The organism is Streptomyces sp. LS-MS-L19 (assembly GCF_058382285.1).
In genome coordinates, this window is the sequence record NZ_JBYCLL010000001.1 from 1708765 (window position 1) to 1936571 (window position 227807).

General features: G+C 70.9%; 202 protein-coding genes, 7 tRNA genes and 1 pseudogene (1 of these 210 running past the window's edge). 59 read left to right on the forward strand and 151 right to left on the reverse strand.

Going from position 1 to position 227807, the window contains the following annotated elements:
* The 14 genes from AC2XR2_RS07425 to pyrR form a co-directional block, all read right to left on the reverse strand.
* Positions 1-1983, reverse strand: partial view of a primosomal protein N' gene (locus tag AC2XR2_RS07425; RefSeq protein ID WP_491514625.1) — the 5' portion only. Its footprint begins 168 nt before the window's first position; the window shows 1983 of its 2151 coding nt (coding positions 1-1983); the start codon lies at positions 1981-1983; the stop codon falls past the left edge of the window.
* Positions 1984-2167: 184 nt separating this feature from the next.
* A complete protein-coding gene (gene metK / locus AC2XR2_RS07430) occupies positions 2168-3376 on the reverse strand; it encodes a methionine adenosyltransferase (protein ID WP_381307884.1) in 1209 nt (402 codons plus the stop codon).
* A 240-nt stretch (positions 3377-3616) separates the two neighbouring features.
* The gene (coaBC, locus tag AC2XR2_RS07435) at positions 3617-4819 is read right to left on the reverse strand and encodes a bifunctional phosphopantothenoylcysteine decarboxylase/phosphopantothenate--cysteine ligase CoaBC (RefSeq protein WP_381307886.1); all 1203 of its coding nucleotides are present in this window, start codon (positions 4817-4819) and stop codon (positions 3617-3619) included.
* 99 nt (positions 4820-4918) lie between these two features.
* Positions 4919-5191, reverse strand: coding sequence for a DNA-directed RNA polymerase subunit omega (gene rpoZ, locus AC2XR2_RS07440; protein WP_003988945.1), 273 nt, complete (start codon positions 5189-5191; stop codon positions 4919-4921).
* Between the two features lie 51 nt (positions 5192-5242).
* Positions 5243-5800 (reverse strand): guanylate kinase, encoded by a 558-nt coding sequence (gene gmk / locus AC2XR2_RS07445; RefSeq protein WP_330268196.1) that lies wholly within the window; start codon positions 5798-5800, stop codon positions 5243-5245.
* A 36-nt stretch (positions 5801-5836) separates the two neighbouring features.
* Complete coding sequence (locus tag AC2XR2_RS07450) at positions 5837-6160, reverse strand: integration host factor (RefSeq protein WP_003977346.1); 324 nt, start codon at positions 6158-6160, stop codon at positions 5837-5839.
* Between the two features lie 301 nt (positions 6161-6461).
* Positions 6462-7307 (reverse strand): orotidine-5'-phosphate decarboxylase, encoded by an 846-nt coding sequence (gene pyrF, locus AC2XR2_RS07455; RefSeq protein WP_449350180.1) that lies wholly within the window; start codon positions 7305-7307, stop codon positions 6462-6464.
* On the reverse strand, positions 7304-8404 hold the full coding sequence (locus AC2XR2_RS07460) for a quinone-dependent dihydroorotate dehydrogenase (protein WP_491514626.1): 1101 nt from the start codon (positions 8402-8404) through the stop codon (positions 7304-7306). The genes pyrF and AC2XR2_RS07460 overlap by 4 nt, the downstream gene beginning before the upstream one ends.
* Before the next feature lie 70 nt (positions 8405-8474).
* Positions 8475-11783: a carbamoyl-phosphate synthase large subunit gene (gene carB, locus AC2XR2_RS07465; RefSeq protein WP_449350178.1), complete on the reverse strand. Its 3309-nt coding sequence runs from the start codon at positions 11781-11783 to the stop codon at positions 8475-8477.
* On the reverse strand, positions 11776-12930 hold the full coding sequence (carA, locus tag AC2XR2_RS07470; RefSeq protein WP_391195879.1) for a glutamine-hydrolyzing carbamoyl-phosphate synthase small subunit: 1155 nt from the start codon (positions 12928-12930) through the stop codon (positions 11776-11778). The genes carB and carA overlap by 8 nt, the downstream gene beginning before the upstream one ends.
* On the reverse strand, positions 12927-13493 hold the full coding sequence (locus AC2XR2_RS07475) for a PH-like domain-containing protein (protein WP_330268191.1): 567 nt from the start codon (positions 13491-13493) through the stop codon (positions 12927-12929). The genes carA and AC2XR2_RS07475 overlap by 4 nt, the downstream gene beginning before the upstream one ends.
* On the reverse strand, positions 13490-14776 hold the full coding sequence (locus AC2XR2_RS07480; protein ID WP_491514627.1) for a dihydroorotase: 1287 nt from the start codon (positions 14774-14776) through the stop codon (positions 13490-13492). The genes AC2XR2_RS07475 and AC2XR2_RS07480 overlap by 4 nt, the downstream gene beginning before the upstream one ends.
* 5 nt (positions 14777-14781) lie before the next feature.
* The gene (locus AC2XR2_RS07485) at positions 14782-15759 is read right to left on the reverse strand and encodes an aspartate carbamoyltransferase catalytic subunit (protein ID WP_381307903.1); all 978 of its coding nucleotides are present in this window, start codon (positions 15757-15759) and stop codon (positions 14782-14784) included.
* 81 nt (positions 15760-15840) lie between these two features.
* Positions 15841-16416 (reverse strand): bifunctional pyr operon transcriptional regulator/uracil phosphoribosyltransferase PyrR, encoded by a 576-nt coding sequence (pyrR, locus tag AC2XR2_RS07490; protein WP_356464535.1) that lies wholly within the window; start codon positions 16414-16416, stop codon positions 15841-15843.
* 252 nt (positions 16417-16668) lie between these two features.
* Between pyrR and bldD the strand changes: the two genes are divergently transcribed.
* A complete protein-coding gene (bldD, locus tag AC2XR2_RS07495; RefSeq protein ID WP_003956405.1) occupies positions 16669-17169 on the forward strand; it encodes a transcriptional regulator BldD in 501 nt (166 codons plus the stop codon).
* A 183-nt stretch (positions 17170-17352) separates the two neighbouring features.
* On the opposite strand, the gene nusB is transcribed toward bldD, so the two are convergent.
* From nusB to AC2XR2_RS07560, 13 genes are all read right to left on the reverse strand, one after another.
* The gene (gene nusB, locus AC2XR2_RS07500) at positions 17353-17787 is read right to left on the reverse strand and encodes a transcription antitermination factor NusB (protein ID WP_123759504.1); all 435 of its coding nucleotides are present in this window, start codon (positions 17785-17787) and stop codon (positions 17353-17355) included.
* 2 nt (positions 17788-17789) lie between these two features.
* Positions 17790-18356, reverse strand: coding sequence for an elongation factor P (gene efp, locus AC2XR2_RS07505; protein ID WP_037714883.1), 567 nt, complete (start codon positions 18354-18356; stop codon positions 17790-17792).
* Positions 18357-18407: 51 nt separating this feature from the next.
* Positions 18408-19514: an aminopeptidase P family protein gene (locus AC2XR2_RS07510; RefSeq protein ID WP_491514628.1), complete on the reverse strand. Its 1107-nt coding sequence runs from the start codon at positions 19512-19514 to the stop codon at positions 18408-18410.
* A 161-nt stretch (positions 19515-19675) separates the two neighbouring features.
* On the reverse strand, positions 19676-20635 hold the full coding sequence (locus AC2XR2_RS07515; protein ID WP_330268186.1) for a Pro-rich N-terminal domain-containing protein: 960 nt from the start codon (positions 20633-20635) through the stop codon (positions 19676-19678).
* Between the two features lie 335 nt (positions 20636-20970).
* Entirely contained in the window at positions 20971-22062 is a 1092-nt protein-coding gene (aroB, locus tag AC2XR2_RS07520) for a 3-dehydroquinate synthase (RefSeq protein ID WP_020138095.1), read from the reverse strand.
* Positions 22059-22571: a shikimate kinase gene (locus AC2XR2_RS07525; RefSeq protein ID WP_381307193.1), complete on the reverse strand. Its 513-nt coding sequence runs from the start codon at positions 22569-22571 to the stop codon at positions 22059-22061. Before AC2XR2_RS07525 ends, aroB begins: the two co-directional genes overlap by 4 nt.
* Complete coding sequence (gene aroC / locus AC2XR2_RS07530; protein WP_381307191.1) at positions 22568-23752, reverse strand: chorismate synthase; 1185 nt, start codon at positions 23750-23752, stop codon at positions 22568-22570. Before aroC ends, AC2XR2_RS07525 begins: the two co-directional genes overlap by 4 nt.
* A gap of 196 nt (positions 23753-23948) precedes the next feature.
* A complete protein-coding gene (locus AC2XR2_RS07535) occupies positions 23949-24788 on the reverse strand; it encodes a shikimate dehydrogenase (RefSeq protein WP_491514629.1) in 840 nt (279 codons plus the stop codon).
* Positions 24789-24856: 68 nt separating this feature from the next.
* Positions 24857-26584, reverse strand: coding sequence for an endolytic transglycosylase MltG (mltG, locus tag AC2XR2_RS07540; RefSeq protein WP_491514630.1), 1728 nt, complete (start codon positions 26582-26584; stop codon positions 24857-24859).
* Positions 26585-26706: 122 nt separating this feature from the next.
* The gene (gene ruvX, locus AC2XR2_RS07545; protein WP_491514631.1) at positions 26707-27171 is read right to left on the reverse strand and encodes a Holliday junction resolvase RuvX; all 465 of its coding nucleotides are present in this window, start codon (positions 27169-27171) and stop codon (positions 26707-26709) included.
* Entirely contained in the window at positions 27171-29843 is a 2673-nt protein-coding gene (gene alaS, locus AC2XR2_RS07550; RefSeq protein WP_330268180.1) for an alanine--tRNA ligase, read from the reverse strand. Before alaS ends, ruvX begins: the two co-directional genes overlap by 1 nt.
* Entirely contained in the window at positions 29843-30184 is a 342-nt protein-coding gene (locus AC2XR2_RS07555; RefSeq protein ID WP_020138089.1) for a hypothetical protein, read from the reverse strand. Before AC2XR2_RS07555 ends, alaS begins: the two co-directional genes overlap by 1 nt.
* 9 nt (positions 30185-30193) lie before the next feature.
* The gene (locus tag AC2XR2_RS07560) at positions 30194-30619 is read right to left on the reverse strand and encodes a DUF948 domain-containing protein (protein ID WP_123759515.1); all 426 of its coding nucleotides are present in this window, start codon (positions 30617-30619) and stop codon (positions 30194-30196) included.
* Between the two features lie 150 nt (positions 30620-30769).
* On the opposite strand from AC2XR2_RS07560, the gene AC2XR2_RS07565 reads away from it, so the two are divergent.
* Positions 30770-32986, forward strand: coding sequence for an ATP-binding protein (locus AC2XR2_RS07565; RefSeq protein WP_491514632.1), 2217 nt, complete (start codon positions 30770-30772; stop codon positions 32984-32986).
* A 30-nt stretch (positions 32987-33016) separates the two neighbouring features.
* Here the strand turns inward: AC2XR2_RS07565 and rpsD are convergent, their stop codons facing one another.
* The 3 genes from rpsD to AC2XR2_RS07580 form a co-directional block, all read right to left on the reverse strand.
* Positions 33017-33631, reverse strand: a complete 615-nt coding sequence (gene rpsD / locus AC2XR2_RS07570; RefSeq protein WP_019066381.1) for a 30S ribosomal protein S4 — start codon at positions 33629-33631, stop codon at positions 33017-33019.
* Between the two features lie 278 nt (positions 33632-33909).
* Positions 33910-35265, reverse strand: a complete 1356-nt coding sequence (locus AC2XR2_RS07575; protein WP_491514633.1) for a replication-associated recombination protein A — start codon at positions 35263-35265, stop codon at positions 33910-33912.
* Between the two features lie 35 nt (positions 35266-35300).
* Positions 35301-35963, reverse strand: a complete 663-nt coding sequence (locus AC2XR2_RS07580; protein WP_381307174.1) for a vitamin K epoxide reductase family protein — start codon at positions 35961-35963, stop codon at positions 35301-35303.
* Between the two features lie 145 nt (positions 35964-36108).
* On the opposite strand from AC2XR2_RS07580, the gene AC2XR2_RS07585 reads away from it, so the two are divergent.
* From AC2XR2_RS07585 to AC2XR2_RS07600, 4 genes are read left to right on the forward strand one after another with little or no spacing between them, the layout of a single operon-like run.
* A complete protein-coding gene (locus tag AC2XR2_RS07585; RefSeq protein WP_449350170.1) occupies positions 36109-36975 on the forward strand; it encodes an ABC transporter ATP-binding protein in 867 nt (288 codons plus the stop codon).
* On the forward strand, positions 36972-37817 hold the full coding sequence (locus AC2XR2_RS07590) for an ABC transporter permease (RefSeq protein ID WP_449350169.1): 846 nt from the start codon (positions 36972-36974) through the stop codon (positions 37815-37817). Before AC2XR2_RS07585 ends, AC2XR2_RS07590 begins: the two co-directional genes overlap by 4 nt.
* Complete coding sequence (locus tag AC2XR2_RS07595) at positions 37814-39031, forward strand: sensor histidine kinase (protein WP_491514634.1); 1218 nt, start codon at positions 37814-37816, stop codon at positions 39029-39031. The genes AC2XR2_RS07590 and AC2XR2_RS07595 overlap by 4 nt, the downstream gene beginning before the upstream one ends.
* Positions 39028-39654, forward strand: a complete 627-nt coding sequence (locus tag AC2XR2_RS07600; RefSeq protein ID WP_449350167.1) for a response regulator — start codon at positions 39028-39030, stop codon at positions 39652-39654. Before AC2XR2_RS07595 ends, AC2XR2_RS07600 begins: the two co-directional genes overlap by 4 nt.
* A 63-nt stretch (positions 39655-39717) precedes the next feature.
* On the opposite strand, the gene hisS is transcribed toward AC2XR2_RS07600, so the two are convergent.
* Complete coding sequence (hisS, locus tag AC2XR2_RS07605) at positions 39718-40980, reverse strand: histidine--tRNA ligase (RefSeq protein WP_381307162.1); 1263 nt, start codon at positions 40978-40980, stop codon at positions 39718-39720.
* An 11-nt stretch (positions 40981-40991) separates the two neighbouring features.
* Positions 40992-41699, reverse strand: coding sequence for an MBL fold metallo-hydrolase (locus tag AC2XR2_RS07610; RefSeq protein WP_381307159.1), 708 nt, complete (start codon positions 41697-41699; stop codon positions 40992-40994).
* A gap of 180 nt (positions 41700-41879) precedes the next feature.
* Here AC2XR2_RS07610 and AC2XR2_RS07615 point away from each other — a divergent pair, with 180 nt between their 5' ends.
* Both AC2XR2_RS07615 and AC2XR2_RS07620 read left to right on the forward strand, forming a co-directional pair.
* Entirely contained in the window at positions 41880-42701 is an 822-nt protein-coding gene (locus tag AC2XR2_RS07615) for a peptidylprolyl isomerase (RefSeq protein ID WP_330268172.1), read from the forward strand.
* Between the two features lie 135 nt (positions 42702-42836).
* Positions 42837-44066: a DUF349 domain-containing protein gene (locus AC2XR2_RS07620; RefSeq protein ID WP_381307156.1), complete on the forward strand. Its 1230-nt coding sequence runs from the start codon at positions 42837-42839 to the stop codon at positions 44064-44066.
* A 55-nt stretch (positions 44067-44121) separates the two neighbouring features.
* Here AC2XR2_RS07620 and AC2XR2_RS07625 read toward each other — a convergent pair whose 3' ends face one another.
* The 15 genes from AC2XR2_RS07625 to pgsA form a co-directional block, all read right to left on the reverse strand.
* The gene (locus tag AC2XR2_RS07625) at positions 44122-46659 is read right to left on the reverse strand and encodes a RelA/SpoT family protein (protein WP_381307154.1); all 2538 of its coding nucleotides are present in this window, start codon (positions 46657-46659) and stop codon (positions 44122-44124) included.
* A gap of 281 nt (positions 46660-46940) precedes the next feature.
* On the reverse strand, positions 46941-47489 hold the full coding sequence (locus tag AC2XR2_RS07630; RefSeq protein WP_330268169.1) for an adenine phosphoribosyltransferase: 549 nt from the start codon (positions 47487-47489) through the stop codon (positions 46941-46943).
* Positions 47486-48595 carry a protein translocase subunit SecF gene (gene secF / locus AC2XR2_RS07635; protein WP_491514635.1) on the reverse strand — a complete coding sequence of 370 codons (1110 nt, stop codon included), beginning with the start codon at positions 48593-48595 and terminating at the stop codon, positions 47486-47488. The genes AC2XR2_RS07630 and secF overlap by 4 nt, the downstream gene beginning before the upstream one ends.
* 2 nt (positions 48596-48597) lie before the next feature.
* Positions 48598-50355 (reverse strand): protein translocase subunit SecD, encoded by a 1758-nt coding sequence (secD, locus tag AC2XR2_RS07640; protein WP_491514636.1) that lies wholly within the window; start codon positions 50353-50355, stop codon positions 48598-48600.
* Positions 50356-50487: 132 nt separating this feature from the next.
* Positions 50488-51012: a preprotein translocase subunit YajC gene (gene yajC / locus AC2XR2_RS07645; protein WP_381309201.1), complete on the reverse strand. Its 525-nt coding sequence runs from the start codon at positions 51010-51012 to the stop codon at positions 50488-50490.
* A 174-nt stretch (positions 51013-51186) separates the two neighbouring features.
* Positions 51187-52257: a Holliday junction branch migration DNA helicase RuvB gene (gene ruvB / locus AC2XR2_RS07650; RefSeq protein WP_359039928.1), complete on the reverse strand. Its 1071-nt coding sequence runs from the start codon at positions 52255-52257 to the stop codon at positions 51187-51189.
* 10 nt (positions 52258-52267) lie between these two features.
* Positions 52268-52873, reverse strand: a complete 606-nt coding sequence (ruvA, locus tag AC2XR2_RS07655) for a Holliday junction branch migration protein RuvA (RefSeq protein WP_381309199.1) — start codon at positions 52871-52873, stop codon at positions 52268-52270.
* Complete coding sequence (gene ruvC / locus AC2XR2_RS07660; RefSeq protein ID WP_020138068.1) at positions 52870-53412, reverse strand: crossover junction endodeoxyribonuclease RuvC; 543 nt, start codon at positions 53410-53412, stop codon at positions 52870-52872. The genes ruvA and ruvC overlap by 4 nt, the downstream gene beginning before the upstream one ends.
* Before the next feature lie 136 nt (positions 53413-53548).
* Entirely contained in the window at positions 53549-54301 is a 753-nt protein-coding gene (locus tag AC2XR2_RS07665; RefSeq protein WP_123759533.1) for a YebC/PmpR family DNA-binding transcriptional regulator, read from the reverse strand.
* Positions 54302-54350: 49 nt separating this feature from the next.
* On the reverse strand, positions 54351-54956 hold the full coding sequence (pdxT, locus tag AC2XR2_RS07670; protein ID WP_449350164.1) for a pyridoxal 5'-phosphate synthase glutaminase subunit PdxT: 606 nt from the start codon (positions 54954-54956) through the stop codon (positions 54351-54353).
* 6 nt (positions 54957-54962) lie between these two features.
* Positions 54963-55868: a pyridoxal 5'-phosphate synthase lyase subunit PdxS gene (gene pdxS, locus AC2XR2_RS07675; protein WP_123759535.1), complete on the reverse strand. Its 906-nt coding sequence runs from the start codon at positions 55866-55868 to the stop codon at positions 54963-54965.
* Between the two features lie 136 nt (positions 55869-56004).
* Positions 56005-56547 carry a LemA family protein gene (locus AC2XR2_RS07680; RefSeq protein WP_330268162.1) on the reverse strand — a complete coding sequence of 181 codons (543 nt, stop codon included), beginning with the start codon at positions 56545-56547 and terminating at the stop codon, positions 56005-56007.
* A 293-nt stretch (positions 56548-56840) separates the two neighbouring features.
* Positions 56841-58010: a glycosyltransferase family 4 protein gene (locus tag AC2XR2_RS07685; protein WP_381308063.1), complete on the reverse strand. Its 1170-nt coding sequence runs from the start codon at positions 58008-58010 to the stop codon at positions 56841-56843.
* Positions 58007-58924 carry a phosphatidylinositol mannoside acyltransferase gene (locus AC2XR2_RS07690; protein WP_356600080.1) on the reverse strand — a complete coding sequence of 306 codons (918 nt, stop codon included), beginning with the start codon at positions 58922-58924 and terminating at the stop codon, positions 58007-58009. The genes AC2XR2_RS07685 and AC2XR2_RS07690 overlap by 4 nt, the downstream gene beginning before the upstream one ends.
* The gene (gene pgsA / locus AC2XR2_RS07695; RefSeq protein WP_330268159.1) at positions 58921-59622 is read right to left on the reverse strand and encodes a phosphatidylinositol phosphate synthase; all 702 of its coding nucleotides are present in this window, start codon (positions 59620-59622) and stop codon (positions 58921-58923) included. Before pgsA ends, AC2XR2_RS07690 begins: the two co-directional genes overlap by 4 nt.
* A 273-nt stretch (positions 59623-59895) precedes the next feature.
* On the opposite strand from pgsA, the gene AC2XR2_RS07700 reads away from it, so the two are divergent.
* Together AC2XR2_RS07700 and AC2XR2_RS07705 are read left to right on the forward strand one after the other, a co-directional pair.
* Positions 59896-62094 (forward strand): elongation factor G-like protein EF-G2, encoded by a 2199-nt coding sequence (locus tag AC2XR2_RS07700; protein ID WP_449350226.1) that lies wholly within the window; start codon positions 59896-59898, stop codon positions 62092-62094.
* Positions 62095-62300: 206 nt separating this feature from the next.
* Positions 62301-63962, forward strand: a complete 1662-nt coding sequence (locus tag AC2XR2_RS07705; protein ID WP_491514637.1) for an AbeC-like domain-containing protein — start codon at positions 62301-62303, stop codon at positions 63960-63962.
* A 45-nt stretch (positions 63963-64007) separates the two neighbouring features.
* Here the strand turns inward: AC2XR2_RS07705 and AC2XR2_RS07710 are convergent, their stop codons facing one another.
* Positions 64008-64568: an HIT family protein gene (locus tag AC2XR2_RS07710; protein ID WP_381308051.1), complete on the reverse strand. Its 561-nt coding sequence runs from the start codon at positions 64566-64568 to the stop codon at positions 64008-64010.
* A gap of 67 nt (positions 64569-64635) precedes the next feature.
* Here AC2XR2_RS07710 and AC2XR2_RS07715 point away from each other — a divergent pair, with 67 nt between their 5' ends.
* Complete coding sequence (locus AC2XR2_RS07715) at positions 64636-65340, forward strand: potassium channel family protein (RefSeq protein WP_491514638.1); 705 nt, start codon at positions 64636-64638, stop codon at positions 65338-65340.
* A gap of 29 nt (positions 65341-65369) precedes the next feature.
* Here the strand turns inward: AC2XR2_RS07715 and thrS are convergent, their stop codons facing one another.
* The 3 genes from thrS to AC2XR2_RS07730 all read right to left on the reverse strand — a co-directional run bounded on the left by thrS (position 65370) and on the right by AC2XR2_RS07730 (position 69247).
* Positions 65370-67346 carry a threonine--tRNA ligase gene (gene thrS / locus AC2XR2_RS07720; protein ID WP_330268155.1) on the reverse strand — a complete coding sequence of 659 codons (1977 nt, stop codon included), beginning with the start codon at positions 67344-67346 and terminating at the stop codon, positions 65370-65372.
* A gap of 90 nt (positions 67347-67436) precedes the next feature.
* Positions 67437-68684: a hypothetical protein gene (locus AC2XR2_RS07725; protein WP_491514639.1), complete on the reverse strand. Its 1248-nt coding sequence runs from the start codon at positions 68682-68684 to the stop codon at positions 67437-67439.
* Complete coding sequence (locus AC2XR2_RS07730; RefSeq protein WP_123759543.1) at positions 68681-69247, reverse strand: DUF4365 domain-containing protein; 567 nt, start codon at positions 69245-69247, stop codon at positions 68681-68683. The genes AC2XR2_RS07725 and AC2XR2_RS07730 overlap by 4 nt, the downstream gene beginning before the upstream one ends.
* Positions 69248-69438: 191 nt before the next feature.
* Here AC2XR2_RS07730 and AC2XR2_RS07735 point away from each other — a divergent pair, with 191 nt between their 5' ends.
* Positions 69439-70164 carry a 3'-5' exonuclease gene (locus AC2XR2_RS07735; protein WP_381308043.1) on the forward strand — a complete coding sequence of 242 codons (726 nt, stop codon included), beginning with the start codon at positions 69439-69441 and terminating at the stop codon, positions 70162-70164.
* A gap of 317 nt (positions 70165-70481) precedes the next feature.
* Here AC2XR2_RS07735 and AC2XR2_RS07740 read toward each other — a convergent pair.
* Both AC2XR2_RS07740 and AC2XR2_RS07745 read right to left on the reverse strand, forming a co-directional pair.
* Positions 70482-70553: transfer RNA gene (locus tag AC2XR2_RS07740), tRNA-Val, on the reverse strand.
* Between the two features lie 39 nt (positions 70554-70592).
* Complete coding sequence (locus AC2XR2_RS07745; RefSeq protein WP_491514640.1) at positions 70593-71039, reverse strand: SRPBCC family protein; 447 nt, start codon at positions 71037-71039, stop codon at positions 70593-70595.
* Between the two features lie 48 nt (positions 71040-71087).
* Here AC2XR2_RS07745 and AC2XR2_RS07750 point away from each other — a divergent pair, with 48 nt between their 5' ends.
* Entirely contained in the window at positions 71088-73592 is a 2505-nt protein-coding gene (locus AC2XR2_RS07750; protein WP_491514641.1) for an SCO7613 C-terminal domain-containing membrane protein, read from the forward strand.
* A gap of 70 nt (positions 73593-73662) precedes the next feature.
* Here AC2XR2_RS07750 and AC2XR2_RS07755 read toward each other — a convergent pair whose 3' ends face one another.
* The 7 genes from AC2XR2_RS07755 to AC2XR2_RS07785 all read right to left on the reverse strand — a co-directional run bounded on the left by AC2XR2_RS07755 (position 73663) and on the right by AC2XR2_RS07785 (position 81509).
* Positions 73663-76401 carry an exo-rhamnogalacturonan lyase family protein gene (locus tag AC2XR2_RS07755; protein ID WP_491514642.1) on the reverse strand — a complete coding sequence of 913 codons (2739 nt, stop codon included), beginning with the start codon at positions 76399-76401 and terminating at the stop codon, positions 73663-73665.
* A gap of 92 nt (positions 76402-76493) precedes the next feature.
* A complete protein-coding gene (locus tag AC2XR2_RS07760; protein WP_330268149.1) occupies positions 76494-77087 on the reverse strand; it encodes a hypothetical protein in 594 nt (197 codons plus the stop codon).
* Between the two features lie 10 nt (positions 77088-77097).
* A complete protein-coding gene (locus tag AC2XR2_RS07765; RefSeq protein WP_491514643.1) occupies positions 77098-77970 on the reverse strand; it encodes a carbohydrate ABC transporter permease in 873 nt (290 codons plus the stop codon).
* Positions 77967-78923 (reverse strand): carbohydrate ABC transporter permease, encoded by a 957-nt coding sequence (locus AC2XR2_RS07770; RefSeq protein ID WP_330268147.1) that lies wholly within the window; start codon positions 78921-78923, stop codon positions 77967-77969. The genes AC2XR2_RS07765 and AC2XR2_RS07770 overlap by 4 nt, the downstream gene beginning before the upstream one ends.
* Positions 78924-78937: 14 nt before the next feature.
* Positions 78938-80227, reverse strand: a complete 1290-nt coding sequence (locus AC2XR2_RS07775; RefSeq protein ID WP_381308897.1) for an extracellular solute-binding protein — start codon at positions 80225-80227, stop codon at positions 78938-78940.
* A gap of 382 nt (positions 80228-80609) precedes the next feature.
* Positions 80610-80681, reverse strand: a tRNA-Val gene (locus tag AC2XR2_RS07780).
* Positions 80682-81047: 366 nt separating this feature from the next.
* On the reverse strand, positions 81048-81509 hold the full coding sequence (locus tag AC2XR2_RS07785; RefSeq protein ID WP_330268145.1) for a TIGR02611 family protein: 462 nt from the start codon (positions 81507-81509) through the stop codon (positions 81048-81050).
* A gap of 191 nt (positions 81510-81700) precedes the next feature.
* Here AC2XR2_RS07785 and AC2XR2_RS07790 point away from each other — a divergent pair, with 191 nt between their 5' ends.
* On the forward strand, positions 81701-82114 hold the full coding sequence (locus AC2XR2_RS07790; protein WP_004002642.1) for an SsgA family sporulation/cell division regulator: 414 nt from the start codon (positions 81701-81703) through the stop codon (positions 82112-82114).
* A 211-nt stretch (positions 82115-82325) separates the two neighbouring features.
* A complete protein-coding gene (locus AC2XR2_RS07795; protein WP_330268144.1) occupies positions 82326-82886 on the forward strand; it encodes a CGNR zinc finger domain-containing protein in 561 nt (186 codons plus the stop codon).
* Positions 82887-82947: 61 nt separating this feature from the next.
* Here the strand turns inward: AC2XR2_RS07795 and AC2XR2_RS07800 are convergent, their stop codons facing one another.
* Complete coding sequence (locus AC2XR2_RS07800) at positions 82948-83100, reverse strand: hypothetical protein (RefSeq protein ID WP_330268143.1); 153 nt, start codon at positions 83098-83100, stop codon at positions 82948-82950.
* 156 nt (positions 83101-83256) lie between these two features.
* Entirely contained in the window at positions 83257-83709 is a 453-nt protein-coding gene (locus tag AC2XR2_RS07805; protein ID WP_491514644.1) for a hypothetical protein, read from the reverse strand.
* Positions 83710-84018: 309 nt separating this feature from the next.
* Here AC2XR2_RS07805 and AC2XR2_RS07810 point away from each other — a divergent pair, with 309 nt between their 5' ends.
* Positions 84019-84540 (forward strand): DsbA family protein, encoded by a 522-nt coding sequence (locus AC2XR2_RS07810; RefSeq protein WP_449350161.1) that lies wholly within the window; start codon positions 84019-84021, stop codon positions 84538-84540.
* A gap of 89 nt (positions 84541-84629) precedes the next feature.
* Here the strand turns inward: AC2XR2_RS07810 and AC2XR2_RS07815 are convergent, their stop codons facing one another.
* From AC2XR2_RS07815 to AC2XR2_RS07825, 3 genes are all read right to left on the reverse strand, one after another.
* Positions 84630-85457 (reverse strand): GNAT family N-acetyltransferase, encoded by an 828-nt coding sequence (locus tag AC2XR2_RS07815; protein ID WP_491514645.1) that lies wholly within the window; start codon positions 85455-85457, stop codon positions 84630-84632.
* A gap of 100 nt (positions 85458-85557) precedes the next feature.
* The gene (locus AC2XR2_RS07820) at positions 85558-86379 is read right to left on the reverse strand and encodes an aminotransferase class IV (RefSeq protein WP_449350159.1); all 822 of its coding nucleotides are present in this window, start codon (positions 86377-86379) and stop codon (positions 85558-85560) included.
* On the reverse strand, positions 86376-87419 hold the full coding sequence (locus AC2XR2_RS07825) for a chorismate-binding protein (protein ID WP_491514646.1): 1044 nt from the start codon (positions 87417-87419) through the stop codon (positions 86376-86378). Before AC2XR2_RS07825 ends, AC2XR2_RS07820 begins: the two co-directional genes overlap by 4 nt.
* 178 nt (positions 87420-87597) lie before the next feature.
* On the opposite strand from AC2XR2_RS07825, the gene AC2XR2_RS07830 reads away from it, so the two are divergent.
* The 5 genes from AC2XR2_RS07830 to AC2XR2_RS07850 all read left to right on the forward strand — a co-directional run bounded on the left by AC2XR2_RS07830 (position 87598) and on the right by AC2XR2_RS07850 (position 88068).
* Positions 87598-87670: transfer RNA gene (locus AC2XR2_RS07830), tRNA-Gly, on the forward strand.
* A gap of 41 nt (positions 87671-87711) precedes the next feature.
* Positions 87712-87785, forward strand: a tRNA-Cys gene (locus AC2XR2_RS07835).
* A 1-nt stretch (position 87786) separates the two neighbouring features.
* Positions 87787-87858: transfer RNA gene (locus tag AC2XR2_RS07840), tRNA-Val, on the forward strand.
* Positions 87859-87892: 34 nt separating this feature from the next.
* Positions 87893-87964: transfer RNA gene (locus AC2XR2_RS07845), tRNA-Val, on the forward strand.
* 32 nt (positions 87965-87996) lie between these two features.
* Positions 87997-88068, forward strand: a tRNA-Val gene (locus AC2XR2_RS07850).
* Positions 88069-88121: 53 nt separating this feature from the next.
* Here the strand turns inward: AC2XR2_RS07850 and AC2XR2_RS07855 are convergent.
* The 4 genes from AC2XR2_RS07855 to AC2XR2_RS07870 all read right to left on the reverse strand — a co-directional run bounded on the left by AC2XR2_RS07855 (position 88122) and on the right by AC2XR2_RS07870 (position 90915).
* Positions 88122-88433 carry a TFIIB-type zinc ribbon-containing protein gene (locus AC2XR2_RS07855; RefSeq protein WP_123987985.1) on the reverse strand — a complete coding sequence of 104 codons (312 nt, stop codon included), beginning with the start codon at positions 88431-88433 and terminating at the stop codon, positions 88122-88124.
* A gap of 80 nt (positions 88434-88513) precedes the next feature.
* On the reverse strand, positions 88514-89461 hold the full coding sequence (locus AC2XR2_RS07860) for a phosphotransferase family protein (protein WP_491514647.1): 948 nt from the start codon (positions 89459-89461) through the stop codon (positions 88514-88516).
* Between the two features lie 799 nt (positions 89462-90260).
* On the reverse strand, positions 90261-90443 hold the full coding sequence (locus AC2XR2_RS07865; RefSeq protein ID WP_028809711.1) for a hypothetical protein: 183 nt from the start codon (positions 90441-90443) through the stop codon (positions 90261-90263).
* Between the two features lie 196 nt (positions 90444-90639).
* Positions 90640-90915 (reverse strand): DUF8836 family protein, encoded by a 276-nt coding sequence (locus AC2XR2_RS07870; RefSeq protein WP_381306609.1) that lies wholly within the window; start codon positions 90913-90915, stop codon positions 90640-90642.
* A 196-nt stretch (positions 90916-91111) separates the two neighbouring features.
* On the opposite strand from AC2XR2_RS07870, the gene AC2XR2_RS07875 reads away from it, so the two are divergent.
* Positions 91112-92533: a serine/threonine-protein kinase gene (locus AC2XR2_RS07875; protein ID WP_381306606.1), complete on the forward strand. Its 1422-nt coding sequence runs from the start codon at positions 91112-91114 to the stop codon at positions 92531-92533.
* A gap of 37 nt (positions 92534-92570) precedes the next feature.
* On the opposite strand, the gene AC2XR2_RS07880 is transcribed toward AC2XR2_RS07875, so the two are convergent.
* The 9 genes from AC2XR2_RS07880 to AC2XR2_RS07920 all read right to left on the reverse strand — a co-directional run bounded on the left by AC2XR2_RS07880 (position 92571) and on the right by AC2XR2_RS07920 (position 105227).
* Positions 92571-93389: a TrmH family RNA methyltransferase gene (locus AC2XR2_RS07880; RefSeq protein ID WP_330268135.1), complete on the reverse strand. Its 819-nt coding sequence runs from the start codon at positions 93387-93389 to the stop codon at positions 92571-92573.
* 64 nt (positions 93390-93453) lie between these two features.
* The gene (gene cobA / locus AC2XR2_RS07885) at positions 93454-94686 is read right to left on the reverse strand and encodes a uroporphyrinogen-III C-methyltransferase (protein ID WP_491514648.1); all 1233 of its coding nucleotides are present in this window, start codon (positions 94684-94686) and stop codon (positions 93454-93456) included.
* Positions 94687-95020: 334 nt separating this feature from the next.
* Positions 95021-99163 carry a nicotinate-nucleotide--dimethylbenzimidazole phosphoribosyltransferase gene (cobT, locus tag AC2XR2_RS07890; protein ID WP_491514649.1) on the reverse strand — a complete coding sequence of 1381 codons (4143 nt, stop codon included), beginning with the start codon at positions 99161-99163 and terminating at the stop codon, positions 95021-95023.
* 366 nt (positions 99164-99529) lie between these two features.
* On the reverse strand, positions 99530-100741 hold the full coding sequence (gene cbiE, locus AC2XR2_RS07895; protein ID WP_330268132.1) for a precorrin-6y C5,15-methyltransferase (decarboxylating) subunit CbiE: 1212 nt from the start codon (positions 100739-100741) through the stop codon (positions 99530-99532).
* Positions 100742-100824: 83 nt separating this feature from the next.
* On the reverse strand, positions 100825-101463 hold the full coding sequence (locus tag AC2XR2_RS07900) for a GNAT family N-acetyltransferase (RefSeq protein WP_330268131.1): 639 nt from the start codon (positions 101461-101463) through the stop codon (positions 100825-100827).
* Positions 101464-101635: 172 nt separating this feature from the next.
* Complete coding sequence (locus tag AC2XR2_RS07905) at positions 101636-102466, reverse strand: MetQ/NlpA family ABC transporter substrate-binding protein (protein ID WP_449350941.1); 831 nt, start codon at positions 102464-102466, stop codon at positions 101636-101638.
* A 66-nt stretch (positions 102467-102532) separates the two neighbouring features.
* A complete protein-coding gene (locus tag AC2XR2_RS07910; protein ID WP_381306593.1) occupies positions 102533-103258 on the reverse strand; it encodes a methionine ABC transporter permease in 726 nt (241 codons plus the stop codon).
* The gene (locus tag AC2XR2_RS07915) at positions 103255-104286 is read right to left on the reverse strand and encodes a methionine ABC transporter ATP-binding protein (protein ID WP_491514650.1); all 1032 of its coding nucleotides are present in this window, start codon (positions 104284-104286) and stop codon (positions 103255-103257) included. Before AC2XR2_RS07915 ends, AC2XR2_RS07910 begins: the two co-directional genes overlap by 4 nt.
* Positions 104287-104576: 290 nt before the next feature.
* Positions 104577-105227, reverse strand: a complete 651-nt coding sequence (locus tag AC2XR2_RS07920; RefSeq protein ID WP_491514651.1) for an HAD family hydrolase — start codon at positions 105225-105227, stop codon at positions 104577-104579.
* A gap of 69 nt (positions 105228-105296) precedes the next feature.
* Between AC2XR2_RS07920 and AC2XR2_RS07925 the strand changes: the two genes are divergently transcribed.
* Entirely contained in the window at positions 105297-105656 is a 360-nt protein-coding gene (locus AC2XR2_RS07925) for a hypothetical protein (RefSeq protein ID WP_383541144.1), read from the forward strand.
* Positions 105637-106065 carry a hypothetical protein gene (locus tag AC2XR2_RS07930; protein ID WP_491514652.1) on the forward strand — a complete coding sequence of 143 codons (429 nt, stop codon included), beginning with the start codon at positions 105637-105639 and terminating at the stop codon, positions 106063-106065. The genes AC2XR2_RS07925 and AC2XR2_RS07930 overlap by 20 nt, the downstream gene beginning before the upstream one ends.
* A gap of 70 nt (positions 106066-106135) precedes the next feature.
* Here the strand turns inward: AC2XR2_RS07930 and AC2XR2_RS07935 are convergent, their stop codons facing one another.
* From AC2XR2_RS07935 to AC2XR2_RS07945, 3 genes are all read right to left on the reverse strand, one after another.
* Positions 106136-106633, reverse strand: coding sequence for a GNAT family N-acetyltransferase (locus AC2XR2_RS07935; RefSeq protein WP_491514653.1), 498 nt, complete (start codon positions 106631-106633; stop codon positions 106136-106138).
* A 45-nt stretch (positions 106634-106678) separates the two neighbouring features.
* On the reverse strand, positions 106679-107185 hold the full coding sequence (locus tag AC2XR2_RS07940; RefSeq protein ID WP_330268124.1) for a sigma-70 family RNA polymerase sigma factor: 507 nt from the start codon (positions 107183-107185) through the stop codon (positions 106679-106681).
* Positions 107186-107261: 76 nt separating this feature from the next.
* Positions 107262-108434: a glycerophosphodiester phosphodiesterase gene (locus tag AC2XR2_RS07945; protein WP_491514654.1), complete on the reverse strand. Its 1173-nt coding sequence runs from the start codon at positions 108432-108434 to the stop codon at positions 107262-107264.
* A gap of 371 nt (positions 108435-108805) precedes the next feature.
* Between AC2XR2_RS07945 and AC2XR2_RS07950 the strand changes: the two genes are divergently transcribed.
* On the forward strand, positions 108806-109477 hold the full coding sequence (locus AC2XR2_RS07950; RefSeq protein WP_123759578.1) for a lysophospholipid acyltransferase family protein: 672 nt from the start codon (positions 108806-108808) through the stop codon (positions 109475-109477).
* Positions 109478-109530: 53 nt separating this feature from the next.
* Here AC2XR2_RS07950 and AC2XR2_RS07955 read toward each other — a convergent pair whose 3' ends face one another.
* The 4 genes from AC2XR2_RS07955 to argH form a co-directional block, all read right to left on the reverse strand.
* The gene (locus AC2XR2_RS07955; protein ID WP_491514655.1) at positions 109531-111054 is read right to left on the reverse strand and encodes an MFS transporter; all 1524 of its coding nucleotides are present in this window, start codon (positions 111052-111054) and stop codon (positions 109531-109533) included.
* Positions 111051-111599: a TetR/AcrR family transcriptional regulator gene (locus AC2XR2_RS07960; RefSeq protein ID WP_381306574.1), complete on the reverse strand. Its 549-nt coding sequence runs from the start codon at positions 111597-111599 to the stop codon at positions 111051-111053. Before AC2XR2_RS07960 ends, AC2XR2_RS07955 begins: the two co-directional genes overlap by 4 nt.
* Before the next feature lie 83 nt (positions 111600-111682).
* On the reverse strand, positions 111683-112654 hold the full coding sequence (locus AC2XR2_RS07965; RefSeq protein ID WP_491514656.1) for an aldo/keto reductase: 972 nt from the start codon (positions 112652-112654) through the stop codon (positions 111683-111685).
* A gap of 103 nt (positions 112655-112757) precedes the next feature.
* Positions 112758-114182 (reverse strand): argininosuccinate lyase, encoded by a 1425-nt coding sequence (argH, locus tag AC2XR2_RS07970; RefSeq protein ID WP_491514657.1) that lies wholly within the window; start codon positions 114180-114182, stop codon positions 112758-112760.
* 216 nt (positions 114183-114398) lie between these two features.
* On the opposite strand from argH, the gene AC2XR2_RS07975 reads away from it, so the two are divergent.
* Both AC2XR2_RS07975 and AC2XR2_RS07980 read left to right on the forward strand, forming a co-directional pair.
* The gene (locus tag AC2XR2_RS07975; RefSeq protein WP_491514658.1) at positions 114399-115301 is read left to right on the forward strand and encodes a hypothetical protein; all 903 of its coding nucleotides are present in this window, start codon (positions 114399-114401) and stop codon (positions 115299-115301) included.
* A 121-nt stretch (positions 115302-115422) separates the two neighbouring features.
* Positions 115423-116010 carry a pyridoxamine 5'-phosphate oxidase family protein gene (locus tag AC2XR2_RS07980; protein WP_449350150.1) on the forward strand — a complete coding sequence of 196 codons (588 nt, stop codon included), beginning with the start codon at positions 115423-115425 and terminating at the stop codon, positions 116008-116010.
* A 3-nt stretch (positions 116011-116013) separates the two neighbouring features.
* On the opposite strand, the gene AC2XR2_RS07985 is transcribed toward AC2XR2_RS07980, so the two are convergent.
* Both AC2XR2_RS07985 and AC2XR2_RS07990 read right to left on the reverse strand, forming a co-directional pair.
* Positions 116014-117456, reverse strand: a complete 1443-nt coding sequence (locus tag AC2XR2_RS07985; RefSeq protein ID WP_491514659.1) for a sensor histidine kinase — start codon at positions 117454-117456, stop codon at positions 116014-116016.
* Positions 117453-118193, reverse strand: a complete 741-nt coding sequence (locus tag AC2XR2_RS07990) for a response regulator transcription factor (RefSeq protein ID WP_449350148.1) — start codon at positions 118191-118193, stop codon at positions 117453-117455. Before AC2XR2_RS07990 ends, AC2XR2_RS07985 begins: the two co-directional genes overlap by 4 nt.
* Before the next feature lie 148 nt (positions 118194-118341).
* On the opposite strand from AC2XR2_RS07990, the gene AC2XR2_RS07995 reads away from it, so the two are divergent.
* The 5 genes from AC2XR2_RS07995 to AC2XR2_RS08015 all read left to right on the forward strand — a co-directional run bounded on the left by AC2XR2_RS07995 (position 118342) and on the right by AC2XR2_RS08015 (position 123211).
* The gene (locus AC2XR2_RS07995; protein WP_381306559.1) at positions 118342-119688 is read left to right on the forward strand and encodes a ferredoxin reductase family protein; all 1347 of its coding nucleotides are present in this window, start codon (positions 118342-118344) and stop codon (positions 119686-119688) included.
* A 20-nt stretch (positions 119689-119708) separates the two neighbouring features.
* Entirely contained in the window at positions 119709-120137 is a 429-nt protein-coding gene (locus tag AC2XR2_RS08000; RefSeq protein ID WP_381306556.1) for an FMN-binding protein, read from the forward strand.
* Between the two features lie 77 nt (positions 120138-120214).
* Positions 120215-121597: a ferredoxin reductase family protein gene (locus AC2XR2_RS08005; RefSeq protein WP_381306553.1), complete on the forward strand. Its 1383-nt coding sequence runs from the start codon at positions 120215-120217 to the stop codon at positions 121595-121597.
* Positions 121598-121626: 29 nt separating this feature from the next.
* Positions 121627-122418: an FMN-binding protein gene (locus tag AC2XR2_RS08010; protein WP_381306550.1), complete on the forward strand. Its 792-nt coding sequence runs from the start codon at positions 121627-121629 to the stop codon at positions 122416-122418.
* Positions 122411-123211: an FAD:protein FMN transferase gene (locus AC2XR2_RS08015; protein WP_491514660.1), complete on the forward strand. Its 801-nt coding sequence runs from the start codon at positions 122411-122413 to the stop codon at positions 123209-123211. The genes AC2XR2_RS08010 and AC2XR2_RS08015 overlap by 8 nt, the downstream gene beginning before the upstream one ends.
* Before the next feature lie 70 nt (positions 123212-123281).
* Here AC2XR2_RS08015 and AC2XR2_RS08020 read toward each other — a convergent pair whose 3' ends face one another.
* Genes AC2XR2_RS08020 through argC form a run of 5 tightly spaced genes read right to left on the reverse strand, consistent with a single transcriptional unit; the run spans position 123282 to position 128115 of the window.
* Positions 123282-123827 carry an arginine repressor gene (locus AC2XR2_RS08020; protein WP_020138005.1) on the reverse strand — a complete coding sequence of 182 codons (546 nt, stop codon included), beginning with the start codon at positions 123825-123827 and terminating at the stop codon, positions 123282-123284.
* A gap of 19 nt (positions 123828-123846) precedes the next feature.
* A complete protein-coding gene (locus AC2XR2_RS08025) occupies positions 123847-124989 on the reverse strand; it encodes an acetylornithine transaminase (protein ID WP_381306612.1) in 1143 nt (380 codons plus the stop codon).
* A 41-nt stretch (positions 124990-125030) separates the two neighbouring features.
* The gene (gene argB / locus AC2XR2_RS08030) at positions 125031-125942 is read right to left on the reverse strand and encodes an acetylglutamate kinase (protein WP_381306545.1); all 912 of its coding nucleotides are present in this window, start codon (positions 125940-125942) and stop codon (positions 125031-125033) included.
* A complete protein-coding gene (gene argJ, locus AC2XR2_RS08035; protein WP_491514661.1) occupies positions 125939-127090 on the reverse strand; it encodes a bifunctional glutamate N-acetyltransferase/amino-acid acetyltransferase ArgJ in 1152 nt (383 codons plus the stop codon). Before argJ ends, argB begins: the two co-directional genes overlap by 4 nt.
* On the reverse strand, positions 127087-128115 hold the full coding sequence (gene argC / locus AC2XR2_RS08040) for an N-acetyl-gamma-glutamyl-phosphate reductase (protein WP_381306539.1): 1029 nt from the start codon (positions 128113-128115) through the stop codon (positions 127087-127089). The genes argJ and argC overlap by 4 nt, the downstream gene beginning before the upstream one ends.
* 223 nt (positions 128116-128338) lie before the next feature.
* On the opposite strand from argC, the gene AC2XR2_RS08045 reads away from it, so the two are divergent.
* Together AC2XR2_RS08045 and AC2XR2_RS08050 are read left to right on the forward strand one after the other, a co-directional pair.
* Positions 128339-132265, forward strand: coding sequence for an nSTAND1 domain-containing NTPase (locus tag AC2XR2_RS08045; protein WP_491514662.1), 3927 nt, complete (start codon positions 128339-128341; stop codon positions 132263-132265).
* A 157-nt stretch (positions 132266-132422) separates the two neighbouring features.
* Positions 132423-133868: a polysaccharide deacetylase family protein gene (locus AC2XR2_RS08050; protein WP_491514663.1), complete on the forward strand. Its 1446-nt coding sequence runs from the start codon at positions 132423-132425 to the stop codon at positions 133866-133868.
* A 52-nt stretch (positions 133869-133920) separates the two neighbouring features.
* Here AC2XR2_RS08050 and AC2XR2_RS08055 read toward each other — a convergent pair whose 3' ends face one another.
* Together AC2XR2_RS08055 and AC2XR2_RS08060 are read right to left on the reverse strand one after the other, a co-directional pair.
* Positions 133921-134205 carry a hypothetical protein gene (locus AC2XR2_RS08055; RefSeq protein ID WP_449350142.1) on the reverse strand — a complete coding sequence of 95 codons (285 nt, stop codon included), beginning with the start codon at positions 134203-134205 and terminating at the stop codon, positions 133921-133923.
* Between the two features lie 84 nt (positions 134206-134289).
* A complete protein-coding gene (locus AC2XR2_RS08060; protein WP_491514664.1) occupies positions 134290-136905 on the reverse strand; it encodes a YfhO family protein in 2616 nt (871 codons plus the stop codon).
* A gap of 183 nt (positions 136906-137088) precedes the next feature.
* Between AC2XR2_RS08060 and AC2XR2_RS08065 the strand changes: the two genes are divergently transcribed.
* Positions 137089-137529, forward strand: coding sequence for a carboxymuconolactone decarboxylase family protein (locus AC2XR2_RS08065; RefSeq protein WP_381301319.1), 441 nt, complete (start codon positions 137089-137091; stop codon positions 137527-137529).
* 14 nt (positions 137530-137543) lie between these two features.
* Here the strand turns inward: AC2XR2_RS08065 and AC2XR2_RS08070 are convergent, their stop codons facing one another.
* Entirely contained in the window at positions 137544-140021 is a 2478-nt protein-coding gene (locus AC2XR2_RS08070) for an alpha-L-arabinofuranosidase family protein (protein WP_491514665.1), read from the reverse strand.
* A 152-nt stretch (positions 140022-140173) separates the two neighbouring features.
* On the opposite strand from AC2XR2_RS08070, the gene AC2XR2_RS08075 reads away from it, so the two are divergent.
* Positions 140174-140617, forward strand: a complete 444-nt coding sequence (locus AC2XR2_RS08075; RefSeq protein ID WP_381301316.1) for a DUF6314 family protein — start codon at positions 140174-140176, stop codon at positions 140615-140617.
* 64 nt (positions 140618-140681) lie between these two features.
* Here the strand turns inward: AC2XR2_RS08075 and AC2XR2_RS08080 are convergent, their stop codons facing one another.
* The 3 genes from AC2XR2_RS08080 to AC2XR2_RS08090 all read right to left on the reverse strand — a co-directional run bounded on the left by AC2XR2_RS08080 (position 140682) and on the right by AC2XR2_RS08090 (position 143322).
* Positions 140682-141275: a histidine phosphatase family protein gene (locus tag AC2XR2_RS08080; protein WP_391195949.1), complete on the reverse strand. Its 594-nt coding sequence runs from the start codon at positions 141273-141275 to the stop codon at positions 140682-140684.
* A gap of 73 nt (positions 141276-141348) precedes the next feature.
* Positions 141349-141789 (reverse strand): GNAT family N-acetyltransferase, encoded by a 441-nt coding sequence (locus AC2XR2_RS08085; RefSeq protein WP_381301312.1) that lies wholly within the window; start codon positions 141787-141789, stop codon positions 141349-141351.
* Between the two features lie 63 nt (positions 141790-141852).
* Positions 141853-143322, reverse strand: a complete 1470-nt coding sequence (locus AC2XR2_RS08090; protein ID WP_381301310.1) for an aminotransferase-like domain-containing protein — start codon at positions 143320-143322, stop codon at positions 141853-141855.
* On the opposite strand from AC2XR2_RS08090, the gene AC2XR2_RS08095 reads away from it, so the two are divergent.
* Positions 143321-144232 (forward strand): DMT family transporter, encoded by a 912-nt coding sequence (locus AC2XR2_RS08095; RefSeq protein ID WP_449350136.1) that lies wholly within the window; start codon positions 143321-143323, stop codon positions 144230-144232. The genes AC2XR2_RS08090 and AC2XR2_RS08095 overlap by 2 nt on opposite strands.
* 83 nt (positions 144233-144315) lie before the next feature.
* Positions 144316-144516, forward strand: a complete 201-nt coding sequence (locus AC2XR2_RS08100) for a DUF1918 domain-containing protein (RefSeq protein WP_053848921.1) — start codon at positions 144316-144318, stop codon at positions 144514-144516.
* Here AC2XR2_RS08100 and AC2XR2_RS08105 read toward each other — a convergent pair.
* A complete protein-coding gene (locus tag AC2XR2_RS08105) occupies positions 144485-145750 on the reverse strand; it encodes a glycoside hydrolase family 10-like protein (RefSeq protein WP_381301306.1) in 1266 nt (421 codons plus the stop codon). The two genes, AC2XR2_RS08100 and AC2XR2_RS08105, sit on opposite strands and share 32 nt — an antisense overlap.
* Before the next feature lie 182 nt (positions 145751-145932).
* Here AC2XR2_RS08105 and AC2XR2_RS08110 point away from each other — a divergent pair, with 182 nt between their 5' ends.
* Complete coding sequence (locus tag AC2XR2_RS08110; RefSeq protein ID WP_381301304.1) at positions 145933-146808, forward strand: 3-hydroxybutyryl-CoA dehydrogenase; 876 nt, start codon at positions 145933-145935, stop codon at positions 146806-146808.
* A gap of 210 nt (positions 146809-147018) precedes the next feature.
* On the forward strand, positions 147019-147276 hold the full coding sequence (locus AC2XR2_RS08115) for a hypothetical protein (protein WP_330268092.1): 258 nt from the start codon (positions 147019-147021) through the stop codon (positions 147274-147276).
* 58 nt (positions 147277-147334) lie between these two features.
* Here AC2XR2_RS08115 and AC2XR2_RS08120 read toward each other — a convergent pair whose 3' ends face one another.
* The 10 genes and pseudogenes from AC2XR2_RS08120 to infC all read right to left on the reverse strand — a co-directional run bounded on the left by AC2XR2_RS08120 (position 147335) and on the right by infC (position 158146).
* Entirely contained in the window at positions 147335-147874 is a 540-nt protein-coding gene (locus AC2XR2_RS08120) for an NUDIX hydrolase (protein ID WP_330268091.1), read from the reverse strand.
* A 75-nt stretch (positions 147875-147949) separates the two neighbouring features.
* Positions 147950-149290, reverse strand: a complete 1341-nt coding sequence (locus AC2XR2_RS08125) for an NsdA family TPR-like regulatory protein (RefSeq protein WP_330268090.1) — start codon at positions 149288-149290, stop codon at positions 147950-147952.
* Positions 149291-149511: 221 nt separating this feature from the next.
* On the reverse strand, positions 149512-150558 hold the full coding sequence (locus AC2XR2_RS08130; RefSeq protein WP_491514666.1) for a PP2C family protein-serine/threonine phosphatase: 1047 nt from the start codon (positions 150556-150558) through the stop codon (positions 149512-149514).
* Between the two features lie 241 nt (positions 150559-150799).
* Positions 150800-153298 carry a phenylalanine--tRNA ligase subunit beta gene (pheT, locus tag AC2XR2_RS08135; protein ID WP_491514667.1) on the reverse strand — a complete coding sequence of 833 codons (2499 nt, stop codon included), beginning with the start codon at positions 153296-153298 and terminating at the stop codon, positions 150800-150802.
* Positions 153298-154419 (reverse strand): phenylalanine--tRNA ligase subunit alpha, encoded by a 1122-nt coding sequence (gene pheS / locus AC2XR2_RS08140; RefSeq protein WP_381301298.1) that lies wholly within the window; start codon positions 154417-154419, stop codon positions 153298-153300. Before pheS ends, pheT begins: the two co-directional genes overlap by 1 nt.
* Positions 154420-154558: 139 nt before the next feature.
* Positions 154559-155677: a sensor histidine kinase gene (locus AC2XR2_RS08145; protein ID WP_381301296.1), complete on the reverse strand. Its 1119-nt coding sequence runs from the start codon at positions 155675-155677 to the stop codon at positions 154559-154561.
* 49 nt (positions 155678-155726) lie between these two features.
* Complete coding sequence (locus AC2XR2_RS08150; protein WP_449350133.1) at positions 155727-156572, reverse strand: TrmH family RNA methyltransferase; 846 nt, start codon at positions 156570-156572, stop codon at positions 155727-155729.
* 91 nt (positions 156573-156663) lie between these two features.
* Complete coding sequence (gene rplT / locus AC2XR2_RS08155) at positions 156664-157047, reverse strand: 50S ribosomal protein L20 (RefSeq protein WP_007380809.1); 384 nt, start codon at positions 157045-157047, stop codon at positions 156664-156666.
* Between the two features lie 101 nt (positions 157048-157148).
* Positions 157149-157343, reverse strand: coding sequence for a 50S ribosomal protein L35 (gene rpmI / locus AC2XR2_RS08160; protein ID WP_003977225.1), 195 nt, complete (start codon positions 157341-157343; stop codon positions 157149-157151).
* 112 nt (positions 157344-157455) lie between these two features.
* Positions 157456-158146 (reverse strand): annotated as a pseudogene (infC, locus tag AC2XR2_RS08165) (translation initiation factor IF-3).
* 345 nt (positions 158147-158491) lie between these two features.
* Here infC and AC2XR2_RS08170 point away from each other — a divergent pair.
* The gene (locus AC2XR2_RS08170) at positions 158492-158857 is read left to right on the forward strand and encodes a DUF1844 domain-containing protein (RefSeq protein ID WP_330268085.1); all 366 of its coding nucleotides are present in this window, start codon (positions 158492-158494) and stop codon (positions 158855-158857) included.
* A gap of 46 nt (positions 158858-158903) precedes the next feature.
* Here the strand turns inward: AC2XR2_RS08170 and AC2XR2_RS08175 are convergent, their stop codons facing one another.
* Entirely contained in the window at positions 158904-159635 is a 732-nt protein-coding gene (locus tag AC2XR2_RS08175; RefSeq protein WP_330268084.1) for an SseB family protein, read from the reverse strand.
* 150 nt (positions 159636-159785) lie between these two features.
* Between AC2XR2_RS08175 and AC2XR2_RS08180 the strand changes: the two genes are divergently transcribed.
* A complete protein-coding gene (locus AC2XR2_RS08180; protein ID WP_491514668.1) occupies positions 159786-160784 on the forward strand; it encodes a serine hydrolase in 999 nt (332 codons plus the stop codon).
* A 101-nt stretch (positions 160785-160885) separates the two neighbouring features.
* Here AC2XR2_RS08180 and mycP read toward each other — a convergent pair whose 3' ends face one another.
* Both mycP and AC2XR2_RS08190 read right to left on the reverse strand, forming a co-directional pair.
* Entirely contained in the window at positions 160886-162070 is a 1185-nt protein-coding gene (gene mycP, locus AC2XR2_RS08185) for a type VII secretion-associated serine protease mycosin (protein WP_330268082.1), read from the reverse strand.
* Positions 162067-162870, reverse strand: coding sequence for a hypothetical protein (locus AC2XR2_RS08190; RefSeq protein WP_491518420.1), 804 nt, complete (start codon positions 162868-162870; stop codon positions 162067-162069). The genes mycP and AC2XR2_RS08190 overlap by 4 nt, the downstream gene beginning before the upstream one ends.
* A gap of 343 nt (positions 162871-163213) precedes the next feature.
* Between AC2XR2_RS08190 and AC2XR2_RS08195 the strand changes: the two genes are divergently transcribed.
* Positions 163214-163510 (forward strand): hypothetical protein, encoded by a 297-nt coding sequence (locus tag AC2XR2_RS08195; protein WP_491514669.1) that lies wholly within the window; start codon positions 163214-163216, stop codon positions 163508-163510.
* 1051 nt (positions 163511-164561) lie between these two features.
* A complete protein-coding gene (locus tag AC2XR2_RS08200; protein ID WP_491514670.1) occupies positions 164562-165764 on the forward strand; it encodes an amino acid deaminase/aldolase in 1203 nt (400 codons plus the stop codon).
* A gap of 1 nt (position 165765) precedes the next feature.
* On the opposite strand, the gene AC2XR2_RS08205 is transcribed toward AC2XR2_RS08200, so the two are convergent.
* From AC2XR2_RS08205 to AC2XR2_RS08220, 4 genes are read right to left on the reverse strand one after another with little or no spacing between them, the layout of a single operon-like run.
* The gene (locus tag AC2XR2_RS08205; protein ID WP_491514671.1) at positions 165766-166533 is read right to left on the reverse strand and encodes a DUF2510 domain-containing protein; all 768 of its coding nucleotides are present in this window, start codon (positions 166531-166533) and stop codon (positions 165766-165768) included.
* A 21-nt stretch (positions 166534-166554) separates the two neighbouring features.
* Entirely contained in the window at positions 166555-167355 is an 801-nt protein-coding gene (locus tag AC2XR2_RS08210) for a 3-oxoacyl-ACP reductase (RefSeq protein WP_381301283.1), read from the reverse strand.
* Positions 167352-168725, reverse strand: a complete 1374-nt coding sequence (locus AC2XR2_RS08215) for an aldehyde dehydrogenase family protein (RefSeq protein ID WP_491514672.1) — start codon at positions 168723-168725, stop codon at positions 167352-167354. The genes AC2XR2_RS08210 and AC2XR2_RS08215 overlap by 4 nt, the downstream gene beginning before the upstream one ends.
* Before the next feature lie 58 nt (positions 168726-168783).
* Positions 168784-170142, reverse strand: coding sequence for a glutamine synthetase family protein (locus tag AC2XR2_RS08220; protein ID WP_381301279.1), 1359 nt, complete (start codon positions 170140-170142; stop codon positions 168784-168786).
* A 95-nt stretch (positions 170143-170237) separates the two neighbouring features.
* On the opposite strand from AC2XR2_RS08220, the gene AC2XR2_RS08225 reads away from it, so the two are divergent.
* Entirely contained in the window at positions 170238-170975 is a 738-nt protein-coding gene (locus AC2XR2_RS08225; RefSeq protein WP_330268075.1) for a FadR/GntR family transcriptional regulator, read from the forward strand.
* Positions 170976-171114: 139 nt separating this feature from the next.
* On the forward strand, positions 171115-171807 hold the full coding sequence (locus tag AC2XR2_RS08230; protein ID WP_491514673.1) for a gamma-glutamyl-gamma-aminobutyrate hydrolase family protein: 693 nt from the start codon (positions 171115-171117) through the stop codon (positions 171805-171807).
* Here AC2XR2_RS08230 and AC2XR2_RS08235 read toward each other — a convergent pair.
* On the reverse strand, positions 171804-172730 hold the full coding sequence (locus AC2XR2_RS08235) for a LysR family transcriptional regulator (protein ID WP_449350128.1): 927 nt from the start codon (positions 172728-172730) through the stop codon (positions 171804-171806). The genes AC2XR2_RS08230 and AC2XR2_RS08235 overlap by 4 nt on opposite strands.
* 70 nt (positions 172731-172800) lie before the next feature.
* On the opposite strand from AC2XR2_RS08235, the gene AC2XR2_RS08240 reads away from it, so the two are divergent.
* A complete protein-coding gene (locus AC2XR2_RS08240) occupies positions 172801-173925 on the forward strand; it encodes a TDT family transporter (protein WP_491514674.1) in 1125 nt (374 codons plus the stop codon).
* Here the strand turns inward: AC2XR2_RS08240 and AC2XR2_RS08245 are convergent.
* From AC2XR2_RS08245 to AC2XR2_RS08260, 4 genes are all read right to left on the reverse strand, one after another.
* Positions 173837-174556, reverse strand: a complete 720-nt coding sequence (locus AC2XR2_RS08245) for a helical backbone metal receptor (protein WP_491514675.1) — start codon at positions 174554-174556, stop codon at positions 173837-173839. The two genes, AC2XR2_RS08240 and AC2XR2_RS08245, sit on opposite strands and share 89 nt — an antisense overlap.
* The gene (locus tag AC2XR2_RS08250; protein WP_330268070.1) at positions 174553-175122 is read right to left on the reverse strand and encodes a helix-turn-helix domain-containing protein; all 570 of its coding nucleotides are present in this window, start codon (positions 175120-175122) and stop codon (positions 174553-174555) included. The genes AC2XR2_RS08245 and AC2XR2_RS08250 overlap by 4 nt, the downstream gene beginning before the upstream one ends.
* 294 nt (positions 175123-175416) lie before the next feature.
* Positions 175417-178023: an ABC transporter permease/substrate binding protein gene (locus AC2XR2_RS08255; protein ID WP_491514676.1), complete on the reverse strand. Its 2607-nt coding sequence runs from the start codon at positions 178021-178023 to the stop codon at positions 175417-175419.
* Positions 178016-179065 (reverse strand): quaternary amine ABC transporter ATP-binding protein, encoded by a 1050-nt coding sequence (locus tag AC2XR2_RS08260; protein ID WP_381301269.1) that lies wholly within the window; start codon positions 179063-179065, stop codon positions 178016-178018. Before AC2XR2_RS08260 ends, AC2XR2_RS08255 begins: the two co-directional genes overlap by 8 nt.
* A 213-nt stretch (positions 179066-179278) precedes the next feature.
* Here AC2XR2_RS08260 and AC2XR2_RS08265 point away from each other — a divergent pair, with 213 nt between their 5' ends.
* The 3 genes from AC2XR2_RS08265 (at position 179279) to AC2XR2_RS08275 (ending at position 183157) form a co-directional block, all read left to right on the forward strand.
* Positions 179279-180208: a 5'-3' exonuclease gene (locus tag AC2XR2_RS08265; protein WP_491518421.1), complete on the forward strand. Its 930-nt coding sequence runs from the start codon at positions 179279-179281 to the stop codon at positions 180206-180208.
* A 92-nt stretch (positions 180209-180300) separates the two neighbouring features.
* Positions 180301-181146, forward strand: coding sequence for a siderophore-interacting protein (locus AC2XR2_RS08270; RefSeq protein ID WP_381301268.1), 846 nt, complete (start codon positions 180301-180303; stop codon positions 181144-181146).
* A 433-nt stretch (positions 181147-181579) separates the two neighbouring features.
* Complete coding sequence (locus AC2XR2_RS08275) at positions 181580-183157, forward strand: amino acid permease (protein ID WP_491514677.1); 1578 nt, start codon at positions 181580-181582, stop codon at positions 183155-183157.
* 93 nt (positions 183158-183250) lie between these two features.
* Here AC2XR2_RS08275 and AC2XR2_RS08280 read toward each other — a convergent pair whose 3' ends face one another.
* Together AC2XR2_RS08280 and AC2XR2_RS08285 are read right to left on the reverse strand one after the other, a co-directional pair.
* Positions 183251-184612: a cytochrome P450 gene (locus AC2XR2_RS08280; protein WP_491514678.1), complete on the reverse strand. Its 1362-nt coding sequence runs from the start codon at positions 184610-184612 to the stop codon at positions 183251-183253.
* A 58-nt stretch (positions 184613-184670) separates the two neighbouring features.
* Positions 184671-185720 (reverse strand): terpene synthase family protein, encoded by a 1050-nt coding sequence (locus tag AC2XR2_RS08285; protein WP_491514679.1) that lies wholly within the window; start codon positions 185718-185720, stop codon positions 184671-184673.
* A gap of 751 nt (positions 185721-186471) precedes the next feature.
* On the opposite strand from AC2XR2_RS08285, the gene AC2XR2_RS08290 reads away from it, so the two are divergent.
* Positions 186472-187413 carry an RluA family pseudouridine synthase gene (locus AC2XR2_RS08290; RefSeq protein WP_491514680.1) on the forward strand — a complete coding sequence of 314 codons (942 nt, stop codon included), beginning with the start codon at positions 186472-186474 and terminating at the stop codon, positions 187411-187413.
* Positions 187414-187431: 18 nt separating this feature from the next.
* Here the strand turns inward: AC2XR2_RS08290 and AC2XR2_RS08295 are convergent, their stop codons facing one another.
* From AC2XR2_RS08295 to AC2XR2_RS08320, 6 genes are all read right to left on the reverse strand, one after another.
* Entirely contained in the window at positions 187432-188910 is a 1479-nt protein-coding gene (locus AC2XR2_RS08295) for a cytochrome P450 (protein WP_491514681.1), read from the reverse strand.
* Between the two features lie 69 nt (positions 188911-188979).
* Complete coding sequence (locus AC2XR2_RS08300; protein WP_330268061.1) at positions 188980-189600, reverse strand: GTP-binding protein; 621 nt, start codon at positions 189598-189600, stop codon at positions 188980-188982.
* Positions 189581-190006, reverse strand: a complete 426-nt coding sequence (locus tag AC2XR2_RS08305; protein ID WP_491514682.1) for a DUF742 domain-containing protein — start codon at positions 190004-190006, stop codon at positions 189581-189583. Before AC2XR2_RS08305 ends, AC2XR2_RS08300 begins: the two co-directional genes overlap by 20 nt.
* Positions 190003-190410 (reverse strand): roadblock/LC7 domain-containing protein, encoded by a 408-nt coding sequence (locus AC2XR2_RS08310; protein WP_007380839.1) that lies wholly within the window; start codon positions 190408-190410, stop codon positions 190003-190005. Before AC2XR2_RS08310 ends, AC2XR2_RS08305 begins: the two co-directional genes overlap by 4 nt.
* Positions 190407-191996: a sensor histidine kinase gene (locus AC2XR2_RS08315; RefSeq protein WP_330268059.1), complete on the reverse strand. Its 1590-nt coding sequence runs from the start codon at positions 191994-191996 to the stop codon at positions 190407-190409. The genes AC2XR2_RS08310 and AC2XR2_RS08315 overlap by 4 nt, the downstream gene beginning before the upstream one ends.
* 292 nt (positions 191997-192288) lie before the next feature.
* A complete protein-coding gene (locus AC2XR2_RS08320; RefSeq protein ID WP_491514683.1) occupies positions 192289-192930 on the reverse strand; it encodes a TetR/AcrR family transcriptional regulator in 642 nt (213 codons plus the stop codon).
* A 425-nt stretch (positions 192931-193355) separates the two neighbouring features.
* Here AC2XR2_RS08320 and AC2XR2_RS08325 point away from each other — a divergent pair, with 425 nt between their 5' ends.
* From AC2XR2_RS08325 to atzF, 4 genes are read left to right on the forward strand one after another with little or no spacing between them, the layout of a single operon-like run.
* Positions 193356-194180, forward strand: a complete 825-nt coding sequence (locus tag AC2XR2_RS08325) for an urea amidolyase associated protein UAAP1 (RefSeq protein ID WP_491514684.1) — start codon at positions 193356-193358, stop codon at positions 194178-194180.
* A gap of 38 nt (positions 194181-194218) precedes the next feature.
* The gene (locus AC2XR2_RS08330; RefSeq protein WP_381301251.1) at positions 194219-194815 is read left to right on the forward strand and encodes an urea amidolyase associated protein UAAP2; all 597 of its coding nucleotides are present in this window, start codon (positions 194219-194221) and stop codon (positions 194813-194815) included.
* Complete coding sequence (locus AC2XR2_RS08335) at positions 194812-198318, forward strand: 5-oxoprolinase/urea amidolyase family protein (protein WP_491514685.1); 3507 nt, start codon at positions 194812-194814, stop codon at positions 198316-198318. Before AC2XR2_RS08330 ends, AC2XR2_RS08335 begins: the two co-directional genes overlap by 4 nt.
* Before the next feature lie 14 nt (positions 198319-198332).
* A complete protein-coding gene (gene atzF, locus AC2XR2_RS08340; RefSeq protein WP_491514686.1) occupies positions 198333-199979 on the forward strand; it encodes an allophanate hydrolase in 1647 nt (548 codons plus the stop codon).
* A gap of 98 nt (positions 199980-200077) precedes the next feature.
* On the opposite strand, the gene AC2XR2_RS08345 is transcribed toward atzF, so the two are convergent.
* The 12 genes from AC2XR2_RS08345 to AC2XR2_RS08400 form a co-directional block, all read right to left on the reverse strand.
* Complete coding sequence (locus AC2XR2_RS08345; protein ID WP_449350116.1) at positions 200078-202936, reverse strand: DEAD/DEAH box helicase; 2859 nt, start codon at positions 202934-202936, stop codon at positions 200078-200080.
* Positions 202937-203287: 351 nt separating this feature from the next.
* On the reverse strand, positions 203288-203680 hold the full coding sequence (locus AC2XR2_RS08350; RefSeq protein WP_391196013.1) for a hypothetical protein: 393 nt from the start codon (positions 203678-203680) through the stop codon (positions 203288-203290).
* 199 nt (positions 203681-203879) lie between these two features.
* Positions 203880-204845: a twin-arginine translocase subunit TatC gene (gene tatC, locus AC2XR2_RS08355; protein ID WP_381301241.1), complete on the reverse strand. Its 966-nt coding sequence runs from the start codon at positions 204843-204845 to the stop codon at positions 203880-203882.
* A gap of 48 nt (positions 204846-204893) precedes the next feature.
* Positions 204894-205181, reverse strand: a complete 288-nt coding sequence (gene tatA, locus AC2XR2_RS08360; protein WP_123759650.1) for a Sec-independent protein translocase subunit TatA — start codon at positions 205179-205181, stop codon at positions 204894-204896.
* Positions 205182-205439: 258 nt separating this feature from the next.
* Positions 205440-205634 (reverse strand): hypothetical protein, encoded by a 195-nt coding sequence (locus tag AC2XR2_RS08365; RefSeq protein ID WP_328745795.1) that lies wholly within the window; start codon positions 205632-205634, stop codon positions 205440-205442.
* Positions 205635-205680: 46 nt separating this feature from the next.
* Positions 205681-205971: a hypothetical protein gene (locus AC2XR2_RS08370; RefSeq protein WP_330268049.1), complete on the reverse strand. Its 291-nt coding sequence runs from the start codon at positions 205969-205971 to the stop codon at positions 205681-205683.
* Positions 205968-207041, reverse strand: coding sequence for a helix-turn-helix transcriptional regulator (locus tag AC2XR2_RS08375; RefSeq protein WP_330268048.1), 1074 nt, complete (start codon positions 207039-207041; stop codon positions 205968-205970). The genes AC2XR2_RS08370 and AC2XR2_RS08375 overlap by 4 nt, the downstream gene beginning before the upstream one ends.
* Before the next feature lie 18 nt (positions 207042-207059).
* The gene (locus tag AC2XR2_RS08380; protein ID WP_020141357.1) at positions 207060-208013 is read right to left on the reverse strand and encodes a helix-turn-helix transcriptional regulator; all 954 of its coding nucleotides are present in this window, start codon (positions 208011-208013) and stop codon (positions 207060-207062) included.
* 187 nt (positions 208014-208200) lie between these two features.
* Positions 208201-208572, reverse strand: coding sequence for an FKBP-type peptidyl-prolyl cis-trans isomerase (locus tag AC2XR2_RS08385; RefSeq protein WP_020141356.1), 372 nt, complete (start codon positions 208570-208572; stop codon positions 208201-208203).
* Between the two features lie 88 nt (positions 208573-208660).
* On the reverse strand, positions 208661-209668 hold the full coding sequence (locus tag AC2XR2_RS08390) for an FKBP-type peptidyl-prolyl cis-trans isomerase (RefSeq protein ID WP_381301237.1): 1008 nt from the start codon (positions 209666-209668) through the stop codon (positions 208661-208663).
* Positions 209669-209795: 127 nt separating this feature from the next.
* Positions 209796-211157: a Pup--protein ligase gene (gene pafA, locus AC2XR2_RS08395; protein WP_020117715.1), complete on the reverse strand. Its 1362-nt coding sequence runs from the start codon at positions 211155-211157 to the stop codon at positions 209796-209798.
* A 9-nt stretch (positions 211158-211166) separates the two neighbouring features.
* Entirely contained in the window at positions 211167-212426 is a 1260-nt protein-coding gene (locus AC2XR2_RS08400) for an MFS transporter (protein ID WP_330268045.1), read from the reverse strand.
* 130 nt (positions 212427-212556) lie between these two features.
* Between AC2XR2_RS08400 and AC2XR2_RS08405 the strand changes: the two genes are divergently transcribed.
* Entirely contained in the window at positions 212557-213573 is a 1017-nt protein-coding gene (locus AC2XR2_RS08405) for a LacI family DNA-binding transcriptional regulator (RefSeq protein ID WP_491514687.1), read from the forward strand.
* Between the two features lie 62 nt (positions 213574-213635).
* On the opposite strand, the gene prcA is transcribed toward AC2XR2_RS08405, so the two are convergent.
* The 6 genes from prcA to arc all read right to left on the reverse strand — a co-directional run bounded on the left by prcA (position 213636) and on the right by arc (position 219801).
* Entirely contained in the window at positions 213636-214391 is a 756-nt protein-coding gene (gene prcA, locus AC2XR2_RS08410) for a proteasome subunit alpha (protein ID WP_330268043.1), read from the reverse strand.
* Between the two features lie 60 nt (positions 214392-214451).
* On the reverse strand, positions 214452-215297 hold the full coding sequence (prcB, locus tag AC2XR2_RS08415; protein ID WP_381301232.1) for a proteasome subunit beta: 846 nt from the start codon (positions 215295-215297) through the stop codon (positions 214452-214454).
* On the reverse strand, positions 215249-215854 hold the full coding sequence (locus tag AC2XR2_RS08420) for an endonuclease VII domain-containing protein (RefSeq protein WP_491514688.1): 606 nt from the start codon (positions 215852-215854) through the stop codon (positions 215249-215251). Before AC2XR2_RS08420 ends, prcB begins: the two co-directional genes overlap by 49 nt.
* Before the next feature lie 49 nt (positions 215855-215903).
* The gene (locus AC2XR2_RS08425) at positions 215904-216122 is read right to left on the reverse strand and encodes a ubiquitin-like protein Pup (protein ID WP_020141350.1); all 219 of its coding nucleotides are present in this window, start codon (positions 216120-216122) and stop codon (positions 215904-215906) included.
* 155 nt (positions 216123-216277) lie between these two features.
* Positions 216278-217789, reverse strand: coding sequence for a depupylase/deamidase Dop (gene dop, locus AC2XR2_RS08430; protein WP_381301227.1), 1512 nt, complete (start codon positions 217787-217789; stop codon positions 216278-216280).
* Positions 217790-218034: 245 nt separating this feature from the next.
* Positions 218035-219801: a proteasome ATPase gene (arc, locus tag AC2XR2_RS08435; protein ID WP_330268040.1), complete on the reverse strand. Its 1767-nt coding sequence runs from the start codon at positions 219799-219801 to the stop codon at positions 218035-218037.
* A 244-nt stretch (positions 219802-220045) separates the two neighbouring features.
* Between arc and AC2XR2_RS08440 the strand changes: the two genes are divergently transcribed.
* The gene (locus AC2XR2_RS08440; protein WP_330268039.1) at positions 220046-220351 is read left to right on the forward strand and encodes a ferredoxin; all 306 of its coding nucleotides are present in this window, start codon (positions 220046-220048) and stop codon (positions 220349-220351) included.
* A 57-nt stretch (positions 220352-220408) separates the two neighbouring features.
* On the opposite strand, the gene AC2XR2_RS08445 is transcribed toward AC2XR2_RS08440, so the two are convergent.
* The 3 genes from AC2XR2_RS08445 to AC2XR2_RS08455 all read right to left on the reverse strand — a co-directional run bounded on the left by AC2XR2_RS08445 (position 220409) and on the right by AC2XR2_RS08455 (position 223741).
* Positions 220409-220987 carry a hypothetical protein gene (locus AC2XR2_RS08445; protein ID WP_491514689.1) on the reverse strand — a complete coding sequence of 193 codons (579 nt, stop codon included), beginning with the start codon at positions 220985-220987 and terminating at the stop codon, positions 220409-220411.
* 217 nt (positions 220988-221204) lie between these two features.
* Positions 221205-222107, reverse strand: a complete 903-nt coding sequence (locus tag AC2XR2_RS08450) for a tRNA (adenine-N1)-methyltransferase (protein ID WP_449350113.1) — start codon at positions 222105-222107, stop codon at positions 221205-221207.
* A 38-nt stretch (positions 222108-222145) separates the two neighbouring features.
* The gene (locus AC2XR2_RS08455; RefSeq protein WP_491514690.1) at positions 222146-223741 is read right to left on the reverse strand and encodes a site-2 protease family protein; all 1596 of its coding nucleotides are present in this window, start codon (positions 223739-223741) and stop codon (positions 222146-222148) included.
* Between the two features lie 775 nt (positions 223742-224516).
* On the opposite strand from AC2XR2_RS08455, the gene AC2XR2_RS08460 reads away from it, so the two are divergent.
* Together AC2XR2_RS08460 and AC2XR2_RS08465 are read left to right on the forward strand one after the other, a co-directional pair.
* Positions 224517-225398: a RecB family exonuclease gene (locus tag AC2XR2_RS08460; protein ID WP_491514691.1), complete on the forward strand. Its 882-nt coding sequence runs from the start codon at positions 224517-224519 to the stop codon at positions 225396-225398.
* A 14-nt stretch (positions 225399-225412) separates the two neighbouring features.
* Positions 225413-226084 carry a response regulator gene (locus tag AC2XR2_RS08465; RefSeq protein ID WP_020141342.1) on the forward strand — a complete coding sequence of 224 codons (672 nt, stop codon included), beginning with the start codon at positions 225413-225415 and terminating at the stop codon, positions 226082-226084.
* 125 nt (positions 226085-226209) lie between these two features.
* Here AC2XR2_RS08465 and AC2XR2_RS08470 read toward each other — a convergent pair whose 3' ends face one another.
* Positions 226210-227790 (reverse strand): ABC transporter substrate-binding protein, encoded by a 1581-nt coding sequence (locus tag AC2XR2_RS08470; protein ID WP_491514692.1) that lies wholly within the window; start codon positions 227788-227790, stop codon positions 226210-226212.
* Positions 227791-227807 lie beyond the last annotated feature (17 nt).

The window sequence follows — 227807 nt, forward strand, 5'->3', positions numbered from 1 at the left end:
CCTCCGAGGCCCCCCGACCCCCGTCACCGGCAACGGCACAGGCCCCAACACCTCCGCCTCCGCCGGCAGTTCCACCGCCGCCATGAACCCGGCCAGCGCCTCCCCCGCCCCCGACACCGCCGCCATCCGCGACACCGGCGGAAACCCCAACTCCGCCCGCTCCCCCAACTCCCGCACCGCATGCCCCACCGGATCCCACCGCACCAACGCCTGCACAGGCCGCAACGTCGGCTCGGCGACCACCACCACCGTCCCCCCGGCCCCCTGCCCCCGCACCAGCGCCGCCGCCGCGATCCACCGCCGCAACGCGTCCTCCCCGGCCCGCAGATCGGGCCGCCCGAGCATGGCCCACCCGTCCAGCAGCAGCGCCGCCGCATACCCGCCCTCGGCGACCGGCTCCGCCCCCGGCGTACTCACCACCAGCGCCGGCGCCCCCGGCACGGTGTCCAGCACATGCTCACGCCCCGACGTCCGCACCGGTACAGCCGGAAACGCCCGCCCCAACTCCTCCGCGGTACGCCGCGCCCCCACCACCTGGGCCCGCAGCCGGAACCCCCCGCACTCGGGACAGTGCCAGGCACCCTCCTCGCGCCCGCACCACCCGCACCGCAGGGCGGCTCCGGACTCCTGCCCCTCCAGCGGCCCGGCGCAGTGCCGACACCGCGCCGGCGCACGGCAGTTGGCGCACGCCATCCGCGGCACATACCCCCGCCGCGGCACCTGCACGAGCACCGGCCCGTGCCGCAGCCCCTCCCTGACGGCCTGCCAGGCGAGCGTCGGCAGCCGGGCCGCACGCGCGGCCTCGTCCCGTGCGAGATCCTGGTCCCCGACGGTCCGCACCAGCGGAGCGACCGCCCGCACCTGCTCCCGTGAGGCGACGAGCGGCCGCGCCCACCCGCTCTCGACGAGCTGGGCCGCCTCCACGGTGCAGCTCCAACTCCCCAGCAGGAAACCGCACTTGTCCTGAGCGGCCCGCAGCAACAGCACTTCGCGCGCATGCGGCTGCGGCGCGTGCGGCTCACTGTGGCTGTCGTCGCCGTCGTCCCACAGAGCGACGAGGCCCAGGTCCTGCACGGGGGCGAACATGGCGGCCCGCGTCCCGACCACGGCCCGCACGGCCCCTCGCCGCACGGCCAGCCACTCCCGGTACCGCTTCTCCGGCCCGGCGTCGGCGGTCAGTACCGCGTGCCGCCCCTCCCCCAGCACCGAGGTCAGCGCGGCGTCGACCCGGGCGACGGCCCGCCCGTCCGGCACCACGACCAGGGCACCCCGCCCGGAGGCCAGCGTCGCCGCGACGGCCCGCGCCAGCTCCTCGCTCCACTCCGGCCCGGGCAGGGCGTTCCACACCGCGCGGGGCGCGCCCCCCGAGGCCAGCGACTCCAGAAACGCGCCCCCACGCTCGTACCGCCCCCAGGACCCCACCTCAGGCGCCCCGGGCGGCGGCAGGGGCGCGGGCGAGGGCCGCTGCTCGGCCCGGGCACTGCGAGGCGGCACGGCGAGCTGCAACACATCGGCGAGGCTGCCCGCATACCGGTCGGCGACGGCCCGGGCGAGCCCCAACAGCTCCTCACTGAGCACCGGCTCCGGAGACACGACCTGGGCGAGCGCCGCCAGGGGCCCGGAGTAGTCCGACGCGGCGAGGCGCTCGACCAGGAACCCGTCGATCAGCCCCCCGCCCTCACGCCGCCCGTCCCTGACCCGCCCCCGCCCGGCCCCGAACCGCACCCGTACCCGCACCCCCGGCTGCGCGTCGGCGTCGAGTTCCTCGGGCACCGCGTAGTCGAAGTACCGATCAAGATGCAGCACCCCCTTGTCGACCAGCACCCGGGCAACGGGCAGCTCCTTGGCCAACGCGGCCCCCCGCCACGTCCTGGGCTTGGCCCGCGGCACCTTGGCCTTACGCACACTCTCCCGAATAAACGCAAGCTGCTCCGGCGCCCCGGCCTCCCCCGAGCGCTCCGCCCCCTCGTTCTCGCTGCTCACAGCATCATTGGTACCAGACCCCACTGACAGACGGCCGCGCCCGACCCCGCCGTCGCCCACCCCTGCCTGGCCGGGATCGCCTACGCCGCGCCGTCACCGAACGAACGCGATGGAGGAAACGCCGAGGCCCGGCACCCCCGAAGGGACACCGGGCCTCGCGGCAAACCGTTGGAGCGCTACAGGCCTACAGCCCCGCGGCCTTGCGCAGCGCCTCGACCCGGTCCGTCTTCTCCCACGTGAACTCGGGCAGCTCGCGGCCGAAGTGGCCGTACGCCGCCGTCAGGGAGTAGATCGGGCGCAGCAGGTCGAGGTCGCGGATGATCGCGGCCGGACGCAGGTCGAAGACCTCGTCGATCGCCTTCTCGATCTTGTCGGTGTCGATCTTCGCGGTGCCGAAGGTCTCCACGAACAGACCGACCGGCTCGGCCTTGCCGATCGCGTACGCCACCTGGACCTCGCAGCGCGAGGCCAGACCCGCGGCCACCACGTTCTTGGCGACCCAGCGCATCGCGTACGCCGCCGAACGGTCCACCTTGGACGGGTCCTTGCCCGAGAAGGCACCGCCGCCGTGGCGGGCGTAGCCGCCGTAGGTGTCGATGATGATCTTGCGGCCGGTCAGGCCGGCGTCGCCCATCGGGCCGCCGATCTCGAAGCGACCGGTCGGGTTGACCAGGAGGCGGTAGTTGTCCGTGTCGAGCTTGATGCCCTCGTCCAGGAGCGCCTTGAGCTCCGGCTCCACGACGAACTCGCGGATGTCGGGGGCGAGCAGCGACTCCAGGTCGATGTCGGAGGCGTGCTGCGAGGAGACCACGACCGTGTCGAGGCGAACGGCCTTGTCGCCGTCGTACTCGATGGTGACCTGCGTCTTGCCGTCGGGGCGCAGGTAGGGGATGGTGCCGTTCTTGCGGACCTCGGACAGGCGCTTGGCCAGGCGGTGCGCCAGGAAGATCGGCAGCGGCATCAGGGTCGGGGTCTCGTCCGTCGCGTAACCGAACATCAGACCCTGGTCGCCCGCACCCTGGCGGTCCAGCTCGTCCTCGTCGCCCTCGACCCGGTTCTCGTACGCCGTGTCGACGCCCTGCGCGATGTCGGGCGACTGCGCGCCGATGGACACCGAGACACCGCAGGAGGCGCCGTCGAAGCCCTTCTTGGAGGAGTCGTAACCGATCTCCAGGATCTTCTCGCGCACCAGCTGGGCGATCGGCGCGTAGGTCTTGGTGGTGACCTCACCGGCCACATGCACCAGACCGGTGGTGATCAGGGTCTCGACGGCGACCCGGGACGTCGGGTCCTCCTTGAGCAGCGCGTCGAGGATGGTGTCACTGATCTGGTCAGCGATCTTGTCGGGGTGACCCTCGGTCACGGACTCCGAGGTGAACAAGCGACGGGACACAACGCTCCCTGGGGTTGCAGCGGCTGCTGGCTGATCATTGGCGGACGGGCTCGGGGGCTGCGCCCGGCATCGTCCGAGAACAGCTTATCGGTCGTCCTCGGCCACCGGCCTCCCTGTCTCGCCACTCGGGAGTGCCGTGACCTGCGGCACGGGCATTGTGCCCAATTCCGAGCGGGCTTGACCAGGGGCGCCACGCGACTGTGGCAGAGGTTTGAGGGGACCGAGAAACGAATGAAACATTCAGGAGAGGCGACGCGCCACCAGGTCCCAGACGGTTTCGGCCAGGAACTCCTTGGGGCCGTGCGGCACCGGGGTCTCGCTGCCGTCGGCGCCGAGCACCACGGCCTCGTTCTCCTCGGACCCGAAGGTCTTGCGCTCGCCCACCTCGTTGACGACGAGGAGGTCGCAGCCCTTGCGCTCCAGCTTCCTCCGGCCGTTGGCCAGGACGTCGTCGGTCTCGGCGGCGAAGCCGACGACGACCTGGCCGGGGCGGGCGCGCTCGGCCGAGATCTCGGCGAGGATGTCCGGATTCCGCACCAGGACGACGGGCTCGGGGTCCTGGCCGTCCTTCTTCTTGATCTTTCCGGTGGCGTAGTCCCGCGGCCGGAAGTCCGCGACCGCGGCCGCCATGACGACCGCGTCGGCGTCGGCCGCCGCCTTCAGGACCGCCTCACGCAGCTGTACGGCCGTCCCCACCGGGACCACGTCCACGCCGGCCGGGTCGGGCAGCCCGGTGTTCGCCGCGACGAGCGTGACCCGGGCGCCCCGCGCGGCGGCGGTGCGGGCGAGGGCGTAGCCCTGCTTGCCGGAGGAGCGGTTGCCGAGGAACCGGACCGGGTCGAGGGGCTCGCGGGTGCCACCCGCGCTGACGACGACATGCCGTCCGGCGAGGTCGGGCTCGGTGACGCCCCGGGCCAGCACCCGGCGGCAGACCTCGAAGATCTCGGCGGGGTCCGGCAACCGGCCCTTGCCGGTGTCGACGCCGGTCAGGCGGCCGACGGCGGGTTCGATCACGATCGCGCCGCGCCGCCGCAGGGTCGCCACGTTCTCCTGGGTGGCCGGGTGCTCCCACATCTCGGTGTGCATCGCGGGCGCGAAGACGACCGGGCAGCGGGCGGTGAGGAGGGTGTTGGTGAGCAGGTCGTCCGCGAGTCCGTGGGCGGCCTTGGCGAGCATGTCGGCGGTGGCCGGGGCCACGATCACGAGGTCGGCGTGCTGTCCGATGCGGACGTGCGGGACCTCGTGGACGTCGTCCCAGACCTCGGTGGAGACCGGGTGGCCGGAGAGGGCGGACCAGGTGGCGGCGCCGACGAAGTGCAGGGCGGAGGCGGTGGGCACGACACGGACGTCGTGACCGGACTCCGTGAGCCTTCTCAGCAGCTCGCAGGCCTTGTAGGCGGCGATGCCACCGCTGACCCCCAGCACGACCTTCGGCTTGTCCACCAGGTCTCCCCTTCCTCGAACCTACGACTCCATGACACACCACAGGCCCGACAGTCGCGCTGCCGGGCCTGTGGAAAAGCCAACTGCAATCTGAAAGTACTACTGCGCCGGGCCCTCGACGGCCTCGGACGTCAGCAGACCCGCGTTGATCTCGCGGAGGGCGATCGAGAGCGGCTTCTCGTGGACGTGGGTGTCCACCAGCGGACCGACGTACTCGAGGAGGCCCTCGCCGAGCTGCGAGTAGTACGCGTTGATCTGGCGGGCCCGCTTGGCCGCGTAGATCACGAGGCTGTACTTCGAGTCGGTGGCCTCGAGGAGCTCGTCGATCGGCGGGTTGATGATGCCCTCGGGCGCGGAGATGGAAGAGGACACGCTCTACCTTCCGATGGATGGGAAAGAATCAGTGTCAGTGACCGATGACGATCACAGGACATCCATCAAGGCTAGCAGCTCGCGCGCCACGTCCTCGACGGAGGTGTTGACCAAGGTCTCGTCGAACTCGGGTTCAGCCGCCAGTTCGACCTTCGCCGCCTCCAGGCGGCGTGCGATCACCTCGGGCGGCTCGGTGCCCCGTCCGGTGAGTCTGCGCACCAGCTCCTCCCAGGAGGGAGGAGCCAGGAACACCAGCTGGGCGTCCTTCATGGACTCACGGACCTGCCGGGCGCCCTGGAGGTCGATCTCCAGGAGGACGGGCTCGCCCGCCTCCAGCCGCTCCAGGACGGCCGCGCGCGGCGTGCCGTAGCGGTTGCCGGCGAACTCGGCCCACTCCAGAAGCTCGCCGTTGGCGATCAGCTTGTCCATCTCCTCGTCGGTGACGAAGAAGTACTGGACGCCGTGCTTCTCGCCGGGGCGGGGCTTGCGGGTCGTCGCCGACACCGAGAGCCAGACCTCGGGGTGTTCCTTGCGCATATGGGCGACGACCGTGCTCTTGCCGACCCCTGAGGGGCCGGAGAGCACGGTCAGCCGCGGACGTTCACTCATACAGCGATTATTCCAGCAATCCCGGAGTGCCCGGGCTCAGGAACCGGTGCTGCCGAACTCACGCTCCAGCGAAGCGATCTGGTTGGAACCGAGGCCGCGTACACGGCGGCTCTCGGAGATGCCCAGTCGCTCCATGATCTGCTTGGCGCGGACCTTGCCCACGCCCGGCAGGGACTCGAGCAGGGCGGAGACCTTCATCTTGCCGATGACGTCGTTCTCCTGGCCCTGCTTGATGACCTCGTGAAGAGAGGCGCCGGAGTGCTTGAGTCGATTCTTGACCTCGGCCCGCTCCCGGCGAGCCGCGGCGGCCTTTTCGAGCGCGGCTGCGCGCTGTTCAGGGGTAAGGGGCGGAAGAGCCACGCCTACGTCACCTCGGATGTCGAACTGTCGGATACGGACCGGTGAGGAACCTAGTCGCCCCACACCTGGGGAGCCACGAGCAACACGCTTGCCCTTTGACTCTGCTCGGAGACTAGCGGCCAACTCCGCCAGAGTCAGCGAGAACAGCGGAAAAGTCCTGGTCAGCCTGCGCCAGGTCGGACATTTCTGACATACTGCCCCGGATTTGAGGATGTATTCAGACTCAAGCGGGCCTCTCCCCACGCGCCGAGCCATCCGCCGAGCCACTCGTCGGAGGACTCGAACGCGGAAATCGAACCGGTCACCCGGTCGGCAGCGCCGCCCGGATCTCCTCCGCGAACCGCCCGACGGCCGCGCGCAGCGCGCCGGCGTCCGGTCCGTGCCGCAGCACCCCCCGGCTGACGTTCGGGACGACATTGCCGATCGCCTTCCCGAAGACCCGGGGCAGATCGGCCGGAGTGGCCCCCTGGGCGCCGACGCCGGGTGCGAGGAGCGGGCCGTTGATGTCCAGGTCGTAGGACGACAGATCGCCGAGCGTGGCCCCCACGACGGCGCCGAAGGACCCCAGGGGCTCCTCCCCGGAGTTCTCGGCGGCCAGGTGGGCCAGCATGGTCGCGCCGACGTCGCGGCCGTCCGCGCGGACCGCGTGCTGGACCTCGCCGCCCTCCGGGTTGGAGGTGAGCGCGAGCACGAACAGACCCGCGCCGCTCTCCCGCGCCAGCGCGACGGCCGGCGACAGCGAGCCGTAACCGAGATACGGCGACACGGTCAGCGCGTCCGAGAACAGCGGCGAGTCCTTGTGCAGGAAGGCCTCGGCGTACGCGGCCATGGTCGAGCCGATGTCGCCGCGCTTGGCGTCCATGAGGACCAGTGCACCGGCCGCACGCGCGTCCTGGACCGTCTGCTCCAGTACGGCGACCCCGCGGGAGCCGAAGCGCTCGAAGAACGCGCTCTGGGGCTTGAACACGGCGACCCGGTCGGACAGCGCCTCGACGACGGTGCGGCTGAACCGCTCCAGACCGGCCACGTCGTCGTTCAGGCCCCACTCGCCGAGCAGCGAGGCGTGCGGGTCGATCCCGACGCACAGCGGGCCGCGCTCGTCCATGGCGTGGCGCAGGCGGGCGCCGAAGGGCTCGTACGAGGTCATGCCGTCTTCCTCACGTCGGCGCCGACCGCGTCGGCGAGGGTGGCGTACGGGCTCGTGCGCAGCCGCGCGGCGAGTCCCTTGTGGATGGCGCGGGCGTAGAACGGGCCCTCGTAGACGAACGCGCTGTAGCCCTGGACCAGCGTGGCACCGGCCAGGATGCGCTGCCAGGCGTCCTCGGCGTTCTCGACGCCGCCGACGCCCACCAGGGTGATCCGGTCGCCCACGCGCGCGTACAGGCGCCTGAGGACCTCCAGGGAGCGCTCCTTGAGGGGCGCCCCGGAGAGGCCGCCCGTCTCCTTCACCAAGGCGGGCGCGGACCTCAGGCCCTCGCGCGCGATGGTGGTGTTGGTGGCGATGATGCCGTCCAGGCCGAGTTCGACGGCCAGGTCGGCCACCGCGTCGACGTCCTCGTCGGCGAGGTCGGGTGCGATCTTGACCAGGAGCGGCACCCGGCGGTTCGCGACGATGCGGTCGGCGGCCTCGCGGACGGCGGTCAGGAGCGGACGCAGGTGGTCGACGGCCTGGAGGTTGCGCAGGCCGGGCGTGTTGGGCGACGACACGTTCACGACGAGGTAGTCGGCGAAGGGCGCGAGCCGCTCGGCCGACTTCACGTAGTCGCCGACGGCCTCGGCCTCGGGAACGACCTTGGTCTTGCCGATGTTGACGCCCACGACGGTCTTGAAGACCGGCTCGCGGGAGGCGAGACGGGCCGCCACGGCCAGCGAGCCCTCGTTGTTGAAGCCCATGCGGTTGATCAGCGCGCGGTCCGGGACGAGGCGGAAGAGCCGTTTCTTGGGGTTGCCCGGCTGGGCCTCCCCGGTGACCGTGCCGATCTCGATGTGGTCGAAGCCGAGCATCGCCATGCCGTCGACGGCGACGGCGTTCTTGTCGAAGCCGGCGGCCAGGCCGAAGGGGCCGTGCATGCGCAGTCCGAAGGCCTCGGTGCGCAGTTCCCGGAAGCGGGGCGCGAGGGCGGCCGCGACGAAGGTGCGCAGCACGGGGACGCGGGCCGCGAGGCGGATCCAGCGGAAGGCCAGGTGGTGGGCCTTCTCGGGGTCCATGTGCTGGAAGACGAGGTTGAAGAAGATCTTGTACATGGTGTCCTCACGAAGACATGGTGTCCTCACGAAGAGGGGGACACCGTTTCCGGTGTCCCCCTCAGGGCTGCTAGTCGCGGGCCGCGGTCAGGTGTTCCGCGTGTTCCTGGAGCGAACGGACGCCCACGTCACCGTGGTTGAGGGCGTCGATGCCCTGGACGGCGGCGGCGAGCGCCTGGACCGTCGTCAGGCACGGGACCGACCGCGCCACGGCCGCCGTACGGATCTCGTAGCCGTCGAGGCGGCCGCCGGTGCCGTAGGGGGTGTTGACGATGAGGTCGACCTCGCCGTCGTGGATGTACTGGACGATGGTCTTCTCGCCGTTGGGGCCGGGGCCCTCGGACTGCTTGCGCACCACGGTGGCGTTGATGCCGTTGCGCTTGAGGACCTCGGCGGTGCCGGAGGTGGCGAGCAGCTCGAAGCCGTGCGCGACCAGCTCACGGGCCGGGAAGATCATCGAACGCTTGTCGCGGTTGGCGACCGAGATGAACGCGCGGCCCTTGGTGGGCAGCGGGCCGTAGGCGCCGGCCTGCGACTTGGCGTACGCCGTGCCGAAGACCGAGTCGATGCCCATGACCTCGCCGGTGGAGCGCATCTCCGGGCCGAGGACCGTGTCGACGCCGCGGCCGTGGATGTCGCGGAAGCGCGACCACGGCATGACGGCCTCCTTGACGGAGATCGGCGCGTCCAGCGGCAGCTCGCCGCCGTCACCGTTGGCCGGGAGCAGGCCCTCGGCGCGCAGTTCGGCGACGGTCGCGCCCAGTGAGATCCGGGCGGCGGCCTTGGCGAGCGGCACCGCGGTCGCCTTCGAGGTGAAGGGGACCGTGCGGGACGCGCGCGGGTTGGCCTCCAGGACGTAGAGGATGTCGCCGGCCATCGCGAACTGGATGTTGATCAGTCCGCGGACCCCGACGCCCTTCGCGATGGCCTCCGTGGACGCCCGCAGCCGCTTGATGTCGTGGCCGCCCAGGGTGATGGGCGGCAGCGCGCACGCCGAGTCGCCGGAGTGGATGCCGGCCTCCTCGATGTGCTCCATCACGCCGCCGAGGTACAGCTCCTGGCCGTCGTAGAGCGCGTCGACGTCGATCTCGATCGCGTCGTCCAGGAAGCGGTCGACGAGGACCGGCCGCGAGGGGCTGATCTCGGTCGACTCGGCGATGTAGGCCTCCAGGCGGGTCTCGTCGTAGACGATCTCCATGCCGCGGCCGCCGAGGACGTAGGAGGGCCGCACGAGGACCGGGTAGCCGATCTCGTCCGCGATGGCCTTGGCGCCGGTGAAGGTGGTGGCGGTGCCGTGCTTGGGGGCCGGCAGGCCCGCCTCGGCGAGGACGCGGCCGAAGGCGCCGCGGTCCTCGGCGGCGTGGATGGCCTCGGGCGAGGTGCCCACGACCGGCACGCCGTTGTCCTTGAGCGCCTGCGACAGGCCGAGCGGGGTCTGCCCGCCGAGCTGCACGATGACGCCCGCGACGGGCCCGGCCTGCTGCTCGGCGTGGACGATCTCCAGGACGTCCTCCAGCGTGAGCGGCTCGAAGTACAGCCGGTCGGAGGTGTCGTAGTCGGTGGAGACGGTCTCCGGGTTGCAGTTGACCATCACCGTCTCGTACCCGGCGTCGGACAGCGCGAAGGAGGCGTGCACGCAGGAGTAGTCGAACTCGATGCCCTGGCCGATGCGGTTGGGACCGGAGCCCAGGATGATCACCGCGGGCTTCTCGCGCGGCGCGACCTCGCTCTCCTCGTCGTAGGAGGAGTAGAAGTACGGCGTCCTGGCGGCGAACTCGGCGGCGCAGGTGTCGACCGTCTTGTAGACCGGGCGCACACCGAGCGCGTGCCGCACCTCGCGCACCACGTCCTCGCGCAGGCCCCGGATCTCGGCGATCTGCTGGTCGGAGAAGCCGTGCCGCTTGGCCTCGGCGAGCAGGCCGGCGTCCAGCCGCTCGGCGGCGGCGAGCTCGTCCGCGATCTCCTTGATCAGGAAGAGCTGGTCGACGAACCAGGGGTCGATCTTCGTGTACGCGAAGACCTCCTCGGGCGTGGCGCCCGCGCGGATGGCCTGCATGACGGCGTTGATACGGCCGTCGGTGGGCCGTACGGACTCCTCCAGGAGGGCCTTCTTGTCGCCGGGCTCGCCCACGAAGGTGAACTGGCTGCCCTTCTTCTCCAGCGAGCGCAGCGCCTTCTGGAAGGCCTCGGGGAAGTTCCGGCCGATCGCCATGGCTTCGCCGACCGACTTCATGGTGGTGGTCAGCGTCGAGTCGGCGGAGGGGAACTTCTCGAAGGCGAACCGGGGGGCCTTCACCACGACGTAGTCGAGCGTCGGCTCGAAGGAGGCCGGGGTCTGCTCGGTGATGTCGTTCGGGATCTCGTCCAGGGTGTAGCCGACCGCGAGCTTCGCGGCGATCTTGGCGATGGGGAAGCCGGTGGCCTTGGAGGCCAGCGCCGAGGAGCGCGACACGCGCGGGTTCATCTCGATGACGATCACGCGACCGTCCTCGGGGTTCACCGCGAACTGGATGTTGCAGCCGCCGGTGTCGACACCGACCTCACGGATGATCGCGATGCCGACGTCCCGCAGGACCTGGTACTCGCGGTCGGTGAGCGTCATGGCGGGCGCGACGGTGATCGAGTCGCCGGTGTGCACGCCCATGGGGTCGAAGTTCTCGATGGAGCAGACGACCACGACGTTGTCGTGCTTGTCGCGCATCAGCTCCAGTTCGTACTCCTTCCAGCCGAGGATGGACTCCTCCAGGAGCACCTCGGTGGTCGGCGAGAGCGTGAGGCCCTGGCCCGCGATGCGGCGCAGCTCCTCCTCGTCGTGCGCGAAGCCGGAGCCGGCGCCGCCCATGGTGAAGGACGGGCGGACCACGACCGGGTAGCCGCCGAGCGTCTCGACGCCCTTGAGGACGTCGTCCATGGAGTGGCAGATGACCGAGCGGGCGGACTCGCCGTGCCCGATCTTCTTGCGGACCTCCTCGACGACGCCCTTGAACAGGTCGCGGTCCTCGCCCTTGTTGATCGCCTCGACATTGGCGCCGATCAGCTCGACGCCGTACTTGTCGAGGGTGCCGGCCTCGTGCAGCGAGATCGCGGTGTTGAGGGCCGTCTGGCCGCCCAGGGTGGGCAGCAGGGCGTCCGGGCGCTCCTTGGCGATGATCTTCTCGACGAAGTCCGGGGTGATCGGCTCGACGTAGGTGGCGTCGGCGATCTCCGGGTCGGTCATGATCGTCGCCGGGTTGGAGTTGACCAGGATGACCCTGAGTCCCTCGGCCTTCAGGACGCGGCACGCCTGCGTGCCGGAGTAGTCGAACTCGGCGGCCTGGCCGATGACGATCGGGCCGGAGCCGATGACCAGGACGGACTGGATATCGGTGCGCTTAGGCACGCTGGCCCTCCATGACGGTGCTCATCAAAGACGTGAAGCGGTCGAACAGGTAGGCGGCGTCGTGCGGGCCCGCCGCCGCTTCGGGGTGGTACTGGACGGAGAAGGCCGGCTGGTCGAGCAGCTGGAGCCCCTCCACGACGTTGTCGTTCAGGCAGACGTGCGAGACCTCGGCACGGCCGAACTTCGTCTCGCTGACCTTGTCGAGCGGCGCGTCGACGGCGAAGCCGTGGTTGTGCGCGGTCACCTCGACCTTGCCGGTCGTGCGGTCCTGCACCGGCTGGTTGATGCCCCGGTGGCCGTACTTCAGCTTGTAGGTGCCGAAGCCGAGGGCGCGGCCGAGGATCTGGTTGCCGAAGCAGATGCCGAACAGGGGCGTCTTGCGCTCCAGTACGGCGGTCATCAGCGCGACGGGGCCGTCGGCGGTGGCCGGGTCGCCCGGGCCGTTGGAGAAGAACACGCCGTCCGGGTTCACCGCGTAGACGTCCTCGACGCTCGCCGTGGCGGGCAGGACGTGCACCTCGATGCCGCGCTCGGCCATGCGGTGCGGGGTCATGCCCTTGATGCCGAGGTCGATCGCGGCGACGGTGAACTTCTTCTCGCCGACCGCGGGGACGACGTACGTCTCCTTGGTGGCGACCTCCTCGTAGAGCGAGGCGCCCTTCATGTGCGGCTGGGCCTGCACGCGCGCGACGAGCTCGGAGTCGGCGGCGACCGCCTCGCCGGAGAAGATCCCTGCGCGCATGGAGCCGCGCTCGCGCAGGTGGCGGGTGAGGGCGCGGGTGTCGATACCGGAGATCCCGACGATGCCCTGCGCGACCAGCTCGTCGTCCAGGGACCGCTTGGCGCGCCAGTTGGACGGCACGCGCGCGGGGTCGCGCACCACGTAGCCGGAGACCCAGATGCGGCGGGACTCGTCGTCCTCGTCGTTCCAGCCGGTGTTGCCGATCTGCGGGGCGGTCGCGACGACGATCTGGCGGTCGTACGACGGGTCGGTCAGGGTCTCCTGGTAGCCGGTCATGCCGGTGGAGAACACGGCCTCACCGAAGGTCTCCCCCACGGCCCCGTAGGCACGGCCGCGGAAGACCCGGCCGTCCTCCAGGACGAGTACGGCGGGAACCTTCGCGGTTCCCCTGGTGGAGGTCGTCATCGTGCGCCTTCCGTTTCCGTCTTGTTGATCATGGAGTTGATGGCGTCGACCCACTCGGTGTGCTCGGCCGCGTGGTCCGACCGGAAGCCCGAGTCGATCAGCCGTTCGCCGTGCGCCCAGGTCACCAGGAGCAGCCCGCCCTCGGTCAGGACCTTGCCGGCGATGCCCTTGCCGAGCACCGCTTCCCGCAGGGCCGCCCGCGGGATGAAGAAGTCGCTCGCGCCCGGGCGGACGACGTCCAGTCCCGCGTCGGTGAGCGTGAGCTCGACCCGGCTGCGGGTGCCGAGGCCGTGCGCCACGATCCGGTCGAGCCACTGCCCGGCGGTGGTGGAGCCGTGGTAGCGGCCGCTCATGGTCAGTCTGGCGGGGCCCGGGTCGTCCGGCGCGGTGGGGAGCTCCGGCAGGTCGCCCTGGAGCGTGCCGCGCCACTTCCAGCCCTCGCGCATCAGCCAGTAGACGAGGGCGACGAAGAGGGCGAGGCCGACGAGCCAGCCGATACGGGCGGCCCAGTCGGTGACCTCGGCCGACTTCTTCTCGGCCGCGAGCAGGATTACAGGTGTCACGTGAGCTTCCCGTCGACGAGCGTGGCCTTGCCCCGGAGCCAGGTGTGGGTGACACGGCCCGGCAGCTCACGCCCCTCGTACGGAGTGTTGCGGCTGCGCGAGGCGAAGCCCTCGGGGTCCACCGACCCACGGTATTCCGTGTCGACCAGCGTGAGGTTGGCGGGCTCACCAGCCGAGACGGGACGGCCGTGACCCGCCGCCCGCCCGATCCTCGCGGGCGTGACGGACATGCGCTCGGCGACCCCGGTCCAGTCGAGGAGCCCGGTCTCCACCATGGTCTCCTGCACCACTGACAACGCGGTCTCCAGGCCGACCATGCCCATGGCGGCCGCGGCCCACTCGCAGTCCTTGTCCTCGTGCGGGTGGGGGGCGTGGTCGGTGGCGACGATGTCGATCGTGCCGTCGGCGAGCGCCTCGCGCAGCGCCAGCACGTCCCGCTCGGTGCGCAGCGGCGGGTTGACCTTGTAGACCGGGTTGTAGGTGCGCACCAGCTCGTCGGTGAGGAGCAGGTGGTGCGGGGTGACCTCGGCGGTGACGTCGATGCCGCGGGACTTGGCCCAGCGGACGATCTCGACGGACCCCGCGGTCGACAGGTGGCAGATGTGGACGCGGGAGCCGACGTGCTCGGCGAGCAGGACGTCCCGGGCGATGATCGACTCCTCGGCCACCGCGGGCCAGCCCCCGAGGCCCAGCTCGGCGGAGACGATCCCCTCGTTCATCTGGGCGCCCTCGGTCAGCCGCGGCTCCTGCGCGTGCTGGGCGACGACCCCGCCGAAGGCCTTCACGTACTCCAGGGCGCGGCGCATGATCACTGCGTCGTCGACGCACTTGCCGTCGTCGGAGAAGACGGTGACCCCGGCGGCCGACTCGTGCATGGCACCGAGCTCGGCGAGCTTCTTGCCCTCCAGGCCGACGGTGACCGCCCCGATGGGCTGCACGTCGCAGTAGCCGTGCTCCTGGCCGAGCCGGTACACCTGCTCGACGACACCGGCGGTGTCGGCCACCGGGAAGGTGTTGGCCATGGCGAACACGGCCGTGTAGCCGCCGCTCGCCGCCGCGCGGGTGCCCGTCAGCACGGTCTCGGAGTCCTCGCGGCCCGGCTCGCGCAGATGGGTGTGCAGGTCGACCAGGCCCGGCAGGAGAACCTTGCCGGCGGCCTCGACGACCTCGGCGCCCTCGTCACTCAGACCGGCGCCCACCTCGGCGATCGTCGAACCGTCGATCAGCACGTCCTGCGGCTCGCCGCCGAGGACCTTCGCACCACGGATCAGGATCTTGCTCATGTGACTTACTTCTCCTCGATACGGGTGTGGCTGACGGCGGGCTCGTTGCCGCCCAGAAGGAGGTACAGGACGGCCATCCGGATGGAGACTCCGTTTGCGACCTGCTCCACGACCGTGCAGCGGTCCGAGTCGGCCACCTCGGCGGTGATCTCCATGCCCCGGACCATCGGCCCGGGGTGCATCACGATGGCGTGCTCCGGCATCCGCGCCATGCGGTCGCCGTCCAGGCCGTAGCGCCGGGAGTACTCCCGCTCGGTCGGGAAGAACGCGGCGTTCATGCGCTCGCGCTGCACGCGCAGCATCATCACCGCGTCGGACTTGGCGAGCGTGCCGTCGAGGTCGTACGCCACCTCGCAGGGCCAGGTCTCGACGCCGACCGGCACCAGGGTGGGCGGGGCGACGAGGGTGACCTCGGCGCCCAGGGTGTGCAGCAGGTCGACGTTGGAGCGGGCGACCCGGCTGTGCAGGACGTCCCCGACGATCGTGATGCGCTTGCCGGACAGGTCCTGGCCGATCCCGGCGTCCCGCCCGACGAGCCGGCGGCGCATGGTGAACGCGTCGAGGAGGGCCTGGGTGGGGTGCTGGTGGGTGCCGTCGCCCGCGTTGATGACGGCGGCGTCGATCCAGCCGGAGTTGGCGAGGCGGTACGGCGCCCCGGAGGCACCGTGCCGGATGACGACGGCGTCGACGCCCATGGCCTCCAGGGTCTGCGCGGTGTCCTTGAGGGACTCGCCCTTGGAGACGCTGGAGCCCTTGGCGGTGAAGTTGATGACGTCCGCGGAGAGGCGCTTCTCGGCGGCTTCGAAGGAGATACGCGTGCGCGTGGAGTCCTCGAAGAAGAGGTTGACGATCGTGCGGCCGCGCAGGGTCGGCAGCTTCTTGATCGGCCGGTCGGCGACCCGGGCCATCTCCTCGGCGGTGTCGAGGATCAGGACGGCGTCGTCGCGGGTGAGGTCGGCGGCCGAGATGAGATGACGCTGCATCTGTCAGGCTCCGTAAGGCAGTTCAGGGGGAGATTCCGGGCAAGCGTGGGCACGCCGACGCGAGGCGTGCCCCGGGGCTCGCTACTGGGTCTGCTTCACGCCGAGCAGCACGGTGTCGCGACCGTCCTCCTCGGCGAGCTGGACCTTGACCGTCTCCCGCAGCGACGTGGGGAGGTTCTTGCCGACGTAGTCGGCGCGGATGGGCAGTTCGCGGTGGCCTCTGTCGACGAGGACGGCGAGCTGCACCGCGCGGGGGCGCCCGATGTCGTTCAGGGCGTCCAGGGCGGCGCGGATGGTGCGGCCGGAGAAGAGCACGTCGTCGACGAGGACGACCAGCCGGCCGTCGAGTCCGTCACCGGGGATCTCGGTGCGGGCCAGCGCGCGCGGCGGGTGCATGCGCAGGTCGTCGCGGTACATGGTGATGTCGAGCGAACCGACCGGGATCTTGCGGTCGGTGATCTCCTCGAGCTTGGCGGCGAGCCGCTGGGCGAGGTAGACGCCCCGGGTCGGAATGCCGAGGAGCACCACGTCGTCGGCGCCCTTGGCGCGTTCGACGATCTCGTGGGCGATGCGGGTCAGCACACGCGCGATGTCGGGGCCCTCGAGAACGGGCCGGGCATCGGACGCGCCCATATCAGAAGTGTCCTGCTTGTCCATACGAAACGGACCTCCTTCTCCGCCTCACGGGACGGACCTTAAAGGACGTCGGATTTGCGCCATCCACCGTAGCAGGCCCTTTCGGCGCCTCATGTCACCCCCTTGGCGCAATCGACCTCCGCCACCACGGAAGAGTCGGTGTGGACCATTCGGCTTGACGCAGAAGCGTCACGCTGCGTAACCTCACAGTGAGTTACCAGCGCGCGGCTCGGGACCACTGCAGCCGCGTCGATCCAGTGTCCGGGGAGCTATATGTCCAGCGAATACGCCAAACAGCTCGGGGCCAAGCTTCGGGCCATCCGCACCCAGCAGGGCCTTTCCCTCCACGGTGTCGAGGAGAAGTCCCAGGGACGCTGGAAGGCGGTCGTGGTCGGATCGTACGAGCGTGGCGACCGCGCGGTGACCGTGCAGCGCCTTGCCGAGTTGGCGGATTTCTACGGCGTTCCGGTGCAGGAGCTGCTGCCCGGCACCACTCCGGGCGGGGCCGCCGAGCCGCCGCCGAAGCTGGTCCTGGACCTGGAGCGGCTGGCTCACGTCCCGGCCGAGAAGGCGGGCCCGCTCCAGCGGTACGCGGCGACGATCCAGTCCCAGCGCGGTGACTACAACGGCAAGGTGCTCTCGATCCGCCAGGACGACCTGCGCACACTCGCCGTCATCTACGACCAGTCGCCCTCGGTCCTCACCGAGCAGCTGATCAGCTGGGGCGTGCTGGACGCGGACGCGCGTCGCGCGGTGTCCCACGAGGAGAGCTGAGCCGCCCCCAGCCTCAGCAGAAACGTGCCGCCGGGGTGGCCGGGACTTCACGGTTCCGGCCACCCCGGCGGCTTTCTGCGGGCCTCGCGCCGCTTTCCCGCACCCGTACGCCTGAGGGCCCGCAGCGGTGATGCTGCGGGCCCTCAGGCACTGCTTGTCTCGAGGTCGCCTCGGCGGCTCGGCTCACGCCTCGTCTCGGCGCAGCGAAGGCTTCAGATCCTTGAGCCGGCCCAGCAGGCCGTTCACGAACGAGGGCGACTCGTCCGTGGAGAACTCCTTCGCCAGCTGCACCATCTCGTCGAGCACCACGGCGTCCGGGGTCTCGTCGGCCCAGATCAGCTCGTAGGCGCCCAGCCGCAGGATGTTGCGGTCGACGACCGGCATCCGGTCCAGCGTCCAGCCGACCGAGTACTGCGCGATCAGCTCGTCGATGCGCTTCGCGTGCTCCGCGTAGCCCTCGACCAGCTGCATCGTGTACTCGCTGACCGGGGGCTGCCGGGTGTCTTCCCGGGAGAGCCGGATCCAGTCCGCGAGGACCGTCAGGACGTCGACGCCGCGCTGGTCGCCCTCGAAGAGGATCTGGAAGGCGCGCTTGCGGGCCGTGTTGCGGGCAGCCACGGTTAGCTGTTCACCCGGCCGAGGTAGTCGCTCGTGCGGGTGTCGACCTTGATCTTCTCACCGGTGGTGATGAAGAGCGGGACCTGGATCTGGTGACCGGTCTCCAGGGTGGCGGGCTTGGTGCCGCCGGTGGAGCGGTCGCCCTGGACGCCCGGCTCGGTCTCCTGGATCGTCAGCTCGACGGCGGCCGGCAGCTCGACGAAGAGCACCTCGCCCTCGTGCTGCGCGACGGTGGCCGTGAAGCCCTCGATCAGGAAGTTGGCGGCGTCGCCAACCGTCTTGCGGTCGATCATCAGCTGGTCGTAGGTGTCCAGGTCCATGAAGACGAAGTACTCGCCGTCCATGTACGAGAACTGCATGTCGCGCTTGTCGACAGTGGCCGTCTCGACCTTGACGCCGGCGTTGAAGGTCTTGTCGACGACCTTGCCCGACAGGACGTTCTTGAGCTTGGTGCGCACGAAGGCCGGGCCCTTGCCGGGCTTGACGTGCTGGAACTCGACGACGGACCAGAGCTGGCCGCCTTCGAGCTTGAGCACCAGGCCGTTCTTGAGGTCGTTCGTGGAAGCCACGGTTGCGGAATCTCCTGGACTGACGTGGACGACCCCGGCGCACGCCTCTGCCTACAGGGCGAGCAGCTCCTTGGTCGTGATGGTGAGTAGCTCGGGTCCGCCGTCCGCCTCGGGGCGTACGACGAGCGTGTCATCGATCCGGACACCGCCCCGGCCCGGGAGGTGGACCCCCGGTTCGACGGTGACCGGCACGCAAGCGTCCAGTTTACCCATGGCCGCGGGGGCCAACTGCGGGTCCTCGTCGATTTCGAGTCCCACACCGTGTCCGGTGAGGGACGACAGGCCCTCGTGATGGCCCGCGGACTCCAGCACCTGCCGGGCCGCCCGGTCCACCTCGCGGTACTCGGCGCCGGGCGCCAGTGCCTCGCGGCCGGCGCGCTGAGCGGCGAAGACGAGGTCGTACAGCTCGATCTGCCAGTCCGCGGGAGACGTACCGATGACGAAGGTGCGGCCGATCTCGCAGCGGTAGCCGCGGTAGCTCGCGCCCAGGCAGACGGAGAGGAAATCGCCCTCCTCGACCCGGCGGTCGGTGGGGCGGTGGCCTCGGCGGCCGGAGTTCGGGCCGGTGCCCACGGAGGTGGCGAAGGCCGGGCCGTCCGCGCCGTGGTCGACGAGGCGACGCTCCAGTTCGAGGGCGAGGTGCCGTTCCGTACGTCCCACGAGGATGGACTCCAGGAGTTCGCCCAGTGCCTGGTCGGCGATCTCGGCGCCGATGCGCAGGCAGGAGATCTCCTCCTCGTCCTTGATGACCCGGAGCTGCTCGACCGCGCCGACGAGGTCCGCGAGGCGGAGCCGGGGTACGACGGAGCGGATCGCGCGGTGCCGGGCGACCGTGAGGTGCTCCTCCTCCACGGCGAGCGAGTCCACGCCCTGGCCGATGGCGAGGTCGGCCGCGGCGACGGCGGGGTCGCCCCCGGCGCCGGGCAGGTGGTGCAGTCGCAGGGTCTCGTCGGGGCGGCCGGTGCCGGGACGGTCCTCCGGGTGGCCGGAGCACACCAGCAGGTCCTCGGTCCTGCCGAGCAGCAGCACGCTGCCCCGCGGGGCGGTGCCCGCTAGGTAGCGGACGTTGGCCGGTCGGGAGATCAGCGCGGATTGGCTGCCGCCGGCCTGGCAGCGGTCGCGTAGGCGGGCTCTGCGGGTGGCGTACACCTCTGACATGACTTGAGCGTAGGAGTTTTACCGGTAAGTCGCTTTTTGAGGGAGTCCGAGTGGGGAGGGTCGCTGGTCATGTGCGGGCCGGTGGGGGCTGGTCGCGCCCACGCGGCGGAGCCGCATATCGGCACGGCCCCGCGCCTCTTGGTGGGTCCGACGGGCCCCGGCTACCAGCTCGGTGGGCTCGCTATCGACCTCGCCAGGACGTCGTCCAGGACCTTCGCCGTCTGCGGTACGTCCATCTGGCTGTTGTCGATGATCGGCAGACCGGAGCCGTACCAGCCCGCCATCCGGCCGTGGATCCGCGCCACTTCCTCGTCGGTGAGGCGGCGGTTGCCGGACCGCTCCGCGTTGCGTTCCAGGACGATCTCCAGGCCGGGCAGCAGGACCACCGGGAGCAGGCCCGGCCCCACGTGCCGCTTCCAGCCGCCGAGGCCGACCACCGGCCGGTCCGGGAACACCGCGTCGTCGAGGATGCAGGAGATGCCGTTGGCGAGGAAGTTGCGGGCGGCGAAGCCGCAGGTGCGGCGGGCGAGGCGGTACTGGGCCTCGGAGTGGTCGTTCCAGCCGGACTGGGGGTCGGCGAATCCGGAGCGGACCCACTCGCGGACGTCGTCGAGGCTGATGTGGGCGGTGGGGACGCGGCGGTGGTCGGCCCAGTACTTGGCGACGCTCGTCTTGCCGGCGCCGGCGGGACCGATCAGGAGCACGGCGAGGGTGGTGCCCGCGGGGTCGGGCACGGCGGCGGGCGGCGCGCTCGGGGCGCCGACCGGTGCGCCGGGCGGCAGCGGGACATGGCCGGTGGTGTCGGGCACCGGACCCGGTGGGTGCGGCGGCGCGGGTGGGCCGGGTGCGTGCTGGGGCGCGGGCGGTGCCGGTGCGTGCGGCGGAGCGGGCGGGACCGACGAGTGCGGAGACGCCGGCGGAACCGAGGCGTGCGGCGGTGTCGGCGGGACCGGAGCCGGGGTGAAGCCCGGGGCCGGCGGCGGTGGGGGCACCGGGCCGGAGCCCTGGTGCGCACCCGGGTGATGCGGTCCCGGGTGATGTGCGGCCGGCGACCAGCCGGTGGCCGGTCCGTGCCCCGGCTGGTGGGGCGGCGGCAGCGGAGAACCCACTGCGTGCTGCATCCGGTGCCACTCCGTCTCGTCTTGGCCGGTTCGTGCGCCGTCGGGGCGCTCGCGTCGGTGCCGGGAGCCCGACCGGACCCGGCCCTCGGGCCCGGCTCGCTCGTCCTCTCGTACCCGACGCGCCCCTCCGGCTCACTCGCGGCAGGCTGATCGGCGCTGGTTACAGGGCGGTACCTACCCCGCTCGCCACCGAACGGTACCGCCCCGCGCCCTCATTTGGTGAAACGGCCGAGTGGAGGCCGAAGTGCCCCTGGCGCAAGGCGAATCCGACGGGTCGCCCGTCACGGGACCCACCGACCGCTCTCGCCGTGGGGCGGAACGCCCGTCACGGGGAGCTACTGGCCGACCTCGCCGTACGCGGCGAGCAGCACGGCCGGGTCCGGGCCCTCCAGGACGGTGGGCTTGCCCAGTCCGTCGAGGACGATGAACCGCAGCAGGTTGCCGCGCGACTTCTTGTCGACCTTCATGGTCTCCAGCAGCTTGGGCCACTGGTCGTAGCGGTAGTGCAGCGGCAGGCCGACCGACTCCAGGACCGTGCGGTGGCGGTCGGCGGTCGCGTCGTCCAACCGGCCCGCCAGACGGCCCAGTTCGGCGGCGAAGTGCATGCCCACGGCGACCGCGGCGCCGTGCCGCCACTTGTACCGCTCGTTCTTCTCGATCGCGTGGGCGAGCGTGTGGCCGTAGTTGAGGATCTCCCGAAGGCCCGACTCCTTGAGGTCGGAGGAGACCACCTCGGCCTTGACGCGGATCGAGCGCTCGATGAGCTCGGCGGTGTGCGGGCCCGCCGGGGTGCGCGCGGCCTCGGGGTCGGACTCGATGAGCTCCAGGATCACCGGGTCGGCGATGAAGCCGGCCTTGATGATCTCGGCGAGCCCGGAGACGTAGTCGTTGACGGGCAGGGAGTCCAGCGCGGCCAGGTCGCACAGGACGCCGGCGGGCGGGTGGAAGGCGCCGACGAGGTTCTTGCCCTCGGCGGTGTTGATGCCGGTCTTGCCGCCGACCGCCGCGTCGACCATGGCGAGCACGGTGGTCGGGATGGCGATCCAGCGCACCCCGCGCAGCCAGGTCGCGGCCACGAACCCGGCGAGGTCGGTGGTCGCGCCGCCGCCGACGCCGACCACGACGTCGGAGCGGGTGAAGCCGGACTGGCCGAGCGCCTTCCAGCAGTAGGCGGCGACCTCGGCGGTCTTGGCCTCCTCCGCGTTCGGCACCTGGATGGCGACGGCCTCGAAGCCCTGCTCGGCGAGGTCGGCGCGCAGCGCGTCCCCGGTGTCGGCGAGCGCCTCGGGGTGGATGACGGCGACCCGCTGGGCCTTCTCCCCCACCAACGCGCCCAGCTCACCCAGGAGTTGACGTCCCACCAGGACTTCGTACGGCTCGCTGCCCGCGGTGCCGCCGACCTGGATGCGCGTCACTGCCTCGCTCATGCTTCCTTCAACTCCAGTGCGTCCAGCGCGATTCGGGTGACTTCTTCGGGCGTACGGCCGTCGGTGGCCACGACCGCCGTGGCGATCGACTCGTACAGCGAGCGGCGGGCCTCCATCAGCTCGCGCCACTGCTTGCGCGGGTTGACCGCGAGCAGCGGGCGGGCCGCGTTCAGGCCGGTGCGCTTGACCGCTTCCTCGACGTCCATCGACAGGTACAGCACCCGCTGCCCGGCCAGCAGGGCGCGGGTGTCCGCGTCGAGGATCGAGCCGCCGCCCAGCGCGAGGACGCCGTCGTGCTCGGCGAGCGCCCGGGCCACCGCGGCCTTCTCGACGGCCCGGAAGGCGGGCTCGCCCTCGTCGACGAAGATCTCCGCGATGCTGCGGCCCTGCGCGGTGACGATGTCGTCGTCGGTGTCCCGGTAGCCGGTGCCGAGCCGGTCGGCCAGCAGCTGCCCCACCGTCGACTTACCCACGCCCATCGGCCCGACGAGCACCACCAGCGGGCTCATCGGATGGCCAGGTTCTCGAGGTACGAGGTGACGTTGCGGCGGGTCTCGGGCACCGAGTCGCCACCGAACTTCTCCGCCACGGCGTCTGCCAGGACGAGGGCGACCATGGCCTCGGCGACGATGCCGGCGGCGGGGACCGCGGACACGTCCGAGCGCTGGTGGTGGGCCTGCGCGGCCTCACCGGTGGTCACGTCCACGGTCTGCAGGGCCCGCGGCACGGTCGCGATCGGCTTCATCGCCGCCCGCACGCGCAGGAGTTCACCGGTGGACAGCCCGCCCTCGGTGCCGCCCGAGCGGCCGGAGGTGCGCCGGATGCCCTCAGGAGTGCCCACGATCTCGTCGTGCGCCTTCGACCCGGGCACCCGCGCCAGCTCGAAGCCGTCGCCGAGCTCCACGCCCTTGATCGCCTGGATGCCCATGAGGGCGCCGGCCAGCCGGGCGTCCAGCTTGCGGTCCCAGTGCACGTGGGAGCCGAGTCCCACGGGGACGCCGTAGGCCAGGATCTCGACCACGCCACCGAGGGTGTCGCCGTCCTTGTGGGCCTGGTCGACCTCGGCCACCATCGCCTTCGACGCGTCCGCGTCCAGGCAGCGCAGCGGGTCCGCGTCCAGCTTCTCGACGTCGGCCGGCGTCGGGTACACCCCGGCCGGGGCCTTCACCGAGCACAGCTCGACCACGTGCGAGACGATCTCGATGCCGGCCGTCTCCTTGAGGTACGACCGGGCCACCGCGCCCAGCGCCACCCGGGCCGCCGTCTCCCGCGCGGAGGCCCGCTCCAGGATCGGCCGGGCCTCGTCGAAGCCGTACTTCTGCATGCCCGCGAGGTCGGCGTGGCCGGGGCGGGGGCGGGTCAGCGGGGCGTTGCGCGCGAGGCCCGCCAGGATCTCCGGGTCGATGGGGTCGGCCGCCATGACCTGTTCCCACTTGGGCCACTCGGTGTTGCCCACCATGATCGCGACCGGGGAGCCGAGGCTGAGACCGTGCCGGACACCGCCGAGGAAGGTGACCTGGTCCTGCTCGAACTTCATCCGGGCACCGCGGCCGTAGCCCAGCCGACGCCTCGCCAGGTGGTCCGCCACCATCTCCGTGGTGATCGGCACGCCGGCGGGAAGGCCCTCCAGCGTCGCCACGAGTGCGGGACCGTGGGACTCCCCCGCGGTCAGCCAGCGCAACCTGCTCAACGGTGCTCCTCAGTGCTCGCGCCCTGGTACTGCCCTGCTTACGCGCGTCCTCGCGTACGGCAACGGCGCGACCAGGTGCGCGGCCCCGGCCCGCCACCTCCGATCCTCCCACGTCCGGCGGCGACGACCGGTCACCGGTCCAGCAGACGGACGTGGAGATGCACCGGGGGCGGCGGTGAGGCTGGGCCGGAGGACCTCAGCGGGCCGCCAGCGCGTGCTCGCCCGCCTTGCGCATGGCCTCCACCGGCGCGGGCTTCAGGCCCGTCATCTGCTCGACCTGGAGCACCGCCTGGTGCACCAGCAGGTCGAGTCCGCTGACCACGGCCCCGCCGATCATCGACCAGCGGGCCGCGAGTTCGGTGGGCCAGGGGTCGTAGAGGACGTCGAAGAGGGCCGCGGGGCGCTCCGGTACGGCGTGGGCGAGGTCGTCCGTCGCCCCGGCGGGGGTGGTGGCGATGACCAGGGGGGCGCGCAGGGCCTCGGCCGCGTCCGCCCAGTCCGCGGTGCGCACCTCGACGTCGAGGCGCTCGCCCCATTGCCGCATCTCGGCGGCCCGGGACTCGCTGCGCACATAGGCGACGACCTCGCCGGTGCAGATCCTGGCGAGCGCGGCGAGCGCGGAGGAGGCGGTGGCGCCGGCGCCGAGGATGGCCGCCGAGTCGACCTGTTCGATTCCGCGCTCGCGGAGGGCGGCGACCATGCCGGGGATGTCGGTGTTGTCGCCGAGGCGGCGGCCGTCCTCGGTGAACAGGACGGTGTTGACCGCCTCCACCGAGGCGGCCGTCTCACTGATCCCGTCGAGGAGCGGGATGACGGCCCGCTTGAGCGGCATGGTCACCGACAGCCCGGCCCACTCCGGCCCGAGTCCCGCGACGAACCCGGGCAGGGCGGCCTCGTCGAGCTCGAAGCGGTCGTACGACCAGTCGGTGAGCCCCAGCGCCTCGTAGGCCGCCCGGTGCAGGACCGGCGAGAGGGAGTGGGCGATGGGCTTGCCGAGGACGGCGGCCCGGCGGGCGGCGGTGGCCCGAGGTGTCATGGAACCGTTCCTTGATCCGTTGTCACGCGGGGACCACCGCCCGGCCACCTGGCTGTGACGGCCGGTCCTCAGTCCTTCCGTGACGCGTTGAACTCCTGCACGAGCTTGTCGTGCTGGGCGAGTGTCTTCGTGAACTTGCTGGTCTTGCCGTCCAGCGAGATGAAGTAGTACCAGCCGTCATGGGTCGGGTTGAGCGCCCCCTTGATGGCCTCCTCGCCGGGGTTGTCGATCGGTCCGGGCGGCAGACCCTTGACGTAGTACGTGTTGTACGGGTTGTTGTACTGCTTGAGCTCGGCGATCGTAAGGTCGATCTTGCTCTGGTTCTTGACGTAGTTGTACGTGGAGTCGAACTCCAGGGAGCCGTACGTCTGGGGGTTGCCCGGCTTGAGGCGGTTGTAGACGACCTCGGCCATCTTGCGGAAGTCGTCGTGGCTCGTGCCCTCGGCCTGGGCGAGGCTCGCCACGGTGAGCAGCTGCCAGGGGCCGTCGAGGCCCAGTCCCTCGGCCTTCTTCTCCAGGCCGAGGTCCTCGTACTTCTCGGTGGCCCGGCCGACCATGTCCTTGAGGACGGTCTCCGGCTTTCCGCCCTTGCTGACCGCGTAGGCGGAGGGGTAGAGGAACCCTTCGAGCGGGTCCTTCAGGTTGGGATGGCCGAGCGCCCAGTCGGGCAGCCCGAGGTCCTTGTACTTCTGCTTCGCGACCTTCGCCGTGGTGCCCTTCGCCAGCTTCAGGCGTTCGTCGATCTCCGCATAGACCGCGGTGTTGCGCTCGCCCTCGCGGACGATCAGGTTGTCCTGGCTCTTGGGGTCGAGCATCATCGCGACCGCGCTCTCGGCGGACATCTCCTTGTTCAGCAGGTACGAGCCGGCCTGGATCTTCCCCGAGTCGTCGTTCTGCGCGAACGCGGTCACGAACGCGTCGACGCTCTTGACGACGCCCGCCGCTTTGAGGAGCCGCCCCATCTCCGCGCCGTTGGCGCCCGAGGGGATGGTGATGGCCACCTTGTCGGCGGTGCCGCCACCGGTGTAGTCCGGCGCCGAGACGAAACGATTTTGGTAGAACTGGTAGCCGAAATACCCGACCGTGCCGAGACCGCCGCCGAACACCAGCAGAACCACCAGACAGGCGCATCCGCTGCGCCGTTTCTTGGGCTTCTTGCCGCCGCGGCCCCGGCGATCGCCCCGGCCGCCCTCGTCGTCGACCTCGTCCTCGTCGTCACCACCGCCACCCGCGAAGAAGGCGTGTTCGCCCTCGTCGGGGCCGGGATCCCAGTCGGTCTGCTGGACTTCCGGCTCGGCCTGGCGGCGGCTCGGCGGCTCCGGCGGCGGATACGCGTCAGGGGTGGCGTAGGGGTCGGGCTGCTGCCCGGTGCCGTAGGCCGCGGCTTGCTGACCGTACGGGTCCGAGGGGTCCGGGTACGGGACCTGCGTGCCGGTGCCCCAGCCGCTGTTGTCGTACTGCTGCTGGGTGTACTGCTGGTGCTGCTGGGCGGGGTACTGCTGCTGGTCGTAGCCCTGGTTCTGGGGGTCGTAGCCCTGGTTCTGCTGGTCGTAGCCCTGGTTGGGGTCGTACTGCTGCTGGTACTGCTGCGGTGACTGTCCGTAGTCGCCCTGCTGACCGTTGCCCCAGTCGCCGTACTGCTGCTGCGGCGCTTGCGGATAGTGCTGCTGCTGGCCGCCGTAGGCAGCTTGATGGCCCGTGTGGGCCTGCTGCCCTTCCCATCCGCCGTCCCCGTGGTACGGGTCCTGCGGATGCCACGGTTCGGAGCCTTCCTGGCCCCGGCCATACTCAGTCATCGATCCCCTAGAGCCGCGAGGCGGCGGTCGCGCGGCTTGTGACCCGGCATCCGATCCGCCTCTCTCTGTGCGGCACCTGTTCGAACAGTGTCGCAGTCGCGCGGAACGTTACCGTATCGCGATCAGATGACCACTTCGACGCCCTCGCCGGGTGCTTTACCTGACACCCGTTCGGATTCCAGGGCCTGCTGGAGGATGATCACGGCTGCTGCCTGGTCAATGACCGATCTGCCCTTTTTCGATTTCACCCCGGACGCGCGCAGTCCCTGACTGGCCGTCACGGTCGTCATCCGCTCGTCGACGAGCCTGACCGCAACGGGTGCGATGCCCTGGGCGAGCTCCTGGGCGAAGCCGCGGACCTTGACCGCGGCCGGCCCCTCGCCCCCCTTGAGGGAGCGCGGGAGGCCGACGACGACCTCGATCGGTTCGTACTCCTCGACCAGCTGCTTCAACCGGCGCTGAGCTCCGGGAACGTCCCGCCCGGGGACCGTCTCCACCGGAGTGGCGAGGATCCCGTCGGGGTCGCACGAGGCGACCCCGATCCGGGCGTCCCCGACGTCGATCGCGAGTCGACGGCCTCTGCGCATTACTTGGCCGTCTCCCCGACCAGGCGCTCGACCGCGTCCACGGCCTCACCGATCGCGGCCGGGTTCTGGCCGCCGCCCTGGGCGACGTCCGGCTTGCCGCCACCGCCGCCGCCGAGGGTCTTGGCGGCCGTACGCACCAGGTCACCGGCCTTGAGACCGCGCTCGCGGGCGGCCTCGTTGGTGGCGATGACCGTGAGCGGCTTGCCGTTGTTGACCGTGAAGAGGGCGACGACGACCGCCCGGCCGCCCTGGATGCGGCCGCGCACGTCGAGGACCAGCTTGCGCAGGTCGTCCGGGGTGGTGCCGTCCGGGACCTGGCCGGTGACGACGGCGATGCCGCGGACGTCCTTGGCGGACTCGGCGAGACCGGCCGCGGCCTGGAGGACCTTCTCGGCGCGGAACTTCTCGATCTCCTTCTCGGCGTCCTTCAGCTTGCCGAGCATGGCGGAGACCTTCTCCGGGAGCTCCTCCGGGCGGCCCTTGATCAGCTCCTGGAGCTGGGCGACGACGGTGTGCTCACGGGCGAGGAAGTTGTAGGCGTCCACCCCGACGAGCGCCTCGATACGGCGGACACCGGAGCCGATCGACGACTCGCCGAGCAGCTTGACCAGACCCAGCTGCGCGGTGTTGTGCACATGGGTGCCACCGCACAGCTCCTTGGAGAAGTCACCGATGGTCACGACCCGGACCCGCTCGCCGTACTTCTCGCCGAACTCGGCGATGGCGCCCTGCTTCTTGGCCTCGTCGATGCCCATGACCTCGGCCTGGACGTCGAGTTCGCGGGCGAGCACCTCGTTGATCTTCTGCTCGACGTCGGTCATCACGGCCGTGGGAACGGCGGACGGCGAGCCGAAGTCGAAGCGGAAGCGGCCGGGCTGGTTCTCGGAACCGGCCTGGGCGGCCGTCGGGCCGAGCGCGTCCCGCAGCGCCTGGTGGGTGAGGTGGGTGGCCGAATGGGCGCGGGCGATGGCCGTACGCCGGCGGCTGTCGATGGAGGCGTGCGCCTTGGCGCCCACGGTCACCTCGCCGAACTGCACGACGCCCTTGTGGACATAGACACCCGGGACCGGCTTCTGGCAGTCGCGGATCTCGATGACGGCACCGGAGTCGACCTTGATCTTTCCGGTGTCGCCGATCTGGCCGCCGCCCTCGGCGTAGAACGGGGTGCGGTCCAGGACGATCTCGACCTCGTCGCCCTCGGTGGCGGCCGGGGAGGAGACGCCGTCGACCAGGATGCCGACGACGGTGGACTCGCCCTCGGTGTCGCTGTAACCGATGAAGTCGGTCTCACCGACCTTGTCGGCGATCTCACGGTAGGCACCGGCGCCCGCGTGCCCGGTCTTCTTGGCCTGGGCGTCGGCCTTGGCGCGCTCCCGCTGCTCCTTCATCAGGCGGCGGAAGCCGTCCTCGTCCACCGACAGGCCCTGTTCCGCGGCCATTTCGAGGGTGAGGTCGATCGGGAAGCCCCAGGTGTCGTGGAGCAGGAACGCCTTGTCGCCGGCGAGGACCTTGCCACCGGCGGCCTTGGTCTCGGTGACGGCGGTGTCGAGGATGTTGGTGCCGGCCTTGAGCGTCTTGAGGAAGGCGTTCTCCTCGGCGACGGCGACCTTCTCGATGCGCTCGCGGTCGGTGACCAGCTCGGGGTACTGCTGACCCATCATGGCGATCACGGTGTCGATCAGGTCCAGCACGACCGGACCGGTGGCGCCGAGGAGCCGCATGTTGCGGATGGCGCGGCGCATGATGCGGCGCAGGACGTAACCGCGGCCCTCGTTGCCGGGGGTGACGCCGTCTCCGATGAGCATCACGGACGTGCGCATGTGGTCGGTGACCACGCGCAGGGAGACGTCCGAGTCGTGGGCGTCGCCGTACGCGACACCGGTCAGCTCGGTGGCCTTCTTGATGACGGCCATCGAGGTGTCGATCTCGTACATGTTCTGCACGCCCTGCAGGATCATCGCGAGGCGCTCGAGGCCGAGGCCGGTGTCGATGTTCTTGCTGGGGAGCTCGCCGAGGATCTCGAAGTTGTCCTTGCCGATGCCCTCGCCGCGCTCGTACTGCATGAAGACGAGGTTCCAGATCTCCACGTACCGCTCGTCGTTGACGGCGGGGCCGCCCTCGACGCCGAACTCGGGGCCGCGGTCGTAGTTGATCTCGGAACAGGGGCCACAGGGTCCGGGGACGCCCATGGACCAGTAGTTGTCCTTCATGCCGAGGCGCTGGATGCGCTCCTTCGGCACCCCGACGACCTCGTGCCAGATGCGCTCGGCCTCGTCGTCGTCCTTGTAGACCGTGATCCAGAGCTTCTCCGGCTCCAGGCCGTAACCGCCCTTGTCCTGGGGGCTGGTGAGCAGCTCCCAGGCGTACTTGATGGCGCCTTCCTTGAAGTAGTCGCCGAAGGAGAAGTTGCCGCACATCTGGAAGAAGGTGCCGTGCCGGGTGGTCTTGCCGACCTCTTCGATGTCGGGCGTGCGCACGCACTTCTGGACGCTGGTCGCGCGCGCGAAGGGCGGCTTGACCTCACCCAGGAAGTAGGGCTTGAAGGGCACCATGCCGGCGGGGACGAGCAGCAGAGTCGGGTCGTCCGCGATGAGCGACGCCGAAGGGACGACGGTGTGCCCGCGCTCCTCGAAGAAGCTCAGCCAGCGGCGGCGAATCTCGGCCGACTCCATCAGTGGTCCTCATTCCGGTTGTACGGGTGCGTCTTGTACGACTTCGTGGTGTACGTGGTGTTCTCGATGGCGGCGATGCGCCGTGGTGCGGGCAGTTCGGGACTCTCGCGGATACCGAGGGCGTCCGTCAGCTCGGCCTCCCGCTGCGCCATGTTGTCGCGGACGTCGAGCGCGAAGCCGACCGCGCGGTCCTTGATCCGGGCGCCCGTCTCGATCGCCTTGTTGGCCGCCGTGGCGGCGAGGCTCTCGGGGGTCAGCTGCCTCAGCTTGCGGTTGACCTTGGTGGTGGCCCAGACACCGGCGGCAACGCCCGTGCCGAACCAGAAAGTACGGCGGAACATCTCTGAGCCTCAGTCCCTCTTCCCGCGGCCCCGGGATACCGCCCGGCCCACGATCACGGTACGCCGGGGGGTCTTCGCGGGCACCTCGTCCTTGCGGCCGCCGAGCGCCCGGCGCACGCCGTAGCCGAAGGCCGCGACCTTGACCAGGGGGCCGCCGAAGGTGGAGGCGACGGTGGTGGACAGCGCGGAGGCGTTCGACGTGACCTCCTGGACGTCCGAGGCGATCGCGTCGACCCGCTCGATCTGGGTCTGCGCGGAGCGCACCGCGGTCGAGGCGTCGGCCAGCAGCGGCACCGCCTGGTCGGTCACGTCCGCGACGAGCTTGGTGGTCGCCTTGAGCGTCTGGGCCAGCCTCGCCAGCGCGACGGCGAGGAAGGAGACCAGGATCGCCCAGAAGACGGCCACCAGGATCCCGGCAACCTCTCCACCGGACACCTGACACCTGCTCTCATAAACACCTGTGGGTAACGGAGCCGAGCCTATCGCGCCGAGGACGGCGCTCCGCACCGGATTACCCCTCGCCCGCCGCCGAGCCACCTCCGGCGGTTGTACGGAGTGAACACGCTTGAGTACGCTCCGTGTTCCATGCGCAGTCATCAGCCCGACGGCACCGAGGCGACCGGCAACCTCCCCCTGGAGCTCGACGGCTTCGTGGGCCGGCGCGCCGAACTCTCCGGTCTGGCGCGGGCGCTCGACTCCGCACGGCTGGTCACGGTGACCGGCCCCGGCGGGATCGGCAAGTCCCGGCTCGCGGCCCGGGTGGCCGGCGGCCGGTGCGCGCCGCCCGACGGGGTCTGGCGCGTCGAGCTGGCCGCCGTACGCGATCCGGAGTTCGTCGACTACGCGGTCGTGGAGGCGCTGGGTCTGACGGACCACACCACGCGGCTGCCGCGCGAGACGCTCCTGGCCCACCTCGCCGGGCGCCGGCTCCTGCTGGTCCTGGACGGTGTCGAGCATCTGGTGGACGCGTGCGCGGAGCTGATCGTCGAGCTGCTGGGGCAGCTGCCGGGGCTGGCGGTGCTCGCCGTGGGGCGCAGACCGCTGTCGGTGGCAGGCGAGCGGGTCTTCGCCCTGGGCCCACTGGGCGAGGACGAGGCCGTGGAGCTGTTCGGGGAGCGGGCCGGACGCCAGGGCCTGCCGGTCGGGGACGATCCTCATGTACGGGAGCTGTGCCGGCGTCTGGACGGCATCCCGCTGGCGATCGAGCTGGCCGCGGGGCGGCTGGGGGTGCTGTCCCCCGGGCAGTTGCTGGAGCGGCTCGACGACCGGTTCCGGCTGCTGACGGGCGGCGGCCGGGACACCCTGCCCCGCCATCGGACGCTGCGCACGGCGATCGGCTGGAGCCATGAACTGTGCACGCCCGAGGAGCGGTTGCTGTGGTCGCGGCTGTCGGTGTTCGCCGGGCAGTTCGACCTGGAGGCCGCCGAGTACGTGTGCAGCGGCGGCGGTCTGCGCTCCGACGACGTCCTGGACGTGCTGTCCGCGCTGCTCGCCCAGTCCGTGGTGGCCCGCGAGGAGACCGCGACCGGCGTCCGCTACCGGATGCTCGACACGGTCCGGGCGTACGGCGCCGAGTGGCTGGAGGCGACCGGGGACGCGGTACGGCTGCGCAGGCGGCACCGCGACTGGTACGTGGGCCTGGCCACCTGGTGCGAGCTGGACTGGTTCTCCCCGCGGCAGAACGAGGTGGCCGCCCGGATCGAGGCCGAACTGCCGAACCTGCGCTGCGCCCTGGAGTACTGCCTGACCGACCCCGACGGGGTGGAGCTGGGCCGGCATCTCGCGGGCTCGCTCTGGTTCTGCTGGGTCGGCTGCGGGCGCCTGTCGGAGGGCCGGCACTGGCTGGAGCGCAGCGTGCAACCGGAGGCACGCGGAGAGCCGGAGGTGCGCGGAGAGCCGGAGGTGCGCGGGGAGCCGGGGCCCGGCCAGGAACACGCCCGGCTGAAGGCCCTGTGGGTGCTCGGCTATGTGGCGATCCTCCAGGGCGACACCGTGCCCGCACTGGCGGCCCTCCAGCGGTGCCGCGAGGAGGCCGAGCGGACCGGCAACCCGACGGCGACGGCCTACGCCGAGCACCGCACCGGCTGTCTGGCGCTCGTCTCGGACGACATGCCCCGCGCGGAATCGCTGCTGCGCTCGTCGCTGGCGCGCTACGAGGAGATCGGCGAGCTCAACAGCAATGTGCTCATGGCCCAGGTCGAGCTGGGGATGGCCCGCGCCTTCCTGGGCGATCTGCCGGACGCGGTACGGCTGTGCGAGGACGTCCGCCGGATCTGCGAGGACCACGGCGAGCGCTGGGCCCGGTCGTACGCGCTGTACGTCCTGGCGTACGCGGCCTGGAGCGAGGGCGACGCGGCACACGCGCGTGCGCTGCTCACCGAATGCCTGACCTGCGCGCACGCCTTCCACGACCTGCTCGGCTCGGTCCTGTCGATCGAGCTGCTCGCCCTGGTCACGGCGACGCAGGGCGACCCGGCCGAGGCGGCGGTCCTCCAGGGCGCGGCCGCCTCGCTGTGGCCCTCGGTGGGCCTGCCGCTGTTCGGTTCCGCCTACTACAACGCCCCGCACGAGCTGTGCGAGGCGACGGCCCGGGAGCGGCTGGGCGACGAGCGGTACGAGGAGTGCGTACGACAGGGGCGGGCCCTGGGCCGGGAGGCGGCGGTGGCCCGGGCGCTGGGGCGGGCACGCCCACTGGAGGGACTGCCGGCGCCGCGGGGCCCCGTGCGGCACACCGAGGTGACCCTCGGAACGCACGAACCCGCCGCCTCGCCCACCCGGAAGGGCGGGGAGACGGCGGGCTGAGGTGGTGCGTGTGCTACCGCCTGCTGGTGATCAGCGGGCGTAGTACTCGACGACGAGCTGCTCGTCGCAGATCACCGGGATCTCCTTGCGGTTCGGCTCGCGGTCCAGGCGGAACGCCAGGGCGCCGAGGTTCACCTGGAGGTAGCGCGGGGTCTCACCGTCGGGGGCGAAGCCACCGGCACGGGAGACCTCGAACAGCGTCTTGCTGCGGCTGCGCTCGCGGACCATCACGACGTCGTCGGGCTTGACGCGGAAGGACGGCTTGTCGACCTTCTGGCCGTTGACCTCGATGTGGCCGTGGACGACCATCTGGCGGGCCTGGTAGATCGTGCGGGCGATGCCCGAACGCAGGACCAGCGCGTCGAGACGGCGCTCGAGCTCGATGATCAGGGCCTCACCGGTCTTGCCCTGGACCTTGGAGGCACGCTCGTAGGCGCGGACGAGCTGACGCTCGGACACGTCGTACTGCGCACGCAGACGCTGCTTCTCGAGCAGACGGACCTTGTAGTCCGAGTTCTGCTTGCGGCCACGGCCGTGCTCACCCGGGGGGTAGGGACGGGCCTCGAAGTACTTGACGGCCTTCGGGGTCAGCGCGATGCCGAGGGCACGCGACTTCTTGACCTTGGGGCGGGACTGGTTCGCCACTTTTTCTCGTTTCCTTGATTCGGCTCGTCAGGGTTGAGGGAGGTCGCATCCGCAGCCGGGGAAACCCGCCGGGCCTCGAAGGACCTGGTGGGCAGCCGCTCCCCTGATCTGGGCACTACGTGCAGCACGCGAGTGGCCCACCTACCGCGTACGGTGGTGGGCTGCCCGCGACACCATTCGAACGGTGCGCGACGCTCCTGGGACCCGCTGGGGGTCCCGGCCGGTTGTCCCGCTCTGACTGCGCGGGACTCGGCACTTCGAGGGATTCTACAGGCTGCTCAGGACCGCTTACGACCGAGGTGCTTCCTGGTCCACTCCACCGCGTCCGCGTACCGCGCCTCGCCGCCGTGCCGCGTGGGTTCGTAGTACTCGCGGTCCTTGATGGCGTCCGGGGCGTACTGCTGCTCGGCGATGCCCTCGGGCAGGTCGTGCGGGTAGACGTACCCCTGGGCGTGGCCGAGCTTGGCGGCACCCTTGTAGTGCCCGTCGCGCAGGTGGGGCGGGACGGGCCCGGCCAGTCCCTTGCGCACGTCCTCCATGGCGGCGCCGATCGCCGTGGTCGCGGCGTTGGACTTCGGGGCCAGGGCGAGCGCGATGGTGGCGTGGCTCAGCGTCAGTGCGGCCTCGGGGAAGCCGATCATGGCGACGGCCTGGGCGGCGGCGACGGCTATGGGGAGCGCGTTGGGGTCCGCGAGGCCGATGTCCTCGCTGGCGGAGATCATCAGGCGGCGGGCGATGAAGCGGGGGTCCTCGCCGGCATCGATCATGCGGGCCAGGTAGTGCAGGGCCGCGTCGACGTCGGAGCCCCTGATCGACTTGATGAGGGCGCTGGCCACGTCGTAGTGCTGGTCGCCGTCGCGGTCGTACTTCACGGCCGCGCGGTCGACCGTCTCCTCCAGGGTGGTGAGGGAGATCTCCGGCTCGCCCTTGTCGAGGGCAGCCCCGGCGGCGGCCTCCAGGGCGGTCAGGGCGCGGCGGGCGTCGCCTCCGGCGATCCGCAGGAGGTGGTCCTCGGTGTCCTCGGGGAGGGCGACGGCGTCCTTCAGGCCGCGCTCGTCGGCGAGCGCCCGCTTCAGGAGTCCTCTGAGGTCGTCGTCCGTGAGGGGTTCGAGGGTCAGCAGGAGCGAGCGGGACAGCAGCGGGGAGATCACCGAGAAGTAGGGGTTCTCGGTGGTGGCCGCGATCAGGGTCACCCAGCGGTTCTCGACCGCCGGGAGCAGGGAGTCCTGCTGGGCCTTGCTGAAGCGGTGGATCTCGTCGAGGAAGAGGACGGTCTCCTTGCCGAAGCCGCCGGTGGCGCGACGGGCGCCGTCGATGACCGCGCGGACCTCCTTGACGCCGGCGGTGATCGCGGAGAGTTCCACGAAACGCTTGTTGGTCGCCTTGGAGACGACGTACGCCAGGGTCGTCTTGCCGGTGCCGGGCGGGCCCCAGAGGATCACCGAGGAGGGTCCGGCGGGGCCGCCGCTGCCCTCGCCGACCAGTCGGCGCAGGGGCGAGCCGGGCTTCAGCAGGTGCTGCTGGCCCACCACCTCGTCGAGGGTGCGCGGGCGCATCCGGACCGCCAGGGGGCTGCCGGCCGGGTCCTTCTCCTGGCGCTCTTCCGCCGCCGCGGTGAACAGATCGGGCTCCACGACAGAAACCCTAGTTCACGGCACTGACAACGCCGTCAGGCCCAGAGGCTGCTGCCCCAGCGGGTCAGGATCATCATCGCGATGATGCCGCAGTGCGTGACCGGCAGGACCCAGGTGAACTCGGCGAGGAACCGCTTGAGCCAGCCCGGGGACGGCAGGAAGTCGTTGCGGATGTTGAACGAGGTGACGTACCAGAACATCGTGATCGTGGCGACCCAGGCCAGCGAGCACCACAGGCACAGCGCGTTGATCCGGTACAGCGACTGGAACTGGAGCCAGGTGACGAAGGCGACGCCGAAGAGGGTGCCGAAGTTGAAGGTGAGCCAGTACCAGCGCGGGAAGCGGGCGCGGGCCAGCAGGCTCATGCCGACGCAGATCACGATGCCGTAGGCGACCAGGCCGAGCATCGGGTTGGGGAACCCGAAGGCGGCGGCCTGCTTGCTCTCCATCACGCTGCCGCAGGAGACGATCGGGTTGAGGGAGCAGCTCGGCGTGAACGTCTTGCCGCTGACCTTGCCCTCGAGGATCTTGAACTTGTCGATCGTGATGACCCACGCGGCGAGCAGTCCGGCCGCGCCGGTGATCACCAGCAGCAGGGCGAAGGCCCGGCTGCCGCCCTCGGTGCGGGGCGCGGGGTCGACGCCCGCCGACGAGGGCTCGGACTCCGTGGAGACGTCTTTCACTGTCGTCTTGCTCATCACGCCGATCCGTCTGCTGGAGAGTTGGACCTTCTTCGGGCAGGGGCCATTGTGCCGCACCCGGGGGCTTGTCCACCGTTCGGTGGACATAAGGAAGTACGCACGGTCGTCCCCGGGCGTTCGGTTCCGGCCGACGCTCTCGGACATGACCACACACGCGAACGAACCGGCGGTGCACGTTCGAGGACTGCGCAAGCGCTACGGCGACGTGACCGCGGTCGACGGACTCGATCTCGGTATCCGCGCGGGCGAGGTGTTCGGCCTGCTGGGACCCAACGGGGCGGGCAAGAGCACCACCGTGGAGATCCTCCAGGGCAACCGGGACCGGGACGCGGGTGAGGTCTCGGTGCTCGGCGCGGACCCGGCGCACGGCACACGCGCGTGGCGATCCCGTGTCGGAATCGTCTGGCAGGACGAATCCGCGCCCGCGGAGTTGACGGTCGCGGAAACGGTCCGACATTTCGCCCGCTACTACCCGAGGCCGCGGGACCCGGAGGAGGTCATCGCCCTGGTGGGCCTCGAGGCCAGGGCGGGCAGCCGGATCAAGGCCCTGTCCGGGGGCCAGCGGCGCCGCCTCGACGTGGCGCTGGGGGTGATCGGTGGGCCCGAGCTGCTGCTCCTGGACGAGCCGACGACCGGCTTCGACCCCGCGGCCCGGCGCCAGTTCTGGGACCTGATCCGCAAGCTGGCCGTCGAGGGCACCACGATCCTGCTCACCACGCACTACCTGGAGGAGGCCGAGGCGCTGGCCGACCGGCTGGCCGTGGTCACCAGGGGGAAGGTCGTGGCCACGGGCGAACCGGCCGCCCTGCGGGAGCGGTTCGGCAGCGGGGCCACCGTCGAGTGGACCGAGCCGGGCGGCGCCCCGCGCGCGGTCCGCACGGACACCCCGACCAGGACGGTCGCCGAGCTGACCCACCGCTTCGACGGCGAGATCCCGGGCCTGACGGTGACCCGCCCCACGCTGGAGGACGTCTACCTCCGGCTCACCGGACAGGAGGACCCGCGATGACCACCACCTCCGTACGGGAAGCACGCCACGGGGCCCGGGTGCGTCTGCCGGGGGCCTGGGGGCTGGGGCTGCGGCGGGGTGCCCTGGAGATCAGGATGTTCTTCCGGCAGCGCGACCACGTGGTGTTCACCTTCGCCTTCCCCGTGGTCCTGCTGTTCCTGTTCGCGTCGATCTTCAGCGACGACGTGGAGGGCGCGGGCGTCAAGGCCTCGCAGCTGTACGTCCCGGCGATGATGGCCGCCGGCATCATGTCGACGAGCTTCCAGTCGCTGGGCGTCGCGATCGCCGTCGAGCGGGACGAGAAGGTGCTGCGCCGGCTGCGCGGCACGCCGATGCCGCCGGCGGCGTACTTCCTCGGCAAGATCTGGCTGGTTCTGGTCACCGGCCTCCTGGAGACGGCGATCCTGCTGCTCGTCGGCACCACGCTGTACGACGTCGAACTGCCCTCGGACGCCGGCAGGTGGTTCGCCTTCGCCTGGATCTTCGTGCTCGGTCTGACGGGCTGCGCGCTGCTCGGCATCGCGGTGAGCTCGGTCCCGAAGTCCAGCAAGAGCGCGAGCTCCGTGGTCGTCCTGCCCTTCCTGGTCCTGCAGTTCATCTCCGGGGTGTACATCGCGATCGACACCATCCCCGGCTGGATGCTGAACATCGGTGCGCTGTTCCCGCTGAAGTGGATGTGCCAGGGGCTGCGCGGGGTGTTCCTGCCGGACTCGGCGCAGGTCCTGGAGCAGGCCGGGGACTGGGAGTTCGGGCGCACCGCCCTGGTGCTGGGGGCGTGGTGCGTCGGAGGATTGCTGCTGTGTCTGCTGACCTTCCGGTGGAAGAACCGGCGCGAGGGATGAAGCGTCCCGGGGGCGGCGCGAGCGCCGGGGGCGGGGAGGGCGCGTACTCGTGGGACCGCTCCTTCCGCCTCTGGGACACCTACTTCGCGCTGATCTGGCTGGCCACCCTGGTGTTCGTGCTGGGCACGGGGCACCCCGGGTGGCCGGTCCGGCTGACCGCGGCGGCGCTGCTGGTGCCGCAGGTCCCGCTGTTCGTACGGGTCGGCCGCCCCCTTCTCCGGCAGGATCCGCCCGACGCGCGCGAGGCGCTCACCTATCTCGGTGCGATGGTGGCGCTGTTCCTGCCCTCGGCGATCCTGGTGGGCGAGACCCGGCTGATGACCTTCGCGCTCGTCCCCCAGTGCTTCATGACCCTGCGCATGCGGTGGGCGCTCGGCGCGGTCGCCGTGATCAACCTCGTGCCGGTCCTGGGCTGGGCCCTGCTCTGGTGGCCGAGCGACCAGGACGTCTTCTTCAACGGCCTGTTCGCCGTGGTCACCCTCGTCTTCTCGGTGGCCGTGGGCAGCTATGTCATCCGGATCATCGAGCAGAGTCAGGAACGGGCGGCCCTGATCGCCGAGTTGGACACGAGCCGGCACGAGGTCTCCCGGCTGTCGGCGGCGCACGGGGCGCTGGCGGAGCGGGAGCGGATGGCGCGGGAGATCCACGACACCCTCGCGCAGGGTTTCACCAGCCTGCTCATGCTGGTCCAGGCCGTCGAGGCCGAGCTCGACCACGACCTCGTGCGGGCCCGTCGGCATCTGGCGCTGATGGACGAGACGGCCCGGCTGAACCTGGCCGAGGCCCGGGCCCTGGTCGCCGACGGCACGCCCGCCGACCTGGACGGCTCCTCGCTGCCGGACGCGCTGGGCAGGCTGGCGGCCCGCCACACGGCCGAGCTCGACGTGACGGGCCCGGTCCGTCCGCTGCCCGCCGTACCCGAGGTCGTCGCCCTGCGCGCGTGCCAGGAGGCGCTCACGAACTGCCGTAAACACGCGGGGAGTTCCGCGGCCGTGACCATCGGTCTCGACTACGACGAGGACGCGCTGACCCTGTCCGTACGCGACGACGGCCAGGGCTTCGACCCCGGGGCCGCCCATGACGGCTACGGACTCGCGGGGCTGCGGGCCCGCGCCACCGAGGTCGGCGGGACGGTCCGGGTGCACAGCGCGCCCGGCGGCGGCACCACGGTCACCGTCCGGCTACCCGTACCGCCCCCGAGGAGCTGTTCATGATCCGGATCATCCTGGCCGACGACCACCCGGTCGTACGGGAAGGCCTGCGGGCGATGCTGACCGCGGAACCGGACCTGGAGGTGGTCGCCGACGCGTCCAACGGGCCGCAGGCCGAGGCGCTGGCGGCCGAACTCCGCCCCGACATCGTGCTGATGGACCTGCGCATGCCGGGCGGGTCGGGCGTGGAGTCGATCGTGCGGATGACGGAGGCGGGACTGCCCTGCCGGGTGATCGTGCTGACGACGTACGACACGGACCGCGACATCCTGCGGGCCGTGGAGGCGGGGGCCGCCGGCTACCTCCTCAAGGACCTGCCCCGGGCCGAACTGGCGGAGTCCGTGCGCGCGGCCGCGCGCGGCGAGACGGTCCTGGCCCCGACGGTCGCCGCCCGTCTGGTCGACCAGCTGCGGACCAGGCCGGAGCGGCCGCGGCTGTCGGAGCGCGAGACGGCGGTGCTGCGCCTGGTCGCGGAGGGCTGCACCAACGCCGAGATCGGCCGCAGGCTGTTCATCGGCGAGTCGACGGTGAAGACCCATCTGCTGCGCGTCTTCGCCAAGCTGGGCGTCGACGACCGCACCGCCGCCGTCACCAGCGCCCTGCGGCACGGACTCCTCGACCAGTGACGCCCGCGTCAGCCGCGGTCACGGGCGCCGGTCATGCGACCGGCGCCCTGACGCGCGTGCCTGCTAGCCCAGCCGGGACTCCAGCTCCGCCACGATCTCGTTGACCCCGATCGCCGACTGCTCCCCGGACTCCATGTCCTTGAGCTGTACGACGCCCTCGGCGAGGTCGCGTTCGCCGGCCACGATCGTGTAGCGGGCGCCGCTGCGGTTGGCGTTCTTCATGGCGCCCTTGAGGCCCTTGGCGCCGTAGGAGAAGTCCGCCGCGATGCCGACCTTGCGCAGCTCGGTGACCTTGGCGAACAGGATCCGGCGGGCCTCCTCCCCCAGCGGGACCGCGAACACGCTGGTCGTGGCGGGGAGTTCGAGCTCGACGCCCTCGGCCTCCAGGGCGAGGACCGTGCGGTCGACGCCGAGGGCCCAGCCGACGGACGGCAGCGCGGGGCCGCCGATCATCTCGGAGAGACCGTCGTAGCGGCCGCCGCCGCCCACCGCGGACTGGGAGCCCAGACCGTCGTGGACGAACTCGAAGGTCGTACGGGTGTAGTAGTCGAGGCCGCGCACCAGCTTCGGGTCGTCCTCGAAGGCCACGCCCGCCGCGGTGATCAGCTCACGGACCTCCTCGTGGTACGCCTTGCACGCGTCGCACAGGTAGTCGCGCAGCAGCGGCGCGTCCCCGAGCTGCTTCTGCACCGACTCGCGCTTGTCGTCGAGGACGCGCAGGGGGTTGATGTCCGCCCGGCGCAGGGTGTCCTCGTCCAGGTCCAGGCCGCGCAGGAACTCCTGGAGCGCTGCCCGGTACACCGGCCGGCACTCCTTGTCGCCCAGGCTGTTGAGCAGGATGCGGAAGTTCCTCAGGCCCAGCGAGCGGTACGCCTGGTCGGCCAGGATGATCAGCTCGGCGTCCAGCGCCGGGTCCTCGGCACCGATCGCCTCGGCGCCGACCTGCGAGAAGTGGCGGTAACGGCCCTTCTGGGGGCGCTCGTAGCGGTAGTACGAGCCGGAGTACCAGAGCTTGACCGGGAGGTTGCCCGCCTTGTGCAGGTTGGCCTCCAGCGCCGCGCGCAGCACGGACGCGGTGCCCTCGGGGCGCAGGGCCAGCTTGGTGCCGCCCTTGGTCTCGAAGGCGTACATCTCCTTGGTCACGATGTCGGTGGACTCACCGACCCCGCGCGCGAACAGCTCGACGCTCTCGAAGCCGGGCGTCTCGATGTAGCCGTAGCCGGAGTTGCGCAGCGGCGCGGCGATCGCCTCGCGGACGGCGAGGTACTTGGCCGAGTCGGGGGGCAGCAGGTCGTACGTGCCCTTGGGGGCCTGAAAGGTGCTCACGAAGTCTCTCGTCACATTCCTCGTCGGGGAGCCTGTGAAGCTCCCTGGCCGGCGGCCACTTCCCGCAGGTACGGGTTGGTGGCGCGCTCCTGGCCGATGGTCGTCTGGGGGCCGTGGCCGGACAGCACCACGGTCGAGTCGTCGAGCGGCAGGCACACGCGGGCCAGCGAGTCGAGCATCTCGGCCATGTCACCGCCGGGCAGGTCGGTGCGTCCGATGGAGCCGGCGAAGAGCAGATCCCCGGAGAAGAACACCGACGGGATGTCGGCCGTCTCCGGCATCTGGAAGGTCACCGACCCCTTGGTATGGCCCGGCGCGTGCGCGACGGACAGCTCCAGGCCCGCCAGCTCCAGCTTCGTGCCGTCGGTCAGCACCCTGACGTCGTCCGGCTCGCCCACGGTGATCTCGCCCATCAGCGGCATCCCGATGGACCGGCCGAGACCCATCGACGGGTCGTTCATCATGTACCGGTCTTCGGGGTGGATCCAGGCGGGCACGTCGTGCGCGCCGCACACCGGGACGACCGAGGCCACATGATCGATGTGGCCGTGGGTGAGGACGACGGCGACGGGCTTGAGCCGATGCTTCTTCAGTGCCTCTTCGACTCCCTCGGCGGCCTGGTGGCCCGGGTCGATGATCACGCACTCCTCACCGGCGGCGGGGGCGACGAGATAACAGTTCGTCCCCCAGGCCCCGGCGGGGAACCCGGCAATGAGCACGATCGTCCTCGGTTTGTGTGGGTACGGGCGGTCTTCCGGGCGGCTGCCCCAGTGGTCAGAGCCTACCGGCGCTGCCGATTCCTCAGCGAACCCATATACGGTACGGGGCACACGCAGGCGGTCGGCTCATAGGACGCATGCGTAACGGTCGGCGGACGAGACGCATGAGGAGAGAACCCCGTGGTCACCCAGGAACAGCGGAAGCGGCAGCTCGCGCGGGAGAAGTTCTTGCGGCAGCAGCAGCGGCGCACGGCCGCGCGCCGCAAGGCCCGTGTACGCAACTCTGTGATCGGGTCGGTGCTCGGCGTGATCCTGGTGGGCAGCCTGGCGCTCTACACGTCCGGGGTGCTGAAGGACGACGACGACAAGGCCAACGCGAGCGCGGAGGCCACCCCGAGCGCGGAGGCGACCAAGAAGGCGCCGGACCCGTGCGAGAAGCCCGCTCCCGGCGAGGTCAAGAAGGAGACCTGGAAGAAGGAGCCGGCGATGACCATCGACAAGTCGGCGAAGTACACCTTCGACCTCGCGACGACCTGCGGCACGATCGACATCGCCCTGAAGGCGTCGGCGGCCCCGCACACCGTGAACTCGTTCGACTTCCTCGCGGGCAAGGGCTTCTTCGACCACACCAAGTGCCACCGGCTCACCACCAACGGCATCTACGTCCTGCAGTGCGGCGACCCGACGGGCTCCGGCAGCGGCGGACCGGGCTACACCATCCCGGACGAGAACCTGAAGGACAAGAGCCTCAAGGCCAACACCTACCCCGCGGGCACCGTCGCGATGGCGAACACCGGGCAGGCGCACACTGGAGGGAGCCAGTTCTTCCTGGTCTACCAGGACAGCCAGCTGCCCCCGAGCTACACCCCGTTCGGGACCATCTCGGAATCCGGTATGAAGGTGCTGAAGAAGATCGCCGCGGCCGGTGAGAGCACCGGAGCGGGCGACGGCGCGCCGAACGCGACCGTCGTGATCAACAAGGCGACCGTCACCAAATCCTGACCGTCAAGTGCGAAATTTCGGTCGCGCGGGATGCGGACAGGCAACCCGCCGGTCGCCTATGTTGGCCGTGACGAAACTGTGGACGATGCCCGGGGGCGCTGAAGCCTTCCGCAGGCATCATGTGGAGGAGGCGCTGTGAGCAGCGACCCGTGGGGCCGCGTCGACGAGACGGGGACCGTGTACGTGCGTACGGCCGACGGCGAGCAGGTCGTCGGTTCCTGGCAGGCCGGCTCCCCCGAGGAAGCCCTGGCCTACTTCGAGCGCAAGTACGAGGGCCTGGTTGTCGAGATCGGCCTCCTCGAGAAGCGTGTGAAGACCACCGACCTGTCGGCGAAGGACGCGCAGACCGCGATCGACCACATTCGCGAACAGGTCGACGCGCATCACGCGGTCGGCGACCTGGACGCGCTCAAGGTGCGGCTCGACAAGCTGGTCGAGACGGTCGACAAGCGTCGCGAGGAGCGCAAGCAGCAGCGCGCGAAGCAGTCCGACGAGGCCCGGCACGCCAAGGAGGCGCTGGTCGTCGAGGCGGAGGAGCTGGCCCAGTCCGACCAGTGGCGGGCCGCCGGTGAGCGGCTGCGCGCCCTGGTGGACACCTGGAAGGGCCTGCCGCGCCTGGACCGCAAGTCCGACGACGAGCTGTGGCACCGCTTCTCGCACGCGCGCTCGGCGTTCTCCAAGCGGCGCAAGGCCCACTTCGCGTCGCTGGACGCGCAGCGCGAGGAGGCCCGTAAGACCAAGGAGCGCCTGGTCGGCGAGGCCGAGGCGCTGTCCGGGTCGACGGACTGGGGTCCGACGGCCGCGCGCTACCGCGAGCTGATGGCGGAGTGGAAGGCCGCGGGCCGCGCCCAGCGCGAGCACGAGGACGACCTGTGGAACCGCTTCCGCGGCGCCCAGGACGTGTTCTTCGCGGCCCGCAGCTCGGTCTTCGCCGAGCGGGACGCCGAGCAGACCGAGAACCTCAAGCTGAAGGAGGAGCTGGCCGAGGAGGCCGAGAAGCTCCTGCCGATCGGCGACCTGAAGAGCGCCCGCGCCGCGTTCAGGGCGATCAACGAGCGCTGGGAGGCCATCGGCCACGTCCCGCGGGACGCCCGGCCGAAGGTCGAGGGCCGGATGCACGCGGTCGAGCGCGCTCTCCAGGAGGCCGAGGAGACCGAGTGGCGCCGGACCAACCCGGAGGCACGCGCGCGTGCCGAGGGTCTGACCGGCCAGCTCCAGGCCGCCGTGGACAAGCTCAAGGGCCAGATCGAGCAGGCCCGCGCCCAGGGCAACAACGCGCGTGCCGACAAGCTGGAGCGCGAGCTGGAGGGCCGCCAGGCGCTCCTGGACCAGGCTCTCAAGGGCCTCCAGGAGTTCGGCGGCTGAGAAAAGCCGTACACACGAAAGGGCCCCGGTTTCCCGGGGCCCTTTCGCATGTCCGCTACGACCGGTTGCGCGCCGAGGTCACGCGGTAGACGTCGTACACGCCCTCCACGCCCCTGACCGCCTTCAGGACGTGCCCGAGGTGCTTCGGGTCGCCCATCTCGAAGGTGAAGCGGGAGGTGGCGACGCGGTCGCGGGAGGTCTGGACGGCCGCGGAGAGGATGTTGACGTGCTGGTCGGACAGGACACGGGTGACGTCCGAGAGGAGCCGGGAGCGGTCCAGGGCCTCGACCTGGATGGCGACCAGGAAGACCGAGGACTGGGTGGGGGCCCACTCGACCTCGAGGATGCGCTCCGGCTCGCGGGACAGTGACTCCACGTTGACGCAGTCGCTGCGGTGAACCGATACGCCACTACCGCGGGTGACGAAACCGATGATCGGGTCGCCCGGGACGGGGGTGCAGCAGCGGGCCAGCTTGACCCACACGTCCTCGACGCCCTTGACGATGACACCCGGATCGGCGTTGGAGCGCCGCTTGCGGCCGCGGCCGCGGGTCGGCGGGACCGACTCGTCGATCTCCTCGGTGGCCGCCTCCTCGCCGCCGAGCGCCTGGACCAGCTTCTGCACGATGTTCTGCGCGGAGACATGACCCTCGCCGATCGCCGCGTAGAGCGCGGAGATGTCGGAGTACCGCATCTCGTGGGCGAGCGTGACGAGGGAGTCGCCGGTGAGGATGCGCTGGATCGGCAGGTTCTGCTTGCGCATCGCGCGGACGATGGCGTCCTTGCCCTGCTCGATCGCCTCGTCGCGGCGCTCCTTGGAGAACCAGGCGCGGATCTTGTTGCGGGCCCGCGGCGACTTGACGAAGTTCAGCCAGTCCCGGGACGGCCCGGCACCGGGCGCCTTGGACGTGAAGACCTCGACCAGGTCGCCGTTGTCCAGGGTCGACTCCAACGGCACCAGACGGCCGTTGACACGGGCTCCTATGGTGCGGTGGCCCACCTCGGTGTGCACCGCGTACGAGAAGTCCACCGGGGTGGCACCGGCCGGCAGCGCGATGACGTCGCCCTTGGGCGTGAAGACGAAGACCTCGTTGCGGGAGAGGTCGAAGCGCAGGGACTCCAGGAACTCGCCGGGGTCCTCTGTCTCCTTCTGCCAGTCCAGGAGCTGGCGCAGCCACGCCATGTCGTTGAGGTGGTCGTCCTTGCCGGTGGACCGCGGCTGGTCGGAGCGCACCTTGGAGGCGCCCGCGACGGCCTCCTGCTTGTACTTCCAGTGCGCGGCGATGCCGTACTCGGCGCGGCGGTGCATGTCGAAGGTGCGGATCTGGAGTTCGACCGGCTTGCCGTTGGGCCCGATGACCGTCGTGTGGAGCGACTGGTACATGTTGAACTTGGGCATCGCGATGTAGTCCTTGAACCGCCCCGGAACCGGGTTCCAGCGGGCGTGGACCGTGCCCAGGGCCGCGTAGCAGTCGCGGACGGTGTCCACCAGGACGCGGATGCCGACCAGGTCGTAGATCTCCGCGAAGTCACGGCCGCGGACGATCATCTTCTGGTAGACGCTGTAGTAGTGCTTCGGGCGGCCGGTGACGGTGGCCTTGATGCGGGCCGCGCGCAGGTCGGACTGCACCTCGTCGGTCACTATGGCCAGGTACTCGTCACGCTTGGGCGCCCGCTCGGCCACCAGCCGTACGATCTCGTCGTACATCTTGGGGTAGAGGATCGCGAAGGCGAGGTCCTCCAGCTCCCACTTGATGGTGTTCATGCCGAGGCGGTGGGCGAGCGGAGCGTAGATCTCCAGCGTCTCGCGCGCCTTCTTCTCCTGCTTCTCGCGCTTGAGGTAGCGCATGGTGCGCATGTTGTGCAGGCGGTCGGCGAGCTTGATGACCAGGACGCGCGGGTCCTTGGCCATGGCCACGACCATCTTGCGCACGGTCTCGGCCTGCGCGGCCTCGCCGAACTTGACCTTGTCCAGCTTGGTGACGCCGTCGACGAGCAGGGCGACCGAGTCGCCGAAGTCGCGGCGGAGCTGGTCGAGGCCGTACTCGGTGTCCTCGACGGTGTCGTGCAGCAGGCCCGCCATGAGGGTGGCCGGGTCCATGCCGAGCTCGGCGAGGATCGTGGTCACCGCGAGGGGGTGGGTGATGTACGGGTCGCCGCTCTTGCGCTTCTGGCCTCGGTGCCAGCGCTCGGCGACCTGGTAGGCCTTCTCGATCTGGCGGAGCGTGGCGGTCTCGATCTTCGGGTCGTTGCTGCGCACTATCCGCAGCAGCGGCTCCAGGACCGGGTTGTACGGGTTGGAGCGCTGGACACCGAGACGGGCCAGGCGGGCGCGGACGCGGTTGGAGGAGCCGGTGCGGGCGGGCTGGCCCGGGGCCGGGCGGGCCGCGGCGGCCGACGGCGCGGGGGGCTCGGGAAGGGCGGGCTTGGGCCTGGCCGACTCGGCGGGCTTGTCGACGGGCGCGGACTGGGCGTGCTCGACCGGCCCACGGGCGTCGTTCGTCGCGGTCTTCGCGTCCGGCGCGGGCTTCGCCGCGGGCGCCGAGGCGGGCTCGGGCTTGGCGGCGGTAAGGGGCTGGGCCTCGTCTGGCAAGAGGACTCCTCGTGCGCGATCCGGGTCCCCCGGTCAGGCTCCGGAGAACCCATGGTAGCGATCCTGCGCGCGGGGATCGCCTCCAGTCCGGTGTGAGGGACGTCTACCTGTGAAACACGAGGGGTGAGCTTCGGCATTCCGGCGGGTGGAGCGCCCTGAAGGGGCGCGGGGAACTGCGCGACCAGCCACGACGGCGCGGCAGCCGACAAAGGGTCTCGCTCCCCCGTACGAAACGGCCGTCCCGGTGTTCCGGAACGGCCGTTTCGTAGGGAGTGGGGTGGTCAGACCACCAGCAACGCCTCCAGCGGAGCCCCCGTCAGTGCCGGCTCCAGACGGGCCCGCCCGCCCAGGAAGCCGAGCTCCATCAGGACCGCGAGGCCGGAGACCTCCGCGCCCGCGCGGCGGATCAGCTCGATGGACGCCTCGGCGGTACCCCCCGTGGCCAGGACGTCGTCGACGATGAGCACGCGGTCGCCCGCGGACAGGTCCTCCGCGTGCACCTCGATCTCCGCCGAGCCGTACTCCAGGTCGTACGCCTGGCTGAGGGTCGCTCCGGGGAGCTTGCCCGCCTTGCGTACGGGGATGAAGCCGAGGCCCGCGCGGACGGCGACCGGGGCGCCCAGGATGAAGCCCCGGGCCTCCAGACCGACGACCTTCGTGGCACCGGTGGCCGTGGCAATTCCCGCCAGGGCGTCCGTGAGCGCCGTGAACGCCGCCGGGTCCGCCAGGAGCGGGGTGATGTCCTTGAACATCACGCCCGGCTCCGGGTAGTCGGCCACATCACGGATACGGCTGAGCAGCAGCTCTGTGATACCTGCGAGCTCGGTCATCGGCGCTTCCCCGAGGGACGGCCACGACCCCGGCCGCGCGAGGCGGGCTGGGTGCGCGGACCGACGACCGCGTGCGGGGTGTCCTCCGGCTCGTCGTCCACGCCGTCGCCGCGGGCCTCCGCGAGCTCCTCCTCCACGTCGGCCTGGGCGCGCTTGGCCAGGACCCGCTTCTTGAGGGCCTTCATCGCCGGCTCCTGCTCCTTGAGGTCGGCGACCAGCGGGGTGGCGATGAAGATCGAGGAGTACGCGCCCGCGGCGAGGCCGACGAACAGCGACAGCGAGATGTCGTTGAGCGTGCCCGCGCCGAGGAAGCCGCCGCCGATGAACAGCAGGCCCGCCACCGGCAGCAGCGCGACCACCGTGGTGTTGATCGAGCGGACCAGGGTGCCGTTGATCGAGCGGTTGGCGATGTCGCTGTAGGTCCAGCGGTTCTGCTTGGTGATGTCCTTCGTCTGCTCCTTGAGGGAGTCGAAGACGACCACCGTGTCGTAGAGCGAGTAACCGAGGATGGTCAGCAGACCGATCACCGTGCCCGGCGTGACCTCGAAGCCGACGAGGGCGTAGATGCCGACGGTGATGGTGATGTCGTGGATCAGGGCGACGAGGGCCGCGATGGCCATGCGCCACTCGAAGGCGATCGCCAGATAGATCACGACGAGGACCATGAAGATCGCCAGACCCTGCCAGGCCTTGTTGGCGATCTGGTCACCCCAGCTGGGACCGACGAGGTCGGCGGCGATCTTCTCCGGGTCGACCTTGAAGTCCGCGGCGAGCTTGTTCTTGATCTCGTCGGACTGCTGGGTGTCCATGCCGGCGATCTGGATGCGCATCGTGCCGTTGCCCAGCTTCTGCACGACCGCGTCGTGGCCGGAGGCCTCCTTGGCGTAGTCCTCGGCCTGGGAGACGGAGACGCTGGTCTTCTCGGTGGTGAAGACCGCGCCGCCCTGGAAGTCGATGCCCATGTTCAGGCCGCGCACCGCGAGGCCCACGATCGCCGTGATGGTGATCAGGATCGAGATGCCGTACCAGAGCTTGCGGTGACCGATGAAGTCGTAGCTGATCTCGCCACGGTGCAGTCGGGCGCCGAGGTTGCCGAGTTTCGACATGCTCACGCCTCCTTCGTGTGGGCGGGGGCGGCGGGACGGCGGGTGCGGCGCAGCGGCGGCTTGGCGCCCAGGCTCTTCGGGTCGAGGCCGGACCACTTGCTGCCGCTCGCGAAGAACTTGCGGCGGGCCAGCAGCGTCATCAGCGGCTTGGTGAAGAAGAAGACCACGACGACGTCGAGCACGGTGGTCAGGCCGAGCGTGAACGCGAAGCCCTGGACCTTGCCGACCGTCACGACGAACAGCACGGCGGCGGCGAGGAACGACACGAAGTCGGAGACCAGGATGGTGCGCCGGGCGCGCGGCCAGGCCCGCTCGACGGCGGGTCGCAGCGAGCGGCCCTCGCGGATCTCGTCCCTTATGCGTTCGAAGTACACGATGAACGAGTCCGCGGTGATACCGATGGCGACGATGGCACCGCACACGGCCGGGAGGTTCAGCGCGAAGCCGATCGCCGGGCCGAGCAGCGCCATGATCACGTAGGTGAGGATCGCGGAGACGAGCAGCGAGGCCATCGCGACGATCGACAGACCGCGGTAGTAGGCCACCAGGTAGATGACGACCAGGGCGAGGCCGATCGCGCCGGCGAGCAGACCGGCGTGCAGCTGCTCACCGCCGAGCGCCGCGGTCACGGTGGTCACGCTCTGCTCCTTGAAGGAGAGCGGGAGAGCGCCGTACGACAGCATGTTGGCGAGGTTCTGGGCCTCCTCCTGCGTGAAGCTGCCGGAGATCTGGGCGTTGCCGCCGGTGATCGAGGAGCTCACGGTGGGGCTGGAGACGACCTGGCCGTCGAGGACGATGCCGAACTCGTTCAGCGGCTGGGTGTTCTGCGCGAGCTTGCCGGTGATGTCGGCGAACTTGCTGGCGCCCTTGCTGTTGAAGGTCATGGTGACCTGCCAGCCGGCGGCGGTCTGGGTGTCGAAGACCGCCTGGGCCTTCTTGACCTCGGTGCCGGCGACGGCGGCGGGGCCGAGCAGGTACTTGTACCAGACACCGCCGTACTCGCCGCAGCCCACGGTGGTGTCGCCGGGCTTGGCACCCTCGCCCGCCTTGGTGCGCTGCGCCTTCTTGGAGCAGTCCAGGGCGGCGTACTGGGCCTGGAGCTTGGCCTCGGCGGAGGTGGCGGTGCCGCCGCTCGCGGAGGCGGACGGGGAGGCGGGGCTCGACGCGCTCGCGGACGCCGACGGAGTGGAGTCGGCCTTCAGGGCGTCGGTGACCGCGCGGCCCTGCGAGGTGGGGGTGGCCGACGGGGAGGACGACGAGGTCGCCTTCTCGCCGGTGCCGGACTTGCTCGCGGAGGGGCTCGGCGAGGCGCTCGAGGAGCCGCTGGCGGACGGGCTCGGCGAGGCGGCCGCGGGGCCGGTGGCCTCCTGGGCGAGGACCGGACGGAAGTACAGCTTGGCGGTGGTGCCGACCTGCTCGCGGGCCTCCTGGGAATTGGTGCCCTTGGGGATGTTCACGATGATGTTGCGATCACCTTGGGTCTGCACCTCCGCCTCGGAGACGCCCAGGCCGTTGACACGGCGGTTCATGATCTCGACCGCGGTGTCCATGTTGGCCTTGTTGATCGCGGACCCCTGGTCGGCCTTGGCCTCCAGCGTGATGCTGGTGCCTCCGGCGAGGTCGATGCCGAGGCGCGGGGTGGTGTGTCCCGAGAGGAACATTCCACCGGTGAGCGCCACGATGGCGATCAGGATCAGGGCCAGCGCGCGCCCTGGCTTGCTCTGGGCACTCGCGCTCCGCCCCCTTTTAGGTGCTGCCACCTTCTCGTACTCCCTCTCGGGCCGCTCTCGCGCCGGGTCGGCGGGCGGGCGGCCATGACATGGTTGGGGATTCCGTGCGAGCCGCGCAGATTCCGGGGCGCGCGGAGCTGGTCCGCGCGCCCCGGAATGCGACTACTTCGCGCCGGACTCGCCGTCGGTCTTCTTCGGCTCGTCGTCCGACTTCGCCTCGGCGGCCTCCACGTCGGCGTCGGCCTTGGCGGCCGCGTCGTCGGCGGGCTCCTCGGCCGTGTCCTTCTTACCGAGGTCGACGGACTTCTCGTCGGAGGCGGCGGCAGCTTCGTCGGCGGACTCGTCGTCGGTGAGGGAGGAGGCGTCGTCCGGGACGACGTCGGAGTCGGACTTCAGGTCGTGCTCGATGCCGTGGACGATGCGGTTGTACTCGTCGTCCGTCAGTACGGCACCGATGGCGTTCTTCGCGAAGAGCAGTTCCACGCCCGGGCCCGCGTCGAGGAGGACGGTGTCGTCGCCGACCTCCTTGACCGTGGCGTACATACCCCCGATCGTGCGGACGCCGCTGCCGGGCTGCATGTCGTTCCGCATGCTGGCGGCCTGTTGCTGCTTCTTCTTGGCCGACCGGGTCATCAGGAACATGGCCCCGATGAGCACGATGAACGGGAGGAGGGTCACGAGACTCACGGGTCGGAACTTCCTTCACGCGACCGCGATGGTGAGCGGCCTGATGGTTGGGGGTGTGCATGCCGTCGACAAAGGCGGCATCGGCGGAGTCTAAGCGAGTCCGCATGCATGGAACAACGCTCAGCATCGCACCTGGGTTCCGGACCCGGCCAATGCCGTGCCGTCACAAAGGCATCACGTCCCGAACAGGTCCTGTTGTCCGTTTCCCGTGGCCGCCGAGCGTGGCGGGGTGAGTCCGAGGTGGGCCCATGCGGCCGGAGTGGCGACCCGTCCGCGCGGGGTGCGCGCGAGCAGGCCCTCGCGGACGAGGAAGGGTTCGGCGACCTCCTCGACGGTCTCGCGCTCCTCCCCCACCGCGACGGCGAGCGTGGACAGGCCGACCGGCCCGCCGCCGAACAGCTTGAGCAGGGCCTCCAGGACTCCGCGGTCCAGCCGGTCGAGGCCGCGCGCGTCGACCTCGTAGACCTTGAGCGCGGCGGCCGCGATGTCGCGGGTGATGATCCCGTCGGCCTTGACCTGGGCGTAGTCGCGGACCCGGCGCAGCAGGCGGTTGGCGATCCGGGGCGTGCCGCGGGAGCGGCCGGCGATCTCGGCGGCGCCGTCGGAGCCGATCTCGACGTCGAGGAGGTTGGCCGAGCGGTGGATGACGCGCTCCAGCTCGGCCGGTTCGTAGAACTCCATGTGCGCGGTGAAACCGAAGCGGTCGCGTAGCGGGGGCGGCAGCAGTCCCGCGCGCGTGGTGGCGCCGACCAGGGTGAAGGGGGGCAGCTCCAGGGGGATGGCGGTGGCGCCGGGGCCCTTGCCGACGATGACGTCGACGCGGAAGTCCTCCATCGCCATGTAGAGCATCTCCTCGGCGGGCCGCGACATGCGGTGGATCTCGTCGAGGAAGAGGACCTCGCCCTCCTGGAGGGAGGAGAGGATCGCCGCCAGGTCGCCGGCGTGCTGGATGGCCGGGCCGCTGGTGATGCGGATCGGGGCGCCCATCTCGGCCGCGATGATCATCGACAGGGTGGTCTTGCCGAGGCCGGGGGCGCCGGAGAGCAGCACATGGTCGGCGGTGGCGCCCCGCGCGCGTGCGGCGCGCAGGACCAGGTCGAGCTGTTCGCGGACCTTCTCCTGGCCGATGAACTCGTCCAGGTCCTTGGGGCGCAGGGCGGCCTCGACGGCTTGGTCCTCGCGGTCGGCGGACGCACCGACGAGCCGCTCGGCCGCAGTCTCGTCGGTGGTGTCGTCCCAGTTCACTGACGTTCTCCTAGCGGGCGCGGTTCAGGGTCTGCAGGGCGGCCTTCAGCAGCTGGCCGACCTGGGGCGTGCCCTCGGCCGCCTCCGCCTGCGGGGTCACGGCGGTGACGGCCTCGTCGGCCTCGCGCGTGGCGTAGCCGAGGCCGATCAGGGCGGCGTGCAGCTGGTCGCGCCAGCCCTGGGTGACGGGGGCTCCGATCGCGGGCGCCCCGATGGGCTCGCCGAGCCGGTCCTTGAGCTCGAGGAGCAGCTTCTGGGCGCCCTTCTTGCCGATGCCCGGTACCGCGATCAGCGCCTTCTCGTCTCCGGTGGCCACCGCCCGGCGCAGCGCGTCCGGGGAGTGGACCGCGAGCATCGCCTGGGCCAGCCGGGGGCCGACGCCGCTGGCGGTCTGGAGCAGCTCGAAGACCTGGCGTTCGTCGTCGTCCACGAAGCCGTACAGAGTGAGGGAGTCCTCGCGTACGACGAGGGAGGTGGCCAGTTTGGCGGGCTGTCCGAGCCGGAGCGTGGACAGGGTGTTCGGGGTGCACTGGACGGCCATGCCCACACCGCCCACCTCGACCACCGCGGCGTCGGGGGCGAGGGCGGCGACGGTGCCGCTGACGAACGCGATCATGCGAGACGGCCTTTCGGTGCTGCTTTGGCGGTGTGCAGGGCCACGGCCTGCTGGAGGCGGTTCTGGGCGGGGGCGCGCCAGATGTGGCAGATGGCGAGCGCGAGGGCGTCGGCGGCGTCGGCCGGCTTGGGCGGGGCGTCGAGCCGCAGCAGCCGGGTGACCATGGCGCCGACCTGGGCCTTGTCGGCGCGCCCGCTGCCGGTGACGGCGGCCTTGACCTCGCTCGGGGTGTGCAGGGCGACAGGGATGCCGCGGCGGGCGGCGCACAGCATGGCGACGGCGCTGGCCTGGGCGGTGCCCATGACCGTGCGCACGTTGTGCTGGCTGAACACCCGCTCCACGGCGACGAATTCGGGCCGGTGCTCGTCCAGCCACTGCTCGATGCCCTGCTCGACGGCGACGAGCCGCTGCCCCAACTCGGCGTCCGCGGGCGTGCGGACGACCCCGACGCCGAGCATCGTGAGCGGCCGACCGGCCACACCTTCGACCACTCCGACACCGCACCGCGTGAGACCGGGGTCCACCCCGAGTACGCGCACGCGCCCCCCTCTCCCTTTCGATCGCCTGTTTGTGCAGGCTATCCGCTGCCACCGACAACGGCGGCGGGCCGGTGGGGTGTGTCCCACCGGCCCGCCGGATCCGCTGAACTCGCGGCAGCGTCACGCGTCGACGGCGTTACGCGTCGACCTTCTCCATGACCTCGTCGCTGACGTCAAAGTTGGCAAAGACGTTCTGGACGTCGTCGCTGTCCTCGAGGGCGTCGATCAGCTTGAAGATCTTCTTGGCGCCTTCCTCGTCCAGCTCGACCTGCATGGTCGGGACGAAGTTGGCGTCGGCGGAGTCGTAGTCGATCCCGGCGTCCTGGAGGGCGGTGCGGACGGCGACCAGGTCGGTGGCCTCGCTGAGGATCTCGAACGACTCACCCAGGTCGTTGACCTCCTCGGCGCCCGCGTCCAGGACGGCACCGAGGACGTCGTCCTCGGTGAGCTCGCCCTTGGGGACGATGACGACGCCCTTGCGGTTGAAGAGGTACGACACCGAGCCCGGGTCCGCCATGGAGCCACCGTTGCGGGTCATGGCGACGCGGACGTCGGAGGCGGCACGGTTGCGGTTGTCGGTGAGGCACTCGATGAGCACCGCGACGCCGTTCGGGCCGTAGCCCTCGTACATGATCGTCTCGTAGTCGGCGCCGCCGGCCTCGAGGCCACCGCCACGCTTGACCGCGGAGTCGATGTTCTTGTTCGGGACCGACTGCTTCTTGGCCTTCTGGATGGCGTCGTAGAGGGTCGGGTTGCCCTCGATGTCGACTCCGCCCATACGGGCCGCGACCTCGATGTTCTTGATCAGCTTCGCGAAGAGCTTGCCGCGCTTGGCGTCGATCACGGCCTTCTTGTGCTTCGTCGTAGCCCATTTAGAGTGGCCGGACATCTGCCTGTCTCCTTCGCGTAACCCATCCAAACAACGAACGCCTGCGATCCTACAAGGACTCAGGCGCCCGGTTGGCGCGCACCATGTCGACAAAGAGGGCGTGCACGCGGTGGTCGCCGGTCAGTTCCGGGTGGAACGACGTGGCGAGCGCGTTGCCCTGGCGTACGGCGACGATGTGGCCGTCGTGCTCGGCGAGCACCTCGGTCTCGGCACCGACGGATTCCACCCAGGGGGCGCGGATGAAAACGCCCTCTACAGGATCGCCCTCGACGCCCGTCACGTCGACCGCCGCCTCGAAGGACTCGTTCTGACGTCCGAAGGCGTTGCGGCGCACGATCATGTCGATGCCGCCGATCGTCTCCTGGCCCGAGCGCGGGTCGAGGATCTTGTCGGCGAGCATGATCAGGCCCGCGCAGGTGCCGTAGACGGGCATGCCGGCCCGCACGCGCGCGCGTAGGGGTTCCATCAGGCCGAACAGGACGGCCAGCTTGGAGATGGTGGTGGACTCGCCGCCGGGGACGACGAGGCCGTCGACCTCGGCGAGTTCCTCCGGGCGCCTGACCGGCCTGGCCACGGCGTCGGCCGCGGCCAGGGCCACCAGGTGCTCCCGGACGTCGCCCTGGAGGGCCAGGACGCCTATGACAGGAGTGCTCATCGGTGGTTACCAGCCGCGGTTGGCGTAGCGCTCGGTCTCGGGGAGGGTGTCGCAGTTGATGCCGACCATGGCCTCGCCGAGGTTGCGGGACGCGTCCGCGATGATCTTCGGGTCGTCGTAGAAGGTGGTGGCCTTCACGATGGCGGCGGCGCGCTTGGCCGGGTCGCCGGACTTGAAGATGCCGGAGCCGACGAAGACGCCCTCGGCACCGAGCTGGCGCATCAGCGCGGCGTCGGCGGGGGTGGCGACGCCACCGGCGGAGAACAGCACCACGGGGAGCTTGCCGAGCTCGGCGACCTCCTTGACGAGCTCGTAGGGGGCGCGCAGCTCCTTGGCGGCGGCGTACAGCTCGTGGTTGTCGTAGCCGCGCAGCCTGGCGATCTCGTTCTTGATCTGGCGCAGGTGGCGGACGGCCTCGACGACGTTGCCGGTGCCGGCCTCGCCCTTGGAGCGGATCATGGCCGCGCCCTCGGCGATGCGGCGCAGGGCCTCGCCCAGGTTGGTGGCACCGCAGACGAAGGGGGTCGTGAAGGACCACTTGTCGGAGTGGTTGACCTCGTCGGCGGGGGTGAGGACCTCGGACTCGTCGATGTAGTCGACGCCGAGGGACTGCAGGACCTGGGCCTCGACGAAGTGGCCGATGCGGGACTTCGCCATGACCGGGATGGACACGGCCTCGATGATGCCCTCGATCATGTCCGGGTCGGACATGCGGGCCACGCCGCCGTCCTTGCGGATGTCCGCGGGGACCCGCTCCAGGGCCATGACGGCGACGGCGCCCGCGTCTTCCGCGATCTTCGCCTGCTCCGGCGTGACGACGTCCATGATCACGCCGCCCTTGAGCTGCTCCGCCATACCGCGCTTCACGCGCGCGGTGCCGGTCTCGGGAGCCTGGTTCTCGGTGCTGGACACGGGTTGACCTCGCTGAAGTGAAAAGAGGATTTGTGCAGCACCGAGGAAACGTCATCGGACCAGGCCACAGCAAGGGCCAATGGGGAGCCGGTGGATCGTTTTTGCCCCCTCTGGCCTCCTCCGGCCCCTTCAGGCCCTACGCGCCCCGGTCGACCAGCGCCGCGGGCGGCTCGTCGTCCATCTCGAAGGCCATCGGGAAGGGGGCGTGGCCGGCCAGGCGGAACCAGCGGACCTTGCGGTGCTCGCGGAGCCGGCGGGCCGCTCCCACCGCGTCGTTGTGGAAGCGGCGGGCCATCGGGACGCGTCGTACGGCCTCGGTGAGCTCATGGGCCGCCGACTCCCCGCCGGGCGCCTCTCGTACGGCCTCCACCTGGGCCGGTTCCGCGAACACGGCCCGCAGCGCCTGGCTCAGCTCGCTCTCGGCGACCTCCCGCTGCTCCTCCTCGGCCTGCCGTGCCGCGTGCGCGGCCTCGTACAGCACGATCGACGCGGCCGGGTCGAGCACGCCGGAGGTGGCCAGCTCCTGCGTGACCGACGCCCGACGCACCAACTGCGCGTCCAGCGCGGCACGAGTGGCGTCGATCCTGGCGTGCAGCCGGTCGAGACGGCCCGCGGTCCAGCTGAGGTAGAGCCCGATCGCGAAGAGCGCGACGAGGACCCAGATGAGGGTGGGAGTCACGGGGAGCAAGGCTATCGGGGCGGGGTGGGGTGGGGGCGGCTAGGCCCGGGGGCGTGGCCGCCCGAGGCCGACCCCAGCCGCGCCCGCAGCCCGGTCCCCGTGGTACCAACCCAGCCCGGACCAGTGCAACCGCGCCCGGGCCGACCTCCCGGCGCCGCTCAGTCCCGCGTCGGGCCGGGCACTCCCGCAGGCCCCGTCCCAGATCCAGCCACTCCCGCAGGCCCCGTCTCTCAGTGCCGGCCCAGTGCTGGACCCACCCGGCAGCGCCCCAAGCTCCACGGACCAGGCGCCGCTCAGTCCCGTGCCAGTCCCAGCCTGGCCCGCAGCCCCGTCCCCCGGTCGTCGTCCGCCGCTGCCACCGCTGCCGCGCCCGCCGTCACCGTCTCGTACACCGACAGGATGTCCGCGCCGACCGTCGACCAGTCGAAGCGGCGGACGTGGGCGCTGCCCCGCTCGCGCAGTTCGGCCAGGCGGGACGGGTCGCCGAGGAGTCGTACCGCCGCGTCCGCCAGCGCGTCCGCGTCCTCGTTGGCGAAGAGCTCGCCGGCCGTGCCGTGGTCCAGGACCTGGGCGAAGGCGTCCAGGTCCGAGGCCAGTACCGGGGCGCCCGCCGACATCGCCTCGACCAGGATGATCCCGAAGCTCTCGCCGCCGGTGTTGGGGGCGATGTACAGGTCGACACTGCGCAGGAAGCGGGCCTTGTCCTCGTCGCTGACCATGCCGAGGAACTCCACCCGCGCGCGCAGCTCCTCGGGGAGGGACTCCACGGCCTCCTCCTCGTCGCCGCGCCCCGCGACCAGGAGCCGCGTCCCGGGGCGCTCGGCGAGGATCTTCGGCAGGGCCTTCATCAGGACCGGCAGGCCCTTGCGGGGCTCGTCGATGCGGCCCATGAAGCCGATCGTGCCGCCCTGCCACTCGGGCTTCGGCTCGGCCTTGGCGAAGAAGTCGACGTCCACGCCGTTAGGGATCACCACCGCGTCCCCGCCGAGGTGCTCGACGAGCGTGCGACGGGCGTACTCGCTGACCGCGATCCGCGCGCTGATCTTCTCCAGGGCGGCCTGGAGGATCGAGTACGCGGCGACCATGACCCGGGAGCGCGGGTTCGAGGTGTGGAAGGTGGCGACGATCGGGCCCTGTGCGATCCAGCAGGTCAGCAGGCCGAGGGACGGCGAGGACGGCTCGTGGATGTGGACCACGTCGAACTCACCGTCGTGCAGCCAGCGGCGCACCCGTGCCGCCGACAGGAAGCCGAAGCTCAGCCGGGCCACCGAGCCGTTGTAGGGCACCGGCACCGCACGCCCGGCCGAGACGACGTACGGCGGCAGCGGGGTGTCGTCGTCGGCGGGCGCGAGGACGGACACCTCGTGGCCGAGGCGGATGAAGTACTCGGCGAGGTCGCGGATGTGGAACTGGACGCCTCCCGGCACATCCCAGGAGTACGGGCAGACGATGCCGATCCTCACGGGCGCGCCCCGTCCGACGGGCGGGGCTCGAGGTCCTTCAGCCACAAGCGCTGCAGCATGTGCCAGTCCTCCGGATGGTCGGCGATCCCGGTGGCGAAGGCATCGGCCAGCGCCTGTGCCATGACAGACGTCTTTTCGGCCCGGGTACCTGACTCGGGCACCTCGACCGGGGGATGCACCCTGCCCTGCATGACGGGCGAGTCGTCGTACCAGAGTGTCACCGGCAGCAGCAGCGCGCCCGTCTGCTGGGCCAGCAGGGCCGGGCCCGCGGGGATGCGGGTCGCCTCGCCGAAGAACCGGACCTCGACCCCGGAGGACGACAGGTCCCGCTCGGCGACCAGGCAGACCAGGCCGCCGTCGCGCAGCCGCCGGGCCAGCGTGCCGAAGGCGGTGCCGCCGCTGTGCGGGAGGACCTCCATGCCGAGGCCCTCGCGATAGGCGACGAAACGGTCGTACAGCGTCTCCGGCTTGAGCCGTTCGGCGACCGTGGTGAACGGCGTCTCCAGCTTGGTGGTGACCCAGGCGCCGGCGAGGTCCCAGTTGGCCATGTGCGGCAGCGCGAGGATGACGCCCTTGCCGGCCGCGAGCCCGTCGGTGAGGTGGTGCAGGCCCTTGGGGTCGAACCCGGCCTTGATGCGGTCCTTGCTCCAGGCCGGCAGCCGGAAGGACTCCATCCAGTAGCGCAGGTACGACCGCATGCCCGCGCGCGAGAGCTCGGCGAGGCGCTCGGGGCTCGCGTCGGGCACCACGCGCGCGTAGTTGCTCTCCAGCCGCAGGACGCCCTTGCCGCGCTGCTTCCAGGCCAGGTCGGCGATGCTCCGGCCGAGGCGCACGGCGACCGGTTCGGGGAGCTTCTTGACCACGCCCCAGCCGAGGCCGTACAGCGAGTCCGTCAGCCGGTCCTGGGCGCTCACTTCGCGGCCTCGCTCCCCTGCTGCCGGGGCTTCTCCTCGGTAGGGGCCGCCTCGGCGGCAGCGGCGGCCTCCTCGGCCTCCGCCGACTCCCGGCGGACCGTGACCACCCGCTGGATCAGCGTGACCAGGCTGCCGACGGCGACGATCCACAGGGCGACCGGCAGCAGGTACTGGATGCCCGGCACGCCGAACTTGTGCAGGCCCGCGAGACCGGCCGCGACCAGCGAGATCACCAGGCGCTCGGCGCGCTCCACGAGGCCGTTGACGGCGACCGGCAGTCCGATCGACTCGCCTCGGGCCTTGGTGTACGACACCACCTGGCCGCTGGCCAGGCAGAAGATGGAGACCGCGCACAGGGCGATGTCGTCGCCGCCACCGGCGTACCAGAGGGCGAAGCCGCCGAAGATCGCGCCGTCGGCGACGCGGTCCAGCGTGGAGTCGAGGAAGGCGCCCCAGCGGCTGGAGCGGCCGAGCTGCCGGGCCATGTTGCCGTCGACGAGGTCGGAGAACACGAACAGCGTGATCACGACCGTGCCCCAGAAGAACTCGCCCATGGGGTAGAAGACCAGCGCGCCCGCCATCACGCCGGCCGTGCCGAGGAGCGTGACCGTGTCGGGGCTGACGCCCCTTCTGATCAGAAATGAGGCGAACGGGGTGAGGACACGCGTGAAAAATGCACGCGCGTACTTGTTCAGCATGGCCTTCCCGACGGTCGGTGTGGCCGGCTCGGCCCCTGCTGGCCACCGGCTGGCCCATCGTAGCCACGCGCGCGCGTGGGCGGCGGCCGGGCACCCGGAGCACATGTCACGGGCGTGCCGCACCCGGGTCACGGTGGGATCGCGTCCGTCGTATGGACGCACCGTGACGGGAGTGGAAAGCTCGAAGGACCGCGGGCGTCACCGGAGCCGCACCGCACGCGGGTCCGCATGTCCGCGCCCACAATGACCTCACCGTGCACGGGAGGCAAGGCCATGGGCGACAAGGCGAACGCACACCCCGGAGCCGCCGGCAGGGCAACAGCGGCCGACCACCCCGCGTCCGTACGGAATGTGGTGCTGGTCGGCCACTCCGGTTCGGGCAAGACGACATTGGTGGAAGCTCTCGCGCTGACGGCGGGAGCAGTGAACCGGGCGGGCCGCGTGGAGGACGGCGGCACCGTCTCGGACTACGACGAGATCGAGCACCGGCAGCAACGCTCGGTACAGCTCTCCCTGGTGCCCGTCGAATGGGACGGGTACAAGATCAACCTTCTGGACACCCCCGGATACGCCGATTTCGTCGGTGAGCTCAGGGCCGGTCTGCGAGCGGCGGACGCGGCCCTTTTCGTCGTCTCGGCCTCGGACGGGGTGGACGGCTCCACGCGCATGGTGTGGGAGGAGTGCGCGGCCGTCGGGATGCCCCGCGCGATCGTCGTCACGCACCTGGAGGCCGCGCGGGCCGACTTCGAGGAGATGACCCGGATCTGCGCGGAGACCTTCGGCGGCGACGACCCCGACGCCGTACTGCCGCTCTATCTGCCCCTGCACGGCCCGCAGGGGCCCGACGGGCACGCGCCCGTGACGGGGCTGACCGGGCTGCTGTCGCAGAAGGTGTTCGACTACTCCTCCGGGGAGCGCAAGGAGTCCGAGCCGGGCGAGGACCTGCTGCCGGAGATCGAGGAGGCCCGCAACCGGCTCATCGAGGGGATCATCTCGGAGAGCGAGGACGAAACCCTCATGGACCGCTATCTGGGCGGCGAGGAGATCGACTTCAAGACGCTCGTGGAGGACCTGGAGCGGGCCGTCGCGCGCGGGGTGTTCCATCCGGTCCTGGCGGCCGCTCCCGCCACCGACGGCGCCAAACAGGGCATCGGCACGGTCGAGCTGCTGGAACTGATCACCGGTGGGTTCCCCACGCCGTTCGAGCACCCCACACCGGGCGTCACGACCATCGACGGCAAGCCGCGCGAGATCAAGGCGTGCGACACCGAGGGCCCGCTGGTCGCGGAGGTCGTGAAGACCGCGTCCGACCCGTACGTCGGCCGGATCTCGCTGGTACGGGTCTTCTCCGGGACGCTGCGCCCCGACGAGACGGTCCATGTCTCCGGGCACGGCCTCGCCGACCGCGGGCACGAGGACCACGACGTCGACGAACGCATCGGCGCGCTGTCCGCACCCTTCGGCAAGCAGCAGCGCCAGCTCTCGCACTGCATCGCGGGCGACCTCGCGTGCGTGGCGAAGCTCAGCCGCGCGGAGACCGGCGACACCCTCTCCGCCAAGGACGACCCGCTGCTGATGGAGCCCTGGGAGATGCCCGACCCGCTGCTGCCGCTCGCCATCCAGGCGCACAGCAAGGCGGACGAGGACAAACTCTCCCAGGGCCTGGCCCGGTTGGTCGCCGAGGACCCGACCATGCGGCTCGAACAGAACCAGGACACCCACCAGGTGGTGTTGTGGTGCCTGGGCGAGGCGCACGCCGACGTGGCGCTGGAGCGGTTGCGCAGCCGCTACGGCGTGCAGGTGGACGTCGTACCGCACCGGGTGTCGCTGCGGGAGACGTTCGCCGACAAGGCGGCCGGGCGCGGGCGGCACGTCAAGCAGTCCGGTGGGCACGGGCAGTTCGCCATCTGCGAGATCGAGGTGGAGCCGCTGCCGGGCGGTTCGGGCATCGAGTTCGTGGACAAGGTCGTCGGCGGCGCGGTGCCGCGGCAGTTCATCCCGTCCGTCGAGAAGGGCGTACGGGCGCAGGCCGCCAAGGGGGTCGCGACCGGCCATCAGCTCATCGACGTCCGGGTGACGCTCCTGGACGGCAAGGCGCACTCCGTGGACTCCTCGGACGCCGCGTTCCAGACGGCGGGCGCGCTGGCGCTCAGGGAGGCGGCGGCCGACGCGCGGATCCATCTGCTGGAGCCGGTCGCCGAGGTGTCCGTGCTGGTCGGTGACGACTACGTGGGCACGGTGATGAGCGACCTGTCCGGGCGGCGCGGCCGGGTGCTCGGCACCGAGCAGACCAACGGCGGGCGCACGCTGATCAAGGCCGAGGTGCCCGAGATCGAGATCGGCCGGTACGCGGTCGACCTGAGGTCCCTGTCGCACGGCACCGCGCGTTTCAGCCGTTCCTACGCGCGGCACGAGCCGATGCCGCCGCAGATCGCCGAGAGGATTCGTGAAGAGGCGAGGGCCGCCTCGTAGTTGGGCCGGGGCGCCGCACAAGTGGCGTTCGGCGCCCCGCGGGTGACGTTTGTGGAACGCTCCCCTCCGAATCGGCGGGCGGCTTCGGCCGTCCGCCGATCTTTGTCAGTGCGGAGCGATACGCTGATGACCTGATCAACAGGTGTGCGGAGTACGGAAGTCGGGAAGGCCGCAGTGGGTGAGTCCGGCGGCGATCGGGGGCGGGAATGACCGTTGACAGCGGCTACGCGGACATCTTCGGTCCGCAGGTGCCGCGCACCGGCGACGAGGCACAGACGGCGACCTTCGCCCTGGCCTCGGCGGCCTATCGGGACAATCCGGTGGAGGAGATCCTCAAGGCCAACAACGAATGGCACGAGTCGGCCGTCAAGGGCGGCCGCAAGTGGGCGAAGATCTTCCGTCCCAACCTGGGCGAGGCCTTCTCCACAGCGGTGATCACCCGCATGCTCGGCAAGGGCCGCAAGCCCCTCATCCAGTCCTTCGGGGCGGAGCCGCAGGTCGTGGTGGAGCACTGTCTCGCGGCCAACAACATCCGCCGGGACCGGGACAACTGGCTGACGGCCGTCATGGTGCTGTGCGGGCTGCTGTTCCTGCCCGGGCTGCTGGTCTGGCTGCTGATCTTCACCCTGCGTACCAATGTCGCAAGGCGCGAGGACAAGCAGGCCGGCGCGCTCGCCACCGCGTTGCTGGTCGCGGTGGGCGCGCTCGCCGTGCTCTTCCTGATCAAGATGCCGTTCGCGGGCTTCTGGGGCCTGTACGCACGCGCGTGCGTGGTCCTGCCCGTGATCGGCTGGTTCTGGGCCAAGCAGATCTGCGAGCGCACCGCGCGGGACCTGCGGGAGCGCTGGGCCAGCCTGCTGGCCGGCAGCAGCGTGGGCGCCAAGGTGCCCGAGGCGGTGCCGAGCAACCCCGGCGAGACCGCGGCCGAGCAGCTGCGCCAGTCCCTCGCGCACCTCAGTGCCGAGCAGCAGTCCAACTCGGTCTTCTACGCCGGCCCCAAGGGGATACTCGGCATGGGCACCCGCTGGGGCAGCTGGCAGCTGGCCGAGGACCTGGTGTCCGCCGACCCGACCCGGGAGATCCACCCCTTCCGCAGCTGGGACGTCGTCCGCTCCATCCACGACCAGCTGCGCATGCTGGAGCGCAACACCATCAACACGGGCGGCTTCCCGAAGCCGTCGGTACGGCACTGGATCGTCACCCCGATCGCGGAGGGCGCGAAGGAGGTGTCCCGGCCCGGGGGCACCGACGTGGACGCGTACCAGGTCAAGAGCCACGCCATACAGGACATCTGCAACAAGCAGCAGTTCGGCGGCGGCGACCGGCACTACCTGGGCGTGCAGTGGACGCTCTGGGAGGGCCAGCTGGTCCTCACCATGCTGATCACCGTGACCGTGCTGCACGAGACGCTGCGCATCGAGGTCACCGGGCACGCGCTGGGGCCGGTGCACGGACTGTTCACGTCGAAGCCGGCCGCCAAGGAGAAGGAGGTCGCCAAGTCGATCCGGTTCTGGGAGACCCGCAAGGTCAAGCTGCCGCTGGTCGACGCCGACGAGGTGGTCCGCCTCGCGGCCCGGGCGCCCCTGACCCGGTATCCCCCGCTGCTCAACTGGCTCGGCGGCTCCCTCGCCCTGCCCGAGCCGTTCGGTCTCCGGCACGCCTGGGCGGACCGGCCGTGGCGGCACCGCTTCATGGCCGACGACGCGCTGCGCGCGGCCACTCCGGTCCTGCGGGTCGTGCACTCCGCGGCGATACGGGTGCTGGCGGAGAACGGCGTGGACACCGAGAAGTTCGGCACGCGCGCGGGGTTCCTGAGCACGCAGGTGCAGGACGTGTCCCCGAGGAAGGCGGACGTGTACGACGCGTAGGTGTGATGAGGGGGCCGGGAACACACCGGCCCCCGCGTCACGGCGTCACGCGCTCGGCCAGGCCTCCGACAGCATCTTCCGGGTGTCCCCCAGCAGCTGCGGCAGCACCTTCGTGTGGCCGACGACCGGCATGAAGTTCGTGTCGCCGCCCCAGCGCGGGACGATGTGCTGGTGGAGGTGGGCGGCGATGCCGGCCCCGGCGACCGTGCCCTGGTTCATGCCGATGTTGAAGCCGTGCGCACCGGAGGCCGTGCGCAGGGCCGTCATCGCCTGCTTGGTCAGCGCGGCCAGTTCGGCGGTCTCCGGCTCGGTGAGGTCCGTGTAGTCGGCCACATGACGGTAGGGCACGACCATGAGGTGGCCGCCGGTGTAGGGGTAGAGGTTGAGCACCGCGTACACCAGTTCGCCGCGCCGGACGATCAGGCCGTCCTCGTCGGACTTGGCCGGGATCGAGCAGAAGGGACAGCCGTCGTCGGCACCCGGGCCGGTCGGCTTGTTCTCGCCCTGGATGTAGGCCATCCGGTGGGGTGTCCACAGACGCTGGAACGCGTCCTGCGTCCCCACTCCCCACTGCTGCTCCGGCTCACTCGTCATGCCATGCAGCATATGGCTTCGCCCGTTCGCGCCGTGTCGGCGGGGTTGTGCGAAAAGCAGCCCGGGCCAAGCTGGGAAAGTGGACGACGACACCGGCACACACCCGCACAGTGAAGGGCCCGAGGGCGACGACGGCGCCGCTCGCCTGACCCGCTGGGAGCGCGGCACCGAGATCCCCCTCGGCATCGCGTCACTGGCCTTCCTCACCTCGTACGCGCTCCGTGTCCTGGCCCCCGGCCTCCCGGACACCCTGCTCGACGTCTGCCTGGCCGTGACCTTCGCCGCCTGGGCGCTGTTCGCCGTCGACTACGCCGTGCGCTGGCACCTCAGCGGACAGCGGCTCCGCTTCGTACGGACGCATGTGCTGGACACCGTCGTCCTGCTGCTGCCCCTGCTGCGCCCTCTCCGGGTCGTCAAGGTGTACGAGGCCGTGCAGCGCCGGCACGGGCAGCCCCGTCTCGCCCTGCACGCGCGCGTGATCGTGTACTCCGGTATGTCGACCCTCCTGCTGGGCTTCACCGGTGCCCTCGCCGTCTTCCAGCAGGAGCGCGACGCCCCCGGGACGACCATGCCCACCTTCGGCGACGCCGTCTGGTGGACCTGTGCCACCCTCACCACCGTCGGCTACGGCGACGTGGTCCCCGTCACTCCACTCGGACGCCTGATCGCGGTCGGCGTGATGATGATCGGGCTGGCCCTGCTCGCCGCCGTGACCGGCACCTTCGCCTCCTGGCTGCTCCAGGTGTTCGCCCGCGAGGACGACGAAAGGCCCCCGGGGAACTGAACTCCCCGAGGGCCCGCCGTACGGCAGCGTCAGACCTGCGCCCGCTCCTCCACGACCTTCACGATCTTCGCGATGGCCTCGTCGAACGGGATGCCGTTCTCCTGCGAGCCGTCGCGGTAGCGGAAGGAGACCGAGCCGCCCGCCATGTCCTCGTCGCCCGCGATGACCATGAAGGGCACCTTCTGCTTCTGGGCGTTGCGGATCTTCTTCTGCATCCGGTCGGACGAGGAGTCCACCTCGACCCGCAGCCCCTGCTTCTTGGCCGCGGCCGCGAACTTCTCCAGGTACTCGACGTGCGTGTCGCCGATCGGGATGCCGACCGCCTGGACCGGGGCCAGCCACGCCGGGAAGGCGCCCGCGTAGTGCTCCAGGAGCACCGCGAAGAACCGCTCGATGGAGCCGAACAGCGCACGGTGGATCATGACCGGGCGCTGCTTGGAGCCGTCGGGCGAGGTGTACTCCAGCTCGAACCGCTCCGGCAGGTTGAAGTCCAGCTGGATCGTCGACATCTGCCAGGTCCGGCCGATCGCGTCCTTGGTCTGGACGGAGATCTTCGGCCCGTAGAAGGCGGCACCGCCCGGGTCCGGGACCAGCGGCAGGCCCTGCTTCTCGGCGACCTGGCGCAGGGTCTCGGTCGCCTCCTCCCAGACCTCGTCCGAGCCGACGAACTTCTCCGGGTCCTTGGTGGACAGCTCCAGGTAGAAGTCGGTCAGGCCGTAGTCCCGCAGCAGGCCGAGGACGAAGGTGAGCGTCTTGTCGAGCTCCTCCGACATCTGCTCGCGCGTGCAGTAGATGTGGGCGTCGTCCTGCGTGAAGCCACGCGCACGCGTGAGGCCGTGCACGACACCCGACTTCTCGTACCGGTACACGGTCCCGAACTCGAACAGCCGCAGCGGCAGTTCACGGTACGAGCGGCCGCGCGCGTCGAAGATCAGGTTGTGCATCGGGCAGTTCATGGGCTTGAGGTAGTAGTCCACGCCCTCGTCGAGCTGCATGGGCGGGTACATGCCGTCGGCGTACCAGTCCAGGTGCCCGGACTGCTCGAAGAGCTTCCCCTTCGTCGCGTGCGGGGTGTAGACGAACTCGTAGCCCTCCTCCTCGTGGCGGCGGCGCGAGTAGTCCTCCATGACCCGGCGGATGATGCCGCCCTTGGGGTGGAAGACGGCGAGGCCCGAGCCGATCTGCTCCGGGATGGAGAACAGGTCGAGTTCGGAGCCCAGCTTGCGGTGGTCGCGCTTCTCGGCCTCGGCGAGGAAGTCGAGGTACGCCTTCAGCTCGTCCTTGGTCGGCCACGCGGTGCCGTAGATGCGCTGGAGCATGGGGTTCTTCTCGCTGCCACGCCAGTAGGCGGCCGCGTTGCGCATCAGCTTGAACGCCGGGATGTTGCGGGTCGAGGGCAGGTGGGGACCGCGGCAGAGGTCCTTCCAGCACAGGTCGCCGGTCTTGGCGTCCAGGTTGTCGTAGATCGTCAGCTCACCGGCGCCGACCTCGACGTCCGCGCCGTCGTCGGAGGAGGCAGAGCCCTTGAGACCGATCAGCTCCAGCTTGTACGGCTCGGAGGCGAGCTCCTCGCGGGCGGCCTCGTCGGTCACCACACGGCGGCTGAAGCGCTGGCCGCGCTTCTGGATCTCCTGCATCTTCTTCTCGATGGCCTTGAGATCCTCGGGCGTGAACGGCTTCTCAACGTCGAAGTCGTAGTAGAAACCGTCCTTGACCGGCGGGCCGATGCCCAGCTTGGCCTCGGGGAAGAGCTCCTGCACGGCCTGCGCCATGACGTGCGCGGTGGAGTGGCGCAGGATGTTCAGGCCGTCCTCGGAGGAGATCTCGACACCTTCGACGGTCTCGCCGTCGGCCACCACGTACGCGAGGTCCTTGAGCTCGCCCCCCACGCGCGCGGCGACGATCGAGCGCTCGCCGGCGAAGAGCTCGGCGGCCGTAGTGCCCGTCGTCACCACGCGCTCTTCCCGCTCGGAATCGCGTTGGATGATCACACGGACGTCTGACACCGGTCTCTCCTGACTGAAGGCGGATGCGGCGCCATACCGGGAGCGCGCGCAATAGGGGATCGTACCGACCCGGCCCCCACCTCCGCGAAATCAGTCCCCGGGGAAGACCTCCCCGCCGGGCCCCCCGCAGGCCTCCTCGAAGAAGGCCCCCTTCTCTGCGTGCTCCCGCAGGGACTTCATCAGCCGGTCCCGCTCGGCCTCGTCGACCTGCACGGGCACCACTCCGGTGGCCCCGGTGAGCCTGCGGAAGCCGCCCCGGCTCTCCAGCCGGCCGTGCACCCGCACCGGCAGCCCCGCGAGGTGGGCGTGCCCGGCGATCCGGTACGCCTCCTCGTCCAGCGTCAGTCTCAGGTGCGGGATCTCGGCACCGGCGATCACCCGCAACCGTACCGACCCGTCCCCGCGCGGCCCCGACCTGCGCATCCGTACGACCGTGCCGGTGATCCGCACCGGGACGGCGGGCTCCTCGCGCAGGAAGCGGGCCCCTGCCTCGCGCAGCGCGGGCAGGTCGCCCGGCGAGAACTCGACGGCCTCGGAGCGCGCCGCGCACCCCGCGGGCACCCCGGCCGCGGGCGCCCACTCGACGGCGACCCGCGCGCCCTCGGTCCCGCGCACCAGCGAGATCAGCGCCTCGGTGAGCTCCCGGCTGACGCCCGTCTCGACGGCCCCGTCGAAGGCGTCCATGCCGCCGGTGGCCCGCTGGTAGTCGATGGCCTCGCGGGCGGCGTAGAGGGCCTGGTGGAGGCGGACGGCGAGCGGCCGGCCGCTGTCGACGGGCACGAAGGCGGTGAGCCTGCGGCCCCCGTCGGCCGAGCCGACCAGGACATTGTCCAGGGACGCGGCTGCCGTACGGCGGTAACGGGCGCCGTAGTAGCCGGCACGCGCGCGGGTGGCGAGGGCGCCCGCGAGCAGGGTCTGGCGGGCGGCGGAGCGCAGTTGCTCCTCGACCGACCAGGAGCCGGCGTCGGCGGGGCCGGTCGGGACGTCCCGCCACCAGCGGATCTCGTCGCTGGGCACGGCGAGTCCCACGAGCACCTCGCGCGCGGAGGGTGTGCCGCTGCGGGACAGGGCGACGAGGGCCTCGCCGAGCAGGTCCTCGCTGTCGGGGAAGGCGCGGCTCTCGGGCACGAGCAGGCTGGTCCCGCTCGCACCCGGTCCCGGTGAGGTCCAGCGGCCGTAGCGGCCGGGGGCGCCGCCGCGGCGCTGCCAGCCGTGCCGGTGCAGCAGGGCGCTCAGGACGGCGGGGTCGACCTCGTCGGGGCTCGGCGAGCGGTCCCAGTGGGCCTCCGGGTGGGGGCGGACCGCACGCAGTGGCTCCTCCAGCGGGCGGTGGGTCATGGTCTGCCTCCCGTCCCGACCCGCGTCATGATCTCGCACAGGGCCCGGTCGTCGAAGATGCGGTTGGTGGGGATCCGCACGGTGGTCCGAGTGCGGCCGGTGATCGGGTGGCCGGCCAGGTTGACCCAGTAGCAGCAGTGCCGCAGGTCGAGGCGGTCGTGGCTGGCGCGCAGCCAGTCGTCCTGAGCTCTCGGGACGAGCATGACCACCAGGATCTTGTGGACCGACACCGGGGTGCGGGCGAGTTTGCGCAGGTGGTCGTTGTCGAGCGTGAAGGAGAAGAAGCGGCCCGGGGGGTTGGGCGCGACCTGGTAGGTGCATTTGAGCTGCACCTTGATGGTGACCTCGTCGTCGACGGTGTGTCCGGGCGAGCCGTGGCTGACGTGCCAGTCGATGCCGTTGTCCGGGAAGGGCTGGGACAGCGAGCAGCCGGCCGCCGCCGCGACGGCGTGCAGATAGCCCACCTGCAATGTCTCCATGCAGGCGGTGGTGGCGAGCGTGCCGCGAAGGGGTCCCGTACGTTCGGGCAGCAGCCCGCCCCGCTCGGGCTGCGCTATCGCCATGACCAACAGCCTTCCAAGCCAAGTGACATGCCCGCACAGGGGCCACATGAATCGCACACCGGGCCGCTGAACTGCAAAGACCCGTACTCCTGTTGTGTCCTTCCGGCGTACGGCGCAAACAGCCCGGGTATCACCAAACAGGCAGAAGACGGTGCGTCAGCTGCCGTGGGTGAACGAGGGGTTGTGTTGGTATGACGTGCTGGTACGAGGGGCCCCTGGCCGCTTTCGACACGGAGACCACGGGCGTGGACGTCGAGACCGACCGCATCGTGTCGGCCGCCGTCGTCGTCCAGGACGCGGCGGGCACCCGGCCACGGGTGAGCCGGTGGCTGGTCAATCCGGGTGTGCCGGTGCCCGCCGGGGCGACGGCGGTGCACGGTCTGACGGACGAGCATCTCCAGCGCAACGGCCGCTGGCCGGCGCCGGTGATGTTCGAGATAGCCGAGGCACTGGCGGAGCAGGCCGCGGCGGGCCGTCCGCTGGTGGTGATGAACGCGCCGTTCGATCTGACGCTGCTCGACCGGGAGTTGCGCCGCCATCGCGCCTCGTCCCTGGACCGCTGGCTGGACTCCACACCGCTGCTGGTGCTGGATCCGCGGGTCCTCGACAAGCACCTGGACCGTTACCGCAAGGGCCGCCGCACCCTCACCGACCTGTGCGCGCACTACGGCGTGGAGCTGGACGGCGCGCACGACGCGGCGGCCGACGCGCAGGCCGCGCTGGATGTCGTACGCGCCCTGGGGCGCCGTTTCGCCGCCCGGCTGGAGCGGCTCGCACCCGCGGAGCTGCACAACCTCCAGGCGGTCTGGCACGCGGCCCAGGCGCGGGGCCTCCAGGCGTGGTTCGCGCGCAGCGGCCAGGAGGAACTGGTGGACCCGGCGTGGCCACTGCGCCCGGACTTCCCGGCAGCGGCGTGAGAGAACCGGCCACCTGACCGGACCCGGCGGGGCGTTGTGGTGCTCAGGCGCCGGACCGTCCCCGCCGCCGACGTCCCCTGAGGAGGATCCGCCGCCGCTCGAACCGCTGGATCCACTGGAACCGGAGGTCGTGCTGCCGGCGGACAGCACGACCGCGACGAGCAGGACGTCGGTCAGGTCGGGCGAGAAGCGCCGCCCCGCGCGCGGCACCGACGTCGAGGCGGCGACGGCCTGGCCCCGCTCTTCATGACGCCCCCACAGACATGATCACTGGACACAAAAAACCGGCCTGCTGACGCAGACCGGTTTTTTCCGGGTGGGCGATACTGGGTTCGAACCAGTGACCTCTTCGGTGTGAACGAAGCGCTCTCCCACTGAGCTAATCGCCCGGGAACGCACTGAACAATACAGGTCCCCGCGGCGTTCCTTCAAACCGCTTCCAAGTACGCGACCAGCCCCCGCCGTCCGGCGCGCATCATGAGCCGGTGGTTGGCCAGGAAGACCGGCCGTCCGGGCACGGCGAAGCGCCGGAGGAGCGGCTTGTTGACCTCGGTGACCTGGTCGTAGTGGGCGAGCGTGCCGTCGCCGTGCGCGGTGAGGGTCCAGCGTGCCCAGCCCTCCAGGTCCCCTTCCATCGCGATCTCCAGCACCCCGGCCGCAGGGTCGCGCCGCACCTCGCGGGCCGTGAAGACCAGGTCGTACGGCAGGGTGGCGCGGATGGTGATGAGGCCGCTGGTGTCGTCGAGTCGTCGGACCTCGCGGACCTGGGGCCACCAGCGGGGGTACTCCTCGGCGCGCTCCAGGACGTCGTAGACGACGGCGGGCTTCGCGGGCAGGGACCACAGGCTGCGGAAACGGTAACGGGTCCAGTCCATGCGCAGAGTCTGGCACCGGATCCGAGTACGTATTGAGTACGCGTACTCATGTCGCCGCGCGTGACCCAGCCCACACTTCAGGGCATGACGCACATCCCGCCCCCGGCCGAGGAGCTGCGGCTCCTCGACGCCGAGCTGTGGCAACTGGACGCCCGCCGGGCCCAGTTGCTGGCCCGTCGGGCCTGGCTGGTCGCCGCGCTCCAGCAGCACCGGACGCCTCGGACCCGCCAGTCTCCCGAGCCGCAGTGGCAGGCACCACGGCCCACCGGAGCCGTGCCCGCCGCCCCTCGCCCCGAGGCGAGCGCCCCGAGCGTGCAGAACGTGCTCCTGGTCCTCGGCGGTGTCCTGCTGACGGTCGCGGCGATGGTGTTCACGCTGGTCAGCTGGGGTCATCTGGGCATCACCGGCCGGGCCCTGGTGCTCGGCGCGGTCACCGTGGCGGCACTCGGGGCCCCGCTCCTCCTGCTGAAGCGCGGGCTGCGCTCGACGGCCGAGTCGGTGGCGGGCCTGGGCCTGGCCCTGACGGTCCTGGACGCGGTCGCCCTGCACGGAGCCGTGTTCCTGGAGACCCCCGGCGCCCCCTACACGGCCCTCGCCGCCACGCTCCTGGCCGGTCTGTGGACCGCGTACAGCTTCCTCCCGGGCGCCGACACCCTGCGTCTGCCGCGTCCCGCCGCCCTGGTCGCGGCCCAACTCCCGCTGTTCTTCTGGGCGATCGCGGCCGACGCGGGCTCCTTCGGGCTCACGGCCGCCCTCCTGGTGACGGCCGGGTGCGACACGGTCGTCGCGCTCCGGGTGACGTCCAGGTCCGTGCGCGTGGTCGCCGCGATCGGCGCGTACGGCGTGGGCGGCTCGGGCGCACTGGCCGCCGGCTGGCTGACCTGGTCGGCCTCCGGCCCGAGCGCCGCCGCCCGTGCGGCGGCGCTCCTCCTCCTCGCGGGCGCGATCACGCTGGGCGCCGCCTGGCAGGGCAGCCGTACGGCGACCCGCGCGCCCGGCGAGGAGCAGTCCCTCGGTCTCGCCCTCACCGCCGGTCTGCTCGCGGTGGCCGCCCTCGGCGGAGTGGCCCGGTCCGCGCTGCCCGGGGTGTGGACGGTCCCGGTCCATCTGGCCCTCGGCATCGCCCTGTTGGCGGCGCTACGGCCGGCCCGGCTGCCGGAGACGGTACGGCGAGGGCTGCTGTGGGCGTCCGGTGTCGTGCAGGCGCTGTCCCTCCTGTGGACGCTGCCCGTCGTCGGCGTGGTCGTGCTGGGGCCGCTGTCCTGGGCCTCACAGGCGTGGACCGGCGCTCCTCCGGACGCCCGCGCCGCGGTGACGTCCCACCTGACCTGGCCGCCGTACGCCGGGACGATCCCGCTGGTCCTGGCGGCACTGGCCGGCGTCCTCGTCCTGGCCGTGCGCGACACGACCTGGCGTCCGAGGGCGCTGACGGCCGCCCCGGTCCTGGCCTTCGCCGCGCTCCTCACCGTCCCGGCGGTGCTGGAACTCCCCTACGGTGCCGCCCTGTTGATCCAGGGCGCGGCGACGGCGGGAGCCCTGGCGATGGCCGTCCTGCGCCCCGGGCTCTCCACTCCCGTCCTGCGGCCCGGGCCCGCCCCTCTCGTCCCGCGGTCGGGGCTCGCCGCTCTCGTCCCGGCGCTCGTGGCCTCCGTGAGCCTCGCCTTCCTGTCCCTGGCCACCCAGCCCGCGACCCTCGCCACGCTGGGCGCCCTGGTCGTGCTGTTCGCGGCGGCTTCTTGGCGGGCCGCGCCCGTCACCGCACCGGCCGCCCTCGGGTACGCCGCCGCCCTGGCCTGCGCGACCGGCGCCGCCGCCGGCTGGTCGGCCCCGCACACGGCCCTGCTCGTCCTGGCGGTCCCCGCGGCCGCAGCCCTGCTGGCCTGGCGGCTCGACGGCTCCCCCGCGACCGTGCCGATCGAGCTGGCCGGAGCCGTGACCGGGCTGGTGGCCGTCGCCCTGGCCGCGACCGACCTCCCGATGCTCGCCCTGGTCCTGGCCCTGTGCGCGGTGATCACCGCGGGCACGGCGATCCGCGAGGACCGCCGCCCCCTCGGCTACGCGGCCACCGCGCTGTTCCTCCTGGCGACCTGGGTCCGGCTGGCGGCCTGGGAGGTCGACATCCCCGAGGCGTACACACTCCCGGTCACGATCCCGGCCCTGCTCGTCGGCCACCTCCGCAGGCGGCGCGTCCCGGAGACCTCGTCCTGGACGGCGTACGGCCCGGGTCTGGCCGCCACTCTCCTGCCGAGCCTGGTCATGGCCTGGGACGACCCCGGCTGGACCCGCCCGCTGCTGCTGGGCCTGGCGGCGCTGTCCCTCACTCTGCTGGGCGGCGGCTACAGCCTCCAGGCCCCCTTGGTCCTGGGCGGCTCGGTCCTGACCCTGGACGCCCTCCATGAACTGGCCCCGTACATAGTCCAGGTGGCGGACGCCCTCCCCCGCTGGGTTCCCCCGGCGCTGGCAGGCCTCCTGCTCCTCGCCCTGGGAGCGACCTACGAGCGCCGGATCAGGGACGTCCGAAGGATGCGGGACTTCCTGGGAAGCCTGCGCTGAACCCACCCAGGGGCGCGGGGAACTGCGCGACCAGCCACGATGGTCGCGCAGTTCCCCACCGCCTCAGCCCCTACGAAGGCATCTTGTCCCCAAGAAGCGCCAGGTTCTCGATAGCGGCAAGCCCGTACAGAGCGGTGTCATTGGTCGACACCCAAGCCGCCTCACTACCCGCCACCAGAGCCACCGGCCCGCTCAACGCCTCCGTCCTCCACGGCGCCGACTCCTTGTACCCGTCGGAGTTGTAGAACTTGTCCCACGCCCGAGCGGCCAGCTTCGCGTCCCCGGTCTTCACCGCCGCGTACGCGTCGAGCCGCGAGTGCCCCTGGAACAGCAGCAGCGTCCCGAAGTTGGAGCCGTACCGCGCCGCCTGCTCGGCCTTCGTCGCGTTGAAGTACCGGCAGTAGTCGAAGTAGACCTCGTTGAACTTCGGCATGTCGACGAGGTCGATGAGCTCGGCGCACAGCTCGTTGAGCCCGAACACGGCGGACAGGTGGGACACGCCCACCACCGGCGCCGAGGCCACCGCGAACTTGCCCGTGTCGAGGTCGTACAGCCCACTGCCCTGCACGAACCCGTTGGGCTGCGCGGCGATGCCCTCCATGGTCGACAGCACGCGCGCCTTGGCCTTCTCCCACTTCGACCCCTTGCGCTCCCACTCCGTCAGCCAGGCCGAGACCAGCCCGCTCCAGTCCGTGCCGAAACCGATCGACAGGGCGTGCCGGTCGGGCGTGTACGGATCGGTGCGTACCTTGCGTAGCGGGTCGAGTACGAGGAACGTCTCGTCGGAGTCGACGTTGGCGTGCATGAGGTCGCCGACACGCTCGTCCGCGGTGAGGAAGTAGTAGTAGCGGCGGTACGTCGTGTTGGCGATGCGCTGCTGCTTGGCACTGTCGGCGTAGTGCTGCACACCGTGCCGGGTGCCGAGACCCGCCCACTTGCCGAGGTGGTAGACGTCGACCTCACCGGTGTGCCGGGTCATGGACTCGGCGAACCGGAAGATGTCCGCGCGGCCCGACCTGAGGTACGCGAACCAGAGCCAGAGGTCGGGCGAGAGCTCGGAGTTGTCCCAGGCGTAGCCGCCGATGTCGTACCGCCACTGGTGCCTGACGGTGTCGTAGGTGTGCATGATGTCGCCGTGGTCCCAGAAGCCGTACCAACGGCGCTGCTCCACCTGGTCCTTGTAGTAGGTGAAGAGGAAGTCGAGGTGGTCCTCGATCTTCGCCTTGGCAGGGGTCGAGCGGTCCGGCTCGGAGTACAGGCCGGGGCCGAACACCTTCGCCTTGATGAGCTGCTTCGGCGGCGCGGCGAGCTGCGGCAACACCCGTACGGCCTCGACCTGTTCGGCGAGGGCCTCGGGCGTGGGCGTGGACTCGTTGGCCCAGAAGAGGAGTTCCGAGGTGCGGGCGATGCCGTAGGGCGTGCCGAACTCGGGTTCGTAGTCCTCGTAGGTGATGTTGAGGCCTTCGAGCTGTTCGGCGAAGGTGTCCTGGCCCATGCCGTCGTGGTAGAAGCGCAGGTCCATGGGCTGGGCCTCGGGTGACCAGAGCCAGAGGGTGACCTCGGCCTCGTCGGTCTGGGCGTCGCGGATGTCGAGCTGGGAGGGGTGGCGCTCCCAGAAGTCCCGCAGGCCGAAGGAGAGTCCGCCGCTCGCGCCGCCGACGTACCCGAACCCGGAGGCCCGACGGCCGCCGCCGGCGCCGATCCAGCCGTGCCCCTTCTTGGTGCGCTTGCGCACGGTGAAGCCGTCGGAGGAGAGCTGCGAGAGCGTGTAGTCGCCCCACTCGGGGATGTACTGGAGCCGGGTGGTGACCCGCTGGTCCCAGGTGGCGGGGTCGGGCAGCTTCTTGCCCGCGTACTGGGCCTCCTGCACGGCGATGCCGGGGTCGCGGCGCAGCCCGGTGATGCCCTTGACGGCCTCGCGCAGCAGACCGGTGCCCTCACCCCCGATGCGGATGTGGCGGTCGTACGACTGGTCGCGCATGGGGACGGTGAAGCGGACACCGAGCCCGCGGATGAAGTCGCCGCTGGCCTTGCCGGGCTCCTGGGTGCCGTCGTAGGTGATGGTGTGCACCATACGGAACGAGTCGGCGCCCGCGTAGAAGTAGAGGCGGATCGAGAACGGCAGCCAACTCCGGTTGCCCTTGCGGTGCTTGCCGTCGATCTTGACGACCGCGCGGACCGGGCCCGACTGCTCGACGGTGACCTCGGAGATGGCCCCCTCGAAGCGCTCGGTCCGGACCGTGCCCTGGTCCTCGTCCTCGATCTCGGGCTGACGGATCAGGACCAGCCGGCCGTTCTTGGCGATCTCCGTGGACCCGCGGGTGACCGACTTGATGAGGGTGGCGCCCGACTTGCCGATCTTCGCGGTGATGACACCCGTGGAGACGGTGATCGCGCCGCCGCTCTTGTCGACGGTGACCTTCTTGTCCGGTACGGCGGCCTCACCGGCCGTCAGGGACAGCTTGCCGTTGCCCGAACTGACGGCGTGGGCGGTCCACTTGAGCGATCCGTCGGGCCAGTAGGCGATCGGCCAGGACTGCACCGGTACGGCCTTGCCGTCCGCGTCGGTGACCGCGAACTTCTGGTCCTCCTGGTAGACGCCCTTGGGCCAGGGGACACCGACGGTGGAGCCGGGCGCGGCACCGAGGCCGCCGTCCTCCAGCCAGTCCAGGGTCACGGGAGAGTCGTCGGCCTCGGCGGCTCTCGGCGCGGCCTGCGCGTCCTTGGTCCCTAGCGCCCAGCTGAACTGCGCGGCGGCACCGGCGACGGCGGCGGCTTTGAGGATGGACCTGCGGGGGATGGGGGACATGGCCGTTCCTTTCCATGGACGGGCTGGTCAGGGGCATGACAGAGAGAGGTGCGACGCCGGGGGCGCCGACCCTGTGACAAGGGCACCGCTCGTCAGCGGCGCCGGTAGCGCTCCTCCACGGCGACGGCCGCCGCCGCGACGGCCCCGAGCACGGGGACCGCCAGCGGTGCGACGAACCCCGCGGTCAGGGCCACGACGGCCAGACCGGCGATGATCAGGAAGGACCCGGCGGGGTCGCGCAGGGTCCGCCGTACGGCGTCGGCGAGCAGCGCGCGCCAGGAGGCGCCCGGCGTCCAGACCGCCGTCGCGCGCAGCCCGGCCACCACGAGGCCGATCAGCGCCAGGAGTCCGACGGCTCCGACGAGCGGCCCGCCGGGGATCCCGGCCCGGGCGGCCTGGACGTCCACCCAGACCGCGGCGGCCGCGGCCCATCCGGCGACTCCGACGAGCCACCCGCGGCGCACGGCCGTACGGAAGTCCGCGGCGAACTCCCGCCAGCCGCCCGCCTCATGGCCCGTCCGGCGCCGCAGATGCCGGGCGCCGGCGGCGAAGGCCGCGGGGTAGGTGACGAGCCCGAGACAGCCCACGGCGATCCAGACGCCGGTGAGCAGGGTCTCGGCGAAGACCGCGAAGCGCTCACCGCCGAACACCGACGCCCTGCGGGCCTTCACACGCGCTTGCGCCATGCTGACCGCCTCACTTCAGTCCGGACGTGGCCATGCCGTCGATGAGGTAGCGCTGGAAGGCCATGAAGAAGGCGATGACCGGGATCAGCGCCACCAGCGACATCGCGATCATGCTGCCGTAGTTGGAGATGCCCTCCTGGTCGCGGAACATCATCAGGCCGAGCGAGACGGTGTACTTGTCGGGGGTGTTGAGGTAGATCAACGGCCCCATGAAGTCGTTCCAGGCGTTGATGAAGGTGAAGATCGCGCTGGTGATGAGGGCGGGCCGGCACAGCGGCAGCACGATCGACCAGTAGGTCCGCAGGTGCCCGCAGCCGTCCAGCTTGGCGGCCTCGTCCAGCTCGCGCGGCAGCCCGCGCATGAACTGCACCATCAGGAAGACGAAGAACGCCTCCGTGGCGAGGAACTTGCCGGCCACGAGCGGCACCAGCGTGTCGACCAGTTCCAGCTTGCGGAACATCACGTACTGCGGGATGAGCAGGACGTGGTACGGCAGCAGCAGCGTGCCGATCATCAGCGTGAACAGCAGGTTCCGCCCGGCGAACCTGATCTTGGCGAAGGCGTAGGCGGTCAGCGAGCTGGACAGCACGACACCGGCCACGGCGAGACCGGCGTAGATCAGCGAGTTGACGAAGAAGGTGCTGATGGAGATGCCGGAGATGCCGTCGGCCAGACCGGAGAAGTTCGCCCAGATCGGCTTGGCCGGCAGCAGGTCGATGCTGGCGATGATGTCCTTGCTCGGCTTGAACGAGGCACCGAGGACCCAGATCACCGGGTACAGGATGACCGCGAGGATGACGAGCGCGCCCACGTGCCAGGCGATCGATCCGAAGCGCCGCCGCTCGTTCGCGGTGCGCACGACAGGGCTGGTGGCGGTGGTCACTTGGCGGCCTCCTCGTAGTGCACCCACTTCTTCTGCGACCAGAACAGGACCGCCGTGACCAGCGCCACCGCCAGCACCAGCGTCCAGGCCATCGCGGCGGCGAAGCCCATCTGGGCCTCCTTGAAGCCCTTCTGGTAGAGGTAGCAGGTGTAGACGAGGGTGGCGTCGGCCGGCCCGCACTGGGTGTTGGAGACGACATAGGCGGAGCCGAACACCTGGAACGCGTGGATGGACTCCAGCAGCACGTTGAAGAAGAGCACCGGGGAGATCATCGGCAGCGTGATGTTCCAGAACCGCCGCAGGGGCCCGGCCCCGTCCATCTCGGCGGCCTCGTACAGCTCCTGCGGGACCTGCTTGAGGCCGGCCAGGAAGATGACCATCGGCGCGCCGAACTGCCAGACGCTCAGGGCCACCAGGGAGTACAGGACGTAGTCGGGGTTGCCGATCCAGCCGCCCACGTCGACGCCGAAGATCTTCTGCGTGCGGTCCACGATCGCGTCGTCCGAGAACAGCGCCCGCCACACGAAGCCCACGGAGACGCTGGCGCCGATGAGCGAGGGCATGTAGAACGCGGCCCGGTACAGGCCCTGTCCGCGCCGCTTCTGCGCGAGCAGCATGGCGACGCCCAGGGCCAGCAGCAGCTTGAGCGGGGTGGCCACGACGACGTACTTGAGCGTGACCTCCACCGACTTCTGCCAGCGCGGGTCCTGGAACATCGTCGTGAAGTTGTCGAGCCCTACCCACTCGGGCGGGGTGAACAGGTTGTACCGGGTGAACGCGTAGTACAGCGACGCGATCATCGGCCCCGCCGTGAGGACCAGGAACCCCGCGATCCACGGCGACATGAAGAGGTAGCCGACGAGGTTCTCGCGGCGCCGCCCGCGCCGCCCGGCGGCAGGAGCGGCGGGCCGCTTCTTCGCCGGGCGCACGGGCGCTTCCTTGACGAGCGTCATGGTGGTACGTCCCCTCAGCCCGCGAACGCGGCCTTGGCCTCGCCGAACAGCGCCTTGGCCGCGTCGGCCGGCTTGGTCTTGCCCTGGGAGACCTCGCCGCCGATGCGCAGGAACGCCGCCTCGATGACATCGGCGCCCGACGGGTGCGGGGTGATCTTCCCGAGCACGCCGGCCTTGGCCACCTCTTCCTCGTAGGCCTTGACGCCCTTGTTGTTGGCGTCGGTGGGCACGAAGGCGTCGTACTGCTCGGTCGTGGCGAGGATGCCGCGGTCGTAGCCCATGATCTTGCCGACCTCGGGGTCGTGGACCATGAAGGAGATGAACTGGGCGGCTTCCTTGGGGTGCTTGGTCCCGGCGAAGGCGCTCAGCATCAGCGAGCCGAGGTACTGGCCGGTGTTCTTGCCGTCCGTGGTGGGGATCGGCGCGAGCCCGTAGTCCGACTCGCCCTCGCCCTCGTAGCGGATGGAGAAGTTGTCCCAGGTGAACTCGGACGCGGCGAGCCCGGCCGACAGACCCGACTTGGGCTGGACCTGCTCGATCTTCTTCGGGTCGGCGACCAGACCGGACTTCACGCGCTTGTACGCGTCCGTCCACCACTGCGTCAGATCGTCCTCGGTGAAGCCGAGATCGGAGTCGGTGAAGAAGGCCTTGCCGTTCTGACGCAGATACAGGTCGTAGAGATACATGATGGCGTGGTAGCCGGTGTCACCGGCGATCTTCAGCTTGTCCTGGATCGTCTGGAGCGCGGCGAAGTACTCGTCCCAGGTCCAGCCGAACTTCGCCTCGACGCCCGCCTTCTTGAAGGCCTTGAGGTCGATGACGAGTGCCATGGTGTTGGCGCCGACGGGGATACCGAGCTGCTTGCCGTCGACCTGACCGTTCGCCAGAACACCGTTGCGGAAGTTGTCCAGGCTCAGATTCCCGGAGTCCGCCTGCGTCTTGAGATCCAGCAGAACACCGCGCTTGTCGTACTTGCGCAGGAAACCGACCGCATTCTGGAAAACGTCCGGCGGATTACCACCGGAGGCCTGGGTCTGGAACTTCTCCCAGAACGCCTGATAGTCGGTGAATTCAGGCTTGATCTTGATCTTCGGGTACTTCTTCTCGAAGAGCGCGATCGTCTTCTTGATGGCGATGGTGCGCGGCTCGCCACCCCACCACGCGTAACGGAGTGTCACGGTCCCGTCTCCGGAACCGCTGCTGTCACCACCGCACCCGGTCGTCGCGGCCAGTCCCAGCGTCGCCGCTGTAGCCCCGGCCGCCTTGAGGATCGTTCGCCTCTCAACATTCCTGCTGGTTCCCACAGTCGGACCCCTCCCCGCAGCGTCGCCGCCTGCATGAATCGTTTCAAGTAAGCGCTTGCTGGCACAAGTTACGGAGGGGCCGGAGGTGCGTCAATGATTCGGACAGGAATTTCTTGAGAGTGTGGTGAGAAGCCGGAGCGCCTCCAACCACCCTGCGGGATGCGGAAACTGACGACATCCCAGGTGAGAGACGCGGGATCGACCGGTCGAACACGACACAGGCTGTCGTACGAGATCGGCGGGCGGCCGGAAAACAACGCGCGGCGGGGGTCCTCGGGGCGGAGGGTCACGCGGGGCGGAGCCGGTCGACCCGGACCTCGCGTCCGTCCGTACACACGCCGACGGCCCGTCCGCGATCTCGCAGACGGGCCGTCGGTCCGGGTGGGCGATACTGGGTTCGAACCAGTGACCTCTTCGGTGTGAACGAAGCGCTCTCCCACTGAGCTAATCGCCCGGACGCAGGAAGAACATTACCCCATGTCAGGGGGTGCCCTGCGTCATGTCACGGGACGTGACGCAGGGGGTCCGAACGCCCTGATCCCCCACTGGCGCCGGCTCCCGCCGGAGGCCCCACGGGTCACCCGGTGGACGCGACCGCACCCGCGAGGCGGCCCGCCTGGGCGGGCCGGGCACGTGCCCCGACGGCATCCGCGGCCCAGCCTGCGGGCTGCGGGCTGCGGGCTGCGGGCTGCGGGCTGCGGGCTGCGGGCTGCGGGCTGCGGGCTGCGGGCTGCGGGCTGCGGCACCATGCCCCGTTGCCCTCTTGCGAGACGCCATCATGCCGGTGACCTGCGGTGACAGCCTGGGCCCCGTGCGCCGCTCACTGGTCCTTGATGTTCCAGGGCATCTCGAAGCCGAACTTCCAGAGGTAGACCCCGAGGATCGCGGCGATGAGCACCAGGCCGATCGAGGTCAGGATGATGTTGCGTCGGCGCACCTTGGGATCGAGGGCGCGCTGGGCCGCCTCGGTCACCTTCCGCTTGGTCCAGCGCAGCACGAGCTGGGCCCAGACGAACTCGGTCGCCCAGATCGCCATACCGCCGAAGATCACGACCCAGCCGGGTCCCGGCAGCGGCAGCATGATGATGCCGGCGACCACGACCGCGAGGCCGATCACGAAGATCAGGACCTGCCAGCTCAGGTGCAGCAGCCGCCGCGATTTCACGAACTCGGGCGCCCGGGAGCCGAGCCCCTGTCCCTCCGGCGCTTCGTCCGCCTTCTCGTCGCTCTGCTCGTCGGATGCCACGGCGACCTCGCGCGGCTCGTCACTCCCCGTATTCATACAGCCAAACCCTACCGGAGAGAAACCGGTCACCGGAATGGTCGTACCTCCGCAAGGGGTTCTCGGCCGGAAGAGTTACGTAAAGGCACGCAAAACACTCAGAGGGGTTTACAACGGCACCGTAGGTGGCATGTCGATTTCGCCGACGTGCGAATCCCCGAGCGCACACTGAGCGAAAGGCCCTGGCGCTTATGAACACCACGGTCAGCTGCGAGCTGCACCTGCGCCTCGTTGTGTCGAGCGAGTCCTCCCTGCCTGTCCCCGCAGGCCTGCGGTACGACACGGCCGACCCCTACGCCGTGCACGCCACCTTCCACACCGGAGCCGAGGAGACCGTCGAGTGGGTGTTCGCCCGCGACCTCCTCGCGGAGGGCCTCCACCGGCCCACCGGAACCGGCGACGTCCGAGTCTGGCCGTCGCGCAGTCACGGTCAGGGCGTCGTCTGCATCGCCCTGAGCTCCCCTGAGGGCGAGGCACTGCTCGAGGCCCCGGCGCGGGCCCTGGAGTCCTTCCTGAAGCGGACGGACGCCGCCGTGCCCCCGGGCACCGAGCACCGCCACTTCGATCTGGATCAGGAGCTCTCGCACATCCTGGCGGAAAGCTAGGGGGCGAGACCGCACAGAGCCGCCCGGCGCCGTCCACTCGGGGAGACGGCTCGGGCTCGTACAACCGCATAGGGAATGACAGGCGCCGTGGCTGCGGAGCGCTCCGCAGCCACGGCGCCTGTCGTGCGGCCCGTCACCGAGGCCCGGCGAGCCGTTACCATCGGCCAGCATCGGCGGGCGTCCGCCCGACCCCCAGGCCAGGGAGCGAATCGTGCTGATCACCCACGACACCCGGTGCGCACTCGACACCGTGGTCGATCTGGTGAACACCGCACCGGAGGACGACGCGGCGCCGGACGCACTGCCGGACGTCGCGGCGCTCGCGGATTTCGTACGAAACCACGAAATCAGTGATGTCGGGGTGCTCTCGGAGTTCGACCTGTCGGCGGTGCGCAAGATCCGCGGCCGGTTCGCCTCGGTCTTCGCCGCCCCGGACGCCCGGGCCGCCGCGAACCTCATCAACGACCTGGTTGCCGCCGCGGGCACCACACCCCAGCTCACGGACCACGACGGCTACGACTGGCACGTGCACTACTTCGCCCCCGGCGCCTCGGTGGCCGACCACCTGGCGGCCGACTGCGGGATGGCACTGGCGTTCTTCGTGGTGGCCGGTGAGCAGGAGCGGCTGCGGCGCTGTGAGGCCCCCGACTGCCGGCGGGCCTTCGTCGACCTCTCCCGGAACCGCTCCCGCCGGTACTGCGACAGCCGGACCTGCGGTAACCGTCTGCATGTGGCCGCTTACCGGGCACGACGCAAGGAGGCCGCGGGCTGACGCCCGGTCGGCGCCTGCGACGTGATCCCCGGCGGGTGGCGCCGGGGATCACGGGTACGGCTCAGAGCAGCAGCAGGTCGTGCAGCGCAGCCATGAGCAGCAGACACCCGATCACCGCAAGGAAGATCATCAGCGGTGGCTGGGAAAGGGCGAAAAGGCATCCACGCGGCTCGTCCTGCTGCGGCGCGGTGTCGCTCTGTGTCGTGTCCAGCATCTCGCCGCGATGATGACGCAGCCGGGACCCCCGACGCGATCAACACGCCCGGAATGGGCGGGAGTTCGCCGAATTCCGTGATGTCCGTTTCGGATCGTGATCACTTGCGGACGGGCCCGGATCCCCCTGCGAACGTTTCAGTCCGTCAGCCGGGCGTCATATGCCGTGCTTCTTGAGGATGGCCTCGATGTCGCTGAAGTCGTCCGTGGCGGTCTCGGCGGTCCCGCGTTTGCCCGCGGGGCGCGCCGCCGGGGTGCGGACGGCCGGGCCGAGCGAGGGCGCCGACGCGGTGGGGGCCAGCGCCTCCTGGGACCCGGCACCCCGGGCCGCCTTGCGCTCCTTGCGGGTGCCGCCCCGGCGGCGCTCCACCGCGCGTGTGGTCGAGAACAGCACCCACGACAGACCGAGCACGCCGAAGCCCGCCCAGGCCGTCGGGCTGAACGCGGTGTCCGCGAGCCAGTCGACCACGCCGGTCATCACCAGGCCGAGCGGGACGAGGGAGTAGGCGGCGATACGGGTGGCCGCCAGGAAGCGCTTGCGGTACGCGGAGACCGCCGCGATGCCCAGGCCGGCCGCGGCGACTGCGGAACAGACGGTCTCGGCAATCATCCGGCCCTCCAGGCGGGGTTCGACGGTCTCTGTGCCACTTCGTCACTGTCCATCCTGCACCCCTTGGCCCCCGCCGAGCCATCCTCCGGCAGGACATCAGGGACATCTCCGGGTCGGCTCCTCCGGAGGTGCCGGTCGGGGTCGTACCCACGGAGCAGGCGGCTCCGGAAGCCGCAGGCGGGTACGGCAGAGCTGTCGAGGCGGCGGGGGAGCGGTGACATCCGCCTCCGGGAGGCGGCCGGGGAGCGGCCACGTCCGCGTGGCCGGGGGTGATGCGGCCCGGTGGGGCGGAGCTGGGAGACTGGGGGCATGAGCGACCCCTCCCCCGCCCGCCCCGCCGCGCCCGTTCTCGACGTGTGGTGCGAGTTGCAGTGCTCCGACTGCCGTGACGCCCTGGACGACGTCCGGGCGCTGCGGGCCCGCTACGGCGACCGTCTGGAGCTGCGGCTGCGGCACTTCCCGCTGGAGAAGCACAAGCACTCCTTCGCCGCCGCGCAGGCCGCCGAGGAAGCGCTGGAGCAGGGCAAGGGCTGGGAGTACACCGAGGCCGTGCTCGCGCGGGTCGAGGAGCTGGACCGTAGGGGGGAACCCTTCCTGGTCGAGGTCGCCCGCGAACTGGGCCTGGACGCCGAGGAGTTCGACACCGCGCTGATCGACGGCCGGCACATCCTGATCGTGGACGCCGACCAGGCCGAGGGCAAGGCGATCGGCGTGACCGGCACCCCGACGTACGTCATCGACGGCGAGCGGCTGGACGGCGGCAAGAGCCAGGACGGGCTGCGCGAGCGGATCGAGCAGATCGCCGACCGGCTGCTCGCCGAGCAGGACTGAGACCGCCTCACCGCAGGCTCTTGCAGCCGGGCAGGTCCGCGTCCGTCGCCAGAGCAGGCTCTTGCAGCCGGGCACAACCGCGTCCGTCGTCAGAGCAGGCTTTTGTACATCGAGTAACCCACCGTCTCGTAGCCGAGCGACTCGTACAGCCGTTCGGCCGGTGTGTTGCCCGCGAAGACGTTCAGGCCCAGGACCCGGCGACCGGCGGCGATCACCTGGCCCTCGGCGAGCAGCATCAGGGAACGGCCGTGCCCGCGGCCGCGGAAGGGCTCCTCGGTCTCGACGTCGTAGACGAACGCCTTGTCGGCGATGAACTCCACCCACAGGAACCCGACCCGGACGCCGTCGTGCTCCAGCACGCTGTACAGCGCCTCCTCGGTCGCGAGGCCGCGCGCCACCAGCTGTTGGTGGTCCTTGCGCGACCTCGCCCTCGCCTCGGTCTCGGGCACCCCGCGCTCGCTCCAGTCCCGGGCGTACTCCTCGATGCCGCGCTCCGCCCACGGCCCGAACTCGGCCTGCGTCATGGGCCTGCTCCGGCTGCCCGCGGGCAGTTCGGGCGCGGTGGTGCCGAGCGGCTTCTCCATGCCGCGGTTGCGGTGGACGTACCCGAGCGCGCCGGCGAGCCGCAACGCGGGCGCGGCGGTGGCCGGGACCCTGATCTCCACCTGCCGGCAGCCCCAGCCGCGCGCCACCTCCTCGGCGGCGAGCGCGGCGACCGCGCCCCGGCCGCGCCCGCGGTCCGGTTCGTCGATCCGCAGGTCCCTGATCTGGGCGACGACCGGCCCGAAGGACGGGTGGGTCGCCAGGTGTATCGCTCCGACGGGACGGCTGTTCACGCACACCGAGTAGTGGCGGGACAGCGCCCCGTCGGCCCCGCGCTGAAGCGGCTCGGTCGGCCGCAGGGTGGTGGTCATCACCGGAGTTCTACCCGCTGCCGAGCGCCGGGGCAGCCCAATATCGCGGCCCTTTACGGCCTCTTACGGGTACGGCCTCTCACGACCCGACCCTCACGGCCTCTCACGGATCGAGGTCGTCCCCGGCCCGCTCGTCGAAGATCCGCATGGCCTTGGCGGTCACCGGCCCCGGCGCGCCCGGCAGTTCGCGCGCGTCGACGCGGTGCACGGCCTGGACGTCCCGCAGGGTCGAGGTCAGGAACACCTCGTCGGCCCGCTCCAGGACGTCCAGCGGCAGGTCGGTCTCCTTGGCGCCGGTCCATTCGACGGTCAACGCGCGCGTGATGCCCGCGAGGCAGCCGGAGGCGAGCGGCGGGGTGTGGATCTCGCCGTCGAGCACGACGAACACGTTCGACCCGGTGCCCTCGCACAACTGCCCGACGGTATTGGCGAACAGCGCTTCGGACGCGCCCCGCTCACGCGCGCGTGCGAGCGCGACCACGTTCTCGGCGTACGAGGTCGTCTTGAGGCCGGTGAGGGCGCCACGCTCGTTGCGCGTCCACGGGACGGTGATCACGGCCGTGGAGTCGGGCCGCGGCGCGGACTCGCCGAGGGCGACCACCAGGGTCGGCCCGTGGTCACCGCGGTCGGACCCCAGCGGACCATGGCCCCCGGTGTAGGTGATGCGCAGCCGTCCGAGCGGCATCGGGTTGGCTTCGAGTACGGCCGCGCAGGCACGACGGACCTCGTCGTGGTCCGGATCGGGCAGCCCGAGCCCGCGCGCCGACAGGGTCAGCCGGTCGAGATGCCGGGTGAGCGCGAAGAGCCTGCCGTCCACCGCCTTCACGGTCTCGAAGATGCCGTCGCCCACGGTCAGCCCGTGGTCGAAGACCGAGACGCGGGCGGCCTCGATGTCCTGCAGCCCGCCGTCGAGCCAGATCTTCACGTCAGGGTCCCTCCACTCACCTCGTACGTCCCCGACGCTACCGCGAGCAGCCGGGCCGCCTTCAGCTCGGTCTCCCGCCACTCCCCCTCGGGGTCGGAACCCCAGGTGATCCCGGCGCCGGTACCGAAACGCAGCACTCCTTCACCGCGGTCGATCCAGAAGGTGCGGATGCCGACGGCCAGCTCCCCGGTCCCCCGGTCGGCGGCGACCCACCCGATCCCCCCGCAGTACGGCCCGCGGGGCGCGGTCTCCAGTTCGTCGATGATCCGCAGCGCACTGGACTTGGGCGCGCCGGTGACCGAGCCGGGCGGGAACGCGGCGCCGAGCAGCTCGGCCCAGCCGGCGCCCTCCCGCAGCTCCCCCCGCACGGTCGACACGAGATGGACCAGACCCGGATGCTTCTCCACGGCACACAGATCGGGGACGGTGACACTGCCGGTGGCGCACACCCGCCCCAGGTCGTTGCGGACCAGGTCCACGATCATCACGTTCTCGGCGTAGTCCTTGGCGAGCAGGTCGTCCTCGGTCCGCCCGGTCCCCTTGATCGGCCCCGACTCCACGACCCGCCCGGCCCGGCGCAGGAACAGCTCGGGGGACGCGGTGGCGATCTCCACCCCGTACCCGGGCAGCCGAATCGTTCCTGCGTATGGCGCCGGGTTGCCGCGGGCCAGCAGCGCGGTCAGCGCGTCCACGTCGGCGCCGGGCGCGAGGGGCGCGCTCAGGACCCGGCAGAGGTTGGCCTGATAGACCTCGCCGGTGGCGATGCGCTCACGAATCCGCCGTACGGCCGCCGTGTACGCGGCGCGATCAAGAGACGACGTCCAGTCACCGACCCCCGGTCCGTGCCACGCCCCCGGCACCGGAGCGGGCACCGGCTCCTGGCGTACGTCGGCGAAGCGGGCACAGGTGAGACCGCCCTCGAAGTCCGCGGCGACGGCCCAGAAACCGCGGGAGTCCAGGGCCGCGGGGTCGCTGGTGACATCGAGGAGACCGGTGGCGACGCGGTCGCCGAAACGGGCGAGAGGAGCGAGGTCGAGCACGGGGTCGAGTCTATGGCGGGTGTCACGCAGGTGACCTGGCCATGTCCTTCAGGGCGCCCTGACCACGTACGTCGACATGCGCACCGCAGCACGCTGCGCAAACGCGTTTTTGTACTGGCCCCGGAATCCGCTAGAGTTCAACTCGTCGCCGGGCCGCGCAAGCGGATCGGAAGGACAGGCGAACGTAGCTCAGTTGGTAGAGCGCAACCTTGCCAAGGTTGAGGTCGCGAGTTCGAACCTCGTCGTTCGCTCGGAAGAGCAAGGGGGATCATCCCGACCCCCCAACACTCCTGGTGGAGTGGCCGAGAGGCGAGGCAACGGCCTGCAAAGCCGTCTACACGGGTTCAAATCCCGTCTCCACCTCCAAGGACGATTAGCTCAGCGGGAGAGCGCTTCCCTGACACGGAAGAGGTCACTGGTTCAATCCCAGTATCGTCCACTGGATCTTCGACGGTTCACCGAAGGTCTGACCCGCGCGATTAGCTCAGCGGGAGAGCGCTTCCCTGACACGGAAGAGGTCACTGGTTCAATCCCAGTATCGCGCACGCAGCAGACACGATCATGATCGTGGTTTCCCGCGCGATTAGCTCAGCGGGAGAGCGCTTCCCTGACACGGAAGAGGTCACTGGTTCAATCCCAGTATCGCGCACACACCGAAGCCCCCGGCCCTGCGGCCGGGGGCTTCTTCGTCTCTGATCGGCGTCAGCTGGAGAACAGCATGTGGCCGAAGCCGCGGTTGCGGTGGTGGCCGCCGTGATGACCGCCGTGGCCGCCGTAGTGACCGCCGCCGTGCTGCGGGGCGCCCCAGGCCGGTGCGCCGGGCTGGGCCGGGTACTGCGGAGCGGCCGGCGGCGGTGGAACGGCGGGGCCGCCGGCCCACTGGCCCTCCAGACGGGTCAGCGCCTCCAGCTCGCCGTAGTCGAGAAAGATCCCGCGGCAGCCGCTGCACTGCTCGATCTGGACACCGTTGCGGTTGTACGTGTGCATCGGTGCATGACACTTCGGACACTGCATCGTCGGCTCAACTCCTCGCCGGTTGATCCTGCTTAGCGTTACGCCAGGACAGACTCTGTCCGGCTCTGGTCGGTTGCACCCTACTTCGCGAAACCGCTCGCCAACTCCGGCGGGGTGGAACCCATTCGCTCGCAGGCCTCGACGACCGCGTGCTCCACGTCGTCCAGCGGCCGGCCGGCGTCGATCGCCTTGGCCACGGCACGGGCCGCCGTCTGCACGGTGAGGGCGCGGGCCGGGACGTCCAGGGCGGGCCAGGGGTCGCCGTCGGGGGGTACGGCCGGCCCGCCGGCCGCGCGGTAGGCGGCGAGGAAGAGGCCCCAGTCCTCGGGGGACAGCAGACCGCAGGCGTACCAGGCGGCGGGACGGGCGAGGTCCCAGGCGGGCTCTCCCACGCCGAGATCGTCGACGTCGATGAGACGCCAGGGGCCGTCCGGGGCGGGGTGACGGACGAGTTGCCCGAGGTGCAGGTCGCCGTGGCAGAGGGTCGTGGTGTCCCGCATGGGGGTCTCGGCGCGGGCCCAGGGCGGCAGCGCGGACCAGGCACGGAGGACGGGGGCGACGGCAGGGTGCTCGCTCTGCCGGGCCGCCTTGAGCAGCCTGGCAACGGCGAGGGCCGCCTTCACCGGGCCCCGCATGGGGGGCAGGCCGGGTGGGGCGGGGGTGCGGTGGAGGCGGGCGAGGAGGGTGGCGGCGGCCTCCCAGGGGGCGGCGTCCGGATCCTCCGGGTCCACGGGCTCACCGTACGGCCAGAAACTGACGAGCCTGCCGTGCAGGTCGACGTGCGTCGCGTGCAGGGGGGACAGGAGGATGCCGTTGAGCTGGGCGGCCATGGTGAGGCGCGGAGCGAGATCTGCGGGGGCCGTGTCGGGGGCGTGCGCCTTCGCGACGGTGCCGGCGTGCCGGACGACGGTGGCGTCGGGGCGATCAGCGAGGGTGGCTGCGCCGCAGGGACAGGCCACCGGGTCACCTGAGTGAGCCTCGGCTCTGACTCTGAGGGTGAGCTGGGTGAGGAGGGGGTGTTGCGTCACGGGGCTCCCTCGGCGACGTGAGGTCTGGCGCCTCAGTATGTGCCGGGTGCGGTTGAGCGGGTGCCTACGGGGGTGCCGGGTGCGGTTGAGCGGGTGCCTACGGGGGTGCCGGGTGCGGTTGAGCGGGTGCCTACGGGGGTGCCGGATTCGGTTGTCGGGCGGGTGCGGGCAAGTGGGGGCTGGTCGCGCAGTTCCCCGCGCCCCCGCTGCGCTGGGCTTGGGCCGGGCGCCTACCGGGGTGCCGGGTCCGGTGATCGGGCGGCTACGGGTGCGTTGTGGCTGGTCGCGCAGTTCCCCGCGCCCCTAGGGAGTTGCAGTTGGCCTGCGCCGCGGCGGGACCGTCAGCCGCTGGCGCCCGCCCTCGACGGACCGTTGGCCTCCCGCGTCCGCCCCCACGCACCGGTCGCCGCGTACGGCGTGAAGGGGACGGGGTGGGGGGTGTCCGCCCGCAGCGGCCGGCGTCAAGAACCGAGGACATCTCAAGGGGCCGAGCCGCCGGACCGAGGACGGATACCCCCCACCCCGGCACCGACCCAACCACCGGACCGGATGCGCTACGCACGCCCCCACCGGACAGCAAGGGGCCGCCGCAGGCATCCAGGGGCGCGGGGAACTGCGCAAAACGCCAGCCCCCACCCACCCCGCGGACAAAAACGGCCCAACCGCCGGAGGCAAAAGCAATGCCGGCGCAGCTCCCCAGCTGCGCCGGCATTTTGCCGTCCGCCGCACCCCCGTCCCCACGGGGTTTCATGGGTGGATGTCCCCGCCCGGACCGCTCTTCCGGGCCTGGGGTCGCCGCTCAGCGCCCCAGCATCACTCCCACGGACGACGCCTGTGTGGCCACTGTCTCCCAGCCGTCGAAGACGACGAGGAGCAGGACCGCCAGGGGAAGGGCCATGAGCGTCGCCACCAGCGGGTGACGGCGGCCCGTACGGCGGGGCTGACGTGTGCGGGACAGTGTCCGCGGTGCCGTAAGAGCCATGGTCCCTCTCCTGACCGTTCTGTTGTCGTTGGCAGCGGCGGGTGTCTGACCTCGGGGGACGAGTGCTGCACCCGCCGCTTGACCTCAAATCTAGGCGTCACGGCCCTCCGGCACGTCATGCCCTCGTACCGATTGCCGGGCCTCCCCGAGGATGAGCCGTCACCGGTGACGTACTCCCGTGGGTGGAGACGAGGACCTAGGTCTCCGGGTCTTCCCGGAGGGGGCGCCCGGTCTGTGCCGCTTTCTCCGAGCTGTCCTCACGCGGCACCGGCTGCTCGACCAGCGCCAGCACCCGCGTCGCCATGAAACGGGCCGTCCGGACCACCGAGCCGTTCCGCGTGACTTCGCTCACTTCCACCACGCCTCGGCGTACCGCCGTCTCCACCCGGCGGCCCGCCCTGCTCGCCACCACCTCATATGTGCGCGTCGTGTCACCTGCGTCCACGACTATCTCCACACGATCACCCTTCACGGGTTCAATCCCCCTTCTGTGACGGGTGGTTGGGATCACAGTCGACTCGAAGTCACCCTGTCCGCCGACCCCCTGACCACCCCTCAAGTCTCCCACCCGGCACTGACAATCCATCGGGACGAGAGGGCGCGGCCTCTGCGCGCGGCGGGCCGTGGAAACGTAAGCTGTCGCTCGTCACACGGACCGGGCAGCGGGGATGGACATGGCGATGATGCGCCTGAGGCGCGAGGACCCGCGCGTCGTCGGCTCGTTCAGGCTTCACAGACGGCTGGGCGCGGGCGGGATGGGTGTCGTCTACCTGGGCTCCGACCGCAAGGGGCAGCGGGTCGCGCTGAAGGTCATCCGGCCCGATCTCGCCGAGGACCAGGAGTTCCGGTCGCGCTTCGCGCGCGAGGTCTCCGCCGCCCGGCGGATCCGCGGCGGCTGCACGGCCCGGCTCGTCGCGGCGGACCTCGAAGCGGACCGTCCGTGGTTCGCCACCCAGTACGTGCCCGGCCCCTCCCTGCACGACAAGGTCGCCGACGAGGGTTCCCTCGGTGCGGCCGAGGTCGCCTCGATCGGCGCCGCCCTCTCGGAGGGGCTCGTCGCCGTGCACGAGGCGGGGGTGGTGCACCGCGACCTCAAGCCGTCGAACATCCTGCTCTCCCCCAAGGGCCCCCGGATCATCGACTTCGGCATCGCCTGGGCGACCGGGGCCTCCACCCTCACCCACGTCGGCACCGCCGTCGGCTCCCCCGGCTTCCTCGCCCCGGAGCAGGTGCGCGGGGCCGCGGTGACGCCGGCCACGGACGTGTTCTCGCTCGGCGCGACCCTGGCGTACGCCTCGATGGGCGACTCGCCCTTCGGGCACGGCAGTTCCGAGGTGATGCTGTACCGCGTGGTGCACGAGGAGGCGCAGCTGCACGGCGTGCCCGACGCGCTGGCCCCCCTGGTCCGCGCCTGTCTGGCGAAGGATCCCGAGGAGCGGCCCAGCACCCTCCAACTGTCGCTGCGCCTCAAGGAGATCGCGGCCCGTGAGGCGCAGGGCCTGCCCGATCTGCGCCCGCCCGCTCCGCGCGCCGCCGAGGCGGACCGGCCCACCGGACGGCTCGCCGACACCTACCCCGACCGGCCCGCGCAGCGCCGCCCGCAGGGGCAGTCGGGCACGCAGGGCAGTCGCGGGGACAGCCCGTCGCGTGGTTCCGGTCCCGCGCGCAACGGCACTCCGCCGCGCGGTGGCGTCCCGTCCCGCGGCGGCAGCGGGCCCGTACGCGGCACCGGCGCCCCCGCGCCTCGCTCCGGCGGGCCCCGGCCCACTCCGGCCGGGCGCAACACCACGCGCTCCGGCAGCGGCAGCCGCCCCGCACCGCGCAGCGGAACCGGGCGCCCCGCATCGCGGAACACCGGTACGGGACGTCGGCCCGCCAACCCGCGCCTGCTGCGCCAGCGGTTGTTCGTGTTCGTCGTGGTCACGCTGTTCGTGGCGCTCGGCATCGCGGCGGCCCAGGGGTGTCAGGGACCGTCGCGCGGGCTCGGCGGCGACAGCGGCGTCGTACGGGACCAACGGCAGGGGCAGGTGCACGCGCCGCCGCTGCGGACGCCGGCTGAGCCGGAGCAGCCGGCCGGCGGGACGGGCTGAGCGCGGCGTCCGGCCCGGCACCGCCGCGCACCTGGGCTCAGGCCTGCGGCCGTCCCGTGGCCACCGCGTAGAACGCGACCGCGGCCGCCGCACCCACGTTCAGGGAGTCGACGCCGTGGGCCATCGGGATGCGGACCCATTCGTCGGCGGCGACCAGGGCCTGGGTGGTGAGGCCGTCGCCCTCGGCACCGAGCATCAGGGCGACCCGGTCCATCTTGTGCGGGGCGGCCTCGTCGAGGGTCTTGGCCTTGGCGTCCGGGGTGAGGGCGAGCAGGGTGAAGCCGGCCTCGCGGACCGAGTCCAGGCCCTTGGGCCAGGTGTCGAGACGGGCGTAGGGGACGGAGAAGACCGCGCCCATGGAGACCTTGACGCTACGGCGGTACAGGGGGTCGGCGCAGTCCGGCGAGAGCAGGACCGCGTCCATGCCGAGCGCCGCCGCCGAGCGGAAGATGGCGCCGATGTTGGTGTGGTCGTTGACGGACTCCATGACCACCACGCGACGGGCGGTCTGGAGCAACTCGGCCGCCGTGGGCAGCGGTTTGCGCTGCATGGAGGCGAGCGCGCCGCGGTGCACGTGGTAGCCGGTGACCTGTTCGGCGAGTTCGGGGCTCACCGCGTAGACGGGGGCGGGGAGTTCGTCGATGACGTCCCGCATGACGTCGACCCACTTGGCGGACAGCAGCATGGAACGCATCTCGTAGCCCGCGTCCTTGGCCCGGCGGATGACCTTCTCGCCCTCGGCGATGAACAGGCCCTCGGCGGGTTCGCGCTTGCGGCGCAGTTCCACGTCGGTCAGGCCCGTGTAGTCGCGCAGGCGCGGGTCGTCGGGGTCCTCGACGGTGATGAGATCGGCCACAGGGTGATACTGCCTTGTCCTGGGTGCGGTGCCAACGGCTGGGAACGGGTTGTGTTACCCCGGGTTACGCCGACGGCCGGTTTCCTACGGCGACGACCTCGCCGACGACGATGACGGCCGGGGGCTTCACGTCCTCTGCGACGACCACCTCGCCGACCGTCGCCAGGGTGGCGTCGACCCGGCGCTGGGCGGCCGTCGTGCCCTCCTGGACCAGGGCGACCGGGGTGTCCGGCGACTTGCCGTGGGCCACCAGGGTCTCGGCGATCTTGCCGATCTTGTCGACGCCCATGAGGATGACCAGCGTGCCGGTGAGCCGGGCGAGCGCGGGCCAGTCGACCAGGGAGCGCTCGTCGTCGGGGGCGACATGGCCGCTGACCACGGTGAACTCGTGGGCGACCCCGCGGTGGGTGACCGGGATGCCGGCCGCGCCCGGGACCGAGATCGAGCTGGAGATGCCGGGGACGACGGTGCAGGGGATGCCGGCCTCGGCGAGGGCGTGCAGCTCCTCCATCCCACGGCCGAAGACATAGGGGTCCCCGCCCTTCAGCCGTACGACCGACTTGCCCTGCTTGGCGTGCTCGATCAGGGCGTTGTTGATGGCCTCCTGGGCCATGAAGCGGCCGTAGGGGATCTTCGCCGCGTCGATCACCTCGACGTGCTGGGGGAGCTCCGCGAGGAGGTCGCGGGGGCCGAGGCGGTCGGCGATGACGACGTCGGCCTCGGCGAGCAGGCGACGGCCGCGGACCGTGATCAGGTCGGGGTCGCCGGGGCCGCCGCCGACGAGGGCGACGCCGGGGGTGCGGGTGCGGTGGTGGGGGGCGACGAGGGTGCCGTCGCGCAGGCCCTTGACGACCGCGTCCCGGATGGCGGCGGTGTGGCGGGGGTCGCGACCCTTGGCGTTCGTGGTCAGGACGGCGACCGTGACGCCCTCGCTGTGGCCGGTCGCGGGGGTCCAGGCGGTCGCCTGGTCGGCGTCGTCGGAGCGGACGCACCAGACGCGGTGGCGCTCCGCTTCGGCGGAGGCGCGGGTGTTCGCCTCGGTGTCGCTGGTGGCGATCAGGGCGTACCAGGCGTCTTCCAGGTCGCCGTCCTGGTACGGCCGCCTCTCCCAGGTGATCTCGCCCGCGTCCGCCATCGCCTCGACGGAGGGGGTCGCGGAAGGGGACACGAGGAGGACGTTCGCGCCCGCCGCGATCAGGGCCGGGAGGCGGCGCTGGGCCACCTGGCCGCCGCCGAGGACGACGACCTTGCGGTCGGTGAGGCGGAGGCCTACGGGGTAGGCGGGGTTCTCGGCCATGAGGGGCGGCTCCTCTTTACGGCTGTGCAGTGGCCCTGACGTGCGGATTTTACGGGGTGGGCGGGGCGGGCGGCTCAGGTGTCCGGTGGCTGGGCTTCGTGGCCGGGTGCGGGTGCGTGGGTCCGTGCCCACCCGTCCCGCCCTGCGGGACGACTGCCCACGGACCCACGGCAGGGAAGGGGCGCGGGGACATGATCCCCGGACCCACGGCAGGGAAGGGGCGCGAGGACACGATCCCCGGACCCACGGCGAGGAAGGGGCGCGGGGACACGGTCCGCTGACCCACATGCGAGGGGGACGCGTGGACACCGCCCCCGCGTCCCCTTCCTCACGCCTACTTCTCGGTGACCCCCGCCGAGTCGAACGTCGCCACCTCGTGCATCGCCCTCGCCGTGCTCTGGACCAGGGGCAGGGCCAGGAGTGCGCCCGTGCCCTCGCCCAGGCGGAGGTCGAGGTCGACCAGGGGGCGCAGGCCGAGCTTGTTGAGGGCGGCCACGTGGCCGGGTTCCGCGCTGCGGTGGCCCGCGATGCAGGCCGCGAGGACCTCGGGGGCGATCGCGCGGGCGACCAGGGCGGCGGCGCCCGCGCTGACGCCGTCGAGGATGACCGGGGTGCGCAGCGAGGCTCCGCCCAGCAACAGGCCGACCATCGCCGCGTGTTCGAAGCCGCCGATGGCCGCGAGGACGCCGATCGGGTCGGCGGGGTCCGGCTGGTGGAGTTCGATCGCGCGCCGGACGACCTCGGTCTTGCGGGCCAGCGTCTCGTCGTTGATGCCGGTGCCGCGGCCGGTGACCTCGGCGGGGTCGGTGCCGGTGAAGACCGAGATCAGGGCGGCGGACGCGGTGGTGTTCGCGATGCCCATCTCACCGGTGAGCAACGCCTTGTTGCCGGCCGCGACGAGGTCGCGGGCTGTCTCGATGCCCACCTCGATGGCCTGCTTGGCCTCCTCGCGGGTCATCGCGGGACCGGTGGTCATGTCGGACGTGCCGGCCCGGATCTTGCGGGGCAACAGGCCGGGCGTGGCCGGGAGTTCGGCCGCGACACCGACGTCCACGACGCAGACCTCGGCGCCCACCTGGCCGGCGAAGGCGTTGCAGACCGCGCCGCCGCCGAGGAAGTTGGCGACCATCTGGGCCGTCACCTCCTGCGGCCAGGGGGTGACGCCCTGGGCGTGCACACCGTGGTCGCCGGCGAAGATCGCGACGGCCGCGGGCTCCGGGATCGGCGGCGGGCACTGGCGCGAGAGCCCGGACAGCTGGGCGGAGATGATCTCCAGCATGCCGAGGGCGCCGGCCGGCTTGGTCATCCGCTTCTGCCGCTCCCAGGCCTCGCCGAGCGCCTTGGCGTCCAGCGGGCGGATCTGGGCGACGGTCTCGCCGAGCAGGTCGTGCGGCTCCTCGCCGGGCAGGGCGCGGCGGCCGTACGTCTCCTCGTGCACGACCCAGGACAGCGGGCGGCGCTTGGACCAGCCGGCCTGCATCAGCTCGGGCTCGTCCGGGAACTCGTCGACGTACCCGACGCACAGGTAGGCGATGACCTCGAGGTGCTCGGGCAGGCCGAGCGCGCGGACCATCTCGCGCTCGTCGAAGAAGCTGACCCAGCCGACGCCGAGGCCCTCGGCGCGGGCGGCGAGCCAGAGGTTCTCGACGGCGAGCGCGGCGGAGTAGGGGGCCATCTGCGGCTGGGTGTGCCGGCCGAGGGTGTGGCGGCCGCCGCGGGTCGGGTCGGCGGTGACGACGATGTTCACCGGGGTGTCGAGGATGGCCTCGATCTTCAGTTCCTTGAACTGCTTGGCCCGGCCCTTGGGCAGCGACTTGGCGTACGCGTCGCGCTGGCGCTGGGCCAGTTCGTGCATCGCGCCGCGCGTCTCGGCGGAGCGGATGACGACGAAGTCCCAGGGCTGCGAGTGGCCCACGGAGGGCGCGGTGTGGGCGGCCTCCAGGACCCGGAGCAGCACCTCGTGCGGGATGGGGTCGCTGCGGAAGCCGTTGCGGATGTCCCGGCGCTCCCGCATGACCTTGAGTACGGCCTCGCGCTCGGCGTCGTCGTAGGCGGGCGCGGCGGGGCCCGTGGACTGTGGTGCTTCTGCCACGGGGGCCGTGCTCACTTCTTCCGGTGCTTCCTGGTCTTCCTGATCGGCCGCCCTGGTGTCCAAGTCGTCGGCCTGCTGTACGAGTTCGGCGTCGCCGTCCGCCTCACGCGGGGCCGGGAGCGGCACCGGCTGGGGCGGGGTCGGCGCGAGGTGCGGGGTGGTGGGAACCGAACCGTCCACCGGCACGAACTCCCCGAGCGGCTGCCCCGGTTGGGGCTCCATGGGCACCGCGCTGGGCAGGACCCCGGGGGCCTCGGCGCTACCGGGCACCGCGAACTGGGGCTGCGCGTCGGCGACTTCGGCCGCGAGCGGCTGGGGGGCGGGCTGCGGGCCCTGCGGCGCCTGAACGGGACTCTCCGGGGCCGCCGGGAGCGGGGCCTCGTCCGCGGGGGCCGGGGCAGGGGTCGCCGCGGCGGTCAGCTGTACGTCGGTGTCGGCCGCGTCCGCCACGACGGCCTGCGGCGCGTCCTGGACGGGAGCGGTGGCCGGGTCGACGGCGGGACCCTGCGGGGGGACGGGCTGGGCGAAGTCCTGAGCAGGGGCGAGGGGTTCCTCGACGTGACCTGCCTGGGCCGGCTCCTGGAGGTGCTCCGGGGCCGCCTCGGCAAGGAGCGGTTCGGCGGCGGGCTCGGACTGCTCGGCGGCGGGAGAGGCCTCGGCGAGGGCGGGGGCCTCCGTCGGCTGCGGGGAGTTCTCCGTGTCCACGGGCTCCTGGAGGGTTACGGCCTCGGCGGCGTCCGGGGTGATCACGGGGGCGGCTTCCGGAGTGACCGTCTCCAGGCCGACTACCTCCGGGGCGCCTGCCTCCGGTGCCGGGGCGGCTTCCTGGGCAGCGTCCGCGTCCGGAGTGGCGACGGCCTGCTGGGCAGCGTCGGCGCTCTGCGCGGGGGCGGTTTCCGGCGCGGTGCCGCCGTCCTGGGCGGCGTCGGCCACCGAACGAACGGCCGCGTCCTCGACGGGGACCGCCTCCGAAACGGCGGCGTCCAATAGGGCACTCGCTTCCGGAACTTCCGGAACTTTCGGAACTTCCGGAACTTCCGGAACTTCCGGAACAGGAACGTTTTCCGGCAGGGCACCGGCCTCCGCAGCGACCCCCGCTTCCGGCAGCGCGACGGCCTCCGGGGCAACGGCAGTCTCCGGCACGGCGTCGGCCTCCGGAGCAGCGACGGCCTCCGGCACGGGGGCAGCCTCCGGGGCGGCCTCGGACACCGCCTCCGGTCCGCCCGTCGCCGACTCGGCCTCGGCCTCGGCAGCCTGCCCGTCGGGCACAACGGCTTCAGGCGCGGGTACCTGCACGAACTCGGCGGCCTCGCCGACCTGCGCGCCCTCGACCACCGGCAGCGGCTGGGCACCGGCGGCGCCGTCCGCCGCTCCCGCACCCGGCGCCGATGCGCCTTCACCGGCCTCCGCCACGTCCTGAACGGCGTCCTCGGAGCCGCCGTCCGGAACCTGCGCCTCGGCCCCGGGCTCACCGGCCGCAGCCGGGTCCGCACCGGGCTGACCGCCGTCCGGGAGGAACTCCTCCGCCCCGGCGACGGGAGCGGACTCGCCCTCCCCGCTCTGGCTTCCGCCGGGCAGGTCGCCCTCGGCCGGCAGACCCGCACCCGGCTCCTCGCCCACGACCGGAGCCGCGTCGGCGCTCACGGCCTGCGCCTCGTCGGGACCGAGGTCGGCTGCCGCGGGCGTCTCAGCGGCCGGCGACTCCTCGTGCACGGTCTCCGGGACGGCGGCCGCCGGGGCCTCCTGCGGCAGCGCGTAACCGCCCGCCTCCGCCTCGGACGCCAGCCGGGCCACCGCCGCCTGCGCCGCGCCCACCGGCTCGGGTGCCGGGGTCGGAGCAGGAGTCGGAACAACCGTTTCGGCAGCCGGGGCCATCGTGCTCACCGGCGTCTGGACGGCACCCGGCGCGCCCCACGGCACCGCGCCCTGCGGCTGCGGGGCTTCGAGGTACTCGGGGCCGGCCGCGACCGGCTGCCGTACCGGCGCGCCCGCGGGGCCGCGGTCGGCCAGGGAGCGGACCGGGCTCGCGGAGGAGTCGGGGATCGGCGGGCCGAGGTGCAGCGGCCGACGGGGGGTGATGGGCGGGATCGGCACCGAGGGGGCCTGCGGCCGGGGCGTGCGGACGGCGCTCAGGTCGTGCGCCCCGCTGTCGCGGCCGGCCATCTCGTGCGGTCCCGGCTCGTGGACGGTCTCGACGACCGGCTCCGGCACCGGCGGAGCGACCTCGTTGCCCCAGGGGCTCTGGGCGCCCGGCAGCAGCAACAGGTCTTCGTCCTCGGCGGGGGTCTCGGAGAGGTAGGTGTACGCACCCGGGACGCCCGGCTGTTCCACCATGCCTGCGTTCTCCGGCAGTCCCTCGCCCGGAACCTGGCCGGTGTCGGTCATGCGTACCCCTCGCCCATCGGTTAGTGCTTCTACGACCAGCTCACCGGGGACGGCGCACCGACCGCCCCCGCAGTGAAGAACGAGCGTGCGTGCCCAGCGGCACGAACGGCCTGCCGAGAAAGACGACAAAGCCATTAACTGGCATTGTCCCGGCCGTTCCCCCGTCGCGACAGCTTGATCCGCGACGACCCGCTGTGGACTGCGCCACGTTGCGCGTCCTCCGGTTGTGCCGTACCGCACCCACCCCAAAACGGGCGCGCTTTCCGGACATTGACGAACGAATGCCGGTCCACCGGGTGCGGTACAACGGTCGGCCAGCCTACCGCGCGCAGTACGACAACAGGATCACGGGGACGGCGAACCGGGTCAGACCGTACGGTCCGGAAGAACCCCGCTGAGCAGGAACGCGACGCTCCGTTCCGTCTCCGTCCAGGCCCTGGTGTCGAGTTCGACGGACTGGAGGAGGGCGCACTCGACGCGGTAGCCGTGTTCGGTGAGGTCCCGGCCGACGAGTTCGGCCTCGTCGCGGGTGGCCGCGTGGGCGACGATGCGCTGCGGGCGGCGGTCGGCGACCGCGGAGACCACGGCCACTCCCCCGCCGCCGACGCGGACGACGTCCGGTTCGGGGAGGTTCTCCAGGACGTGCGGGGCGGTGCCGGGGACGATCTGCACCTGGAGTCCGAAGGCTCGGGCGTTGGCCTCGGTGCGCTCGCAGGCCCTCAGGTCGCGGTCGACGGCGATGACGGCGGCCCCGGCCCGGGCGGCCTCGGTGGCGAAGGCGCCGCTGCCGCAGCCGATGTCCCACACCAGGTCGCCGACGCGCGGCCCGAGCCGGGCGAGTTGGGCCGCGCGGAGCGGCTCCAGTTCGCCTTCGCCCATGAGGCCGCCGTAGGACTCGGCGGGCAGCGTCCAGCCGCGCGGTGCGGCGGCCGGGTCGCGGCCGGCGATCCATCCGCCGCTCTCCGTCGTGGCCGCGGTGCCGCCGATGACGATGACGAGGTTGGGGTCGCGCCAGGTGTGGTCGGCCGCCTTGTCGGAGGTGACGACGGTGACCTGTTCACGGTCGGTGCCGAGTTCCTCGCAGATGACGAAGGTGCGGTGGACGCCCTCCATCAGCAGGCCGAGTTCGGCGGGGCCGGCGCCGGGTGAGGTGAGGACGGCGACCTTGGTGTGGGCTCGGCACACGTTCACGGCGCGTCGCAGGGTGCGCCGGTGTGCGACGACCACTTGGGCGTCGTCCCAGGGCATTCCGGCGCGGGCGAAGGCGGCGGCGACCGAGGAGACGCCGGGGACGACCTCGACCTCCAGGCCGAACTCGGGTGCGCGCAGGGTCCGTACGACGCCGAAGAACCCGGGGTCGCCGTCGGCGAGCACGACCGCGGTGCCGCGGTGGCCGGTGATGCGGCGGGCGGCGAGGGCGACGCTGCCGAGGCGGATGCGTTCGGCGGTGGGCGGCACCTCGGGAAGTGCCAGATGGTGGGCGGCGCCCGCCACGAGGGTGGCGGCGCCGAGGGCGGAGCGTGCCGCGGCGGTCAGCGGCGAGCCGTCCCAGCCGATCACCGTGACCCGGTCGGCCATCGTGTCTCAGTCTCCAGGAGTGTGCGCAGGTGGTCGTCGGGAGGGTACCCGGTCGGACGGGGAAGCGTTTTCGCCGAAGTCGGTCAGTTCCAGTCCGAGTAGGGCGTGAAGCCGTCCGCGTCGGCCATCTGCTCGCCCGCGCCGTCGAGGTCCTCGGGCAGCAGGCTCCACACGATGAAGTCGGTGCGGACGTCGCTCCAGGTGCCGTCCTCGGCGCGGACGTGCGCTATGCAGGCGTTGCGCAGGACACCCTCGCTGATACAGCCGATCTTCTGGGCGACCTGCTGGGAAGCGGTGTTGTCGGCCGCGGTGCGCAGCTCGATCCGCTCGAACTTCTGGTCGGTGAACAGCCACTGGGCGGTGGCGAGCGCGGCCTCGGAGGCATAGCCCTCGCCGCGGGCCCAGGGGGCGACGATGTACGACAGCTCGGTGGAGCGGATGTGCCAGTCGGTCCTGGCGAGCTGGACGATCCCGACCAGGCGCTGGGTGAGGAACTCGGTGACGGCCAGGTCGAGTCCGCGGCCGGCCTCCCGCTCGCCCGGCGCGTACCGGGTGATCCAGCCACGCGCCTGGTCCTCGGTGTAGGGCTGGGGGACGTCGGTCCACGCCCCGACCTGCTCGTCGTTCATCATCTCGGCCAGGGCGGGCACGTCGTCCTCGTCGAGGGGGCGCAGCACCAACCGCTCCGTGCTGATGGAGATGTTGGGGAAGGTGCCAGTCATGCGCCACTCCGTAACCGTGGGAAAACCTCAGAGCCTGCTGAACTGCCCAGCATGCAGCATGAAAGCACCGAACCGCATCACGGGGCCCACACATGGTGAGCATGTGGACCCCGTGCGTGGCGATACGTCGTATACGCGCCGGTAGCTCTACGGCGATCAGGCGCTACGGCGATCAGAAGGACGCGATGACGGATCCGGCGTACTTGTCCTGGATGAACTTCTTGACCTCGGCGGAGGTGAGCAGCTTGGCGAGCTTCTTCACGCGCGGGTCGTCCTCGTTGCCTTCCTTCACCGCGAGGAAGTTGCCGTAGGGGTTGTTGTCGGCGGACTCCAGGACGAGGGCGTCCTTGGCGGGCTTGAGGTCGGCCTCGATGGCGTAGTTGCCGTTGACGACCGCCGCGTCGACGTCGTCGAGGGAGCGCGGGGTCTGGGCCGCCTCCAGCTCCTTGAACTTGAGGTTCTTCGGGTTCTTGGTGATGTCCGAGGGGGTCGCCTCGTTGCCCACGCCGTCCTTGAGGGTGATCAGGCCGTTCGCGGCGAGCAGCTTGAGGGCACGCGCCTCGTTCACGCTGTCGTTCGGGACGGCGACCGTCGCACCGCTCTTGAGGGCGTCGGCGCTCTTGACCTTGTGGGAGTAGAGGCCGAGCGGCTCCAGGTGGACCGTGACGACGGGCGCGATGTGGGTGCCGCGCTTCTTGTTGAAGTCGTCGAGGTACGGCTGGTTCTGGAAGTAGTTGGCGTCGACCGAGCCGTCCTCGGTGGCCGTGTTGGGGGTCACGTAGTCGGTGAACTCCTTGACCTCCAGGTCGAGGCCCGCCTTCTTCGCCAGGTTCTCCTTGACGTAGTTGAGGATCTCGGCGTGCGGGGTCGGGCTCGCGGCGACCACCAGGGGTCCGCTGGTGTCCGAGGCGGAGCCCGAGTCGGACGAACCGCAGGCGCTGAGCCCGAGGCCGAGGGCTCCGGCGGCGAGGACGGCGGTGGTGAGCTTTACGGTGTTACGCACGAAAAGTGCCTTTCCTTTTGGGTGCAGCGATCCCGTGATGGGGTGCACGGGAAGAACAGGGGTGGCTCAGACGGTCTTCGTGTCCGCCGTGGCGGCCTTCAGCAGCCGCAGCTTCGGCGCCGGGCCGGAGCGGCCGCCGCGGCCGTACAGCGAGCGGGCCGCGTAGTCGCCGGCGAACTGGATGAGGGAGATGACGACGGCGAGGATCGCGACGGTGATCCACATGAGCTGGGTCTCGAAGCGCTGGTAGCCGTAGCGGATGGCGATGTCGCCGAGGCCGCCGGCGCCGACCGTGCCGGCCATCGCGGAGTAGCCGATCAACGCGACGATCGTGGTCGTGGTGCTGGCGATCAGCGAGGGCAGCGCCTCCGGGACGAGGACCTTGCGGACGATGGTCCAGGTGTTGCCGCCCATCGACTGCACGGCCTCCACGAGCCCGCCGTCCACTTCGCGGACAGCCGTCTCGACGAGGCGCGCGAAGAACGGGATGGCGCCGATGGCGAGCGGCACGATGGCGGCCTCGCGGCCGATGGTCGTGCCGGTGATCGAGCGGGTGAAGCCCATCAACGCGACCATCAGGATGATGAACGGCATCGAGCGGGCCACGTTCACGACCTGCCCGATGACCTTGTTGGCGACGACGTTCTGGAGGAGTCCGCCCCGGTCGGTGAGGACGAGGAGGACACCGAGCGGAAGCCCGCCCACGACGGCGATGACCGTGGACCAGCCGACCATGTAGAGGGTGTCCCAACACGCCTGCTCCAGCAGGGGCTGCATCTCGGACCAGGTCACTTGGCACCTTCCTTCACCAGCTGCGGCTCACCGACGACGTCGATCTGGAGGCCCTGCTCGCGCAGGAAGCCGACCGGTACGACGTTGTCCTCGTAGCGGCCGGGCAGTTCGATGCGCATCCGGCCGACCTGGAGGCCGCCGACGGTGTCGATGGCCGCGCCGAGGATCGAGATGTCGATGTTGTAGGTGCGGGACAGCTGGGAGATGACGGGCTGGGTGGCCGCCTCGCCCTGGAAGGTGACGTCGAGGACGGTCCGGTCCTCGCCGGTGGCCTCGCCGCCCACGGGGAAGAGCGCGGAGGCGAGTTCGGAGCCGGGGGTGGCGAGCAGCTCGCTCACCGTCCCCGACTCGACGATCCGCCCGTGCTCCATCAGGGCGGCCGAGTCGCAGATCGACTTCACGACGTCCATCTCGTGAGTGATGAGCAGCACGGTGAGCCCGAGCTGCCGGTTCAGGTCGCGCAGCAGCTGGAGGATCGAGCGGGTGGTCTCCGGGTCGAGGGCGCTGGTCGCCTCGTCGGACAGCAGGACCTTGGGGTCGCCGGCCAGGGCGCGGGCGATGCCGACGCGCTGCTTCTGGCCGCCGGAGAGCTGGGCCGGGTAGGCGCCCGCCTTGTCGGCGAGTCCGACGAGGTCCAGCAGTTCGAGCGCCTTGCGCGAACGCTCCTTGCCGGACGTGCCGAGGATCTCGAGCGGCAGCTCGACGTTGTCCTGGACGGTCCGGGTGGACAGCAGGTTGAAGTGCTGGAAGACCATGCCGATACGGCTGCGCGCCTGCCGCAGTTCCCTGCCCGCGCGCGGTCCGCGGCCGGCGAGGGCGGTGAGGTCCTGTCCGTCGACGGTCACGGTGCCGGCGGTGGGGCGCTCCAGCAGGTTGACGCAGCGGATGAGCGAGGACTTGCCGGCGCCGGACTGGCCGATGACGCCGTACACCTCGCCTTCGCGGACATGGAGGTCGACGCCGTCCAGGGCGGTGACCTCACGGCCGCGCGAGCGGTAGACCTTCGTGAGGCCTGATGTCGTGATCACTGGGGTTTCCATCACTGTCGAGTAGCGCAGGGCGTGGGTGTGCCCTGGTACGGGAGGGAAGTCGTGCGCAGGCACAGGGGTCACGTACGGGATGTCACGGCGTACGGACGTGCTGGGGGGTGCCGGGGCCTTCTAACAGGCGCACATTCGACACATACAACGAGCACCGGGCGTCATGGTCGCCTCGGTCGCAAAGGTGCGGCAGCTCGTCGTGGTCATGCAATCAGTAAAGCAGAAGTACGGTCATGACAAAGGGCCGCTGTCCGCATTCTGGACAGCGGCGGACGGTGTCAGTTCCGACCGGTGATCTCCACTCCCTCCCGCGTGACCAGTGCCGACAGCGCCGACAGGTCATGGACCACGAGATCGGCGTCCAGCTCGTAGGACGCGTGGGTTGTGGTCAACGCCACGGTGGTCATCCCGGCGGCACGGCCGGCGCGCAGGCCGGCGGGGGCGTCCTCGAAGACGACACAGCGGGCCGGGTCCACGCCGAGTTCCTTGGCGGCGAGCAGGTAGGGCTCGGGGTCGGGCTTGCCGCGGGTGACGTCGTCGGCCGCGATCATCGTCTTGGGGAGGATGCCGACGGCTTCGAGCCGGGCCTCGGCGAGCCGGCGGGTGGCGGAGGTGACGACGGCCCAGCGGTGCGCGGGCAGGGAGTCGAGGAGGTCCCTGGTCCCGGGGAGCAGATGGACTCCGCCGTTGGGCACGTCCTCCACCTCCAGCTGCTCGATCCGGGCGAGGGCGGCCGGCACCACGTCGGCGGGCAGCAGCTCGGCGGCTATCTCGACGGCCGGGCGGCCGTGCAGTTCGACCTGGGCGAAAGCCTCCGGGGTGATGCCGAACTCCTCGGCCCAGCGGGTCCAGCAGCGGTGGACGGATTCCAGGGAGGAGACGAGCGTTCCGTCGTTGTCGAACAGGAGGGCTTCGGCGTGGATCTTCATGGCCTCGACCCTACGGTGCCGGGCGGGGGCGGCCGCATCAGGCCTTTTGGGCCGTAATAGGCTCGCCGCATGTTTGATGCCCTGACGCTGGTGACCGGCGTCGCCGCGCTGCTGCTGGCCGCCTGGTGCGGTTGGGCCGCGTACCGAGATCAGCCGACCAAGGACTGGCACTTCATCGGGATGGCCGTGGTGTCGGTGCTGGCGCTGGTCCAGCTGGTGATCGGGATCGTGCAGCTGGCGCGGGGCGAGAAGCCGGAGCAGGGCACGACGATCTTCGTCGCGTATCTGCTGGGGGCGTTCGCGTGTGTGCCGGCGGCGGGGTTCATGTCGCTGGCGGAGCGGACGCGGTGGGGGTCGGTGACGGTTGCCGCCGGCGGGGTGGTGCTGGCCGTTCTGGAGGTGCGGCTCTATGACATCTGGGGAGGCTGAGGTGAGTCGGCGACGGCTGACCAGTGGGCCGGGGACGCTGCTGGTCTGGTTGTACGGCGTGATGGTCGTGGGAGCCGTGTCGAGGTCGGCGTACCAGATCTCCACCGAGTTCGACCGGGCGCCGCTGGCCTATTCGCTGTCCGCGGTGGCGGGTGTGGTGTACGGATTCATCACGTACACGCTGGTGCGGGGTGGAGAGACGGCTCGCAGGGTGGCGTTGGCGTGCTGTGTCGCCGAACTCGTGGGTGTGCTGATCGTGGGTACATGGACGTTGATCGAGCCGTCCGCGTTCCCCGATGCGACCGTCTGGTCGGACTTCGGAATGGGGTACCTGTTCATCCCCGTGCTGTTGCCGCTCTCCGCCATTTACTGGTTGCGGAAGGGTGCGCCCACCGGGGATGCCGCCTGAGGTGTGTCGGGCGGCATCCGGCCGCGTGTGGCTGGTCGCGCAGTTCCCCGCGCCCCTTAAAGACAAAGACTCATGCCGTAGCCGCGTATGCGCCCGCCGGCTTCTCCAGGACGATCATCGGGACTCCGTCCGCGCCCTCCGACGTGCCCACCGTCTGGTAGCCGACCTTGCGGTAGAGGCGGAGGTTGCCCTCGCTGCGGTGGCCCGTGTGGAGGCGGAAGCTGGTGGCGCCCCGCTCCTCCGACAGGGCCGCCTCCGCCGCCCGGAGGAGCCTCGCGCCGATGCCGTGGCCCTGGAGGCGGGGGTGGACGCAGAGCTTGCCGATGGCGGCCGAGCCGTCCTCGGTGACCCGGCCGCGGACCGAGCCGACCACTTCATCGCCCAGGCGGGCCACGAAGACGCAGTCCGAGACCACCTCCGCGCGGACCGAGTCCAGGGTCTGGACGAGCGGATCGATGCGGTAGTTGCCGTACAGCGCCGCCTCACTCTGGAAGCACAGGTACTGCAGCCTGAAGATCTGCTCCGCGTCCTGCTCGGCCGCCGCAGAGATGGTCACGCTCATGCCCATGTGCGCACGCCTCCCGCTCACCTGATCGCCTGTTGTCCCCCACTCCTATCCCCGCCCCCGGCGCGTCGCAACCTCCGGTGTGAGCAATCTGCGAAGACATCCCAGACATCTGGAACGTTCCGGACCGAGACTGCCCTGTGAGATACCCAACTCCCCCGCGATCTCCCGGTACGTGAGGTCCTTCGGGGAGAGGAGGGCGGCCAGGAGAGAGGGGCAGCGGCCGGGCAGCCGGCGGACCGCGTCGTGGACGGCCCTGCGGCGGGCGGCGGCGAGGGTGAGCTGCTCGGGGGTGGGGGCGTCGTCGGCCACGGGCTCGGTGTCGTAGGGCCGTTCGAGGCGGGTCGTACGACGGCTGCGGCGGGACTCGGAGCGGACGGCCCGGCGGAGCCAGCCGGGCGGGTCGTGGGGCGGGCCCTGGGTCTCCAGGTGCTCCAGGAGGCGGACCCAGACCGCCTGCTCCAGGTCGCCCGGTTCCGTACCGGTGGCATGTGCCTCCGCGGACGCCTCGGCGGTGAGCAGCGGGCGCAGGGTGGTGACCAAGTGGTGCGTCATATGCGGTACGACACGGCCGCCCGGGCCGTGGGTTGCCCGGGCGGCCGTAAGTCACCCCCATCGGGGGGCCGGTGGCTCAGCCGTTGACGAAGTCCTGGCGGGCGAGGACGCCGGTGTCGGCGTTGTCGGTGAAGACGCCGTCGATGCCGGTGGCGAAGTACCGCTTGAAGGCGCCGAAGGCGTCTCCGTAGGCGTCCGCGTCGGTGCCCTTGCGGTACTCGGCCGGCAGGAAGGGGTTCTCGTTGCGCATGGTGTAGGGGTGCAGGATCAGCCCGACCTTGTGGGCGTCGGCGACCAGGGTGGTCTCCTTGTCGAGGCTGCCGTCCGCCTTCTTCGTGATGACGAGGTCCAGGGTCGGGCCGATGCCCTGGGCGTAGCCGGCGATCTCCCTGAGGCCCTTGGGGGTGATCAGGTCGGCCACCGTGCGCGGGTCGCCGCTCTCGACGAAGTCCCAGGGGCGGGTGGTCGCCGCGGAGAGCAGCACGACCAGCGGGTTGTCGACGAGCTTGTTGAGGCGCTGGATGCTGGTGGGCTCGAAGGACTGGAGGATGACCGGGGAGTTGCGCCGGTCCTTGCCGTGCTTGTGCAGGAGCTTGGCGACCCGCTCCTCCAGGCCGAGGCCCAGCTTGCGGAAGTAGGTGGGGTGCTTGGTCTCGGGGTAGATCCAGACCTGCTTGCCGCGCTTGCGGGTCTGCTCGTCCTGCCACTTCAGGACTTCCTCGAAGGTGGGGATCTCCCAGCGGCCGTTGTAGAGGGTGTTGTGCGGGCGGTTGGCCGGGATGCGCTCGATGGCGCGGAGCGTCTTGAGCTCGGCGAGCGTGAAGTCCTCGGTGAACCAGCCGGTGGTGGAGACGCCGTCGAGGAGCTTGGTCCTCTTGCGGTCGGCGAACTCCTTGTGGTCGGCGACGTCGGTCGTGCCGCCGATCTCCGGTTCGTGGCGGCAGACCAGGTGGCCGTCCTTGGTGGGGACGAGGTCGCCGGCCTCGACGATGTCGGCGCCCAGGTCGAGGGCGAGCTGGTAGGAGCCGAAGGTGTGCTCGGGACGGTAACCGCTGGCACCCCGGTGGCCGATGACCGTCGGCACCGGCAGGCTCTTCAACCCACCGCCCTTGCCGTGCCCGGCGGATCCCGCGGTCGCCGCTCTCGCCGTACCCGAGAGACCCAGGACCGCTCCCCCGGCGCCGAGCATCGCGGCTCCGAGAAGCGCCCGTCGTCCGGTGCCGTCCGTGTGCTCGTCCTGCGATCCCATGTGGACCCCTCCTGCCGTCGCCTCTTCGCTGCGGGCCGATCGTAGGTGCGTGTCCATGACGGACGGGAGACCTGTGGCGGAACACGCGGGTGACGTGGGATGTCGCATGGGAACAGATGTCTGATGACTCGTCGGCTTCACCGTGGGGAGCGGGGGTACGCGTCCGTCGGGGCGACCTCCGTCACATCGTTCCGTCCGGGTTTCCGGGAGGCAACGGGACCTCGCCGCAGGTAAACGAGCGTCAACAACGCGTAAGACCTCGGTGAACCCGGGGTGCTCGATGTGCACGATCCCCCGAGCCGCGAGTAATGTCCTCACCTGCACAGACTCATACAGTTTCCCTGGCCGTTCTCTTGACACCGGAGGGCCCGTTGTCCCGCTTCGTGCTCATCAAGGCAGTGCTCGGACCGATCATGCGCCTGATGTTCCGCCCACAGGTGGAGGGCGCGGAGCACATTCCGGGTGACGGCCCGGTCATCCTCGCCGGCAACCACCTCACCTTCATCGACTCGATGATCCTTCCGCTGGTCTGCGACCGGCAGGTGTTCTTCATCGGCAAGGACGAGTACGTCACCGGCAAGTCCCTCAAGGGCCGGCTCATGGCCTGGTTCTTCACCGGCGTCGGCATGATCCCCGTGGACCGCGACGGTGGTCGCGGCGGGGTCGCCGCGCTGATGACCGGGCGGCGCGTCCTGGAGGAGGGGAAGGTCTTCGGGATCTACCCCGAGGGGACGCGGTCGCCCGACGGGCGGCTGTACCGGGGCCGTACCGGGATCGCCCGGCTGACCCTGATGACGGGCGCGCCCGTCGTGCCCTTCGCGATGATCGGCACGGACAAGTTGCAGCCGGGGGGTGCGGGGATGCCGCGGCCCGGGCGGGTGACCGTGCGGTTCGGTGAGGCGATGGAGTTCTCCCGGTACGACGGCATGGACCGGGACCGGTATGTGCTGCGGGCTGTGACGGACTCGGTGATGACCGAGGTCATGCGGTTGTCGGGGCAGGAGTACGTGGACATGTATGCGACCAAGGCGAAGGCTGCGTAGGTCGTTTTTCGGGTGCGGGTGCGTGGGGGCTTGTCGCGCAGTTCCCCGCGCCCCTAAAAGCCCTTGTCCAGCCGTTGGTTCCTCAGCATGAACCAGGCTGCCGCAGCCGTCGCGAGCAGGACCACTGCTCCGGCCCCCGCTGCGATGGCCAAGCCGTCGACGAAAGCTTCTCGGGCCGCTGTCAGCATGCCCTGCGCCTGCCGGGTGGGCATGCCGGCTGCCGCTTCAACCGCGCCGCCCAAGGACTCGTGCGCTCCCGTCGGAGTACCGGTCGGAGCGGCGAACCCCCGGTAGACACCCGTGACGATGGACCCGAGCACGGCGATACCAAGGGCTGCGCCAAGTTCGTACGCCGTTTCCGATACGGCGGACGCGGCGCCCGCCTGTTCCTTCGGGACGCTCGACAGGATGACGTCGGACGTCACCGTGAACGAGAAGCCCGCGCCGACGCCTACCACCAGCAGGGCCGCGCCCAGTACCGGGTAGCCCGTGGACTGGTCGAGCAGGGTCAGGGAGGCCAGGGCCAGGCCGATGGCGGCCAGACCGCCGGAGACGACCGCGCGGACCGAGTAGCGGCGGGCCACTGTACCCGCGACCAACCCCGCCGCCACCGCCCCCACCGCCGCCGGGAGTTCGGCCAGGCCCGCCTCCAACGGGGGCCTGTCCTGGACCAGTTGCAGGTACTGGGAGAGGAAGAAGACCAGGCCGGAGAGGCCGAGGATGGTCAGCAGGTCGGCCAGGACGGCGCCACTGAAGCCGCGGTTGCGGAAGAGGCGCATGTCGAGGAGAGGGGTCGGGAGGGTCAACTGGCGGCGCACGAAGGCGTAGAGGGCCGCCGCGCCCAGGAGGCCCGCGGCGAGCGGCTCCCAGGTGACGCCGTGCGACGCGGCCTCCTTGACCGCGTAGACCACGGCGATCATGCCGACCAGGGACAGGGCGACGCTGGTCATGTCCCAGGGGCCCGGGTTCGGGTTGCGGGACTCCGGGAGCAGCTTGATGCCGACGAGGACCAGGACCGCCATCACCGGCAGGTTGATCAGGAAGACCGAGCCCCACCAGAAGTGTTCGAGGAGGAAGCCTCCGACGATGGGACCGACGGCCGTACCGGCGGAGGCGGTCGCGCCCCAGATGCCGACGGCGAGGCTGCGTTCGCGCGGGTCGGGGAAGATGTTGCGGATCAGAGCCAGGGTGGCGGGCATCAGGGTCGCGCCGGCGACGCCGAGCAGGGCCCGGGCCAGGATCATCAGCTCCGGTGTCGTCGCGTAGGCGTTGAGGACCGATATCGCGCCGAACGCGGTCGCGCCGAGCAGCAGGATCCGCTTGCGCCCGATGCGGTCGCCGAGGCTGCCCATCGACACCAGAAGGCCGGCGATGACGAAGGAGTAGACGTCACCGATCCACAGGAGCTGCGTGCCGGTCGGCTCGAGGTCCTCGCTGATGTAGGGGGTCGCGAGACCGAGGACGGTCGCGTCGACGGCCACCAGCAGCACGGCGAGCACCAGGACGGACAGCGCGAGCCAACGGCCCGGCCGCTTCACCGCCTCGGTCGTGGTCGCCGGCCGCAGGGTGCTGGTCATGATTCCTCTCTCCGTAGTGCGCCACCGAGCAACAGCTCGGTGATCATGTGGGTGAAGTCCTTGGGGGCGACCCGGCCCGCCTGAGTGGCCCAGGCGCACGAGGCGACCAGGCCGTACAGCGCCTCGGTGAGCCAGGCCGGGGTGAGGTCGATGCGGAACTCGCCGTTTCCCTGTCCGCGCGCGAACAGAGTGGCGATCCGTTGGTCCAGTCGGGACCAGGGGTCGCTGCCGCCGTCCTCCCAGAGTTCGTTCTCTCCGTAGAGGAAGGCCAGGAGTCCGGCGACCGGCTCGATCTCCCGTACGAGCCTGCGTACGGCGTCGCTCGCGGACCCCTCGTCGAGACGGGCCGCGTCGAGGGCCGCCTCGCACTCGGCGATGCCGTGCTCCTCCAGTGCCCGGACCAGTGCGTCCCGTCCGGAGAAGTGGCGGTGCAGCGTGGCCCGGCTGATCCCGGCGGCCTTGGCGACCTCGTCCATGGTCGCGGTGGATTTGCGGGTCAGCAGGGCCGCGGCGCTGCGCAGCACGTGGTCACGATCGACAGCCATGAGACAACAGTACCTCGTGTGAGACATTCTTGTCTCACGCGAGGTACGGGAGTCTCACCTACGGCTGTCGGTCGGGGCCTTTCTCAGTGCCAGGGCAGCTGCCCGCGCCGCTGCCAGTAGGCCTGCGGCTCCTCCACCAGTTCCCCGAGGCGGGCCAGCTGCTCGTCGTCCAGGTCGACCACGGCGGCATGGAGGTTGGAGGCGAGCTGGCTGGTCGTGGCGGCTCCGGACAGGACCACTCCGGCCCAGGGCTGCCTGAGGACCAGGGCCAGAGCCACCGCGTCGCAACCGAGAGACGTCTCCTCGGCTACGGCCTTCAGGGCGTCCGGGGCGTGCGGTGCGGCGAGCCTGCCGTTGGCCATGCCCTCCTTGACGATCACCGTGAGGCCGGCGTCATGGGCCTCGGCGAGGGCGGGGGCCGCCGAGGTCTCCAGGGCGTTGTACGTCGACTGGACCGTACGGAAGAGGGGGGCGCCGTCGACCGTCACGTCCAGTGCGGCGCGGATGGCGTCGGCCTGGGCGGGGCCGCTGGTCGAGAAGCCGATGGTGGTGCCCTGGGCCGCCGCTTCCGCGAGCCTCGCGTGGAGTTCCTTGTCGGTGAGGGCGGGGCTGTCCGGGGTCACCGAGTGGATCTGGTAGAGGTCGAGGCGGTCGCCCAGGAGTTCCGCGGTCTCGGCGCGCTGGCGGTCGTACGTCTGGACGCTGTGGTCCTTGACCTCGTGCTTCTCGGCGGTCGTGGTCCAGTCGGCCGTGTAGGTGTAGCCCCACTTGCTGCCGATGACCACGTCGGTTCGGCCGGGGTCGTTCTTGAGCCAGGCTGCGAGGAACTCCTCCGAGCGGCCGTAGGAGCGGGCCACGTCGAAGTAGCGGACGCCCTGGGCGTAGGCGGCGTCGAGGAGTTCGTGGGTGCGGGCTCGTAGCGTCTCGACGCTCCGGTTCTCTCCCAGGTCTTCGTCTCGGCCGAGGTTGATGTAGCCGGGGCGACCTACTGCGGCGAGGCCGAGGCCGATGTGGGCGGTGGGGGTGGTGGCTGTGGCGAGGCGGGCGAAGGGCATGCCCTCAACGTAGCGCGGGATGCCCTTCGCCTCAGGGGGTGGTTTGTGCGGTGTTTTGGCGGGTGCGGCGCCGTCGTGGCTGGTCGCGCAGTTCCCCGCGCCCCTAACCTCGTTCTGCCCACTGGTGTTGAGCTGCCAGGTCCTTCTTCACCTCTGCCAGCTGGACCGCCACCGCACTCGGGGCCGTGCCGCCCCTGCCGCTCCTCGATGCCAGGGCGCCCGGGACGTTCAGGACCGTGCGGACCTCGGGGGTCAGGTGGGCGCTGATCTTGGCGAACTGGTCGTCCGTCAGGTCGTTCAGTTCCTTGTTCTCCGCCTCGGCCGCCTTGACGCACTCGCCGGCGACCTCGTGGGCGACGCGGAAGGGGACGCCCTGCTTGACCAGCCACTCGGCGATGTCGGTGGCGAGGGAGAAGCCGGCCGGGGCCAGTTCCTCCATGCGCTCGCGGTTGACCGTGAGGGTGGCCATCATGCCGGTGAAGGCGGGGAGCAGGACCTCCAGCTGGTCGCAGGAGTCGAAGACCGGCTCCTTGTCCTCCTGGAGGTCGCGGTTGTAGGCGAGGGGCAGGGCCTTCAGGGTGGCCATGAGGCCCGTCAGGTTGCCGATCATGCGGCCGGACTTGCCCCGGGCCAGCTCCGCGATGTCCGGGTTCTTCTTCTGCGGCATGATCGACGAGCCCGTGGAGAACGCGTCGTGCAGGGTCACGAAGGAGAACTCCTTCGTGTTCCAGATGATGACCTCCTCGGCGATCCGGGAGAGGTTGACGCCGATCATCGCGGTGATGAAGGCGAACTCGGCGACGAAGTCACGGGAGGCCGTGCCGTCGATGGAGTTGCCGACCGAGCCGTGCTCGAAGCCGAGGTCCTTGGCGACCGCCTCCGGGTCCAGGCCCAGGGAGGAGCCGGCCAGGGCGCCCGAGCCGTACGGCGAGACCGCCGTGCGCTCGTCCCACTGGCGCAGCCGCTCCGCGTCCCGGGACAGGGACTGGACGTGGGCCAGCACGTGGTGCGCGAACAGGACCGGCTGGGCGTGCTGGAGGTGGGTGCGGCCGGGCATCGCCACGTCCGGGTGGGCCTCCGCGAGGCCGACCAGGGCGTCCTGGAGCTCGGCGATCAGGCCCCCGATGATCCTGGCGTGGTCCCGCAGGTACATGCGGAAGAGGGTGGCGATCTGGTCGTTGCGGGAACGGCCCGCGCGGAGCTTGCCGCCGAGGTCGGGGCCGACGCGCTCCAGCAGGCCCCGCTCCAGGGCGGTGTGGCAGTCCTCGTCGGCGATGGTGCCCACGAAGGAGCCGTCGGCCACGTCGGCCTCCAACTGGTCGAGTCCGGCGAGCATGCGCTGGAGTTCGTCCTCGCTCAGCAGGCCCGCCTTGTGCAGCACGCGCGCGTGGGCACGCGAACCGGCGATGTCGTAGGGGGCGAGCCGCCAGTCGAAGTGGACGGACGCGGACAGCTTGGCCAGGGCCTCGGCGGGACCGTCGGCGAAACGACCGCCCCAGAGCCGGACGTCACCGCTGTTGCTGCTCACTTGCGTTGCTCCTCACCGCTGCGCTCAACCTTATGCATGATTATGCAGAGCTCTGCATGATTCGTCAATTCGAGCCCGGCACACCGCCCAGTCTCCGGGTCGTCGAAGAATTTGCGGCCCCTTTGAACACCGGAAACCGCTTGCTCGTATTCCTCGCCGAACGCAGGCGCCGCGTTTGTCAAGAAGACCACTCCCGACCCCGAGTGAGGCATCCGCATGTCCAGGGCTCTTCCGAAGTACAACCAGCGCCGCGTGGCGATCATCGGTGGCGCCGCCGCCGTGGCACTGACCGGGGCGATCGTCGCCGGTACCGCCCTCGCCGGGGAGACCTCCAAGAGCAGCAACAACGCCACCGCCCGCACGCTGGCCTCCCCCGGCACGATCAGCTGCCCGGACGTGGCCTCGAAGCTGCCCGCGGTCCCGGCCACCGCCAAGGCCGAGGTCGACCGCAACCTGGCCCTGCTCAACACGCAGATCGCCGAGGCCAACAAGCGGCTCGTCGACACCGTCGGCCAGGGCGGACCCAACTTCGTCAACAACGCCATCCTCGGCCCGCTGAAGGACAAGCGCGTGGCCACGGTCAACCGCATCGCCACGGCCATCGGCCGCACGGCGGCCAAGCCGACCGGCCTGGACGCGCTCGCGCCGTGCACGCTGAACGGCGCCGGCGCGACCGGCAACAACACCGGCAACGCGGGCGGAAACGCCAACACGGGCAACGGCAACGCGAACGCGGGCAACGCCAACGGCGGAGGCAATGCCAACGCCGGGGGCAACGCCAACGGCGGAGGCAACGCCAACGCCGGGGGAGGTGCCGCGACCGCCGCCGGCACGATCAGCTGCCCGGACGTGGCCTCGAAGCTGCCCGCGGTCCCGGCCACCGCCAAGGCCGAGGTCGACCGCAACCTGGCCCTGCTCAACACGCAGATCGCCGAGGCCAACAAGCGGCTCGTCGACACCGTCGGCCAGGGCGGACCCAACTTCGTCAACAACGCCATCCTCGGCCCGCTGGCCGACAAGCGGAAGTCGACCATCGACCGCATCGCCATCTCCATCGGCCGTACCGCCGCCAAGCCTCAGGGCCTCGACTCCCTGGCCGCCTGCACGCTCACCAAGTGACGTGACAGGCGCTGTGGCCGCCCCGTGTGAGCGCCGGCCGGGGCGGCCACGGGCATGTCCACGCAAGTGGATGCCCGAGTTCCTTAGACAGGCGAAAGGTCTGCACCCATAATGCTTAGACATGGGAAAGACCTATGAACGCATAGACGGCCGGCTGCGCACCTTCATCGAGGCGCAGCCCCTCTTCTTCACCGCGACCGCTCCCCTCTCCGGCGACGGCACGGTCAACCTCTCCCCCAAGGGCCTGCGCGGCTCGTTCGTCATCCTCGACGAACTCACCCTGGCCTACCTCGACTTCGCCGGATCCAACGCCGAGACGATCGCGCATCTGCGGGAGAACGGCCGGATCACCCTGATGTGGTGCGCGTTCCAGGGACCGCCGAACATCGTGCGGGTGCACGGGCGCGGTGAGCCCGTCTTCCGGGACGACCCACGCTTCCCGGACCTGCTCTCCCACTTCCCGGACATCGATCCGACCCAGCACGGCCTGCGGGCGATCGTGGTCGTGACGGCCGACGTGGTCCGGGACTCCTGCGGTTACGCGGTGCCCTACATGTCGTACGACGGTGACCGCGAGCTGCACGCCAAGCGGTTCGCGCGCGAGGACGACGACTCGCTGAGCGCGTACTTCGCCAAGAAGGACCACATCGCCACGAGCCTGGACGGGCTTCCCGGACTGCCGTTGCCGTTGCCGCCGTCCGCCGTGTGACGTTCACCCGCCGGCGAACCGGACCGTGAACGTCGTCGATCCCGGACCGCTCTCCACCGTCACCCCTCCCCCGTGCGCCTCCACCACCGCCGCCACGATCGACAGCCCCAGGCCCGCGCCGCCGGTCTCCGCCTTGGTGCTGCGGTCGGCGCGGGTGAAGCGTTCGAAGACGCCCGGCTGGACGTCCTCGGGGATGCCGGGGCCGTCGTCGTGGACCTTCAGCCGGACCGTGGCGCCGTCGGTCTCCAGGGTCACCGTCACCTTGGTGCCCGCCGGGGTGTGCAGGCGGGCGTTGGACAGCAGGTTGGCCAGGACCTGCTGGAGGCGGTGCGCGTCGCCCGTCACCGTGACGGGGTCCTCGGGGAGGTCCAGCTCCCAGCGGTGACCGGACCCGGTGGCCCGCGCGTCCGTGAGGGCGTCCAGGACAAGGCGGGTGAGGTCGACGGGGGCGGCCTCCAGCGGGCGGCCCGCGTCGAGGCGGGCCAGCAGGAGCAGGTCGTCGACCATCGCGCCCATGCGGGTGGACTCGGCGGCGATGCGTTCCAGGGCCCGGGTGACCTCGGGCGGGACCGGGCCGGGGTGCAGCAGGGCGAGTTCGGCGTGGCCGCGCACCGAGGCGACCGGGGTGCGCAGCTCGTGGCTGGCGTCGGCGGCGAAGCTGCGCAGCCGCTCCTCGCTCGCGTGGCGCTTGGTGAGCGCGTCCTCGACATGGCCGAGCATGCGGTTGAAGGCGCCGGCGACCCGGCCCACCTCACTGCGCGGGTCGGACTCGGGGGCCCGGGGCGGGAGGGCCACCTCCCCGCTGGCCAGCGGGAGTTCGCTGACCCGGGTGGCGGTCGCCGCGACCCGGCTGAGGGGGCGCAGGGCCCAGCGCACCCACAGGGCGCCCGCGACGCCGGTGGCCGTGAGGGCGGCGCCGAAGACGATCCCGGCGAGCAGTTCGAGTCGGTGCACGGTGGCCTCGACGGGCTCCAGGGGCAGCCCGGTGATCAGGACGTCGCCGTCCAGTCCCCGGGTGGCGACGACCCGGTAGTCGTCCAGGGTGGAGAGGTGGACGCTGTGGCCGCGTCCGTCGGCCGGGACCCCCGCGAGCCGTTTCCGGTCGTCGGTGCTCAGGTCGGCGTTCAGGGTGCCGCTGGAGCGGACGACGGCCGCGTTGGTGACCGTGCCGTCCACCAGCCGGGCGCCGAAGGTGCCGGTGGCCTGGCGGCGGGTGTCGGCGTGCTCGTCGCCGTCGTGGTCGTCCTTCTGCGGTTCCCCCTCGTGTTCCAGGCTGACCGCGAACCTGTTGCCCGCCTCGGTGAGCTGCTCGTCCAGGCGGCTGGTGAGGAAGCCGTTCAGTCCGAGCACCGCGGCGACACCGACCGCGGCGCAGCTCACCGCCAGCAGCACCACCAGGCCGAGGGTGAGCCGGGCCCGCAGGGTGTGCGGCCTGAGGTCCCTCACGGCGTCACCGGCTTGATCACATAGCCCGCCCCGCGCACGGTGTGGATCATCGGCTCCCGGCCGGCGTCGACCTTCTTGCGCAGGTAGGAGATGTACAGCTCGACGACATGGGCGCGGCCCCCGAAGTCGTACGACCACACCCGGTCGAGGATCTGCGCCTTGCTGAGCACCCGGCGCGGGTTGCGCATGAGGAAGCGCAGCAGCTCGAACTCGGTCGGGGACAGGTCGATCAGCTCGCCGCCGCGGGTGACCTCGCGGGCCTCCTCGTCCATGACCAGGTCACCGACGGTCAGTCGCGGGCCCTCGTCGAGCTGGCGGGCCATGCCCGCGCGGCGCAACAGTCCGCGCAGCCGGGCGACGACCTCCTCCAGGCTGAACGGCTTGGTGACGTAGTCGTCGCCGCCCGCCGTGATGCCCTTGATGCGGTCCTCGACGGCGTCCCGGGCGGTCAGGAAGAGCACACACACGTCGGACTTCACGGTGTGCAGGGCGCGCAGGACGGCGAAGCCGTCGGTGTCCGGGAGCATCACGTCCAGGACCACGGCGTCGGGCAGCAGTTCCCGGGCGGCGGCCACCGCCGAGGCGCCGTCGCCCGCCGTGCGGACCTGCCAGCCCTCGTAGCGCAGGGCGCCGGAGAGGACCTCGGCGAGGTCCGGGTCGTCGTCGACGACGAGGACGCGCAGCGGGGTGCCGTCGGGGCGGGTGAGGGCGGGGCGGCCGGAGCGGGTCGTGTTCATCGCCTTTCCAGGATCTCCCCCGGCGCAGGAGTCGGACAGCGCGGGATGCTCTGAGTTTCCTCTGAGTGGGCTCAGCGGGTGCCCGTTCAGAGGGTCCTCAGAGGTTGCCCTCGCACAGTGGTGCCAGGACAGGCGAAAGGACACCCCTATGACCACCGTGTACGAGCGGCGGGCCGCACCGGCCGTGGCGCCGCCCGCGCGACGATCACCCGCGGGTGTCGTGCTGGCCCTGCTCTGGGCGGGGGCGGCGGCCGTGATCGTCCTGTGGTGGGCGGACACCGGTTCCGTGGTCGGTACGGCGGGCTGGCTGACCGGTGCCGGGCGGATCGCCGGGCTGCTGTGCGGGTACGCCTGCGCGGTGCTGGTGGGTCTGATGGCGCGGGTCCCGCTGCTGGAGGAGCGGATCGGCTCGGACCGGGTGGCCCGCTGGCACGCGATGGCCGGCCGGTACACCGTCTGCCTGCTGCTCGCGCACATCGGACTGATCCTCGCCGGGTACGCGGCCCAGGACGGCGCCTCGCTGTGGCACGAGACGCTCACGGTGGTCCTGGACTATCCGGAGATGCTCAAGGCGACCGCCGGCACGGTGATCCTCCTCGCGGTCGGCGTCACCTCCGCGCGGGCGGTGCGGCGCCGGACCGGCCACGAGTTCTGGTACTACGTCCATCTCCTCACCTACGCGGCCGTGTTCCTCGCCTTCGGTCACCAACTGGCCCTGGGCAGCGACCTCCAGGGCCACTCCGTCTTCTGGTACGTCCTGTACCTGGGCGTCGCCGCCCTGGTGCTGTGGTTCCGGGTCCTCGCCCCGGTGCGGCTGAACCTGCGGCACCGGCTGCGGGTGGAGTCGGTGCACCAGGAGGCGCGGGGCGTGTGGTCCGTCGTCGTCGCCGGGCGCGAGCTCGACCGGCTCGGCGCGCGGTCGGGGCAGTTCTTCCGCTGGAGGTTCCTCGCGCCGGGCCTGCGGTGGACGTCCACGCCGTACTCCCTGTCGGCCCCGCCCCGCCGCGATCGCATGCGCATCACGGTTAAGGCGCTCGGCGACCACAGTACGGCCGTGGCGCTGCTGCGGCCCGGCACGCGCGTGTGGGCGGAGGGGCCGTACGGCTCGCTGACCGGGGACCGGCGGACCGCAGCCAGGTCGCTGCTGATCGCGGGCGGGGTCGGGATCACCCCGCTGCGGGCCCTGTTCGAGACGCTGCCGGGTGAGGTCACCCTGCTGTACCGGGCGCGCTCGGTCGAAGACCTGGCGCTGGGCGGGGAGTTGGAGGCCCTCGCGCGGTGGCGCGGGGCGCGGGTGCACTACCTGCTCAACGGGCCGGACGGGCAACGCCCGCGCGTGACGGCCGAGTTGCTGCGGGCCGCCGTACCCGACGACCTGGCCGGGCGGGACGTCTACCTGTGCGGGCCGCACGGGTTCGCCCGGGAGGTGTACGAGGCGCTGCGCGCCGCCGGGGTGCCGGACCGCCGGATCCACCACGAGTCGTTCGAACTCTGAGAGCTGTGAGGCCGTAGGAAATGCACGCGTTGAGGAAGAACCACCCGCTGCGCCGGATCGTGCTGGCGAGCGCTGCGACGGTCTCCGGCATGGTGCTGCTGCTGTCCCTGAAGCCGCACACCACACCGGCCGCCGTCGTGTCCGCCGGCGCGACCGCCCCCGCCGTCCAGGGCACCCGGACCGTCACCGGCGACTCGGTGCAGACCCGCTGGGGGCCGGTACAGGTCCGGGTCACCGTCAAGGACGGCAGGCTCACCGACGTGACCGCGGTCGTCTACCCGACGGACAACCCAAGGGACCAGGAGATCAACAGCTACGCCCTGCCCCGGCTGCGGACCGAGGCCCTCACCGCCCAGAGCGCGGACATCGACACGGTCTCCGGGGCCACTTACACGAGTGACGGTTACCGCCAGTCACTCCAGTCCGCACTGGACTCGGTGAGCGGCTGAACACACCGGCGCCACGGCACGTATCCAAGGACCAAGGGACCACGCCCACCCCCCTTGCCCCCGTCCCCGGAGGAAACGTGACCACGACGCTCGCAGGCGGCCGCGCCGCCCGCCGCCAGACGATGCGCCGCATCCGCCCGCGCCGTTCCCCGGCGACCGTCCTGCTGCTCGCCGTCTGGGCGGGTGCGGCCGGTGTGCTGTGGCTGTGGTGGCACAACACCCCGTCCGTCGCCGACGACAACAGCAAGATCCTCAACGCGGGCCGGATCACCGGCCTGCTGGCGGGCTATCTGATGGCGCTCGTGGTGCTCCAGATGGCCCGGGTGCCCGCGCTGGAGCGCCGGGTGGGGTCCGACCGGGTGGCCCGCTGGCACGCGATGAGCGGCCGGTACACGCTCTGCCTGACGGTCGCCCACGTGTTCCTGATCATGTGGGGGTACGCCCTCCAGGCCGGCAAGGGCCTCGGCGACATCGTCCAGCAGACGACGGACTCCATCAACCAGCTGCCGGACATGGGCAAGGCGGCCATCGGCACCGGCCTGCTGTTCCTCATCGGGCTGATCTCGATCGGCGGAGTGCGCAGGCGGATTCCGTACGACACCTGGTACCACGTGCATCTTCTGACGTACGCGGCGGTCTTCCTGACCTTCTGGCACCAGCTGACCACCGGCAACGACTTCGCGGTCGAACCGGTCGCCAAGACCGTCTGGTACGGGCTGTACGGCTCGGTCACCGCGCTGGTGATCTGGTACCGGATCCTCACCCCGATCCGGCTGAACCTGCGGCACCGCATGTACGTCGAGGCCGTGATCGAGGAGACGCCCGGCGTGGTGTCCGTCCTGATCGGCGGCCGGAAGCTGCACCGGATGGGCGCGGAGGCGGGCCACTTCTTCCGCTGGCGGTTCCTCGCGCCGGGCATGCGGTTCAGCTCCCACCCGTACTCGCTGTCCGCGGCGCCCCGACCGGGCATGCTGCGGATCACGGTGAAGGCGATCGGCGACCACAGCGAGCGGCTGCGCGAACTGGAGCCCGGCACCAAGGTGTGGGCCGAGGGTCCGTACGGCGCGATGACCGCCCAGCGCCGCAGCCGCGGCAAGGTGCTGCTGGTGGCCGGCGGTGTCGGCATCACCCCGATGCGGGCACTGTTCGAGACGCTGCCGGGCGCGGCCGGTGACATCACCCTGCTGTACCGGGCCAACACCACCCAGGACCTGGCCCTGTGGGACGAACTCGCCGCCATCGCGGACGAGCGCGGCGCCCGGTTGATGTACGCGGTGAACAGTCCGGACGGGGAGCGCCCGGACATCTCCGCGGAGTCCCTCCAGCGCAAGCTCCCCGACATCGACAAGCACGACGTGTTCATGTGCGGGCCGAACGGCTTCGCGCAGTCCGTGTACGAAGCACTGCGCGGCGCGGGTGTGCCCGCCCGCCGCATCCATCACGAGTCGTTCGAGATGTGAGCGACGGGAATCCAGGAGCTGTTGAAGCGATGAGGAAGTCTCACCCCGTCCGTCGAGTCGTGCTCGCGACGGCCGCCACCGTGTCCGGTGTCGTGCTGATGCTGTCGCTGAAGCCCTCGTCGGACCCGGCGTCCGCCCAGGCGGGCGGCACGCTCCCGCAGCAGACGGCGGCGGCCCAGGAGTCGGCCCAGGGCGGCACGGGGGCTGCCGCCGGCGGCCAGGTCACCGGGGACGTCGTCCAGACGCAGTACGGTCCGGTCCAGGTCCGCATCACCGTCAGCGGCAACAGGATCACCAAGGCCGAGGCGGTCCAGGCGCCCAAGGGCGGCGAGAGCGACGCGAAGACCGCGCTGTCCATCCCGAAGCTCACCCAGGACACGGTCGCCAAGCAGAAGTCCGACGTCGACACGGTCTCCGGGGCGACCTACACCAGCGAGGGCTACAAGAAGTCGCTCCAGTCCGCGATCGACAAGGCGAACCAGGCCGCGTCCCAGGCCCAGCCGTCGGCGCAGCCCTCCCAGCCGGCGGGCGGTGGCGGAGCGGCGGCCGCGAAGACGGTCACCGGCGCGGTCTCCCAGACGCAGTACGGCCCGGTCCAGGTCCGGATCACGGTGAGCGGCGGCAAGATCACCAACGCCGAGGCGGTCCAGGCGCCGAAGGGCGGGACCAGCGACCAGAAGACGGCGCTGTCGATCCCGAAGCTCAACCAGGAGGCCGTGGCGGCCGGCAGCGCGGACATCGACTCGGTGTCCGGGGCCACCTACACCAGCGAGGGCTACAAGAAGTCGCTCCAGTCGGCGCTGGACCAGGCCGGTGGCTGACACGGTGGCCGAGCCGGCACAAGCTCCCGCCGCGGTACGTCACGTGGAGGAGGTCATGGGGACGGTCTTCTCCTTCGACGTCCGCGGCGGGGAACCCGTTGCCGTACAGACGGCGGTGCGGGAGGCGGTGGCGGGGCTGCACCGCGTGAACGAGGTGTTCAGCACCTACCGCGACGACAGCCAGGTCTCGCGCCTGGCCCGCGGTGAGCTGACGGTCGCCGACTGCGACGCCGAGGTCGCCGAGGTCCTCGAACTCGGCGCCGAGGCCGAGCACTTGAGCGACGGCTGGTTCAGCATGCGCTACGAGGGCCGCCTGGACCCGACGGGCATCGTCAAGGGCTGGGCGGTGGAGCGCGCGGCCCGACAGGTCGCTCTCGCGGGAGCCACCGGAGTGAGCGTCAACGGCGGCGGGGACGTACAGCTGCTGGGCGTACCGGGCCCCGAACGCCCGTGGCGCGTGGGCGTCTCGGACCCGCTCCGTCCCGGCGGCCTGGCGGCGGTCGTCTCGGCAGCGGGAGCGGCGGAGCTGGCGGTGGCGACGTCGGGCTCGGCCGAGCGCGGCGCCCACATCGTCGACCCCAGAACGGGCCGCTCCGCGGTGACGGACCTGCTGGCGGTGACGGTGGTCGCCCCCACTTTGACCTGGGCGGATTGCTGGGCAACAGCAGCTTTCGCGATGGGTTCGAGGGAGGGCCTGACCTGGCTCGAGTCCTTGCCGGACGTGGAGGCACTACTGATCACGGCCGGCGACGAGGTGCTGATCACGGGGGGCCTCGCAGCTCGACTCGGGTGACTGGATGTTTTCAGGGGCGCGGGGAACTGCGCGACCAGCCCCCACGAACCCGCACCCGACGAACCACCCCTCAATGCCCGTTCTGAGCCAACCGCAACAAGTGCTCAGCCAGCGCCTGCCCCCCGGTCGGGTTCCGGCTGATCAGCATCAACGTGTCGTCACCGGCGATCGTCCCCAAGATGTCATGCAGCTCAGCCTGATCAATCGCCGACGCGAGGAACTGCGCCGCCCCCGGAGGAGTCCGCAGCACCACAAGATTCGCCGAAGCCTCCGCGGAGATCAGCAGCTCCTGCGAGAGCCGCCGCATCCGCTCCTCCTTCGCCGACTCCCCGAGCGGCGCCCGAGGGGTCCGGAAACCCCCCTCGCTCGGCACCGCGTAGATCAGGTCGCCGTCGGTGTTGCGGATCTTCACCGCGTTGAGCTCGTCGAGGTCCCGGGAGAGCGTCGCCTGCGTGACGCTCAGCCCGTCGTCGGACAGCAGCTTCGCCAACTGGCTCTGCGACCGCACCGGTTGCCGATTGAGGATGTCCACGATCCGGCGGTGGCGCGCGGTACGCGTCTGCGGCACGGCGGGCCCGGCGCCCCCGTTGTGCTCGTGCTCCTGCGCATGACTCATCGTCGTCTCATTCTCCGGATCATCCGTCCGCCCTGGCCACGTCCAGGATGCCGGGGAGCGCCTGAAGAAGCGCGTCCGCTTCGTCGTCGCCGAGGTTCAGCGGCGGCATCAGCCGTACGACGTCGGGGGCGGGCGCGTTCAGCAGGAAACCGGCGTCCTGAGCCGCCTGCTGCACCTGCGGCGCGAGCGGCTCGGTGAGCACGATACCCAGGAGCAGCCCGGCACCCCTGACATGGTCGATCGACGGGTGTCCGAGTGACTCGATCCCGTCCCGCAACCGCTCGCTCTGCCGCTTGACGTTCTCCAGCAGGCCGTCGTTCGCGATGGTGTCGAGGACCGCGAGTCCGGCGGCGCAGGCGACCGGGTTGCCGCCGAACGTCGTCCCGTGGTGCCCCGGCTGGAGCAGCTCCGCGGTCCGCCCGAAGGCGACGGTCGCGCCGAGCGGCAGTCCGCCGCCGAGCTGCTTGGCGAGGGTGACCACGTCGGGCAGCACGCCTTCGTGGGCCTGGTACTCGAACCAGTGCCCGGTACGGCCGATGCCGGTCTGCACCTCGTCGAGGACCAGCAGCGCGCCCTTGGCCGCCGTGATCGCCCTGGCGGCCTTGAGGTAGCCGACCGGGGGCACCACGACGCCGTTCTCGCCCTGGATGGGCTCGATGACGACGAGCGCGGTGTCCTCGGTGACCGCGGCGGCCAGGGCCTGCGCGTCGCCGTAGGGCACATGCGTGATGTCGCCGGGCAGCGGCAGGAAGGGGGTCCGCTTGGCGGGCTGGCCGGTGAGGGCCAGGGCGCCCATGGTCCGGCCGTGGAAGCCGCCGTCGGTGGCGACCATGTGGGTGCGTCCGGTCAGCCGGCCGATCTTGAAGGCGGCCTCGTTGGCCTCGGCGCCGGAGTTGCAGAAGAAGACCTTGCCGTCCCGGCCGAAGAGCTGGAGCAGCCGCTCGGCGAGGGCGACGGTGGGCTCCGCCATGAAGAAGTTGGAGATGTGGCCGAGGGACGCGATCTGCTTGCCGACCGCCTCGACGATCGCCGGGTGCGCGTGGCCGAGCGCGTTGGTGGCGATACCGCCGACGAAGTCGAGGTACTGGTTGCCCTCGCTGTCCCAGACCTTGGTGCCCGCACCGCGGGCGAGGGGCAGCCGGGGGGTGCCGTAGTTGTTCATGAGCGAGCTCTGCCACCGCTGGGAGAGCTCCTGATTGTCCGTCACTTCGCGTCCCCCTCTTGTCCGTCGGGCACGACCATGGTGCCGATGCCCTCGTCGGTGAAGATCTCCAGCAGGATGGAGTGCTGGACCCGCCCGTCGATGACCCGGGCCGTGGTCACGCCGTTGCGCACGGCGTGCAGGCAGCCCTCCATCTTCGGAACCATGCCGGAGCTCAACTCCGGCAGCAGCTTCTCCAGTTGGGAAGCGGTGAGGCGGCTGATCACCTCGTCGCTGTGCGGCCAGTCCTCATAGAGGCCCTCGACGTCCGTGAGGACCATGAGAGTCTCCGCTCCAAGCGCAGCAGCGAGTGCCGCAGCCGCCGTGTCAGCATTGACGTTGTAGACATGTCCGTCGTCCTGGCTCCGGGCGATCGACGAGACGACCGGGATCCGGCCGTCGGCGAGCAGTGCCTCGATCGCGCCCGTGTCGATCTCGGTGATCTCGCCCACCCGCCCGATGTCGACCAACTCGCCGTCGATCTCGGGCTGGTGCTTGGTGGCGGTGATGGTGTGGGCGTCCTCGCCGGTCAACCCGACGGCGAGCGGCCCGTGTTCGTTGAGCAGGTTGACCAGCTCGCGCTGGACCTGTCCGGCCAGCACCATCCGTACGACGTCCATGGCGTCCTCGGTGGTGACGCGCAGGCCGGCCTTGAACTCGCTGACGATGCCGTGCTTGTCGAGGGCGGCGCTGATCTGCGGGCCGCCGCCGTGCACGACGACCGGTCTGAGCCCGGCGTGGTGCAGGAAGACGACGTCCTGGGCGAAGGCGGCCTTGAGGTCCTCGTCGATCATGGCGTTGCCGCCGAACTTGATGACGACGGTCTTGCCGTTGTGGCGGACCAGCCAGGGCAGCGCCTCGATGAGGATCTGGGCTTTCGGGAGCGCGGTGTGCTTCCGCGTGGGGCTGCTCATGACGAGTACGCGCTGTTCTCGTGGACGTAGTCCGCGGTGAGGTCGTTGGTCCAGATGGTGGCGGTCTCGGAGCCGGCCGCGAGGTCGGCGACGATGTGCACCTCGCGGTAGCGCATGTCGACCTTGTCGCGGTCCTCGCCGACGCCGCCGTTCTTGCAGACCCAGACGCCGTTGATGGCGACGTTGAGCCGGTCGGGCTCGAAGGCGGCCTTGGTGGTGCCGATCGCGGAGAGCACGCGGCCCCAGTTGGGGTCCTCGCCGTGGATGGCGCACTTGAGGAGGTTGTTGCGGGCGATGGAGCGGCCCACCTCCACGGCGTCGTCCTCGCTCGCCGCGTTGACCACCTCGACCTTGATGTCCTTGCTGGCTCCCTCGGCGTCCCGGATGAGCTGCTGACCGAGGTCGTCGCAGACCTGCCGTACGGCTTCCGCGAACTCCTCGTAGGCCGGGGTGACTTCTGAGGCGCCGGAGGCGAGGAGCAGCACGGTGTCGTTGGTGGACATGCAGCCGTCGGAGTCGACCCGGTCGAAGGTGGTGCGGGTCGCGGCCCGAAGTGCCTTGTCCAGTACATCACTCGGCAGGTCGGCGTCGGTGGTGAGGACTACCAGCATGGTGGCGAGGCCGGGGGCGAGCATGCCCGCGCCCTTGGCCATGCCGCCGACCGTCCAGCCGTCCTGGGTGACGACGGACGTCTTGTGGACGGTGTCGGTGGTCTTGATGGCGATGGCGGCCTTCTCCCCGCCGTGCTCGCTCAAGGACGCGGCCGCTGCCTCGACCCCCGGCAGCAGCTTGTCCATCGGGAGCAGGACGCCGATGAGTCCGGTGGAGGCGACGGCGACCTCGCCCGCGCCGATCTCCAGCACCTCAGCGACCTTCTCGGCGGTGGCGTGGGTGTCCTGGAAGCCCTTCGGCCCCGTACAGGCGTTGGCGCCACCGGAGTTGAGGACGACCGCGGTCAACTCGCCGGTCTTGAGGACCTGCTCGGACCACAGCACGGGCGCGGCCTTGACGCGGTTGGAGGTGAAGACGCCGGCGGCGGCGCGGCGGGGCCCGGTGTTGACCACGAGGGCCAGGTCCGGGTTGCCGTTCTCCTTGATTCCCGCGGCGATGCCCGCCGCCTGGAATCCCTTGGCTGCCGTGACGCTCACGGTGCGACTCCGATCGTGGAAAGACCGAGCTCCTCGGGGAGTCCGAGGGCGATGTTCATGCTCTGGACGGCACCGCCGGCGGTGCCCTTGGTCAGGTTGTCGATGGCGCTGATCGCGATGATGCGACCCACGGACTCGTCGAGGGCGACCTGCACCTGAACGCCGTTCGAACCGTAGACGGACGCCGTGGCGGGCCACTGGCCCTCGGGGAGCAGGTGGACGAAGGGCTCGTCGGCGAAGGCCTTCTCGTAGGCGGCGCGGACGGACTCGGCGGTGACGCCGGGCTTGGCCTGGGCGCTGCACGTGGCGAGGATGCCGCGGGGCATCGGCGCGAGGGTGGGCGTGAAGGAAACGTTCACCTTCGAACCGGCCACCCCGCTGAGGTTCTGGACGATCTCCGGCGTGTGCCGGTGACCGCCGCCGACGCCGTACGGCGACATGGAGCCCATGACCTCGCTGCCCAGCAGGTGGGGCTTGGGCGCCTTGCCCGCGCCGGAGGTGCCGGAGGCGGCGACGATCACGGCCTGGTTCTCGGCGAGGCCCGCGGCGTAGGCCGGGAACAGGGCGAGCGAGGTCGCGGTCGGGTAGCAGCCGGGCACCGCGATGCGCTTGGACCCCTCCAGCGCGGTGCGGGCGCCCGGCAGTTCGGGAAGGCCGTAGGGCCAGGTGCCGGCGTGCGCGGAGCCGTAGAACTTCTCCCAGTCGGCCGCGTCCTTGAGCCGGAAGTCGGCGCCCATGTCGACGACGAGGACGTCCGGGCCGAGCTGCTCGGCGACGGCGGCGGACTGGCCGTGGGGCAGGGCGAGGAACACGACGTCGTGTCCGGCGAGGACGTCGGCCGTGGTCTCCTGGAGCACCCGGTCGGCCAGCGGCAGCAGGTGGGGCTGGAGCGAGCCGAGTCGCTGGCCGGCGTTGGAGTTGCCGGTCAGGGCACCGACCTCGACCTCGGGGTGCGCCAGGAGCAGCCGCAGGACCTCACCGCCCGCGTATCCACTCGCTCCGGCCACTGCCGCACGTACCGCCATGTCATCCTCCTCCTGGATGGCATGACTATACGTTTCGCTGCACGTTTATGCAACCACATGCATAGGACCCGGCCTGGGCGCCGACGAGCGCCGGCGGCGTGCGGCTCGCGTCACCGGGCATTCCCCTGGGCGGTCTCACAGCTCGGGCAGGATTGCGGTGGGATGGGCAGATACATAGCTTGTACACCTGTTGTACGAGTTGCTGCACGTGAGAGGTGTCCCGGTGGGACGACGTGAGAAGCCGGTCGATCCCGACGCCGGTCCCGTCCAGCGGTTCGCGCACGATCTGCGGGTCCTTCGGGAGGGGGCCGGCAAGCCGCCCTACCGGGAGATGGCCGAGCGGGCGGGATACTCCGTCACCGCGATGTCCCAGGCCGCCGCCGGGGACGCCCTGCCGTCCCTGGCTGTGGCGCGGGCGTACGCCGAGGTGCTGGACGCCGACCCGGACGTGTGGGAACGGCGGTGGCGGGAGGCGGACGCCGAGGTGCGGGTGCCCGCACCGGACGAGAGGCCGCCGTACCGGGGGCTGGCCCGTTTCGAGCCCGGCGACAGCGATCTCTTCTTCGGCCGGGACACGCTCGTCGCCGAACTGGTGGAGCTGGTGCGCGAGCACCGGTTCGCGGCGGTGTTCGGGCCGTCCGGGAGCGGCAAGTCGTCGCTGCTGCGGGCGGGACTGATTCCGGGGTTGCGGGAGGCGGCGGGGGCGCGGCGGCCGGCGGTTGTCCGCGTGCTGACCCCGGGCGATGGGCCCGCGCGCACGCATGAGAAGGCCCTCGTCCCGCGAGACGACGACGGGGAGACCTGGGTCATCGTCGATCAGTTCGAGGAGCTGTTCACCCTCTGCGCGGACCGCGCGGAACGCGACCGGTTCCTGGATCTGCTGCTCTCGGCCCGGCGCCCGGAGAGCCGGCTGCGGGTGGTGATCGCGGTCCGCGGTGACTTCTACGGCCACTGCGCCGGCCACCGCGAGCTGGCCGAGGCCGTCAGCCGGGCCAACCTCCTGGTCGGGCTGCCGAGCCGGGAGGAGCTGCGCGAGGTGATCACCGGCCCGGCCGCCTCCGCCGGCCTGAACGTGGAGCGCGCGCTCACCGCCCGGATCATCGACGAGGTCGTCGACCGGCCCGGCGCGCTGCCCATGCTCTCCCACGCCCTGCTGGAGACCTGGCACCGCCGCCGGGGACGGCTGCTGACCCTGGCGGCGTACGAGGAGACGGGCGGCGTCCGCGGTGCGATCGCCGCCACCGCCGAGGACGTGTACGGAGGGCTGTCGGCGGAGCAGCGCCGTGCCGCTCGGCGCATCCTGCTGCGGCTGATCGCGCCCGGCGACAGCACGGCCGACACGCGCCGTCCGGCGTCCCGCGCCGAACTCGGCAGCGGGGCGCGGGAGGTGCTGGAACGCCTCGCCGCCGCCCGTCTCGTCACCCTGGACGGCGACACGGTGGAGCTCGCGCACGAGGCGCTGATCACCGGCTGGCCGCGCCTCGCCGGGTGGATCGAGGAGGGCCGGGACCGACTGCGTGCGCAGCGCCGGCTCGGCGAGGCGGCGCGCGGCTGGGAGGAGCTGGGACGCGACCCCGGCGCGCTGTACCGGGGCACGCGGCTGGACCGGGCCGAGGAGCTGTTCGCCCGGCAGAAGCCCGTCACCCGGCAGGAGCTCTTCGCCCCGCAGGATGCCGTCACCCCGCAGGATGCCGTCACCCGGCAGAAGCTCTTCGCCCCGCAGGAGCCCGTCGCCCCGCAGGATGCCGTCACCCCGCAGGAGCCCGTCGCCCCGCCGCATGACGATGACCAGCCGCATGACGATGACCGGCTGAAGCCGTCGTACGACGATCTCGAGCCGTTCGACGACGACCTCACATACCTGGAGCGGTCCTTCCTCACCGCTTCCCTCGGGGCCCGGAGGACCGAGCGGGAGGCCGAGACCCGCACCGCGCGGCGGACGCGTTCCCTGACCGTCGGTCTGTCCGTGTTCCTCGTCCTCGCGCTGGCCGCCGGCCTGGTGGCCTGGCAGCGCGACCGGGTGAGCGAGGCGGAGGCCGCCAAGGCCGCCGCCCGGCGCCTGGCCACCGTGGCCGGCAGCCTGCGCTCGACCGATCCACGCACCGCCGCCCTGCTCGGGGTCGCCGCCTGGCGGATCGCCCCGCTCACCGAGTCCCGCTCGGCGCTGCTGGGCGCCCTGGCGCAGCCGGAGCGCGATGCCTTCACCGACCCTCGGACCGGAAAGGACGTCCGGCGTTTCCTCACCGACGGCGGCCGGACCCTCCTCAGCGTCGACGGCAGCACGGTGACCGCCCGGAACGTGGCCACCCACAGGCTCACCGCCACCTATCACCTGCCGGGCGGGACAGAGGTGGGCGACGTCGGTCCCGGTTCCCGGTACCTCGACGTCATCGGGCCGGACGGAGGCGACAGGCTGTGGAACCTCCCGCTGGGCAGACCTGCGGGAGAACTGGGCGAAGCCTCCATGCACGGCGGAGCGCCCGACGGCAGCGCGTATCTCACCGGTCCCCCCGACGGCCCGGGGACGGTCCGGCTGCACCGGACGGCCGACGGCAAGGTCCTCTTCAGCGCCGGCCTCCCGCGCACCCTCTCCTCGGCGGCCGTCGGCCCCGGCGGCCGCCTGCTCGCCCTCTGTCCCGCCGAAGGGCCGCTCCAGTTGTGGGACACCGCCGCCGGCAAGCGACTGCCGGGGGCCTGGGAGAAGGCGGACAAGACCCTGTGCGGCACCGGCTCCGGCGCGGACGGCGGCGCGCGGCTGCTGCGGTTCAGCGCGGACGGCAGGCGGCTGGCCGCCGCCTACGGGACGGGGGCCATGGCCTGGGACGTACGGGGCGGACGCGCGCTCGCCGACTTCGCCAGTGGCGGGGTCACCGGCTTCACCCAGGCCGCTCTCTCCCCCGACGGCGAGTTCCTGGCCACGGCGGACGACCACGAACTCGCCGTGTGGCGCCTGGCCACCGGTGGCACCCAGGTCTTCCGCCGCCCCCTCTCCAAGGACGAGGCCACCGGGCTGACCTGGGACCCGGGCGAGCCTCGTCTCCTGCGCTACCTCGACGGCGCCACGGTCCACACCTTCGACCTGGCCGACCGCCTCGCCCCGCGGTGGCAGGGCACTCCGGCCGACGCGGGCGTGCTCAGCCCGGACGGCGCCACCCTGGCCACCGTCACCCGGTCCGGCAACGGCTACCGCCTCGAGCTGCGTTCCACGCGCACGGGTGACGTCCTGGCCCGCGCGACGCTCGGCGCGCTGCCGAGCATGTCCGACGAGAACGTCCCCCGGCTCGCCTTCAGCCCGGACAGCGGCACGCTGGCCGTCGCCGACACCGTGTCCTCGAACGGTTCACTGCGGCTGCGCTCCACCATGTGGGATGTACGGACGCGCCGGGTGCGAGCGGCCCTCGTCACCTCCGGCGCGGCCGACCGTCCGGCCGTCGCCCTCGCCCTGGGACCCGACGGCCGCATGCTGCTGGTCGTCCGCGCCACCGCCGACAGCTACACGACGGAGGTCTGGGACACCCGCGAACACCGGCGGTCCGGGACCGTGCGAGGCCTCTCCGGGGAGGAACTGGCCGTGGGGCCGGACGGGGGTCTGCTCGTGAGTTCGGACGACCAGTACGCCGATCCGGGATCCGGCAAGGTCACCGGGCGCGCGCTCGCCGACGGCCGGCAGGTGACCGCGCTGGCGTTCAGTCCCGACGGCTCCCGGCTCGCCGTGGGTGACTCCACCGGGCACGTCACGCTGTGGGACGGCGAGGTCCGGCACCGTACGGGCGCGCTGACCGGTACCTCCGACACGGCCACCCAGGGCGAGCCTGAGGCGGTGGGGGCGCTCGCCTTCTCCTCCGACGGCGGCACGCTGGCCGTGGGCGGCACGAGGGGGACCCTGCGGCTGTGGGACGTCGAGGGACAGCAGCTCCTCGGGACGGACCTGCCCACGTCCGGCGACGAGATCCGCTCCCTCGCCTTCGCCGAGGACGGCGGCACGGTCTACGCCGGCAGCCCGCATGTACCGCTCCAGCGTCTCCCCATCGCACCGGACCAGGCCGTGCGCACCATCTGCGGCCGCACCGGCGGCGGCCTGACCGAGGCGCAGTGGCGGACCTACGTCCCTGACGCGCCGTACGAGAACGTGTGCGCCAAAAGCGGATGAGGTTCCCGGAACCGGAAGAAACGCCTGAGGGCCGGATTGTTCAGGGTGGCTCTGTGCGTCGCTGAAAAACGCCTCTGACCTGGACGATCAGTGACCAGAACGACCGTGGTGCCCCGTCGGCGGCGTCCGGACATCCCCTCAGTCAGGTTCTGGTCTCATGCGCACTCACGCCCTCGTCCCCTCGCTCCTCCTGCTCGGCGCCCTCTCCTTCACGGCGGCCTGCTCGTCCGGGTCGGACGGCTCCTCGGGTACGGCATCCGCAGCCGCCCGCCCCGGAGCCGCCCCCACCCCCTCGCCGGTCCGCAGCGTCGATCCGTCGAGGATCAAGGGGCTGGAGATCGTCAGCGACAGCAGCGAGCAGAGCTCCTGCCCCTTCGCGACGAGCTATCCGGACGTGCCCGGGGCAGAGGCGATGACGGCCGCGATGAGGAAGGACGTGGACGAGCGCCTGGCCGCCTTCCGCTCAGCGGCCTGCGAGGGAGGGTCGGGCGGCGCGGAGGGCCGCGAGCTCAACATCAGCCATCAGTTCCTGGTCGCCTCCGGCGACGTCCTGGGCGTCCGGCTCAGCACCCAGGACCACAGTGGCCCCGGCTCCGGGCTGTCGACCAGGACGTACTGGTACGACGGCGAGGCCGGCGCGTACCACACGGCTCTCGGCCTCGTCGCCGACGGCTCCCGGGACGCCTTCATCGCCGCGCTGAAGGATCAGCTCAAGGGGCGCGAAGGGGTCGACGCCGCTGCCCTCGACAACACGTTCTCCGATCCGGCCTCCCGCACCGCCGCCCTGGACGACATGGCCTTCACCCCCCACGGCGGACTGCGGGTGACCTTCGACCGCGGCGAGGTGGGTGTCCCGGCCGCCGGGACCTACATGGTGACCTTCCCCGAGGAGACGGTCACCCCGTGGCTGTCCGCGTTCGGACAGCGTGTCCAACGGCAGACCATGACACCCGGCGGTTCGCTCGACCTGGGGGCAGGGCACATCCCCACGCCCGTCACCCCCACCCACACCGCGTCCGGCGACGACGACACCGACTGCGAGAAGGTCACGTGCATCGCGCTGACCTTCGACGACGGACCGGCGGCACCGGAGACCGCGACCCTGCTGACCTCCCTGGCGCGGTACGACGCGCGCGCCACGTTCTTCACCGTCGGCCAGAACGTCGCCGCCCACCCCGAGCTGGTCCGCGCCGAGGCCCGCGCCGGACACGAGGTCGGCAACCACTCCTGGAACCACCCCGATCTCACCAGGCTCACCCCCGAGCAGGTGGCCTCCCAGCTGGGCCGCACCAGCGCCGCCATCAAGGCCGCGACCGGCAAGGCCCCCACCCTCTTCCGCCCGCCCTACGGTGCGGTCAACGCCCGGGTGAAGGCCGCGACCACGCTCTCACCGGTGCTGTGGGACGTGGACACCGAGGACTGGAAGTACCGCGACGCCGACAAGGTCGCCCGGACCGTCATCGACAAGGCGCAGCGCAACGACGTCGTCCTCATGCACGACATCCACCCCACCTCGGTCGCCGCGGTCCCACAGATCCTGCGCACCCTGACCGCCCGCGGCTTCCACTTCGTCACCGTCAGCCACTTGCGCGCCACCCTCTGAACCCATGACGCAGCCGCGCTCGGCATCGCCGACAAGACTCCGGCCCACCCTGTCACTCACGCACCGTGAGACGCAGGAAGAAGTACACGCTGAGGAGCGAGAGCACCATGCTCGGCGGCAGGAGTATCAAGTCCCAGAGGCGCCGATGGGTCGAGGGGATGCCGGAGAGCGCCCCGATGCCCATTCCCGCGCTCAGCAGCAGAAGGGGCAGCGCCGTTCCCTGCGGGTGGTCCTTCCAGCGACCGACTCGCGCGAGGGCGAGCGAGCTGACGCCGAGGCCGGACGCGGCGACGGCGAACAGGAAGAGGTGACTGGCGTCGAGTCCACGGCCGCTCATGTCCCAGAGATACAGCCGTTGACTCCACGCTTCCACAGCCGTCGCACCAAATGATCGCCAAGCTCATGCATGGCGACCGCTGAGTCACCGTGGGTGTCCCGTGTCCCTTCGCCGGCGCACCGCGCTGAAGGTGCCGAGTCCGACGAGTGAGGTGAGCGCGGCGGCGCCGATCGCCGTCCCCAGGCGCAGGCCGGGCGGGTGGAAGGAGCAGGTGACGCTCGTCGATCGGCCGTCCAGGGGTACGGCGATCAGGCCGTGGTACTGCTTCGCGGGGACCGCGGTCGCGTCACCGCTGGCGCAGCGCCAGCCCGCGATCCGGGGAGCCGCGACGACGGCCACGCCCTTGCTGCCCGCCGGGAGCTCGGCGTGGACCGTGCCGCCGGAGCCGGAGACGGTGACCTCGGTGGCACCGGTGGCCCGGAGGTGTCGTACGGCGGAGCGCAGCCGGCCGGTGTCCAGACAGCCGACCGCCCGGTCCGGTACGACTCCCATGCCCTTCGGGGTCAGCTCGATGGCCAGGCGCCCGGAGGCCGGGACCGTGCCGAGCGGTTCCATGGCGGCGATCTTGGTGACGGGCCAGTCGGCCCTGAACCGGCCGGTCGGGCCATGGGCCGCGGGGCCGGCGAGTCGTGCCGTGCCCGCGAAGTGCGGCGCCCAGAGGTACACCTCGCTGCCCGCCGGGCACCGGGCGGTGATCGTCGCCTTCCCGCCCACCCGCACGCCCTGCCGCTGGTCGGTGCTGCGGTCCGCCCGCTTTCCGGCACCGTTCAGGACGGTGACGCGGGGCACGGTGTAGACCCGGGCGCCCAGCAGGAGCTCCTGGTTGCGGTACGGCGACGGCCCGAAGGCACCGGTCGCGGCGGACGGCCGTACCGTCACCAGGGGCGGTACGGCCTCCCTGGTCACCGTCACCCGGCTGCCGTCCTGCGGGAACCAGTTCTGGTGCGGGTCCGGCGGCGAGTGCACCCGGGCGCCCACGGAGAAGATCGCGTCCGTGACCGCGTTGTCCAGGCTCTGCACGCTGCGGCCGCCCGAGGTCCAGCCGTACCCGAGCGCGGTGAGCGTGGTGCTGAACACGGCGGAGGTGTGGCTGCTGTAGTACTGGGCGCCCTGGCCGCCGACCTCCAGCGGGTCGTTGCCGACGGTCTGCTCCCGGCCCGGGTTGGTGCGGTAGCGGGGCCAGCCGTCGGCCCGCGCGATCGCGTCCGCCTGGTCCTGCTGCCGGTCGCCCCACAGGGCGTAGTCGTCCATGTGCCCGAGCCGCATCCGGGTGGCCACGGCGGAGGTGGCGGTGGCCTCGCCGACCTGCGTACCGATGAGCAGGACGGCGGCGAGGGCGACCGGAGCCATGCGCAGGAGCGGGCGCCGGCGACCGAGGAGGAGCAGCCCGAACAGCGCGCCGAGGACCGCCGTCAGGAACACCGGCCAGGCGAAGGAACGCACCAGTGGGCTGCCGCTCGCCACCACCGCGACCAGCGCGAGGAGCCCGGCCGCCGCTCCGAGCGCCCGCCGGTCGGGACGGCCGTACGACAGCGCGTGCCAGGCGGCGATCACCAGCAGGGCGCAGACCACGAAGGTCTGGCGGTACGAGCTGCCCTGCGGGGCGGCGAAGGCGTGCCAGAGCAGATGGGTCGGGCCCCACTGCATCGACAGGGTCACCTGCACCACCAGCAGCGACCAGCCGGCGCGCACCCGGCGGGGGACGGCCCGGTGGAAGGGCAGCGCGAGGGCGAGCAGCAGAGCGGTGGTGCCGACGAAGAGCGCCGGGGAGCCGAAGCTGTACGTCGTCGGCAGCAGCCGGGCCAGCAGGTCCTCCGTGCCCACCCGGGCGAACCGCGTGAAGCGGCCCTCGGAGGCGTGCGCGCTGCCGAAGTACACGACCGTGACCAGCGGCGCGGCGAGGCCGATGCCGAGCGCGAAGGTCAGGACGGCCCGGCCCGCGGCGATGGCCCTGCGGCGGGCCGGGAGGTCGGCCAGGCACAGCCGCAGCAGGAACACGAGGGCCGCGGCGAGGGTGGCCATGTAGGCGGTGTAGAAGTTGGCGATCCAGGCGGCCGTCACGACCAGCACCCCGAGCAGCGGGCGCCGCCCGTTCAGGACCCACTCGCCGACCAGGCACAGCAGCGGCAGGGCGATCAGTCCGTCGAGCCACATGAGGTTGTACGAGGCGGTCGCCACGGTCCAGCCGCACAGGGCGTACGACGCACCCAGCAGGCCGGCCGCCCACCAGGGACCGGGGCGCAGTCGCAGCAGCAGCCACGTCATGGCCGCCGCGGCGCACGCGATCTTCAGCACGGTGATCACGTACACCGCGAGGTCGATCTCGTCCCTCGGGAACACCGCCACCAGTGGGGCGAACGGGCTGGTGAGGTAAGTGCCGAGGTCGGGCAGGAAGCCGGCGCCGTACCCCGACTGCCAGTTGACGAGGAGCCCACCGGCACCGCGCCCGTGCAGCAGGTCCCACAGGTGCGCGTGGAAGGGGACGTACTGGTTGCCCAGGTCGCTGACGTTGCGGGTGCGCGAACCGAAGGGGTAACTGCGCGCGACGGCGTCGGCCGCGCAGAGCACCACGACGGTGATCGCCGCCGCGAGCAGGGCGGCCTGGCCCGGGCCGGGGGGTCGCCCCGGCGGAGGTTCGGGGGTGAGGCGGACCGGCTGGTCGTGCGCGGTCTTCGGTTCGGGCGGGACGGTCGGTCGCACGCCCTGTTCGCTGGTCAATTCAAGCCCCCGTCCGGGGCGTTCGCCCCGTGCGTCGTCACTGCGTCGATTTAGACAGGGGGTGCATACGGTTGGTTGTCCGACCGCCGATGGCGGTGAAGTGAATTCCGTACGACCCGCAGGCGACGGAGGCCGAGGGAGACCGTGCGGACAGAAGGAGCTGACATGAGCGAGAGCACCACCCGCGAGGAGCGCTTCGCGCGGGGCCTGGAGATGCTCGGCAGCGTCAACCCCGAGGTGGGACAGCTGGTCGTCGACTCGCTCGCCGACGTCAGCCCGGAGATGGGTCACCAGCTCGTCGCCTGGGGGTTCGGCGAGATCTACTCGCGGCCGCAACTCGTGCCGCGGGACCGGCAGTTGGTCACGCTGGGCATGCTCACCGCGCTGGGCGGCTGCGAGGCCCAGCTGGAGGTGCACGTCCACACGGCCCTGAACGTGGGCCTGACCGCCGAACAGATCGCCGAGGCGCTGCTTCAGTCGGCCGGCTACTGCGGCTTCCCCAGGGCCCTGAACGCCATGGCCGTGGCGAAGAAGGTCTTCGCCGAGCGTGGGCTGCTGCCGGTCGGACAGCAGCCCACGGCAGAGGGACCGGACACGTCTGCCTGACCCTCAGGACACGGCTACTTCCGCCCGATCCTCAGGAACGTGACGGAGTTCGCCGGGAAGGTGTACGTGAACTTCCCGGCGACCCCGTCGAAGGTGGACCTGACCGGCGCGACCGCCGTCGACGTCTCGCTGTTCACGGCGTCGGGGGCGGCCGCGAGCGTGGTCACCCGGGCCCTGGACGCGACCTTGGCGCCGCCCAGGTCGATCGCCGTACGCGCCGCCGAGTCCTGCGCGTTGACGACCTTGACGATGAGCTCACCGGTCTTCTGGTCCGTGGTGACGACCTGCCGGAACGGCTCGGCCGGTTTGTCGTCGGTGAAGCTGCCCCACTCCTGGCCGTCGAGGTAGAGGGTGACCTGGCGGCCCCGCACCTTGATGTCGATGTCGTAGGCGCGGCCCGTCTCGACCGAGCCCGCCTTGGAGATCAGCGTCGACTTGCCGCCGTCCACGGCCTGTTCGACGGCGGTCTGGGTGTTGTTCCAGCCACCGATGTTCCACCAGTAGAAGTTGCCGGTGTCCTTGACGCCGAACGCGACGAGGAAGCCCTCCTTCCCGGACTTCTTCACCGCCTTCACCCGCAGGTCGTAGTCGTGCCAGCTCGGGTCGCCGGCCGAGACCATGGTGTTCTCGGCGTTCACGTCGGTCTGCACGTACTGGCCGTCCTGGACGTTCCAGTTGCCGCCGCCGGTGTGGGTCCACTGGGAGGTGCCGGAGGAGAAGTCGTCGGTGAGCAGGGTCCGGCCGTCGGCGTCCGTGACCCGCACGTCGTCGTACGCCGCCGTCGTCGCCCAGGTCGACAGGCCCACCGCGCCGCTGATCGGGGCGAGCAGCGAGGGTGTGCCGGTGGCAGTCGAGGGCACCACGCGGTCGCCGACGTTGTTCATGAACAGCTTCTGGACCTCGTAGTTGGCGGAGTTCCAGGAGGCGTGGTTGTTGAACCAGATCAGGTCCGGGCGCCACTGGACGTAGTCCTCGTTGGCGAACAGCGGGGCGTAGGAGGCGAGTTTGACGACGTCGGCGTTGCGCTCCAGGCCGGTCATGAACGCGGCCTCGGTGAGGCCGTTCTTGAAGGTGTTGCCCTGGGAGGCGTACTCGCCGAGGAAGACCTTCGGGCCGCCGCGGTCGTAGGAGTCGTAGCGGTCGTTGTTCTGGAGGAACCACTGGGGGCTGTTGTAGTAGTGCTCGTCGACCATGTCGACCTTGGCGTCCCGGTTGAGCTGCCAGGCCGTGTCGAAGGTCGTCCCGGAGTCGTCCGGGCCGGAGTTGGAGATCACCTGGATGTCGGGGTACTTCGCCTGGACGGCGGCGCGGAACTCCTTGAACCGGGCGAAGAACTCGTTGGGCAGGTTCTCCTCGTTGCCGACCTCGATGTGGGTGAGGTGGAAGGGCTTGGGGTGGCCCATCCGCGCCCGCACCTTGCCCCACGGGGAGCTCGCCGGGCCGTTGGCGAACTCGATGAGGTCGAGGGTGTCCTGGATGTGCCGCTTGAGCAGTGCCTCGTCGACGACGGCCTTGTTCTGGCCGCAGCCAGTCACCAGGGCGGGGACGACGGGCAGCGGCATGGCGCCGATGTCCTCGGAGAGCCGGAAGTACTCGTAGTAGCCGAGGCCGTAACTCTGGTTGTAGCCCCAGAAGTTGGCGTTGGTGGCGCGCGTCTCGACCGGTCCTACGGTGTCCTTCCACTGGTAGGACCGCTTGCGCTGGTAGCCGGAGGCCTCGCTGTAGTCGTCCATCGAGCCCGTGTTGACCAGGCAGCCGCCGGGGAAGCGCACGAAGCCCGGGTGCAGGGCGGCGATCTTCTCGGCGAGGTCCTTGCGCAGGCCGTTGGGCTCACCGCGGTAGGTGTCACGCGGGAAGAGGGAGACCATGTCGAGGGCGGCCGCCCCCGGGGAGGCCACGGTGAGACGGCCGTTGCTGCTGGGCCGGGTGGCGGTGAGGGTGAGCCTGTACTGGGTCCAGCCGTTTCTGGTGACGGCCACCGTGCGGGCGGTGGCGAGCGAGCCGTCGGTGTCCTGCAACGACACCGTGAGAGCCGTACGGCTGTCCGCGCGGGCCCACACCGAGAAGTCGTACTTCTTGCCGGCCTCGACGTGGATGCCGGTGTTGTATCCGGCGTTCGTCACGGAGGAACCGGCGCCCAGGGAAAGGTAGTTGCGGTTGCGCTCGTTCAGGCGGCCGCCGTCGTTCACGACCTGCGCGGTGCCGTCGACCGTCCACGAGGTCAGCGGGGTGTACGAGGAGTTGTCGGCGGTGGAGTACTCGAAGGACCTGTTCTGCACGAGCTCGGCGTACAGACCGCCGTCGGCGGCCCGGTTGATGTCCTCGAAGAAGACGCCGTACATCGTGTCGTCGATCCTCGCACCCCGGGCGGCCGGGTCGACGGTGATCGCGTAGTCGGTGACGTCCTCGGCGTGGGCGGGGGCGGGGATCGTTCCGGCCGCCACGAGGAGGGCGGTGGCGCTGAGACCGAGTCTCCAGCGGGTGCGTGACATGGATACTCCGCGGCTCTGTCGAAGTGGGGTTCTACCGAAGTCGGGTTCGAAATATCGGACATTGATCAGCACATCGAACGGCAACATAGGGAGGGGGATTCCGGAGCGTCAACGGGTCGCGCGGTACCGAAAGTGTCGGAAGTGAGGGACGCATGAGCGGGTTCTGGCCAGTGCCGGACGTACTGGCGTATCTGGCCGGGGACTGGCGGACCGAGCGGACCGTGCGGGATCTGGCGAGCGGGGCCGAGGGCGAGTTCTCCGGCACCACCGCTTTCGGCCAACTGGAGGGCGGCGGGCTGCTGTCCAGGGAATCCGGCACGTTCGTCTGGCAGGGCGTGCCGCGCCCCGCCGAGCGGACGCTCCAATTCCTGCCGGGCGCGACACCGGGCACGGCGGACGTCCGCTTCTCCGACGGACGGCACTTCCACGACCTGGACCTGAGCTCCGGCCGCCATGTCGCCGACCACCCCTGCGCGGCGGACCTGTACCGCGGGGAGTTCACGGTCCTGGCCCCGGCCCGCTGGCGCACGGTGTGGCGGGTCGGCGGCCCGTCGAAGGACCTGGTCCTGACGACCGACTACACACGCGCCCCCTGACCACGGCCTGCACACGCCCCCTGACGAACGCCTACGAGTGCGGGCTGAGCCTCCCTGCCACGGCCTACGCGCGCGTGGGCTGCTCCGAGACCCCCTCGAAGCGCAGGTTCCAGCGGCCGGCCCGGCCGGTCACCGAGATGGCCGACAGGGGGCGTACGTCGATGTTCCAGTAGGTCGACGGCGGTGCCTTGAGGACGTAGACCAGGGCGGCACGGACCACGGACGGCTCCGCGACGGCGACGACCCGGCCGCCGTCCTCCACCGGCCGGGTGTCGAGCCACTCCCCCACCCGGGAGATGAACGCGAGCAGCGACTCGCCGCCGTGCGGGGTCGCGCGCGGGTCGGCGAGCCAGGCGTCCACGGACTCCGGCTCCCGGGCCATCGCCTCGCCGAGGGTCAGCCCGCGCCAGCGCCCCATGTCACAGTCCCGCAGAGCGAGTTGGACGAGCGGCGAGTAACCGAGGGCGTCCCCGGTGGCACGGCTGCGCGGCGTGGGCGAGCAGTACCGCAGCTCGGCCGCCGCGAGCGGCAGCAGGTCGTGCGCCACGCCCAGCACCTGGTCCCAGCCGGCCTGGTCGAGCGGACGGTCGTCCTCGAACCGCTCGGCGAGCAGCGAGGAGCTGCGCGCGGCGGCGACGAACGTGACCCGAAGTTGCATGCGGCGATCGTGAGCCGCGAAAGTGCGCAGGTCAAGAGGCGTTACCGGGGATTTACCCTGGGTGCGCGCGGGCTCACCGGTCGGAGGTCAGCGCCATCCAGATGTCCGGCTGGGCCAGCGGGGCGAACCCGAGCTTCTCGTACACCCCGTGCGCGTCACGGGTCGCGAGCATGATCCGCCTCAGCCCGTGCGGCCGCAGGTGTTCCCGTACCGCCCCGACGAGCGCCACCCCGATCCCCTTGCCGCGCACGGCCCGGTCCACGTAGACGTCGCAGAGCCAGGCGAAGGTGGCCATGTCGGTGACCACGCGCGCGTAGGCCACCTGCTCCCCCGAAGCCGTGTCGTACACGCCGAAGTTGAGGGACCCGGCGATCGCCCGGTCCTGCTTCTCGCGCGGTCGCCCGATCGCCCAGTACGCGTCGGTCGACAGCCAGTGGTGCACCCGCCCGACGTCGAGGCGGTCGGGGTCGGTGGAGATCTCGTAGCCCCCGGGGAGGGGCGGGGTGTCGGTCATGCGGGGAGATTCCCAGGTCAGGGCCGTCGGCGTCGAACGGTTTTCCCAGCAGGCGTCCGCAGGTCAGGCTCCGGGCGACCGCCGGGTTCCGGTGCCGTGCGGCCCCAGCACCTCCTCGCAGGCCGTACGGAGCCGCCGTACGCCCTCCTGGATCTCCTGCGGACCCGCCACCGCCGCGAAGCTCAGCCGGAGGTGTCCGGCGGGCGGTTCGGCGCTGAAGTAGGGGCGGCCCGGGGTGAGGGCGACACCCGCGCGCAGGGCGGCCGAGGTCAGGGCGGACTCGGTGCCGTCGGGCAGCCGCAGCCACAGGTGGTAGCCGCCGGACGGGATGTGCGGGAGGGCCAGCTCGGGCAGTTCCAGCCGGAGCGCGGTGGTCATGGTGTCGCGGCGGGCCTTCAACTCGGCCGAGATCGACCGCAGATGGCGCGGCCAGGCCGGGGAGCCGACGAGTTCCAGGGCCGCCTCCTGGAGCGGGCGGGGGACGAAGAAGGTGTCGACGATCTGGATCGCGCGCAGCCGCTCGAGGACCGGGCCGCGTGCGGCCAGCGCGCTGACCCGGAAACTCGGTGAGGTCGCCTTGGTCAGCGAGCTCACGTGGACGACGACTCCGTCGGGGTCGTCGGCCGCCAGCGGGCGCGGCAGCGGGCCGGCGTCCTCGTGCACGAGCCGCCGTACGAAGTCGTCCTCGACCACGAACGCGCCGGCCTCGCGGGCGATCCGCAGCACCTCGCCCCGGCGCTCGGGGGCCAGCACGGCTCCGGTCGGGTTCTGGAACAGGGGCTGGCAGACGAACACCCGGGCGCCGGTCGCCCGGAACGCGTCGGCGAGCAGGTCCGGCCGCACCCCGTCCGGGTCCACCGGTACCGGGACCGGACGAAGGCCGGCGGAGCGCGCGATCGCCAGCATGCCGGGGTAGGTGGGCGACTCGACGAGCACGGGTGCGCCGGGCGGGGCCAGCGCCCGCAGGGCCGTCGTCAGCGCCGACTGGCCGCCCGCGGTGATCAGCACCTCCGCCGCGGTGACGGCTCCGCCGATGTTCCGTGCGAACCACTCGCGCAGCTCCGGCAGACCCTCCGTGGGCGGTCGGCCCCAGGCGCCGGGGCGGCGGCCCGCACGGGCCAGGGCCGCGGACATCGCGCGCTCGGGCTGGAGGGAGGGGTGCAGATAGCCGCCGTTGAACTCGATCACCCCGGGCGGCGGGGCGGCCAGCGACACCAGGACGCCGGACGCGTCGACCGACCGCGGTACGAGCTCGGCGGCGCCGTCCGCGCTCAACGCGACCTCCTGCCAGGAGGTGTCCCCGGCCGCGGTCACGGCGGTGCGGGCCGGTGCGCGGAAGGCGCCGGCGCCGGGACGGGTCACCACCAGGCCCTCGGCGGCGAGTTGGGCGAGGGCGCGGGAGACGGTCACGGGACTGACCCGGTAGCGGTCGACGAGAACCCGGCTGGACGGGAGCTTTCCGCCCGGAGAGTAGCGATCCAGCTCTCGCCGCAGCTGTTCTGCCAGTTCGGTGACACTGCTACGCTCTTGCATGAGAGTACAGAGTAGCGCTACCGCACCGACCGGGATAGCGGTCACCAGCCCGCCCAGGACCTTCGGCACCGTCCAGGCCGCTCTCGGGGTCGCCGCGTTCTCCCTCACCTTCCCGGCCACCGCGTGGGGACTCGAAGGCTTCGGGCCCTGGTCCCTCGTCGCGATCCGGAGCGTGCTCGCGGCGCTGATCGCGGGTGGCTGTCTGTCGGCCCTGCGGGTGCCGCTGCCGGACCGCCGGGACTGGCCGGGGCTCGCGGTCGTCGCCGCCGGGGTGGTCGTCGGCTTCCCGCTCCTGACCACGCTCGCGCTCCGGACGTCCACCACCGCGCACGCCGCCGTCGTGGTCGGTCTGCTGCCCCTGACGACCGCGCTGCTGTCCGCGTTGCGCGTCGGCACCCGCCCCTCGCGCACCTTCTGGACGGCCGCGCTCGCGGGCGCGGCCGCGGTGGTGGCCTTCACCGTGCAGCAGAGCGGGGGCGCCCTGACCACCGCCGACCTGTATCTCTTCGCCGCACTGCTGGTGTGCGCGGCCGGTTACACCGAGGGCGGCCGGCTGGCCCGGACCATGCCCGGCTGGCAGGTCATCGCCTGGGCACTGGTGCTGTGCCTGCCGCTCAGCGTGCCCGGGGCGGTGCTCGCGCTGTCCCACGAGCCCGTGCACCTGACCGCGCACAGCGTGGCCGGGCTGCTGTGGGTGGCGGCGGGCTCGCAGTTCCTCGGCCTGGTCGTCTGGTACCGGGGCATGGCGGCGATCGGCATCCCGAAGGCCAGCCAGTTGCAGCTCGCCCAGCCGCTGCTCACACTGGTGTGGTCGGTGCTGCTGCTCGGCGAGCACCTGACGGTGGCCGCCCCGCTGACGGCCGCGGCGGTGCTGGTGTGCATCGCGGTCACCCAGCGGGCGCGGGGCTGAGCGACGCGTACGCGTCGGTTCCCAGTGGGCCCCCGCGCCGTAAAATCAGGCCACGGACAGCTCACTTGGTGAGGAGACCGCTGATGCGCGCAACCGTGGGCGACCAGCTTGTCCAGCACGGCAGGGTGGTCGGACAGCAGGACAAGGTCGGCGAGATCGTCGAGGTGATGGGCCAGGAGGGCAACCCCCCGTACCGCGTCCGCTTCGAGGACGGGCACGAGGGCGTGTGCTCACCGGGTCCCGACACCGAGATCAGGCACCGCTTCCAGCAGACCGGCCGGTGATCCCGCGCGGTGGTGCCGACGGCTTCCGGTAGTGGTCGGCGACCACCCGCGCCATCGCCCCGATCGGGTCGGCGGCCACCTCGCGCGCGGCGAAGAAGACATGTCCGCGCGCCTGCGGGTACTGCCGCGCGAGCGTGAGGTGCCGCGACAGCTCCGCGGGGTCCTGCCAGGCCGCGGGCTGCGCCGGGTCCCCGGCCTTGTAGAGGGCCTCGCCCAGGTACAGCTTCGTCCTGCTCCCGCGCGCCTGCTCCGCCCACCAGGGCAGCAGCTTGGCGTAGTCGGCGGCGGCGAAGCCGATGTTCCAGTAGAGCTGCGGCACGAGGTAGTCGATCCAGCCCTTGCGCACCCATTTCCGGGTGTCCGCGAAGTTGTCGTCGTACGACTGCACACCCGCGCGCGTGTCCGAGCCCAGCGGGTCGGTGGCCATGTTGCGCCACACCCCGAAGGGACTGATCCCGAACTGCGCGGTCGGCCGGATCCGCTTGACCGCCGCCGCCGTTTCCCGGACCAGCTTGTCGATGTTGTCCCGCCGCCAGTCGCCGCGGTTGACGAAGTCGCCGCCGTACCGGTCGTAGGCCGCGTCGTCGTCGAAGGTCTGGCCGGCCACCGGGTACGGGTAGAAGTAGTCGTCGAAGTGGACCGCGTCCACGGGGTACTTGCGGACCGCGTCGAGGATCGCTCCCTCGACGAAGGCGCGCACCTGGGGCAGCCCGGGGTTGTAGTAGAGCTTCCCGCCGTACGGCACCACCCAGTCCGGGTGCAGACGGGCGGGGTGGGAGGCGACCAGCTTCGTCGGGTCGGTGTGGTTGGCGATGCGGTACGGGTTGAACCAGGCGTGCAGTTGCAGGCCCCTCTTGTGCGCCTCGGTGACGGCGGTGCCGAGCGGGTCCCAGCCCGGGTTCTTGCCCTGGGTGCCGGTGAGGTACTGCGACCAGGGCTCGTGGGGCGAGGGCCACAGGGCGTCGGCGGTGGGCCGTACCTGGAAGATCACCGCGTTCAACCGGTCCGCCGCGGCCCGGTCGAGGTGGGCGAGCAGCTCGTCCCGCTGCTGTGCGGCGCTCAGCCCCGGCCTGGACGGCCAGTCCCGGTTGGACACCGTCGCCAGCCACACCCCCCGCATCTCACCGGTCCTGCGCCACGGTCGCCGTGGCGCCGGCGCGGCGGCCGCTCCCGAGGCCGACGTCAGGGTCGACAGCGCGGCCAACGCGAAGGCCCGGCGCGACAGATGTCCCATGTGCACACTCCCCCAACACCATGGATCCGCTCGGTCACGGATCGTCTTCGGGCCTCAGAATGCCCGACGGATGCCGGACCCCGACGATCGATCATCGATACTTGGGAGTAACGTGCACGAACGGAGCAGGAACCGGACCACGGCCGACCTGCCACCAGGTGAAGATCAGCGAAAGGGACGAAGTGACGGACTTCCCGGCGGGAGACATCGCGCGCGTCGGAGTGGTGGGCTGCGGCCAGATGGGGGCGGGCATCGCCGAGGTGTGCGCCCGCGCCGGTCTGGACGTGAAGGTCGCCGAGACCACCGGCGAGGCCCTGGAGATCGGCCGCACCCGGCTGTTCAACTCCCTGACCAAGGCCGCCGAACGCGGCAAGATCAGCGCGGACGAGCTGGCGGCCACGCAGGCCCGGCTCTCCTTCACCACGGACCTCGGCGAGTTCGCCGACCGTGACCTCGTCATCGAGGCGGTCGTGGAGAACGAGCAGGTGAAGACCGAGATCTTCCAGGTCCTCGACCAGGTGGTGACCCGCCCGGACGCGATCCTGGCCTCCAACACCTCCTCGATCCCGCTGGTGAAGCTGGCGGTCGCCACCTCACGGCCCGACCAGGTCGTCGGCGTCCACTTCTTCAACCCGGCCCCGGTGCAGAAGCTCGTCGAGCTGATCCCGGCGCTCACCACCTCCGAGGGCACCCTCGCCCGCGCCCAGGCGTTCGCCGAGAAGCTGCTCGGCAAGCACGCGATCCGCGCCCAGGACCGCTCCGGGTTCGTGGTCAACGCGCTGCTGATCCCGTATCTCCTGTCCGCGATCCGGATGTTCGAGTCGGGCATCGCGAGCCGCGAGGACATCGACAACGGCATGGAGCTGGGCTGCGCCCACCCGATGGGCCCGCTGAAGCTGTCCGACCTGATCGGCCTGGACACCGTCGCCTCGGTCGCGTTCTCGATGTACGAGGAGTACAAGGAGCCGCTGTACGCCGCTCCCCCGCTGCTCCAGCGCATGGTCGACGCGGGCCGGCTGGGCCGCAAGACCGGCTCGGGCTTCTACACCTACGGCTGACCCGCACCCTGTCCGTTCCAGGGTGCCGATGACACAGTGCGACGACCGCGGGCCCGGCTCTCTGGCGAGCGCCGGGCCCGTGTCATTCACACACCGTGTGCGCGCCGGGCCCGCATATGCCTGTCGCACACTCTCCCCACGTGCCCACCAGGCGAGTTGACTCACCATGCGCATGCAAGGGATGTGACGACTACGGAAAGGAGCGGACCCGTGACCGCCGACCCGGAGCATCCCGTGGTCCATGGAGAACTCGCAGAGTTACGACGACGCCTCGATGTCGCGTACGCACGCGTCGAGGGCGGTCTCGCCCTGCTCAGCCATCGTACGGAGGAGACGGACAAGGAAGTCGACGATCTGAGCGCTCGGATCATCGCCCTGGAGCACGCCCGCTGGCCGCTCCCCGCGGTCGCGGCGATCACCGCCGTGGGCGCGCTCGTCGTGGCGATCTGGCAGGCCCTCGGCCACTGAGGCCTCGGGACGGCCGGGTGGGGGAATCAGGGCAGGGCCTGTCCGGCGTGATCAGGCCCTAGATGTCCTGACCGAGCCTGAGATGGTGCAGCAGCAGTAACGCGGCCGCCATGTTGGCGGCCGGGACCTCCCCACGGGCGACCATGTCGGGAACGAGCTTCAGGGGGACCCATTCCCGGCGGTCCGACTCGAAGTCGTCCACGGGGTGTCCGATGTACTCGCCCTCGTCGGCCCAGTAGATGTGGTGCCGGGCGTCGGTGAGCCCGTTGGAGGGCTCCACACTCATCAGGTGCTGGAGCGGCCCCGGCCGCCAGCCGGTCTCTTCCTCGAGTTCCCTGGCGGCCGCGACGGCAATGTCCTCGCCGTCCTCGACCACCCCCGCGGCGAGCTCCCAGCCCCAGCTGTCGGTGATGAAGCGGTGCCGCCACAGCAGCAGGACCTCGTTGGCCTCGTTCACCACCGTGGCCACGGCCACCGGCCTCAGCCGTATCAGGAAGTGGTCGAGGTGCCGCCCGTCCGGTAGTTCGACATCGGCGAGATTGACGCTGAACCAGCGGTTTTCATACACAGTTTGTTCGTTCTGTTTCGTCCACTGCACGGTTCTGCCACCTTCCGTCGAGTAAGTGGCAATATCGCAGCAGGGACTGTGGGGTGTCGGCGTCCGCGTGCCGACCTACAGGGGCACGCGCAGCGCGCCGTCGATCAGTTCGGCTGCCTCGGCCGTGCCCGCGCAGCCGCTCCGCACCAGGTGCTCACGCACCGCTCTGAGTCTGTCGCGCAGGCGCTGGGACTCCATTCCCCGCGCCTGTTCCGCCATCTGCACGGCGGTGGCCACCGCCTTGTCGGCGTTGCCCTGGCGCAGTTCGATGGTGCTGAGCATCGCGAGCCGGTGCACCCGGCCCCGGTCGTGGGCCGGGTTGTCGACGGCGGCCGCGGCATGGGCGGCGGCGGCCGCGAGTTCGCCGAGGCTGAGGAGCGCCTCCGCCACCTGGACGTTGACGAGGCCCGGCTGGACATAGCCGGTCTCGTCGGGCTCGTATCCGCGGCGGATGCGTTCGGCGGCCTGCTCGGCCCGCCGGATGCAGGACAGCGCCGTCGTGCCGTCGCCGAGGTGGGCGTACGCCTTGGCCTGCATCGCGTAGAGATCGCAGGCGAGCGCGGGGGTGATGTGCTTGCCCGCGGCCCGGAGCGCGGCCTCGGCGAAGGCGACGGCCTGGCGGTACTCCCGCATGAACAGGGACTGGTTGACCAGCAGCGCGATGACGTACGCGCCGAGTCCCCGGTCCCCGCTGGCCTTGGCGAGCCTGAGGGCCTGGTGGAAGTAGCGCTGGGCCAGACCGTGCGCGTCGGAGTCGTAGGCGCAGATGCCGGCGACCGCGACCAGTCCGCCGGTGGCGCGGTGCAGTTGGCGGCCCGTCTCGTCGGTGTAGCTGCCGCGCAGCAGCGGGGCGGCCTCGGCGTTGAGGAAGCCGACGATCCGGCTCCGGGTCGCCACCCCGCCGGCCTTGCGGTACATCTGCTCGTAGTGGGTGCGGGCCGCGCGCAGCATCTCGATGTCGGCGTGCGTGACCCGGTGCCGTCCGCCGCGGGAGACGTCGACGTCCTCGGGCGGGTTTTCCCACTCCCACACGGGCATGACGGCGGGCGTGCCGGTGACCGCGGGGGCGCCCAGGATGTGCGGGCGCTGCTGTTCGTCGGAGCGCCACAGGGCGGTGGCCCGCTCGACGAAACCGGAGAGCGAGGTGCCGTGCGGGGCGGAGGGCTCGCCCGGGACGCCGAGGCCGATGTCGTCGAGGGTGACGGGGCGTTGGAGGCGGCCGGCGAGCACCTCGCAGATCAGGTCGGGCACCTGGCCGCGCGGCCGCTGACCCTTCAACCACCGTGCCACGGCGGTGTGTTCGTACCTCAGCGCGAGGCCGCGCGCCCTCCCGGCCTGGTTCACGTGTGCGGCAAGCCCCGCGTGCGAGATCCCGGCTTCGTCGAGGATCGCGTCGAGCAGAGTGTTGGGCTGCATAGATGCCCCCCGGGCAGCTCGGTGTCGTCAGATTAGTGGGTTCGCCTTCACACGGGGTGTGATCGGAGTGCTCGAATCCGCAGGGTGTGCGCGCTGTTGCGGAGAGTTTCCGACCGGTTGACTGAAATGCCTCGCAAGAGGCCTCGGCCGGGCCGCCGGCTCCCCCTCGTACAGTGCGGTGGCCTGGCCGGCGGCTTGACGGTGCGACATCTCGGGTGCGGCTAGAGGTGCGTTGTCGGCTGCGGGTGCTTCGTGGCTGGTCGCGCAGTTCCCCGCGCCCCTTTAGGGGGTTGCGGTTGACGGTCGTTTCTCAGTACCAGCAGGGCCACGTCATCCTTCGGCGTGCTGCCCGTGTGGTTCAGCAACGCTGTGAAGACCTGGCCCAGCACCGCCTGAGGCGCGACCCCCGCAGCCCCTTGCAGGGCCCCCGGCAGGGAAAAGAAGCGGCCAAGAGCGTCTCTCGCGTCCTCCGCGCCGTCCGTGTGCAGGATCAGGGTCTCGCCCGGCAGCAGGTGGCCGCACTGGAGGCCCGATAAGTCGGCGGGCAGGGGAAACGGCCCCAGAGGCGGCATCGGGTCTGCGCAGGAGAGCGGCTCGACGACCGACCCGCTGAGCAAGTACGGCCACGGGTGACCGCAGTTCAGGGCCCTGAGCTCGCCGTCCCGCCCGAGCTCCAGCATCAGCACGGTCACGAAGTCCTCCGCGGCCGTGCCGTCCCGCTCGGCGCGCTCGCGCAGGTGCCGGGCGAGGGCGCGGTCCAGTCTGCGCAGCACTCCCCCGAGTTCGGGCTCGTCGTGGACGGCCTCGCGGAAGCTGCCGAGGACCGCGGCCGCCGTACCGATGGCGGCGAGGCCGTGGCCGCGGACGTCGCCCATGACGACTCGCACGCCGTGCTCGGTGTCCACCGCCTCGTACAGGTCGCCGCCGATGGTCGCGCCCCGGTCGGCGGAGAGCTGGGCGGCGGCGACGGTGAGCCCGTCGATCCGCGGCGGCAACGGCCGTAGCAGCACACTCTGGGCGGCACCCGCGACCTGGCGGGCCTGCCGCAGTTCGCGCAGCAGGGTGCGCCGGACATGGATGATCAGCCCGGTGCCCACGGCGAAGAACACGGCACTGGTGGCGACCCGCGCCCCGAGGCCGTCCTGCTGGGCGAGGGGGCAGGTCAGTTTGTACGTGATCGCGACGGCACCCCACACGGTGGGCAGCACCATCGAGAGCACACGGCGCAGCGACCCCACCCGGGGAACCGCCGCCTTGAAGCACATCATGCCGACGGCCCCCCAGCTAGGCCCTGCACACGCAATCGGACCGACCTCGAAAGGCCGGTCCGATTCTGTCGAGCACATGGACCAAAAGGCCCAGATCACCGGAAGAACTCACCCTATCGAGTGAAGTGACCAAATATGGGGGGTGCCGGGGCGCAGCCCCGCACCCCCCAGGGGCGCGGGGAACTGCGCGACCAGCCACGACGCAGTCGCAGCCACCAGACCCCCGCGGCCCCTACGGCGACTAGGCCCTCAGCACCGCCCCGGTCCGCTCCCCAGCAAGGGCAACCGCCGCATCCCGAGCCGCCGAAGCCTCATCCACGGTCAGAGTCCGATCACCGGCCCTGAACCGCAGCGCATAGGCCAGCGACTTCTTCCCGTCCCCGAGCTGCTCCTCGTTCTCGTAGACGTCGAACAGCCGGATCCCCTCGAGGAGTTCACCCGCGCCCGCCCGCAGCGCGGCCTCGACCTCTGCATGCGGCACGAACTTGTCCACCACCAGCGCGACATCCTGCGTGGCCACCGGGAACGTGGAGATGCTCGGCGCCTGCGGGGTGTCGTCGCCGGCCGCCTCCAGGACGTCCAGGTCCAGCTCCATCGCCGAGGTCCGCGCGGGCAGCCCGAACGCCTTCACGACCCGCGGGTGCAGCTCACCGGCGTGACCGACGACGGTGTCGCCGACCAGGAGCTCGGCGCACCGGCCCGGGTGCCACGGCCCGTACTGCCCACCGCGGACGACCAGTTCGACCCCGGCCTCCCGGGCGACGGCCCGTGCCGCCTCGACCGCGTCGGCCCAGTCGGCCGGACGGCCCTTGCCCCACCAGCCGGCCTGCTCGCGCGCCCCGGCGAGCACCGCGGCCACGTGCCGGGGCTGCTCGGGCAGCGCGGCGTCCAGGTCGGCGATCTCGTCGTCGGTCGGCCGCCGGTCCACCGGCAGCACCGCGGCGACGCGCTGCTCCTCGCGGGGCAGGAAGACCAGCCCGGTCTCGAACAGCGCCAGATCGTGCGAGCCCCGCCCGTCGTTGCGGCGCAGCGCCCCGAACAGGCCCGGCAGCAGGGACGTGCGGAGCGCGGGCTCCTCGTCGTTGAGCGGGTTGGTGAGCTTGACGACCCGGCGCTTCGGGTCGTCCGCGTCCAGCAGCAGCTGGTCGAAGACCTGCTCCCCGACGAACGGGTAGTTCGGCGCCTCGACGTAACCGGCACCGGCCAGCACCCGGCCCACGCGGCGGTGCAGCCGCTGGCGCTGGGTCAGACCGCGCCCCGCGGGGGGCTTGGGCAGGGTGGAGGGCAGGTTCTCGTAACCCTCCAGGCGGATGACCTCTTCCGCCAGGTCGTTGATCTCCTGGAGGTCGGGACGCCAGGACGGCACGGTGACGATCAGCTCGTCCTGCCCGTACACGTCGCAGCCGACCTCCTGGAGCCGCCGTACGACGGTCTCGCGGCCGTAGGAGACGCCCGCGACCTTGTCGGGGTGGTCCGCCGGGACGCTGATGGTGTGCGGGGCCGACGGGGCGACGACCTCGGTGACACCGGCCTCGGCGGTGCCGCCCGCGAGCAGCACGAGCAGGTCGACGGTGCGCTGTGCGGCAGCCGCGGCGGCCGCCGGGTCGACACCGCGCTCGAAGCGCCGGGACGCCTCGGAGGACAGCTTGTGGCGACGGGCCGTACGCGCGATGGCGACCGCGTCGAAGTGGGCCGCCTCGATGACCACGTCGGTGGTGCCTTCACCCTCGGCGTGGTCGGCGATCTCGGTGTTGGCGCCGCCCATCACGCCGGCAAGGCCGATCGGGCCCCGCTCGTCGGTGATGACCAGGTCCTCGGCGTGCAGCTTGCGCGTCACGCCGTCGAGGGTCTCGATCTGCTCGCCCTCGGTGGCGCGGCGGACGCCGATGGTGCCCTGGACCAGGGAGCGGTCGTAGGCGTGCAGCGGCTGGCCGAGCTCCATCATCACGTAGTTGGTGACGTCGACGGCGAGCGAGATCGGGCGCATGCCGACCTTCTGGAGCCGGCGCCGGAGCCAGATCGGCGAGCGCGCCTCGGGGCTCAGGCCGGTGACGGTGCGCGCGGTGAAGCGGTCGCAGCCGAGGGGGTCGGAGACCTCGACCGGGTAGCCGTAGGCGTTCGGGCCGGGCACGTCGAGCAGCGCGGGGTCGCTCAGCGGGAGGCCGTAGGCGATGGCGGCCTCGCGGGCCACGCCCCGGATGGACAGGCAGTCGCCGCGGTTGGCGGTGACGGCGATGTCCAGGACCTCGTCGACCAGCTCCAGGAGCTCGATGGCGTCCTTGCCGACCTCGGTCTCCGGGGGCAGCACGATGATGCCCTTGGTGCCGTCGTCGCCCATGCCCAGCTCGTCGCTGGAGCAGATCATGCCGTGGGAGGTCTTGCCGTACGTCTTGCGGGCGGAGATGGAGAACCCGCCGGGCAGCGTGGCACCGGGGAGCACGACCACGACCTTGTCGCCCACGGCGAAGTTCCGGGCGCCGCAGACGATCTCCTGCGGCTCGCCGGTGCCGTTGGCCTGGCTGACGTCGACCGTGCAGAAGCGGATCGGCTTCTTGAAGCCCTCCAGCTCCTCGATGGTCAGCACCTGGCCGACGACCAGGGGGCCCTTGAGGTCGGCGCCGAGGTGCTCGACGGTCTCGACCTCAAGACCCGCGGAAACGAGCTTGGCCTGGACGTCACGGCCGGTTTCGGTCGCCGGCAGGTCGACGTACTCCCGCAGCCAAGAAAGCGGGACCCGCATCAGATCTCCATCCCGAACGGCCGGGTGAACCGAACGTCACCCTCGACCATGTCTCGCATGTCCTCGACGTTGTGGCGGAACATCAGCATCCGCTCGATGCCGAACCCGAAGGCGAAGCCGCTGTACTTCTCCGGGTCCACCCCGCACGCGGTGAGCACCTTGGGGTTGACCATTCCGCAGCCGCCGAGCTCGATCCAGCCCTCGGAGGAGCAGGTACGGCAGGGGCGGTCCGGGTTGCCGACGGACTCGCCGCGGCAGACGTAACAGACCATGTCCATCTCGGCGGACGGCTCGGTGAAGGGGAAGAAGTTCGGGCGCAGCCGGGTCTTCATGCCCTCGCCGAACAGCGCCTGGACCATGTGGTCCAGGGTGCCCTTGAGGTCGGCCATGGTCAGGCCCTCGTCGACGGCCAGCAGCTCGACCTGGCGGAACACCGGGGTGTGCGTGGCGTCCAGCTCGTCGGTGCGGTAGACGACACCGGGGCAGATCACGTAGACCGGCAGCTCGCGCTGGAGCAGGGAGCGGATCTGCACGGGCGAGGTGTGGGTGCGCAGCACGACACCGGAGTCGGCGGTTCCGTCGGGCCCCTGGACGAAGAAGGTGTCCTGCTCGCCGCGGGCCGGGTGGTCCGGGCCGATGTTGAGGGCGTCGAAGTTGAACCACTCGGCCTCGACCTGGGGGCCCTCGGCGACCTCGTAGCCCATGGCCACGAAGACGTCCTCGATGCGCTCGGAGAGCGTGGTGAGGGGGTGGCGGGCGCCGGCCGGTACGCGGTCGTACGGCAGGGTGACGTCCACCGCCTCCTCGACCAGTACGCGCTGGTCCCGCTCGGCCTCCAGCTCGGCCTGACGGCCGGCGAGGGCCTTGTTCACCGCGCCCCGGGCCTGGCCGACGAGCTTGCCGGCGGCGGCCTTGGCGTGCGGGGGCAGGGCGCCGATCTCGCGGTTGGCGAGGGCCAGCGGGGAGGTGCCGCCGGTGTGGGCGACCTTGGCCTCCTGGAGCGCGTCGAGGGAGCCCGCGGCGGCGAAGGCGGCGAGCGCCTCGTCCCGCATGCGCTCGATCTCTTCCGGTTTCAAGGCCTCGACCTCTACAGGGTCGTACGACTTATTCGGTGCCGACATCTCTTCCCGTGCTTCCGGTTGGCTGGCTGAAGGTCCCCGTCACCGACTCACTCAGAGGTCAGAGGGCCGTCCATGGGACACATGGGTGCCAAAGGCCGAGTCTAACGGGGTGGGGATGTACGAATGAGCCCGCGGGCACTCAGGTCAGATAGGCCGGAGCGCTCACGGGCAACGTAAATCGGAACTGTGCGCCGCCCTCGGGGGCGCGGCCGACCGTGATGGTGCCGCCGTGGGCCTCGACGATGCCCTTGACGATGTACAGCCCGAGTCCGGTGCCGCCGCGCTTGCTGCCCCGCCAGAAGCGGGTGAAGACGCGGTTCATGGACTCCTCCGGGATGCCGGGGCCCTCGTCGCTCACCGTGACCGACGTGCCGGTGTCCTCCCCTTCCCGGGGCGACTCCGTGGGCGTGATGTCAATCGTGACGGTTCCCTCGCCGTGCCGCACGGCATTTTCCAGCAGGTTGCTGAGCACCTGGTCGATCTTGTCGGGGTCGGCCCACAGCATGGGCAGCGGCTGCTCCAGGCGCAGCAGGAACCGGTCGGCGGCGAGGCCCGCGGCCACGTAGGCCTGGATGTGCCGGCCGACGGCGGCGCCGATGTCCACGGGCTGGCGCCTGACCTCCAACCGCCCGGAGTCGATCCGCGAGATGTCCAGCAGCTCGGCGATGAGCCGGGTGACCCGGTCGGCGTCCGCGTCGACGGTCTCCAGCATCAGCCGCTTCTGGTCGTCGGTGAACCTCTCCCACTTGGCGAGGAGGGTCGCGGTGAAGCCCTTGACGGAGGTGAGCGGGGAGCGCAGCTCGTGGGCCACGGTGGCGATCAGCTCGGCGTGGCTGCGTTCGGTACGGCGGCGGGCCTCGGTGTCCCGGAGGGTGACGACGACCCGGTGGACGGGTCCGGTGGGCTCGGTGCGCACGTACTGCGCGCAGACCAGGACCTCACGGCCGCCGGGCAGCAGCAGGTTCCGCTCGGGCTGCCGGCTGCGGATGGCGAGGCCGCCGTAGGGATCGGTCAGCTGCCACCAGCGCCGTCCCTCCAGGTCCTCTAACGGGAGGGCCTTCTCCAGCCGCTGTCCGAGGGCGTCCTCGGCGGGCAGGGCGGTGATCCGGGCCGCGGCGGCGTTGAAGCAGATCACCCGGCCCTGCTCGTCCGCGACGACCAGCCCGTCGGGCAGCTGGTCGGGATCGATGCCGAGCTCGACGAGACCACCGGCGCTGGCCTCGGACACGCCGTGCGCGCTCCTCGTGCCGACACTCATCCCCGCACCCCACCTCTCAGGCGTCTGAGGGGCCCCCGAGCTGGTCACCCTACTGGTTGTCGGTGACGGAGCGGCACCCTCCCGGGGCGCGCTGTGCACGGGCTGACGCATAGAGACATACGGCGGCGGCGGTGGCGAGGTTCAGGCTCTCGGCCTTCCCGTGGATCGGGACGCGCACCACGGCGTCCGCGAGGGCGCGGGTCTCCTCCGGGAGCCCCCAGGCCTCGTTGCCGAACACCCAGGCGGTCGGCCCGCCCATGGTGCCCTGGTCGAGCTCGTCGTCGAGGTCGTCGGTCCCGGCCCCGTCGGCGGCGAGGATCCGCACCCCGGCCTTCTTGAGTCCTTCGACGGCCTCCTCGACGGGCACGCCGACGGCGACGGGCAGGTGGAAGAGGGAGCCCACGGAGGCGCGGACGGCCTTGGGGTTGTACAGGTCGACGGAGGCGTCGGTCAGGACGACGGCCTCGGCACCGGCGGCGTCGGCGCATCTGAGGACGGTGCCGGCGTTGCCGGGGTCCCGCACGTTGGCGAGCACGGCGACGAGCCGGGGGCGGGCGGCGAGGATCTCCTCGAAGGGGGTGTCCAGGAACCGGCAGATCCCGACGAGCCCCTGCGGGGTGACGGTCGTCGAGATGTCGGCGACGACGTCCTCGGAGGCGAGGTGCACCCGGGCGCCGACGGACCGGGCGTCTCCGATGATGTCGGCGTAGCGCTCCGCCGCCTCCACGGTGGCGAACAGCTCGACCAGCCCGTGTCCCGCGGCCTCCCGCACGGCCTGCGGCCCCTCGGCCAGGAACAGCCGCTCCTTGCCCCGGAAGTTCCGCCTGGCGAGCCGCCGGGCGGCGGAGACGCGAGGGGAACGGGGGGAGATCAACTCGGGGGTGGCGGAGGACATGTCGCTCACTTTCGATAACTACACAACAGGACCCGCAAGCCCGAAAGCCTGCGGGTCCCTCATGTCACGTCGGCCTAGGCCAAGTGCAACGTCACGCCGCCTTGGGGGCGTTGACGTCGGCCGGGAGGGCCTTCTGCGCCACCTCGACCAGCGCGGCGAACGCGGTCGCGTCGTTGACGGCCAGCTCGGCCAGGATCTTGCGGTCGACCTCGATGTTCGCGGCCTTCAGACCCTGGATGAAGCGGTTGTACGTGATGCCGTTGGCGCGGGCAGCGGCGTTGATGCGCTGGATCCACAGCTGACGGAAGTCGCCCTTGCGCTTCTTGCGGTCGTTGTAGTTGTAGACCAGCGAGTGGGTGACCTGCTCCTTGGCCTTGCGGTACAGGCGCGAACGCTGACCGCGGTAGCCGGAGGCCGCCTCGAGGATCGCCCGGCGCTTCTTGTGGGCGTTGACTGCCCGCTTGACGCGTGCCACTTGTTAACTCCTTGTAGCGGGGCCGTGGTTGGACTCACACGGCCCGGAAACGATTGGGTCCCGGTGCTGACGTACGGCGCTCAGGGCGAGCACCGCGGACGTCACTTGCCGAGAAGCTTCTTGATCTTCGCGGCGTCGCCCGGGGCCATCTCGGCGTTGCCGGTCAGGCGGCGCGTCACGCGGGACGACTTGTGCTCGAGCAGGTGGCGCTTGCCGGCGCGCTCACGGAGCACCTTGCCGGAGCCGGTGATCTTGAAGCGCTTGCTGGCACCGCTGTGCGACTTGTTCTTCGGCATAGCGCCGTTCTCTCCTCGTCGGTGGCGTTCCGGTGCCCGGTCGTGAAACCGGGCACGGTGGAACGTCGCTGTTGTATCGGTTACGTCCTCGGGGACTCGCGTCCCTCGCGGATCACGCCTCGGCGGATGCCTCGGCAGGAGCCTCGACGTCGGCCACGGCCTCGTCGTGGTCGGCCTCAGCGGCGTTCTGCGACTTGCCGGGGTTGGCCTTCGCGTCTGCCTTGCGGGCTTCCTGCGCCTGGCGGGCCTCGGCCATCGCCTCGGTCTTCTTCTTGTGCGGACCGAGAACCATGATCATGTTCCGGCCGTCCTGCTTCGGGTTCGACTCGACGAAACCGAGCTCCTGGACGTCCTCCGCGAGACGCTGCAGCAGTCGGTAGCCGAGTTCCGGCCGGGACTGCTCGCGACCACGGAACATGATCGTGATCTTGACCTTGTCGCCCTGCTTGAGGAACCGGACGACGTGACCCTTCTTGGTGTCATAGTCGTGCGGGTCGATCTTCGGCCGGAGCTTCATCTCCTTGATGACCGTGTGCGCCTGGTTCTTGCGCGCCTCACGGGCCTTCATGGCCGACTCGTACTTGAACTTCCCGTAGTCCATGAGCTTGCACACGGGCGGACGGGCGTTCGCCGCGACCTCGACCAGGTCCAGGTCGTACTCCTGCGCAAGCTCCAGTGCCTTGGCCAGCGGGACGATGCCCACCTGCTCGCCACTGGGACCGACAAGTCGCACCTCGGGAACGCGAATCCGGTCGTTGATGCGGGGCTCGGCGCTGATGGATCCTCCTCGGTTAGCACCACACGGCGGTCTGGCGGACAGCCGCGTATGTCATCTTCTTCAGACCTAACCGCGCCAAGGCACAAAAAATGCCCCGGACGATCACAGACGGGGCTCCAAACACTGCCGGAGCACCGCCGCGATGCCGCGGGGCGCGCTTTCGGGCGACTCCATCGTCCGTACGGAACGATGGTGGCCGCCTGACCGGGGTGACCCGCCTCCCCGGAGGGGGGTCGGGTGGGAGATCGGAGCCTCCACTTGTGGGCCGGTCACACTTTCACACACGTGTGTCCGGCCGGTCGTCACACAAGGTTAGCAGCATCCAGGGGGTGGTGCGAACCGGCGTGCACCGGGCCCTATCGTGTGGGACATGAGTGACACCCCTCCCGCGTCTCCTGACTCCCCCGACTTCGACGAGATGACCCGCGACATCGCGGAGGTCCCCGCCGTCGAGGTGATCGTGACGGTCGCGGTCAACCTGATGAGCGCCGCCGCCGTGAAGCTCGGTCTGACCGAGGAGGGCGACAAGTACAAGGACCTGGACGAGGCCCGCAAGCTGGTGACCGCCCTGGCCGGCCTCCTGGACGCGTCCACGACGGAGATCAGCTCCTTCCACGCGGCCCCGCTGCGGGACGGCCTGAAGTCCCTCCAGCTGGCCTTCCGCGAGGCGTCCCTGGTCCCGGACGAACCGGGCCAGGGCCCGGGCGAGAAGTACACCGGGCCGATCTACGGCTAGGTCGTCCCCCGCGCTCGGCCGGGCAGGTCGGCGACCTGCTCGAAGCTCAATCCCGTACGTACAAGGGCTCGCCCGGAGGCGTGGCCCCGGCCGGCAGGACTGCCAGGTCGAGGCCGCGCACCAGGCGGGCCCGCAGTGTCTCGTCGGCGGCGAGGCGCTCGGCGACGGCCTGGGCGGCGGCCGCGGGCGTCGCCGTCGGCTCCAGCACGAGCGCCAGGGTGCCGTCCGCCTGCCCCGGCCCGAGGTGGGCCCGCAGCACGGCGGGCTCGGCCGCCACGGCGTCCCGTACGGCGCCGACGACGGCCGGATCGGCCAGCGGATCGGCGTTCGACCGGCCCTCGGCCAGCGCGAGCAGGGCGGAACCGGTCAGCTCGAAGGGCACCGGACCGGCCAGGTCCAGCACGACGGTGTCCGCCTTCTCGTGCGCGGCGGCCTGGAGCGCCTGGTGCAGGGGTACGGCGACGGGGCGGGCCTCGGGGTCCCAGCGGGCGAGCGAGTCGGTGGAGGTGAAGGCGGGCAGCGCGGTCCGGGATCCGGCCTTCAGCGTCGGTACGGCCATGTCGCTGGTTTTCTCGCGGCGCAGTCCGTGCTCGTCCTCCTCGACCTCGCCGAGCACGGCGACCACCGGGACGAGCAGCCGGGCGCCCCTGAGCGCCTCCAGGACGGGGCCCACGGCGGCACGGTCCTCGGCCCAGTCCGCGAGCGCCGCGCTCAGCCGGGGGTCGGCGGAGCCGTCGTCGTCGGAGAAGCCGGGGTCGGGAATGTTCTTGTTCGCCACGGTCACCGACCCTATCGGGGGCTTGCTCTTGCGGTTGTGCGGGCCCGGAAACCCGCCCGTGACGGCTTTCACGGGTTTCTCAGAGTTCGCTGACACAGCTCTAACGTCCGCCTAACGGCCCGCACAGTCGGCGGTCCGAGCATCGGCGCCATGGAGTCCTCCAGAACCGCCGACCGCCGCGCCCGAAGGGCCCGCCGGCCCTCGCGGTCCCGCCGGCCCTTGCGGTCCCTCGCGCTCGTCTCCGTCGCCGTCGTCGCCGTGGTCGGGGCGACGGTCGGGGGCACGGTCTACGTGAAGGCGCGGGCGCACTCCGGTGGCGGGCCCGTATCGTCGGCCGCGACGCCGTCGGTCTCCCCGTCGTCGGCGACCACGACTCAGGAGGCGGCCGTGGCGGAGCCGGTGGTGGACTTCGACGAGCGGCTCGCGACCGCCGTGAAGGCGGTGCGCGCGACGGGCGAGGCGAAGGTGTCGGTGGCCGTGCTCGACGTGGAGTCCGGCGACAGCGCGGTGTACGGCGAAGGCGCCTTCGACACGGCGAGCATCGTGAAGGTCGACATCCTCGCCGCGCTGCTGCTCCAGCACCAGGACCGGGGCACGGCACTCACCGCGCGGGAGAAGGCGTACGCCACCACGATGATCGAGAACAGTGACAACGCCTCGGCGTCGGCGCTGTGGGACACGATCGGGAAGGCCGCGGGGCTCGACGCGGCCAACAAGAGGCTCGGGCTGACCGGCACGGAGGGGGGTGACGGGGCGCTGTGGGGGCTGACGCAGACCACGGCGGCCGATCAACTCACTCTGCTCCAGCAGGTGTTCGGGGACGACTCGGAGCTGAGCGAGGCATCGCGGTCGTATCTCCAGGGGCTGATGGGGCGGATCGAGGCCGACCAGCGGTGGGGGGTGTCGGCGGCGGCCGACGGCTCGGGGTCGGCGCTGAAGAACGGCTGGCTGCCCCGGAGCACGACCGGGCTGTGGGACATCAACAGCATCGGCCGGGTCACGGCAGGCGGGCACACTTTTCTCGTGGCCGTGCTGTCGAACGGCAACTCCACGCAGGCGAAGGGGATTTCGCTGGTGGAGGCGGCGGCGAAGGCGGCGGTGTCGGTGTTCACGGGTGCCGGGGCGTCGGCCGCCGCTGTCTCCCGTTGAGTTTCGGCTGCGGGTCCTTCGTGGCCGGTCGCGCCCACGCGGCGGAGCCGCACATCGACGCAGCCCCTCGCCTCTAAGGGCGCGCTGCCGGATCCGCCGGTTCAGAAGTCGTCGTAGGAACCGCGAGGGCCCCGGCGGCCGCGCCACAGGAACACCGCGGTGACCAGCAGGGCGACGCCGAAGCCTCCGGCCAGCGGGGCCGCCCAACTGGCCGTGTCGTCGTCGGACTCGGCGGTGTCCGGGCCCGAGCCGAAGTACTTCTCGCCGTAGGAGGCCGGTTGCAGGCTTTCCGGCTTGAGGCGGGCCGCCGCCTTCAGGGCCGCCGCGGGGTCGACGAAGCCGAAGCCGCGGGAGTCGTCGCGGCCGCCGGCGGGGGCGTTGCGGGCCGTGTCCTCCAGGAGGCGCTTGATCTGGGCCGGCGTCAGGTCCGGGTGGGCGGCCCTGATCAGGGCGACCGCGCCCGAGACGAACGCGGAGGCGGCGCTGGTGCCCCAGCCCTCGTAGTACTTGTGGTCGGGATCGGCGATGACGACGTCGTCACCGGGGGCGGCGACGGTGGCGTACCAGCGGCGGGTGGAGAAGGAGGCGCGGGTGCCGAACTTGTCGACGGCCGTGGCCGCGATGACGCCCGGGTAGGCCGCCGGGTAGGAGATGTGGTCGCCCTTCTCGCCGCCGTTCCCGGCCGAGGCGACGACGACGGCACCCTTCCTGAGGGCGTACTGGACGGCGTCGTCCTCGCCGGCCTCGGGGTGCGCGGAGGCGGAGTCGTCGCCGAGGGAGAGGTTGATGACGTCGGCGCCGTGGTCGGCGGCCCAGCGGATGCCCTCGGCGAGGGCGTTGCCCCGGGTGTTGCGGGCCTTGGCGCGGGCGGGGTCGTCGTCCTCCAGGATCACGCGGACGGGGAGGATCTTGGCCTCGGGGGCGATGCCCATGACACCGTCGGCGTTGTCGAAGCCGTGTCCGTGGCCCGCGATGATGCCGGCCATGGCGGTGCCGTGCCGGGCCCAGGACCGCTGCCCCCGTACGGCCCCGAAGCCGATCATGTCCTTGCCGGTGAGGACGTTGCCGACGAGGTCGGGGTGGTCGTTCTCGACGCCGGTGTCGAGGACGGCGACGGTGACGCCGGCGCCCTTGGTGGTCTGCCAGGCCTCCTGGGTGTGCATGGCGTCGAGGGCCCACTGCTTGGCGCGGATGCCGTCGGCGTGCGCGGCGGTGGGCGGGACGAGGGCGACGGAGGCGGCGAGGAGGACGCTCAGGAGGCCTGCTCTGCGGGTGGCGACGCTCATGAGGGCTGCTCCGGGGGCGAGGAGACGGTCTTTCGCAGGGCGCGTTCGACACGGTCGGCCAGTCCCTGGGCCTCGTTGCCGAGGCCGGCCTGGGCGGCGGGGCTGGTGTCGCCCGGCTCCATGGCTTTCTCGGCGGGCTCCGGGGTGTCGACGGCACGGCCGTCCGCCCAGCCGGAGACGGCGTAGGCGACGACCGGGGCGTCGGTGAGGACGGAGATCGTCCAGGAGCCGCGCTGCCGGGCACCGAAGTCCGCGGCGAGGGTGTTCTTCGCGGCGTACGGCAGGGGCATCAGGTCGGTGCGGGTGTCCAGGCCCTCTTTCGTGAAGCGGGTGTCGAGCTCGCGCATGGCGGGGGCGTCGGCGTCGGTGAACAGCAGGCCCACGGTGGTGACGTAGCTCTGGGTGGCGTCCGTGTAGGTGGCGCGCAGCAGGCGTTCGCAGCCGACGGGGGCGAGGGCCTTGCGCAGCAGGGGGTCGAACGCGTCGGTGCAGCCGCTGTCCGGGGCGACGGCGATCCGCGTCCACGTACGGTCGGCTCCGCCGGGGCCGGCGCCCTGGCCGTCCACGGTCGGCGGGAACAGCTGGTCCACGGGCACGCTGTGCCAGAGCCGGCCGGCCTGCGCGAAGCGGTCGTTCCCGCCGTCCTCGCCCGAGTCCCCGATCAGCCAACTCCCGGTCACGGCACCGCCGATGAGCCCGAGACCGAGCACCACGCTGCCGGCCACGGCGGCGATCCTGGCCGGAATCCGCACCCCCCACGACCGCTCCTTGAAACCGACCTCGGGCTCCCCGAACGACACCACGGGCCGCCCGCCGCCGGAGGTCCCGGCCTGCGGGGGCAGGGAGGCGCTCCAGGAGAGGGCGGGGTCGGGCGAGAGGGGGGCGGTACGGGGACCCGAACCGGACGGGGCTTCCGTGGGAGCCGAGGGCATCGGGGCGGGGCTCGGTGGGGCGGCGGGGGGCGGGGGCACGGTCGATGCGCGGGGGGAGGCCGGAGGGTTCCCGGCAGCGGAAGTTCCGCGCACAGCACCGGCGGCGGACGCGTCACGCGTGGGGCGTGGCGGAAAGCCGGGGCGTGCGGGCGCGCCGGCTGGACGGCTCGGGGTGGGCCGGGGCTGTGCGGCGTCGGGGCGGGTGTCGGGCATGGGCGGTATCGCGGGGCCGCCTGACGCGGGCCGGGCTCCGGAGGACGCGGACGCCGAGCCCGTACGGCCCTCACCGGACTCCCGCCCGGTGGGTACCGGCCGCATCCGGAAGGTCGTCTCGGAGGCGGTCTCGGTGGGGGCACCGGGACGGCGCGGCGGCACGGAGGGTCGAGAACTCGGCCGGGGCGGCACAGCACCGGACGCCGACGGGCCGGTGCCGGACTCGGGCGGCATCGGGCCGGGGTGGGCCGCGCCGGCACGCGTCGAGCGGGGCTCGGTGCCGGGCGTGGAGTGATGGGCCGGCTGTCCGCTGCCGGAGCCGGGTGCCGGGGGCGCGTCCGGGAAACGGGCCGAGGCAGGGGGCGGCGGCAGGGGGCTGTCGGAGAAACCCGGCTGCGACGAGCCGTGCCGGTACGCGCCCTGAGAGCCGGACACGGCCCGGGCGCCGGGGCCGGTACCGGTCGACGGGGAGGGAACCGTACCCGTGGCGGGGTCCCCCGAGGCGTTCGCCGGTGCCTCCTGGGGTGTACGGGTCCCGGGGTGGACCGGTGCGTTGCCGGTGCCGGCCGTGCGCAGCGCTGTGTCGAAGCCCTCGCGGCCCGTCGAAGCCGCGGTGCCGCGGGAGCCGTCCGTGCCTGGCCCCCGACCGTCGGACCCACCGCGTGCTTCTGAACCGGCGCCCGCTTCGTCGGGCGTGCGTATCGGGGGCCGCCCCGCAGGGTTCGGCACCGAGGCCCGCTCCCCGCTCGGCGAGACGCTCGCCGGGTCGCCCGCCCTGCCGGACTCCCGTCGGTCCGGGGCGCCGGTCTCGCCGGAGCCCTGCCAGTCGAAGCCGCCGAACACCGGGCGGCCCGGCGCCACCGCGCCGCGTCGGGCGCGTTCGCCGAAGGCCTGCCATTCAGTGTCGTCCGTCACACGGGCACCCGGAGTCACGGATTCCCGGCCCGCCTCCTCGGACGACCGCGACGGCGACTGGGACTGCTGGGACGAGCCGGAACCGGCCCCGCCCGCTCCCGCCGTCGGCGGCTGAGCCGGCCGTGGAGGAATCGAGGCGCGGCGTGCGTCCGTACTCATGCACCCCCCGTTTCCTCATGTCCGGGCCGTTCGGTCGTGCGCGCGCCCCGCGTCGGTGTCGTCGGTGTGGAAGACGGCCGTCCGGGCACGCATACCCGCACGGGAGGTCCGGCATCCCGGCGCGGCGGCGTCGGGAGGGCGAACAGCCCTGCGTGCGTGCGCGTCACTCTACGGGTTGTCGCGGGCCGACCGGGAACCAGTCCACAAGCCCGGGGGCATCTGCCCGGAACGTCCCCCTACCCTGCGGTAATCCTGTCTGGCAGGCTTCGTTCATGACTGCGCGCGCCGCCGACCGGGCCCGTTACGACCGGGCCACCGCCCATCTCGACGCCCCTCTCGCGATCGTGGACCTGGATGCCTTCGACGCCAACGCGGACGATCTCGTCCGCCGGGCGGGGGGCAAACCGATCCGTGTCGCCAGCAAGTCCGTGCGGTGCCGGGCCCTGCTCGAACGGGTCCTGGCGAAGGACGGCTTCGCGGGCATCATGTCCTTCACCCTCGCCGAGTCCCTGTGGCTGGCCCGGAGCGGCTTCGACGACATCCTGCTGGCCTACCCCTCGGCCGACCGCTCCGGTTACGCCGAACTCGCCGCCGATCCCAAGCTCGCCGCCGCGGTGACGGTGATGGTCGACGACCCCGCGCAGCTCGCCTTCATCGACGAGGCCAGGGCCGGCGGCACCGAAGTCATCCGGGTCTGCCTGGAGTTGGACACCTCGCTGAAGCTCCTCGGCGGCAAGGTCCGGGTGGGCGCCCGGCGTTCACCGCTGCACTCCCCCGCCCAGGTGGCCGACATGGCGCGTCTGGTGGCCCGCCGTCCCGGGTTCAAGGTCGTGGGGATCATGGCCTACGAAGGGCACATCGCCGGCGTCGGGGACGCGGTCGCCGGGCGGCCGTTGCGTTCCCGGGCGGTACGGCTGATGCAGGCCACCGCCCGCAAGGAGCTCGCGGAGCGGCGGGCTGCGGTGGTGCGCGCGGTGCGGGCCGTCGTACCGGATCTGGAGTTCGTCAACGGCGGTGGCACCGGCAGTGTGCAGCACACCGCGGCGGAGGACGCCGTCACGGAGATCGGGGCCGGGTCGGGGCTGTACGTGCCGCGGCTGTTCGACAACTACACGTCCTTCAGCGGCCGTCCGGCGGCCCTGTTCGCCCAGCCCGTGGTGCGCCGCCCCGGCGTCGGCGTGGTGACGGTCCTCGGCGGCGGCTACCCGGCCTCGGGCGCGGCCGGTCCCGACCGGCTGCCGGTGCCGTATCTGCCGGAGGGCCTGAAGTACGACCCGCAGGAGGGGCCCGGCGAGGTGCAGACCCCGCTGCTCGGCTCCCCCGCCGACGACCTGCTGATCGGCGACAAGGTGTGGTTCCGGCACGCCAAGGCCGGTGAGCTGTGCGAGCGGTTCGAGGTGCTGCGGCTGATCGAGGGGGACGCGGTGACGGCGACCGTGCCGACGTACCGCGGGGAAGGCCACACGTTCCTGTAGGTCAGCGGTCGAGGGGCCGGATCCCCCGGGTGATCCGGTCCATGTCGGCGAGCGGCGGGCCGTCCGGGCCCGCGTCGAAGGCGAAGCGGACGACGACCGTGTCCGGGGCCCCGTGGCCGCCGGCGGGTGAGAAGGCGAGTGACTGGACGTACCCGCCGGGCCCCTCGGCGGTCCTGACCCGCCAGCGCACCAGGTATCCGGAGCAGCCGGCCACCCTCACCCGCCCCGAGCGCAGGACACGGTGGTCGCGGACGTCGTCGTAGGACGTGTCGGCGGCCTGGGGTATGTCCTTCTTGGCGAGCGTCTCCGGGAGCCTCTCCGGGCTTCCGGGCACCGTGCGGGTGAAGACCCTGCCGCCGCCGTCCGCGGTCATCACGAGGTTGTCGCGCGTGACGTACTTCGCGGGCGCCCAGCCGGCGGGCAACGGCAGGCTGATGCCGTCGAGTTCGTCGACCAGCCGGGAGGGGCTCGGTGCGGGCTCGGAGGGCGAGGGGGTCGCGAGGGTGGGGGCCGTGTCGGCCACGACGTCGTCCCCGTCGCCCCGGGCGAGGGCGAGCGCCCCGCTGACGAGGGCGGCGACGAGGACGATCCCGGAGAGCGTGAGCGCGATGCCCTTGGCGCGTCCCGAGGCCCCGCCGCCCGCCGGTCGGGGCGGGCCGGGGACCTCGGGGGCGCGCCGGTGGTCCGTCCAGGCGGTCCCGTCCCACCAGCGCTCCTCCTGCGGAGCGTCGGGGTCCGGGTACCAGCCGGGCGGGAGCGTCCTGCTCATGGGGGCACTGTAGGACGAGACCTAGAGCGGTGTGACGTACGCCCCCGAGATGCCGCCGTCGACGAGGAAGTCGCTGGCGTTGACGAAGGAGGAGTCGTCGCTGGCCAGGAAGGCGACGGCGGCGGCGATCTCCTCGGCCTCGGCGAACCGGCCGACCGGAATGTGCACCAGGCGGCGGGCGGCCCGCTCGGGGTCCTTGGCGAACAGCTCCTGGAGCAGCGGGGTGTTGACCGGCCCGGGGCACAGGGCGTTGACGCGGATGCCCTCCCGCGCGAACTGCACGCCCAGCTCACGGGACATGGCCAGCACCCCGCCCTTGGAGGCGGTGTAGGAGATCTGGGAGGTCGCCGCGCCCATCCTCGCCACGAAGGACGCCGTGTTGATGATGGAACCCTTGCCCTGCTGCCGCATGTAGGGGATCGCGGCCTTGCAGCACAGGTAGACGGAGGTCAGGTTGACCTCCTGGACGCGCTTCCATGCCTCCAGGCCGGTCTCCAGGATGGAGTCGTCGTCGGGGGGCGAGATACCGGCGTTGTTGAAGGCGATGTCGACGCTGCCGTAGGTGTCGTAGGCCGTCTTGAAGAGCGCCTCGACCTGCTCCTGGTCGGTGACGTCGACCTTGACGAAGAGCCCTCCGACCTCGTCGGCGGCGGCCTTGCCGCGGGTCTCGTCGACGTCGGCGCAGACCACGTTGGCGCCCTCGGAGGCGAGCCGGCGGGCGGTGGCGAGACCGATGCCGCTGCCGGCTCCGGTGATGACGGCCGTACGGCCGACGAGACGGCGGCACACGATCTGGTCGGCCGAAGAGGTCGATGAGGTCACTGGGTGGGGCCTTCCGTGCTGATGAAGACGTTCTTGGTCTCGGTGAAGGCGGTCAGGGCGTCCGGGCCGAGCTCGCGGCCGAGTCCGGACTGCTTGTAGCCGCCGAAGGGGGTCCAGTAGCGGACGCTGGAGTGGGAGTTGACGGACAGGTTGCCGGCCTTGACCGCCCGGGAGACGCGCAGGGCGCGGCCCAGGTCGCGGGTCCAGAGGGATCCGGAGAGGCCGTAGGGGGTGTCGTTGGCGAGCCGGATCGCGTCGGCCTCGTCGGTGAAGGGCAGCAGGACGGCGACCGGTCCGAAGATCTCCTCGCGGGCGGCCGCGGAGTCGGGCGCCTCGCCGGTGAGGACGGTGGGCGCGAACCAGAAGCCGGGTCCGTCGGGCGCGCCGCCCCGCAGGCCGGGGGCGTCGGCGGGCGCCAACTGCCGTACCCGGTCCCGTTGCTGCCGGGAGATCAGCGGGCCCATCTGGGTCTTCTCGTCGGCGGGGTCGCCCACGATCACGGCGGAGAGCGCGTCGGCGAGGAACGCCCGCGCCTCCTCGTGGACCGACTCCTGGACGAGGATCCGGGTGCGGGCGCAGCAGTCCTGGCCGGAGTTGTCGAGGAAGGAGAAGGGGTCGAGGGCCTTGGCGAGATCCGCGTCGGCGAAGACGATGTTCGGGCTCTTGCCGCCGAGTTCGAGGGTGACCGGCTTGACCTGGCGGGCGCAGCGCTCCATGACGTCACGGCCCGTGCGGGTGGACCCGGTGAACACGATCTTCGCGACCCCGGGGTGCTCGACGAGGGCGGTGCCGGCGACCGGCCCGTGGCCGGGCAGCACCTGGAAGAGGCCCTCCGGCAGCCCTGCCTCCAAGGCGAGTTCGGCGAGCCGGAGCGCGGTCAGCGGGGTGGTCTCGGCGGGCTTGAGGAGCACCGCGTTGCCAGCGGCGAGCGCGGGGGCCGTACCCCAGGCGGCGATGGGCATGGGGAAGTTCCAGGGCGCGATGACGCCGACCACGCCGAGGGGTTCGAGGAGGGTGATGTCGAGGCCGCCGGCCACCGGGATCTGGCGGCCGTTCAGGCGCTCCACTCCCCCGGCCGCGTAGGCCAGCAGGTCCCGGACGTTGCCGGCCTCCCAGCGGGCGTTGCCGAGCAGGTGACCGGCCTCGCGGACCTCCAGCAGGGCCAGTTCCTCGACATGTCGGTCGACGACGTCGGCGAACCGGTGCAGCAGCCGGGCCCGGTCGGCGGGTGCCGCCTGGGCCCACCCCTCCTGCGCCTTGGCCGCGCGGGCCACGGCCGCGTCCACGTCGGCTGCGGTGGCGGCGGGGACGGTGGCGACGACCTCCTCGGTGGCCGGGTTGAGGACGGTCAGCTCATGCTCGTACGACAACGAAGAACCTTTCACGGACACTCGGGATCACGGCCCTCGGGATCACGGACACTCTGGCTCACAGACGTTCGAAGGAGCGGCGCAGCTCCCAGTCGGTCACGGCGGCGTCGAACGCCTCCAGTTCGACGCGGGCCATGTTGCGGTAGTGCGCGACGACCTCGTCGCCGAAGGCGGCCCGGGCGATCGGGCTGTTCTCCCAGAGCTCGGCGGCCTCGCGCAGGGTGGTGGGGACGTGGGCGTACTCGGCGGTGTAGGCGTTGCCGGTGCAGACCTCCGGCAGCTCCAGCTTCTGCTCGATGCCGTACAGCCCGGCCGCGACCAGTCCGGCGACCGCCAGGTGCGGGTTGACGTCCCCGCCGGGCAGCCGGTTCTCGAAGCGCATCGAGCGGCCGTGGCCGACGACCCGCAGCGCGCAGGTGCGGTTGTCGTGACCCCAGGCGACGGCCGTGGGGGCGAAGGAGCCCGGCTGGAACCGCTTGTAGGAGTTGATGTTGGGGGCGTACAGGAGCGAGAAGTCCCGCAGGGCGGCGAGTTGTCCGGCGAGGAAGTACCGCATCACGTCGGACATGCCGTCCGGGCCCGCCATCGCGTTGTTTCCGGCCGCGTCGGCGAGCGAGAGGTGGATGTGGCAGGAGTTGCCCTCGCGCTCGTTGTACTTGGCCATGAAGGTCAGCGAGACGCCCTCCTGGGAGGCGATCTCCTTGGCGCCGGTCTTGTAGATCGCGTGCTGGTCGCAGGTGGTGAGGGCCTCGTCGTAGCGGAAGGCGATCTCGTGCTGGCCGGGGTTGCACTCGCCCTTGGCGGACTCGACGGTGAGACCGGCGGCGGCCATCTCGTTGCGGATCCGGCGGAGCAGGGGCTCGATGCGGCCGGTGCCGAGCACCGAGTAGTCGATGTTGTACTGGTTCGCCGGGGTGAGACCCCGGTAGTGGGCGTCCCAGGCCTGCTCGTAGGTGTCCTTGAAGACGATGAACTCCAGCTCGGTGCCGACCTGGGCGGTGAACCCGTGCTCGGCGAGGCGCTCCAGCTGGCGGCGCAGGATCTGCCGGGGCGCGGCGACGACCGGTGAGCCGTCCTCCCAGGCGAGGTCGGCGATCAGCAGGGCGGTTCCGGCGTTCCACGGGACGCGGCGCAGGGTGGCGAGGTCGGGGTGCATGGCGAAGTCGCCGTAGCCGCGGTCCCAGGAGGACATCGCGTAGCCGTCGACGGTGTTCATCTCGGTGTCCACGGCCAGCAGGTAGTTGCAGCCCTCGGTGCCGTGGTGGAGGACCTCGTCGAGGAAGAAGCGGGCGGCGAACCGCTTGCCCTGGAGCCGGCCCTGCATGTCGGGGAAGGCCAGGACGACGGTGTCGATCTCGCCGCTCGCGACGAGGGCGTGCAGCTCCTCGACGCTCAGCGGGGGTGTGCGGTCTGCCACGGGAGAGCTCCTTCGACGCCTGCGCGTTTCTTCGACCGGGCCGGGAGCCCTAAGGTATTGCTGAGAACCATTGCTTGGGAAGGGGGCACGGCCATATGTCGGTGGACGCTGACGGCGGGCCGGACGACCGGCTGACGCCGGTGCTGCGTCCGGTCAGGGCGGGCAACGGCTTCGAGGAGGCGCTGGAGCAGATCCTCCAGGTCGTGCGGCTCGGGCTGGTGCCGGGGGGCGAGCGGCTGCCGGCCGAGCGGGAACTCGCGGAGCGGCTCGGGATCAGCCGGGTGACGCTGCGCGAGGTGCTGAAGGTGCTCCAGGACCAGGGTCTCGTGGAGTCGCGGCGCGGGCGGTACGGCGGCACGTTCGTGCTGCCCCGTACTCCGGACGCGGTCGGCGAGGAGGAGCTGCGGCGCCGGATCGCCGAGGCGGACATCGAGGACGTGCTGCGCTTCCGGGAGGTCCTCGAGGTGGGTGCGGCGGGGCTGTGCGCGGCGCACGGCCTCACGGACGAGCAGGCGCAGCGGCTGCGGGCGGCGCTGGCGGCCACACAGGAGGCCCCGCTGACCGACTACCGCCGGCTGGACACGCTGCTGCACCTCACCCTGGCGGAGCTGTGCGGCTCACCGACGCTGACCGCCCAGTACGCGGCGGTGCGGGCCTCGGTGAACGACCTCCTGGACTGCATCCCGCTCCTGGTCCGCAACCTGGAGCACTCCCAGCGCCAGCACGCGGCGCTGGTCGAGGCGGTCCTGGACGGGGACGCCGACGGGGCGCGGGAGATGATGCGGGAGCACTGCGCGGGCACGGCGGCTCTGTTGCGCGGGTTCCTGGCGTGACCTTGCCGCTCCGCCCTGCGGTGATTCCCGGCGTGACCTCGCCTCGCCGCCCGGCAGGGATTCCCGGCGTGACCTTGCTTCTCAGCACTCCGAACCGCAAAGGTATCCCCATGGGCCATTGCAAGCCTGGGAGGACCGCGTGACGACCGTACGACCGCTGATCGGCGTCAGCACCTATCTGGAGGCCGGGACGCGCTGGGGCCTGTGGGAGCTGGAGGCGGCGCTGCTGCCGGCCGGGTACCCGCGGCTCGTCCAGCGTGCGGGCGGTCTCGCCGCGATGCTGCCGCCGGACGCCCCCGAGCACGCGGCGGCGACCGTGGCCCGCCTGGACGGCCTGGTCATCGCGGGCGGCCCGGACGTCGAGCCGGTCCACTACGGCGCCACCCCCGACCCCCGCACGGGACCGCCCGCCCGCGCCCGCGACGCCTGGGAACTGGCCCTGATCGAGGCGGCCTTGGCGGCCCAGGTCCCGCTGCTCGGCATCTGCCGGGGCATGCAGCTCCTGAACGTCGCGCTCGGCGGCACCCTCACCCAGCACATCGACGGCCACGCGGAGGTACCGGGCGTCTTCGGCCGGCACACCGTCAAGCCCGTACCGGACACGCTGTACGGCGCCATCGCCCCGGAGGAGACCGCCGTACCGACGTACCACCACCAGGCGGTGGACCGCCTCGGCAAGGACCTCCTGGCGTCGGCCCACGCGGCGGACGGCACCGTGGAGGCCGTCGAACTCCCCGGCTCACCCTGGGTGTTGGGGGTCCAGTGGCACCCGGAGATGGGCGGGGACCTGCGGGTGATGCAGGCGCTGGTGTCGGCGGCCGCCCGGTCCTAGACCCGCGTCAGCGACAGCAGGTCCCTCGCCGGGCCCACCGGGCGGTGGCCCGTGGGCCAGACGGCTCGCAGGTCACGGGCCAGCGAGACGCCCTTCACGGGGACCGCGACCAGCCGTCGCAGCGCCAGCTCCTCCCCCACCGCCAGTTCGCTCAGCACCGCAGGGCCCGCCCCGCTGACCGCCGCCGCCTTCACGGCCGTGGTGGAGGAGAGCTCGATGAGCGGGCGGGCCAGGCCTCCCAGTGCCGCGTCCAGGACCTGCCGGGTCCCCGAGCCCTTCTCCCTCAGGATCAGCGGCGTCGCGGCCAGCTCGGCGGCTTCCAGGGGGCGTCGGCGGCGGGCCCACGCGTGTTTCGGGGCCGTCACCACGATCAGGTGGTCGTGGGCTATCACCACCGAGTCCAGACCGGAGGGGACCGTCAGGCCCTCCACGAAGCCGAGGTCCGCCTCGTCCGACAGCAACCGCTCCGCCACCGTCGCCGAGTTGCCCGCGTGCAGCGACACCGCCGTGTCGGGACGCCCCGCGCGCAGGGCGAGGAGCCACCCCGGCAGCAGGTACTCCGCGATCGTCATGCTCGCCGCCACCCGCAGCCGGGAGTCCCGGCGGACCCGCAGCGCCTGCGCCCCGGCGTCGAAGGCCTCCGCGGCCTCCACGATCCGTCGCGCCCAGTCCGTCACCAGCGCGCCCGCGTCCGTGAGCCGGGACCCCCGGGGCGAGCGGTCGACCAGGGCGACTCCGAGCTGCCGTTCCATCGAGCGGATCCGGCTGCTGGCCGCCGGCTGTGTGATGCCGAGCTCCCGCGCCGCACCGCCGAGACTCCCCAGCCGCGCCACGGCCAGCAGCAGCTCCAGCGCGCCGAGATCAGGTACCCGGTGCGCCAGCATCCCGCCCACCGCCGGCCGAAGCCCATCGTCACCGCTCATAAGGACAGCTTATGCCCTCATAGAGCCATACTCCCTGGTAGCGGCCCTTCTCCGGCGGCACCGTGGAGCCATGGTCACCGCCGTCCGTCACCTCGGGCCGAACTGGTACGCCTCCGTCATGGGCACCGCGATCGTCGCCGGCGCCGGCGCCGCGCTCCCCGTGCACCTCCCCGGCCTGCGCACGGTCTGCGCCGCCGTCTGGCTGCTGTCCCTCGCCCTGCTGCTCGCCCTCCTCGGCGCCCGCGCCCTGCACTGGCGCCACCACGCCGACCAGGCCCGCGCCCACCTCCTCGACCCCGCCACGGCCCCCTTCTACGGCTGCCTCGCGATGGCCCTGCTCGCCGTCGGCGGCGGCGCTCTCACGGTCGGCCGGTACTGGATCGGGACGACGGCCGCGGTCGCGCTCGACGCCGTGCTGTTCACCGCCGGTACGGTCGTGGGGCTCGCGGCCGCTCTCGTCGTGCCGTACCTCATGGCCGTACGGCACAAGGTGCGGCCGCACGAGGCCACGCCCGTGTGGCTGCTGCCCGTCGTCGCGCCCATGGTGTCCGCCGCGCTCGGGCCGCTCCTCGTGCCGCACCTGCCGGCCGGGCAGCCGCGCGAGACCCTGCTGCTGGCCTGCTTCGCGATGTTCGGGCTCAGCCTTCTCGCGACCCTGCTCATGCTGCCGCTCGTCTTCGCCCGGATCGTCACGGGCGGTCCGCTCCCGCTCGCGCTCACCCCGACGCTCTTCCTGGTCCTCGGTCCGCTCGGCCAGTCGACCACCGCCGTCGGCAAGTTCGCGGACGTGGCCCCCGGGGTCGTACCGGCCCCGTACAGCCAGGGCTTCAGCGCCCTCGCGGTCCTGTACGGCGTCCCCGTCATGGGTTTCGCGCTGCTGTGGCTCGGGCTCGCCACCGCGCACGTCATCCGGGCACAACGGCTCGGGATGCGGTTCTCGATGACCTGGTGGGCCTTCACCTTCCCGGTGGGCACCTGCGTCACGGGCGCCGAGGCGCTCGCCCGGCACACCGGACTCGCCGTCTACGACTGGCTGGCCGTCGGGCTGTACGGCGTCCTCGTCGCCGCCTGGGGCACGGCCGCCCTGCACACCGCGCGGGGCCTGCTCAGCGGAGCGCTGCTCGCAGGGCCTCGCCCAGCGCCCGTGGTGCTTCGGCCAGCGACGGCCCGTACCACGTCAGGTGCCGTCCGCTGACGAGCGCGCAGGGCAGCCCGGGGAAGGCCTCCGGGCCGTCGTCGGGCGTGAAGCGGTAGGGCTCGTCGGGCAGGACGACCACGTCCGGGGCCGCCGCCCGCAGCTCCTCCAGCGGCACCTTCGGATAGCGGTCCGCGTGGCCGGTGTACAGGTGGTCCACGCCCAGGCGGGACAGGACGTCGCCGGCGAAGGTGTCCCGGCCCAGCACCATCCAGGGCCGCCGCCAGATCGGCACGACCGCCGTCAGCCGGGGTTGCGGGGGCGCGAGCGTCGACCACGCCTCCTCGGCCTCGTCCAGCCAGCGCGGCCGTACGGACACTCCGCACGCCTCGACGACCCTCGTCAGTTCCCGGAAGGCCTGCGGTACGTCCCGCACCTCCGTGACCAGGACCTCCAGGCCCGCCTCGCGCAGCGCGGCGAGGTCCGGCTCGCGGTTCTCCTCCTCGTTGGCGATCACGAGATCGGGGGCGAGGAAGACGATCCGCTCCAGCTTCGGGTTCTTGGTGCCGCCGACCCGGGTGACGTCGAGGTCGGCCGGGTGGGTGCACCAGTCGGTGGCGCCGACCAGGGCGCCGGGGGCCGAGCGGGCGATCGCCTCGGTGAGCGAGGGGACCAGGGAGACGACTCTCACTGGCGCGGCCGGTCCTGGACCGCCTCGATGTGCTCGGCGACGGCGACGACCACCACCCGGGTGTCCGCCACGGTCGCCCGCCAGCGGTGCCGTACCCCACCGGTGAGGTAGAGGGTGTCGCCGCGGCCGAGGCGGTACGCGCGTCCCTCCGCCTCGACGTCCACCGCGCCGTCGGCGACGTACATCAACTGGTCGTTGCGGTACTGGAACTCGCGTCCGGCGTCATGGTCGCCGGTGAACTCCTGGGCGTGCATCTGGTGGTGGCCGCGCACCAGGGAGCGCATCCGGGGCAGGCAGTCCGGCTCGGGACCCTCGGCGTGCACGACGTCGACACTGCACGCCGGGTCGGCGGCGGCGAGGAGCTCGACGGCCGTGGTGCGCAGGGCGTCGGCGACCTTCTCCAGGGAGCTGCGGCTGGGCCGGGCGCGTTCGTTCTCGATCTGGCTCAGGAAGGGCACCGAAAGGCCGCTGCGCTCGGCCACGACGGCGAGGGTGAGTTCCAGCGCGCGGCGCCTGCGGCGCACGGCGGCGCCGACCCGAAGGGGCTGTTCTTTGTGGTCGCCCATGGCTCCGGCTCCCTCCTCCGCTCGTCGGTCCTCGGACACGTCCCCTGATGAGTTGTCTGCACCCTACGCATGTTCGGCAAACCGTTTCATGCGGCCGTCACATCGATGTCATACGGCGTGCGACCGTACCTCACACTTCACGCCAGCCGAACGGCCCCCTGGATTGTTCCCAGGGGGCCGGGTTTCGGTCACGCACCCGCCGTCGGCCCCTCAAGTCCCCTAGTCGGCACCAGAGTTCGGGCGATGGCGTAGCTCTATGTGGTTGGCCGGATCCTTACCGTGCTCACGGAGCCGTCATGACGGCGTCATCCGCCCGACCATCTCCGGGTGCTCCTGGAGCCAGGCGGCGACCGCCTGCTCCTCGTGACCCTGGCCGCGCTGGTTGATCTCGGCCTCCAGACTGCCGAGCTCGGCCTCGGTCATATGGAAGCCCTTGATCCACTTGGTGAGCTGCGGATAGCGCGAGGGGAAGTCCTCGTGGGAGATGGTCCGGATCGTGTTGCCCTCGCCGAAGAGCTTCTTGTCGTCCTTCAGCTTGGTCAGGTCGTACTGGCTGTACGCCCAGTGCGGGGACCACAGCACGACGGCGACGGGCTGCTTCCTGGCGTAGGCGCGCTTGAGCTCCGCCAGCATCGCGGGCGTGGAGCCGTCGACGACGTCGTATTCCTTGTCGAGGCCGTAGCCGGGCAGGACCTTGGTCTTGAGGAGGTTCATCTCGCCGGTGCCCGGCTCGATCCCGATGATCTTCCCGTCGAAGAGGTCGGCCTTGCCCTTGAGGTCCTCGTAGGACTTCACGCCCTTGACGTACGAGGGCACGGCGACCTCCAGGGACGTCGGCTGGTACCAGGTGCCGAGGTCCTTGAGTCTGTCCTTGCTCTGGTCCCAGTAGTTCTTCTGCGCGTACGGCAGCCAGGCGTCGAAGTTGAGGTCCAGGTCGCCGGCGGCGAGGCCGGTGTAGACCGGGCCGACGTCCATCTGCTTGAGGTTCAGCTCGTAGCCGCGCTTCTCCAGGACGTTCTTCCACAGGTAGGTGACGGCGATGTCCTCGTCCCAGGGGAACCAGGCCACGTTCACCGGGCGCTTGGTCTCCGCCGCCGTCTTCTGGACCGGGGCAAGCTTGTCGGCCAGGCCGGGGTTCCGCTTCAGCCAGGTGCGGACGGCGTCCTGCTGCCTGCCCTTGCCGGCCTTGTTGATCTCGGCCTCCAGGCCGGTGAGCTGCTTCTCGTCCAGCTTGAAGTTCCTCAGCCACTGACCGACGACCGGGTCGTCGTCGGCGAAGCCCTTGCGGGCCACCGTGTGGATGCCGTCGCCCGCGCCCCAGGCGCCCTTGGGGTCCTTGAGCTTCTTCAGGTCGTAGTCGTTGTACGCCCAGTGCGGCGACCAGAGCGTGACGACGATCGGGTCCTCCTGGGCGTACGCCCGCTTCAGCTCGGCCAGCATGGCGGGCGTGGAGCTGTCGACGACCTCGTACTCCTTGTCGAGGCCGTACGCCTTGAGGACCTTGCTCTTGAGCAGGGCCATCTCGCCGGCGCTGGACTCGATGCCGGTGATCTTCCCGCCGAACCGCGCGGCCTTGCCCTTGAGGTCGGCGAGCGAGTTGACGTCCTTCATGTACGACGGGACGGTCAGCTCCAGAGACGTCTTGTCGTACCAGGCGCCGAGGTCGTCGAGCTGCTTGCCGTACTTCTTCCAGTACTGCTCATGGGTGGTGGGCAGCCAGGCGCCCGTCATGAAGTCGACGTTGCCGGAGGCGACGGAGGTGTAGAGCGGCCCAGCGTCGAACTGCTTGGCGTCGACCTGGTAGCCGCGCTCCTCCAGGATCTCCTTCCAGAGGAAGGTGGAGGCGACACCGTCGTCCCAGGGGACGTAGCCGATGCTGATCTTCTTGCCCTGGCCGACGTCCTTGCCGCCGGAGACGGCCGTGGCCTCGCCGGAGGTGCCGCCGAGGACCCCCATGCCGCCGGCCACGAGGGCGAGGACGACGACGGCGACCACGGCGATCTGGGGACGGGGGCGGTAGGACCAGATCCGGAGCCCCTGGCTCGCGCGGGCCTTGGCGGCGGCGCGGCGGCCCAGCGGGGAGACGTGGGTGCCGAGCGCGCTGGTCATGCGGTCGAGGTAGATCGCGAGGATCACGATGGCGACACCGGCCTCGGAGCCGAGACCCACGTTGAGCTGGCCGATGGCCTCGTTGACGTCGCCGCCGAGGCCGCCGGTGCCGACCATGCCGGCGATCGCGGCCATGGACAGGCCGAGCATGATGACCTGGTTGACGCCGGCCATGACGGTGGGCAGGGCGAGCGGCAGCTGGACGCGCAGGAGGGTGTCGCGCGGGGTGGTGCCGAAGGCCTCGGCGGCCTCGACGAGCTCCTTGTCGACCTGCCGGATGCCCAGCTCGGTCATGCGCACGCCGGGGGCGAGGGCGAAGATCAGGGTGGCGACGATGCCCGCTGAGGCGCCGGTGCCGAAGAACAGGATCGCCGGGATGAGGTAGATCATCGCGGGCAGCGTCTGCATGAAGTCCAGGACCGGGCGGACGAGTCCGCTGACCCGGTCGGAGCGGGCCGCCCAGATGCCCACGGGCACGGCGATGACCAGCGCGATGATCGTGGCGACGAGGACCAGCGAGAGGGTCGTCATCGCGTCCTCCCACAGGTCGAGGGAGTCGATGAAGGCGAATCCCGCGAAGGTGAGGAGGCCCGCGAGGGTGCCGCGCAGCCAGAAGGCGATCACGGCGAAGATGCCCGCGAGGAGCAGGGGCTGGGGCGCCTGGAGGACGGCGTCGATACCGTCGTAGGTGCCGGTGAAGACGGTCTTGAAGAAGTCGAAGAGCCAGGACACGTGGTCGAGCAGCCAGTCGACGGTGTCGTTGACCCAGTCGCCGAGCGGGATCCTAGGCATGGGCGGCCTCCGCTTCGCCGAGGAAGCCCACGAGCCGCTGCTGCGGCACGATCCCGACGAGCCGGTGCTCGTCGTCGAGGACGGCCACCGGGTGCGTCGAGCGCGCGCTGATCGCGCAGAGTTCGGTGAACGGCGTGTCGGGCGTCGCGGTCTCGCAGCCGTCCGCGCAGCCGCAGTCGGCGTCCACGCCGTGGAGGTCGGTGTCCATGACCGCGGCCGCGGTCAGCACACGGGAGCGGTCGACGTCCTTGGTGAACGAGGCCACGTAGTCGTCGGCGGGCCGCACCAGGATGTCCTCCGCGGTGCCGGTCTGGACGATCCGGCCGTCGCGCATGACGGCGATGCGGTCACCGAGCCGCATCGCCTCGTTGAGGTCGTGGGTGATGAAGACGATGGTCTTCTTCAGGGTCTTCTGGAGCTGGAGCAGCTGGTCCTGCATGTCCCGGCGGATCAGCGGGTCGAGGGCGCTGAAGGACTCGTCCATCAGGAGCAGGTCGGCGTCGGTGGCGAGGGCGCGGGCGAGACCCACGCGCTGCTGCATACCGCCGGACAGCTCGTCGGGCCAGGACTTCTCCCAGCCCTTGAGCCCGCACAGCTCCAGCGCCTCGGTGGCCCGTTCGATGCGCTCGGCCTTGGCGACGCCCTGGACGGCGAGGCCGTAGGCGGCGTTCTCCAGGACGCTGCGGTGCGGGAAGAGCGCGAAGTGCTGGAAGACCATGCTGATCTTCTGGGCGCGTACGGCGCGCAGTTCGCGGTCGGTGAGCGCGGTCAGGTCCTGGCCGTCGAAGCGGACGTGGCCCGCAGTCGGTTCCAGGAGGCCGTTGAGCATGCGCAGCAGCGTGGACTTGCCGGAGCCGGACAGGCCCATCACGACGAAGATCTGGCCCGGGTCCACGGTGAAGGAGGCGTCGATGACCGCGGCGGTGGTGCCTTCGGCCCGCAGCCCCTCCCGGTCGGCACCCTCACGGAGCCGCTCGACGGCCTCCTCGGGCCGTCTTCCGAACACCTTGTACAGCTGCTCTGCCTCAAGCCTTGATGACACGCGTACCTCTTGTCTCGGGACCACTGGGTGGGAGACGAAGGGCCGCGAACAGTTGAAAGTGCAACCTGCCTCGCTCCGAGGCGGCGCCTGCCCATAAGCCTTTCGGCCAAACACAGCGGTGTCCTGGTTCACAGGACGCACACATGCCCCCGGCGGCGCGCACCCGCCGGACGAGTTACGCGGCGGCGGCCGCTGTCGGTGCCGTACGGCATGATGCGAGGCGTGACCGGACGACTGATGCTCCTCGACACCGCCTCGCTCTACTTCCGTGCCTACTTCGGCGTACCGGAGTCGGTGAAGGCGCCGGACGGCACGCCGGTGAACGCCGTGCGCGGCCTCCTCGAATTCATCGACCGCCTGGTCAAGGACCACCACCCCGACGCGCTGGTGGCCTGCATGGACGCCGACTGGCGCCCGCAGTGGCGGGTGGACCTGATCCCGTCCTACAAGGCGCACCGCGTCGCCGAGGAGCACGAGGTCGGGCCGGACGAGGAGGAGGTGCCGGACACGCTCTCGCCGCAGGTCCCGATCATCGAGGCCGTCCTGGACGCGCTCGGCATCGCGCGCGTGGGCGTGCCCGGGTACGAGGCGGACGATGTGATCGGCACGTTCACGGCGCAGGCGAAGGGCCCGGTGGACATCGTCACCGGCGACCGCGACCTGTACCAGCTGGTGGACGACGAGCGAGAGGTGCGCGTCCTCTACCCCCTCAAGGGCGTCGGCACGCTCCAGCTGACCGACGAGGCGTGGCTGCGCGAGAAGTATGGCGTCGACGGCCGTGGGTACGCGGATCTGGCGCTGCTGCGCGGCGATCCGAGCGACGGCCTGCCGGGCGTGCCCGGGATCGGCGAGAAGACGGCGGCCAAGCTGCTCGCCGAGTTCGGGGACCTGGCGGGGATCATGGCCGCGGTCGAGGACCCGAAGGCGAAGCTCACGCCGTCGCAGCGCAAGCGGCTGGACGAGTCGCGGCCGTACGTCGCCGTGGCACCGAAGGTCGTGCGGGTGGCCGGTGACGTCCCGCTGCCGCGGGTCGAGACCGCGCTGCCGCACGCGCCGCGCGATCCGGAGATGCTGGACGCGTTGGCGACCCGGTGGGGGTTGGGCGGGTCGTTGCAGCGGCTGGTGGGGACGTTGGGCGCGTAAATATTGCTCGCGCTTTCCACGAGTGGTGCGCCATCGCCAGGGGGGTTGATGCTAACTTAGGTAAGCCTAAGCATATGGACTGGGAGGCCGCCATGGCAGAAGGACCGGGACGCAAGCCGCGGAAACCTCACTCCGCGCAGGTTGTCCGCACCGAACGCCTCACCCCGCACATGCAGCGCGTGGTGCTCGGCGGCGACGGACTCGCCGAGTTCGCGGCGGACACCTGCACCGACCACTACGTCAAGATCCTTTTCGCGGCCGAAGGTGTCACCTACCCCGAGCCCTTCGACATGGAGCGCATCCGCGAGGAGTTCCCGCGCGAGCAGTGGCCCGTGACCCGCACCTACACCGTGCGCCACTGGGACGCCGAACACCGCGAGCTCACCCTGGACTTCGTGATCCACGGCGACGAGGGCCTCGCCGGACCCTGGGCGGTGCGTGTCCAGCCCGGCGAGACCGTGCGCTTCATGGGCCCGGGCGGCGCCTACGCCCCGAACCGGGACGCCGACTGGCATCTGCTCGTGGGGGACGAGAGCGCGCTGCCGGCGATCGCCCGGTCCCTGGAGTCGCTGCCCGACGGCGCCCGCGCGCACGCCTTCATCGAGGTGGCCGGCCCCGAGGAGGAGCAGAAGATCGACTCCGACGTGGAGGTCGTCTGGCTGCACCGCGGCGACCGGCCGGTCGGCGAGCTGCTGGTGGAGGCCGTGCGCGCCCTGGAGTTCCCGGAGGGCCGGCTGTGCGCGTTCGTGCACGGCGAGGCGCACTTCGTGAAGCAGCTGCGGCACCTCCTGCGGGTCGAGCGCGAGATCCCGCGCGAGGACCTCTCGATCTCCGGCTACTGGCGCCTGGGCCACAACGAGGACGGCTGGCAGGCCTCCAAGCGGGAGTGGAACGCCCGCATCGAGTCGGAGCAGGAGAGCAGGACACCGGCGGCTTAGGCATACGGCTCCTGCGGCGCGCGGCGCACTGCCCGCCGGTTTCGTCGGAGCTACGACCTCCCAGGCGGCGGCACCTTCGGGGTGCCGCCGCTTCGCCGTGTCCGGGGGCGCGCGGCAGGTACCCGGCGCCGGTCACGGACTCGCCGGATCGCCTCCGCTGAACGCACCGGATCACCCTCCTCCCCCGGCACCGGATCACCCTTCTCCCCCCGGCACCGGATCACCCCCCTCCCCCCGGCGCCGGACGCACCGGATCGCCACCGCCGGACTCACCGCATCGCTCCGACGGACTCAGCGCCCCTGTTCGAGCACCTCCCCCAGGGCCGTGAGGACTTGGGCCCACTTCCGACACGGCCGCGTCACGCACCCGAAACAGCGCCTACCTAATTTCTGTCGCCCGACAGGAATTCGCCCGCCGAAGGCAGGTGCCGCCGTGACGACGACCAGTCCCTCCGACGTCCGACCCGATCCACCGCACTCCCCCTCTCCCTCCTCCGACGACCGCTCCCTCGCCGAGTTCGGCTACCGCCAGGAGCTGCACCGCAGCCTGGGCCGGTACGCGTCCTTCGCCGCGGGGTTCTCCTTCATCTCGGTCCTGACGACCGTCTTCCAGTTCTTCGCCTTCGGGTACGCCTTCGGCGGCCCGGTCTTCTTCTGGGCCTGGCCTGCGGTACTGATCGGCCAACTGATGGTCGCGGCCTGCTTCGCGGAACTCGCGGCCCGCTACCCCATCTCGGGCGCGATCTACCAGTGGTCGACCCGCCTCTCGACCCCCACCTTCGGCTGGTTCGCCGGCTGGATCATGGTGATCGGGCAGATCGTGGTCGTCGCGGCGGCCGCGCTGGCCCTGCAGATGGTGCTGCCGGCGATCTGGTCCGGCTTCCAGCTGGTCGGCACCGACCCGTCGCCGACCTCGGCGGACGGGGCGGCGAACGCGGCGGTCCTGGGCGTACTCCTCCTCGTCCTGACGACCCTCGTGAACGTCGTGGACAACCGCGTGATGTCCCTGATCAACCGGATCGGCGTGACCGCCGAGATCATCGGCGCGGTGCTGATCGTGGTCCTGCTGCTGACCCACTCCGAGCGCACCCCGAGCATCACCTTCCACACCGAGGGCGCCGCGCAGAACGGCCTGTTCGGCGCTCTGCTCGTCGGTTCGTTCACGGCGGCGTACGTGATGATCGGTTTCGACAGCGCGGGCGAGATGAGCGAGGAGACCCGCAACCCCCGCCGCACGGCACCGCGCACGATCCTCACCGCCCTGGGCGCGGCGGGTCTGCTGGGCGGTCTGATCGTCCTCGGAGGACTCCTGGCCGCGCCCAGCCTCACGGACGGCCACCTGGGGGTCGACGGCCTCAGCTACGTCCTGACGAGCAGCCTCGGCGACGGGGTGGGCAAACTCCTGCTGGCCGACGTGGTGGTGGCGATCGCCGTGGCGACCCTGGCCATCCAGACGGCGGCCTGCCGGATGCTCTTCTCCATGGCCCGCGACGGCCAACTGCCCTTCGCGGCCCGCCTCGCCCGGGTCAACCCCCGCACGGGCATGCCCACGGCCCCCGCCCTGGTGGTCGGCGCGCTCGCCGCCGCCCTGCTCCTCCTCAACTTCGCCTCCCCCGAGGCGTTCCTCGCGATCGGCACGACCTGCATCGTGATGCTGTACCTGGCGTACGCGATGGTCACGGGCCCCTTGCTGCTCCGCCGCATCCGGGGCGGTTTCAGCTCGTCAGGCCAGGACGAAACAGGCGCCCGCCTCTTCTCCCTGGGCCGCTGGGGCATCCCGGTCAACGCCCTGGCCCTCCTCTACGGCCTCCTCATGACCGTCAACCTGGCCTGGCCAAGGGCAGCGGTGTACGACCCGGCGGGCGGCCACTGGTACTTCCAGTGGTTCACGGTGCTGTTCTTGCTGATCACGATGGGTCTGGGGGCTCTGTACCGCGTGCGGGGCGCTCGCCGTGGGCGCAGCGCGACGGACTCCACGCTTGCCGCGTCTCCGCCCACACCCGTTCCGTAAGGCGACACCAGTTGGGTAAGCGCGACGACCGGCGTGGGCACGACGGAGCAGACTCCCGTCGCGCCCACGCTCACGTCACCGTGTCGGTGGCCTTTAAGGCCGCATGCTCTGTGTCACGTGCTCGCTCTCCAGGCTCTCGACCCGGACCTCGACCCTACGAGGTGACAGGGTCATACGGGGTTCGACGGAGGGCACCCGGCTGTCACCGTGCGAGAGCCGCCAGCGGGTCACGATGGTGGCCAGGGCCAGTGTCGCCAGGGTCATCGCATAGTTGTCGCCGATGCACTTGCGCGCCCCTCCCCCGAACGGGATGAGCGCACCGCGGACCTGTTCCCGCTCCGGGAGCCAGCGGTCGGGATCGAAACTGTCGGGCCGCGGGTTGAACCGTGCGTCGTGGTGCAGGAGATACGGGCTGTAGACAAGGGTGGTACCGGACGGCACCACCGCGTCCGCCAGCCGGGCTTCGGTGGTGGTTGTCCGCGTGAAGATCCACCCAGGGGGGTACAGGCGCAGCGTCTCGGTGATGACCCTCCGTGCCATGTCCAGCCGGGGCAGATCCTCCCAGGTTGCCGTTCGGGCACCGAGGACCTCGGCCGTCTCGGCGCGCAATCGCTCCTGTACGTCCGGGTGTTGGCACAGCAGGTGGACTGCCCAGGTGAGAGCCACTGCCGTGGTGTCGATGCCCGCGACGAGCAGGGTCATGATCTGAGCGTGGATCTCGCGGTCGTCGAGGGGCGCTCCCTCGTCGTCTCGTGTCCTGAGAAGCATCGACAGCACATCGCCGTGGGCCTCACCACCTTGGCGATACAGGCTGATGGTCTTACTGACCGCGGCCCATGCCCGGTTGCGGGCCCGTTCGTAGCGCTTGTTCGGTGCAAGCGGCAGACTCCGCAACAGGGGTGGGAGGACGGCCTGCTGATAGATGCCCCGGAAGATGTCCGGAAGGCTGGTGGTCACGGCGTCCACCGCGGGTGCCGCGGCTTCGGCTTTGAACAACGTCCGGGCGATGGTGTCGCTCGCGAGGGCATACATCTGCGTGCCCACCTCGATGGTCTCACCGTCACTCCACCCCGTGGCGAGCGCGTCGATCCGGTCGGTCATGATGCCGGCGTACTCGCGCAGACAGGTGCGCGAAAAGGCCGGCTGAAGGCTGCGCCGCTGCCTTCGGTGAGCACTGTGCGGACAGGAGGCGATGCCGTCCCCGAGAGCGTTACCGACCCGTTCTATGATCGGCCCGCCCTTGTCGTATATTCGGTCGTTCAGCAGAACCTCCTGAACGAGTTCAGGACGGCAGACCACGACGGCCGTCTGCGGACCGAGTTTTATCTGCACCAGATCGCCGTGGGCGGGCAGGGTGTTCAGGAAACGCAGCGGATCGCGGAGCAACGGAAACAGATGCCCGATGATCGGCAGACCCCCGGGCGCGCGAGTGATGCCTCCATGGTTCGTTGCCATAGCGCTAGGTTCCCCTTCTTGTCGATCCAGGATGTGGCCGGGCCGGCGAACCGATTACTCAACGGCAACTCTGCCGGGGAACATGATCGAGCCTCGGGAGCAGCACCTGGAGATGGTCGTGCTGCTGGTCCAGTTCGCCCGGAGCGGTGGGGATCGCATAGCGAGTGGTGTTCTGGTACCAGTGCAGACATCCGTTGGTCCACTGCCGCATTCCGGCGGTGACCTTCAGGATGTCCTCGCAGTCGGCACGTGCCAGGCCACGGGCTTCCAGGAAGGGCACGAGCTTCTCCTCGGCCGCCAGGAAGTCGGCCACTCGGCCTTGTACCTTGGCGACCGTCGAGTCGATGGCGTCCTGGAGCGACATTCCATCGGCGTGTTGCATGACGATGACAACGTTGTGGAAGTCACCGCGCTGCTGGTCGAGGTGAAGTGAGTGCAGGTCGTTCTGCCAGGCGACCACATCGCTCGCTGCTTCGACGATCTCCCGGAACAGGCCCATCTCGTAGATGTCCTGCGGCACCTCCACGCCCTGACTCAGCTCGACCAGGTCGAACCCGAACTCCATGCCCACGGACAAACGCCTGGTATGGGTGAAACTGTCGATACCCGGGGGTGTGCCACGCAACCGGTTCTCGGACTCCTCGGCAAACCCTTGGAAGAACAGGTCAAGGTGTCGGTTCAGTCGGGTGCGGAGACCGGGTGAGAGCCTTTCGCGCGTACGGACGGACAGGTTTGTGAGCGCCTTGGTGAAAGGGGTCCGCTCTCGTGGAGGGGCGGGGTCCTCTCCGGTGTTGATGATGTCCATCAGGCGACGGTGGACGGGCATCCACGCTTCCGGTTCGTCATAGACCTTCAGCGTGTGCAGGTCGTCCAGTATGAACGTGAAGAAAAGCCATTCCGCGCAGAGGCAGAGGTCACGAAACGAGGCTTCCGGATAGGTCCAGGCGACGAAGTTCCCGTAACCTGCCTCCAACCGCGCCCGACCGTCCTCCGTCTCTGTCAGCCCAAGGCTCCATCCGAGCGTGCGGACGTATTCCTCGATCCGCTGGGCGTACGGGCTTACGGCAGGGGGTGTGGGGTCCGCATACGTCGGAATCGTGGCGAGCACTGAGTCCTCCATGTCTGTAGCGCCGGAGTGGATGGACAAGCGGTCCTCACGGGCTTGTGCAGGGGTGTTTCCGTCCGCGCTGTCGGTGCTCACTCGCGAGCGAGCACCGAGAGGGCGTGTGCGGCAGTGATCACGGCGCGCGACGGCACAGACTCCCCCTTCCGTGATGGCGCGATCTGAACGCGCTTGCTCCGGTCGTACGCCCTTTCATCACATCGCAGTTCGGTTCTGACCGGAAGTGTGCGCCACCCGATCCGTCACGACGGCATATGCGCCCGCCCGGACCGTGGCAAGCAGGGGCGCCGCTGGTCGGGTCGGCCACCTCGGGCGAGTGCCGGATCACCGAGCGAACAGGCTGCACCGTCATGAACCGGTCGCGACCCCAGGCCTCTGCGCGTCGTGCGAGGGCGTTCGAGACCACGGGCGGAGACTGACGGCTGAGCGGTGACCATGGCGACTCCCACGAGGTCTACGGCATCAGGACTAAGGATGTTGCGAGGCCATGGAGTTGCGGACGACTCCCAGTAGACGCAAGCCGGTCACACGGGTACAAGCGATCGCGTGGGGGCGCACAGGAGCGCGTAGGTGATCACGCAATCGCGCCGCCCGGCCAGTCGAACTCGTGCACTGCCGAACGCGCCCCCGCGCCGGAGCCTGTGGCGCTGAGCCGGAGCACGGGGGCGTCGAACACGGAGGCACTGCGCCCCGCACGGCGCCGCTTCCCGGTGCGGACCTCTTACCCTTGCTCGTGATGAGACGCCGTACACCACCCCCGCCTTCTCCCCTGCCGCAGCGTGACGGAGTGGATGCGGTGCGTTTGAAGCTGCCGACCGGAGAGGTCTGCGCGACCGTACGGGATCATCTCGTGGCACGGCTGGCGGCCGGAGCCGGCTTGATCGACGACATGTTCGCCGCGGGTGGGATCGTGGACGCCACCGGGCGTCCGGTGTCCGCGGACGCTGCGTACGTACCGGGGATGTTCGTGTGGTTCCACCGGGAACTGCCCGACGAGGAGCGGGTGCCCTTCCCGATCGACGTCATGTACCGCGACGACCACGTGGTGGTGGCCGACAAGCCGCATTTCCTCGCCACCACCCCGCGCGGCAGCCACATCGCCGAGACCGCCCTGGCACGTCTGCGGCGCGACCTGGGGGTGCCGGCTCTGGGCGCGGCCCACCGGCTGGACCGGCTGACGGCCGGGCTCGTGCTGTTCGTCGTACGGCCCGAGGAGCGCGGCGCGTACCAGGCACTGTTCCGGGACAAGCGGGTCACGAAGGTCTACGAGGCTGTCGCCCCCTACGACCCGGCACTGGAACTGCCGCGCACGGTACGCAGCCGGATCCTCAAGGAACGCGGGGTGCCGACAGCCCGCGAGGTCGAGGGTGAGACCAACGCCGTCAGCACCGTCGAGTTGTTGGAGCACCGAGGTGAGCTCGCCCGGTATCGGTTGACACCGCGTACTGGGCAGACGCATCAGCTGAGAGTGCACATGAGCACCTTGGGGGTGCCGATCCTCGGTGATCCCCTCTACCCGGTGGTGACCGACCCCGTGGCCGCGGGTGACTTCCGACGCCCGCTCCAACTGCTGGCGCAGGTACTGGAGTTCACCGATCCGGTCACGGGGCGCGAACACCGGTTCGTCAGCCCACGGGTGCTGCAATCCTGGTCCTCGTACGACGCGTGGGCCGCGTGAGTGCGGAGTCCGTTCCGGTCACTCCCCTCGCCACCAGCGCAGGAAGCGTCGGAGCAGGCTCGGTCGGTCGACCGGCTGGGACGCCGCCACCGACGCATCGGGGACGGGTTCCGGAGTGGTGGGCTGTGGTGCGGCCGACTCCGTCCGTACGGTGCCGACCTGCCAGTTGGCGGAACGCTGCAGCGGCATCGGGTTGAGAGAGGGCTGCTGTGTGTCCTGCTGAGGCTTCGGCTCGAACTTCACCGGCAGGTCCACCAGATGCCGGTTCAGGATGAAGGACCGCCAGCTCAGCTCCTCCTCCGCACAGGCGAGTTGAACGTCGGGGAGACGCGTCAGCAGAGCGTCGACGCCCACGTCGGCGATGGCACGGCCGATGTCCTGTCCCGGGCATTCATGGGGGCCGCCGCCGAAGGCCAGGTGGGAGCGGTTGCCCTGCATGTTGGCCTTGAGGTCGGGACGGACGCGCGGGTCGACATTGCCCGGCGCGATACCGAAGAGAAGGGCGTCGCCGGTACGGATCCGCTGACCGCCCAGTTCGGTGTCCTGCTTGGCGATGTAGGGGAGGATCGTGCTGAACGGAGGCTCGTCCCACAGGGACTGCTCGACCGCCTCGGGCACCGTCATCTGACCGCCGTTGAGCTGAGCACGGAACCGCGGGTCGGTGAGCACCACGCGCAGTACGTTGGCGAGGAGGTTGGCGGTGGTCTCGTACGCGGCGATCAGGACGACCCGCAGATGCTGGCTGATCTCCTCGTCGGTGAGCCGCGCCGGATGGTTGATCAGGTGGCTGGTGAAGTCTTCCTTGGGCTCGGCTCGGCGGCGGACGGTGAGCCGGGTCAGGGCGTCCATGATGTATGCGTTGCTGGCGATGGCGGTCTCGGTGCCCTTGAGCATGTCGCGGGCGGCCTGCACGATGCGTTCGCCGTACTCCTCGGGCATGCCCAGGATCTCGCACATCACCGCCATCGGCAGGTGCTCGGCGAACTGGCTGACCAGGTCTGCTCTGCCGTCCTCACAGAACTTGTTGACGAGCAGCTGGGTCGCGCGGTTCGCGTAGCGGCGGATGCCCCGGTGGTCGATGGTCGACATGGCGCCGGTGACCGCGCCGCGCAGCCGCAGATGCTCGTCGCCCTCGGCGTGGCAGCAGATGGGCTGCCACGCGATGTGCGGCATGAGCGGATGGTCGGGCTTGATGGTGCCGTCCTGCAGAGCGCTCCATTGCCGGGTGTCCCGGCAGAACTGCGATGGTGTGCGCACCATGTGCATGTTCTCGCCATGGCCGAGCACGACCCAGATCGGCACGTCGTCGTGCAGCAGCGCAGGAGCCACGGTGCCGTACCGGTCGCGCAGCTCTTCGTACACCGCTCCGAGATCCTCCGCATCGGGCCCGTACAACCGACGCAGCCCGCCGGGCCCGATGCCATGGGCGGGGCAGCCGGGAGGCGGGGCGGACATGGCGTGGTCCGTGCCGGACGGGTAAAGGGATTCAGACGTCACGATGATCGCTCCGGAACTGAAGTAGATCTGCTGTACGGGAAGTTGGGTCGTGGGGCGACGGTGTCCGGCTCACGCCGGCGCCTTCTGCGTCGTCAGCGAGTGCAGGAACCGCAGCAACGTCATCAGCACGTCCCGGCTGGAAGCCCTGCGCCGCGCGTCGCACTCGACGATCGGGATGTCCTCGCTCAGGTCGAGCGCGGTGCGCAGTTCCGCGATGTCGTAACGGGGGCCGTCCGGGAAGGTGTTGACGGCGACGACGAAGGGGACGCCGCGTTCCTCCAGGCGGCCCATGACGTCGAAGCTGACTTCGAGACGGCGGGTGTCCACGAGCACCACCGCGCCGAGTGCGCCTTCGAAGAGGCCGTTCCACAGGAACCAGAAGCGCTCCTGGCCCGGGGTGCCGAACAGGTAGAGCACCAGCTGTTCGGTGATGCTGATGCGACCGAAGTCCATCGCCACGGTGGTGGCCGTCTTGGACTCGGAGCCGTAGTTGTCGTCGACCCCCACGCCGGCCTGGGTCATGGTCTCTTCGGTGGTCAGCGGTTTGATCTCACTGACGGAGCCGACCATGGTCGTCTTGCCGACGCCGAAGCCACCCACGATGACGATCTTCACCGCGGCCTGTGCGGTCTTCGGGAGGTGGTCCTCTGTTCGTGGACCGGGAATCGTGTCAGAGCCTTTGAAGTCCATGCATCACCGCTTCGAGGAGGGAACGGTCGGCCAGCGCCTGGCGGATCACAGGGGCGCGCGCCGTCACCAGTTCGGCCGCCAGCAGCTCGGTGAGCAGGACGGTCACCACGCTGAACGGCAGGCTGAGATAGGCGGACAGCTCGGCCACGGACAGCGGGGCCGTGCAGAGCCTGAGCAGCGCCGCCTGCTCGGGCGTGGCGGAGGGCGGTGGGTCGGCGTGCGCCACGATTAAGGTGACCAGGTCGAGTTCCGAGCGCTCGGCCCCGTCGGGGCCGGTGATGACGTACAGCCGCTCGGGGTTCTTCTTCGGTGCCTCGGGAGGGTCCTGGCCCTCCCGCTGCGAAGGCGCAGGGGGCTGTTCCGGGCCGGGTTTGGGGAATCGCCGTCGGCGTTGCGGAGGAGTCATACGGTCTGCCCGTTGCGCCGGGGCGGACTGGTGAGGTGCGCGCCGATACGGACGACCAGGTCGCTCATGCGGGCGCTCATGTGACCGGGCTCGGTGATGATGTCGGAGAGCACCGCGAGATAGGCGTTGGGGCCCGCGGCCATCAGGTAGAAGTAGCCGCCGTGGATCTCGATCAGGACCATCTTCATCTTGCCGTCGCTGCCGGGGATCTCGCCGGCGACGGCGCCCGCCAGGCTCTGCAAGCCCGCGCAGGCCGCGGCGACGCGGTCGGCGGTGTCCGGGTCGCCGCCGTGCCGGGCGATGCGCAGGCCGTCGGCGGAGAGCACCACGATCATCTGGATGCCCGGTACGCCTTTGGCGAGGTCCTGGAGCATCCAGTCGAAGTTGCCTCGCTGCTGGATCACTTGAGGTTCCCCTCGTCTTCGGCCTCGGTTCGGGCCGGTTCGTCGGTCGGCTGACTGGCTGTGGAAGCGGTGGGGCGCTTGAGGCCGTCCATGAACGCCTGGACCCACAGGCCCGGCGGAGTGTCGTCCGGCTTTTTCTCGGGCTCGGGCTCGCGACGGGCCGTCGACCAGACGGTCGGGCGGCCTTCCCGCTCGGCTCGTTCGATCTCGGCCTGCTCTGCGTAGCGCTGGGCGAGCGGGGTCTTGACCTTGCTGCGGCGCTGCGGCAGCCCGTTCGCCGTCCACTCGGTGACCTCGGGGACCTCGTCCTCCATGGACACCGGGGTCGTGAACTTGGGGCTGGTGGGGCGGCGTTTCTTGATGGTGCGCTTGGGGCCTGGCAGGGCGCCGAGTTCGGCCTTGGGCACGGCGGTGGCCCCGATGCCGTGGGCGAGACCGACGCCGGGCTCGTCGGTGAGCATGTCGCTGGGCACGACGAGGATCGCGCGGACACCGCCGTACGCCGAGGCGCGAAGGGAGACCTGCATGTCGTACGCCGCGCAGAGCCGGCCGACGACCGCGAGGCCGAGACGCGGCGACTCGCCCAGGTCCTGGAGGTCGACGCCGGCCTTGGCGCGCTCCAGCATGCCCTCGGCCCGCAGCCGGGCTTCCTCACTGAGGCTGACGCCGGCGTCCTCGATCTCGATGCAGACGCCGGTCTGCACCTCGGTGGCGGTGACGTGGACCTTGCTCTGCGGCGGGGAGTAGCGCGTGGCGTTGTCGAGGAGTTCGGCCGCCGCGTGGATCACGGGCTCCACTGCGGTGCCCTTGACGTTGACCTTGGCGATCGAGGTCAGGTCGATGCGCCGGTACTCCAGGATCCGGGACATGGCACCGCGCAGCACGCTGTAGAGCGCGACAGGCTCGGGCCACTGGCGGCCGGGGCGGCCGCCGCCAAGGACGGAGATGGAGTCGGCGAGCCGGCCGATCAGCGCGGTGCCGTGGTCGATGCGCAGGAGGTCGTCGAAGACCTCGGGGTTGCGGCCGTGGTCCTCCTCCATCTCCCGCAGTTCGTTGGCCTGTTGGTGCACGATGGCCTGGACGCGGCGGGCGATGTTCACGAAGGAGCGCTGTGCGGCGTCGCGCATGACCTCCTCGGTGTCGACGATGTCGAGCACCGTCTTGAGCAACCGCTGCTGTGCGTCGGGCAGATTGCTCCACGCCGGGTCGATGTCACCGAGTCGACGAATCACCTCTCCGGGCGAATTCCCGCGGCGCATCCAGTGCAGTGCCGCAGGGGCGATCTCCTCGGCGAGGCGGTTCATGTCCTCTTCGTGGGCGGCGATCCGCCGCTCCAGATGGGCGGTGTGCCGAGTGTGTTCGACGCGGACGTCCCGCAGGACACGGCCCCGCCGTACTGCCTCGGCTCCCACCGCGATCACCAGCAACGTGGCAACGGCACCGCACAACCCGACGGCGACCCTCGCGGGCTCCTGCACTGCCGCGACGGCGGCCCCGGTCGCCGCGGCCATGACTATGGCGGGGAGCAACAGCACGCGCGCATACGGCAGTTCACGCCGTCCTGGGGGGGACTGAACACTCACCATGTGGGCCCTCTGAGACGTATCGACGGGGAGTCGTACATATAGGGAACAAGCGCACGAATACACATCAACTCGGTGCGCTGCGGGCGAGCTTAGTCCGACCGGATCATCGCCGTGTCATATTCAGCAAGCGCCTGAAACGGACATCGCGACTGGAGTACCCTCGGTCCATTTACACGCTCAGGCATCGTTCGCACACGGTGAGTCATCACGGACGGGCGTACGAAACCCGCTCACCGTGGCGGGTGAAGAACAGCCCTAGGCGGCCCTACGACCCCGGGGCGGCCCCTCCGGATCAGACCCCGGCGATCCGCAACGCGGCGTCCGCGGTGGCTTCCGCGAAGACGGACACCGGACGCTCGGGATCGGAGCGGTGGACGAGGATCACGCCCTCGATCAGACCGAACAACAAATCCGTACGGAGATCGAGCTCGCCCTTCGCGAGGGCACCGCCCGCGTCCGTCGCGGCGATCAACTGCCGGTAGGTGTCCTTGAGTTCGGCGCGCACGGCGTGGAAGCCGGCGAACCGCTCGGTGCGCACCTCCGGCAGCAGATAGAGACCGCCGAGGTTGTACGGCCCTCCGCACAGCACCTCGACGTCCGCGCGGCACAGCTCCCACAGCCGGCGTTCGGGCGGGACCGTGTCGTCGGCTAGCAGTTCGCGGGCGTACGTCAGCGAGGGCGTGACCGTGGACTCCAGGAGCTCGGCGAGGAGCTCCTCCTTGCCGGAGACGTAGTGGTACATGGACGCCTGCCGCATGCCCGCACGCTCCGCGACGGCGCGGGTGCTGGTGGCGGCGTACCCGAGGGTGGTGAACAACTCGGCGGCGGCGACGAGGAGTTCATCGCGCGGCGCGAGTCCGCTGTCCGGCCGCCGGGCAGCCCGCGGCCTCCCGACCCGCCGCCCCGACTCCGCCGCCCCACCTGTCGTACCCATGCGTTCGATCCTCGCACACGGGGGCGCGAGGCTCTCCGAGCGACCTGCGTGCAGGTCCGGGTCGGCTTGGGACTCCGCCCCTGGCACGGACCGGGAGCCGCCAGCGCCCTGCCCCCAGAGGGATGGCCACTTCGGAGATCCATCCCCTGACGCGTGACGTTGCACGGGTGGCTGCGACACACCCGGGCCCGCAGCACGCAGCCAACAAGCCACGCCGCTACCAACGCCCCGCAGCCCCGACACCCACACCGCCGCCGGCAAGTCGAGCCTCCCCCGCAGCCGCCAGCCCTCATGAGCACACCCGACCCCGCCCCACCCCCGTGAGCCCCCGGTAACCAACCGGCAACACCCGAGCAACCCCCCCGACCCTCCCCACCCCTAATTTCTGTCAAGCGACAGAAATCACCCGGAGCCGGAGGTCCCCCATGGCCACAGAGACCACCTACGGAGCCCGAGACCACGCCCGCGCACAGGACGGCACCCGCGCCGAGGCCATGCCCGTCGTCCCGGCCGGCGACTGGCCGGACCCGCCGGCCGGGGTCGGCCCCCTCGTGTGGGCGGAGACCGTCGCGGGAGGCAACTACACGCACCGCGTCCTCGCCCGCGGCACCGAGCTCCGCCTCACCGACCTCCGCGGAGACGCCTGCGCCCACTTCCTGCTGTACGCGGAGGGCCGCCCCTGGGAGCGTCTCAACGTCGCCGACACGGTCAAGGTCCAGTGGAACGCCTACCTCGGCGAGGACCAGCTCCTCCTGTCCGACCAGGGCCGCGTCCTCGCGAGCGTCATCGCCGACACCTCCGGCCGCCACGACACCCTGTGCGGCACCTCCACCCTGGCCCGCAACACCGAGCGCTACGGCGACGGCACCCCCCAGAGCCCCTCCCCCGCCGGCCGCGAGCTCTTCAAGCTGGCGGCGGCGAAGAACGGCCTCGACCCCCGTAACCTGCCGCCCTCCCTCTCCTTCTTCCAGGGCGTGCGGATCCGCGAGGACGGCACCCTCGACTTCACCGGCTCGGCCGGCCCCGGCGCCGCCGTCACCCTCCGCGCCGAGCAGGACGTGACGGTCCTGATCGCGAACGTCCCGCACCCCGCCGACCCGCGCCCCGACTACGTCAGCACCCCCCTGGAGGTGCTCGCCTGGCGCGCCGGACCGACCGAGCCCGGCGACCCCCTCTGGGACGCCACCCCCGAAGGCCGCCGCGCCTTCCTCAACACCGCCGAATTCCTCGCCTCCAGGGGGCTCGCATGAAGCTCGACGGGACACGCGCGAGGCTCGAAGGGACTCCCATGAAGACCGTCGTTCCGGCCCGCTCCGCCTGGTCCTCCGTCATCCCCGAGGGCGGCACACTCACCATCACCGACCTGCACGGCAACCAGGCCGTCGACTTCCTCGTCTACGACGCCCACGACACGGCCGTCCGCTACAGCGCCCCCGACACCATCCAGGCGCAGGGCGGCATCTTCCTCACCACGGGCAGCGTCCTCATGTCCAACGAGCACACCCCGCTGATGACGGTCACCGCCGACGACGTGGGCCGCCACGACACGGTCGGCGGCGCCTGCTCCAAGGAGTCCAACACCCTGCGCTACGGCCACCACACCTGGTCGCAGCACGCCTGCGTGGACAACTTCCTTGCCGAGGGCGCGAAGTACGGTCTCGGCAAGCGCGACCTCGTCTCCAACATCAACTGGTACATGAACGTCCCGGTCGAGCAGGACGGCACCCTCGGCATCGTCGACGGCATCTCCGCCCCCGGCCTCTCCCTGACCCTGCGCGCCGACCGCGATGTTCTCGTCCTGGTCTCCAACTGCCCCCAGATCAACAACCCTTGCAACGGCTTCGACCCGACACCCGTGGAAATGACGATCGGGGCCGACGCATGACCTTCGACACCCTCCTCATAGCCAACCGCGGCGAGATAGCCGTCCGCATCATCCGCACGGCCCGTCAACTCGGCCTGCGCACAGTCGCCGTGTACTCCGACGCCGACCGCGCCGCCCCCCACGTCCGCCTCGCCGACCAGGCCGTACGCCTCGGCCCCGCGCCCGCGAAGGAGTCGTACCTCGACGCCGACCTGGTCCTGAAGGCGGCCAAGGACTCCGGCGCCGGCGCGATCCACCCCGGCTACGGCTTCCTGTCCGAGGACGCCGAGTTCGCGCGCCGGTGCGAGGCGGCGGGGATCGTCTTCGTGGGCCCCACGCCCGAGCAACTGGAGCTGTTCGGCGCGAAGCACACGGCACGGGCCGCGGCGGAGGCGGCCGGGGTGCCGCTGGCTCCGGGCACGGGACTGCTGCCCTCGCTCGAAGAAGCACTCCAGGCAGCCGACACCATCGGCTATCCCGTCATGCTCAAGGCCACCGGCGGGGGCGGCGGCATCGGCATGTCGGCCTGCCGCTCCGCCGCCGAACTGACCGACGCCTGGGACCGCGTGCAGCGGGTCGCCGCCGCCTCCTTCTCCTCCGCGGGCGTCTTCCTGGAACGGCTCGTCGAGCACGCCCGCCATGTCGAGGTGCAGGTCTTCGGCGACGGCGAGGGCGGGGTCGTCACCTTCGGCGACCGCGACTGCTCCCTCCAGCGCCGCAACCAGAAGGTCGTGGAGGAGGCCCCGGCTCCGGGACTCCCCGCCGACATCCGCTCGCAACTCGCCGCCAGTGCCCGCGACTTGTGCGCCTCCGTCGACTACCGCTCCGCCGGAACCGTCGAGTTCGTCTACGACGCCGCCCGCGAGGAGGCTTACTTCCTGGAGGTCAACACCCGCCTCCAGGTGGAGCATCCGGTCACCGAGGAGATCTACGGCGTCGACCTGGTCGCCTGGATGCTCCGCCTGGCCCGCGGCGAACGGGACGTCGTGCGCGAACCCGGCCCCCCGCACGGCCACGCCGTCGAGGCCCGCCTCTACGCCGAGGACCCCTCCCGTGAACACCGGCCCAGCGCGGGCCTGTTGACCCGGGTCGAGTTCCCCACCGGGGTCCGTGTCGACGGCTGGGTGGAGACGGGCACCGAGGTGACGACGTCGTACGACCCGATGCTCGCGAAGGTCATCGCGTACGGCCCCGATCGCGCCCACGCGCTCCGGCGGCTGGACGAGGCGCTGGCCCGCACCCGCGTCGACGGCATCGAGACCAACCTGGGCCTGGTCCGGGCGGCGCTCACGCACACGGACTTCAAGAAGGCCACCCACTCCACGGCGACCCTCACCGAGGTCACCGACCCCACCCCGCGCATCGAGGTCGTGGCCCCCGGCACCCTCACCACGGTCCAGGACTGGCCGGGCCGCACCGGCTACTGGCAGGTCGGCGTGCCCCCGTGCGGCCCCATGGACGACCGCTCCTTCCGGCTCGGCAACACGGCGCTGGGCAACCCGGAGGGCGCCCCCGGCCTCGAATGCACCTTGCAGGGACCGTCGTTGAGGTTCACCCACCCCACGACCGTCTGTGTGACAGGCGCCCCTGCCCCGGTCACCGTGGACGGCACACCGGTCGCCCAGTGGGAGCCGGTCACCGTCCCCGCGGGCGGAACGCTGGAGGTCGGCGCCCCCGCCGAGCACGGACTGCGCACCTACGTCCTCGTCGCCGGCGGCCTCGACGTCCCGGACTTCCTCGGCAGCGCGAGCACCTTCACGCTGGGCCGCTTCGGCGGTCACGGCGGACGGGCCCTGCGCACGGGAGACGTACTGCACGGCGGAACCCGGACGGAGGGGACGGCCGTACAGGACCCGCCGTCCTACACCTCCACCTGGCACATCGGAGCCGTCGAAGGCCCGCACGCCGCACCGGAGTTCTTCACCGAGGAGGACATCCGCGACTTCTACGCCGCCGACTGGAAGGTCCACTTCAACTCGGCCCGCACCGGCGTCCGCCTGGTCGGCCCCAAGCCCCGCTGGGCCCGGACCGACGGCGGCGAGGCGGGTCTGCACCCGTCCAACATCCACGACACCCCGTACTCGGTCGGAGCCGTCGACTACACCGGTGACATGCCGGTGCTGCTCGGCCCGGACGGGCCCTCGCTGGGCGGTTTCGTCTGTCCGGCGACCGTGATCAGCACCGAGCGCTGGAAACTGGGCCAGTTGCGCCCGGGCGACACCGTGCGCTTCGTACCGGTGAACACGGACGGCTCCGAGCGCCCGGCCATCGTGGACGGCGGCATCCTCGCCCGCGACGGCGACGTCACCTACCGCCGCAGCGGCGACGACAACCTGCTGGTCGAGTTCGGCCCCATGCAGCTGGACCTGGCCCTCCGCATGCGCGTCCACGCCCTGATGGAGGCGCTCGCCGAGCGGGGCCCGGACGGCATCACCGACCTCACCCCCGGCATCCGCTCCCTCCAGATCCAGACGAACCCGACCCGCCTCCCCCAACAGCAACTCCTCACCGCGGTAAGGGAGATCGCCACCTCGCTCCCCCCGTCCGACGAACTGGTCGTCCCCTCCCGCACGGTGCACCTCCCCCTCTCCTGGGACGACCCCGCCACCCGTGAGGCGATCGCCCGCTACATGGCGGGTGTTCGCGACGACGCGCCCTGGTGCCCCTGGAACATCGAGTTCATCCGCCGCGTCAACGGCCTGGAGTCGGTGAACGACGTCTACGACACGGTCTTCGACGCCGAATACCTCGTACTCGGCCTGGGAGACGTCTACTTGGGCGCCCCCGTGGCCACCCCGCTCGACCCGCGCCACCGCCTGGTGACCACGAAGTACAACCCGGCCCGCACCTGGACGGCGGAGAACTCGGTCGGCATCGGCGGCGCCTACCTCTGCATCTACGGCATGGAGGGACCCGGCGGCTACCAGTTCGTGGGCCGTACGACCCAGGTGTGGTCGCCCTGGCAGCAGCGCGGCGCGTTCGAGCCGGGCTCGCCCTGGCTGCTGCGCTTCTTCGACCGCATCAAGTGGTACCCGGTGGAGGCGGACGAACTCCTGGAGCTGCGCGCCGACATCATCTCCGGCCGCTTCGTGCCCCGCGTCGAGGAGGGCACCTTCTCGCTCGCCGACTACCAGCGCTTCCTCGCCGAACACGCCGAGTCCATCGGGGAGTTCAGGACACGCCAGCAGGTGGCCTTCGGCGCGGAGCGGGACGCGTGGGAGGCGGCGGGCGAGTTCGCCCGGGCCGAGTCGGCAGCCGCACCGGCAACCGCTCCCACCGACCTGGTCCTCCCACCCGGCGCCCGTCTGATCGAGGCCGAATTCGCGGCCTCCGTATGGCAGTTGAACGTGGCGCAGGGCGACGAGGTGACGGCCGGCCAGCCGCTCCTCGCCCTGGAGGCGATGAAGATGGAGTCCAGGGTGCACGCGCCGGCCGCCGGCGTGGTCACGGAGATCCTGGCCAGGCCGGGCGACCAGGTGGAGGCCGGAACGGCACTGCTCGTCCTGGCCCCGCCCGCACAGTGAAAGAGGAGCACACCATGTCCACCACCGTCACCCGGGTCCGTGCCGCCTACGACCGCATCGAGGCCGTGGACCGCCCCGAGATCTGGATCGACCTGCGCCCACGGGAGGAGGTCGAGCGGGAGGCCCTCGCGATCGACGAACGGCTCGCGCAGGGCGAGCAACTGCCGCTCGCGGGCCGCCTGTTCGCCGCCAAAGGCAACATCGACGTGGCCGGACTGCCCACGACGGCGGCCTGTCCGTCGTACGCCTACCATCCCGAGGCCGACGCGCCGGTGGTCGCGGGACTCCGTGCGGCGGGCGCCCTCGTGCTCGGCACCACGAACCTGGACCAGTTCGCGACGGGCCTGGTCGGCACCCGCTCCCCGCACGGCGCGGTCCGCAACGCGTACGACCCGTCCCGGATCAGCGGCGGCTCCAGCTCCGGCTCGGCGGTCGCCGTGGCCCTGGGCATCGTGGACTTCGCCCTCGGCACCGACACGGCGGGCTCCGGCCGGGTCCCGGCCGCCTTCAACGGCATCGTCGGCCTCAAGCCCACCCGGGGCCTGGTCCCCACCACCGGTGTCGTCCCGGCCTGCGCCTCGATCGACTGCGTGACGGTCTTCGCCCGCACCCTCCCGGAGGCCGAACAGGCGCTGGCCCACATGACGACGGACACCGCCCCGTCCCTCCCCGGCCGCCGCCCCGGCCCCTGGCGGGTCGCGGTCCCGCCGCGCGAGCAGCTCGGCGAACTGGACGAGGGCTGGGCGGAGGCGTACGAGGCCGCGGTACGACAGCTGACCGCGGCAGGCGCGTCGGTACGCGAACTCGACCTCACGCCCTTCACCGAGGCGGCGGCGATGCTCTACGAGGGCGCGTTCGTGGCCGAGCGCTACACAGCGGTGGGTGCTTTTATCGACAAGGCGACAGCACAGGGCGATCAGACCCTGGACCCCACGGTCGCCGCCATCATCACCCGCGCCCGCGACCTCCCGGCCCACCAGCTCTACGCGGACCTGGACCGCCTGGCCGCCCTGCGGACCCGGGCTCTGGAGGAACTGTCGGACGCGGACGCCCTCCTCCTCCCCACCACCCCCGGCCATCCCACCCTCGCCGAGGTGGCCGCCGATCCCCTGGGCTCCAATGCCCGTCTGGGCCGCTTCACCAACTCCACGAACCTCTTCGACCTGGCGGCGGTCGCGGTCCCGTCCGGCAAGGTGAACGGCCTCCCCTTCGGCGTGATGCTGATCGGCCCGGCCCACACGGACGAACGCCTGGCGAGGCTCGCGACCCTGCTCCAGCCCGAGACCCGCCTGGCCGTGGTCGGCGCCCACCTGACGGGCCAGCCCCTGAACCCCCAACTCCTGGCGCTGGGCGCCCGCTTGGACCGCACGACGACCACGGCCCCGGTGTACCACCTGCACGCCCTGCGCACCGACCCCCCGAAGCCGGGCCTGGTGCACGTGGGCGACGGTGGCGCCGAGATCGAGGTAGAGGTGTGGCGCCTCCCGGCGGATGGCCTGGGCCGCCTGCTGACGCTCCTCCCCCGCCCAATGACTCTGGGCAAGGTGCAGTTGGCGGACGGCAGCGAGGTCCCCGGCTTTCTCTGCGAGCCGTCAGCCCTCGTGAACGCGGCGGACATCACGGCGCACGGAGGCTGGCGGCCCTATCTGAACGCCGAGTAGGTCAACTCCCCCAGGGGCGCGGGGCTGTGTTGGATGTGCGGCTACCGCCGCGTGGGCGCGACCAGCCACAACGGAACCCGCGCCCGCCCTCGAACCCGTCACCCCACCGACGAGTACGCCACCACTCCCCGCAGCAACAGATCAACAGCCTTACGCGCAGCCTTGGCCACACTCGAGCTCTCGGCAGAGACAGGCGCCGCCGCCGAGATCTGCCCCAGCACATCAATCACCTGCTTGCACCACCGCACGAAGTCCCCGGCCGGCATCTCCGCCTCCCGAAGAACCTCGTCGAGCCCCTTCCCGGAAGCCCACATGTACGCGGACCAGGCGAACCCGAGATCCGGCTCCCGCTGCCCGACCCCCTCGGCCTGGTTGATCCGGAAGTCCTCCTCCAGGGCGTCCAGGCGACCCCAGATCCGCACCATCTCCCCGAGCGCGGCCTTGGCCTTCCCGGACGGCAGCTTGGGCGCCATCGCGTCGTCGCCGGCCCGCGACTCGTACACCAGGGCCGAGACGCACGCGGCCAGTTCGGCGGGGCCGAGCCCCTCCCAGACGCCTTCCCGCAGGCACTCGCTGGCGAGCAGATCGAGTTCGCCGTACAGGCGGGCCAGCCGCTTGCCGTGTTCGGTGACCTCGTCGCCGCGCAGGTAGTCCAGCTCGGTCAGCAGCGCCACGATCCGGTCGAAGGTGCGGGCGATGGTGTTGGTGCGCCCCTCGATCCGCCGCTCCAGCTGCGAGGTGTCCCGCAGCAGCCGGTGGTACCGCTCGGCCCAACGGGCGTGGTCCTCCCGGTCGTTGCACCCGTGGCAGGGGTGCGCCCGGATCGCGGTGCGCAGCCGGGCGATCTCCCGGTCGTCGGCGGCCTGGGACCGCTTCTTGCGGGCCCGCTCCGGCGGGATGTGCCCGGCCTTGGTGCGCAGCGCGGAGGCGAGGTCCCGTCGGGACTGCGGTGAGCGGGGGTTGAAGGACTTCGGGATCCGCATCCGCTCCAGCGCCTCGACGGGCACCGGGAAGTCCATCGACGCGAGCCGCTTGACCTGCCGCTCGGCGGTCAGCACCAGCGGCCGCGGTCCGTCGTGGTGCTCGAAGCCCCGGTGGCCGTTGGACCGGCCGGCGGGCAGCCCCGGGTCGAGGACCAGGGCGAGACCGGCGTACTTGCCCGTCGGCACATGGATGACGTCACCCGGCTTGAGCTTCTCCAGCGCCACGGCCGCCTCGGCCCGCCGCTCGTTGGCGCCCTGCCGGGCCAGCTCGGTCTCCCGGTCCTTGAGCTCCCGCCGCAGTCGCGCGTACTCCTCGAAGTCGCCGAGGTGGCAGGTCATGGAGGCCTTGTAGCCGTCGAGGCCCTCCTCGTTGCGCTGCACCTGCCGGGAGATCCCGACGACCGACTTGTCGGCCTGGAACTGCGCGAAGGACGTCTCCAGGAGCTCACGCGAGCGGTGCCGCCCGAACTGCTCCACGAGATTGACCGCCATGTTGTACGACGGCTTGAAGCTGGACCGCAGCGGATACGTGCGTGTGCCCGCCAGCCCGGCCAGATGCTCCGGACTCGACCCCCGCTGCCACAGCACCACCGCGTGGCCCTCGACGTCGATGCCGCGGCGCCCCGCACGGCCCGTCAGCTGGGTGTACTCGCCGGGTGTGATGTCGGCGTGCTGCTCGCCGTTCCACTTGACGAGCTTCTCCAGCACCACGGACCGCGCGGGCATGTTGATGCCCAGCGCGAGCGTCTCGGTCGCGAACACGGCCTTGACCAGGCCGCGCACGAACAGCTCCTCGACGACCTCCTTGAAGGTCGGCAGCATGCCCGCGTGGTGGGCCGCGATACCGCGCTCCAGGCCCTCCAGCCATTCGTAGTACCCGAGGACATGGAGGTCCTCGGTGGGGATCGACGCGGTGCGCTCCTCGACGAGCGCGCGCACCTTCGCCCGCGCCTCCTCGTCGTTCAGCCGCAGACCGGCGTACAGGCACTGCTGTACGGCCGCCTCGCAGGCGGCGCGGCTGAAGATGAACGTGATGGCGGGCAGCAGGCCTTCGGCGTCGAGCCGCTCGATGACCTCGGGCCGGCTGGGCGTCCACACCCTGGAGCGCTGCCGGCGCTCCCGCTCCCGGTCGGCCTCGCGCATGGCGCGGCCGCGCCTGCGGTCCTGGTACGACGGCCGCTGGGCCTCCATCCGGGCCAGCCGGGCGAGGTCGGGGTTGACGGCCTTCTTGTTGCCCTCGCCCTCCTCGAACAGGTCGTACATCCGCCGCCCGGCGAGCACGTGCTGGAACAGCGGCACGGGCCGGTGCTCGGAGACGATCACCTGGGTGTCACCGCGGACGGTGTCGAGCCAGTCGCCGAACTCCTCGGCGTTGGACACGGTCGCCGACAGCGACACCAGAGTCACCGACTCGGGGAGGTGGATGATCACCTCCTCCCACACGGCGCCCCGGAAGCGGTCGGAGAGGTAGTGCACCTCGTCCATGACCACGTAGCCGAGGCCGAGGAGGGTCTGCGAGCCCGCGTAGAGCATGTTCCGCAGGACCTCGGTGGTCATCACGACCACGGGGGCGTCGGAGTTGACGCTGTTGTCGCCGGTGAGCAGGCCGACCTTGTCGGCGCCGTAACGGCGGCTGAGGTCCGCGTACTTCTGGTTGGACAGCGCCTTGATGGGGGTGGTGTAGAAGCACTTCTTGCCCTGCTGGAGGGCGAGGTGGACGGCGAACTCGCCGACGATCGTCTTGCCGGAGCCGGTGGGGGCGGCCACCAGCACGCCCTTCCCGGCTTCGAGAGCCTTGCAGGCCTCGATCTGGAAGGGGTCGAGACCGAAGTCGTACATCTCGCGGAAGCCCGCGAGCGCGGTGGCCTGCTCGGCTGCCCGCAATTTGGCTGCCGCGTACCGCTCGGCCGGTGAGAGGTCCTCTGTCATCGTGCTTTCGAGCGTACCGGGCCCCACTGACAACAGGACGATCAATATCCGGATCGGATCCCGCGAAACCTGCTCTTCACGCAGTTCACGGACCTACGACGGCCACGGCTCCCCGGACGCCCCGCCCGTCGGGGGCGAACAGCCGGGGCATCTCATGCGGTTACCGCGGTCGTCGACCCGAGGTCGAGGCCGGAGGCGAGACAGATTCATACCCGGGTGTCGATGCGACCGGACGGTAAGTGCGCGGCAAGCAGAAGCGGCCGGTAGCGCCGTAAAGGCGCCCCGGCCGCGACTCGCGGAGGGTGATGATGAGAGAGGCGATCAGGACGGTCCCCTCGCAGGTGTTACAGGGGAGGCCCGCTCGCTCCGGTCACGCCATCACAACCCTGTCTCCGCTCACTCGTAGTAGCTGTACTCCCAGACGTTCGACGGAGTCGTGTCCGAGGCCCCGTCCACCGTGCCCACCTTGATCCAGTAGGTCACGCCTTCCTTGACGTCGTACTGGAAGTGGGCGATGGTCGAGTCCGCTCCCGAGCCGTCGTAGGCCGTAGCGAGCGTCGTACCGGCCGAGTTGGTCAGGTAGCCCCGTACTCCGTGACCGTCCGCGTACGTGTCCCAGACGTAGAAGTGGTCTCCGTCGTCGACGACCGTGACCTGGCCCACCGTCGTGCCACTGCCGTTGTACGAGCAGTAGCAGGTGGCCGCCTGCGCCGAGCTGGAGGTCACAAAGACCATCCCCGCCGCAGATGCCACGGCCAGCGCTCCGCCGATGATCGTTCGCCTGAACATGTAGCCCCCTGGTTCTCAGAATTGAACGTGAACCTTCAAAACCAAAACGACACTACAGTTCGAATGGAAGGTAAGGATCTTACTTTACTGATCGTTACCTGCTCGTGATCAGAGACTTCCCGCGTGCGCCGAAGCGATCAGAGCAACGCAAAGGTGCCCCCTGCTCAGCGGGGGGCACCTTGCTCAGTCTCCGTACCGCTCAGGTGACGTCGTCATATCCGTTCACGCGCGGGCTGTCCGCCTCTGCCTGCTGGGGCAACGACCGGCTGACGGCAACGGTCTCGACCTCGCCGATGTCCTCAGGGGTGAGGTCGAGGTCGGAGGCCTCGTCGTCGGCGGGACCCTCGGCCTCGCGGCGGCGCTTGCGCCGGTCGTTGGCCAGGGAGAAGACCACCGCGAAGAAGTACAGCACCCAGATCGGGCCGGCCAGCGCGAGCATGCTCAGCGGGTCCGTGCTAGGCGTCGCCACGGCGGCGAACACGGTGATGCCCATGATCATGCCCCGCCACCAGCCGAGCATCCGCTTGCCGGTGATCAGGCCGGTGAGATTGAGCATGACCAACAGCAGCGGCAACTCGAAGGACAGACCGAAGACGATCACCATGCGGGTGACGAGCTGCAGCAGATCGTCGAGCGGGAGCAGGTTGTCGATGCTGCCGCTCGGCGTGAAGTCGATCAGCACCTTCGCGGTGGTGGGGAGCACCGAGTACGCGAAGTAGGCGCCACCGATGAACAGCGGGGCACCGGTGAAGACGAACGCGTACGCGTACTTCTTCTCGTGCCGGTGCAGACCCGGGGCCACGAACGCCCAGAGCTGGTACAGCCAGATCGGCGAGGCCAGGACGATTCCCGCCGTCAGGGACACCTGGAGGGCCAGGGTGAACGGCGCGAGCAGGCCGTTGATGGTGATCCGGGCGCACTTCCGCGTGGCGTCGTCCGACGACGCCTTGGCGAGTTCCTCGAAGCTCTTGCTGCACCCGATCGAGTCCAGGATCGGCTTCGTCAGGAAGTTGATGATGTCGTTGTAGAAGAAGGCAGCGACCACCGTCACGATGACGATGGCCAGCAAGGCCTTCGCGAGCCGGTTGCGGAGCTCACGAAGGTGATCCGCGAGAGGCATCCGCCCCTCGGGATCCTTCTCCTCTTTGCGGGCAGACTTGAGCAACCCACGTTCCCATCTCGTGCAGGCGGGCCGGAGGTCACCGGCCCCGCGTCAGCGCTTGGTCGTGTCCGTCGGCTCGGTGACCGGGCGCGAGCTCGTCACGTCGCCGGGGGCGGCCTGGATGGTGCGCTGAGAGGCCTGCTCGTCGGTGTTGGGCGGGCCGGCCGGGGTGGCCGTGCTGCTGCCGCCCTCCTCCTTCATCGCCTTGGCCTCGCTCTTGAGGATGCGAGCGGACTTGCCGAGCGAGCGCGCCATGTCGGGAAGCTTCTTCGCGCCGAACAGCAGGATGATGACGACGAGGATGAGAATGATCTCGGGGGCGCCGAGCCTTCCGAACATAAGTCTTTACCTTCTCACCGAGGCGGCTTGTGGGGTGCTGTCCGACCGGTCGGACATGTGTCCGACCAGTCGTGCTGGCAGCGATCGTAACGCTCAGGGGTGAACGCCTGGCAATCCCTGTGCGTACTCCCGGTTCGCGACCGAGCCTCGTTATCCGGACCGCGACCAGCAGCGTACCTGCCGACCACGCCCCGGTGACAGGGCGAAGTGGCCCAAAACGCATCTGGCGCTCGACTCACACCTGACTCTCAGCCGTACTCACAACGAGTCCGCGGAACGGGCCGTGCTCACCGCCGCCCGCTCCAGGTCTTCGGCGGCCCGGTTGATGCGCCGCGCCGAGTCGGTGACCTGGCGGCCGAGGCGCTGGGCCTCGAGGAAGACCCGGACGGCGAGCACGCCCAGCACGGCGAGACCCACGAAACCCACTGCTACCGCGAACATCGGCCAGAACATGGCACCGAGCCTAGAGGGTCTGGAGGGACAGGAGGGACGGGAGGGACTAGAGGGTGGAGTGCAGGCGCAGCGTCCGCACCCCGCCACCGGTCAGCAGCTCCACGATCCGCTCGCCGGCGGGTTTGCGGACGGCGGCACCGCACTCGGGGCAGGTGAAGGAGTAGAAGGTGGCGCGGCTGGTCGCGCCGATGGCCAGGCGCAGGGCACCGGCGGCCAGCTCGAACCGCTCCCGGCAGTCCGGGCAGCTCGCCTTGAAGGTCACCGGAGCCACGCTTCTCATCCCCGCGAAAGCGGCAGCCACCGTCATACCCGCACCTGACGTCGCCGACTCGCTCAAAGCCCCTGCTCCTGCCTGTCGTACTGCCCGTCCTGGCCGTCGCGCCGCCCCTCGGGCCCGGCGTCCGTCCCGTGCGCGCCGAGCGCCTCGACCCCGTCGTAGGCCGCCAGCGCCTCGCGGGCCGCCTCACGGGCGCTGTCGGCGAGGTCGCGCGGCGAGACGATACGGCCGTCGCGGCCGAGCCGGAGCGCCAGGCGCCTGAGCGACGCCGGGTCGGGGGTGCGGAGGGTAATACGCAGCCCGCCGTCGGAAAGCTCATCCGCACTGTCGTGCGGGTAGTACTCGGCGACCCAGCGGCCGCCCGGACCGACCTCGACGACCACCTCGGGATCCTCGGCCGCGGGCTGCACGAGCCCTTCGGACAGGTCCCTGAGCTCGATCTCCGGGGGCGCGGCGGGCTCGTCGAGGATCTTGATCTCGGCCACCCGGTCGAGCCGGAAGGTGCGCCGCGCCTCGGAGCGGCGGCACCAGGCCTCGACGTAGGTGTGGCCGACGCTGACCAGGCGGATCGGGTCGATCTCGCGCTCGGTGACCTCGTCACGGGCCGGGGAGTAGTAGCGGATCCACAGCCGGCGCCGCTCGGAGATGGCCCGGTCGACGTCCGCGAAGACCCCGCCCTCGGACTCGAAGGTCACCGACAGCCGGGAGCTCGCGCCCGCCTGTTCCCCGGCCGCAGTCTCCACCTTGGCGGTGGCCCGCAGCAGCGCCTGCCGGTCGCTCTCCCGCAGGCCCGGCAGCGTGGCCACCGCGCGGGCCGCCACCAGGAGCGCGGTCGCCTCGTCGGCGGCGAGCCGGAGCGGCTCGGCGGTCTCCTCGCCGAGGGCGGCGGGGTTGTGCCACCAGATCCGCTCGCCGTCGGTGTCGATGTCGAGGAGGTCGCCGCCGCGGAAGCTGGTGCCGCACATGGGCAGCACGTCGAGGTCGGAGACCAGCTCGTCCTCGGTGATCCCGAAGGCCCGGGCGACGTCCTCGACCCGTGCCCCGGGACGCTCCTTCAGGTAGGTCACCAGGGAGAGCATCCGCCGGGTCTGGTCGATGGCGTTCGTCGGCCTGACCGGTTTGCCTGCCATGATCTCTTCCGCTCCCCCTCAGCCCTTGGCCACGGCACGCAGCCGGTCCACCACGTCGGCCCGCAGCTCGGCAGGCTCCAGGACCACCACGTCGGGACCGAACTCCACCAGCCAGGCGTCCAGGCCGTGGCCGTACGGAATCTCCAACTCGTCCCAGCCGTCGCCGAGTTCCCGCACCGCGGTGGCCTTCGCCCGCAAGGGGTACCCGGCGCCCGTGCGCAGCCGGATCAGCGCGCTGCGGTCGGCGGTCTCCCCCGCCCAGCCCGCCACGGTCTCGCGGACGGTGACGACATCCGGCACGGGTGCGGTGAAGCGGGTCCCGCGCGAGCGGACCTTGCCGGTGATCCGGGAGAGCCGGAACACCCGCTCCGCACCCCGGTCGCGGTCGAACCCGGCCAGGTACCAGTGGCCGCGCCAGCACTCCAGCGCCCACGGTTCGACATGGCGGGGCTCGGGGTGGGCGGCGGTGGCCTTGCGGTAGTCGAAGACGACCGGACGGCGGTCGCGGCAGGCGAGCATCAGCGGCTCGAAGGAGGCCTCGTGCACCGGGATGCGCGGCTCCAGGGCGCCATGCGCCTCGTACGGGTCGACGTCCTCGGGCAGCCCCGCCGCGCGCAGCTTCTGCAACGCGCCGCTGGCCGCGCCCGCGAGCCGGGCCTGCTGCCACACCTTGGCGGCAAGCCCCAGGGCCGCTGCCTCCTCGGCGTCGAGAGTGATGGGCGGCAGCCGGTTGCTGTCCCGCCGCGCGAGATAGCCCACTTCACCGTCGAGGTTCTCAACGGTCTCGATGACGAGCCCGAGTTCGCGCAGATCGTCCTTGTCGCGCTCGAACATCCGGTTGAAGGAGTCGTCGGAATTCGCTTCCAGGTAGGCCTCGATGGACTCCCGAAGCTCCCGCTTGCTGAGCGGCCGTCGCGTCCCGAGCAGACACAGCGCCAGGTTCATCAGCCGCTCGGCCTTGGCAATGGCCATCGACGCCCTTCGCCTCCCTATGGTGCTTACGGACGATGACCGTACCGCCCCGAAGGAGCAAGGCAAAAGCCGAGGGCCCATGCACGGACAGGCATGGACCCTGGTCGATCGGGTCCGGTCGGATGTCGTACGACGATCCGACCGCGACGCGATCTTTTACGACTCTTCTGATGTCGCGGTACGACGATCAGACGGCGATGAGGTCGACCACGAAGATCAGGGTCTCACCGGGCTTGATCGCCGGGGTCGGGCTCTGGTTGCCGTAGGCGAGGTGGGCCGGAATGGTCAGCTGGCGACGGCCACCGACCTTCATGCCCTGCACACCCTGGTCCCAGCCCTTGATGACCCGGCCGCCGCCCAGCGGGAAACGGAAGGGCTGACCGCGGTTCCAGCTGGCGTCGAACTCCTCGCCGGTGCTGAAGGAGACGCCCACGTAGTGGACGGTGACGGTCTGGCCGGCCTGCGCAACCTCGCCGTCGCCCTCCCAGATGTCCTTGATCTCCAGGTCCGCCGGGGGCGCGCCCTCAGGGAAGTCGATCTCGGGCTTGTCGATGCTCACGTCACTCGCTCCTGCTTGTTCACGGAAAGGCAACAGGGACCAGTCTTACATCCCCGCCACGAGGACCCGCGCGCATGTCCCCCGTGCGTCACATCTTCGCCAGGATGTCCACGGTGAAGACCAGCGTGGAGTCCTTCTCGATACCGCTGCCGGCCGGCGGCTTGTCGCCGTAGCCCAGCTTCGGCGGGATGGAGATGAGCACCCGGCTGCCGACCTTCTTGCCGGTCAGGCCCTGCGCCCAGCCCTTGACGACCTGCTGGAGCGAGAACGACGCCAGCTGCTTCCTGCTGTACGTCGAGTCGAACTCCTTGCCGGAGTCCCACACCACGCCCTTGTACTGCACGAGCAGGGTGCTGTCGGCCGCGACCTCGTCGCCGTCGCCCTCGATGACGTACTCCGACACCAGCTTGGTGGGCGCGGCCTTCTTGGGGACCTCGATGGAGGGGGCCTTGCCGTCGGTGTTGGTGCCGACCTTGGGCAGGGCGGCGTCTGTCTGCGGGACGTTCTTGCCCTTGGCGGAGCTCTTGCCGTTGAACGAGTTCTGGATGTCCACGACGAACACCAGCGTGTCGGTGCCCTTGATGCCCGCCTGCGCGTTGCCCTCCTTGCCGTACGCCCAGGTCGGCGGGACGGAGAACAGGACACGGCTGCCGGCCTTCTTGCCCGCCAGGGCGTACCGCCAGCCGTCGATGATGCTGTTCTGCGCGAGCTGGATCACCAGCGGCGTCTTGCGGTCGTAGGAGTTGTCGAAGATCTTCGCGGTGGAATAGATCTGGCCGAGGTAGTGGGCCTGGACGTAGTCGCCCTCGGCGACCGTGGTGCCGTTGCCCGTGATCAGCGTCTTGACCGCGAGCTGGTCGGACGGCTCGCCGCTGCCCTTGGCGACGGTCGGCTTCTCACCGAACTTGGCGCCCGCGGTGATCGCCGGCAGCGGTCCGTCGACGATCTTCGGCGCGGGCGGCGCCGGAGGCGCCGAGGACGACGCCGAGGGTGACGTGCTGTCGCTCGCCTTGCTCGAGTCGGACTTGTCGTCACCGCATGCGGCGAGTGTGACCAGTCCTGCGGGAACGGCAATGATGAGTGAGCGTCGGCGCACGGTGGGGGCCTCGTAATCGGTCGATCTTGTTGATGGCGTGCGCGCAACTCTACGGCGTGCGAAGGGCGCCGTACGGGAAACGTACGGCGCCCGTGTTGCGTTCCGGCAGTGACGCGGAACGCATTGCTCACATTCCGGCGATCAGTTTCTCCACCCGGTCGTCGACCGATCGGAACGGGTCCTTGCACAACACCGTGCGCTGCGCCTGGTCGTTGAGCTTCAGGTGCACCCAGTCGACGGTGAAGTCCCGGCGCTGTTCCTGGGCCCTGCGGATGAAGTCACCGCGCAGCCGGGCCCGAGTGGTCTGCGGCGGAACGGACTTGCCCTCGAAGATCTTCAAGTCGTTGCAGATACGGGCGGCTTGACCCTTCCTCTCCAGAAGGTAGTAGAGACCACGACGGCGGTGAATGTCGTGATACGCGAGGTCTATCTGCGCGACCCGCGGGTGGGACATGGTCATGTTGTGCTTGGCCCGGTACCGCTCGATCAGCTTGTACTTCATGACCCAGTCGATCTCGGTGCCGATCCGGTCGAGGTCCTCGGCCTCGATCGCGTCCAGCGTGCGGCCCCACAGCTCGAGGACCTGGTCGACGGTGCCGGTGCGGATGCCGCGCCGCTCGACGAAGTCCACGGCCTTCTCGTAGTACTCGCGCTGCACCTCCAGCGCGGAGGCCTCCCGGCCGCTGGCCAGACGCACCTTGCGCCGGCCGGTGATGTCGTGGCTGACCTCGCGGATCGCCCGGATCGGGTTCTCCAGGGTCAGGTCGCGCATCACGGTGCCCGCCTCGATCATGCGCAGCACCAGGTCGGTCGCGCCGACCTTGAGCAGCATGGTCGTCTCGGACATGTTCGAGTCGCCCACGATGACATGCAGGCGGCGGTAGCGCTCGGCGTCCGCGTGCGGTTCGTCGCGGGTGTTGATGATCGGCCTCGAGCGGGTCGTCGCCGAGGAGACGCCCTCCCAGATGTGCTCGGCCCGCTGACTGACGCAGTACACCGCGCCCCGCGGGGTCTGCAGCACCTTGCCGGCACCGCACAGAAGCTGCCGGGTGACCAGGAACGGAATGAGAATGTCCGCGAGCCGGGAGAACTCCCCGTGGCGTGCGACGAGGTAGTTCTCGTGGCAGCCGTAGGAGTTTCCGGCCGAGTCGGTGTTGTTCTTGAAGAGGTAGACGTCGCCCGCGATTCCTTCCTCGTGCAGGCGTCGTTCGGCGTCCACCAGGAGTCCTTCGAGAATGCGCTCGCCGGCCTTGTCGTGGGTGACCAGTTCGGTCACGTTGTCACATTCGGGTGTCGCGTATTCCGGATGTGAGCCCACGTCGAGATAGAGGCGTGCGCCGTTTCGCAGAAAGACATTGCTGCTGCGGCCCCATGACACGACACGGCGGAAGAGGTACCGCGCCACCTCGTCGGGAGACAGGCGCCGCTGTCCCCTGAACGTACACGTGACGCCGTACTCGTTCTCCAGCCCGAAAATGCGGCGGTCCATGAGTGAACATTACGCCCGATCCCCCGAGCTGAAACGGGGTTCGGCAGCACGGTTTGGATCATTTTCCGTCGACGACGCAACTACCGCCCGCACCACGGGAGCTGTGAGGACGCGCCCCGTGACCAGCAGAACCAGCAACGACACACCCCCCGCGGCCCCCGGCACGGCGAAGCCCCACAGGGCCCCGCCCCGCTCGACGACCGGGCCCGCGAGGCCCGTTCCGACCGAGGCGCCCACGGTGAACGTCGTCACGAGCCACGAGAAGGCCTCGGTGACCGTCCCGGTCGGCGCGTGCCGGTCCACCAGGACGAAGGCGCACGCGATGACCGGCGCCAGGAACACCCCGGCGAGCACCGCGAGCAGCGTCATGGCGACCGCGCCCGGCATCAGCATGAGCGGCAGGTAACACACCGCCAGGAAGCCCACCAGCACCTGCAGTCGCCGCGCCGGCTCCCCCGCCCACTGCCGCGCCCCGTACGCCGTACCGCCCACCAGGGCCCCCAGCCCGATCCCGGCCATCAGCCAGCCGTACACCGCGTCCCCGCCGTGGTCATCGGCGTACGACACGGAGGCGACCGTGATGGACCCCAGCGCGATCCCCACGAACAGGAACGCGCCCAGCATCGCCAGCAGCCCGCGCGAGCGCAGCGCGCCGAGCCAGTGCGCCTCACGCGGCGCGGACCGCCACGCGCGCGTGGGCGGCGCCACGGCCACGGAGAGCGCGCCCAGCACCCCCACGGCGTTCAACACCAGCAGGGCCGCCCGCTCCGACCACAGCGACACGCACAGCGTCACCAGCAACGGGCCCACGGTGAACATCACTTCCTGTGCCACGGCGTCCATCGCGTACGCCCGGTGCACCTGGTCCTCCCGGCGCAGCACCGAGGGCCACAGCGCCCGCAGCCCGCCCTCCAGGGGCGGTGTGAACAGCCCGGCGGCCGCCACGCACGCGTAGGCGAGGGCGAGCGGGTCGGTGCCGCAGAACGCGAAGCCCGCCATGGCGAGCGCCGACAGGACCGCGGCGGGCAGCTGGACGCGCGGCTGGCCGTGCAGGTCCACCAGCCGGCCCAGGACCGGCTGACCGACGGCGTTGGCGACGCCGTACACCGCCGCGAGGCCGCCCGCCAGGCTGTAGGTGCCGCCCTCGGACCGCACGAACAGCACCATGGCGATCGCCGCGGTCGCGTTGGGCAGCCGCCCCACCAACGTGCCCGTCAGCAGGCGTGCCGCGTGCCTCGCCCTGAGGATCTCCAGGTAACCCGCGGCCATCCCCGCCTCCAAGTAATACGTATAACGTCCGCTCACATACGTACCATGTGCGCTGTTCGGACGTCCAGACGACCGGCGTGAACCCAGGGCAGCAGCGCCCGGCGAACGCCAGCAGAGGAGCACGCCCGCGGTGGCACGCAGCAACACGCGCCCGACCAGTCGTGACGTCGCCCAGGCGGCCGGAGTCTCCCAGGCCGCCGTCTCACTCGTCCTCGGCGACAAATGGCGCGGCCGGGTCTCCGAGGCCACCGCCGAACGCGTCCGGGAAGCCGCCCGCGACCTCGGCTACCGCCCCAACCTCGCCGCCCGCAACCTCCGCCTCGGCCGCACCCGCACCGTCCTCCTGGTCGTCCCCGCCCTGACCACGGAGTTCTTCGCCGGCGTCTACACCGGCGCCGCACGCGTCGCCGCCGACCACGGCTTCGGCGTCGTCCTGTACCCCTCACCCGAGGGCATCGGCCCCGCCCGCGACCCCTTCGCCTCCGCCCAGGCGGCCCTCGACGGCGTCATCGCCTCTTCCATGGCCGCAGACGCCCTCACCGCCATCCGCGGCGACCAGCTCCCCCTCGTCATGCTCGACAGCGACCCCTCCGGCAGCCTCGGCGCCGCCACCGTCAACCTCGACATCGCCGACGGCATCCGCCAGGTCGCCATCCACCTGCTGGACCTCGGCCACCGCCGCTTCCTGCACCTCGCCGCCGACGTGCCCTCCTGGACCTTCGAGGTCCGCGCCCGCGAACTCGCCGCACGACTCGCCACGGTCCCCGGCACCTCCGTCCGCACGGCCCGCGCCCCCATCTCCATCGACGGCGCCCTGGCCGCCGCGGAGGCCGCCCTCGCCGCCCCCGGACCCCGCCCCACCGCCCTGGTCTGCGACGACGACAAACTCGCCGCCGGCGCCTACAAAGCCGTACGACGACTCGGCCTGCGCGTCCCCGACGACATCTCCGTCACCGGCCTCGACGACCTCGCCCTCGCCACCGCCCTCGACCCCGAGCTGACGACCGTACGGCTCGACGCCGAACTCTTCGGCGAACACGGCATGCGGGCCCTCCTGGCCGTCCTGGAGGGCCGCACACCCGACGCCGGAGACATCCCCGTCGAGTTGGTCGTACGAGGCTCCACGGCCCCGCCCAGCGCCCCCTGAACGCCCTGTGCCCCGGCCGAGAGATCGGCCGGGGCACAGCAGGGACACACCGCTCCGCGGAACTACTCCTCCTCGGAGCCCTCCGGCTCCTCGGCGCTCTCCGCCTCCGTGGTCGCGCCCTCGGCCTCCAGCAGCCGGGACAGCTGACGCCCCACGATCCGCTTGAACTTCCGCTGCTGCGGACGCGTACGGTCCAGCACCGCCACCTCGAGCCGCTCCGCGGGAATCTCCCGCTCACTGCCGTTGGTGTCACGCGACAGCGCCTGCACCGCCAGCTTCAGCGCCTCCGCCAGACTCACACCGTCCTGGTGCCGCTGATCCAGATAGCTGCTGATCTGCTCGGCATTACCGCCCACCGCGACCGAGCCGTGCTCGTCCACGATCGAACCGTCGTGCGGCAGCCGGTAGATCTGGTCACCGTCCGGAGTCTCACCGACCTCCGCCACCACCAGCTCCACCTCGTACGGCTTCTCGCCGGCCGAGGAGAAGATCGTGCCCAGCGTCTGCGCGTAGACGTTGGCCAGACCACGCGCGGTCACGTCATCACGGTCATAGGTGTACCCACGGAGATCGGCGTACCGCACACCACCGATCCGCAGGTTCTCGTACTCGTTGTACTTGCCGGCGGCCGCGAAGCCGATCCGGTCGTAGATCTCGCTGAACTTGTGCAGCGCACGGGACGGATTCTCACCGACGAACACGATGCCGTCGGCATACTGCAGCACGACCAGGCTGCGACCACGGGCGATGCCCTTGCGGGCGTACTCGGCCCGGTCGGCCATCGCCTGCTGAGGGGAAACATAGAACGGCGTCGACACCGGTTATCCGTCCCTTTCTGTGGAAGTCACTGCGATCACCTTGGACAAGACGACAGACGCCTACAGCAGCGCGGCCCGCGGGCCGTCGGGCTGCTCCAGCCGCCGCTCGAGAATCGAACGGGCGATCTCGGAGGACTCCTCGTCGGTGAGCCGACGGAAGCCGTCCTCGGTGATCACGGTGACGATCGGGTAGATCCGGCGGGCGACATCGGGACCACCGGTCGCCGAGTCGTCGTCAGCCGCGTCGTACAGGGCCTGCACCACGAGCGTGGTCGCCTGCTCCTCGGTCAGGTCGGCACGGAAGAGCTTCTTCATCGCCCCGCGCGCGAAGATCGAACCGGAGCCGGTGGCGGCGTAGTTCTGCTCCTCGGAACGGCCGCCGGTGACGTCGTAGGAGAAGATCCGCCCCTTGTCCCGGTCCACGTCGTACCCCGCGAACAGCGGTACGACGGCGAGGCCCTGCATGGCCATGCCGAGGTTGGACCGGATCATGGTGGACAGCCGGTTCGCCTTGCCCTCCAGCGAGAGCTGAGCGCCCTCCACCTTCTCGAAGTGCTCCAGCTCCAGCTGGAACAGCTTCACCATCTCCACGGCGAGACCGGCGGTGCCGGCGATCCCGACGGCCGAGTACTCGTCGGCCGGGAACACCTTCTCGATGTCCCGCTGGGCGATGACGTTGCCCATGGTGGCGCGACGGTCACCGGCCAGCACCACGCCCCCGGGGAACGTGACGGCGACGATCGTCGTCCCGTGCGGCGCCTCGATCACGCCCTGCGTGGGCGGCAGTTGCCGGTTCCCCGGCAGCATCTCCGGCTGATGCTCGGACAGGAAGTCCATGAAGGACGACGACCCAGGCGTCAGGAAGGCAGCTGGTAGACGCCCGGTGCTACGAGTGTTGGCTTCCACGCGATTCCTTCCACATAAGCAGCAGCCCGCCTTATGGCATCGGGCCGATCCTTGAACTGCCCCAGTGCGGCATTGCAGCTGAAGCACAGTACGCCTCGGACCCTACCCGTCTTGTGGCAGTGATCCACATGCTCCGGCAGAGCCGCCAAACATATGCAGCAGACGCCCCCTTGAGAGGCGACCAACTCGTCGCGCTCCGCCTCGGTGATGCCGTACTGACGCTTCAGATGGTCCCGCCGACTCTGAGCTGCCCTGCATGACTTGCAGCGCGTCGACAGCCCGTCGGAGGCGGTCGCATTGCGATGCCACTCACTGTGCGGCTTGACCTCGCCGCACGTGCGGCAGAGCTTGTGTCCGTCCGGGACGTCCACGTGCTCCCGAACCGACTTGCCCATGGCCTCCCGGCGCCGCCGGGAGTGCGCGGCGCTGTATTCCGCCACGCACTCCCGGCAATGCACCTGGAGTCCGTCACGCCGATTCCTGTCACGCGCGAAGACCGCAAGAGGCAGATCGCGGCCGCACTTCCTGCATTCCTTGGCGTCGAGCTCCTCAGCCACCCAGCTCCCCCGCAACCTTCACTTCGAAGGGAGGCTGACCAATCGACCTTTACTCTCCGCCTTTTTGCACGAAGGAGCGCACGAAGTCCTCGGCATTTTCTTCGAGCACATCATCGATTTCGTCCAGGACGGAGTCCACGTCGTCGCTCAGCTTCTCGTGGCGTTCCTTGAGGTCCTCGGAACCCTGCGCCTCCGCAGTCTGCTCCTCGACCTCCTCGGTGTTGCGGGTGGCCTTCTGCTGTCCGCCGCCGGTGTCCTTGGTCGCCATAACCCCTCACCCCGCTCGGTTCGACGTTCTTGATCAGACCCTACAAGCAGGGTCTGACATCGGCCCCGCAGTTCCTACAACGTACGGGGGCCATCTCGATGATTCCCTCTGGCCGGGTTTTCCACCCTGTGGGAGCGCCCGGCCAAAGGACCGGTTCAGCCGCCGGACAGCACCCTGACCAGGTCTTCTGCCGTGCGGCAGCGGTCCAGCAGCTCCTTGACGTGATTTCGCGTTCCGCGAAGCGGTTCGAGGGTTGGGACGCGCTGGAGCGAGTCCCGGCCCGGGAGGTCGAAGATGACCGAGTCCCAGGAGGCCGCGGCGACGTCGTCGGCGTACTGCTCCAGGCAGCGGCCGCGGAAGTACGCGCGGGTGTCCTCCGGGGGCTTGGTGCGGGCCCGCTCGACCTCGTTCTCGTCCAGCAGGCGCTTGATGCGGCCGCGGGCCGCGAGACGGTTGTAGAGGCCCTTGTCGGCCCGTACGTCGGCGTACTGGAGGTCCAGGAGGTGGAGCTTGGCGGCGTCCCAGTCGAGGCCGTCGCGGCGCCGGTAGCCCTCCATGAGCTCCCGCTTGGCTACCCAGTCGAGCTCGCCGGCGAGGCTCATGGGGTCGTTCTCGAGCCGGTTGAGGGTGTCCTCCCAGCGGGTGAGGACGTCCTTGGTCTGATCGTCGGCGTCCGCGCCGAACCGCTCCTCGACGTACTTGCGGGCCAGCTCGTAGTACTCCATCTGGAGCTGGACGGCGGTGAGTGTGCGGCCGCTGCGGAGAGTGACCAGGCGTTGGAGTGTCGGGTCGTGGGAGACCTGGTGCAGGGTGCGCACCGGCTGGTCGACGGCCAGGTCGACGGCGATGAAGCCGTCCTCGATCATCGACAGGACCAGGGCGGTGGTGCCGAGCTTGAGGTAGGTGGAGATCTCGGAGAGGTTCGCGTCGCCGATGATCACGTGGAGGCGGCGGTACTTCTCGGCGTCGGCGTGGGGCTCGTCGCGGGTGTTGATGATCGGGCGCTTGAGGGTGGTCTCGAGGCCGACCTCGACCTCGAAGTAGTCAGCGCGCTGGCTGAGCTGGAAGCCGTGTTCGTGGCCGTCCTGGCCGATGCCGACGCGGCCGGCGCCGGCGAAGACCTGGCGGGAGACGAAGAAGGGCGTGAGGTGGCGCACGATGTCCGAGAAGGGGGTCTCCCGCTTCATCAGGTAGTTCTCGTGCGTGCCGTAGGAGGCGCCCTTGTTGTCGGTGTTGTTCTTGTAGAGGTGGATGGGCTGGGCGCCCGGGAGCGCCGCGGCGCGCTCGGCGGCCTCGGCCATGATGCGTTCGCCGGCCTTGTCCCAGAGGACGGCGTCGCGGGGGTTGGTGACCTCGGGGGCGCTGTATTCGGGGTGTGCGTGGTCGACGTAGAGTCGTGCGCCGTTGGTGAGGATGACGTTGGCGAGGCCGATGTCCTCGTCGGTGAGCTGGCTGGAGTCTGCGGCCTCGCGGGCGAGGTCGAAGCCCCGCGCGTCCCGCAGCGGGTTTTCCTCCTCGAAGTCCCAGCGGGCCCGGCGGGCCCGGTGCATCGCCGCCGCGTAGGCGTTGACGATCTGGGATGAGGTGAGCATGGCATTGGCGTTGGGGTGGCCGGGGACGGAGATCCCGTACTCCGTCTCGATGCCCATTACTCGCCGTACGGTCATGCGGCCCTCCTTGCCCGGCGACGCCCTCGGTCGGGGGCGGCGCTCAAGTACCGCTGGCGCTCCGGTGCGTGTGCGGTGCCCGTCCCCGCACTGCGCGACTCGGCGGTACCGAAGAGCCTAGAACGGCTTTGCGCTGGTGGGGAGATCATTTGCGTCATTGCCTTGCTCGCCTTTGGTCCGGTTAGTTGCCTGAAAAACAGTCGGCTGCGGGTACCCCGTTGTGGGCACCCGCAGCCGCCCTGTCTTTACAGGTACTGACCGGTGTTCGCCACCGTGTCGATGGAGCGTCCGGTGTCGGCGCCCTGCTTTCCGGTGATGAGGGTACGGATGTAGACGATCCGTTCGCCCTTCTTTCCGGAGATGCGGGCCCAGTCGTCCGGGTTGGTGGTGTTGGGCAGGTCCTCGTTCTCCTTGAACTCGTCCACGCAGGCCTGGAGGAGGTGGGAGACGCGGAGGCCCTTCTGGTTGTGGTCGAGGAAGTCCTTGATCGCCATTTTCTTGGCGCGGCCGACGATGTTCTCGATCATGGCGCCGGAGTTGAAGTCCTTGAAGTAGAGGACTTCCTTGTCTCCGTTGGCGTAGGTGACTTCCAGGAAGCGGTTTTCCTCGGATTCGGCGTACATGTGTTCCACGGCCGTCTGGATCATGCTCTGGACGGTGGTGGCCTTGCTGCCGCCGTGCTCGCCGAGGTCGTCGGAGTGCAGGGGGAGGCGCTCGGTGAGGTACTTGCCGAAGATGTCCTTGGCGGCCTCGGCGTCGGGACGCTCGATCTTGATCTTCACGTCGAGGCGGCCGGGGCGCAGGATGGCGGGGTCGATCATGTCCTCGCGGTTGGAGGCACCGATCACGACCACGTTCTGCAGGCCTTCGACGCCGTCGATCTCGGCGAGGAGCTGCGGGACGATGGTGTTCTCCACGTCCGAGCTGACCCCGGAGCCGCGGGTGCGGAAGAGGGACTCCATCTCGTCGAAGAAGACGATGACGGGGGTGCCCTCGCTGGCCTTCTCGCGAGCACGCTGGAAGACGAGGCGGATCTGCCGCTCGGTCTCGCCGACGTACTTGTTGAGGAGCTCGGGGCCCTTGATGTTGAGGAAGAAGCTCTTGCCGGTGGCCTGGCCGGTGACCTCGGCGACCTTCTTGGCCAGCGAGTTGGCGACGGCCTTGGCGATGAGCGTCTTTCCGCATCCGGGGGGCCCGTAGAGCAGGACGCCCTTGGGCGGGCGCAGTTCGTGCTCCTTGAACAGGTCCGGGTAGAGGTACGGGAGCTCGACCGCGTCCCGGATGGCCTCGATCTGGCCGCCGAGTCCACCGATCTGCTCGTAGCCGATGTCGGGGACCTCTTCGAGGACGAGTTCCTCGACCTCGCTCTTGGGGACGACCTCGTAGACGTAGCCGGATCGGGGTTCGAGCAGCAGGGCGTCGCCGGGGCGGATGGTGATGTCCAGCAGCGGCTCGGCGAGCCGTACCACCCGTTCCTCGTCGGTGTGCCCCTGCACGAGGGCGCGCTCGCCGTCCTCGAGGACCTCCTTGAGGGTGACGATGTCGCCGACGCTCTCGAACTCCATGGCCTCGACCACGTTGAGAGCTTCGTTGAGCATCACTTCCTGGCCGCGCCGGAGCTCTTCGAGTTCGACGCTGGGGCTGACGTTCACCCGCAGTTTGCGGCCGCCGGTGAAGATGTCGGCGGTGCCGTCCTCGTTCGCTTCGAGGAAGACGCCGAATCCGGCCGGGGGCTGTGCGAGCCGGTCGACCTCTTCCTTGAGGGCCACGATCTGGTCGCGGGCCTCACGGAGCGTGTTGGCGAGTCGCTCGTTCTGTGCGGATACGCCGGCCAGGTTGGTCTGCAGCTCGACGATCCGCTCTTCGAGAATCCTCGTGTGCCGCGGAGAGTCGGCGAGCTTGCGCCGCAGGACGGCGATTTCCTGCTCAAGGTAGGCAATCTGCCCGGCCGGGTCGTCGGACCCTCGTCCCGGGCGGATGCCGCGGTTCATGTCGTCGTCGTGGGCTGCCACGGTCCTCACCTCCTCCAAGGGGAGCTGGACGCTTCCAGACCCTACCTGGGTGGGTGTCGATTGAAACCCCTAGATCACAAAGACTGTCGAGGTGTGTCCGATCTTCACCCTTGCGCTCTCCCTCACGCCAGGGGAATACCCACCGAACAAGATTGGAAAGCTGCCGGAGGTAGGGTCGAAGTGTTCAACACCCGTCAGAGCTGGCCGGATTCCCGTCCAGCTCGACTTGTAAACGGCAGGAGAGATGAGCGTGCAGCAGGAGGCCGGGGCCGGCGGCGAGACCCTGGAGGTCTGGATCGATCAGGACCTGTGTACGGGTGACGGCATCTGCGTCCAGTACGCGCCCGAGGTGTTCGAGCTGGACATCGACGGTCTGGCCTATGTGAAGGGCGCGGACGACGAGCTTCTGCAGGACAGGGGCGCCACAACGCCCGTTCCGCTGCCGCTTCTCACCGATGTGGTCGACTCCGCGAAGGAGTGTCCGGGTGAGTGCATTCATGTACGGCGAGTTTCGGACAGCGTCGAGGTCTACGGCCCGGACGCGGAGTGACCGCGACGGCACTCCGCGTGACTCTTGTCTGATTTCTCACAGATGTGATCGCTTCGGTCAGACGGTGTGCGTGCCCGCCGGGGTCGAGCGGACGAACGCGCCGTCCTTCCACTGCCACTTCGCCTTGTCCGTCACGTCCGGGCAGCAACTGGGTACGTCGGACGTGGAGTAGCCGAGCAGGGTCGCCTCCACGGCTCCGTCGCTGACCGTGAAGTCGGTGACGGTGTTGCGGCTCTTCGGGCTCAGCAGCGTGGCGACCACCCGGGGTTCGCCGGAGTCCTTCGCGCGCGTGATGACGTAGACGGCGTCGGGCGGGGTGCCCATGGGGGCGTCGCAGTGCACCACTACGACGGTTTCCGGCCGTCCGTCGCCGTCGAGGTCTCCGGAGACCCGTTTCTGCACCTTCGCTCTGACCGGGCCGCAGTCGATCGGGAAGCGGACGTCCGCGGGATCGGGTGCGGTGGTGACCACCGGGGCGGTTCTGGCTTCGGGGCCGGCCGCCTGTGCCGCCGTCGCGGGGTTGGGCTGGAGGACCGAGGAGAAGGCCACGACTGCCGCCACGGCGGTGGCGGTGGCGACCCAGTGGATCGGGCGGGTGTGCGTGTGTGCCAGTTCCGGGACGGCGGATTGCTGCACTAGGAGCGTCTCCTGTGAGGGCTGTGCCGGTGGGGGTGGGTGGCCAGCATGGTGCCACACGTCACAGGTCGGGGGAACGGCGGGGTGGGTACTTGTCCTGGTTACGTCCCGCGGGGGTCCTGCCACCGCGTCAACACGAAGGCGCCGGGGTGGAGTTCCCCTGGTCTGCGGGAACTCCACCCCGGCGCCCTTACGTTGAGTGCGGCACGGGGCCGCCCTAGCGGCCGGCGCCTCCGTCGGCGTTGGGGCCGGCGTAGTCCTCGCCGTAGGCGCCCTTGGCGGGGCGGCGGCGGCGCATGGGGGGCTCGACGCCGTCGGCGAGGCGGCGGGCGGTGAGCAGGAAGCCGGTGTGGCCGATCATCCGGTGGTCCGGGCGGACGGCGAGGCCCTCGATGTGCCAGTTGCGGATCATCGTCTCCCAGGCGGTCGGCTCGTTGAAGGAGCCGATCTCGCGGATGGACTCGACGGTCCGGGCGAGCTGGGTGGTGGTGGCGACGTAGCAGCAGAGGATGCCGCCGGGGACGAGGGCCTTGGAGACGGCCTCCAGGCACTCCCAGGGGGCGAGCATGTCGAGGATGACGCGGTCGACGTCGGTGTCGGACAGGTTGTCCTGGAGGTCGCCGACGGTGAGCTGCCAGGCGGGGTGGGGGCCGCCGAAGTAGCGCTCGACGTTCTGCTGGGCGATCTCGGCGAAGTCCTCGCGCCGCTCGTAGCTGTGCAGCATGCCCTGGTCGCCGATGGCGCGCAGCAGGAAGCTGCTGAGCGAGCCGGAGCCGACGCCCGCCTCCACGACGCGGGCGCCGGGGAAGATGTCGGCGAAGGCGAGGATCTGCCCCGCGTCCTTGGGGTAGACCACGGCGGCGCCGCGGGGCATGGACAGGACGTAGTCGGGGAGCAGGGGGCGCAGCGCGAGGTAGGCGACGTTACCGGTGGTGCGGACAACGCTGCCCTCGGGTGCGCCGATCAGCTCGTCGTGCGGGAAGGAACCCTTGTGGGTGTGGAAGTTCTTTCCCTCTTCGAGCGTGAACGTGTAGTGGCGGCCCTTGGGGTCGGTCAGCTGAACCTGGTCCCCGACCTTGAAGGGCCCGCGCCTGCGGGCGGCACCGGTCGGTTCGGACATGTGAACAGCCTACCGGTCCCGGGAGGGGCCGCCGACCACTAGGACGGTCTGGCCATGGCCTTCACGAAGGCCCGCTCGACATCGGCGGCGGACAGGACGCCGTAGATCTCGCCGGTCTCCTCGACGACGAGGTACTCGGTCGCCGGGGTCGCGCGCAGGGCGTCGAGGAGGTCCTCCCCCGCGAGTTCCGCGGAGACGCGCATGCCGTCGGTGAGGTCCTGGGCGAGGCCGCTGACGGCGACCCAGGGGCGGCGGTGTTCCGGTACGCCGACGATGGCGGCCTCGCGGACGAGGGAGAGCGGGGTGCCCTCGGCGTCGACGACGACCAGGGCGCGGGCGCCGGCGTCGTTGGCGCGGCGCAGGGCCTCGGAGAGGGGGGTGTCGGTCTCGACGGGGACCGCGCGGCGGGTGAGGGTGCGGGCGCGCAGTTCGGGGAGGTGTTCGCGCAGGCGGGCCATGCGCAGGCTGTTGCCGGCGCCGGTCCAGATGATCGCGGCGAGGATCGCGGCGAGCAGGGCGTCCATCACGGTGTCCATGCCGACGTTGTCCTCGGCGGAGGAACCGAGGGCTCCGGACTGGGTGAGCAGCGGGAGGCCGATGAGGACGCAGACGGCGAGGGCGCGGCCGACCCAGGCGGCGGCGATGGTGCCGCTCATGGGCTTGCCGGTGATCTTCCAGACGACGGCGCGGAGCATGCGGCCGCCGTCGAGGGGGAGGCCGGGCAGGAGGTTGAAGGCGGCCACGATGAGGTTGGAGACCATCAGGCCGGCGAGCAGGACGCCGGGGACCGTGCCGGGTTCGACGGGCTGCATGGCGAGGTAGAAGACGCCGGCGAGGACCAGGGAGAGCAGCGGGCCGACGAACGCCAGCACGAACTCGCGGCCGGGGGTCTCGGCTTCCTTCTCGATCTCGGAGACGCCGCCGAAGAACTGGAGCTGGATGCGGCGGACGGGGAGTTTGAAGCGGAGGGCGGCGACGGTGTGGGCGAGTTCGTGGACCAGGACCGAGGCGTAGAAGGCGACCGCGAAGAAGAGGGAGACCAGGTAGCGGGCGGCGCCGAGTTCCGGCAGCACGCGTTCCAGCTGGCCGCCGAACACCCAGGTGATGAGCGCGGCGACCAGGAACCAGCTGGGGGCGACGTAGACGGGCACGCCGAAGGGGCGGCCCATGAGAAGGCCGCCGCGGGGCTGGGGGGACTGGGGTGGGGGGTTCTTGGGGGTGGGGCCGGAGTGGGCGAGGGTGCGGTGGTGGTCGGCCGGGGGCTGGAGCTGTCCGGCGTCGGTGTGGGGATGGCCGGGGCCGGGTTGCCGTGTCGCGTCGGTGTGTTCGGCGGTGTCCGGGGTGGGGGCTTCGGCCGGGTGTTCGGTAGCCCCTGCTTCGGTTGCATCGCTCGCGTCGACGGGTGCGGAAGTGTCGGAGCTGTCGGCGTTCTCGGACGCCGGGGTGTCCGTGGCCGGCTGTGGTGCGGCGTCGGCGTCGGTGGCTTCGACGGTCGGGTCGGCGGTCGGCCGGGTCCCGTTGTCGTGGGGGTCGGGGGGCGTGGGGTCGGTGGTCGGGGCCGGGGGCCCTGCGTGGGGCTTGGCCGACCCGTCCGTGCCGGATCGCGGCTGCCCGCTCCCGCCGCTCTCGTCCACGATGTCCCCTCGTTCGAAGCGTCTTCCGCGTCTGCCGTGCGGAAGGGTCTCGGGTCGATGGTATGCGGCGGTCGCGACGCGTTCCGCCCCGGCACCCCCTGTGTTTCCTCAGGCGTCGCAGCCGTCACGGTCGCGGCTGGGTCACTGTCAGTGGCGGGCCGTATGGTCTGTGGTCATGGAGACGAGCACGGAGGGCCCGGCCGAAACGGCAACCGAAGCCCCGGTCGAGCCCGCGGGCCCGGGGGCCGCGCAGGCAACGCCACAGCCCGAGACCCCCACGGCCACCCGGGGTACGACCGAGCAACCCCTCACGCCCCGCCCCGACGCGATAGGGGGACCTGACTCGCCCGACGCGGGCGCGGCGGAACCGGGCACAACAGCTCCCGCGGCCGTCGAAGCCCCCCTCACGACCGGGCCCGACACGACCGCGGAACCGGGCACACCTGCACCAGAAGTGGTCGCGGCACCCTCCGCTGCGGAACCCAGAGCGGTTGGAGAACCCACCGCAGCCACCCCCGAGACAGCCGGGGAGCAGTTCGCGGCCCTCCCCGAGACGATCGACGGCCCCGCCGCAGCCCCAGCGGGGGTGGGCGGGCAACACGCGGCCGGCCCCGAGACCCTGGAGGAGTCCCCCGCAGCCGAACTCGGCACGATCGAGGAACCCGCCGCAGCCACCCCCCTCACAGTCCCGGAACCCGCCGCAACCGCCCCCGGCACGGTTGAGGAACCACCTCCGCCCGGCCCCGCGCAAGCGGGAGGCGCTGTCGTCGTAGATGTGAGCCTCGCCCCGGGGGGCCGGGGTTCTGGCGGTGGAGCCGTCGCGCCTGCCTCGCTCTCGCCCTCGCGGGCCGGGGACTTCATGCAGTGTCCCCTGCTGTATCGGTTCCGGGTGATCGATCGGCTGCCGGAGAAGCCGAGTGAGGCGGCGACGCGGGGGACCCTCGTGCACTCCGTGCTGGAGCGGCTCTTCGACGTGCCGGCCGGTGAGCGGACCGCGCCCGCGGCCAAGTCGCTGATCCCGGGGCAGTGGGACCGGCTGAGGGAGAGCCGCCCGGAAGTGGTCGAGCTGTTCGCCGACGATCCGGACGGCGAGCGGCTGGCGCGCTGGCTGGGTGAGGCGGAGCGGCTCGTGGAGCGGTGGTTCACGCTGGAGGACCCGACGCGCCTGGAACCCGCCGAGCGCGAGCTGTTCGTCGAGACGCGGCTGGAGTCGGGGCTGACGCTGCGCGGCATCATCGACCGGGTCGACGTGGCGCCGACCGGTGAGGTGCGGATCGTCGACTACAAGACGGGCAAGGCGCCCCGGCCGGAGTACGCCGAGGGCCCGCTGTTCCAGATGAAGTTCTACGCCCTGGTGGTGTGGCGGCTGAAGAACGTGATCCCGCGCCGGCTCCAGCTGGTCTATCTCGGCAGCGGTGACGTCCTGACCTACGACCCCGTCCTCGCCGACCTGGAGCGGGTGGAGCGCAAGCTGCTGGCGCTGTGGGAGGCGATCCGGCTGGCCACGGAGACGGGCGACTGGCGGCCCCGCCCGACCAAGCTGTGCGGCTGGTGCGACCACCAGGAGCACTGCCCGGAGTTCGGCGGCACTCCCCCGCCCTACCCACTGCCGGTGAAGTCCGCGACCGGCGAGCAGGGCAGAATGGGGCCGGGCTAGCGAAGGAGATTTACGTGGCCATCCGCGTCCTACTGGTCGACGACCAGCCGCTGCTGCGAACCGGCTTCCGGATGATCCTGGAGGCCGAGCAGGACATCGCGGTCGTGGGCGAGGCCGGAGACGGTCTTCAGGCTCTCGACCAGGTGCGGGCGCTCCAGCCCGACGTGGTCCTGATGGACATCCGTATGCCGCGGATGGACGGTGTGGAGGCGACCCGGCAGATCACCGGGCCCGGACGGGACGGTCCGGCGAAGGTGCTGGTGCTGACCACGTTCGACCTCGACGAGTACGTGGTGGAGGCGTTGCGGGCGGGGGCCAGCGGGTTCCTGCTGAAGGACGCTCCGGCCAACGAGCTCGTGCAGGCGATCCGGGTGGTGGCCGCGGGTGAGGCGATGCTGGCGCCGAGCATCACGCGCCGGCTGCTCGACAAGTACGCCACGCATCTGCCGTCCGGTGACGAGCCGGTGCCGGACACCCTGCACACGCTCACCGACCGTGAGGTCGAGGTGCTGAAGCTGGTGGCGCGCGGGCTGTCCAACGCGGAGATCGCCGCGGACCTGTTCGTCAGCGAGACCACCGTGAAGACGCATGTGGGGCACGTTTTGACGAAACTGGGGCTGCGGGACCGGGTGCAGGCCGCGGTGTACGCGTACGAGAGCGGACTGGTCCGCCCCGGCGCGCAGTAGCGCGGCAGGCGTACGACGCGTCCGGCGAAGGCGCCTCCAGGCGTACGGCGAAGAGGGCGCCCCCTTCCTGACAGGGGGCGCCCTCTTCCTGTGCGGTGGCCCGCTCAGCGCGTCGCGGTGTCCGCTCAGCCCTTGCTGAGCTCCCAGAAGCGGAAGACGGTCGAGGCGTCGAGGCAGTACTCCAGGCCGTAGACGTCGTCGCGGACGACGGCGTACTGCTTGGCCTGCCAGACCGGCAGGACGGGGACGTCCTTGGCGACGATGTCCTGGAGGGTGCCGAAGTGGTCGTCCGTGGCGGAGCGGTCCGGCTGGGCGGCCGTCTCGGGGATCAGCGAGCCGGTGATCTTGCTGTTGCTGTAGTTGTTGTCCAGCACGTTGCCCTTGCCGAAGAAGGGGGCCGTGAAGTTGTCGGCGTCCGGGTAGTCGGGCACCCAGCCCTTGACGTAGACGCCGTACTTTCCGGCCGCGATGTCCTTCTCGTACTGGTCGAAGGCCACGGACTTCACGTCGGCGTCGAACAGCCCGCTGGCGTTGAGCTGCTTCGCGATCGTCTTGAGTTCCTGGTCGGTGGCCGGGCCGTAGCGGGACGGGGTCGACCACAGGGTCAGCTTGACCTTGCCGGTGATGTTGTCGTCGGCGAGCGCCGTGGCGGCCTTGGCCCGGGAGGGCTGGGCGCCGTAGGTGTCGAAGAAGGCCGTGTTGTGGCCCGCGATACCGGCCGGGATGATCGAGTAGAGCGCGGTGGCGGTGCCCTGGTAGACGTCGTGGATGAGCGCCTCGCGGTCGAGCAGGTAGGCGATCGCCTTGCGGACGCCGATCCGGCCCGTGACCGGGTCGTTCATGTTGAAGACGAGGTGCTGGACCTCGGCGCTGGTGCCCTCGACGACCTCGACTCCGGAGTCGGGTGAGGCGTTCTCGATGTCGGTGATGTCGCCGGCGGTCAGACCGCGGTAGGCGAGGTCGATCTTGTTGTCGGTCAGGGCGGTCTTCAGGGCGCCCTGGTCGCCGTGGAAGAACTTGAGCGTGACCCCGGAGTTATGGGTCTCGGCGGTGCCCTTGTAGTTCTCGTTGACGGAGAAGACGGCCTGGTCGTCGTCGAACGAGTCGAGCTTGTACGGGCCGGAGCCGACCGCCTTGCCGTCCTTGCGGAGGCCGTCGGCGTCGTACTCGGCGTGGTCGACGATCGAGCCGGCGCCGGACGCGATCTTGCTGGGGAAGGTGGCGTCCGGGGTGTTGAGCTTGAAGACGACGGTCTTGACGTCCGGGGTCTCGACCTTGTCGAGCATCGGGAACATGATCGCCGGGCCGGCGTCGTCGTTGATCTTCAGCGTGCGGTCGAAGGAGAACTTGACGTCCTCCGACGTGAGCGCGTCACCGTTGCTGAACGTGAGGCCGTCCTTGAGGGTGCACTCGTACACCTTGGTCTGGGTGTCGGTGAACTCGCACTTCTCGGCGGCGTCCGGCTCCGGTTCGGTGCCGCCCTTGGGGAAGCTGAGCAGCGACTGGAAGACGTTGTTGAACAACAGCCACGAGCCGGGGTCGTAGCCGGAGGCCGGGTCGGTGGCGAGGACGTCGTCGGACATCCCCATGACCACGGAGGAGCCTCCGGAACCGGAGTCACCCGAGTCCGTGCCGCAGCCGGTCAGCAGGCCGGAGGCCAGCCCTGCCACGAGGGGCAGGACAGGCCACTGGATGCGCTTGTTCACGTGCGAGTGCCTTGTCG

Excerpts from the sequence above, each read along its gene's own strand:
- gmk (WP_330268196.1), bottom strand. The coding sequence starts at position 5,800 with ATGAGTGAACGTCCGCGGCTGACCGTGCTCTCCGGCCCCTCAGGGGTC.
- pyrF (WP_449350180.1), bottom strand. The coding sequence starts at position 7,307 with ATGACCTCGTACGAGCCCTTCGGCGCCCGCCTGCGCCACGCCATGGAC.
- AC2XR2_RS07460 (WP_491514626.1), bottom strand. The coding sequence starts at position 8,404 with ATGTACAAGATCTTCTTCAACCTCGTCTTCCAGCACATGGACCCCGAG.
- carA (WP_391195879.1), bottom strand. The coding sequence starts at position 12,930 with ATGACGACCTCCACCAGGGGAACCGCGAAGGTTCCCGCCGTACTCGTC.
- AC2XR2_RS07480 (WP_491514627.1), bottom strand. The coding sequence starts at position 14,776 with ATGAGCAAGATCCTGATCCGTGGTGCGAAGGTCCTCGGCGGCGAGCCG.
- AC2XR2_RS07485 (WP_381307903.1), bottom strand. The coding sequence starts at position 15,759 with ATGCAGCGTCATCTCATCTCGGCCGCCGACCTCACCCGCGACGACGCC.
- pyrR (WP_356464535.1), bottom strand. The coding sequence starts at position 16,416 with ATGGACAAGCAGGACACTTCTGATATGGGCGCGTCCGATGCCCGGCCC.
- bldD (WP_003956405.1), top strand. The coding sequence starts at position 16,669 with ATGTCCAGCGAATACGCCAAACAGCTCGGGGCCAAGCTTCGGGCCATC.
- AC2XR2_RS07510 (WP_491514628.1), bottom strand. The coding sequence starts at position 19,514 with ATGTCAGAGGTGTACGCCACCCGCAGAGCCCGCCTACGCGACCGCTGC.
- AC2XR2_RS07515 (WP_330268186.1), bottom strand. The coding sequence starts at position 20,635 with ATGCAGCACGCAGTGGGTTCTCCGCTGCCGCCGCCCCACCAGCCGGGG.
- aroB (WP_020138095.1), bottom strand. The coding sequence starts at position 22,062 with ATGAGCGAGGCAGTGACGCGCATCCAGGTCGGCGGCACCGCGGGCAGC.
- AC2XR2_RS07525 (WP_381307193.1), bottom strand. The coding sequence starts at position 22,571 with ATGAGCCCGCTGGTGGTGCTCGTCGGGCCGATGGGCGTGGGTAAGTCG.
- AC2XR2_RS07535 (WP_491514629.1), bottom strand. The coding sequence starts at position 24,788 with ATGACACCTCGGGCCACCGCCGCCCGCCGGGCCGCCGTCCTCGGCAAG.
- mltG (WP_491514630.1), bottom strand. The coding sequence starts at position 26,584 with ATGACTGAGTATGGCCGGGGCCAGGAAGGCTCCGAACCGTGGCATCCG.
- ruvX (WP_491514631.1), bottom strand. The coding sequence starts at position 27,171 with ATGCGCAGAGGCCGTCGACTCGCGATCGACGTCGGGGACGCCCGGATC.
- alaS (WP_330268180.1), bottom strand. The coding sequence starts at position 29,843 with ATGGAGTCGGCCGAGATTCGCCGCCGCTGGCTGAGCTTCTTCGAGGAG.
- AC2XR2_RS07555 (WP_020138089.1), bottom strand. The coding sequence starts at position 30,184 with ATGTTCCGCCGTACTTTCTGGTTCGGCACGGGCGTTGCCGCCGGTGTC.
- AC2XR2_RS07565 (WP_491514632.1), top strand. The coding sequence starts at position 30,770 with ATGCGCAGTCATCAGCCCGACGGCACCGAGGCGACCGGCAACCTCCCC.
- AC2XR2_RS07580 (WP_381307174.1), bottom strand. The coding sequence starts at position 35,963 with ATGAGCAAGACGACAGTGAAAGACGTCTCCACGGAGTCCGAGCCCTCG.
- AC2XR2_RS07585 (WP_449350170.1), top strand. The coding sequence starts at position 36,109 with ATGACCACACACGCGAACGAACCGGCGGTGCACGTTCGAGGACTGCGC.
- AC2XR2_RS07590 (WP_449350169.1), top strand. The coding sequence starts at position 36,972 with ATGACCACCACCTCCGTACGGGAAGCACGCCACGGGGCCCGGGTGCGT.
- AC2XR2_RS07595 (WP_491514634.1), top strand. The coding sequence starts at position 37,814 with ATGAAGCGTCCCGGGGGCGGCGCGAGCGCCGGGGGCGGGGAGGGCGCG.
- AC2XR2_RS07600 (WP_449350167.1), top strand. The coding sequence starts at position 39,028 with ATGATCCGGATCATCCTGGCCGACGACCACCCGGTCGTACGGGAAGGC.
- AC2XR2_RS07630 (WP_330268169.1), bottom strand. The coding sequence starts at position 47,489 with ATGACCGAGCTCGCAGGTATCACAGAGCTGCTGCTCAGCCGTATCCGT.
- secF (WP_491514635.1), bottom strand. The coding sequence starts at position 48,595 with ATGTCGAAACTCGGCAACCTCGGCGCCCGACTGCACCGTGGCGAGATC.
- ruvA (WP_381309199.1), bottom strand. The coding sequence starts at position 52,873 with ATGATCGCGTTCGTCAGCGGCACCGTCGCCGCCCTCGCCCCCGACGCC.
- AC2XR2_RS07665 (WP_123759533.1), bottom strand. The coding sequence starts at position 54,301 with ATGTCCGGCCACTCTAAATGGGCTACGACGAAGCACAAGAAGGCCGTG.
- pdxT (WP_449350164.1), bottom strand. The coding sequence starts at position 54,956 with ATGAGCACTCCTGTCATAGGCGTCCTGGCCCTCCAGGGCGACGTCCGG.
- pgsA (WP_330268159.1), bottom strand. The coding sequence starts at position 59,622 with ATGCTGAACAAGTACGCGCGTGCATTTTTCACGCGTGTCCTCACCCCG.
- AC2XR2_RS07700 (WP_449350226.1), top strand. The coding sequence starts at position 59,896 with ATGGGCGACAAGGCGAACGCACACCCCGGAGCCGCCGGCAGGGCAACA.
- AC2XR2_RS07705 (WP_491514637.1), top strand. The coding sequence starts at position 62,301 with ATGACCGTTGACAGCGGCTACGCGGACATCTTCGGTCCGCAGGTGCCG.
- AC2XR2_RS07710 (WP_381308051.1), bottom strand. The coding sequence starts at position 64,568 with ATGCTGCATGGCATGACGAGTGAGCCGGAGCAGCAGTGGGGAGTGGGG.
- AC2XR2_RS07725 (WP_491514639.1), bottom strand. The coding sequence starts at position 68,684 with ATGACCCACCGCCCGCTGGAGGAGCCACTGCGTGCGGTCCGCCCCCAC.
- AC2XR2_RS07730 (WP_123759543.1), bottom strand. The coding sequence starts at position 69,247 with ATGGCGATAGCGCAGCCCGAGCGGGGCGGGCTGCTGCCCGAACGTACG.
- AC2XR2_RS07735 (WP_381308043.1), top strand. The coding sequence starts at position 69,439 with ATGACGTGCTGGTACGAGGGGCCCCTGGCCGCTTTCGACACGGAGACC.
- AC2XR2_RS07745 (WP_491514640.1), bottom strand. The coding sequence starts at position 71,039 with ATGGACTGGACCCGTTACCGTTTCCGCAGCCTGTGGTCCCTGCCCGCG.
- AC2XR2_RS07750 (WP_491514641.1), top strand. The coding sequence starts at position 71,088 with ATGTCGCCGCGCGTGACCCAGCCCACACTTCAGGGCATGACGCACATC.
- AC2XR2_RS07755 (WP_491514642.1), bottom strand. The coding sequence starts at position 76,401 with ATGTCCCCCATCCCCCGCAGGTCCATCCTCAAAGCCGCCGCCGTCGCC.
- AC2XR2_RS07760 (WP_330268149.1), bottom strand. The coding sequence starts at position 77,087 with ATGGCGCAAGCGCGTGTGAAGGCCCGCAGGGCGTCGGTGTTCGGCGGT.
- AC2XR2_RS07770 (WP_330268147.1), bottom strand. The coding sequence starts at position 78,923 with ATGACGCTCGTCAAGGAAGCGCCCGTGCGCCCGGCGAAGAAGCGGCCC.
- AC2XR2_RS07785 (WP_330268145.1), bottom strand. The coding sequence starts at position 81,509 with ATGAATACGGGGAGTGACGAGCCGCGCGAGGTCGCCGTGGCATCCGAC.
- AC2XR2_RS07790 (WP_004002642.1), top strand. The coding sequence starts at position 81,701 with ATGAACACCACGGTCAGCTGCGAGCTGCACCTGCGCCTCGTTGTGTCG.
- AC2XR2_RS07800 (WP_330268143.1), bottom strand. The coding sequence starts at position 83,100 with ATGCTGGACACGACACAGAGCGACACCGCGCCGCAGCAGGACGAGCCG.
- AC2XR2_RS07805 (WP_491514644.1), bottom strand. The coding sequence starts at position 83,709 with ATGATTGCCGAGACCGTCTGTTCCGCAGTCGCCGCGGCCGGCCTGGGC.
- AC2XR2_RS07810 (WP_449350161.1), top strand. The coding sequence starts at position 84,019 with ATGAGCGACCCCTCCCCCGCCCGCCCCGCCGCGCCCGTTCTCGACGTG.
- AC2XR2_RS07855 (WP_123987985.1), bottom strand. The coding sequence starts at position 88,433 with ATGCAGTGTCCGAAGTGTCATGCACCGATGCACACGTACAACCGCAAC.
- AC2XR2_RS07865 (WP_028809711.1), bottom strand. The coding sequence starts at position 90,443 with ATGGCTCTTACGGCACCGCGGACACTGTCCCGCACACGTCAGCCCCGC.
- AC2XR2_RS07875 (WP_381306606.1), top strand. The coding sequence starts at position 91,112 with ATGGACATGGCGATGATGCGCCTGAGGCGCGAGGACCCGCGCGTCGTC.
- cobA (WP_491514648.1), bottom strand. The coding sequence starts at position 94,686 with ATGGCCGAGAACCCCGCCTACCCCGTAGGCCTCCGCCTCACCGACCGC.
- cobT (WP_491514649.1), bottom strand. The coding sequence starts at position 99,163 with ATGACCGACACCGGCCAGGTTCCGGGCGAGGGACTGCCGGAGAACGCA.
- cbiE (WP_330268132.1), bottom strand. The coding sequence starts at position 100,741 with ATGGCCGACCGGGTCACGGTGATCGGCTGGGACGGCTCGCCGCTGACC.
- AC2XR2_RS07900 (WP_330268131.1), bottom strand. The coding sequence starts at position 101,463 with ATGACTGGCACCTTCCCCAACATCTCCATCAGCACGGAGCGGTTGGTG.
- AC2XR2_RS07920 (WP_491514651.1), bottom strand. The coding sequence starts at position 105,227 with ATGAAGATCCACGCCGAAGCCCTCCTGTTCGACAACGACGGAACGCTC.
- AC2XR2_RS07925 (WP_383541144.1), top strand. The coding sequence starts at position 105,297 with ATGTTTGATGCCCTGACGCTGGTGACCGGCGTCGCCGCGCTGCTGCTG.
- AC2XR2_RS07930 (WP_491514652.1), top strand. The coding sequence starts at position 105,637 with ATGACATCTGGGGAGGCTGAGGTGAGTCGGCGACGGCTGACCAGTGGG.
- AC2XR2_RS07935 (WP_491514653.1), bottom strand. The coding sequence starts at position 106,633 with ATGGGCATGAGCGTGACCATCTCTGCGGCGGCCGAGCAGGACGCGGAG.
- AC2XR2_RS07940 (WP_330268124.1), bottom strand. The coding sequence starts at position 107,185 with ATGACGCACCACTTGGTCACCACCCTGCGCCCGCTGCTCACCGCCGAG.
- AC2XR2_RS07945 (WP_491514654.1), bottom strand. The coding sequence starts at position 108,434 with ATGGGATCGCAGGACGAGCACACGGACGGCACCGGACGACGGGCGCTT.
- AC2XR2_RS07955 (WP_491514655.1), bottom strand. The coding sequence starts at position 111,054 with ATGACCAGCACCCTGCGGCCGGCGACCACGACCGAGGCGGTGAAGCGG.
- AC2XR2_RS07960 (WP_381306574.1), bottom strand. The coding sequence starts at position 111,599 with ATGGCTGTCGATCGTGACCACGTGCTGCGCAGCGCCGCGGCCCTGCTG.
- AC2XR2_RS07965 (WP_491514656.1), bottom strand. The coding sequence starts at position 112,654 with ATGCCCTTCGCCCGCCTCGCCACAGCCACCACCCCCACCGCCCACATC.
- AC2XR2_RS07975 (WP_491514658.1), top strand. The coding sequence starts at position 114,399 with ATGTCCAGGGCTCTTCCGAAGTACAACCAGCGCCGCGTGGCGATCATC.
- AC2XR2_RS07980 (WP_449350150.1), top strand. The coding sequence starts at position 115,423 with ATGGGAAAGACCTATGAACGCATAGACGGCCGGCTGCGCACCTTCATC.
- AC2XR2_RS07990 (WP_449350148.1), bottom strand. The coding sequence starts at position 118,193 with ATGAACACGACCCGCTCCGGCCGCCCCGCCCTCACCCGCCCCGACGGC.
- AC2XR2_RS07995 (WP_381306559.1), top strand. The coding sequence starts at position 118,342 with ATGACCACCGTGTACGAGCGGCGGGCCGCACCGGCCGTGGCGCCGCCC.
- AC2XR2_RS08000 (WP_381306556.1), top strand. The coding sequence starts at position 119,709 with ATGCACGCGTTGAGGAAGAACCACCCGCTGCGCCGGATCGTGCTGGCG.
- AC2XR2_RS08010 (WP_381306550.1), top strand. The coding sequence starts at position 121,627 with ATGAGGAAGTCTCACCCCGTCCGTCGAGTCGTGCTCGCGACGGCCGCC.
- AC2XR2_RS08020 (WP_020138005.1), bottom strand. The coding sequence starts at position 123,827 with ATGAGTCATGCGCAGGAGCACGAGCACAACGGGGGCGCCGGGCCCGCC.
- AC2XR2_RS08025 (WP_381306612.1), bottom strand. The coding sequence starts at position 124,989 with ATGAACAACTACGGCACCCCCCGGCTGCCCCTCGCCCGCGGTGCGGGC.
- argB (WP_381306545.1), bottom strand. The coding sequence starts at position 125,942 with ATGAGCAGCCCCACGCGGAAGCACACCGCGCTCCCGAAAGCCCAGATC.
- argC (WP_381306539.1), bottom strand. The coding sequence starts at position 128,115 with ATGGCGGTACGTGCGGCAGTGGCCGGAGCGAGTGGATACGCGGGCGGT.
- AC2XR2_RS08050 (WP_491514663.1), top strand. The coding sequence starts at position 132,423 with ATGCGCACTCACGCCCTCGTCCCCTCGCTCCTCCTGCTCGGCGCCCTC.
- AC2XR2_RS08055 (WP_449350142.1), bottom strand. The coding sequence starts at position 134,205 with ATGAGCGGCCGTGGACTCGACGCCAGTCACCTCTTCCTGTTCGCCGTC.
- AC2XR2_RS08065 (WP_381301319.1), top strand. The coding sequence starts at position 137,089 with ATGAGCGAGAGCACCACCCGCGAGGAGCGCTTCGCGCGGGGCCTGGAG.
- AC2XR2_RS08070 (WP_491514665.1), bottom strand. The coding sequence starts at position 140,021 with ATGTCACGCACCCGCTGGAGACTCGGTCTCAGCGCCACCGCCCTCCTC.
- AC2XR2_RS08075 (WP_381301316.1), top strand. The coding sequence starts at position 140,174 with ATGAGCGGGTTCTGGCCAGTGCCGGACGTACTGGCGTATCTGGCCGGG.
- AC2XR2_RS08080 (WP_391195949.1), bottom strand. The coding sequence starts at position 141,275 with ATGCAACTTCGGGTCACGTTCGTCGCCGCCGCGCGCAGCTCCTCGCTG.
- AC2XR2_RS08085 (WP_381301312.1), bottom strand. The coding sequence starts at position 141,789 with ATGACCGACACCCCGCCCCTCCCCGGGGGCTACGAGATCTCCACCGAC.
- AC2XR2_RS08095 (WP_449350136.1), top strand. The coding sequence starts at position 143,321 with ATGAGAGTACAGAGTAGCGCTACCGCACCGACCGGGATAGCGGTCACC.
- AC2XR2_RS08090 (WP_381301310.1), bottom strand. The coding sequence starts at position 143,322 with ATGCAAGAGCGTAGCAGTGTCACCGAACTGGCAGAACAGCTGCGGCGA.
- AC2XR2_RS08100 (WP_053848921.1), top strand. The coding sequence starts at position 144,316 with ATGCGCGCAACCGTGGGCGACCAGCTTGTCCAGCACGGCAGGGTGGTC.
- AC2XR2_RS08105 (WP_381301306.1), bottom strand. The coding sequence starts at position 145,750 with ATGGGACATCTGTCGCGCCGGGCCTTCGCGTTGGCCGCGCTGTCGACC.
- AC2XR2_RS08125 (WP_330268090.1), bottom strand. The coding sequence starts at position 149,290 with ATGCAGCCCAACACTCTGCTCGACGCGATCCTCGACGAAGCCGGGATC.
- AC2XR2_RS08130 (WP_491514666.1), bottom strand. The coding sequence starts at position 150,558 with ATGATGTGCTTCAAGGCGGCGGTTCCCCGGGTGGGGTCGCTGCGCCGT.
- pheT (WP_491514667.1), bottom strand. The coding sequence starts at position 153,298 with ATGCGGGTCCCGCTTTCTTGGCTGCGGGAGTACGTCGACCTGCCGGCG.
- pheS (WP_381301298.1), bottom strand. The coding sequence starts at position 154,419 with ATGTCGGCACCGAATAAGTCGTACGACCCTGTAGAGGTCGAGGCCTTG.
- AC2XR2_RS08145 (WP_381301296.1), bottom strand. The coding sequence starts at position 155,677 with ATGAGTGTCGGCACGAGGAGCGCGCACGGCGTGTCCGAGGCCAGCGCC.
- AC2XR2_RS08150 (WP_449350133.1), bottom strand. The coding sequence starts at position 156,572 with ATGTCCTCCGCCACCCCCGAGTTGATCTCCCCCCGTTCCCCTCGCGTC.
- rpmI (WP_003977225.1), bottom strand. The coding sequence starts at position 157,343 with ATGCCGAAGAACAAGTCGCACAGCGGTGCCAGCAAGCGCTTCAAGATC.
- AC2XR2_RS08170 (WP_330268085.1), top strand. The coding sequence starts at position 158,492 with ATGAGTGACACCCCTCCCGCGTCTCCTGACTCCCCCGACTTCGACGAG.
- AC2XR2_RS08180 (WP_491514668.1), top strand. The coding sequence starts at position 159,786 with ATGGAGTCCTCCAGAACCGCCGACCGCCGCGCCCGAAGGGCCCGCCGG.
- mycP (WP_330268082.1), bottom strand. The coding sequence starts at position 162,070 with ATGAGCGTCGCCACCCGCAGAGCAGGCCTCCTGAGCGTCCTCCTCGCC.
- AC2XR2_RS08195 (WP_491514669.1), top strand. The coding sequence starts at position 163,214 with ATGGGCGGTATCGCGGGGCCGCCTGACGCGGGCCGGGCTCCGGAGGAC.
- AC2XR2_RS08200 (WP_491514670.1), top strand. The coding sequence starts at position 164,562 with ATGACTGCGCGCGCCGCCGACCGGGCCCGTTACGACCGGGCCACCGCC.
- AC2XR2_RS08205 (WP_491514671.1), bottom strand. The coding sequence starts at position 166,533 with ATGAGCAGGACGCTCCCGCCCGGCTGGTACCCGGACCCCGACGCTCCG.
- AC2XR2_RS08225 (WP_330268075.1), top strand. The coding sequence starts at position 170,238 with ATGTCGGTGGACGCTGACGGCGGGCCGGACGACCGGCTGACGCCGGTG.
- AC2XR2_RS08235 (WP_449350128.1), bottom strand. The coding sequence starts at position 172,730 with ATGAGCGGTGACGATGGGCTTCGGCCGGCGGTGGGCGGGATGCTGGCG.
- AC2XR2_RS08240 (WP_491514674.1), top strand. The coding sequence starts at position 172,801 with ATGGTCACCGCCGTCCGTCACCTCGGGCCGAACTGGTACGCCTCCGTC.
- AC2XR2_RS08250 (WP_330268070.1), bottom strand. The coding sequence starts at position 175,122 with ATGGGCGACCACAAAGAACAGCCCCTTCGGGTCGGCGCCGCCGTGCGC.
- AC2XR2_RS08255 (WP_491514676.1), bottom strand. The coding sequence starts at position 178,023 with ATGCCTAGGATCCCGCTCGGCGACTGGGTCAACGACACCGTCGACTGG.
- AC2XR2_RS08265 (WP_491518421.1), top strand. The coding sequence starts at position 179,279 with ATGCGAGGCGTGACCGGACGACTGATGCTCCTCGACACCGCCTCGCTC.
- AC2XR2_RS08270 (WP_381301268.1), top strand. The coding sequence starts at position 180,301 with ATGGCAGAAGGACCGGGACGCAAGCCGCGGAAACCTCACTCCGCGCAG.
- AC2XR2_RS08280 (WP_491514678.1), bottom strand. The coding sequence starts at position 184,612 with ATGGCAACGAACCATGGAGGCATCACTCGCGCGCCCGGGGGTCTGCCG.
- AC2XR2_RS08290 (WP_491514680.1), top strand. The coding sequence starts at position 186,472 with ATGAGACGCCGTACACCACCCCCGCCTTCTCCCCTGCCGCAGCGTGAC.
- AC2XR2_RS08300 (WP_330268061.1), bottom strand. The coding sequence starts at position 189,600 with ATGGACTTCAAAGGCTCTGACACGATTCCCGGTCCACGAACAGAGGAC.
- AC2XR2_RS08305 (WP_491514682.1), bottom strand. The coding sequence starts at position 190,006 with ATGACTCCTCCGCAACGCCGACGGCGATTCCCCAAACCCGGCCCGGAA.
- AC2XR2_RS08315 (WP_330268059.1), bottom strand. The coding sequence starts at position 191,996 with ATGGTGAGTGTTCAGTCCCCCCCAGGACGGCGTGAACTGCCGTATGCG.
- AC2XR2_RS08320 (WP_491514683.1), bottom strand. The coding sequence starts at position 192,930 with ATGGGTACGACAGGTGGGGCGGCGGAGTCGGGGCGGCGGGTCGGGAGG.
- AC2XR2_RS08325 (WP_491514684.1), top strand. The coding sequence starts at position 193,356 with ATGGCCACAGAGACCACCTACGGAGCCCGAGACCACGCCCGCGCACAG.
- AC2XR2_RS08330 (WP_381301251.1), top strand. The coding sequence starts at position 194,219 with ATGAAGACCGTCGTTCCGGCCCGCTCCGCCTGGTCCTCCGTCATCCCC.
- AC2XR2_RS08335 (WP_491514685.1), top strand. The coding sequence starts at position 194,812 with ATGACCTTCGACACCCTCCTCATAGCCAACCGCGGCGAGATAGCCGTC.
- atzF (WP_491514686.1), top strand. The coding sequence starts at position 198,333 with ATGTCCACCACCGTCACCCGGGTCCGTGCCGCCTACGACCGCATCGAG.
- AC2XR2_RS08350 (WP_391196013.1), bottom strand. The coding sequence starts at position 203,680 with ATGTTCAGGCGAACGATCATCGGCGGAGCGCTGGCCGTGGCATCTGCG.
- tatA (WP_123759650.1), bottom strand. The coding sequence starts at position 205,181 with ATGTTCGGAAGGCTCGGCGCCCCCGAGATCATTCTCATCCTCGTCGTC.
- AC2XR2_RS08365 (WP_328745795.1), bottom strand. The coding sequence starts at position 205,634 with ATGTTCTGGCCGATGTTCGCGGTAGCAGTGGGTTTCGTGGGTCTCGCC.
- AC2XR2_RS08375 (WP_330268048.1), bottom strand. The coding sequence starts at position 207,041 with ATGGCAGGCAAACCGGTCAGGCCGACGAACGCCATCGACCAGACCCGG.
- AC2XR2_RS08380 (WP_020141357.1), bottom strand. The coding sequence starts at position 208,013 with ATGGCCATTGCCAAGGCCGAGCGGCTGATGAACCTGGCGCTGTGTCTG.
- pafA (WP_020117715.1), bottom strand. The coding sequence starts at position 211,157 with ATGGACCGCCGCATTTTCGGGCTGGAGAACGAGTACGGCGTCACGTGT.
- AC2XR2_RS08400 (WP_330268045.1), bottom strand. The coding sequence starts at position 212,426 with ATGGCCGCGGGTTACCTGGAGATCCTCAGGGCGAGGCACGCGGCACGC.
- AC2XR2_RS08425 (WP_020141350.1), bottom strand. The coding sequence starts at position 216,122 with ATGGCGACCAAGGACACCGGCGGCGGACAGCAGAAGGCCACCCGCAAC.
- dop (WP_381301227.1), bottom strand. The coding sequence starts at position 217,789 with ATGACCGTACGGCGAGTAATGGGCATCGAGACGGAGTACGGGATCTCC.
- AC2XR2_RS08440 (WP_330268039.1), top strand. The coding sequence starts at position 220,046 with ATGAGCGTGCAGCAGGAGGCCGGGGCCGGCGGCGAGACCCTGGAGGTC.
- AC2XR2_RS08450 (WP_449350113.1), bottom strand. The coding sequence starts at position 222,107 with ATGTCCGAACCGACCGGTGCCGCCCGCAGGCGCGGGCCCTTCAAGGTC.